Here is a 230,686-nt window from a genome sequence, read left to right on the forward strand (position 1 = left end):
CAACATAGGGAACCAGTTGACGAAAATACTCATCAACAAGCTAGGCTCTTCTTCGGGTTTAGCTGCAAATTTAACGTTGTGCTTAATCAGCGTATCAACCATACGGAAGTCGAATGGCGCCAAAGTTGCATAATTACTGCCGTCGGCTTTTTTACCGCGAATCCATTGACCACGCAGTGGGCTGCCTTCAATTTCGGCACTTGCAATACGCCCCTGCTCTACTTCCACCATAAATTGCGAGTATGGAATTTGGGCCGAGCTATCTTGATGCTTGGAAAATTGGTTAAAAATAGTCATCAGCACCAAGCCAACAACTAACCAAATGGCGACATTCTTGCCGAGATTGTTCACGGCTTTACTCCTGTGTTTCCCGAACGCGGGAATGACAAAACTATTTTACTCGGTTCATGCTGATGGTTAAGCCTTTTTTTGCTTACCCAAAAGATAGACTTCCGAGCTACGATCGCGTGATGCTTTAGGTTTTCGAGACACAACGCTGCTAAAAGTTTCACGCATCGCTGACATATATTCCGGAAAACCACTGCCTTGGAACACTTTCACTAGAAAATTACCACCGGGCTTGAGCTGATCCTGTGCAAACTGCAAAGCCAACTCGCACAAATACATGCTGCGCGCCTGATCGGTGACAGCCGTACCTGTAATATTGGGGGCCATATCGCAGATTACAAGGTCTACCTGTCGGCCACCGAGTAGCGCGTTAAATTGATTCAATACGGCTTCCTCACGAAAATCGCCCTGAATAAACTCGACGCCACGAATTGGATCCATTTCCAAGATATCCAGCGCAAACACTCGGCCACTAGGCCCGACTTTGTCTTTGGCAACTTGGCACCAGCTACCTGGCGCGGCACCCAAATCGGCCACCCAGAAGCCTTGCTTTAATAATTTATCTTTTTCATCGATTTCGAGCAATTTATACGCCGCGCGTGCGCGGTAGCCATCTTTCTTGGCCATATGCACATAATGGTCATTTACATGCTCCTGTAACCAAGCGTTACTGGAATTGGAACGTGCCATCGGTTAAACTGTCCTGTTAGTCAAGGATTTGAAGGATTCAATCATTATGTTAGAACTTACCCCGGATCAATGCCGTCATTTGCGCAGTTTAGCGCATCACCTTAATCCGGTGGTTATGATTGGGAACAATGGTCTTACTGATTCTGTGATGCGTGAAATTGCGCTTAACCTCGATGCACACGAACTGATTAAAGTGCGTGTTCTGGGTGATGACCGCGAAGCGCGTGCGCAATACATGCAACAAATCTGCACCGATCTGGGCGCTGCGCCGGTACAAATGCTGGGTAAATTGCTTCTTATTTACCGCTCAAGCAGCACTGACAAACCCAAAATCAAATTACCAAAACCTAAAAAAGCAGAAAAATAAACATCTGCAGATCAAAAAGGGCGCGTTAAGCGCCCTTTTTATTGGCTATCGCATCCTAGTCAATCATGCTGCCAAATGTAGATCAAGCCTAGGACACTTTGCAGCAAATAAATCAGACTTGAAATCGTATGCCATTGTGCCAAGCCGCCACCGAACATGCCTTCGGCCGCATTACTCACGGCCGGCTTAATTTCAGCAATCAGCGGAAAGATAGCGAACTGATTAATCAGCGTGCACAACAGCATCCCCAAGATCAGCCATAGCTTGCCACCCTTGAATGCGCGTGCGCCTTCCATCCAGATCCACCAGATCGTCAAAAATACGCCTGCGACAATACCGATCCAGCCTATGGCGTGAAATAATTTGCCCGCCACCATACCCGCTACCGCTTTATCTAAGCTACTGAATAAAGCCGGAGCCACCACCACACCGATAATCCACATTCCACCTATCCACAATGTGGTCAGCAGATTTTTGATCCCATTACCCATATGATGTATCGGGGTGCAAACTAGACTTTAATTAATCTAGAAAGCAATACCCCACTCCTCGCTTAGATGTATTTTACTTCCAAGACTTCATATTCACGCACGCCACCAGGCGCTTGCACATCGGCGATATCGCCTTCATATTTACCAATCAAAGCGCGGGCAATCGGGCTAGATACCGAGATTTTACCTTGCTTAATATCAGCTTCATCATCGCCCACGATCTGATAAGTCACTTCTGCTTCGGTTTCTAAGTCTTGCAGCACTACCGTCGCGGCAAATACGATACGACCTTCTGCGGTATCAGCCATTTCTTTGGGGTCGATAATTTGGCTATTGCTCAATTTACCTTCTAGCTCGGCGATACGACCTTCCACAAAGCCTTGCTTTTCTTTGGCGGCATCGTATTCGGCATTTTCCGACAAATCGCCATGGCTACGTGCTTCGGCAATCGCCGCGATGACTGCAGGACGCTCTACGCTTTTCAGGTGCGCCAATTCAGTCTTCAATAATTCTGCACCAATCACGGTCAGAGGTACTTTAATCATACTTTTCTCCGCGCGACGTCCGCATACACGCAGCTGCGCCGCTAAAAACAATAGCCGCCACCCCTAATAAAGAGGTGGCGGCTTTTTAACTAACGATAAAATATCAGTTATTCAGTTGACGATGCAAGCCCTGCAAGTCGTAAACATTCAACTCTTTCATATCGCGCAAACCGATACACGCCGCTTTCGCACCTGCGATCGTTGTAAACACTGGCAGTTTTGCTTTAAGTGCTTCATGACGAATCGAGTAGCTATCTTGAATCGCCTGACGACGCTCATCTACGGTGTTGAAGATCATACCGATCTCGCCATTGACGATCATATCAACGATGTGTGGACGACCTTCGGTCACTTTATTCACCGCGGTAACAGCAACACCGGCCGCGTCGATTGCCGCTGCAGTACCCTTGGTCGCAATGACTTTGAAACCAAGCGAAGCCAAGACTTGTGCGCACTCAATGGCTTGGGCTTTATCACCTTCACGCACCGAAATAAACACATTACCTGATGCAGGCAAGACCACACCCGCAGCCAATTGTGATTTCACGAAGGCTTCAGCAAAGGTGGCGCCCACGCCCATCACTTCACCGGTCGACTTCATTTCTGGGCCGAGGATAGAATCCACGCCAGGGAATTTCGCGAATGGGAATACAGCTTCTTTGACTGAGTAGTACGGCGGAATCACTTCAGTCGTCACACCTTGTTGCACCAAAGTTTGTCCAACCATGCAACGTGCAGCGACTTTCGCCAACGGCACACTTGTTGCCTTCGATACATACGGCACGGTACGTGAAGCACGTGGATTTACTTCCAGCACGAATACTTTGGCATCCGCGCCTTTGCCTTGAATCGCAAACTGTACGTTCATCAAGCCAACAACGTTCAAGCCTTTGGCCATCAACACAGTTTGACGACGCAATTCGTCTTGCAGCTCTTTGCTTAAAGAATACGGTGGCAATGAACATGCTGAGTCACCTGAGTGAACGCCGGCCTGCTCAATGTGCTCCATAATGCCGCCGATGATCACATCGGTACCGTCAGAAATCGCATCCACATCAACTTCAATCGCATCATTCAAGAAACGATCAAGCAATACGGGCGAGTCATTCGACACTTTTACCGCTTCGCGCATATAACGCTCGAGGTCTTTGTCTGAATGAACGATTTCCATTGCGCGGCCACCCAGTACGTAAGACGGACGCACCACCAATGGGTAGCCCAATTCACGCGCCAAATGCAAGGCATCTTGTTCATTACGCGCAGTCGCATTAGGCGGCTGACGCAAGGCCAAGTCTTGCAATAATTTTTGGAAGCGTTCGCGATCTTCTGCAGCGTCGATCATGTCTGGCGTCGTACCGATGATAGGCACACCGTTCGCTTCCAAAGCGCGTGCCAATTTCAATGGCGTTTGGCCACCGTACTGCACAATCACGCCAATTGGTTTTTCAACCGCAACGATTTCCAGCACGTCTTCCAGCGTCAATGGCTCGAAATACAGACGATCTGAAGTGTCGTAATCGGTTGAAACAGTTTCTGGGTTGCAGTTCACCATGATGGTCTCGTAACCATCATCGCGCAGTGCCATTGCCGCGTGAACGCAGCAATAGTCAAACTCAATACCTTGACCAATACGGTTCGGGCCACCGCCCAAGATCATGACCTTTTTCTTGTCCGTTGGCGCCGCTTCGCATTCTTCTTCGTAAGTCGAATACATATAGGCGGTATTGCTCGCAAACTCAGCTGCACAAGTATCTACACGCTTATACACTGGACGAATCGACAAAGCATGACGCGCTTTGCGTACTGCATTCTGATCGCAACCGAGCAAAGTGCCCAAACGGCGATCCGAGAAGCCTTTGCGTTTCAGCTTACGGAATTCTTCTTTGCTCAAGCTATCAACACTACGGCCACGCAGCGAGGCTTCGTCTTTCAAAATGTCTTCGATCAGAACCAAGAACCATGGGTCGATCTTAGAAATATTGTGAATTTCATCGCGGCTCAGACCAACGCGGAACGCATCAGCCACATACCACAGGCGCTCTGGGCCTGGCGTTGCAATTTCTGATTCGATCTTGGTGCGATCGGTGCAGATTTCGTCAAAGCCTGACATACCTGTTTCCAGGCCACGTAATGCTTTTTGCAACGATTCTTGTTGCGTACGGCCAATCGCCATCACCTCGCCAACCGACTTCATTTGTGTCGTCAGGCGATCATTCGCTTGTGGGAATTTCTCAAACGCAAAACGTGGGATCTTAGTCACCACGTAGTCGATTGATGGCTCGAAAGATGCTGGCGTTTTGCCGCCGGTAATTTCGTTTTTCAGCTCGTCCAGCGTGTAACCCACCGCCAATTTGGCTGCGATTTTCGCAATCGGGAAACCGGTCGCTTTAGAAGCCAAAGCAGATGAACGTGACACACGTGGGTTCATCTCGATCACGATCAAACGACCGTCTTTAGGATTGACCGAGAATTGAACGTTTGAACCACCAGTATCGACACCGATCTCGCGCAGTACGGCGATCGATGCGTTACGCATGATTTGATATTCTTTATCTGTCAGCGTTTGCGCGGGTGCGACGGTGATCGAGTCACCGGTATGCACGCCCATTGGGTCCAGATTTTCGATCGAGCACACGATAATACAGTTGTCGTTGCGGTCACGCACGACTTCCATTTCGTACTCTTTCCAGCCCAGCAGAGACTCTTCAATCAGCAATTCTTTGGTAGGCGACAAGTCCAAACCGCGAGTACAGATTTCGATGAATTCCTGCATATTGTAGGCAATACCACCGCCCGAGCCACCCATCGTGAACGATGGACGAATAATCGTTGGGAAGCCCACTTGAGACTGCACCGCCAGCGATTCTTCCAGGCTGTGCGCAATGCCAGATCGCGCCGAACCCAAGCCGATTTTATCCATCGCCGCTTTAAATTTCTGACGATCTTCCGCTTTGTCGATCGCTTCTGGTGTTGCGCCGATCAGCTCAACTTTATATTTGTCGAGCACGCCATTGCGCCACAGATCCAGCGCGCAATTGAGTGCAGTCTGGCCACCCATGGTTGGCAAGATGGCATCTGGACGCTCTTTTGCGATAATTTTTTCGACGACTTGCCAAGTAATGGGCTCGACATAAGTGACGTCAGCCATATTGGGGTCAGTCATGATGGTGGCAGGATTGCTGTTCACCAGAATAACTTTGTAACCCTCTTCACGCAGCGCTTTACACGCTTGCGCGCCAGAGTAGTCAAACTCGCAGGCCTGGCCAATCACAATCGGGCCAGCACCAATAATCAGAATGCTTTTTAAGTCGGTACGTTTCGGCATGCTGATAACCTCTTACTTGCGCTCAGACATGCTGGCGATGAATTTGTCGAACAAATAGGCCACATCATGTGGACCAGGGCTCGCTTCAGGGTGACCTTGGAACGAGAAAGCTGGCTTATCCGTCAGCGCAATCCCTTGTACTGTGCCGTCAAACAATGAGCGATGAGTCACGCGTACATTGGCTGGCAAGCTGGTTTCATCCACTTGGAAGCCGTGATTTTGGCTGGTGATCATCACGTGCTTGGTATCCAGATCTTGCACTGGATGATTTGCACCATGGTGACCAAATTTCATTTTGCTGGTTTTACCGCCAGCAGCCAGACCCAATAATTGGTGACCCAAACAGATGCCGAAAATTGGCAAACTGGTCGCCAGCAATTCCTGAATCGCCTTGATCGCGTAATCACATGGCTCAGGATCACCAGGGCCGTTCGACAAGAACACGCCATCGGGATTGAGCGCCAACACATCAGCCGCTGGCGTTTGCGCAGGCACTACGGTCAATTTACAGCCACGCTCAGCGAGCATGCGCAGGATGTTGTGTTTCACGCCAAAGTCGTACGCCACAACGTGGAATTTTGGATTGCTTTGCACGGTGTAACCGACGCCCAGTTTCCACTCGGCCGTAGTCCACTCGAATGATTTCTCGCAAGACACAACTTTGGCCAAATCTTGGCCAGCCATCGAACCGAATGATTTGGCTTTCTCAATCGCTGCGGCTGCGTCGATATTGTCGCCCGTCACGATGCAACCAGGCTGAGCGCCTTTTTCGCGCAAAATGCGAGTCAGTTTACGGGTATCGATATCCGCAATAGCCACAACACCGTTTTGCTTGAGATACTCCCCCAAGCTCATCGTTGAGCGGAAGTTAGAATGCAGCAAAGGCAGATCACGAATGATCAGACCTTCAGCAAAAACACCGCGGCTTTCAGCATCTTCGGCATTCACGCCGTAGTTACCGATGTGCGGGTAGGTCAATGTGACGATTTGCTTGGTATACGAAGGATCCGTAAGAATTTCTTGGTAACCCGTCATAGAAGTGTTAAATACCACTTCACCGAGAGTTTCACCGTCTGCGCCGATGGAAATACCGTGGAACAGGGTGCCGTCGGCAAGCGCTAACAGTGCTTGAGTTGGGGCTGGAGTGGGGGCTGGTGTGGACACTAGGCGGCTCCAGGGCATTGCGCCCGATAAGTCAAAATCCGTGGGGTAGGCGTAGAAAAACGGGATTAGGTTGCCCCACCCCGTTTCACGCATACAAAATTGGCCGAATTTTACCCTAAAAGCCCTTCCCCATCAATGCCAAACCCTGCACAAGTCAGCAGAAAGATAAGGAATTACAAGAGGCTTTCGACCTCTTGAGCCAATTCTTCGGGCTTGGTCATCGAGCTGTGACGTGACACCACCCTTCCCTCGCGATCTATCAAAAACTTGGTAAAGTTCCATTTGATATTTTCCGTTCCGAGAAAACCACTCTGTTGGCTTTTCAAATATTGATACAAAGGATGCGCCGCCTCGCCATTCACGTCAGTCTTAGCAAAGATCGGAAAGCTCACGCCATAGTTCAAGCTGCAAAATTCGGCAATTTCATCCTCAGAGCCACTCTCCTGGCTACCAAACTGATTGCAGGGAAAACCCAACACAACGAATCCTTGTGCTTGATATTGCAGATACAAAGATTGCAATCCAGCGTATTGCGGGGTAAAACCACAGCGGCTTGCCACATTCACCACTAAAATGACTTGCCCACGAAAATCGGCCATTGAAGCAGATTGTCCGTTAAGCAAGACCAAAGGAATATCGTAGAGCGTCGACATAAAGCCTCCTTGGCTTTAATTAATGATTGATTCTAACGCGCCAGCCTCATTATGAAACCAGCCAGCGGATACGCCTACGGCCCCAAAGCCAGCACCCAAGTTGCCATTGCCGCCGTCAGCAGCGCCATGGCACGCGGCGGCATCACGCACGCGGGCAAAGTTTTTTTATTCTTATCAACGCATTTTCAGCCCTTGATCGATGATTGCTTGCGCGCGATTGTGCAAATTAGCGGTAGCTTGGATATTGTTGGCGCCAGTGCAGCCGGCGTATTTACCGAACAAGACTGGTCACTCGACTCACCAGCTGCCGCTGCGCTCGTACTGCCGATCAACTTTCCGACACAACAGCGCAATTCGCATTTGGCGCTGGCCGCGCCCAATGCCGTCAATCAATTTTGGCTCAACGACGGCGCGATTAAATTTGGCGGCATTGCGGGCGACGCCACCGGACAAGGCCATTTCGCCCTCTGGCAAGCCGCACAACAACGCTTTAGTTATATCCAGATCCCACTGGAAGCCCGCAATATTATTGTTTCGGACGGTACACAAACCCTCAGCCCCGCTTTAACCATCACCGCCAGCCACGGCTTAACGCTAGAAACACTCGATCATCTCCCCGCCCTGAATACACTTGGTCCATTATTGGCCCGCTTTCCCAGCGAAACATTACTCGCCCAAATCAGCTCGAGCAATGAAGTCAACCCCAATCCGCTGTGGGTGCCCGTTATCGGTACCGACCTTCATCGTGGCTCGGTGATGTTGGCGCACGAACTGCCACTCGGCGCCGAATTACGCTGGGGGCATTTTGACGCGCATTCCGCCAGCAACGAACTGGCGCAGCAAATCATTCACAGCATTGCGGGCAAAGCGCAACCGCAATGGGCACTGGCATTTTCCAGCCATCGTCGCGCCATGGCGGGCGATGGGTTGAGCGAGCCCGATTGGAATGTGCTGCGCAAAACATTACCTGACGTGCCATTTGCCGGCTTTTATGGCAATGGGCAAATCATCCCTCTCGCCAAAATCAATCGAGTCGTCGACAATAGCGTTCTTCTGGCTTTATTTGATTGATTGAAAATGCTGTTTAGCCCTAGCCGCGATCAAGCGCGCCGTTTTTTCATTACCAGCTGGCAAAAACATCAGCAAGGCTTGCAACTGGCCGATCTGGAAGCAATCGTGATTGATGTGCTGATGGCGCACCCTGAATACCATCAGTATTTAAGCGAAGACTATATTGATCGCGACTGGCCGCCTGAGCACGGCGACAGTAATCCATTTCTGCACATCAGCCTGCATTTAGCGATTGCGGAACAACTTTCCATCGATCAGCCCGCCGGCGTGCGTCAACTTTATACGCAACTGCATACCCAGCACGGTGATGCGCACAAAGCTTTGCACGATATGCTCGAGTGCTTGGGCGAAATGATCTGGCAAGCGCAACGCAACAATACCGCACCCGATCCCGCTATTTATCTCAATGGCTTACGCGCCCGAGTTAAAATCAGCCGCTAAGATCAGGCAGGGTATATCGCCGAAAACAAGTCAATAATTCGTCTTGCACGACATACCCCCGATTTATTGGGCATGTTCAGATAAAGCCTTGATAACAAGAATCGTAGGGTGGGTTAGCCCCTTAGGGCGTAACCCACCGTGACGCGACATAAAGAAAAGCAGCGTAACGGTGGGTTACGGCTTAGCCTAACCCACCCTACGAATATCGTTTTTCGTAGTCAAACCAAGTTCTGTTCATATCAACACACAATCTGAACATGCCCGATTTATTTCTTCTGATCGCTCATCACTAGCGGGGTGAGCTCCCGCACTCGTACTTCGATACCGGATCGCAGATAAAAATCTTCACCCGGCTGGCGCAGCGCAAGTTGGAATTGCTCCAGCGCCATGGTGTACTCTTTCAGACGCGCATAATACTCACCCTGCATCTGGTACTGCAGCATGATTTTGCCTTGTTTGGCATATAACTTTGCTGAACGCAGATACAGTTGCGGATCACTCGCATACATCGACAAAGCATCGTCGATTTCATCCTGCGCCGCCTTATAATCGCCCGCCGCGATTTGCGCATCGATCAAACCATAGGTCAGCGCCCGACTCGCGGAAAAGCGTCGACTTGCTGCGGTCAGAATATTGACCGCCTCAGTATTCTTACCCTGCGCCAAGCGGATATTTCCCGCGAGATACTCCAATGCCGGATGTGATGTTTTCCCACCCTCGAAACTGGCTTTTGCTTTTTGCAACGCTTGCCAAGCAGACTCGTACTCACGATTCATATAATGCGCCAAAGCCAAGCCATAGCGCTGCGCCGCTTCGTTGGCGTAGCGTTTTTCGGCAATCATTTTCTGATAATAATTAATCGACTCACGCCCTTTCATCTGCAAAGTGCGACACTTTTCGCGCACAAACAGAAAATCTGCCGAATCAGGGACTTGCTTGTACGGCATTTGCCCCAGACGGCTTTGCGCTTCGGAAATACGCTTACTGGTTACGGGGTGAGTACGCAGAAATTCGGGCGCGTTATTTTCAACAATTCGATTGTAGTTTTGTAGCTTTTCAAAAAAAGTCGCCATGGCGGAAGGATCAAAACCCGATTGTTGCAGGGTTTGCATGCCAATCCGATCGGCCTCTTGCTCAAAGGAATAGGTGTAATCCAGCTGACGCCGCACCTGCACCGCCATGCCCCCAGAAATAATCGCCGCGGCAGCATCACCACGCCCTGCGCTTCCCGCCAAAATCGCCGCCGCAATAGCAGCCAGCGTGACCCAAGGCGCCGACTTCATCCCTTCCACCATCCGCGCCATATGGTGTTGCGTAACATGGGCAATCTCGTGCGCCAATACTCCAGCCACTTCGGATTCATGCTGAGCCTGCACAATCAAACCGGTATGCACACCGACGTAACCGCCCGGCATCGCAAACGCATTAATGCTGGGGTCCAGCAAAGGGAAAAAAGTAAATTGAGGCTCGGTCACCTCGGCAGCATAGGTGAGCTTAGCACCCAGCCAAGTGATATAGGCAATGATTTCGGGGTCATCCACCATTTCGCCACTGCGACGAATCTCGCGCATCGCCGTTTCGCCGATTTCGCGCTCTTGCTGCGGCGTCAGTCCCTCTTGCGAAGCATCACCCAGCTCGGGCAATCGTTCCGCCATCACCGGCTGCACCATCAGCACCGCAGCCATTGCGGCCGCAATTATTTTCATCCTCAATGGATATACCCCTAATGCGTATCTATGCAGAAACCAACACTACAAAAGCAGCCAAACCATTACCCCATAGCGGGCAATTTTACCAAGACTCAAATAAATCAATACCGCCAGCCAAGGCCAGCGCAACCAGCCCGCCAGCGCGCAGAGCGCATCCCCAACCACTGGCACCCATGACAATAAGAGGCTAATCGGCCCCAAGCGTTCGGCATGCCGTAAATAAGGAGTTAAGCGACTTTGCTTGGGCGGGGCAGGCACACGCCAACCCAACCAGGCCGTCATAGCACCGCCCATAATATTGCCGATCGACACCACCAACCACGCAGCCAACCATAGTTGCGGCTGGAAATGCAAAGCGGCGGCAAACACCGCCTCCGAATTACCCGGCAAAATCGTCGCCGAGCTAAATGCCGACAGCCACAGCCCTGCTAGCCAGCTCAATGTCGTCATTGATTAGGCAGCAAAGCCAAATGGTTCACCCGCGTGCGCACTGATTGCGGCGGCAAGATCGGCAAAAAACTCACCATCACCGCGAGTATTCACCCAACGATCGCCCTGCAAGCGATAGTGATAACCGCCCGACTTGGCCGCAATCCACAATTCCTGATTGGCCGAATGACGATTGACAATGACTTTGCTGCCGTCTTCAAACTCGATTTCCAGCACATTACCCGACAACAGCGGATCAACATCAAAATCGACCTCGTCCAGCGCAGCTTCAATCTGCGCAAAAATCGCATCGCTCTGATTCAAAAATTCAGATTCCGTCATTGCCCTACCCTGCCATGTTAAAATGCAATTTTGCCACTGTTACTACTTTTATGCGTGCGCTGATTGTATTTATCTTTGTTGCGATCTCTGCCACAGGCCTGCTCAGTGCATGTGGCTTTAAAGGTCCGCTGTATTTACCTAAACCCAAAGTCAGCCCACCCGCGGCAAGCTCAGCGGTAGCGAGCGCCACGACGAGTGCAGCCATTGCCAGTTCGACGCGCAAGGCGAGCCAGAGTTCGGCGGCCTCAGCAATTAGCAGCCAATAAAAAAGCGGCCAATGGCCGCTTTTTTATTGCAATCAATACCTTAGAAACGCTCTGGTAATTTTTGGATAATAATAATCTTTTTATTTTCCAAGCGAATATAACCGCCAAAGACCAGCTCTTTCAAAATACGGGCAATCATTTCACGCGACGAACCAACACGGTCGGCGATCGCTTGCTGGGTCAATGGCTGACTGACCATTTCCACGCCATCTTCGACAATCAGCATTGACTCAAACAAGGCGCGAACTCGACCATAGACATCGAGCAAAGCCAGGTTTTTCATCGTGGTCGATAAATGGCGCACCATCGCAGCCAAGTTTTGAACGACCAAGTCTTTCACATGCGGCTCACGTTCCATTGCTTCGCGGAATTCTTGCTTGCTGAACATTAAAAAGCTCGAATCTTCTTCGCATTGGCAAGACCAACCACGTGGCTCATTGTCGATCAGGGAAATTTCACCCACGGCATCACCGGGCTCAACCACCATAAATACAAATTCTTTGCCTTGATTATCGCTGGCAAAGCAGCGCGCACGACCTTCGATCAAGACATACATCGACTCAGCCGGATCGCCTTCGCGGAACACAAAAGTGCCCTTGGCCATATTGCGTTTTAAACCTGTCGCCAGAATGTATTCGAGCTGGTCATCAGGAAAACCTTGCAACAATGGAATCGACTTTAAAACTTCTATCATAGGCACACCTTTAATTTATGAATTAGGGCTCACAAGCAGCTTAAAAGCGCTCAGGTAATTTTTTTAATATCAGAATTTTACGGCGACCTGTTTGCACATACCCGCCAGAAACCAGCTCTTTCATCACTTTGGCGATCATTTCGCGCGATGCTCCGACACGATCGGCCAAATCTTGCTGTGTTAATTGATCATCAATCAACCAACCTTCATCTGTTTTCACCGCCAAACTCTCAAAGACATTGCGGACACGCCCGTACACATCTTTCAACGCTAAATCACTCACCACGGTGGTCAGGTGCTTAATCACCTCCACCGCTCGACGCAACATAGCGTCTTTCATCTGTGGATATGCGACGAGCAACTGCGCAAAATTGGCATTTGAAATCGCCAACACGACGCAATCCTCATCCGCCTCGGCCGATACTTGCCGCACTTCTTTTTTATCGGGATCAAATAAGGCCAAGTCGCCAAATGCAGCGCCAGGCTCCGCCAGGCCATAGACAAACTCGCGGCCAGAATCATTGCCATGAAATAACTTCAAGCTTCCCTCAATCAAGACATACAGATGCTCGATCGGCTCGCCCTCATTAAACAGCAATACGCCTTTCGCAATATTACGACGAATGGCAATCGCCTCAACCTGAGCCAACTCTTCAGTCGAGAGCGAAGAAAAGAGTTCGATACTGGCTAAAATTGATCGCATAGATTTCTCTTATCTAATAGCCTGATTTAGTGCTTCTTCGGTGCGGCGCTGGTAGCAGATGCCGCTGAACTAGCTGCAACCGATAAATCACTTAAACCTTCGCCCGACATTTCTGCAGGCGATAAAGTACCTGTTTTTAAATCAGGCGGCGGCGGAACAACATCGATTTTTTTGCTTTGCATGTACTCGTTCATTTCTTTCCAGCCCGCAAAAATATCAGCTTTGGCGATACGCGAATTACGCTGATAGCAATCTTCCAATGATCGGCCACTGTGCCGGCAAGCCGCACCGATGGCTTTGCCGTTGGCTTTTTGCTTATTCGCCATTTCCAGCACTTGGTCGCAACCGCCGAGCATCAAAGTCAGCGGCAAGAGCAAAGCTATTGTTTTTAGCGCCTTCACATGCACACCTTCAGACATGAAATCAAGGTAAATTGTAAGACAAAAAGCCCATTAAGTCGCAATAACCTAACGGGCTTTTCGTTTTTTTGACAGATTTCAGCCTTAAATCTGCTGAATACCCGCCAACAACCAGCGTGGATCACCTTGCATCGGGCGTACAAAGTGCCAGATTTCTTTAAATGGCACCGCAGGCGAATTCAAACTTTCGCTCACACGACCGGCAAATTCAACACTCGCCACCATGCGACCACCTTCATCAACAGCCTCGATCACCTGCAGATTCAACTCAGGGAATTCAGCCAAATCTTGATTGCCACCGATTTCATCCTTGAGCTGGGCAAACAGCTCTGGCGTCATATAACGGCGCATTTCTTCTACCTGGTCGGGCGAATTCAAGGCTTGCATATGCAAGAAGCTGGCTCGTGCTTGGCGCAAAAATGCCGCTGCATCAGTGCCATCTGGCAAACGCGTGATTGGTGTTGCAGGCGCTGAATAGGTGCCACCTGCGCCTTGTCCAATCCGGAAACCACCGCTCAAATCCTGACCTTGCGGTGCAGATTGAAACGCGTGTGGTTGACTCGCTGGCGCTGCTTGCGCTGGGTTCATCGCTGGTACGCCGGCATAAGCATGTGATTGGGCCACAGGTTTGGTATTGCGACGACGCAGCAGCATGACACCACCCGCCGTTAATGCGCCGAGCAAGAGTAAAGTGCCCCACGGAATACCACCATCGCCTTGCGCCGAGCCCGAAGCATTATTGCCCAGCATATAACCGAGCAAACCACCAGCCGCTAAGCCACCTAACACGCCGCCCATCATGCCCATGCCACTGCGTTTTTGCTGCGCTGGAACTGGTTGCATTGGCGCTGGCTGCTGAGGCTGAGCCTGACGTTGTGGCGCCGGAGCCGCCTGACGCTGCATCCCTGTCGAGCGCCCACCACCGATGCGTTTAGCCTCGGCAATGTGGCTGGCAAACAAGGTCGTACTCATCAAAACCACCATCAAGGTCTGACTAAATCGAGCCATATTAATTTCTATCCTTAAAAATTAAACCGCATTTTGTATGCCTACTTAGTGTGGGCATACGTGCACAAGTTCAATCATGGGCCATAAATAAATCATATTGGAGCACATACAATAAAGGGTATGCTTCACCAAACCAAGTGAAACATACCCTTCAGGCACATACCAATGCAGGTATCAAATTGAAATTAGCTAGTGCGATGACCGCGTTCGATGGTGACACCAACCCGCGCCACATCTTTGAGGATGTTAAGCTTAGTCACCGAAACCTTAATCCACGGCGCGCCAAAATCATGCAGCAAAATATGGGCAATGTGTTCAGCCAATGCTTCAAGCAATAAAAAGTGCTTTTCAGCCATGACCGCGCGCAAATGCGTCACCACCTTATCGTAATCAATCGTATCGACCAGATCATCGCTGACACAGGCCCGCGCCGATGGCAAGCCGATCTCCAGATCCAGCTCCACCGCTTGCGACTGGGTGCGCTCCCAGTCATACCAGCCGATTACTGTTTCGGCGCGCACTTGCTGCAAATAAATAATGTCCATATCGGATCGCCCCTCTGCCCTTGCGCTCACGTGGTTGAATCGTTTGAGGGCATTAGCAGATTAGCTTAGAATCAAAAGCTCATGATTGTAGTGGAATTCGGGATGAACCTCACCTTAGTAATTTTCATCATTGCCGCTTATCTGATCGGCTCTTTATCGTTTGCCGTGATAGTAAGTCGGGTCATGGGCTTGGCCGACCCACGCAGCTATGGCTCAAACAACCCCGGCGCGACCAATGTACTGCGCTCGGGCAATAAAAAAGCCGCCGCCCTCACGCTACTGGGTGATGCGCTCAAAGGCTGGGTCGCCGTGTTTATCGCCCAGCAACTTGCACCAACTTTCGGTTTAGGCGCTACACCAGTGTTTGAACAAACCATTGCGGCCGTGGCACTGGCCGTCACAATTGGCCATATGTGGCCGATCTTTTTTAGCTTCAAAGGTGGCAAAGGCGTGGCCACCGCGGCGGGGATTTTGCTGGCACTCAATGGCTGGCTGGGTTTGGCAACTTTGGGAATTTGGCTGTTCGTGGCGAAAGGCTTAAAAATTTCTTCGCTCTCCGCCATTGCCGCTGCGATTGCTGCGCCGTTTTTATGCTGGTGGCTATTGCCCGTACCCGTCTATATCGCCGCCGTAATTGCGATTAGTGCTCTGCTCATTGTGCGTCACAAGCAAAATATCATCGGCTTGCTCAGCGGCAAGGAAGGCAAAATCGGCGAGAAAGCTTGATGTTTTCCTAGCAGAATAAAAAAACCGAGCACTAGGCTCGGTTTTTTTATGCGTGCAAGACTTAGCTCGATTGTTTAGTGTGGTCGCGCACAATTCGTGCTTTATCCCGCTGCCATTCGCGATCTTTCTCGGTTTGGCGTTTATCGTGTTGCTTTTTACCTTTAGCAACGCCGATTTCCAATTTGATATAGCCGCGTGTGAAATGCATATTCACTGGCACAATGGTATAACCCGCGCGATCAACTTTGATCGCCAGTTTTTCGATTTCGCGTTGCTTGAGCAGCAATTTGCGCGTGCGTACGACATCGGGCAAGACGTGCGATGACGCATTAATCAGCGGGGAAATATGGCAACCGAACAGCCAGAAGTCGCCATTTTTATAAATCACGTACGATTCTTTGAGCTGCACGCGGCCGGCTCGGATCGATTTCACTTCCCAGCCTTCCAGAACAATGCCCGCTTCGAGCCGTTCTTCAATAAAATATTCGTGAAACGCCTTACGGTTGTCGGCGATGACCATGCCGTATCATCCTAGTACTGCAAAAAGAAAGAATTCTATCACTCTCAAGACACTGCTGACCATGAAACGTATTTTTTGCCTATATACCGGCGGCACCATTGGCTGTGTCGACAGCCCCAACGGCCTCATACCCCAGCATGGTATTTTGCCAAAGTTAATTTCTGATTTGGCCTGTAGCCATATACCTTCGATAGAGGTGACCTTGCATGAATATGCACAGGCGCTTGATTCGGCGGCCATGACGCCGACCCATTGGCGACATATCGCCTGCGACATTGCCGAGCGAGTCAAGCACTACGACGGGTTTGTCGTGCTGCATGGCACCGACACGATGGCGTGGACAGGCGCTGCGCTGCATTGGCAACTCGAAAATATCCACAAGCCGGTGATTTTAACGGGCGCGCAACGCCCCTGGATTCATGCAGGCAGCGATGCGCCAGCCAATATGCAACTTGCCCTTGAAACTGCGGCGTCGGATATCACAGGCGTGCACGTGGCCTTTGGCGGTTTGGTATTACCCGCCCATTGCGTCAAGAAACTCGATGCCGATCACGATACGGCCTATGGGGCGCCCAACGCCGCGCACACCAACGCCATGCCGACGGATCAATTTGCACTGCGCGCAATTAATCCTGCCCTCAACATTCTGGCGCTCAAGCTCTATCCAGGTTGCGAGAATGCGATCGCCAGCATGATCCAAACTCAAACGTGGGACGGCATGGTGATCGAGAGCTATGGCAGCGGTAATTTACCCAGCCATGACGGTTTAACGCAGGCACTCAATGAGCAAGCCCAGCGCGGCGCCATCATCATTAATTGCACGCAATGCATTGCCGGTGAAGTCCGCCAAGGGCTCTATGCCACAGGCGATGTCTTTAACACTCTGGGCGCTTGGCCCGCCGGACGGCGTACGGTCGAAGCCGCAAGGACCTGGCTCTACACGCACCTAGGGCGCTCTGACAAAGAAGTTTTACGGCAGGCGTGGCAATCTGTTGCCAGTCTGTGATATAGTCGCGGCCTGTTGTGATTTGGCGCTCGCTAAATTGCAACGCCACGATTCTTTGCTGTGATTTTTCACATTAAAGGCTTCGACGGCGGGTCTCCCCGCATAGCTAGAAGGTGAACCTGGTCAGGTCCGGAAGGAAGCAGCCACAGCTTTTGATGCTAGTGCCGGGGGTCGGGCTCGCCACCTCTCCCTTTGTTTTCATCCGATTTGCAGTTTTACAGCCAATATACGTCGGCATGTATTCGCACGCATATAAGCATTTAAAAGCCTTTGCGCTCAATACCCCTGCAAGACTCTCCATCATCTATTCGCACCTTACGATTTATTGCGCCACATCAAAGCGGTAGCCGCCACAAAAGCGCACTATTCGTTTCGCAAGCTGATGCTTCGTGTATCTCCAGTGGTCATTGAGCGCCGATCTTTTGATCGGCGTTTTTTTTCGCCTAATTTCTTGTTTCTTGCCTCTCCCCACTGCATAATCGCCCGACTAATTCTTGGCGAGCCCGCAGATGAAATTTCTTTTCGACCTCTTTCCTATCCTCTTGTTTTTTGGCGCATATAGCTACACCGATGACATTTTCTTTGCCACGGGTGTAACGATTGCCGCGACTATTGCACAAGTGGCCTATTGCTGGATTCGCCATCGTCATGTCGACAAAATGCTGTGGATTAGTTTGGTCCTGATTACGGTGATGGGTGGGCTCACGATTATTTTCCACAACAAACAATTCATCATGTGGAAACCGACCGTGCTGTACTGGCTATTTAGCGTGGTTTTGCTGGGCGCTTGGCACCTTAAACAAAACAACCTAATCGAAAAATTAATGGGTGGTTCGATGGAGCTGCCGCGTCCGATCTGGACCAATGTCATGTACGCCTGGGTCTTGTTTTTTCTGATTATGGGCGCACTTAATATCTATGTTTTTCACACCTTCTCTGAAGCACTGTGGGTGAAATTCAAAGTGTTTGGTACTTTGGTACTGACTTTGGTCTTCGTTGTGGCGCAAAGTGTTTATTTATCCAAACACATCGTGCCCGAGCAAGATGAAAAACCCACCGATTCTGAATAAAAAATAAGGAATTTGTATGCCTTTATATGCCATCATTGGCACCGATAAAGCAGACTCGCTGGCCGATCGCCTCGCAGTACGCCCAGCGCATTTGGCTCGGATGGAAATCCTAAAAAATGAAGGTCGTTTGATTTTAGCCGGCCCGTTTCCTGCGATCGATCATGTCGATCCAGGCCCGGCCGGGTTTAGTGGCAGCCTGATTGTGGCGGAATTTGCCAGCCTTTCAGAGGCGCAAAGCTGGGCCAGTGAAGACCCTTACACCACAAATGGCATTTTTACCGAAGTCGTGGTAAAACCCTTCCGTCATGTTTTACCTTAAGAGTCTGGTATCATGAGCATCGCCGAAGAAATCCGCGCCCGTTTGAGTGCCTTAAACGCTGAAAGCATTGAGCTTTTTGACGATAGCGCCTCACACGCTGGCCACGCTGGCGCAGCCGGCGGCGGTGGGCATTTTGAATTAACCGTCGTATCGAACGAGTTTGTCGGCAAAAAGTCATTGGAGCGGCACCGGATGGTGTACCAACCTTTAGCTGACTTGATTCCGCATCGCATACACGCCCTCAGTATCCGCGCTTTAACACCGGATGAATTTTGATTTAGCTGTTTTTATTTACGAAGGAAATCGAATGTTTAAAGCAAACCGTTTGGCCTTGGCTGTTGCTGCTGTTAGCTTGTCAGCTGGTGTATTCGCAGCGCCAGCAGGCACTTTGGCCACAGTAAATGGTGTAGCAATTCCGGCAGCGCGCGCTGACCTGTTTGTAAAAGATCTGGCACAACGCGGCCAGAAAGACACGCCAGAACTGCGTGCTAAAGTCAAAGATGAATTGATCAAAAACGAAGTGGTTTACCAAGAAGCGCTGAAAAAAGGCGTTGAGAAAAACCCTGATCTGATCGCGCAAATGGAAATGATGAAACAGCGTCTGGTGATTGGTGCTTTTGTTAGCCAGTACGTGAAAGCTAACCCAATTACTGATGCTGAAGTACGCAAAGAATACGACAAAATCAAAGTTAACTTCGGCGGCAAAGAATACAAAGCTCGTCACATTCTGGTGGCAACAGAACCAGAAGCTAACGCTATCTTGGCTGATTTGAAAAAAGGCAAAAAGTTTGAAGACTTGGCCAAAGACAAATCAATGGACAAAGGCAGCGGCAGCAACGGCGGCGATTTGGGTTGGGCTAATCCAAACAACTTCGTGAAAGAATTTAGCGAAGCAATGACCAAAATGCCTAAAGGCAAAATCAGCGAAAAAGCTGTGAAAACGCAATTTGGCTTCCACATCATCAAAGTGGACGACGTTCGTGATGCCAAAGGTCCTTCTTACGAAGAAGTAAAACCACAATTGGAACAGCAAATGCAAGCTCAGCGTATCCAAAAAATGGTGGAAGACTTGGTAGCTAAAGCGAAAATCGCTGAGTAATTTTCAGCTTTGACGCCTCGCACATAAAAAAACCGGATCATTGATCCGGTTTTTTTATCGCTCAATTGCGGCTTATTTTTTAGCTGGAGCGCTCGCTTTTGGCGCTGCGGTTGCTTTTGGTGCTGCAGTAGTAGCTTTAGCAGCTTCTGGTTTAGCGGTCGCTTTCGCTGCAGCAGCAGGCGCAGCAACTTTGCCGCCAACACTGATCTCGCCTTTGATTTTGGCGTAAGTACCTTCTTTGATGCCAGGCACTTTCATAATGTCCTCAGGGGTTTTGAATGCGCCGTTTTTGTTACGGTATTCAATAATGTCTTTCGCTTTTTCTGGGCCGATGCCTTTCAGTGATTCAAGTTGTTGCTGATTGGCCGTATTGAGATCAACCGCAGCCCAAGCTGAGCCCATTAATGCCACGCTAGTCACAACAGCCAATAGTAGTTTTTTCAACATTGCTTTCCCCTAAAATATGAGTTATTGGACAAAAATTTTCACGCAAGGCACTCAGCCGAAGATCAGTACAAATCGTGCTGCAAGGCATTGTTACTCAGCGTGGGAATTTTTGCTTTACTACTTAGTTTGAATACGTAAGCGATTTACGTGTGCTTACTATAGCATTGACGACAAATAAAACCAGCAATCGTCAGCACTTGTTAAGGATTTGTTATGTTTACCCCAGATCAAACAGTCCAGCATTACGAAAACTTCCCCGTGGGGTCTTTTCTCTTGCCCAAAGCCTTTCGCAAGCCGATTGCGGTGGTCTATCACGTCGCGCGCTATGCCGATGATCTGGCGGATGAAGGCGATGCATTGGCTCAAGATCGCATTGCGGCGCTGAATGAATGCAGCGCTGAATTGCAGCGCATTGAGCTAGGCCAAACGCCTCTGACCGCTCGGTTTCAAGCGCTCTCGGCTGTGGTGGCGCAATATCAAATCCCCTTGCAATTGTTTGAAGATCTGTTTTCCGCTTTTCGACAAGATGTCGTGAAAACCCGCTATCAAAATTTTGGTGAAGTCATCGATTATTGCCGCCGTTCAGCCAACCCCGTTGGGCGTATTCTGCTGCATATTTTCGGCTTTACCGATGCCAAAATGCTGGCGCAATCCGATGGCATTTGTACCGCACTGCAATTAATTAACTTCTGGCAAGATGTCGCGATCGACTTGAAAAAAGACCGCATCTACCTGCCACAGGATGAATTAGCCAAATTTGGCCTCACTGAAGCTATGCTCTTTGCTGGCCAAACCAGCCCCGCCTTTGCGCGCCTGCTGGCTTATCAATGCGATCGCAGCCGTAAAATGCTGCGAGCCGGGTCGCCACTGGGTGTCGCCTTGCCGGGACGCATTGGGCTAGAGATTCGAACCATCGTGCTCTCGGCCGATCGCATCATTAGCAAACTGAAAGCAGTGAATTACGACGTGTATACTGCACGCCCCACGCTGGGCAGCCTCGATTGGCCGATTATTTTGTATCAGGCGATCAAAGCTGGCTTTGTGAAACCTTCCGCCCCTCCAACTTGCCATTAATTTGAATGAAAATTACCCAATCTCAGCAACGCGCTTTTATTCGCTTATTCACCGCCAGCAACTGGAAGCAACGTCTTTCAGCGCTGATTATTGTGGCGCTCGCCATCTGGAGCTGGACGAATCAAACCCCAAGCGCACCAGGCGCAATCACGGCCAACAGCACGGTCACAGGCGAAGTGGTGAGCGTCGCCGATGGCGATACCATTACTTTGCTCGATCAGGATAAAAAGCAGTACAAATTGCGCTTGGCTTATATTGATGCCCCAGAAAAAGCAATGCCTTTCGGGCAAGCAGCGAAACAGCAATTATCTGAACTGGTCTATCGACAAGAAGTCACCGCGCATATTGACGAAGTGGATCGCTACGGCCGCGGCGTGGCGCGCATCGAAAAAGATCAGCGCGATATTAATCTGGCGCAACTGAGCGCAGGCTACGCTTGGCATTACACGCAATATGCGCGTAAATCGCAAAGTGGTGCTGATTTTGCCGCGTATGAAGCCGCCCAAGCCGCTGCTCAGCAGCAGCAAAAAGGGCTGTGGGCCGATGCCAACCCCACCCCGCCTTGGGATTGGCGCAAAAGCAATCGCTAAGAACACTGGATAGGATTTCCAAATTGAAAATACGCACCGTCATTCTGGCTTTATCGCTGCTGTGCGCAGTGGCCTTTGGATTATTTTTTACCATCATGCAGGAAAAGGAACGTGATGGTCATTGGCCATGGCCATTGAATGGCCAGATACACAACCAAAGTGATGTAGTGATTCAAGTTTGGGATGATGATCATGGCCACTACAGTGTGGCGGCCAAATCAGAAAGTAGCCGAAATTTGGATATCGATCACGCGAAAGAGCCCGGTACAGGGCGCTGGTGCAAGCTGGGCGAGCACACGCTCATCGTTGCACCGAACGGGCGATTTGAAAACTGCCCGTGCTATGCACTCAAAGAAGGGCGACCTTGCATTAAATTCTGAGGCTTCTCAAAAATACAAAGGGTATATTCATGAAGCCCTTCATCTAATTTGGTTTCAATGATATACCCAACATATCTATTCAATAGCAACGCTGAGCAATTGCTGGGTATAAACTGATTGGGGCTGCTGAAAAACAGCATCAATCTCGCCCTGCTCTTGCACCACGCCTGCGCGCAGCACAATCACCCGATGCGCCATCGCCCGCACTACCGCCAGATCATGGCTCACCAAGATATAACTCAAACCACGCTGGCGCTGTAGATCGGCCAATAACTGCAAAATCTGTTGCTGTATCGTGGCATCCAGCGCCGAGGTCGGCTCATCCAAGATCAAAATGCGCGGCGAAATAATCAAGGCACGCGCAATGGCAATACGCTGCCGCTGCCCGCCCGAAAATTCATGCGGAAAACGATCCATCATTTCAGCGCTCAGCCCCACTTCTAGCAAGGCCTGCGCCGCACGCTGGCGACGCTCGCTCGCGCTCAATGTCGGCTGATGAACCCGCAAACCCTCAGCAACAATCTCGGCCACGCTCATCCGTGGCGATAAGGCGGCAAATGGGTCTTGAAAAACGATTTGTATTTCGCGCCGTGCCGTGCGCAGGGCATCGCCACTCAAAGCGTCAAAACGCTCGCCATTCAGATCAACCTCGCCCCCCGTTCGCCCTGCTTGCAGTAAGCGCAAGAGCGAAAGCACCAGCGTGGTTTTACCGCTGCCGGACTCACCCACCACCGCCAACGTCTCGCCCGCTTGTAGCGTTAAATCGATAGGCTGCAACACCGTGACCCATGCTTTCTGCCAGAAATAGCGCCCCGCCTGACTGTAGGCATGGCTCAGTTGACGCACGAGCAGGCTGGCAGGCTGCGGCGCAGGCTGCAACGCAGCCATCCGCTGTGGGCGGGCCGCGAGGAGGGTTTGCGTGTAATGATGCTGTGGCGCGGCAAACAAGGCTTCTGTGGGGCCATACTCCACAATTTGCCCCCGCTGCATCACCGCCACATGATCGCCCTCTTGATTGCAAAAGCGCCGCACCAGATTCAAATCATGCGAAATCAGCAGCACGGCCATATTTCGTTCGCGCTGAATATCGGCCAGCAAAGTCAGAATTTGCGCCTGCACGGTCACATCCAGCGCGGTCGTTGGCTCATCGGCAATCAGAATCTCGGGCTCACCCGCCAAGGCCATGGCGATCATCACGCGCTGGCGCTGGCCGCCCGAAAGCTGGTGTGGAAAGCGATTTAGCTTGTCAGCGGCATCCGATATACCGGTACGGAGTAATAGCTCAATCGCCCGCTGGTTCGCCGTTTTGGTCGAATACCCCATAGACATCAGCAAAATTTCACTAATCTGCTGGCCTACGGTCTGCAAAGGATTCAAGGCCGTCATCGGCTCTTGAAAAATCATCGCGATCCGCCGCCCACGGATTTCGCGCAATAGCGCATTGGGTGCACCCAGCAGCTCTTGGCCGGCATATTGAATTGCACCCGAGCCTAAGACATGGCGATCCAGTTGCAAAATCGATCGCGCCAAGACGCTTTTACCCGAGCCAGATTCGCCCACCAAGGCGAGTTTTTCACCCGCTTTGAGCGTTAAATTAACTTCTCGCACCACCGGCTCGGCCTGCGCACCAAATCGCAGCGTCAGATTTTGCAATTGCAATAAGGCGTCGCTCACTGCGCCACCTTGGGCTCAATCGGCGTGTCCGCGACGCCAGCCATCATATAGCGATTGCGCCCACCCGCTTTGGCCTGATACATCGCACCATCGGCTTGCTGTAACCAGCTCGCTGGCGAGCGTAAATCAGGCTCCCACGGCGCGATGCCGATACTGCCACCCAGCGGCAGCAGTTGATCCTTATACCAAACTGGCTCGGCTAATTTGGCCAAGATTTTGTCTGCGACCAATGTGATTTCGTCTTTCGAGCTAATCCCGCGAAACATAATGACGAACTCATCGCCGCCGAGGCGGCACACCAGATCGCCTTTGCGCACCAAAGCCCTAAAACGACGCGCAATTTCAATCAACAAAGCATCGCCAGCAGCATGACCATATTCGTCATTCACATTTTTGAAAAAGTCCAAATCGATTAGAAACACCACGGTATTGATCGCTTCTTCATGTGGATTTTTTAAGATTTGGCGTAATTTATTGATCAGATCAAGCCGATTTGATAGGCCAGTGAGTGGGTCTTCAAAAGCCAATTTGCGCATTTTCTGATTGCGCTCGGCCATTTTCTCGGCGTTTTCCGATACCCGTTGGCGCATCGTCCACAGGCGCATCTGATGGCTTTGCAAACGCTGCACAACGTTAATCCCAACAACAGTAACAAGAGCCAACACCAAGAGTGCAGCGGCACACGGCAAAAATGGCCAGACACTCGCCGTCAAAATACCCGCGATCACGGCCGCATTAGCGAGCGCAGCCAAGGCATAACGGGGCGTGGGCAATCCGGCCAGCAGCAATAACACCGGTGGCAACACAAAAGGCAAGATCAGCGCTGAAGGCGGCACAGCGTCTTTCATCTGCCAAGCCCAAAGCCCAGACAGCGCAATCGGCAGCACAACGGCCAGCGTCACCAGCCGCAGCTCCCATTCCAACTGCTCCTGATGCAAAGCCCAAGCCGCGCGAAAAAAAGCAGCGGAAGAAATCAGCGGCAATACCCACACCTGCCACCAAGACCAGTCCAGCTGCAAAAGCAATAATGGCAGCAATAAAGACAAGCATGCCAAGCTAAGCGCCAAATGTTCGCGCTGTAGCCGGCGCTCGCGTTTGACGCGTGCAGAGTGCCGCTGCAAGCCTTCGTCATTGGGGCGCAAAGCAGCAAGCTCGGTGGGTGACTCCAGCGTGGGAGACAATAAATCAGGCCTCATAAAACGGGTATCCCGCAAGATTGATGGCAATGGTTAGTCGCGTTAGTTTAGCGTTTAATGTTGGATGAAAAAACCTAACGCCTTGTTCAGCACCGCATTTAAGGCGTATTTGCGTAATTTAGCTATCACGTTGCACACAATGAGCACTTTCAATTGCCGATTGCGGCCTGTAAAGGGTGGTCATCGACCCCACTTTGCCGTATGTTCGAGCTTCTGTCTTTGATATTAAGCCACATGCCCCACACAGCCCCCCTCACCGCGCCCTACGCCGAACTGACCCCCGATTTGATATTAAGCGCAATTGAACAATTAGGCCTGCGCACTTCGGGCCATTTGTTGGCGCTCAATAGCTATGAAAATCGCGTCTATCAAATCGGCCTGGAAGAAGACAATCCTTGGGGACGTTTTATTATCGCTAAGTTTTACCGCCCTGCGCGCTGGAGTAATGCGCAAATTTTGGAAGAACACGCTTTTTGCGAAGAATTGGCAGGGTATGAGATTCCAGTCGTTGCACCAATTAGCCTTGATGGAAATACCCTGCATAGCGAACAAGGTTTTCGCTTTGCGATTTTCCCACGTCGCGGCGGCCGCCCACCTGAGCTGGATCAGCGCGATACCCGTGAATGGTTGGGGCGCTTTCTGGGGCGCATTCATGCCGTTGGGCAAACGCATCATTTCACAGAGCGCCCGACCCTGAATCTGCAAAGTTTTGGTCGTGACTCAGTCGAGTATCTGCTTGCCAGCGAGTTAATTCCAGCCGATTTACGCGCCGCCTACGTGGCCATCACCAAACAAGCACTCGAAGGTATCGCAGCTTGCTTTGATCGCGCGGGCGATGTGGAGCAAATTCGCCTACACGGCGATTGCCATGCCAGCAATGTCCTGTGGACTGACGCTGGGCCGCATTTCGTCGATTTTGACGATGCGCGCAATGGGCCTGCGATTCAAGATTTATGGATGCTGCTGTCGGGCGAGCGCCAGGAACAACAGGCGCAGCTCAATGACATTCTGGCCGGTTATGAAGACTTTATGGATTTTGACCCCATGCAGCTGCAATTGCTGGAAGCATTGCGCACGCTGCGTCTGCTGCACTACAGCGCCTGGCTGGCGCGCCGCTGGCACGATCCAGCCTTTCCTGCTGCCTTTCCTTGGTTTAATTCCCCCATCTATTGGCAAGACCGGATATTGGAGCTGCGCGAGCAAATCGCTTTAATGACCGAAGCGCCCCTACGCAGCCTGTCGCAATCGGGCAATTGCTAAGCAAAATACCTTATAGGGGCCAGCTTGGCCTTTACGCCAGCATCGCTATATTGAGATCAGTGGACAACACTCGTCTTAACCATTGGCATGCTGGAGACCCTGATGACCGAAATCAAACGGCTCTATTCAATCGGCGTCTTCAGCTTCGCGCTGCTGTTGGTTGCTTGCGGTGGAGGGAGTGGTGGCAACAACAGTAGCACTAGCGGCAACAGCTCGCAGCCTCCACAGCAAAGCAGTAACAATCTGTGTACCGAGATTCCCCCCAGTACCTCAAACGCCGTCATCCTCAAAGCCGCTGCGGGGCCAAGTGCCAATGGTTTTCAAAGTACTGGCGATAACATTGGCGACCTCAATCAATACACCAATGCCATCCGCGCCGAATTGAGCCTACCCGCACTCACCGTAGAGCCCGCATTAAACCTCTCCGCCGGGCAACACAGCAGCTATATGCAGCTCAATGAAATCCTCAGCCATGACGAAATACCGGGCAATATCGGCTTTACCGCTGCAACACCCTTTGAACGTATCCAACAGGTCTATGATCCGCCACTCAGTTTTAGTGGCGAAATCGCCAGCGCGATGAGCGGCTCGGGCACCTCAGCCAGTCGCGCCATCGCCGATTTATTTGACGCCCCACTGCACCGAGTCATCATGTTGAGTGAATATCTTGCCATGGGCAGTGGTTATGCAGTCAGTAGCAAAGGCGTAGCCTACAGCACACAGGATTTTGCCAACTACCGCGCGGGAATCAGCGATTTTGAGCTTGTGGCCTACCCCTACGCAGGGGCAACACAAATTCGCAGCTATTGGCAGGATAGTGAAACGCCCGACCCACTCGGCGGCACGCCTTATAGCCACAAAAACGTCGGTTACCCGATTAGCTTGCAAGGCAATTTTGGCAGCGAGCTCACGCTCACCCAATTGAAAGTCTATGCCAATTGCAGCAGTGAAATTGCAGTCACTGCGCGAGATCATAGCAGCAGCCCGCAGATTGTCGAAACCAGCAATGTCATCATTGCCGTACCGCATACACCGCTGGCGCCACGCACAAACTATACAGTTTGGGCCACCGGGCAATATTTAAGCGCCAGCAAAGAGCTGCGCACATTTGATTTACGCTGGTCATTTACGACGCAGTAAAACAAAAAAGCCCTAGTCCTTCGACTAGGGCTTTTTTGCTGAATCTGGTGGGGGGAGAAGGATTCGAACCTTCGAAGGCTGAGCCGCCGGATTTACAGTCCGGACCCGTTGACCGCTGGGGTAATCCCCCCTCAAGGCTGCGCATATTATGGGAATCGCCAGATCTCGTCAACCCCCTCATGCAAAAAACTTAAAAAAATTTTAAAGCTACTTTGAAATTCGATGCCAAAACCGCGGTAAATTACTTAGCGCCGCCGAGCAAACCCACCAATTGGTTGTAGCGCTGGTAGTAGGCTTTTTGCTGCGCATTTTTGGCATCCGCCGCTAATTGATTATTAAAAGTCAGTCGAAATAAGTCATGAAACAATTGCAAATCAGTCACTTGGCGCAAGGTGCGATTATCCGCCCGCACAAAACCTGAAAGCTGGTCAGCGTAATACAAGCGCTGCTTAGCCTGTGCTACGTTCGCGCCTTTACGACCATAATCGAGGAAAAACTGGCTGATGGTATTTTTTTGCGCTGCCGGTAAATCATTGCGCATAATCAGCGGGTCAAATGCAAAATTGGGCGACTCCCACACCACGCGCATTTGCGAAAAATCGCGCGGATATTTTTCTTTGAGCTGTTCTAAGTCCACCGTATTGCTCACGGCCACATCGACTTGCTTGCGGGCCAGCGCAATAAATGCGTCCTCCGTCCCCACTTGCATGTTTTGCGTAAAGTACTGCTCACTGAGTACATTGCGCTTCATGAATAGATGATATTGCGGAATAAGGTATTCGGCCGTCGTGCCTGGTTTGCCGCCTGCGTAGCGCAACTTTTTCGGCATATCGAGCAGCTGATCTGCATTTTTAATCGGGCTATCTTTACGCACCAACATCACACTGCGGTATTCGCTCACGCCACCGGTAATCGCCAGCCGGGCAAATACCTCGCAATTGGCTTTTTCCACCGCATCGAGTGCCAATTTATTATCGACGCGGGCAATTTGGATTTCTTTACTTTGCAATCGGCGTAAAAGTTCAGCATGATCGGTGAGCACCACGCCCTTCACTTTTTGCCCCGTGGCCGCGGCCAGATCATCCAGTACGGGTTGCCAATCTTCAACGGTTTGCTCGGAAGCGCGCGATGTTAAAAGACCAACGGTGAGATCGGCATAAGTCGCGGCAGAACAACTCAGCAACAAAATCGCGAGGCAACGGCGTAACATGAGGGTTATCCCTAGGATCAGCAAGCGCGCATCATAGAACTCTTATGTGACGCTTTCGTTAAAACTTTTTTCCATTAGGAGTCAGCCATGCCTTATATCAATTTGCGAATCGCCGGCGAATTAAGCCGCGAGCAAAAACAGAAAATCGTCGCCGAATTTACCGATACGATGGTGCGCATCGCCTGCAAACCCGCCGAATATGTCGTGGTAGCGATTGATGAAAAACCTGAGGAAGACTGGGGCTGGGGCGGCAAATTGCTCGACGAGCTTTGATCAAAACGATAGGCGTAAAAAAACCGCCATTCCGGCCACTCGATTAGCAGTGGTCGGAGGCGGTTTTACTGGCTAGAGCGAGTTATTTTGCTTTGCCTATTTTAATATTGAGCGCAGCAGCTACGTCTTTCTCCAACACATCAGCCAGCGCATTGGCCGCATTGGCGATATTTTGGGCTGTTTGTTCACTGCGACTATCTACCGTGAGCCGCGTTACGGCCTCGAGGCGCGCCAATTTGCTCGCGACTTGATCCCAAATTTTCTGGTGGCCACGGCTAATCAGAAAGTCATCCAGACCCACCCCGCCATCAGCCCCCAACAGCAGTACCCGCATCCCCGCCACATTGGCCATTAAGCCTTGCGCGGTGGCACCTGATAGCTGATCCTGCCAGACCGATTTAGGGGTCAAGCCCACTTTTTGCTGCGCGATTTCACGCGCGCCTTCGACCAAGCGATTGAGGTATTCAGTCTGAAATTGTCGCGGGTAGCTGACATCGTAGCCGACGCCATTGCTAAAACCCGTCCAAGCTCGCAGCAGGGTTTCTGATTTATAAGCCACAATCTGCCCTTGCCATTGCAGGTAATCACAGTTTTTACCCGTGCTGAGCAACTTGATACTCTGCTCGGGTTTATTAGTATAGAGCAGAGATTCAATGGTCTTTAAGCCAATACCCCATGCAGGCAATGTGTCGGACTCATGCAATGCCTTGCCATCGACCATGGGCAGCGCTGGCATATCCTTCGCCAAGGTCAGGATTTTATCGGGTGCGGCGCTATCGCTGGCCATAATTCGCCCGACCGAGGCTTCACTACTGGGCCCCATCGGCGCCACTTCAATCGCACGCCAAGCCAACAAGGTATTGAGGTATTGCGCCTGAAGTTTGCCAAAATTGGCGGCATCAGGTGCCGCACAAAAATTGATGCTCGCTTGTTTCAGCTCGGCACTGGTCGCGGCCAATTTACGCTGAGCAGGCAACAAAACACCGCGCATTTCGGCCTGCACAAATTCAGGCGCAGGAATGCGTTTGAGTTCTTCTTCCGCCCACGCTGCGCCGCTCAGCACAGCCCCGAGCAAGCACAGAGAAAGCGTCGTTTGTTTAAAGCACGTACTCATTGATATCGTCTCCGTTTTTATCCCTACTTGATAACATGGAAAGCGCAAAACGGGAAGTATGGGCTTGCTTTATATGCTTTTTCCCGTAACATTGGCCGCCATTGTGACTTACTTAACAGCCTGAATATGACCATTTATTTCCGTCCAGATTCCGTACCCGAACTTGCTGGTTTAAGCAGCTGGGAACAGCGCGTTTTGCTGCGCGGTACTTTCCTGCGTGAACGCGCCATTTCAACCGTCGTGCTCTTGCTCGCCGTACTGGGTAGCGTGCAATTTGCCATCAACCCGCTGCTGGAGCGTTTTGCACCGACAATCCGCACTGATAGCGTCATTTACGCCGTGATTTTGGTGATCTGGCTGCTGCTGTTGATGAAAGGCCGCGACATTGTGCTGATGAATATGCTGCGCCCGAAATTTGCCGTGAAACGCGCTGAGCAGAAAGCCGCTGAAATCGCCAAGCTCGAAGCCGAACGCGCCGCCGAGAATGAGAGCAAGGCTGCTGAATAATCAGCGCAGATCGGCTAAAATAGCCCCCTTTTTCGGTCTCCTAAATCTGCAAAAATTCTCGGGCAAGGCATCGAGTCGCAGACAGTACATTGAGTACGGCAAGACGAAATAACGCTGCTCGGGAACTTTTGCCCAGCTATGACTGGCCACGCAATTTAACTGGATTCGCCATTATGCGCACTTCGCAACTTTTCATTTCGACTTTAAAAGAAGCCCCTTCCGAGGCGGAGCTGTTATCACACAAGCTGATGCTGCGCGCTGGCTTGATCAAACGTTTGGGCTCTGGCCTCTACACGTGGATGCCGCTGGGTTTGCGCGTACTGCGCAAAGTGGAAGCCGTGGTGCGCCAAGAAATGAATCGCGCGGGCGCGCAAGAATTGCTGATGCCAGCGGTACAGCCAGCAGAATTGTGGCAAGAAACGGGTCGTTGGGACGTGTTTGGCCCACAAATGCTGAAGATCACCGACCGTCACGAGCGTCAATTTTGCTTTGGCCCAACGCATGAAGAAGTCATCACCGACATCGCGCGCGCCGAGTTGCGCAGCTACAAGCAATTGCCAGTGAATTTCTATCAGGTGCAAACCAAATTCCGCGACGAAATCCGCCCCCGCTTTGGCGTGATGCGCGCGCGTGAATTCATGATGAAAGATGCCTACTCTTTCCACGCCGATTTTGACTCACTCAAAGCCACGTACGATGTAATGTACGGCGCATACTCCCAGGTGTTTACGCGCCTAGGCCTTAAATTCCGTGCTGTTGCAGCCGATACGGGTGCAATTGGCGGCGATGGCTCACACGAATTCCACGTATTGGCTGACGCAGGTGAAGACCTGTTGGCTTACTGCCCAACGTCTGATTACGCTGCCAACGTTGAATTGGCCGAGGCTTTCGCGCCCGAAGCCCCACGCGCCGCGGCCACGCAAGCCATGGCCGAAGTCGATACGCCGAAACAAACCGCGTGCGAAGACGTTGCCGCCCTGCTGGGTATCAGCGTCACGCAAACTGTGAAAGCGATTGCCTTGGTGACGACAACAGGCGAATTCGTGCTCGCACTGCTGCGTGGCGACCATAACCTGAACGAAGTAAAAATCGGTAAAGTGGAAGGCATGGCTGATTTCCGCTTCGCAACCGAAGAAGAAATTCGCAGCAATCTGAGCTGCCCACCAGGCTTTATCGGCCCGGTCGGTGTTAATGCAAATATCCGCATCATTGCCGACCGCACCGTGGCCGCGATGAGCGACTTTGTTTGTGGCGCCAACAAACCGAAATTCCACCTCTCAGGCGTGAACTTTGGTCGTGATTTGCCCGAGCCAGCGGTCGTTGCTGACATTCGTAATGTCGTGAATGGCGATCGTTGCCCAGATGGCAAAGGTGGCGTATTGGAATTGTGCCGTGGGATTGAAGTCGGCCATATTTTCCAATTGCGCACCAAGTATTCAGCGGCGATGAATTGCACGTTCTTGAACGAGCAAAACACCTTGCTGCCAATGGAAATGGGCTGCTACGGGATCGGCGTATCGCGCATTGTCGGCGCGGCCATTGAGCAAAACCATGACGCACGCGGCATTATCTGGCCTGAAGCGATGGCGCCATTTACCGTTGCGGTGGTGGCGGTGGGTTACCACAAATCGGAAGCGGTCAAAGCCGCAGCAGATCAGCTCTACGCCGATCTGAGCGCCGCGGGCGTGGACGTATTGCTCGACGATCGCAATGAGCGCCCGGGCTCGATGTTTGCCGATATGGAATTGATCGGCATTCCACACCGCATCACAGTAGGTGATAAAGCGCTGGCCAATGGTGAAGTGGAATACGTATCGCGCCGCGCAGGTGAAATGCAGAAAGTGGCGATTGGCGAAGCGGTGAGCTTTGTAAAATCACAACTTGCCTAAGCAGGTATATGCAGCAAAGCAAATAGCTGCAATATTTTGCTAGATATACCCGATAAAAAGCCCATCCTCGTGATGGGCTTTTTGTTGGTTTGGCACGATTAAATCCAGCTTAAAACAACATTCCCAGCAGCCGTTTTAATAACTCTTCCATCGGCATCATCGTCAGCAGCAAAGGCACTAAGGGCAGCAAGGTGGCCGCGGCCAAAGTTAAAACTGCATCCTTGGTAATTGGTACGATCCGCATTTGCCGCACCACATCGTAGCTACTGCCCAAATCGACCAAGGACGACACGTCGGGATTGCCCAAAATTGCTTCATCGTCGGGATATTGTTTCGTCTCTCCCCTCAGCCATTTTTGCTCAAACTGGCGATTATGCTGCATGACCAGTGCACCATATTCGCGATTGGCCGCGCGTTTGGCGCGCGACAGTTGCAGGGTAAACACCAACAACGGCGCTAGCACCATCAATTGCACAAACACCACCATCAAGCCGATTTCGACTTTGAAGTGGGTGAGTACCGCGCCGTCATACAGCACTCGATTGGCCAATACGCCCGCCAGCAAAGCACCATGCGCGACAGCCAGTGGCATAAAAATATAAAACGTTCCCGCAATAAAACCCAAGCCGCCCAAACGGTCGGTATGCGTCGGCAAAAGCCGCAGCTCTATGCGCGAAACTTGCCACAAAAAGCGGATCCAGATAAAAACGCGGAAATACCAACGCAGCAATAAAAAGCGCAGCACCGGCAAACTCACCACGGCATACCACCAGCCCGCCGGCGTGAATGCGACACCATCGGCCGTATGTACGGCAAACCACGTATTAACGCCCAGTTGCATATAATCGCGCCAGAGAAAATAAAACCCCAGCGTCACGACCAGAATAATAATCAGCTCGGCCAGCACCGAGTTGCGCAGCCGCAGTGCCCGTTCGATCGCGACATTAAATTGCGCCATGGCTTCATCGGGGATTAAATCGCGCAGCAAGAATTGTTGCACTACGCCGCGCACCCGAAGGTGCACCAATAGTTCGGCCGCAATCAGGATGGGAATGACGAGCAAAAAGCGAATATGGACATCGGCATCTTGCCAAAATGGCAACGCGCCTGAGGCCAGCGTGGCCTGATGGTGAGGCAGGCTTAGCAACAGCAGCGGGATCCAGCATAAACCTGAGATCACCCAAATCCGTCGCCAAACCAAGCCTTCAGCATCGTCGACCAAATGCGCCCGATACAGCAATTGAAATAAAGGCCCGCCCAAAACGAGCGAAAAATTCTGTGGATCGGTGAATGAGGCCACCCCGTTTTGCCGCGTATTTTGCGTATTCATGATGCAGCCCCTTGTGTAGCCAAGGACAATTGCACTAGTCTCGCCAGTGCAGCGAGCCCGTACACTCATCATAGCGCTCGGATTATGCTGTAAACCCCATGTTCACTGTTTCCGATAGGCAAACGGTGAATTTGCTTACTTGCTTATTTTTAGTGCGCCTAGATCGAACCGCAGGTAAGTAGAAAAACGCTGTAAGGCATTGACCCTGCCGCACCTTAGCGCCAGAATTCAAGCTCATTAGATCGTCAAGCAATTCAATATGTTGAAGTTTTTACTGCCCATCGCCCTCGCTGGCTCATTACTCAGCGCCGCAGCCTATGCAGGTGCTCAGCGTGAAGAAGATCTTTCGGCCTCGGTGCAATCGAGTTTGCAGCGCTCGATTGCCGATCGGATGGAGCCCAAACTCATTTTCAGTAATAAAGCCGAAGGTGAGGCATGGCTGGCCGATATGTCAGCTCGCCTGCAAAAGCGTATTCCCGATGAATTTGTGCGTCGAAAATTATTAACCGCCATTCATTACGAAGCCTCACGCGCGGGGCTAGACCCACAAATGGTATTGGGCTTGATCCATATTGAAAGCGGGTTTAATCGTTACGCCATTAGCCCCGTGGGCGCACGCGGGCTGATGCAAGTGATGCCTTTCTGGCAACGCTCGATCGGCACGCCCGAACAAAACCTGTTCGATCCCAACACCAATTTACGCTACGGCTGTACGATTTTGCGGCACTACCTTGACATCGAGAATGGGGATTTATTCCGAGCACTCGGCCGTTACAACGGCAGCTTGGGTAAAGCAGAGTACCCCAACCTCGTATATAGCGCGTGGAAAGCCAATTACGATTGGGGCTCGGCGATCGGCGAAAAGGTAGCGCAGAAATAAATAAAGCCGTCGCATGCGACGGCTTTTCTAACTGACCACAAAGTTGAAAATCACATTTTCCAAGTCTAGGCAAAGCTCAGGCTGAAAAATAAAGCATGCAGCGCAGACTTTTTTTCCCCCTTGCGCGCCTTATGGGCGCCGCACTTCGCGAGTGGGAATGGCCATCACTCTGCAAGTGTCAATTTAGGGCAATAAATCCAGCTGCGTGAGCAAAATAAAACCCCCGCGCATCCGCAACCAATCTTGTGCTTCCCAAGCGCTAAGTTGCTTGTTCACGCTCTCACGCGTCGCGCCAACAAAATTGGCCAGCTCTTGCTGCGTGAGTTTCAAATCAATCCGAATGCCTTCATTGGTCGTCTCGCCGTGATTTTGCGCCAACTGGCGCAGCACTTTGGCCAAACGCTGCGGCAATGGCAAAAAGAGCGTGTCTTGCACTAATTCATCGGCGCTGCGCAAACGCTCGCACAGGGTTTGAATCATCGAGCGCATCACACGTGGATGGGCGTTGAGGTATTGATCCACCATCGCGCGTTGCAGCACCAGCAATTCACAGTCTTCCAGTGCTTCAATCGTCGCCGTGCGCGGGCCACCATCGAGCATGGCCAGCTCACCGAATACTTCGCCCGCTTCCAGTATCGCCAGCGTTAATTCGCGGCCTTCGGTATTGCTGCGCATGACTTTCAAGCGACCATGTAAAACAGCGTACATTTCATCGCTGCGCTCGCCTTGTGCCAATACAATTTGCTTGGCGCGGACTAAACGTGATTGCGCGTGCTGTGCCAATTCGGCCAATTCGGCGTAGCTGAGTTCACAAAACAGGCTACTACCAGAAAGAAGTTTGGCTTTATCCATGATGATGCTTAATCCAGAGTCGCTATGACAGGGGTGTGATCGGAAGGACGCTCATTTTTGCGCGGCTCAATATCGATCGAGCAGGCGCGGCAACGAGCGGCCAATTCTTGCGATAATAAAATATGGTCAATGCGTAAACCTGCATTTTTCTTAAATGAAAATCCGCGGTAATCCCACCAACTAAATGACTTTTCGCTTTGCTCAAATAGGCGAAATGCATCAACCAAGCCCAAAGCTTGCAATTGTTCAAACGCTGCACGCTCAGGCTCGGATACTAATACACCACCTTGCCATTTTTTAATATCATGTACATCACGATCTTCGGGCGCAATATTGTAATCGCCCAGTAATGCCAATTGCGGATAAGCCGCCATTTCAGTTTTTAGCCACGAAATCAATGCATTAAGCCAGGCCAATTTATATTGGTATTTATCTGACTCTAAATCTTGTCCATTCGGAATATAGGCACCGACTAGACGCACGCCATTGACCGTCGCGGTGATCACGCGTTTTTGCGCATCTTCAAAACCCGGAATATTAATCACGACATCTTCAATCGGTGCACGCGCAATAATCGCAACGCCGTTATATGTTTTTTGCCCCGCAAAGGCAACGTGAAAACCCGCCTCGGTGATTTCCGCAAGCGGAAAAACCGGGTCATCCATTTTGGTTTCTTGCAAACACAGCGCGGTCACATCCGAATTGGCGGCGAGCCATTCAAGCACCTGCGGCAAACGAACCTTGAGTGAATTGACATTCCAAGTGGCGATTTTCATTAACGAGCAACTTCCCTAATTTTGCGATCATCATTAAGCACATGATACCTCAGCATTCTGTAGCCACCTATGCATAAAACCCATTGACATAATTTCTTAGCACACGGCGACTTGATTGCTAAGGGATCAAAATTCATATTCTAATTTGAATGCGCTCTATCCCACCCGATCACACGAATGTAATACACAAGCCACCAAATAATTACCAAAAACAATCAATTAAATTACAACAAAAGAAATTAACAGCCGTTAATTATCAGTGAGTAATCTGCCTATCTTAATCAGCATTACCCGTGATGGTCTTATCAGCCACGGTGCGAATGTGAATATCACGCTGTGGATAAGGTATTTCAATATTGGCCGCTTTTAACGCTGCGTGTATTTCCAAAGCCATTTCGCTACGTATCATCAACCATTGATCAAAATGATCGGTCCAAGCACGTACGCTAAAGTCGAGTGAACTTTCCCCAAAGCCCATAAAGACGGCGGCAGGTGCTGGCTCCAAACTAACGCCCGGCGTCTTGCGAGCGACCTCCAGCAAAATCGCCTGCACGGATCGAGGGTCACAGTCATAGCTCACGCCGATCGGAATCTCAATCCGACGGCGCTGATTATTTAATGTCCAATTGATGAGTTTTTCGGACAGCAGCATCCCGTTGGGTACCACCACATCCGCGCCATCAAAAGTAGACAGGGTCGTGGTACGCATTCCAATGTCGCGAATGCTACCTGTCGTACCAGACAGCTCTACGGTATCGCCAGGCTGAATCGGGCGCTCCACCATTAATATCAAACCGGATACAAAATTATTGACCACCGTTTGCAAGCCAAAACCGATCCCCACGCTCAACGCGCCCAGCACCATGGCCAATTGAGTCAATTGAAAACCTGCCGCGCTGAGTGCCACCATCAAGCCGAGCATCAGCAAAAAATAATACGACATCGTCGAAACGCTATTGGCCACGCCTCGCGGTAGCGTCATATGCGGCAAGACGTCTTCGCTCAAAATACTGCGCAGCGTTTGCGCCAACCAGAATGACAAATACACCGAAACAAAAAATAGCGCGATACCACCCACCGTAATCGAGATTGAACCAAATGCCAGAGTAAACGCACCGAGCGCCGCCAGCATATCCTGTGTCGAACGTAACACCCGAAAGGTATCCAACACCCCAATCAGCCACGCCAACATCAGTGCCAAATTAAATAAGCGCTGCGAAACCCCAAACAAACGATGCGCATGCTGGGTACGTTGCAGCAGTTGGGGCGTACTACTTGTCAGAAATAAGCGCACATACGCCAGCACCGTATTTCGCGCCGCAAGAATAAATAAACCCATATAGATGCTGTACAAAGTACCTTGCACCAGCAAGGTTGCAAGATGGACATTGCCAAATACATTGCACAGCAGTGCTACGACCATCAATGCGCCCGCAAGGCCGACAAAGCCCATCGAAAGCTGTTGAATCCGAGGGCTCAGATCCAGTTTTCTTGCCCTTAGCCTCATCAGTATCACCAGCATAGTGCCAAGCATTAAACTGGCATTGAGCAGTAGACAGAGCCGGAACTCCAGTGGCTCATAGGCCACGACATTACCCATTACATGCACAAAAAAGAACAGCAGCGTGCTGTACATCCATACCCCAACAGCTTGATGCATCCGCACCGACTGCAGCCGCATGACGGGCAACCAAGCCAGCAGCAGCAAAATCTGCAGCCGCAGATACGAGCCGTTTACATTTTCGATCAGATAAATCGTGGTAGAGAGCAGCAACCAAGCTGAGATGGGGCGGGCTAAGATCGGACGATAACGCGCCTGCATCAAATCTGGCGGCAAAGACTTGGCTTGTTTTGCCAGCCACAAGAGCAAAATCAGCAACACCGCAATCAGCACCAGCAACAGCGAATGCAAGCCGCGGCTAGATTGCTGGGATTGCTGCATAAACTCGGTTTCAATCGCAAAGCTATCGGCGAGCTGGTCTTTGTTGATGCTTTGGCTCACATCGGCGTTGAACATCGCAGACCACAAGCTCGGCGAATCGATATTCCACAATAATTTATCGGTATTGGCGATGTACTGGCGCACGATCTTTTGCTGATCCAGCAAACTATTGCGCAAGCCGCCGACTTGCTGATTCAGGCTCATCAGCGCATTTAACGGGGTAGAAACGGCCAGCTCTGCGCTCGTAAAATCCTGATCCAGTTGCTCTATGCTTTTCTGCAATTGCTGCGATAAAAGCCCGGTATTTTCCCGCGTCGTCTCACGCCATAAAGCGCGGCGGACAGTGAGCTGAGCAATATCCTCGGACAAAGGCTGCGTACTCACCGTCAGCGCGGCCTGTAATGCGCTTGCTTGCTGATCAATAAAGCTTAAATGGCGATCCAACGTTTCCAAGCGTGAAAAAGACATTGCCGCCAGTTTTCTCACATTAATATGCTGCCCCAACTGGCTCGCCGCCGTATTCATCGCCGCTAATTCGGGCTTGAAATCAGTCACCGGCGCGGCATTTGCGCTGCGTTTAATCATGTCTTGCAACAAGATCTGATCGGAGCTAATTTGGCTTGGAATATCGGCAATGGCAATCGATTGGCGCTCGGGAGCGGGGCTGTTCTCAGCCGCATTGAGCAAAGCGGGTAACTGCGCGAATACCGCACTCTGGCAGAAAAACACCAGACAAAAGCACGCTAAGCCGCTTAATATTTGCGCAACTTTGATTTGCATATCCTGCCCAATGATTACTTTGATAGACAGGCATTAGCATAGCGCCGACTTCACTTTCGCGCTGAACTACCCGTGGCGGCGTTGCATAATCTGTCGCGCCTGATGGTAGCGCTGCTCAATGCGGGCAGATGCTGGCGCCAAACCGCAGCCTTGCTCGCGTGAGCTCGTTAGCGAATCAAATCGAGTTCTCAGCAAATACGTGGCAATTGCTCGCCATTGAGCCAATCGACCATACGCCGGCCACCGAAGGCAGTATTCATTTGCACAAAAGCGTGCTCGTCGGCAATCACTTCACCAATGATCGCCGCATCTCTCCCGAGTGGGTGGGCTTGCATTGCAGCCAGCAAGGCCTCGGCGTCGTCGCTGGCACAAAACGCCACCAGCTTGCCTTCATTGGCGACGTACAAAGGGTCAAGCCCCAGCAGCTCGCACGCAGCGGCGACTTCGGCTCGCACGGGGATGGATTTTTCTTGGATCACCATGCCGTGGCCGCTGGCTTTGGCAAATTCATTCAATACCGTCGCCAGCCCACCGCGCGTTGGGTCGCGCAAGACATGCAGATTCGGTACGGCATCCAGTATCGCGGCGACTAGCCCGTGCAGTGCGGCGGTATCGGATTGAATCGTCGTCTCGAAAGTCAGGTTTTCGCGCTGCGACATAATCGCCACGCCGTGATCGCCCAGCATACCCGACACTAGTATCTTATCACCAACCTTGATATTTGAAGCCCTTAGAGCAATACCCTCAGGCATTACACCAATCCCCGTCGTCGTAATAAAGACGCCATCGCCCTTACCTTCTTCGACCACCTTGGTGTCACCCGTAATAATCACCACGCCCGCCTCGCGCGCCGCATTGGCCATCGAGATCACGATGCGCTGCAAATCAGCCAGCGGAAAGCCTTCTTCTAAGATAAAGCTCGCGCTCAGATACAAGGGCTTGGCGCCCATCATCGCCACATCATTAATCGTGCCATGCACCGACAGACAGCCAATATCGCCACCGGGGAAAAACAGCGGCGACACCACATGGCTATCGGTCGCCATCACCATGCGCCCAGCACCCGCCGGCAGCGCAAAGCAGGCCCCATCACCCTGCTCAGCCAGCATGTCATTAGAACAGTGTTTGACGAAGTGCTTGACGAACAATTCATCAATCAACTGCGCCATCGCGCGGCCACCACTGCCATGCGTCATATCAACACGGCCATGCTTGAAATCGAGGGGACGGGTGTAGGTTTTCATATTGTCCTGATAAGTTATTCAACGGTACGTCGGGAGGGTGGAGCAAAGCGATACCACCTTTGGCAATAATGATGGGTATCGCTGCGCTCCACCCATCCTACGAGTTACGAACTACACGTTCAATTACAAACAAATTTTCACATTCGATTAACTAAATAGCGAATTAGACACAACAAAAACACAGGCAAAGCCAAATGAAAAATAACAATCCATAAGTACTGAAAAATAGAATTAATTACAGAAAACACACCACTACCAGTGAAATTAACAGCAAAAATGATAACTGGGACTAATGGAGATAACAACACAACTACAAGCAATCTATCAAACAGAGTTGAAATTGAATCAGTAAAATATACAACAGGTAAACAACTCAAAAGAGCTAGGCATGACCCCACAAAATACAAAGTAAAAATTGTAGGAAATGGTAAAACCCAATCAGGGAGTCGAACAGTTTTCGAAAACAAAAATAGTTCAGGCCAAATAATCATTACAGTTGATAATGCAAGTATGCTACTTACAATTGCTAAATAATTTCGTGATACAGACATATCCTATTGTTCCTTTAATGCTGCAATCTCCCTCTAAATCGCCCATAAACCCGTAGGATGGGTGGAGCGTAGCGATACCCATCATATCTCCCCAAATTCACCATCAATATCAATATCAATACCATCACCCCAATTGACTGGCAACACACCTAATTTCACATAACGGTGAAAAGAAGACCAAGGCCAATCGCAAACGTGTTGTGCATGGCCATGTTTCACCGGATTGAAATGCAGATAATCCAGATGACGTACAAAATCATTTTCATCGCGAATCAGGTGCTCCCAATATCGCCGTTGCCAGATACCCCTCTCGCCTTTACCGCGCCGACTGGCCGATATTCGTTCCACACGCTCAAGTGAACGGGAAAATTCGGTTTTGATGAGCCGCCAACGCATACCGTAATCCGCATCGCCCTCAGGTAAAGTGAGAATGGCGTGCAAATGCTCAGGCAATACCACAATGCCGTCAATTGTGAACGGATGAACACGCATCACCTGTCGAAATGATTCACGCAATACATCGATATGCTCCACCAGTAATTGTCGATGACGTTCGGCAAGATTAACGGTAAAGAACCATGTGCCACCACAGGTACGATCACGACGGTAACTGGTCATGAAAGCTCCTATTTGGATATTTTGTTAGCTCGGTGATGGGTATCGCTACGCTCCACCCATCCTACTCAAACCACCCTAAACCGCCCATAAGTATAATGCGCTGCGCATGCGCCTTCCGACGACACCATACACGCGCCAATCGGGTGATCGGGCGTACAGACTGTGCCGAACACTTTGCAATCGGTGGGGCGTTTATGGCCGCGCAATATCGCGGCGCATTCGCAGGCTTTGTGGTCGGGCACTTGTAGATAGGCAATTTGGTAGCGCAATTCGGCATCGAATTGGGCAAATTCGGGGCGGATTTTTAGCGCGCTGTACGGCACTTCGCCCAGACCGCGCCAATCAAAACTCTCGCGCATCTCAAACACCTGCCCGCACATGGCCTGCGCTTTGCGGTTACCTTCGCGCGTAACAGCGCGGGTGAATTCGTTTTCGACTTCCGCTCTGCCCTCGTTGATTTGCAGCACCAGCATCAGTATCGATTGAATCACATCCAGTGGCTCAAAACCGGCGATCACCACGGGGCGCTGATAGCGCGCGACAAACGCTTCGTACGGCGCCGAGCCGATCACGGTGCTGACGTGCGCGGGGCCGACGAAACCATCGATGGCCACCGCAGCAGGGTCCTGTTCGGATTCCATAATGTGCACCATCGCCGCGGGCGTCAGTACGTGATTGCAGAACACGCTGAAGTTAGTCAGATTGAGCCGCGCCGCTTGCAAGATAATCGCAGCAGTCGGCGGCGTGGTGGTCTCGAAACCAATCGCAAAAAACACGACTTCGCGGCTTGGGTTTTCCTGCGCGATGCGCAGTGCATCGTCACACGAATACACCATGCGAATATCGGCACCCTGCGCTTTGGCTTTAAAGAGCGACAAGCCACCGCTGGCCGGTACGCGCATCGTGTCGGCGTAGGTGCATAAAATCACATCATGTTGCGTCGCCAGCGCAATCGCACTATCAATGCGGCCGATCGGCAGCACGCAAACCGGACAGCCCGGACCGTGGATCATCCGAACATTGGGCGGCAGCAAATCGAGCAGGCCATAACGCGAAATCGCATGCGTATGCCCGCCGCAAAACTCCATCAGCCGGTAGGTGCGCGCCGGATCGGCGGCCTTGGCAATCGCATTGGCCAAAGCACGCGCCAGCTCACCATCACGAAATTCGTCTACGTATTTCATCGAGGTCACTCAGATCAGGGTTGCAGGGTCCACGGACGAGCCCATCTGGGCAAACAGCGCCAGCGTTTGCGCCGCCTCGTCGGGGTCGAGCTTGCCGATGGCAAAGCCGACATGCACGATCAGATAATCGCCAACGGCAACCTCCTCGACCAGCGCAATTGACACCACTTTATGCACGCCACTCAACTCGATCCGCGCCTGATCGCCGTCGAGTAATTCGGTCACACGTGCGGGGATAGCGAGACACATGGCAATTCCTTGATGAGATGGCGTTCTCAGACGATTGAAGCACGGCAAATGATTAATTGGTTTGATGCAAATTCAAAAAGCACTAAAGCCTACATGAAAGCAACAGTCAGCGCGGGGCGTGAACTCAAGTACTGGGCCAGCCAGTATCGCCGCTGTTTTTACAGCACCGTACGTTGCGCCACCCAAGCCTGCCCCAGCGACAAGCCGCCATCACCGCACGGCAGGTTTTGGTTGGTATAAAAACGTAAACCGCGTTTTGCCAGCGCTGCCTGCAGGCCGCGAAGTAGAACAGCATTGAGAAAACAGCCGCCACCGCCCGCGACCACGCGGATGCCAGTTCGCTCGGCGGCGAGCGCTACCCAATCGGCCAGCGCTGTAATCAGTACCGCATGAAATAGCGCAGCGCCGTAGGCGACCTCGCGACAATCGGCCACTCGTGCCAGCAACGCTGACAGATCTAATTGCGAGATAAAGCCAGTCGGCTTCGTGATATCGGTCAGCTCAAACAATCCATCCTCTATCAGGCAGTCACCATATTTGGCGGCCAAACCTTCCAGCTGCATCGCCGCTTGTGCTTCAAAACTCATTACCGGCGTGATGCCGAGCAAACCTGCAGCGGCGTCAAAATAGCGGCCCATGCTGGTCGTACTGATCTGATGAGAAGCGGGTAGAGTGCGCGTCAGCATTTGCGCGATGAGGCCTGCGCCCGATTGTGCAGCAAAGCGTGTCGCAATCTCGTCGCCCCGCCCCTGCATCGCCAGCGCCGCTGCGGCCATACGCCACGGCTCGCGCGCGGCTTTATCGCCACCGGGCATGGCGATCGGGCGCAAATGGCCGAGGCGTTGAAAATCAGCGCCATCGACGAGCAGTAGCTCGCCACCCCATGCCGTACCATCGTTGCCCAACCCTACGCCATCGAGTGCAAGGCCAAGTACAGGCTCGTCCAAATGATGTTCGGCCAACACTGCCGCGACATGCGCGTGGTGGTGCTGCACCGCGATACACGGAATCTGCCCATCTTTCGACAACTCGGCGGCGAGGCGCTGCGCAAGCTGTGTGCTGAAAAAGTCGGGGTGTTTATCGTGCGCGATACGGCGCGGCTGCACTTGCAATAAATGCAGCAAATGCTCGCTCGCGGCTTCCAGCGCTAAACAGTTTGTAACGCGATCCATATCGCCGATGTATTGCGATAAATACGCTTGCTCGCCCCGCGTCACGCACAGCGTATTTTTGAAAAATCCGCCCAGCGCCAGCACGGGTTCAGACGTTGTCGAGAGAGAAATTGCGCGTGGCGTATAGCCACGGGCACGGCGGATAAATTGCGGCGCACCGTGTGTATCGACGCGCAACACACTGTCGTCGCAACGAATCACGATGTCGCGATTATGAATTAATAAGGCATCGGCAATACCGGCCAGATGAGTCATTGCTTCATCATTGCTGATCACCAATGGCTCGCCATGCGGATTGGCACTGGTCATTACTAGCGCCAGCGGCTGCGCTTGCTGCAACCACGCCACACCAGCCGGGCGGCCTGCGGCTTCGTGAAATAACAAATACTGTATTGGCGTATAGGGCAGCAACACACCGATTGAATTGACCTGCGGCGCTATACCCTTAAGTATTGTATCCACGCCTGCCGCTTTTTCCAGTAACACAATCGGCCTTGCGCCGCTTTCTAGCCACGCTTGCTCAGCCTGAGTCATATTGGCGATGCCCGCCAGCGAAGCGACATTGGCCACCATAATCGCCAGCGGTTTTTCTTCACGATTTTTGCGCTCGCGCAGCGTGGCGACGGCTTCTGCATTGCGTGCATCGCACACCAGATGAAAACCGCCCAAGCCTTTGATCGCGACGATCTTGCCTACAGTCAGCAAGGCCAAGGTTTGCTCAATCGCATCAGCAGAAGTGACCTTGCCGTGCGCATCAAGCAATTGCAGTTGCGGCCCGCAATCGGGGCAGGCGTTGGGCTCGGCGTGAAAGCGCCGATGCAGTGGATTGGTGTATTCACTCTGGCATGGCGGACATTGGGCAAAGCCCGCCATGCTGGTATTGGCTCGGTCGTATGGCAGACGCGACACCAAGGTGTAGCGCGGGCCGCAGTCGGTGCAATTGATAAAGGCGTAGCGATAACGACGGTTGTTGGGGTCAAACAGCTCGGCAAGGCAGGCGGGGCAAATGGTGCTATCTGCACCAATTGTTGCAGCAGGGGTCGCGGCGGTGTTAGCTTCACCGCCAAGAGCGCTATCCAGAATACGAAAATCGGGGAATGGCTCGTTGGCTGCAATCGGCGTGATCTGAAGATCGTCAATTTTCGCCAGCGGCGGCGCATCAAAACGCAAACGGCGCGCAAACTCAGCTTGCAAATCAGGTGCAGCGTCGATTGCTATTGTAACGCCCTGCCCGTCATTGCGCACCCAGCCAGTGACGCCCAGTTCGTGCGCCAAGCGATACACAAAGGGGCGAAACCCCACCCCCTGCACGATGCCGCGTACCCTGATTTGCTGGCGCATGATCAATTATTGCTGCGCTTGGCGGCAACCGGCTTTGAGCCAAGCGAGCCATTGATCCATGCCCTCGCCCGTTTTGGTCGAAAGGCAAATGACTTCGAGATTTGGTCGCACTTGCCGCGCCATCGCAATCGCCGCCTCAACGTCAAAATCCAGATACGGCAGCAAATCGGTTTTGCTCAAAATCATCAAATCGGCCGCGCGGAACATATCGGGGTATTTCAGCGGTTTGTCTTCGCCCTCGGTCACCGACAATATCGCCACTTTATGCGCTTCGCCCAGATCAAACGCCGCTGGGCAAACCAAGTTGCCGACGTTTTCGATCAGCAGCAAGCTGTTGTCCGCCAGCGCCTGTTCACCCGCCAAGGTATCGATCGCGCCCGCCACCATATGCGCATCGAGGTGACAGCCTTTACCGGTATTGATTTGCACCGCCGGTGCGCCCGTCGCGCGGATGCGGTCGGCGTCGTTCGCGGTTTGCTGATCGCCCTCGATCACCGCCACTGCGGGGTGCTTCTGCAATTGTTGCGATTGTTTCCATTGCTTGATTGTTTCAACCAGCAAAGTCGTTTTGCCCGAGCCGGGGCTGGATACCAGATTGAGCGCGAAGATGCCTTGCGCCGCCAGACGCGCGCGATTTTGCGCGGCCAGCGCGTCGTTGCTGGCCAAAATATCGTGCTCAAGCCGGATGGTACGCTCGGGATCAACGTCAGGTGCGTGCGCAGCGCCCAGCGGGCCAGTGGGCGCGTGTTCGGCGTGACCCGGCAGGCGATAGCTGTGCCCCACCCCAGCCGTAGCAGCGGCGCGTTTTCGCCGTACCGGAGCAATGCCATTGATCGTCGTTTCGCCATGACCGCAACCGCAGGTGGTACACATTTTCAAGCTCCTTGCATCCACGCTGGATGCCTTAACTTATACGCACAATAAACCTGTAAATTCTAAGCGGGTGTTACTCGGCTAGCTTTCAATTAGCCATTAATACCACGAGGTATATCTTCAAAGATCAATCTAAAAAATGCCTTCAATCATATACCCACCAACTAAGGGTAATGTTCAGATAACGTGTTGATACGAAGTCGCACTGTTGGCTCTGGGGTTTGAATTCCCGTGTAGCGAAAACCGAGGTGAGGAGCGAGACAAACTGTTTTATCGTTTGGCTCGCGACGAGGTGAGGGCTGCGCGGAGCGCTTTTCGCCCGGGTCGCCTTCTCTTGCTTACTTCTCTTGGCGAGCCATATATATAATAAGTACATAAAATTTACTACTTGGTGGCAACAATGGCAATTGCTTATTCATATATTCGTTTTTCTGACTCACGACAAATTCAAGGAGCTTCACTTGAACGCCAGACTGAGCAAGCACGCCGATGGTGCGCTGAAAATGGAGTTGAGCTATGCCCTGATAGTTTCCGTGACTTGGGGGTTTCAGGGTTTGATGCCTCCAATCTTCGTGCGAGTTTAGGGGCATTCTTGGATGCGGTTTTTGATGGAAAAATCAAATCTGGAAGTTATCTATTAATTGAAAACTTTGATCGTTTAAGTAGAGCTGAACCTTTAGAAGCGTTGGAATTACTGAAAAAAATTATTGATGCAGGCATTCTTGTTGTAACTTTAATTGATAGACGCATATTCACGCGGGAGTCATTAAGCGAAATTACTCCATTGCTTGTTAGTCTTATAAGTATGGCTCGGGCACATGAAGAAAGTGTGGTTAAGTCTAAGCGCATCCGTGATGCGTGGAATCGGCGTCGAGATGCAGCTTTAATTTCAGATAGACCAGAACCTATTTTTGGCAAAACACCTGCATGGGTAACTAAAGTTGATACAAAATTTGAGCTTGTTCCAGAATTTGCTGAAACGATATGCAAAATTTTTGAGCATTCCGCGGCGGGATTGGGATCACTTGCAATATCACACAAGGCCAATGAAGAGAATTGGGCATACCCTAAAAGACCTTTTACTGATGCTCAGATTTACAGAATTTTGACTAGTCGATCTGTTCTTGGGGAGTTTGCCCCAAGACTATCTGATAAAACTTCAAAATCCAAAAAGGTTAGCTCTGGACTAGTTATCCATAATTACTACCCATCCGTAATTTCAGAGGCACTATTCAATCAATCACGGCATGCTGTGGAAATTCGTAGTACTGGCCGCCGTCGAGATGCTGGGTTTTACAATGTGCTTGCACACCTACTGCAGTGCTCATGTGGTGCTTCAATTACACGAAGGAAAGGATCTCATCGTCAGACGTTGAAAAACTATGCATCATATGAATGTAGAAGTCGGCGTCAGAAGATCACGACCTGTAAGTCTTTGAACCATGCGTATATTGAGCAAAAGCTGGTCTGGCTACTGCTTTCGATTAACATTCAGCAGATGAATCTACCTGAAATCAAAAGAATTGAAGCTGAGATTCGAGAACATGAAGGTGCGTTACTTACAGGAAATGATTCTCTAAAAATACTTGAAGCGGTATTTTTAGAGACCACGAATGCTGGAATAAAACCTCCAAATGCACTAGTTGCTCAATTGGCTGCGCTAGAAAAAAAGGTTCTTGATGCGGAAGAAAAGCTACTCACATTAAAAATGGAAGTCCAAAAACTCCAGAGCGTTAAAGGTAGTATTTTAACAAGCGGTGAAAGCTATTCAGACGTAAGAAATAGAACCCATGAGTATTTAGCGAAATTGTACGATCCTACGGAAGGTGATTATAGGGCAAAACTTAATTTAGAATTTCGTACGCTGATTGACAAAATTATCATTAATGGGAATGAAAAAACGGCTCAAGTAATCTTAAAACGTAACCCAAACATGAAGAAACAAATAATCCTAAATCTAGAAAAAGGCAGGCATCGCCAGCCTATACTTAATTATCAGCTAGATGGCACAATTAAATTACAATATTCAGTAATGACGTTTGATGATCCCGTCTATGGAGTTCGCTCTTTAATGGATATTGTTTGACGCAACGAACATCCCCCCTGTTTGAGGGGGGATGCCGATAGATAAAATCTATAAAAATCAAAATCAAACGATCACATAGATATGCTAAGAGAATCTACTGTCCTAATATTGTATAGCCAAGATTTTTATTAATTCATAATGCTTGAGCAAATTTATTTTTAGATAACCATATATTATGAATTCTCACCCGAGCCTAATCAATTCTATAGTATATTATACCCCCGCAGTGCTCATGCCTAATGCCACCAACGTTGGCAACCTGTAAGTACAGTCTAAGTGTTTGAAGTGGCACACGGCAAACACGGGGTTTTACGAGAAAAAGTTTTCGAGTAAAACCAATACAAAACCGCATCCAAGAAAAAAATAAGGGGTGAGGTCTATTGAATTAAGGTGAGAAATAAATAAGGCTTTAACTTAATATATATTTTTTCTATAAAAAAAGCCGTGTAATCAGTGTAAGTGATATTTAACGAGGGTTGCACCCGTGTAAGTGCTGTATCTAACAGTGTGAAAACTGTGTGATGGGCTGATAGCTTAAACAACCATCTCTTCATTAAAAAAGACATGCTTTCGTTGGTTAAATGCCCGTACATAAAATATCAGTTACATTATTAACCTTGGTTGCCAATCGCTAGTCAGTCCGTTGATTTGTAGAATAGTATATTACATCATGTTGCATGATTAAATACATTAAATGAAACCATTGAGAACATTAGATTTAATTTATGTGCCAATAACTACGCCTGTTAGTGCTGCAAAAATTGGAATCCACCAGCGCCTATCGGCACGATGCGACATAGCTTGGGTTTACAACTTAATTGCAATTTCAATAAGTGCAGTTACTTGTTCAGATGCTCGGGGATAGATCTTACAACTTAGTTGCTATGAGCCGTTATCATCAATTGCATCTAAAATAACCTTAGCAATGCCGTTATCCTTTATGGCATCTACATAATGTTTAACCTTTGCCATTTCAGCTGCATTAGTTATTTTTATACTTTCGTGTAATCCAAGTGATTGAATCCGATCGCTAGCCCGACCTTCACTTAATTTCATAAGTAGTGCACACAAAGCGTAAGATAGGTATATATTTTCTTTAAACCGCTCGTTTCCGACAGTAAATAGGAATGCAGCATGCTCAAATGCATCACAATTATCATGCTCCATTGCACGTATTAAATAGGTTATTGATTTTTCGGTATCCGCTTTATCTTTATATGCATTGTAATGAATATGTGAAATGTCATGCCCACAACCACAACCATATAATACACTTAAATAATATTCTGCTTCTCCATCTTGGGCTGATGTAGCTCGCAGTAACCACTCCTCTGCTAAATCAAAATCAATGCAGGAAAATATTTCAAGTAAAAATATTATACCGAGCGTAAGTTGGGCATGAGGATTGCCTTCTTTAGCAGAGTCTCCCACCCAATGAGCAAGAATATCATTAGCTGGCCTTTCGTTATAATATTTAGTAAAATGTTCACGGCTAATATCTAATTCCACAGCAGCTGGAATATGTCCCCATAATGCGGCATTCAAAAAATACCTAGAAGCTAAACCACGATCATAATGTTCATATGCTTTGTTATTGAAAATTAGTCCCAAGTAGTGATTTGACAAACAAATTAAATTTGTATCATTGGACAACCTAGAGCGTTTGAAGTGATACACAGCGTCGTTTAGATAATTATCTATATAGTATACTTCGCCTAGGATCCCATCCGCTTTTAAATTTCCGCGAGTAGTCAGCTTGTTTAGTTTTTTAATTGCAGTTATTTTATCTCCATTTTCAAGAAGACAAATGCAATTCTCTATATCATCAGAGCTATATCTACGACTAAAAAATTTTGAATAAATGTAACTCAACATTTAAATCTAATCCAAGTAATTTATTTTCTTAAAAAATTTAAAATATAAAAATAATTATTATTTCAGGTCGCCTCTTGACTTCTATTGTCTTAAAGTGGGCTAAATGGCGCTACTTTGAATAGTGCTAATTCTAATATATCTAATGCATGAGTGATAGGCTATAAGTTACAACTACAGCAGCACTATTCTGGCAATCGAGTAGTTTCAAGTCTTAGTTAAGTAATTCAATATTGGCAAGTTTGAAACCTCTAGGAGCTTTACCAGATATACGTTTTTGATAAGGAGATATAAAGAGTGTTGCCAATTTTTCACCGTTAGGGTGTGATATTTCATAAGCATCTACAGGATGGGGGGATGCATCAGAGCCAAATGAACCAACGCGTTCATAAACAATCTTGGTTCCGTCAGGTGTACGAAGGCAACCTAGATATGCAGTACTACCAAAAATTGTCTTGCAAGGAATCGGATTAGAAGGTGTTACGCCAAATTCGCCTTGACCGTTTGGCAGCTCATCAGCATCAACCCCATCCTCGCACATAAGGCTCATTGCTTCGAATAGCTCTTTTTGCTGCTGAAATACGGGGTCTTCATTTAGTGCATCCCATGCTGTTTTTGGTTTCTTACGGAAGATATCGAACAAACCCATACAACATCCTTTAGTCAGTTAATTTCAAATATACTTACACAGGTTTATCTTTTTATTTGTCATGCCTGACCTACTCTCTAGGGTCAAGCTAGATAAAAACAGCAAGCATGGATGATTAGTTTACACCGATGTGTTAAATGCTAACACCAACCTTCGCTTACCAGTGGCGAAATTGGTAAGAGAGCTAAGTACATTTCATTTACTTAGCTCAAACTTGAACAAGAATTCAAAATAAGTTTCGCGATATCAAATCGCGTTGAGTCTGATCCAATAATTTTTGCTTAAAAATAGCTAGCATGGATGTGCGAATTTCTAGAATTAAAATGGAATTGCGCATGGATCCAGCTGCATCAAATTGACACGCCTTCGCCTCCTGTCGCAATAATTACTTCCATTGCTCCATGCATCACCTTTGATGATTCGGTTGGTGCTTTCGGTAAATTCAGCGCCACTTTCTTTAAAATATGCCGCAATTCTTGACCAAAACTCTTTCTGCGAGACTGGGCTATTTCCGTTTGCTTTGCACCAACCGATGTAAGATCTATCAAATTTCTGATTAGCTTCATAGTGCCCTTCATCGTTCAAGAATTTTTCATCGCACTTGTAGAAGCCTTGCTTCCATTCATACCTCATAGGTGATCGCATACTAACAATTAACCCTGTGTCTTTAATCCATGATCTGACACTGTCTGTGCTAGTTTTTGCTTCCTCAATAGCATCATGAACTGCTTTAGGTACGATGAATTGCCCTCTCTTGATTAACTGAATCAGGCCTTCAATTGCCCAATTCAATACTACATTCAGCTCGTTTGTAATAATATTTTTTGCTAACAATGGATCTGGTTTTTCAATTTTGGCATTGAAAGGGATGATCTGTTGCCTTCTCCAAAATCCATTCGACTGATCCTTCACCTTTGGGAAATGGTTCGCGCAAACAATGAATTTTCGATGCGATGCATACGAAACTGGATCTTTATACAAAATCTTTACCTCTACAACACCACCTGATATGAGCATTTTCAATTTTTGTTCATTAATGCCACTTTTTGGAACTTCGTCCGAGAAGCACAAACTTGCACCGATGACATTTGGTAAATGCTGCGGATCCAATCTATCCAATTCGAGTGCACATGTTTTTTGGTGTAACTGGCAAACAATATCGAGTAGTGTTGACTTGCCATTTTTTCCTGATCCTAACCAAAGCTGCATAACTTGATAATTGAGCTTGCTTTGTAAGGAATAGCCGATGTACTCCTGCACCAACTGCCTGATCTCAGTATCAGGTAAAATCTGCTCGATGAACTTCTGAAATTTACTACCTTCAAAGTTACGCTTCTCATCGAAGTCGCAATTAATCGCATAAGTCATTGCACGGTTTTTGTCTGGTGGCATTAGGGATTTAACGCCCATTGCATCGCCTTCGCAGCCAACAGCAATATATTGAGTCTCAGTTGGGATGCATGCGTCCGTTATTTGAGATATCGGTAGCTTTGGTAGGAATGCCCTTAATAGGGCTGTACATGCTCGTGCTTTATTTGCCGTAGCTTTATCTCGAAAATTTTCAATTAAGAAGTTCAATGCTGCATTTTCAAGATTGAGTTGAGTTTGAGCCTGATAATGGCTTCCTGTCCATTTATATACGACTCCACCTGTAGTGTAATACTCGCTCTCCTTTAGCGTTTTAGCAAACTGCAAGTCAATTGATTCTCTGGTAACTTTATTTTTCATAATATATATCTCCTTGTGGTTTAATTATTGTTCGATATTCATTTAAATTCTTAATGGTTGCATCTTATCTAATTACTGCATCCATTCTTACTTATTGCTCGTGTTTCATAAATCTTGTAAAAAACAATTTTGGCGGCAAGATCAATTGCTCTCTAAACGATTTGTCCGCCGTTGCTGTGCGAGTTTTAACTAATTCGGATTTTTGTTCTTTGAGCAAATGGAAGCCGGGCAATTTACCGATTCTATCAAGTATGAATTGCATTTTGCTCTTGCTGTGCTGGTGAGACTTAATCGTATTGACTAATAGTCCATAGGTTTTTTCATTCAATTGCCAGCTATAGCTGTATTTATTATCAGATGACCTATAATATTTTCTAAGTTCATACCTGCCGAACGCATTTAGTCTTTTAATTGGATATAGAAACTCCTCCTTCCATATACCAATTTCTTTGTTGCCACCACTAACCAATATTATCCATTTTGCTTTTGGCATATTGGCGGTCTTAACGAATGCCAGCCATGTGCCAGCAATTCCTAATTTCTTATTTCTGCATTTTTGTACATGACTGGCACAGCAGCTAAATTTTTCATGCATCTTGATCATGAACGCATTAATTTTTTCTTCGTCTATTTCGCCCTCTATAAAATGTGAATAACCTCTTGATGCCTGTAGTTGAATTGCTTGCAAGAATACGGCTACTGATCTGAATATTTTTGGCTGATATGTGGTTTTTTGCTCCATGTGACTCCTCCTTATTTGATGAAAATTAGTATATGTGTGATTTCACCAAATAATCGAACTCACGCATAAAAATAATGCGAAATTTCACAACTGATAAGAACACCATAATAATGTTACATAGAATCAGGAGATTGAATTTCATTGTCTATACTATTTGCCACTAAATGAAAGCTAACATCGAAGTAAATCCTGATTTGCCAAATCGGGATTAAGTAATTGACTTAGCCAGTCAATGAAAATTCTCTTGCCGAAGCGTAGTGCATCTAATAGTGCTCGCTACGCTACGACCGGCGCTGGACGGCTGAAATGCTGTCTTTCGACCGAATACACATGAATGTTGGGCGACGAGGAAACGGCTGCTCTGGTGACAGATGCAGACCTGATAAGGTATGAAACTCCGTGAAGTCGGAGCTGTGGGGCCTTGGGAAACTGGGCAACGCATGCGGCACGTGTGGGCTGATGAGCTGCGAGTAATCGTAGAGGGTTCGGAGGTGAAAACTGGAAGAATCGGCACTTCGAGAAATTGAAGGTCTCTGGATAGCTTAAGCATGAAGTTGCACCCTTCGAGGGTGCATTGCCGAGACTATGATTGCGTTTAAGGAAATGGTGTTGAAGTCAACAGATGAGTAAGGGAGCCGTTCGTAACATTGGGCCTCTGAAATACGCAGAGTGTGTGAGTCACACTAATTTGTTGATGGAGCCAGACGCTAAATAGTCGCATGTAGTCTTTATCTAACTCGGGAGCCTCCTAGCTTGCGCTGGACACTGGTTGGCACCAGTGAATGCAAGAAGGAGGGGGAGAATTTTTGAGTACCGTTCATTGTGATATGAATATTGTTTGTGCAACTTTCACAAGTGCAAACAAGATACCTGCGACGCAGGATTACAACTTGGCCGTTGTAGTGGGAAAGAAAATGGCAAGAGAGAATCGATGTTCTGTTGTACGGAAAAATTGCTTGGCGGTAGTTTTTCTTAATTTGATAGCGTGGTAGCTATCAAATAGTTTGCAAGTAATGGCATGGCAACTTTAAAGCCCGAGGAATTCCTCGGGCTTTATTCAATTGTTGCGGAACATTTTGATGTACTTATTGACTCAATGGAGAAGCAAGAGAAGTAAGTCCCCGTCGCGGACTGCGACTGAAAACACCGTGCCGTAGGCACTAGAAATCATCAACACGTAATCTGAACATGCCCCAACTAAGCCACAGTAATTTCCAACACCTGCATTTCCTCACCCGCCGTCACCAGCAAATCAAATCCGCCACATTGCGGGCAGGGAAAACCGATTTTTTCCAACGCAACTTCTTGCTGACAATCATTGCAACGCGCTTGCCCGGGCGTTTGTTCGACTTCAAATATTGCATCGGCAAGCAAGGTCTGGCGTGCAGCCAGCTCACAGCAAAATTGCAAGGTATCGGCGTCGACGTGCGCCAGCGCACCAATGCCAAGGCGCACCCGGCCGACACGCTGGGCGCGTGCTTTGAGCGCGGCCGATTCAACAATGCGGATCACATTTTCAGCAAGGCTCAGTTCATGCATAGCTCAGTCCTCGAAAAGCCCATGTGAGTGAGCTTAGCGTAGCAAGTCATTGCGGCTTAACAATTGCGCCAAATCAGTAATGTCACTTCAGCGATCATGCTCGACGCACACCTCATCCAAACACTCACACTTCGCACAATCAATCGTTGCGAAATTGACACACGCTCTTCAGTCATCGTGTTAATCAATAGCAAACAGGCCTGCACAGCGCACTGCATTTGAGATTACCACCAAATAGGTAGATCCAATGACAATCAGCCCAATTGCCAAAAATCAAAAAATGGCGTCTCGCAAAATTTAAACATCAGATTGTTTGACTTCGCACAAGCTGCCAGAAAAATGTAGCCCTACACTTTTCACTACAAAAGACAGTTTCTGGCATGTACCAGAGATTGCACAACACAACAGTGGAAGAGTGGAAGTCGTTGTAACACATAGGAATTTTCAACACCGCCAAAGACTGAGCCTACGCTCATCGCGGATGAATTCCTCATCGGATCATCACGCGCTCTCGCAGCGTGGCTTGATCCCACTTTCCTTTTCCGGCGATGTCTCTGCGTGAAATGAAAGGCTCGTGGACTTATGAAACTTAAGAACTACAAGGCATGCGTGTGCAACCTCTGCGGCACGGGGTGCGGACAGTTTCTCAAGACGGATGGCAAGAAAGTCTTTGGTGTCGCCCCGCTGATTGCTCATCCGGTGAGTAAGGGCAAGCTCTGTATTCGGGGCTGGCATTCCAATGAGCTACTTAGCACCAATGAGCGAATTACCCAGCCGATGATTCGCGAACATGGCCAGCTACGAGCGGCCAGCTACGAAGAAGCCATCGCGCTCGTCACTAAGCGCATGCAGCAATTTAACGGCGCGGCAGGTGAGATCGGTATTCTGGCCTCAGCCAGATCATCCAATGAAGATGGCTACACGCTGGCCCGCCTAGCGCATGAGGTTTTCAATACCCGCATTCAGGGGATAGGCGCCGAAGCAGGCCACCGCAAAAGTATGGCGTCCTTGGAGCATGCGTTTGGTTACCCCGGCGCGCATGGCACGCTGACCAGCATTGATCAGGCAGATTATATCTTGGTGGTCGGCACCGACATTACCCGCCAAAACCCCATCATCGGCGGCAATATTCATGCGGCGCGCCGCCGTGGTGCTCGCGTTGTGACCTTATCGAGCTCTCGCACCCAGATCGCCAAGCTCTCGACCAAACACTTCCAGCAAAAACCGGGCACCAAAGGCTTACTCGTCAATGCGCTGGCCAAAGCCTTGCTGGCGATCCGCACCGTGAATCACGATCGGCGCGCCAATATCGATTTGATGGCGGGTTATGCCGAATATGTGGCGGCACTGCGCAGCATTTCATCAGTAGCGCTGGAGCGCGCCAGCGGCATTCGCTACGAAGAAATCGAGGAAGAAGCCAAACATTTGGAGCAAGCGAAATCGATTGTAATTTTGTTCTCCAGCGGGATTTCCGGCCTTGATCGCCCAACGATCGATGCGATTACCAATCTGGCTCTGCTTACCGATCGGATGGATCATGAAAATTCGGCGGTCATCCCTGTGGCGGGGATTAGCAATTTGCAGGGCAGCTTTGATATGGGCATCTCGGGCGAGCTGGGCAATAGCGTCTTTAAGGCGCTGGCCGAGCCTGATTCAACGATCAAAGCGCTGTTTGTGATTGATCACGACGATGGGATTATTCGCGATAAAGATCGCATCGCCCAACTCGATTTTGTCGTGTATTCCTGTGCGTATAAAAGCGCCTTTATGGATTTGGCCGACGTGATCTTCCCGCTGCCGGCTTATAACGAAACCGATGGTACATATACGGCATCTGATAAACGCGTACAGATCACCCATAAAAATGTCGAAAACCCCAACGGGGTATTGCCCGGCTGGGCTTTATTTCAAATGATCGCAGAGCAATACGGTGCATCATGGGGCTATCAGGACGCGGCGGGAGTCTTTACTGATATTGCCGAGCATGTCGCCGGCTATGCCGAACTTAATCATGACCGGCTCAGCAAAGGGTTTGGTCTGCATTGGGATCCGAAAGCTTTTGCCAGCTCGCGCAAACGCAAATTCAACGCCATCAATATCGAATATTGGGAATCGCCCACCACGCCCGAATTCCCATTCGCGCTGATGATTGGTAAGGCGCAGCACTATTGGCATCAAAACAATCTGATGCGCAAAACCATCGTACCGCGCCGCGAATACGACCAAACGCTGTGGCTGTACCCACAAGGCTATATCGAGATTTCACCCGATGATGCCGCGCATTTGAAAGTGCGTGACAAATGGCTGGTGAATGTCTGCTCCAGCACCGGCACCTGTATGAAGATCGCGGTCAAGGTCTGCCCCGATGTGCAAGACGGCACCGCCTATATCCCGTACTTCATCAAGAACATGATTTCCGATTTTCTGCTGCCGTATGAAAACGCCTATGCAGCCGGTGAAGAAAGCGTGGTTCCAATCAAAATCCAAGAAGCATGAGCGGCGAGGCTAAATCATGTCCATGTATATTCTGTCTTCACAAGAGATCAAGCAGCTAGCGCAAGCGCTGCAAGCATCTCACGAAGTGTATGGCCCGCAGGTCGATCCACAAACCCAGCAGGTGTTTTTCGATCAGCTCGATGATGTGGCGGCCTTAAATCTGGAAGCGCCCATCCCATCAATGCCCGTGAAGGAAATTTTGTTCCCGCAGATGGAACGAATTTTGAAATACAACTACGACAGCGAAACGCAAAGCGTCGAAATGTCGAAACAATACTTTGAAAAACCCAAAGTCTTGTTTGGGCTGCGCCCTTGTGATCTGTCGGGCATTTTGGCGCTTGATCGCTTCTTTCTTGGGCAGGAATTTGTCGATGATGTTTACCTCACCCATCGCCGCCAATGCTTGTTGATCAGCAATACTTGCCTCAATCCATTTCCGCAGTGTTTCTGCGTCTGTACGCATTCTGGCCCTGATGCCGATGAAGGCTTTGACCTTGATCTGACCAAATTAAAAGACGGGTATCTCGTGAAAGTGGGCAGTGAAAAAGGTCAGGCTATTGCCGACGCGCAGCAATGGAAACCCGCTGCTGCGCACCATTTGACCGAACAAAAAGCCGTGGTCGATCATTGCATTGATCTATTTCCTGAAATGGCCACCGACAATAAAGCGTGGATTTCCCGTGTGATGAATCGGATTACCACGGGCTTTATTAAAAGCGAAACGTGGGAATTCATCGGTGATCAGTGCCTCGAATGTGGCGCTTGCTCCTTCGTTTGCCCGACCTGTAGTTGCTTCAATATTGAAGACACCCAGACGGCCTGCGGCGAGTGCGAACGTTTGCGCATGCGCGACTCTTGCTCGTTTGAAGGCTATGCCCGCATGGCGGGTGATCATAACCCGCGCCAACCGGTGGAAGACCGCCGCAATAAGCGTTTTTTCTGCAAATTATCGTACTCGCAATCGAAGAAATACCTACGCCCGGGCTGTGTCGGCTGTGGCCGCTGCCAGTGGGTTTGCCCCGGCGATATTGGCTTACCCAATGTAGTGCAATACATCCGCCGCGAAATCACCGGAGGGGAAAACTGATGTCCAATTGTCATGGCAATCACGAGCAAGGCAACTGTAAAACCACCGGTCTATGCCCTATTGTGACTTTCCCCGAAGTGGTGAACATCGACGAAATTCGCGATGAAATCCCCGAGGTAAAGACCTTTTATCTGTCTTTTCCCAATAAGGATGTCGAGCGCGAATTTCGCATCAAATCGGGTCAATTCATTATGTGCACGGTATTTGGCGCGGGTGAATTTGCTGTTTCACTGCCACCGAGCCCTGAAAACGACCGCTTTCATATTTCGGTACGCGCCGTCGGTAAAGTCACCCATGCGCTACATGCATTGCGCGTTGGCGACAAGCTCGGCGTACGTGGGCCATTTGGCAATGGCTTTCCGTTTGAAGACATCAAAGGCAAAAACATCATCTATGTAGCGGGTGGGATCGGGCTGATTCCGCTACGCAGCTCGATCGTCCATGCGCTGCAACACCGCGAAGACTTTGGCCGCATCATCCTGCTGTATGGCGCGCGCAGTGGCAAAGATTTGATGTACCAAGAAGACATCAAAGAGTGGCAACAGAACGCAGGGTTCGAAACCTTTATCACCATTGACCGTGCCGAAGCAGGCTGGGACGGAGAAGTGGGCTACGTCAATCAACTGATCGAAAAAGCCAATGTGCCGGTCGATAACAGCGTGGCATTTGTTTGCGGCCCGCCGGTGATGTTCAACAGCGTGATTGGCGAGTTTTTGAAACGCGGCATGAGCGAAGACGCCATCATCTCGACGCTAGAGCGCCAAATGAAATGCGGCATCGGCAAATGCCAGCACTGCGCCGTAGGCCGCACGCTCGTCTGTACCGATGGGCCGGTTTATACCTACCGCCAGATCAAAACCTTGGGCGAACAGATATGAGCTTTGCCACTGAACTGGAGCAAATTTTATCGCAACCGACCTGCATCGTCGGCGTGGGCAACCCGCTGCGCAACGACGATGCGGTTGGCGCCCTGATTGCTGAAAGGCTGGAAAACGAGTTACCCGCCTCTTTCGGTCATACGGTCATTAATGCGGAAGATGTCATCGAAAACCACGTGTTTCAGATCGCCGACAGCGCAGTGCGAAATGTACTGGTCATTGACGCAGTGCAAGGCACGGGGGGCGAATGTGGCTCGCTGGTGCTGGGCAAACTGGCTGAGCTGGAAGTGGGCGGCGGTTTTTCTACGCATAAGCTGGCGCTATCAATGGCGACACAGCTGATTGAGCAGCAAGGTAAAGACGTTTACCTGCTGGGGATCGCAGCGGAAAACATCGATTTTGGCAGGTCAGTTAGCCCGGAAATTCTAAATAGCGCAGCAACGGTGATCGAGCTGATTGTCGCCCAAGTCGCAAGGAGTCATTGATGATGGATTTCAATATTTACCAAGGCTTGATGACGGGCATACAGCTTTTGCTGGCCTCAGCCATCGTCACTCCGCTACTCGCAGGCCAGCGAAAACTCGCTGGCGGGATCAATTTTCTGGCTTGTCTGATTTCAGGGCTGATTTTTGCCAGCCTGGCCTATCAGGTGCTCGCCGGTCACGCCGCCCCCGCCACCTTCGATTTGCAGATTGCGAACCTGACCATCCCGCTGATGATCGATGGCTTTTCTGCGGTCTTTATGACGCTGATTTCGTTCGTGGCGGCGGTCACCGCGTTTTACTGCATTGGCTATATGGAGATGGATCACTACCGCCATTACAGCTTGCGCGGGTTTTATTTCTGCTACCCCATTTTTATCGCTGGCATGATTGCACTGGTCAGCGTAGATGACCTTACCACCGGCTTTACGATCGCCTGGCAAATGATGACCATCGCGTCATTCGGCCTGATTCGCTTTGATGACAAAGACGCCGTGATCGTTCGCAGCGCCAATAAATACCTGATTTTGATGCAATTAGCCTGGCTGGCCGTTTTGGCAGCAGCGCTGATGGTGCCGGGCTGCACTTGGGGCACACCATTACACCAAATTGCTGAGCAACTGGGTCTACTCGACACAGGACTGCGCACCTTATTGCTGGCCCTGGTGCTGCTCGGTTTTGGCATGAAAGCCGGTATGTTTCCATTGGGCCAACTCTGGTTGCCCGATGCTCACTCGGTTGCGCCATCACCGATTAGTGCCCTGCTGTCGGGTGTGATGCTCAAAACAGGCATCTACGGCATGATCCGCACGCTATTTTGGATGACGCCCGACACGATGCCCGCCCAAGAAGTGCAATATTGGGGGCTGGCTGTCGCTCTGATCGGCGTGGTAACGCTGTTTATTGGCACGTCGCAATCCTTAAAACAAGTGGATGCCAAACGGTTAAATGCGTACAGCTCGATCGGCCAAATCGGCTACATTATTTTGGCCATTGGTTGCGCTCGTTACTATCTCGGCCCCAATGCAGCGTTGCACACATTGGCACTGCTCGCCATCTTGGGCGCATTCCTGCATGTACTGAATCACGCCATTTTCAAAAGTCTGCTCTTTCTGTGCGTCGGTAGCGTTCAGTACACCACAGGCACCAAAGATCTGGACAAGCTGGGCGGGCTATTTGCCTTAATGCCAATCACCGCGGTGATTGCAGGCATTGCCGCCATCGCCGTTTCGGGCGTACCGGCTTTCTCTGGCTTTACCAGCAAATGGGCGATTGTCGGCTCGGCGCTGTTATCGGGCAAAGCCGCGGGCATCTTTGTGATTTTCGGGGTGATTGCACTGGTCACCAGCGCGATGACGCTCGCAACCTATGTGAAGCTCTACGGCATGACCTTTACCTCGGTGGGCGTCGAATGGAACGAAAACAGCAATGTGCACGAAGTTAGCAAAGTCATGCTTGCACCCAAGCTGGTGCTGGCTGCGGTTTGCTTAATACAAGGTTTCTGTCCTTGGCTATTTGTGCAGTTATTTGGCCGGGTCTTGGCCACGTCTGAAGGCGTGCTCAGCCATACGCTGGGTACACCCAAAGTGTTTGCTTCGCTTTCCCACAGCTATGCAGGGGTCAGCTTTGCGGCGAGCAATGGCTCGGCCATCGCCTTCTCATTTCCGCTCGTGATGATTGCGATGCTCACCGTGGCGCTCGTGTTTGCGCAATGGTTACGCAAAGCGGGTGGCGCAGAGGAACGCACCGCGCCAGTTTGGTTATGCGGCTATCAAACGCTCAACAACGCCAATCGCTATTTGAGCAGCCACATTTTCGATGCCTTCAAGAAATTTATGAAGTGGACTGGCGGCAATGTACGCGGCGCCTGACATTCGAGACACCCAGGGGTTTACGATGAGAAAAGAACTAGAAGCCAAATTAATTGCCCGCTTGCGTGATGATGTCGTCTGCGTAGAAAAAACCGACGAGCGCACCATTTATATTGATGTCAAACGCGCTGGTTTTCGCGAGGCCACGCAAATCATCACCGCCGCTGGCGCGCGCTATCTATGCAGTATTGGCTATGACAACATTAACCGCGATGGCACGCTGGCGATGGTGCATACCTTTGCGCTTGATGATAGCGACCAATTTGTCTGCTGCCGGGCCTCTGCCCCGGTGGACGACCCGGTGCTGGAATCGATCACGCCCGATCTGCCGTCTGCAGGCTGGTCGGAGCGCGAAGTCACCGATTTACTTGGCCTGCGCTTTGCAGGTCACCCCAAACCCAAAAAATTAGTGCTGGCCGATGATTGGCCAGAAGGCATCTACCCACTGCGTAAAGATGTACCGCATGATTTCGTGCCGCAAGGCGCCGAAGATGTCGCGTATCAACTCGATGAAGCGCCTCCCGGCACCAAGATCGTACCGGTTGGCCCCTTTCACCCCAGCCTGCACGAGCCAGAACATTTTGCCGTGTATGTCGATGGCGAAACCATTAAGGGCTGCGATTACCGTGGTTTTATGACCCACCGCGGCATCGAAAAGCTGTGCCAGACCCAAGTTAGCTATAACGAAGTGCCATTTATTGCCGAGCGTATTTGCGGTATCTGCGGCTCGGTACATGCCACGGCCTTTTCTCAAGCCGTTGAATCTGCCGCCGGGCTGGTGATTCCGCGCCGCGCCGAATTTATCCGCACCATGATGCTCGAAATCGAACGCATCCACTCCAACTTGCTGTGGCTCGGCGTGGCTGGCCATTTAATCGGTTTTGACACCGTGTTTATGCAGGCTTGGCGCGTGCGTGAGCAAATTATGTGGTTGTGCGAACGCCTCACAGGTAATCGCAAAACCTACGGCATGATTTTGGTCGGCGGTGTGCGTCGCGACATTACGCCAGACATTGCGCAAGACATTCTGGATGTAGTCAAAAAAATCGAAGACGAGCTGATGGTGATTTACCGCGCCATCGAAAAAGACACGTCGATCCACAAACGCACCAAAGGCGTCGGTACGATTACCAAGCAACAAGCCATCGACTGGAATTTGATCGGCCCCGTTGCGCGAGCACGTGGTGTCGATATTGACGCCCGTCGTGACCATCCGTACGCCGCCTACGACGAAATGAAATTTGAAGTGCCGGTACTCGATGGCTGCGACGTCTGGTCAACGCTGGTGGTGCGGGTGGTTGAAACTTTTGAAGCGATCAAAATTATCCGTCAATGTCTGGATAAAATGCCCGGCGGTGAAATCTTCGTTGAAATGAAGGACAAAATCCCAGCTCAGCGCCATGCAATTACCGTGGTTGAAGCCCCACGCGGCGAGTCGGTGCACTACGTCATCACTGGCGAAGACAACCGCCCTGAACGCTGGCGCGTACGCGCCCCGACCTTCACCAATCTGCAGGCCGTGCCGCTGATGCTGCTCGACGAACAATTCGGTGATTTCCCCATCATTATGGGCAGTATCGACCCTTGTTTCTCCTGTACCGATCGGGTGGCCGTGGTTGATCTGCAAACAGGCAAATCAAGCTCAATTACGAAAGCTGAGCTCGATGCAATGTCGAGAAAACATCTGGGGAGTATGCAAAAATGAGCCAACAACCCGACATTTTGATCGGCAGCATTCAGGTCATTGGCAACTTGGTGCTGTTCCTAGCGCTAGCGCCCTTTTTTGACGGTGTCGTGCGCCGCGTGATGGCGCGAGTACAAAGCCGGCAAGGTCCGCCGCTGGCGCAGTCTTACTATGACGTACTGAAATTACTGGGCAAGGAAAACATTGATTCATCGGGTATCTTGCCCTTCCGCCTCGCGCCATTGATTGCGTTTGCTTCTATCCTTTGCGTGATCGCGATTTTGCCCGTTGCAGGTCATGCCACGGCGCTCACCCCCTACGCCGATGCAATTTCGCTGATTTATTTGCTGACTCTCGGCGGTGTCGCGGTATTGCTGGGTGCATTTGCCAGCAAAAATATTTACGCCTTGATCGGCGCCAGCCGTGAAATGACCACGATGATTATGGTCGAGCCCATCCTGTTTATGGTGTTGCTCTTGGGCGTATTAAAAACCGGCAGTCTGGATTTAACGGCCGTGATCTACGGCACGCCATTGGCGCAATTTGGCTGGCCCGGTGCGGTGATGATTGTCGTTAGTTTGTTTGGTTTGCAAGCCTTTGTCGCCCGCCAGCCCTTTGACATGGCCGAAGCCGAGCAGGAATTGCTGGGCGGCCCATTTATCGAATACAGCGGCCCAAACTATGCCTTGTTTAAGTACTACATGATGCTCAAGCAGATGTTTTACGCCTATTTGCCGATCGCGATGTTTGTGCCGCTAGTGAGTTCGGGATTCTTTTTGCTCGACCTGCTGGTGCAGATCTTACTTACTGGATTGGTTTTCCTGCTGATTGGCCTGCTCTCAGCCACCCACCCGCGCTATCGGATTGATCAAGCGATCAAGTATTTCGCCGCGCTCTTTGTGATCGCCCTGGCCGCCATCAGTGCGGCGGTGATCTTCTAACACGATCAAGGAGAAAATCATGTGGCTCAGCAGCAAGCTCAAACAAATTTTGATGGTGTTAAAACCGGGCGTCGTCACGCTGGACTACCCCAACGAGCGTCCGCCCGTGCCGCAAAATTTGCGCGGCCAACCGGTCTTTGATCACCAAAAATGTATCGGCTGTGGCGGCTGCTCGGATCATTGCCCAGCGCGCTGTATTTTGGTGCGCGATGTCTGCCAAGAACTACGGGTCATGCTGTATGAAGGCTCGCGCTGTACTTACTGTGGTCGCTGCGCCGATATTTGCCCGGAAAAAGCCATCACGATGAGCAATAGCTTTGAAATCGCTTGCGATGATAAAGATGACGTCACCACACGCATGGAATTATTCATGATGAGCTGCCAGCGTTGCGGGCGTTGTTATGAGATGGAAAAAACCAATGCGATCGACCGCATCAATCTCAAAGGTTTCCGTTATGACAATCTGGAGCAACGCACGCTGATCCGCAAAACGAGCGAGACCTTCTCGACCGAGATGCTCAAGGAATCCGATAACTACACCCGCCCGAGCAATAAATAGGAGCCCAGCATGTTAAAAAGTCTCTGCACAAGAATGTTCAATGAGCCCTATTTGACGGTTAAGCACTGCAACGACGTTGAATCGAATCAGAGCGACAAGGAGTGAATCATGCTGAAGAATCTCTGCAAAAGAATGTTCAAAAAATCCATCTGGGTTTATCACTGCAATACTGGGGCTTGTAATGGTTGTGATATCGAGATTTTGAATATCCTCACGCCGTTTTACGACGTTGAACGCTTTGGCATCAAGCTGGTGGCCTCGCCGCGCCATGCCGATGCCATGCTGATTTCGGGCGCGGTGACTCGCCCCACTTTACCGCTCGTTAAGCGCGCCTATGAAGCAATCCCCAACCCCAAGCTGGTGTTTGCGATTGGCTCGTGCGCGACGGGCGGCGGTGCATGGTTTGATACCTATAACGTCACTGGCGGCGTCGACAAAGTGCTCGGCGTCAATTACTACATCCCAGGTTGCCCGCCGCGCCCTGAAGCGATTTTGTACGGCGTCGCGCTCGCGCTCGGTTTAGTCGACAAGCAAGCCGCACCGGTCGAGCTCAAACAAATGGAGTTCCCAATCGATATGTACGAGCGCAACGAAGCATGGGACAAGCGCAATGTGATCTACGAGCTGCTCAAATAAGGCCGCGAAGGAATTCCGATGAAAAAAATCCTGCTTATCGACGGCGACACCGCGCTCTGTCAAAACCTCAGCGCCACGCTGGCGCAGCATGGTTATGCCGTAACGTGTGCGCACTCGGCCGTTGCAGGCCGCAAAGCCGCACTGGCCAGCCCGCCTGACGCCATCATCACCGAGGCCATGCTGGAAACCGACACCGCCGGGTTTGAATTGGTCTACCAGATTCGAGATCAACGAGCGGATTCTCGCTATACCGCGATTCGCGACGTACCGATTTTATTGCTAACCGCGATCGACCAAGTCACCCATTTTCGATTTTCGCTCAATGAAAAACAGAGCTATTTGCCGCCCATTAGCGGCATGCTGAGCAAGCCGGTGCAAATCGAAACGCTGCTCGACAAATTAAAAGAAATGCTCTGATACACCGATGGCCGCCAGCTTACACAGCCGCGAACGACTTCAAACGCATATCGGGCAGATGTCACGGCGACGCGCTATTTACCCAGCGCCGTAGCGACTAGGCCGATGATTTTATTTAAGGGAAAGGGAGTAAAGATGAAACATAAATATCTGATCGTACCGTTGGCACTCTTGCCCATCATGGCCTACGCCCACCCGCAAGGCCATAGCTTGAGTTTATTCAATGGCTTTAGCCATCCTTGGCTGGGTGCAGATCACCTCTTGGCCATGCTGGCGGTCGGCATGCTCGCTGCGACACAGGCCAAGATCAAAGTACAATTGACGCTGATTTTCGCATTTTTAATCAGCCTAACTATTGGGGTATATTCATCAATACCTTTATCTTTAATGCCTAGCGCAGAATACCTAGTTGCAAGCTCAGTAGGCCTGCTCGGTATATCGCTGCTTTTTTCCCGGCAGCTATCGCGCGTGGCACTGGCCAGCATCATTATTTCCAGTGGTTTATTGCACGGGCTAGTTCATGGAGCGGAAATACCCACCAACACAGCATCGAGTTCGTTCATTATCGGCATGCTACTTGCATCCAGCGCGCTTCATTTTGGCGGATTTATTTGGTTAAGATGGGGCACCGCACGTGCACTGCCTTATTTCCAGCGTGCCAGCGCAGTAGGGCTCACTTTGAGTAGCGCATTTTTACTCTTTAGTTTGTGATCTTCACCCGTTTGGCAAGGCTCTTTACTGAGTTGAGAACTCAGCGATAGCCTGATCAGCACACAATAAAAAGCCCCTCATCCGAGGGGCTTTTAGCTTTAAAGATTAAATATACTGCGCATTAAAATGGGATGTCGTCTTCAAAGTCATCAAAGCTTTTCGCTGGGCGCGCAGCAGGCTGTGGCGCTGCTTGCGGTGCTTGGCGTGGTGCTGCTGGCGCACTGTATTCTTGGTTGAAATCATCGCCGCCGTAGCCGCCTTGACCACCTTGTGAAGCACCGCCCATACCGCCACCCGCGCCACCGCGACCGCCGAGCATTTTCATTTCATCGGCCACGATTTCAGTCGTGTAGCGATCTGCGCCGGTTTGTTTGTCTTGCCATTTGCGCGTTTGCAGACGGCCTTCGATATACACTTGGCTACCTTTTTTCAGGTATTCACCGGCGATTTCAGCCAAACGGCCGTACATCGTGATGTTGTGCCATTCGGTTTTTTCTTGTTTGGAGCCCGTGTTTTTATCTTTCCAGCTCTCGGTGGTGGCAATTGAGAAATTGCACACCGCGCCGCCGCTCGGTAGGAAACGTGATTCTGGGTCTTTGCCCAAGTTACCGATCAGCAGCACTTTGTTTAACGATGCCATTTAGTTGGTCTCCGCAATGAGTTGTTGTGCTGCCGCTTCATCCCAGCCTTCTTGCAGGACTTTGAGCAAAGCAACACGTTCTTCAATCAGTACCACGGCTTCTTTTACGCCGCGAATAGCGCCTAGTTTAGCAGAGAGTTGGCTCGCGCTCCCCGTCCAATCTTCGCCAATATGAAACATTTGCGTTTTAACAGGCAGCGGCGGCTGCATGCCCCACGACACGATCAACCAGATCGCCATCAAGCTCGCGCACAGTGCAAACACCGGGGTGGCGCTGTTGTAATGCTGATAAAGCCAGCCGGCCAGCGCAGAGCCCAAAAACATACTCAATGATTGGCAAGTGTTATACACGCCCATCGCCGTGCCTTTGGCTTCGGTCGGTGCGATTTTTGAAATCAGACTAGGCTGTGTCGCTTCCAGAATATTGAAGGCGATGAAATAAATCCCCAGCCAGATCACAATCGCGGTCAGACTCGGCAGCCACAGCGTCATGCCCAATTGCGCCAAGAACATCAGCGCAATCGCAAATACAAATACTTCTTTCAGGTGGCGTTTTTTCTCACCGTAAATAATCGCCGGCACCATCAGCACAAAGCCGACCAGCACCACGGGCAAATACACATACCAGTGATGCGCCACCTCGATACCGCCCACCGAAGTCAGCAGCAAGGGCATCACGGTAAACATCGCCATTTGCGCCGCGTGCAGCGCGAAAACGCCGTAATTAAGGCGCAGCAATTGCGGGTGTTTCAGTACTTGTGGCAAGCGGCGGGTATTGGCTTCGGCATCCGAGTGAAAGCGGCTGATGGTTGGGTTCGGAATCACTTTCCACACCCCAATCAAGGCCGACACCGCCAGCACCGCCGTCATCAGAAAAATCCCCGGCAAGCCGATCCATTCAGCGAGCTTGGGCGCAGCGACCAGCGATACGGCAAATGTCGTTGCGATACTGCCACCGATCATCGCCATCGCCTTGGTTCGATTTTCTTCGCGCGTTAAGTCAGCAAGCAAGGCGGTAATCGCCGCCGAAATCGCCCCCGCCCCCTGCACTGCGCGGCCAATAATCAGCCAGACGATATGATCGGCCATCGCACACATGATCGAGCCCAGCGCAAACAGCGCCAAGCCGATATAGATGACTTTTTTGCGGCCAACATGATCCGACCACATGCCAAACGGCAATTGCAGCAAGGCTTGCGTCAAGCCATAAGCGCCAAACGCCAAGCCCACCAAAGCATGGTTTTCGCCGCCGGGCATATGGCCCGCGTACACGGCAAACACCGGCAAAATCAAAAACATGCCCAACATACGCAAGGCATACAAACCCGCCAAACCACTGGCGGCGCGTAATTCCAATTTACTCATCATCTCGCATTACATCCGGCTGGCTCGCAACTCACGCAAACGCGGGGCTACGTCATCAAGGCGCCCATTTTACCCGATTGCGCCGCATCACCACTTTTAACGCGATTTAATTTTCATTAATACTGGGTATCGCTATCAAAACCAATATTAAAAAGCTCTACAAGGCCATACCCTGACTGAACTCTACAAATCCGCATTCGCGCTTGCACGCACTACCCGCCATCACAGTGAACAATCGTACTATGTACTATCATGCACCAGCATAAAGCGCTACAATTATCGGCTAACCTATCTGCCGGACAATGCCATGTATCGCCCAGCTTCGTTTGCGCCCGACCAGCCGATGATCCGCATTCGCGGCGCACGCACGCACAACCTGAAGAACGTCAACATCGACTTGCCCCGCGGCAAGCTGGTGGTGATTACCGGCCTATCCGGCTCGGGAAAATCATCGCTGGCGTTTGATACGCTGTACGCCGAAGGCCAGCGGCGCTATGTTGAATCGCTCTCGGCGTATGCACGGCAATTCTTGCAGCTGATGGAAAAGCCCGATGTCGATTTGATCGAGGGCCTCAGCCCCGCGATCTCGATCGAGCAAAAAGCCACCAGCCACAATCCGCGCTCGACCGTTGGCACCGTCACCGAAATTCACGATTACCTGCGGCTATTGTTCGCCCGCGTCGGCACGCCCTACTGCCCCGACCACGATCAAGCGCTGCAAAGCCAAACCGTCAGCCAGATGGTCGATCATGTTTTGGCGCTGCCCGAAGACACCAAACTGATGGTGCTCGCGCCCGTGGTGATCGGCAAAAAAGGCGAAAACGTCGATTTATTTGAAGAGCTGCGCGCACAGGGCTTTGTGCGCGTGCGCGTCGATGGCGAAGTCTTCGAGCTCGATGAAACGCCCAAACTCGACAAAAACAAAAAACACACGATTGAAGTCGTGATTGACCGATTGAAAGTGCGCGCCGATTTGCAGCAGCGCCTGGCCGAATCATTCGAGACCGCACTGCGCCACGCCGATGGCCGCGCGATCGCGGTTGAAATGGACTCTGGCAACGAGCATTGGTTCTCGGCCAAATTCGCTTGCCCAGTCTGCAGCTACAGCCTGCCCGAGCTTGAACCGCGCCTGTTTTCGTTTAACAACCCGATGGGCGCGTGCCCGAGCTGCGATGGCCTCGGTCAGAAAACCTTTTTCGACCCGAAACGCGTGGTCGCGCACCCCGAAATCAGCCTCGCCGCTGGCGCGATCAAGGGCTGGGATAAGCGCAATCAGTTTTACTTCCAGATGCTGACCAGCCTCGCGGCGCATTATGGTTTTGACACCGCCACCGCGTGGGAAGATTTAGAACCCGATTTGCAGGAAATCATTCTGCACGGCTCGGGCCATGAAGAAATCGCGTTTATTTATATGAATGAGCGCGGCAGCAAGTTTGAGCGCGTACACAGCTTTGAAGGGATTATCCCCAATCTGGAACGCCGCTACCGCGAAACCGACTCGATGTCGGTGCGCGAGGAGCTCGCCAAATACCAAAATAATCAAGTCTGCCCGACCTGCGAAGGCGCGCGCCTGCGCAAAGAAGCGCGCCATGTACGGGTTTGGGGTAATAACCTACATGCCTTATCCCGCCTGGCTTTGCGAGACACACTCCACTTTTTCCAAAGTCTGGAATTAGAGGGCAGCAAGGCGCAGATTGCCGAAAAAATCGTTAAGGAAATCAGCGAGCGTCTGGGCTTCTTGGTCAACGTGGGTCTGGATTACCTGTGTTTAGAGCGCAGCGCCGATACGTTATCGGGCGGCGAAGCGCAGCGGATTCGCCTTGCCAGCCAGATTGGCTCGGGCCTGACCGGCGTGATGTATGTCCTCGACGAGCCATCGATCGGCCTGCACCAGCGCGATAATGATCGTCTGATCGGTACGCTGATGCATCTGCGCGATCTGGATAACACCGTAATCGTCGTCGAGCACGACGAAGACGCGATGCGCGCCGCCGATTATCTGGTCGACATGGGCCCCGGCGCGGGCGTGCACGGCGGGCAAGTGATTGCCGTTGGTACACCGGAAGAAGTGTTCAACAACCCCGATTCGATCACCGGCCAGTTTATGACCGGCAAGCGCAAAATCGCGCAGCCGGAAAAACGCCGCGTGCCCGACCCAGAGCGTTGGCTGTACCTGATCGGCGCAACGGGCAATAATCTGAAAGACGTGACGCTTGAGCTGCCCGTTGGGCTGATGGTCTGCATCACCGGCGTATCGGGCTCGGGCAAATCAACGCTGATCAACGACACGCTGTACAGCATCGCCGCGCGCGATCTGAATGGCGCCGGTTGCGAGCCAGCGCCGTATCGCGAAGTCAAAGGCCTGGAGCATTTCGACAAAGTCATCAACGTCGATCAATCACCGATTGGCCGCACACCGCGCTCCAACCCCGCCACCTACACCGGCCTATTTACGCCGATCCGTGAGCTGTTTGCTGGCGTACCCGTTGCGCGCGAGCGCGGCTACGGCCCGGGTCGTTTCTCGTTCAACGTTAAAGGCGGCCGCTGCGAAGCGTGTCAGGGCGATGGCGTGATCAAGGTTGAAATGCATTTCTTGCCCGACGTCTACGTACCGTGCGACGTCTGCCACGGCCTGCGCTACAACCGCGAAACACTGGAAGTGCAGTACAAAGGCAAGAGCATCACCGAAGTACTGAATATGACGGTCGAAGACGCGCTGGAATTCTTCAACGCTGTACCGACCGTCGCGCGCAAACTGCAAACGCTGCTCGACGTCGGTCTGGGCTACATCCGACTCGGCCAAAGCGCCACGACGCTGTCAGGCGGTGAAGCGCAGCGCGTTAAACTCGCGCTCGAATTATCGAAACGCGACACCGGCCGTACGCTATATATCTTGGACGAACCGACCACCGGCCTGCATTTCCACGACATCGACTTGCTACTCAAAGTCGTGCAACGCCTATCGAGCCACGGCAATACGGTGGTGGTGATCGAGCACAATCTGGACGTGATCAAAACCGCAGACTGGGTGATTGATCTAGGCCCAGAAGGCGGCGCAGGCGGCGGCCAAATCATCGCCACCGGCACACCGGAAGATGTGGCGGGGAATATGGCGAGTCATACGGGGCTCTATTTGGCGCGGTCGTTGGGGATTGCGAGGGAGTGATTTTTCTCCATGGGTATGTGGCTATAGCTAATTATTGGATTGGGCTAGAGTCATATACCCATACCGCATCAGTGTAGGACGGTTTAGCCGAAGGCGCGCCCAAAGGAAGTACCCTTGGGGTATAACCCGCCAATTTAGCGCTTGATCCAAATCGGAGTTCAGCGCGGGATCACGACCCACCCAATGTGGTTGTTAGCAAAAAATGAGTGAAGTTTGATGACTACGTTCATATTTTCCATTCTTCTCGTCTGGATTGTATTTTTCTTGGGGATCTATTTTGCTGAAAACCAAGGTTGGGAGCGGATCAAAGTCATATCAGCAAGCTGTGTAACAAAACTCCCCTTTTGGGCAAAACTCATTATTTATAGTGTTGCCATCCTGATCTGCGTGTTAATTGGCTTCCTTGTTCTTGGTTTATCTGCATCCGCATTAGTTTTTGGTGGATTTTTGCTAATCCCGATAGCCCTCGGGGCTTATGTTGTTTTAACTTACTCATTGTTGAAGTTTTTGGGACGTACCTTATTAGTTCGTAGGTCGGATAAGCCAAAGACATACTCCGACAAGTTGTGATGATTGTTAGAGCTCGTAGGGTGTAATAAGCGAAGCGCATTACACCGCACGCAAAATGATGAAGCCGCCAGTCTTGGCGGTTTTTATTTGCCTGTAATTTGCCATTCACCACGGATTGGCGGCTATGCGCCGCGGCACTTACTTTCTTTGCTTCGCCTAAAGAAAGTAAGCAAAGAAAGGCGACCCCACATCTGCGTCGGCTGCGCCGATGCCCTCGACTGCGGACGGTTCGAGGCGGCGGCGGGTCTTAACAAAACAGGCCCCGCCGAAACCCCGCCCCGCCCGTTCCTCGCTCGGCGCAGATATAGGGGAATTGGTGCAGCCCGACGATGGCGGCATATACCCACCACGGTATTGATCTAAAATTAATTATTTGATTGATCTTGCTTGATATACCCTATGCATATTTAGTCCGCGCTCTGTGGTCTGGGGCTTAAATCCCCTGTCGCCCATCGCCGAGGGAGTGGAGCGTGACAAATGGCTTTATCGTTTGGCTCGCGACCGACTGAGGGAAGCCCGGAGGGCCGCAGGCGGGGGGCTCCTTTGGGGTGTTGGGGGCTTTGGAGAAGCAAAGCCCCCAACCTGTCTGCGCGGCGGAACGCGCACCAAAAACTCGCGGCGTAGCCGCATAAAACCTAGCACGTAGGGTGTAATAAGCGAAGCGCATTACACCGTCCCCGAAATGATGAAGCCGCCAGTCTTGGCGGTTTTTATTTACCCGCAATTTTCCATCCACCACGGATTGGCGGCTATGCGCCGCGGCACTTACTTTCTTTGCTTCGCCTAAAGAAAGTAAGCAAAGAAAGGCGACCCCACATCTGCGTCGGCTACGCCGATGCTAGCCCTAGGCCACGGCCTGCGCTAAGGCAGCAAGCTGCCAAGCTCCGTCACGCCTCGACTGCGGACGGATCGAGGCGGCGGCGGGGCTTAACAAAACAGGCCCCGCCGAAACCCCGCCCCGCCCGTTTACCCCAAGGGCACAGCCTTCGCTAAGGCAACAAGTTGCCAAGCTACGGCATGCCTCGCTCGGCGCAGCTGTAGAGGAATTGGTGCAGCCCAACCATTTTTGACATATACCCATCACGGTGTTGCTCTAAAGGCATTTTATGAATTGGTTTTGGTGGGCATACCCCCATCGCCAATTAGAACGAATTGCCCATGGAGATGCGCCGTTTGAAAAAGTTACGGCGAGATTTTAAGCCGCCTAGCTCGTAGGATGGGTGGAGGTCGCAGACCGATACCCATCGTGCAATCGGTGATGGGTATCGCTACGCTCAACCCATCCTACATGGTATTTCTGAATTGGCTTTGGCGAATATACCCGATATCCATCTTGTACGCGCTCGTTGGTCTGGGGCTTAAATCCCCTGTCACCCATCGCCGAGGGAGTGGAGTGAGACAAACAGCTTTTCGTTTGGCTCACGACCGACTAAGGGTAGCCCGGAGGGCCGCAGGCGGGGGGCTCCTTTGGGATGTTGGGGGCTTTGGAGAAGCAAAGCCCCCAACCTGCTTGCGCGGCGGAACGCGCACCAAAACTCGCGGCGTAGCCGCATAAAATCCAAGCTCGCGCAGCGAGTTTTGCGGCGCCTTGCCAATTGCCGGACGAACGGGAATTCGCGGCGATCGGGCGCGCGGGGGTTGCAAGGGGCGGAGCAAGACCCGCTCCTTGCTCGTGCGGCCGGCGAAACGGCCGATTTACCGCCTGAGATAGCAGGCTAATACCACGATGATCGATGGTGCAATGCGCTTCGCTTATTGCACCCTACTGTTCTGCCTGCGCAGCAGAGCACGCACCAAAAAGATTCGGCACAACCGCATAAAACCGAAGGCTGATATCGGCTGCGCTTATCGCGACCCAGAATGCAGTAGCAGATTAAATATAATTAATCACTAATAATCAAAGCAATTTCTATACTAGCTGGAGGGCGAAAATATAAAGCCATCTGCTTTTCGCCTAGTTTTACATCAACAGAAGGAAGCCAAAATGCAACTCAAACTGACCCCACTATTTTTGGCTACGCTGTTAGCCACATCGACCATGCTTGCCCAAGCAGAGAGTGCGGAACATGCCGCCGAAAAAGCGGCAAGACAAGCGGATAAGGCCAAGCTGGAAAGTGACAAGCAACAACGTAAAGCCGATAAAGCTCATCTTGAAGCGGATAAAGCTGCCAAAGCCCCCAGAACCACCATTGCCAATGACAAAGCCAAAATAGAGGCCGACAAAACCATCGTCAAAACAGACAAGGCGCAATTAGAAACCGACAAACAGAACGCCAAAAAGAAAAAGAAACCGCAATAATCATCAGGTTCATAGTGCCAGCTTAAGCGCAAAAAAATAGCCTCGCTGATTGAGGCTATTTTTTATTGGATGCGTAAAGCAACTAGCAAAAGAGGTGCCGCTATGGTTGCGCCTTCAGCAACAAGCCCGCCAATTGCAAATCCTGCGGGTAAGTCACTTTCAGATTCCATGGGCTGCCCATGATGAGTTTGGGCGTTTTGCCGAGACGCTCGAGCGCGCTGGCTTCGTCGGTGATGTCATTGACGTGTTGCGGCAAGGCGTCTTGCAGCGCGGCGAGTAGCTCGCCGCGGCGGAACATTTGTGGGGTTTGCGCTTGCCATAAACCAGCGCGCGGCGTGGTGCGCTCGATTTGGGCGTGGCCATGTTGATCGTATTCAGACGCGGCGACCTTGAGGGTATCGGCGACAGGCACAGCCAGAATACCGCCTACAGCATCATACTCTAGCTGGGTAATCATCTGACTGACTTGCGCACTGGTCAGGCAAGGCCGTGCGGCATCGTGCACCAACACCCAGCTATCATCGGGCACATCAAGTGCGGCCAAGCCATTCATCACCGACTCGGCGCGGCTGGCGCCGCCGACACGCAGCACCAGCAAGCGCGACAGATCGCCAAGCAGCGCAGACCAATCATAGCTAGCCCACCATTCGTCTTCGGGCGAAATCACGACAACGACTTGATTGATTTCAGTAGCACCGAGCAGCGCGCGCAGCGTGTGCGCGATCAGTGGCTGGCCGAGCAGATCGAGGTATTGTTTGGGCGTGGCGCTGGCCATGCGGCTGCCGCTACCGGCGGCGGGAACGAGGGCGATTTTTTTCATTTTGATTGGTTTCTAACTAAACAGGCACGGCCGATGATCTCAACGCACGCGTACCATCCATCGTTCCCAATGCACTAATTCATTGCAATGGTGCCAATGAGCAATAGCGCCGCACCGACATACCATGCGTTCAAATATGGTTTGGCTTTGGGATCTTTGCCGGCATAAAAATAGACATAAAAAGGAAAAACCAAACACATCAATGCTTTGGAAGGCGACTGACTCAGCGCAATAAAGAAAATCATAATCTGCATCGCCACAATGACGAATAATCCCAGCAATAGTGCTGCAGATGCCATGTTTATCCTCACATAACTGAATTAAGATCGATTGCCTTTAAACGCAGGAACGATACTAATGACTCACTCTTCCGGATAGGCCACATACACGTCGCGAATCACCACATCACCGCGCGCTTTGAGCCATGCGGCGATCAGATCGGCGACGGGTTGGTCTTCCATCGCGGCGACGCCGTATTGGCGTACCACCAGCCATTTTGGCGCTTCGCTGGCGACGTTAAAGTCAAAGTCGGCGATTACCAAGCCCAAATCAGCGGCAGCTTTAAATAGGGTATCTTGCGCAGCTTCATCATGTACTTCGGCTTCAATCACATACGTCGCATAGGTATCGGTATGCCAGCGCTCGAGTACTTCGTACACGGGGTAGCTGACACCGTCGAATTCACGTGCGCCGCGCGGTACACCGTCGAGCAGCAAAATATCGCCGTGGCCGATTTCCAGATCAGGCAGCGGTACGCCCGACACGCGTGCACGTGCGGGGTCGAGGCGCTGGCCCCAGATGACTTCTTGTTGCTTGCCAACGCGAATCCGAATCGCGACGCGCTCACCGCTGGTGGCGCTCGATAATGCGTCCAGTTGCTCGGCGCTAAACGTCTGATCAAACTTCGCCCACGCGCTGGCGGCTGTCGCCCAGTCGCGGTTGGCGGTGGCGGCAATCCCCAGATTCCACCAAGCCGCTTCATCGTCGGGTTTGATCTCTAAGGCACGCGCATTGTGGCGTTGCGCCAGCGGCCAATTGCTTGGCTCGCTGTTTTTATACAGCAGCGCCAAGTCATAATGCGTTTGCGCGTCTTGCTCGTCGATCGCGAGCGCAGCCAAGAAATGCTGCTCGGCGGCGGGTAAATCGCCCTCTTCCCACGCGGCGTGCGCGGCGGTTTTCAATTCGGTGGTATTCATACAAACACTCATTGTGGATTCTCCGTGGCGGCGGGCTCGGGTTTGGGCTCGTACTCGCGCCACAGACAATCGGATTTATTAATTTTGTCGAGTTCGGCCAGATACGCCTGATGCAGCGCGAGATCTTCGGCGCTCGCTTGCGCACGAATCAGCGGCGGGCGCTCTTTGCGGCGCAGTGCGTCGGCGGCGGCTTCTTCCAGTGTTGGGGCAAAGTCGATCAACAGGCTGTCTTGCCCGCGCGTCATCGCCATATACACTTCGGCGAGCAACTCGCAGTCGATGAGCGCGCCGTGCAAAGTCCGGCCTGAGCGATCGACTTCATAGCGATCGCACAGCGCGTCCAGACTATTGCGTTTGCCCGGCCACAGGTCTTTGGCCATTTTCAGCGTATCGGTGACGCACTCGACGTAGTCTTCGATCTTGCCGCGGCCGAGCTTTTCCAGCTCCATATTCAGGTAGCCCACGTCAAACGGGGCGTTATGAATAATCAGCTCGCTGCCTTTGACGAAGTCGAGAAACTCATCGACGATGGCGGCAAATTTGGGCTTGTCGCTTAAAAACTGCGTCGTTAAGCCGTGGACATTCAACGCGCCCTCTTCCGAATCGCGACCCGGATTGATATAGCGATGCAGATGACGATCGGGCGCAGAGAGCTTGCGGTCGATCATTTCCACCGCCGCAATCTCCAAAATCCGGTTGCCGTCTTCGACGCGCAAACCTGTGGTTTCGGTGTCGAGAAAAATCTGGCGCATATCGCTCATCTCTTCATTCAATTCAGTCAGCGCGTATTGTAATGGATGCCAGCAGAAACGCGTTTTTTTATCCATTGATTGGATAGGCATAAATCACGGCAGTATTGTGCAAACAATCTGCCACTCGATCATGATCTGATCTATAAAAAACTATCTAGTCGCAGGTAGACCTCCATGGATCAGTCTTTGGCCCGCCTCAATCGTATTGCACGCCGCTTTCCCATGTTTGCGTGCCTGCAATACGAGAAAATCGAAGTTGCTGCCAGCGAGCGTGGGGATTTGGCTTGCCAGCTCGACGCGCTCTATCAGCGCTATTTCACGCTGGAGCGACTAGGCAAAGCCGCATCCATGATGCACGAGATCAAACAGGGGCTGGCTCGGGCCGAAGAAAACTCGCTAGCGTGGCAGGCGGGCAAACTGTATGAGGCCTTGGGGCGACTGCACTTCACCCGCAGCGAATGGCGCGATGCGCTGTTTTACTGGAAGCGCTGCATCGATACCAGCGAGCTGACCGGCGATATTACTTCGGGCATTGAAGGCCGAATTGGCTTGGGCGCGATCAACAATGACATTGGCAACCCCAATGTCAGCATTAATTACTATATCGAAGCCAATAACCTAATCAGCCAACTCGACAACCCCTATCTGGCGAGCAAGCTTGCGCTCAATATCGGCGTCAATTATTACCGCAAAGATTTACTCGATCAGGCCGAGCATGAATTCGAGCGCGGCCTGCATTTTGCCAAATTAGGCAATGTCGGCGAATACGTTGCCGAGGCCTATTGGCACCTTGGCGATTTGTATGCCAAACAAGGGCGACTGACAAAAGCCAATGAATATACCGCGTACGGCTTACAATTCGCCGCCAAAAATGGCTATATCTGGCTGCGTGGTATGGCATTTGAAACGATGGGTTATATTTTGATCCAACAAGGCGATCTGCCTGCGGCCATCCGTTTGTTCGAGCAAGCCATTGAGTTTGCCCGCGAAATTGGCTCACGCCAGCAGCAAGCCAATTTCCTTGAGCAGCGATCAAATTTGGCCGAGCAACTCGGTGATTTACCTTTGGCGCTGTCTTCGTTGCGCGAATATAAAAAACTCAAAGAGCAAATGGTCGAGCTTAGCTCGCAGCAAATTGTGAAGGAAATCAGCGCTTACGATCAGCTAGAACGACCTGCCCACGAACAATTACTCGAATTAGCCGCCAACCCCGAGCTCAATAATCCAGCGCACAGCGCTTTGCAATTGATTTTGAATCAAGCCAAACAAATTTTGAAACTCGACTGGATCGGCGTCTGGATTTATAGCGAGCATGAGGATGTCTATCTTTGCCACGGCCAAAGTGAGCCTCCCGTTAAGCTCGGCGCAGAGCTCAAGCAGCGCTATCTGCCGCAATACTTCCAGTATTTACGCCAGCTGCATCAGCAAACTGTCGCAGTGGACACCCGCCTGCACCCTTGCTCAGCCGATTTGAAAGTGCTATTTGCTGGCTACACGCTGCGCTCCACCGTGGAGCTGCCCCTGCAATTACGCGGCAATAAAATCGGCGCCATCTGCTTTGCCCAGCACAGCGAATACAACCAGTGGGATCGCGAGCTTGTTGCCCATTGCAGCCGGATTGTGCAATTGGTTGAACGCGATTTTGGCAATATCGAAAATCAGAAAATTCAGTTGGAGCTGCATCGCAATGAAAAAATGGCTTCGCTCGGTCGCCTAGTGGCGGGGATTGCCCACGAAATCAACACGCCGATTGGCATTGGGGTTACCGCTTGCAGTGCATTACACGAAGAGATTGACGTGATGCAATTGCAGCTCGATACCGGAAAAATGGGCAAACAAATGCTGAATAATTTTCTGCATGTGGCGGCCGAAAGCATTGATGTTACCGAGCGCAATTTGCAACGCGCGGCGCAACTGATCCGCAGCTTTAAAGAAATCGCCGTGGATCAAAATAGCGATGTCATGCGCAAAATCCATCTACCGCATTATTTGGATGAAATTATCCTCAGCTTATCACCCATCCTAAAAAGATCACCGTATATCTTGGAAAGCTATTGCGAACAAGACCTTGAAGCCAATACCTACCCTGGTGCTCTATCTCAAATTGTCACCAATTTTGTGAACAACAGCATTTTGCATGGCTTTGAAAATCAACCGAGCGGCCATATGAAGGTCAGCTTAAAAAGTGATTATGACGGCCAAATTCTGCTCGAATACAGCGACAATGGCTGCGGAATGAGCGAGGAAATTCAACGCAAGATCTTTGATCCTTTTTTCACCACCAAGCTTGGACAAGGTGGTAGCGGCTTGGGGATGAATATTGTCTACAACCTGATTACGCAAAAATTATTGGGCACGATTGAGCTAAAAAGTGCGCCCGGAGCCGGCGTCCATTTTCAGATCCGCTTTCCCAAAGCACCGCCCGCCTCAGTTTGACTGAGCGCGCACTTATTCGAAAAATAACTATAAGTCACACAAATCATTGCATCATCGAGCCAGCGCATCATCGCTATGATAGGCATATCCATCGCATAAAGACCTAACATGCAAAACAGCTTATTTATCAGCCACGGCGCGCCAACCTTAATTATTGACGATAGCCCAGCCCACCACTTTTTACGCCAACTCGGCGATCAATTGCCGCGCCCCCGCTTAATCGTGATGATTTCTGCGCACAATATTGCTCGCCAGACCACCATTGGTACGGCCGCAAAATGGCGGGAATGGCATGACTTTGGTGGCTTTCCGGATGAGTTGTATCAAATGCAATATCGCCCTGATGGCGAGCCCCATTTTGCCGAGGCGCTGGCCAAACAATTAGCCGCCATGGGTGAAGACATTGTACTGAGCGACAATACAGCGCTCGACCATGGCGCTTGGGTGCCGTTAAAACTGATCTACCCTGAGGCGGATATTCCCGTCGTTACCGTCTCACTGTCGCAGCATATGGATAATGCCGCACATCTGGCCTTGGGCAAAAAACTGGGCGAGCTATTGCCCGATGATGTATTGCTAATCGGTTCAGGCAGCATCACGCACAATCTGCGTGATGCCTTTACCCGCATGCAATACCCTGAAAGCCATAGCGAATCTGATAGGTATGCTGATCAATTCATTGCTGCGGTTCATCTTGCTGGCAATACCTATCAAATCAATGATTGGGAGCACTGGAATCACGCCCCCAATGCCCTACCCTTTGCACGGCAAGCACATCCCAGCAGCGAACATTTTTTGCCCTTTCTGGTCGCCCGAGCGGCGGCAGGGGACGATGCGCGCATGACCACCTTGCATCACAGTATTGAGCTGGGCGTACTGGGCATGGATGTCATTGGTTTTACGGCCAAAGCCTAAATCCATCAATTTGATGGCGGCGCGGCATTTTTAGCCTAAGATTCAATCACCTGTAATCTTTTGTCACATTCATGAAATTAGCATTCGCAGTGATCGCTCTTTTTTCCGCCTCAGTGGCCAGCGCGCAAGAAGTCTTGCGCATGGCCATTGATGAAGCGTGGAATCCGCCGCAAATCATGAAGCAGATGGGCAAGCCGGCGGGCGGCTTATTTTTTGATCTGATGACACAAATTGCCATCAACGCCGGTGCAAGCCCTCAATGGCATCTGCTGTCGCGCAAACGGCTGCTCAACACGCTAAATGCCAATGACATCGATCTGATCTGCCACACCAATCCCAAATGGCTCTCCAATCAATACTCACCCGAGCGCTGGAGCAGCCTGTTTATCAAACAGGAAAACGTCGTTATCGCCCCGCCGGGTCGCACGCGAGCGGCGATTAATTTTGACTCGCCCGACCTACTTAATCTGAATATTGGCACCATTTTGGGCTTTAATTATCCGCGTTTAAATAATGCACTAGCGCGTAATTCGATCCGAAGAATAGACTCAGGCTCGCAAGACATTCTGCTCAAACACACGCACAGCGGGCTATTGCCACTGGCGGTCGCCAATCGAATTAATGTGGATTATTTCAATCAAAGCCAAGACAAAAAAAATCGCATCGAAATTATTCAAACGCTAGACATCCAAGACACCTATTGCCTGATCTCGTCCTCACCCAATATCCCTGCTCAGAAAATCAAAGACGCGATCAGCCAACTCCACACCTCAGGCCAATTGACGCAAATTCTGGCGCGCTATCAACTCCAAAAATAGCGTGTAAGGAAAAACGTGTTGCTGTAAGATCGTGCTTCTTGCGTCACCCACCTTTCGCGCGGCTCTTGCCTTGCTCTCAATCGGAATCGCCCCTTCACATGCGTCGTTTTATTTCTAGCCTCTTGCTGTGCTGCCTCGGCTTGTCTACGGTAGCGAATGCGCATGATCTCATCCTATACGTCGGCGATAACCCGCCATTTAACAGCTTTACCAATCGACAGCCCGAAGGCATGGCAGTCGAGGTTGTCGCAGAAATGCTGGCACGCTCGGGCATCAGCAGCATTCAAAAAGATTATCCGTGGGCGCGCGCGGTGGAAAATGTGGCCCGCAACCCGAATCAGTGCGCCTACACCATGGGGCGCATTGCCGAGCGGGAAAAAAAATATAGCTGGATAGGCCCGATTGCCAGTATTCAAGGCGTCTTTTTCGGCTTGAGCGAGCGCCACTTGCAAGTCAAATCCCTCGATGACGCTCGCAAATTGCGCGTGGGCGATATTCGCCAAGGCGCGAATGCCGTGATGCTGGAAAAGCTGGGCTTTACAATCGACTATGCCAATAGCGAAGATCAAAACCTGAAGAAACTGCTGGCTGGCCACATTGATCTTTATCCGGCAGGTTCATTTGCCACAGGAGAAATCGCCAAACGCCTCGGCATTGCCCCCAATAAAATCGAGCCGCTGATGATTTTCAATACGGTCGATTTATATCTGGCGTGCAATCCAAACAGCAAGCCACAACTTCTTGAACAACTGCAAAAATCGCTCGACAGCATGCGCAGTGATAAAAAGCTCAAGCAAATTTATGATAAATATCAGGATAAATTTGCCAGCTAAAACAAGTCACGCAGAGCGCATCTTTCCTGCCCTGCTATCACGCCAGCGCCTTAAATAGCGCATGATCTTGGCTAAACGACATACACCACTTCAGTCAGGTATTGCCCTGTAGTTCAATACGAATAATATCTACAGGTATATACCCGACATCAATCAGCTGTTTTTTGCTCAGCAGCCGCCAATGCTGCCGCTTCGCGCAGCTTATCTTTTTTACTCTTGCGCCGACCCTTAATCCCGCCATTATTGGGCGAGACGGTGGCCTCAGGCGCGACGGCATTGACTTGTTTTGGCTCAAAGCCGGTAATTTGCTCACGCGGAACACGGCAATTTTGTTGCTTTTCAATCAAGCGAAAATGCGCGGCAAAATCGCTAGTGACAAAACTCACCGCCACCCCACTTTCCCCTGCCCGCCCTGTGCGGCCTATGCGATGCGTATAGTCCGTGGTTGAGCGCGGCAAATCATAATTCACCACCGCGGGCAGCTGGGCAATGTCGATACCGCGCGCGGCCAGATCAGTTGCGACAACGACCTGCAAACGACTGGCTTTAAAATCGCTGATCACTTGGCTACGCTTGCCCTGCTCAAAACTGCCATGAAACGCTGCCGCTTTAATGCCCGCGCGATTGAGTTTTTTGGCGACATGCTCGGCTGCGTACTGGGTGGCAACAAACACCAAAACACGCGACCAGCCATGCTCAATAATGAGATGCCGCAGTAATTGCGTGCGCGCACTTTCATCGACATCAATCGCGCGCTGCAAAATATCAGGCGCAGCAATTGGAGTCGCGGCAATTTCAACTCGCTGCGGGTTGGTGAGCAATTGGGCGGCCAGCGCCTCAACGGCAGGCGAAAAAGTTGCAGAGAAAAACAGGCTTTGTCGCCGCTGGGGCAGCAAATCTAAAATGCGATTGAGCTCATCACTAAATCCCAGATCAAGCAGGCGATCGGCCTCATCCAGCACCAGCGTTTTTACGCCCGCAATGCTTAACGCCCTTTGCTCAATCAGATCGATTAATCGACCCGGCGTCGCGATCACAATATCGGCACCACCACGCAAATTCATCATTTGCGGATTGATCGATACGCCGCCATAGACCGCGACCATTTTGGCTTGCTCGGGCAGCCGTTTAGCCAATCCGCGCAGCGTCTCGCTCACTTGCATCGCCAACTCACGCGTTGGCACTAAAATCAAACTTTGCACGACGCGCTGTTTGGGGCGCAGATCGACATCCATGTCGCGGATTTGGGCACGCCATTGCAGATGCTGCTGCAGCAAGGGCAACACAAATGCGGCAGTTTTCCCCGATCCTGTTTGCGCACAGGCAATCAGATCATCCCCTTGCAATACCAGCGGAATCGCCGACGCCTGAATCGCAGTGGGTTGAACATAATCATGATCGTGAGCAGCGCGAACCAACTCGGCAGATAAACCCAAAGCAGCAAATGGCATAGATGAACTTTAAAAAAACCGAAGAAAACAACCAGAATGGGAAATACAGATTGGCAATAGTTGGTCTGCGCACGGCGCCGACCCCAAGCAATTGTAGCGCGATGGTAACACGATTAGCACCTAGCCTGCCTTCGCGGGGCTGGGCGGAAGGACTTAACGTGCCGCGGCAAGATGCGGCAATAGGCTGAGCTCGGCCTGAGCCAAAAGCAGATTAAATTGCTCGACGGGCAAAGGTTGCGCCATGTAAAAACCCTGCAATTGATGGCAATCGAGTTGGCTCATAAAATCAGCTTCAGCTTGATTTTCAACGCCCTCGGCGATTAACTGCAGATTCAAATTCATTGCGATTGCAATGATGGCCTTGACGATAGCGACATTGCTGTCATTGTTTGGCACACCACGCACAAAGCGTTGATCGATTTTAAGGTAGTCCAAGGGAAAGGTATGTAGATAGGCTAGATTAGAATATCCCGTGCCAAAATCATCCAGCGCCAAGCTAAAGCCGAGCGCGTGCAAATCATGCAAAATACCGACCATGTCATCGTCGATTTGCATTAATAATGTTTCAGTGATTTCCAGCTCGATTTGACTGGCTGAGATTTGATGGGCAATCACTTGCTCTTGCAAAGTATTGACCAAGTCTTTACTAAACTGACGTGGCGACAGATTGACCGCCAAACGCACCAGGCGCAGTCCTTGAGCCTGCCATTGCGCCAATTGACGGCATGCCTCGCTAAAAACCCAAGTACCAATCGGCACAATCAAGCCGGTTTCTTCGGCAAAGGGGATAAATTCTGCGGGGCTTAATAAGCCTTTTTGCGGGTGCTGCCAGCGAATTAATGCTTCAGCCCCACATAAACAACCCGTTTTGGCATCGACTTGCGGCTGGTAAAACAGGCGAAATTCATTACGCTCCAGCGCATGATGTAGATCGGTACTGAGTTTGAGCCGCGCGAGCGAGCGTTGATTCATCTGGGCAGAATAAAACAGATGTGCTTGATGGGATTGCTTGGCCCGATTCATGGCCATGGCCGCGTAATTGAGTAATTTATCGGGATCATGCCCATCTTCAGGATAAACACTAATGCCGATATGCGCCTTGATGACAATTTCTTCCTGCATCACATAATATGGCGCAGCTACTGCAGCCAAAATACGCTCGGCAACGATCGCGGCATCTTCTCTTTGTGTGATATCAAATAGGCCAATGCTAAATTCATCCGCACCAAATCGAGCCAACACATCCTCATCGCGCAGACAGCCACGAATCCGCGCGGCGACCTCAATCAAAATTTGATCGCCCCCTCGATGGGTAAATGAGTCATTCATCGCCTTAAAACCCACGATGTTAAAACACAATAAGGCACCACTATTGTGCTGCCGTTTTGCTTCGATCAATGATTGCTCAAGCAAGGAAAAGAAATGACTGCGATTGGGTAATTTGGTCAATGCGTCAAAATAAACCAGCCTAAAAATCTGCTCCTCTGCGGCCTTTTTTTCGGTCAAATCGGCAATGACTGCAAAATAATTCACCACCGAATGCAATCGACCACAGACTTGGCTGATGCTTAACCAGATCGGGAAGGAATCACCATTGACGCGCTTGGCCCATAACTCACCCTCCCAATGACCCAAGGAGAGCAAATGAGCATCTAGCTCTTCCTGTAATTCACAATCCGCCAGCAATTGAGGTATTTGCCCACGCAAATGCTCAAAGTCAGCCCCCATCATTTGCAAATAGGCAGGGTTACATTCAATGAGGTGACGGCGCTCATCCGTAATCAAAATGGCATCGGGGGTATTTTTGAAAACCGAATTTAATAGCCGAGAGCGAATTTGATCTGCGACCTGACGGCTAATGTCGTACAAAAAACCCACCATGCGCAGCGGCCGACCTTGCTCATCGCGCACTAAGGTTAGATGAATTTGAGCCCAGAAGACATGGCCATCTTTATGCTTTCTTCGTACCTCAAGCGTGCTTTGCCCATCGAGAATGACACGGTTAAAAATCTCGGCATCGGCCTCCGCCTCATCGGCATACAAGATCAAGATATGCTGCCCAATCACTTCTTCGCTGGCATAGCCAAATAATCGCTCGGCACCGCCATTCCAGCCCGTGATATAGCCTTCCAGATCAAGCGCGATCAAGGATGCATTGATATCGCCCAAAATTCGGATGGCGGGTTCGAGTTCGTTGTAACTCATTTCGATAAACTCGCTGCCAGCGAGCCCGCCCATTCAAATACCGCCAACTCAGACTCAATCCAGGTCAAATCAGCGTGGGAAGGTGAAATTGGCCAAAGCTGTGGCTGATCGCTCGCTTCCATTATTTCCAGTTGATTGAGCGCCAAACCCAAATCACCAACTCGGTAAAGCAGCGCCGAGGCTAATTTTTCATTCAGAGAGAGTCGTTGCAATAAGTCAGCTAAAGGCTGGTGAAATAAGCGATCGAGCAAAGAAAGCATGCCAGTTAAAAAGGCCGAGTCGGGAGATGCATTGATCCAGCCATTTTTCGCCCAAGCCTCCAACCGTTTAGCGCGTAACAGAGCCGCCAACAGCAAAGGATCGATGCCACCTGATTTGCCGAATTGCTCAGCGTAGATCAATAGTTGCACCCAACGTTGCAGCTGATTTCGCCCCAATATTGTAATGGCATGGCGAATACTGCTGATTTCAACCCTTGAGCCCAAGCCGACCGAATTGACGAGCTTTAATAACCGAAAAGTGAGATCCGGTGCTCGCGCGAATATTTGCTCAATCACCTGGACATCAGCATCAGCAGCAACCTGCGCGATCAATTCTAATAATTCTGATTTAGGAGGTGCACTTTGCTGGCTCGATGGCGCGGTGTACCAATTGCCGATGGCCAGCGCATTAGGATCTAGAGCTAAAATTTGTTCAACATCACCTACATCACAATGTAAGCGGGCTAAATCCAAGGCCTCACAGACATACTCAGGTCGGTGTTGCTCCTCGCGCACAAAAAAAAGCATTGTTTGCGCGTGAGTAGGATTGCTCAATTTCGTATTGAGTAATGCCAAGCTCTGATCTGATCCATTAAGCAAAATGCCGCACCATTGCCGATGGCAATTCCAGAGTGGTGATAATTGGAGCAGTTTCATTTGATGCAATCCGATAGCGATCTATCTATCAAGCTAGACTGCAAGGGCAGTTACAGCAAGTTTGCATCCCAATGATGGCAGACATTCAAATGGGCAAAAGTCTATCAATTCGCCGAGGTGGTGGAGTCGCAGAAGCGACGGTAACGGGCAGCAAATATACTGTTGATAAAGACTTAAGCACCCAATAAGTCTTACAGATAATCCCCACTCAAGCGGCCAATTTGCCGCTTTATTTTTTACCTAATGGATAGCCCGCCTTCGTTAAAGCGCCCTGCCACACGGCACTATTCCAGTCTTTATAAACTTCTTTGCCAATAATCAGAATGGGCGGAGTCACCTGCATGGTGCCCGCATCATTAAACAGCGCCAGCATGCTTTTCTCATTTTTAGGATCAGCATTTCGCACTTCATATGGCACATTACGTTGATCCAAGATCGCAATGGCATTGCTGCACATCGGCTCGCATTGCGCGCTCACCCACAACACGATCGTTGGCGACTCTTTAACCTGACTGGCAGTTTGCTGCGCTTTGCTGGCATTGCCCAATACATTGGGTTTGATACTGCGCTCCTTCACACCCATCACAGGCGGCGGTTGGTCAGAATAAAAAACGCGTCCATCCGCATCTCGCCATTGATAAACTTTACCCGCCAAAACCTGATTGCTGAGCAAGAAAATAACTAGGCTCAGTATTAATTTATTCACTTGCATCGCAACAATCCTGACAAAATACTCATTCGTTTTAGCTCATGCGGCCATTGAGCTGCTTATTTATTTTTGATGGTTAGTGCCAACTCAACCGTTTGCTGATCGACCGTGACGACAAACAACCAATCTTGCCGTGATGCCGTACACATCGGCAAAGCCATTTTGGCCCGCCACCGATCACTGCCTTCCTGGATAAAGCGATACTGATTGGGGCCCATATCCATTCCCTGCATTTGCCAGCTACCCAATACTTGTTTGGCTGAGCCTTTCAAAAGCACCGTAAACAATTGATTCCCGCCTATGGCCTGCTCACTTTGCACCCAAAATTGCTGCTTATTTAGTTGAAATTGACAGCCCGCCTGTAAATCAGGGCAGGCAATTCGCTCGATGGGGGCGCTCTTATTTGCCAAATTGAGTAAGCCTTGCTGATAGCCCAAGGCAAGAAGCAAGGCCAATACTGCAGCCGCAAGCCATAAAATTCGAGAAAGACTCATCGCCAAGCCGCACTTAAAATTGCAACGCCTTGAGCCCCTGCAGCTTGTGCTTGCGCCAGCGTTGCCATACTTTGCCCGCCAATGGCAAAACATGGGCTACTCCAACCTTGCGCGAGCAAATCCGCAAATTGCGTCCAACCTAGCGGTGCCTGATCAGGATGACTCGCGCTGGCACACACATGCCCCAGCACAGTGTAATCAAGCCCAAGGCGATTGGCCTGCGCCAATTCAGACTCATTATGCGTCGATGCGCCCACCCAGTTAAACTGAGCTGGGCGCTGCTGCAATGCCATCAGTTGCCGTGACGTGAGATGCACGCCATCGAGGGGCAAATCAACTAACGTAGATAACTCACCATGCCCAATGAGCATGCCGCCATGCGGGCGCGGTATCTGCGCCAGTTTCAAACATAATTGCCGATATTGCTGCGTATCCAATTGCGGCTCACGCAACACCAGCCATGCAGGGCCAGCTTGCCAGTGAAGTTTGGCGCGTTCCAGAAAATCAGCCTCACCAATCAAGCCCGCGGGCGAGAAAAGAAGAGTTTCATTCATCGCGAGCCCTCTGAGTATCGGCCCATTAGCAGGCAAAATGGGCGATACCGTGAGCTGCATTGGTTTTTGCCAGGCAAACAACTGGCCTTCTCGCGCATGTAAGTCACCTTCCCAAGCGGTCACTTTAAAAAACGACAACTCGACCAGCGCATGTGGATAATCAAATCGCTGACATAGCCATGGCGTAGCCTGCTTCACTTCAATCCCAAGCTCTTCATGCAACTCGCGCGCAAGCGCATCAATCGCCGCTTCGCCAGCCTCAAGTTTCCCCCCGGGAAACTCCCAGTAACCGGCGTACGGTTTTCCAATGGGACGGCTCGCCAGCAAGAATTGGCCATCAGGCTGAATTAAGATAGCGGCAGCAACGCGGGTAATTTTTCTTGAAGTCATCGTTTGTCGGTCAATTTGAAAGTAGCGGCTTGATATTTCTGATGTTTCATTAAAACTAAGGAAGTTAAACCTAATATTGCACCTACCGTGAAGCGCAACCTGATTGAACTCCAACATAGTTCGGACACCCGCACCCTCGCGCAGCTGATGACGCTGATTCGCGAGCCCGAGATGGTGTGCGCTATCTTAGCCGTGTCCCCCCAAACGATGGTTGATAATCTGGCTTGGGGGGCGCATTTGAATGCGCTTATTGTACATGATCAAGATTGGTATCTATTACGGGATGTGCCAATTCAGCTGCTGCAATTGCTACTACCCAATATTGCTGGCATCAATCGGATTTTTTATATTCCGAATCAAGTCCAAGCTCTTCATCCACTCGATATCGAACAAGCAGCCAATTACCTCGTCAGCCTGCAGCCGTGCCTGCTATGCGAGCAAAACATAGAATCGTTTACCGATCTGGCCAATCCACATCAAGGTGTCGCCATTTCATTAGCTCGCCCCGCCATGTCGCTGTAATCAAATTGCCACACGTCTGATTTACCTGCCTTTTTTCTGTAATTACAGCTAAAGTAAATCGTCGCTTAGACATTGGGTCTAGTGACACGTACGGTTGTGCAAACAGGCTGGCATCGATTTGCCGGCGAGGCAGGAGACGACACTCCTGCAACGAGCGACCTATTCGAGGTTGCACCTGTCAGCAAAATCAGCGACGTAGATAGTGAAACCTTCAAGGAGTTCGCAATGCGCTTTAACTTCATGGAAGGCTTAGCGAGTACGGTCAACGATGCGTTGATGAACTTGTTTCGGGCCTTTAAAACACCGATTAAATTGGATCACGATGACGCGAGAAATCTCGCACTTGAAATCGCAGAACCATTTCGGTAGCGACGGCCACACCGATCAGTATCAGTAACATAGCAAACGGGGCAATTGCCCCGTTTTTTGTTTGCCTGCCCTTGCGATTATCCCGATGATGCTAATGACGAAGTAGATTAATACTATCGTGATGTTCAGCTGGCGCTTGGATCGGCAGCTTCAAAATAAATAGCGCCCCCCCTTGCGGAGCATCGAGCAACTCCAATACCCCGCCTAAAGTGCCATTGACCAGCGAGTAAACCAAATACAAACCCAAGCCACTGCCGCCCTGACCAAAACGCGTGGTAAAAAAGGGTTCGAACACCCTTTTCTTAATGTGATTGGGTATGCCTGCTCCATGGTCTTGATAACGCAATTCAATGTGAGATGCATTGAGCTGGCTGGCGGATATTTCAATCAAACCCTCATCTTCTTGCTGATAGCCGTGGACCAGCGTATTGGTGATGAAATTACCAATCACTTGCTCGAGTGAGCCCGGATAGCTATTGAGTTCCAACGCAGCGGGCACCTGATTGATGATCTGGACTTTGCGATTTTTTAGGCTAATCGACATCGTCGATATCGTTTCTTCAATAATTTGGTGCAGATTAAACACCCTTTGCATGCTAGAGGTTTTATCCACTGCAACTTGTTTTAAATTGGAAATCAAATTACTGGCGCGCCGCGCATTACGCTCGACCAGCTCCGCAATCATGCTGGAGTCTTCAAGGTACTTCAGCAGCAATGTTTTTTTGACTAGCCCTTGATTGATCTGATCGAGTAATTCTTGATTCTTAGCCAGTAGCGTCGTGGCGGCGGTTAAGGTGTTGCCCAGCGGCGTATTGAGCTCGTGGGCGAAACCTGCCACCAAATTCCCCAAAGAAGCGAGTTTTTCCGTCTCTACCAGATGCGCCATTGCCTTTTGTAATTCATTGGTTCGCTCCAGCACTCGGGCTTCCAGCTCAACGTTATTTTGCTGTAGTTGCGCATTGAGCCGGGCAATGTCCATTTGAAAATGGTGGCGTTCGATATTTGCCAAGGCCCGAGTACCAATAATCGCCAGTTGATTGGCGCTTTGTACTTCATCTGCAGTCCAATTTTTGAGCTGATTGATTTGCTCAATCATCAATACGCCAAAAAGTCGAGTATTCAGCCGCAATGGCAGCAACACAACCGAGACAATTTGCGCAGGTCGAAAGAGCTGATCATAGATATTCCAAGTGCGCTGATGGTGCTGTGCATTATGGGCTACCGTGCTCTCGCCCTGCTGTAAAGAGACGGTTAATTGCACCCCAAAATCTTGCTTATCAGGTACATTTGATCGAGGGGTATTGGCATGTACTCTATAAAATAATTGCTCTTCCTGCATATACTGCCAATAACTCGCACTCGCTCCCTTAATGGCCAAAGCAGCGTTGTCACACAGCAAATGTGCCAACTCATTTAAATCACAAGATTCAAGCTTGGGATTATTCGCCAGCTCCAATAACACCCGGCCAGGGCTAGGCCGCACACCCGCAAGGTCTTCCAGCTCGACCAATTGATGTTGCTGGGCATCGGGTCTGATTTTTTCCCGCAGCCCCATAGCGGCTCGATACGCCCGAAAGGCCAAAATTGCGTTGTTATCTCGCTCGGCCAACTCTGCTTGTAGAAACAGTAGCCGCATCTCAATGTGCGTTGAACCTGAGGCATGCGCAAAATCCAGCCCTTTTTGTACTTCCATCAAAGCTTCATCGAGACCCGATTGCGCCGCATAAATTCGCGCCCTAAGTCCATGGATATTGGCCAAGGCCCACATATGGTGCGACTGAGTACAAATGGTTTCGGCTTCGCGCAAATGGGCCAAGGCCAATTCAAGCTGATCTTGAGCCAAATCGACTTCGGCAATCCGAAATAGAGTTTCACCAATATCATCAAGATGATTGAGCTGCCGAGCTATGTCGATCGCTTCTTGATAGGCGTGCAAAGCCTGATCGTATTCATGGTTATGAAACAGATCGACCCCGAGATTGAGCAGGATATTGAACAATAAGATAGTGTCATTGAGCGGCCGGGCGCGCTGTTCCGCCTGCCTTAATAAGACCACCGCCGTCGAATGGCTATCCAATGCATGATAAATCTGAGCAATACCAACCTTGGCCCAGATCCAGCTAATTTGATCCTCCGCCAATTCGGCCACTTCAAGGCAATGCGCCCAAGCCTGCATGGCACGACCATATTCGGCGCGGGTATAGACGGCACGACCGATCACATTAAGTAGCCGCGCTTCATCGGCAAACAGGTGATAGCTTTGGGAAAGTTGCAAAGCTTCGTACAGCGTATTGATACTTTCATCAGGATAGCCATGCTGATCCATCACCAAACCATACTGCAGCGCAATGGCAATAAATGCCGCGTCATCATGTTGCGCCCTAGCCAGCGCCAAACCGGCCTCGCAATAATTGAATGCCTCATAACGATCGACATTGGCGATTTTAACGATTTTATCCACCGTTTCTTGAAGCGGTGCAGAAATCGGCGGCAAACTCATGCAATAGTGCTCCCTAGCTGATTGATTGCACTATAGTTCGCAAGTTTACCAGCCACCAAGATTAAGCACGGTCAGCAAAGAGTAGCCCTCACCAACCTTGGGGTATATCGATATATTATTGGCCTAAAAAAGCAAAAAAAGGCATACCCACCAAGGTATGCCTTTTTTATTTGTTCAAACAATCCAATTAGCTGCGATATTCGGCGTTGATTTTCACATAGTCATAGGAGAAATCGCAGCTCCATACCGTCGCCTTGTGCTCACCGCGATTTAGTTTGATATTAATCGCGATTTCAGCCTTATTCATCACCGCCTGACCTTGCTCTTCGCGGTACTCTGGATTGCGGCCACCGTTGATGGCAACCAGCACATCGTCCAGACGCACTTCGATATTATCTACGTCCAAATCATTGATACCGGCGTAGCCAATCGCCGCCAAGATGCGACCTAAGTTAGGGTCAGACGCAAAAAACGCAGTTTTCACCAAAGGCGAGCGGCCAATCGCATAGCCGACGGCTTTACATTCGTCGTAGCTCGCGCCGCCTTCCACATTGATGGTGATAAATTTAGTCGCGCCTTCGCCGTCGCGCACAATCGCTTGCGCCAGAAATTGCGATACTTGCAGCACCGCGCCTTGCAGCGCAGCAAAGTCGGCGCTGTTGGCATCAACGATTTCATCGTTACCCGCTAGGCCAGTGGCAATCAAGATAAAGCTGTCGTTGGTGCTGGTATCGCCATCCACGGTAATGCTGTTGAACGAGTGATCAGCGGCATATTTGAGCATTTGCTGCAGCAAAGGCTGGCTAATCGCCGCGTCGGTCGCCACATAGCCCAACATCGTCGCCATATTCGGGTGAATCATGCCCGAGCCTTTGGCGATACCGGTTACCGTCACCGTTTTGCCGCCAATTTGGATTTGCGTGCTTGATGCTTTAGGCACGATATCGGTCGTCATAATGCTGCTGGCTGCTTCGGCCCAATTAGTTGCCGAGAAATCAGCTTTAGCCGCTGGCAAAGCACCGATAATTTTATCGGCTGGCAGTGGCTCTAAAATCACCCCCGTAGAGAACGGCAGCACTTGATTGCTGGCAATGCCCAATTGCTCCGCGGTAGCGGCGCAAATCGCTTGCGCGCGTTGCATGCCATCCACGCCAGTACCCGCATTTGCATTGCCAGTATTGATCACTAGCGCACGGATTGATTGGCCTGTAGACAGATACTCCTGAAGATTGTTTTGGCAAAGCCGCACGGGCGCTGCGCAAAAGCGGTTCAGCGTAAATACACCCGCCACACGAGCACCTGGGGCAATGCGAAACAGGGTCGTGTCCTTGCGCCCTACTTTTTTGATACCCGCCGAAGCAATCCCAATTTCAACGCCGGCAATCGGCAACAAGGCAGCAGGGTCAAGCGGGGCGATATTTACAGGCATGATGGCTCCAAACAAGGGCTGAAAAAGCGGTAAAAACGCATTGTAGCGTAAGCACGATGACGATTTAAGCGTGATTAAAGAAAACACAATGTTTGCGCTAGCGCACAAGCGCTGCAACTTGCTGGCGTATTGGCGAGATTCCCCCAAAAAATGGTAATTGTTACGCGCGAGCAATGCTGTGGTCATGGCAAACTACTTGCCAAATAACTCAGGAAAATCAATATGTCGCGCGCAAACTGGGGCTCAAAACTGGGCTTTGTCTTGGCCACGGCGGGCTCGGCCGTCGGGCTGGGGGCTATTTGGAAATTCCCCTATATGGCGGGTAAAAATGGCGGAGGCGCATTTTTGCTGGTGTATCTGGCCTGCGTGTTTACCGTTGGGATCGGTATGCTTTTGGCTGAAATGCTCATTGGTCGTGCGGCACAAAAATCGGCAACGACGGCATTTCGCAATCTCAAAGGCGGGCTTTGGCCTTGGGCTGGGCGACTTTCGGTGTTGTGCTCCTTTGTGATTTTGTCGTTTTACTCGGTCGTCGGTGGCTGGACCTTTGCTTACCTGTACCAATCGATCACAGGGGCCGCGATCACGAGCAATATTGGCGAGCTCAATACGCTATTTGAGCAGTTCATTGCCAACCCGATGCTCGCCGTGATGTACACCGCGATGTTTTTGGGTGTGACCATGTGGGTTGTGTTGCGCGGCGTTGAAAAAGGCATAGAGCGTTGGAGCAAGGTGCTTATGCCACTGCTGTTTACGCTGATGCTGTTGCTGATTGGGCGCTCGCTGACGCTACCTGGCGCAATGGACGGCGTTAGTTATTTTTTCACGCCCAATTTCTCGCAAATCAATGCCTCGATGGTGCTCGATGCGATGGGCTTGGCGATGTTTTCGCTGTCGGTCGGTTGCGGCTTGTTGATTGCCTATGGCTCCTATGTCGCGCCCGACACCAATCTGGGTAAAACCTCATTGTGGATTACCTTGCTGGCCACTTTGGCGTGCATTTTTGCGGGGCTGTTAGTTTTGCCTGCGGTCTTTGCATTTCATGTTGATCCCGCTGCCGGCCCAGGGCTGACCTTTATTACCATGCCCGCTATTTTTGCCCAAATGCCATTTGGCCAATTATTTGCAATAGCCTTCTTTTTATTACTGATTTTTGCGGCGCTAACGTCTTCAGTTTCAATCTTGGAGCCGATTGTCGCGTTTCTGATGGATGAATTTGGCTTGGCGCGCAAACAAGCCACGTGGACTGCGGGCTTGAGTGTATTTACCTTTAGTATTCCTGCCGCACTGTCATTTGGCGTACTCAAAGACTTTCTGATTGCGGGTAAAAATCCATTCGATTTGATGGATTATGCCGCCAGCAATTTAATGCTCCCTGCAGGGGGCTTATTATCCGCGCTGTTTATTGGCTGGGCGATTTGGCCGCGGATTACTCAGGATTTGCGTCAGGAAGGCTCTGAACGCATTTTGCCGGTATTTCGCATCGTATGCGCTTGGGTGTCTCCAGCCGTGATTGGCGCCATCTGGTGGCACAGCCTGTAACAAATACAGCCCAATCGGCGCTATAACATTTGGCGCAGATTGGGCACAATGGGCGCGTGACTACAAATCCCTACTCCATTGAGCCAATTGGCTATATCGCGACGCCGTTTGCCGATAAATTTGGCATCCCGCGCCAACCGCAACTCGCTCCGCACGCCATTGGGACGCTTAAACTTGTCGCGCCCTATAATCGCGCAGAGTGCGTCCGCGGCTTGAGCGAGTTTTCTCACGTCTGGCTACAATTTGTGTTTCATGAAGTGGCTGGGCAATGGTCACCGACCGTGCGCCCTCCTCGTCTTGGCGGCAATGCCAAAGTCGGGGTCTTTGCCAGCCGCAGCCCGTTTCGCCCCAATTCTTTGGGCTTATCCTTGGTGCGCTTACTCAAGGTTGAGGTCAATCATGGCGTTGAGCTGACATTGGGCGGGGTCGATTTAGTTGATGGCACGCCGATCATCGACATCAAGCCCTATCTGCCTTTTGTTGAAAGCCAGCCCGAGGCAAAATCTGGCTTTGTCGCTGGCGCGCCAGCGCAATTGCAGGTGCAATTTAGCCCGCTGGCGCTGGCGCAAATTGCGCAGAGTGAGCTGCCCAATTTGCAGCCCTTGATTACAGAAGTGCTGGCCCAAGACCCGCGCCCCGCCTATGCGGATGATGCGCAACGAATTTATGGTATTCGGCTCTATCACTATGACGTTAAATGGCGTTGTGATGGCCAAATCGCTTGGGTCGAAGCGCTAGAGACGCTCGCCAACGACACATTTCACAAGGAATAAAACATGGTTTTCCCCCGCTTTATTCAATTTCCGGCGCTGATTGCCGGCGCAGTGTTACTCGCCGCATGCAGTACAACTGGCACTTCAAAAATCAGCCCTAGCCCCGAACCCACCATCAAACCAATTGTGCCAGCGCGAATTGGCTTGGCACTGGGTGGAGGTGCGGCCAAAGGCTTTGCCCATATTGGCGTGATTAAAATGCTCGAAGCCAATGGCATCAAAATCGATATTGTCAGCGGCACCAGTGCAGGTAGCGTGGTGGGTAGTCTGTACGCCAGCGGCATGGACGCATTTGCCCTGCAAGAAAAAGCCGTAGCGCTCGATGAAAGCCAGATCCGCGATGTCAATTTGATTGGCGGCGGTCTGGTCAAAGGCCAAAAACTACAAGACTACGTCAATCAGCAAATCGGCAATCGCCCATTTGAAAAGCTCGCCAAACCTTTCGCCGCAGTCGCCACCGATCTGGATAATGGCAATCGCACGGTGTTTAATCGCGGTAATGTCGGTCAAGCTGTTCGCGCGTCGAGCAGTATTCCCGGCATTTTCTCCCCCGCCATCATCGCAGGTCATAAATATGTCGATGGCGGCGTGGTGAGCCCAGTGCCCGTGGATGCGGCGCGCGAAATGGGCGCTAATTTTGTGATTGCAGTCGATATATCAGCCAAAGCCAATGGCAAATCATCGACCAGCACGCTGGGTATGATGAATCAAGCGATTGTCATCATGGGGCAGAAATTGGGCGAGCAAGAATTAGCGCGCGCCGATGTCGTGATTACGCCCAAAGTCGGCAAAATTGGCGCGGCTGATTTTGACCAGAAAAACGTCGCCATTTTGGAAGGCGAAAAAGCAGCGCTGGCCGCCTTGCCGCTGATTCGCAAAAAACTCAATGAACGCTACGCAGCCAATAGATAGGGTATATGCCAGAAGATCAATCAGATAATAAACTTGAGAGCAATACCCGCAGACCCCATATCTGGGTCGATGCGGATGCCTGCCCTGTAGTCATTAAGGAAATCCTGTTTCGCGCGGCAGAGCGCCTAGCCCTGCCGACCGTCTTGGTCGCCAACCAATTACTGCGCGTACCACCGTCCAAAGTGATCCGCGCGGTGCAAGTAGCACATGGTTTTGACGAAGCCGATCATTGGATTGTCGAGCAAGCTTTGCCCGGTGACTTGGTGATTACCGCCGATATCCCGCTGGCGGCACGAACGGTAGAAAAAGGTGTTGCGGCGCTGAACCCGCGTGGTGAATTTTACAGCGCCGAAAATATCCGCGAACGCCTAAATATGCGCGATTTTATGGAAGAGCTGCGCAGCAGCGGCCTGCAATCAGGTGGCCCTGCACCGTTTAGCCAAGCCGATCGGCAAGCATTTGGTAAATCGCTCGATCGCTTTTTAGCCAAAATTAAAAAATGACTCGACTCAATTTCGCCTAGGTACAGGCCCGGTAAACCTCAAGCAGCGATACCTTGCCTTCCTTGGCCAAATCATTGCCATAGCGCAGCATGGATTTCATCCCTGCGCTACTAGCCAATTTGAAAAGCTGGTATTCGGTAAGCGTATTTGAAAAGTGCTCCCGCAGCGTGGCATCGGGCTCGAGCAATTCGTACACCGCTAATCGTCCTTTGTAGCCGTGCATATCGCATTGTTTACAGCCCTTGCCTACCCGATATGGGCTGGCATCTTTCAAACCTAATTTATGTTGCACCAGCTCGGAAATCACTTCGGCTTGCAAGCAATGCGGGCAATTGTGTTTGACCAGCCGTTGCGCCAGCACGCCCAGCAAAGCCGATTTTAATAACTGCGGCGAAATCCCTAATTCCAGCAAGCGTGGCACCACCCCACAGGCGGAGGTGGTGTGCAAAGTGCTAAGCACCAAATGCCCTGTCAATGCGGCCTCAAACGCCAGCAGAGCGGTTTCAGCATCGCGGATTTCGCCGATCATAATAATATCGGGGTCTTGCCGCAGTACGTGGCGCAAAGTCTGAGGAAACCCAAAGCCTTGCGACGCCAAAAGCTGGATTTGCACCATCTGCGGCTGATGAAACTCGATCGGGTCTTCAATCGTGACGATATTGATCCCCTCACGCACAATGGCCTGCAGCATCGCGTACAGCGTCGTGCTTTTGCCCGAGCCAGTCGGCCCCGTCACCAAAATCAAGCCACTTTCTTTGCGTATCATCTCCTTAATGCGCAGCAGATCATTGCCGCTATAGCCAATTTCCTCGAGCGAACGTAATGATTTAATGCCGTTCAAAATCCGGATCACGACATTCTCGCCAAAAGGCGTCGGCATAATCGAGACCCGCAAATCGACATCCTGATTATTGATATGCAGCAAGATACGTCCGTCCTGCGGCAAACGATGTTCGGCAATATTCATCGACGCCAAAATCTTGATCCGGCTCACCAGCGCGGCGTGCAGATGCTTTTCAATCGAGCGCGCAGGATGCAGCTCGCCATCGATACGAAATGCCAGCCGTAATTCAGTTTCACCGGGGCGCAAATGAATATCCGACGCCCCCATCGTAACGGCTTCGGAAATAAACGAATTCACCAGTTTCACAATGGGTTTTTGCTTGGCCAAAAATTCGGCTTCTTGCCAGATTCGGGCATCGTTATTCACGGGCACCCGCTCCGTGCGGCGGCTTTCTTCCTCAATTTGCTCGGTAATCAGGTCATAAAACTGACGAATTCGCAGCTCGATCTGACTATGCTCAGCCAGAACGATCATCACATTTTTCTGTAAATGAAATCGCAATTCGTCATACACCAATTGCGTCGGTAAATGATCCAGGCTGTGTAAAAACGCTACGCCCTACGTGGGTTATTTTGCCTAACCAATTTGAATCACGCGCGTGTTGCTTGAAGTAAACGTAAAACTTCATGAATAACACCACTAAAAACAGCAATTAAAAGGCCTTTCAGCCCTTCATTGCCACCAACATTGCTTGATTTCCCATTATGTTCATAACTCGCTTCATGTTATACGCGAGTATATGCAAACTCATCTCTGTACTGACGTGCTTCAAGGTCTTCATTAGGAAATGCGTTGCCCCCATCCAGGCTTTTAGCGTCCCAAAGGGATGTTCAACGGTCTGCCGTCGAACACGCATTGCATCTGGTTGCAATTCCAATCGCTGCTGCGCTTTTTCCAGTACGGCCTCATGCTCCCAGCGACTCACGCGCCGGTAATCACTCGGTGTACATCTGGTCTTGAGCGGGCAACGTGGGCAGTCAGAACTCCAATACCGGCTCATATAGCGCCCAGCTTCCAAGCTCACAAAACGATGAATTAGTCGGCTATTGCCTGGGCAGACATATTCATCACGAGCTGGGTCATAGTGGAATTCATCTTTGCCAAAGCGCCCATCTGCTTTAGCACCTGAGGTTTGCGGTTTCGGCACCAAAACCGTAATGCCCGCCTGTTCACACGCCAGTATTTCATCACCGTTGTAATAACCTCGGTCTACGACCACCTCTATTGTTTCTTGTGCGAGGACTGCTTTGGCTTGTTGGGCCATATTGGCCAGCTGCGTACGGTCATGCCCTTGATTGGTGACCTGATGCGCAATAATTAAATGGTGCTTGGCATCGACAACGGTTTGCACGTTATAACCCACAACACCACTGCCACGGCCGCTGGTCGCCATGGAACGGGCATCTGGGTCGGTGAGTGAAATCTGTTTGTCTGGCGTCTTGGCGAGTTGAGCCTCGACCTCATCCAGGCGGGCCATCTGCGACTTCAGTCGCGCCAACTTGTCCTGCAAGCGAGCGACCTTGGCTTCTGCAATATCGGGCTGTTGCCGGTCTGCAATTTCCATCTCCCGCAGGTAACTTGCAATGTTCGCTTCGATTTGCTCCCGTTGCTTCGCGAGTTTGTTGCTGGTGTAGTTGCGGTCGCGATGATTAACGGCTTTGAACTTGCTGCCATCAATTGCCACAATGGCGTTGCTAAATAAACTGAGTTGCCGACATAACTGGACAAACTGCCCGCAAACCTTGCAAATCGCTGGCCCATTATCTTTGCGGAAATTGGCGATGGTTTTAAAGTCGGGCATTAAGCGACCGGTGAGCCAAATCAGCTCTAGATTCCGGTGGGCTTCACGTTCCAAGCGACGGCTAGATTGGATTCTGTTGAGGTAACCGTAGATATACAGCTTGAGCATCGTGCTGGGATGGTAGGCTGGGCGGCCAGTGGCTTCTGGCTCAACCCCATCGAAACCGAGTGCCTTTAAATCTAGGTATTCAACGAACTGGTCAACGACCCGGACGGGGTTGTCCGCGCTGATATAATCTTCCAAGCATTCAGGCAGCAGCAATGTTTGGGTTCTGCTTTCACCTACAATGAATCTGGGCATAGAATCATCCTTGGCGGAGAGTTCCAAGAATTATACCGGTCGAGTGTTTATGTGTTTTTACACAGCCTGGATCCGAGGCCACCACAAAAGTATTGTTTAAGTTCAGTAGCGGCAAAACAGTGTTTTTCCGCGCAACCGCGGCAGGCAATAAGCTCGTCAGTTCATGCGTTAAAGTAAAGCCGTCAAGATCGACCGATGGAATACCAATCTGCCGATACAGCAGCAATTGCAGGGTTTTATTATCGACCATCCCCAAATCAAGCAGCACATCACCCAGTCGCTTATCCGGCATTACTTTTTTCAGCTTGATGGCATCGTTGAGCATTTCCTCGGTGATTGCGCCTTCACGCAACAAAACTTGGCCGATCGGCATCACGGCAAGCTCTTTGGCGCGCTCCAGATATTCATTGAGTTCTTGGGCGTCTTTGATTTTTTGTAGTTCAGATTGACGTTCCATAGCCGCACCACCGTTGAAAATAAAATCGAAAATGACTTACAGCCTTATCCGCTAGTTTGAATGTAGACCGAAAATCAAACTCGCAAACACTAATATTCATTTTTTCAAACCAGCGGTAATCAGCGAGTGCGATACCGCGATGGCAAACTAGCCAGCAGACTAAAAAACCGCTACAGTGAGATCAAACAGAACGAATGTTCAACAAATGGATCTCCACAAACTCCCTGCCCCACTACAAAGCAAGCTCGCCAAAATCGGCATTGGCCGACCATTTGATTTGGTGCTGCACTTGCCGATGCGTTACGAAGACGAAACGCATTTATACGCGATCGCCGATGCGCCGCTGGGCGCGGGCGTGTTGATCGAGGGCGAGGTTTTGTCATGCGAAGTGAACTACAAGCCGCGCAAACAGCTCGTGGCGCGCGTCAAAGACGCCAGTAGTTCGGTGATGGTACGGCTGCTCAATTTTTATCCCAGCCAAGCGCAACAACTCGCGGTGGGCAAGCGAGTACGGCTGTACGGCGAGATCCGTCGTGGCTATTTCGGCCCGGAGATGGTGCACCCCAAAATTCGCGTCGGTGGTGAAGTCAGCCTGCAAGAAGCACTGAGCCCCGTGTACCCAACGACAGCGGGGCTATCGCAGAATCAGTTAGCGACCTTAATATCTAAAGCGCTTAAGGCCGAGCCGCTCCCCGATACGCTGCCGCACGCCCTACTCGACGAAATCAGCCTGCCTGACTTTGCCAGCAGCGTGAAACTGCTGCACACACCGACGCCCGATATTCCGCAAATTTTGCTCACTGCGCGTACGCATCCAGCGTGGCAACGTTTGAAATTTGACGAACTACTGGCACAGCAATTGTCGCTGCGCCTTGCCCGCGCCGTGCGCCGTGAAAAAACCGCGCCGAAAATTGCCCCCGATGGCCGTCTGGCGGCGCAACTGATTGGGAATTTGCCATTTGGCCTCACCGGCGCGCAAAAGCGCGTGCTGCTCGAAATTAATAAAGATCTGGCGCAAAAACACCCGATGCAGCGGCTACTGCAAGGTGATGTGGGCGCAGGGAAAACCATCGTTGCCGCCGTTGCCGCGTGTCACGCAATTGAAGCAGGGTTTCAAGTGGCGATGCTCGCGCCGACCGAGATTTTGGCTGAGCAACATTATCAAAAATTATCGCAATGGCTGGTGCCGCTCGGCGTCAAAGTTATCTGGCTGGCGGGTAGCTTAAAAACCAAAGAAAAACGCGAAGCACTGGCTGCAGCAGCCGATGGCAGCGGCCAGCTTTTGGTGGGCACGCACGCTATTTTTCAGGCCAGTGTAGAGTTGAAGAACCTCGGGTTGGCGATTGTCGATGAACAACATCGCTTTGGCGTTGCGCAGCGTCTGGCGCTGCGCGAAAAAGGCGGCAGCCCGCACCAATTGATGATGTCAGCGACGCCGATTCCGCGCACGCTGGCGATGAGTTTTTACGCCGATCTGGATGTTAGCGTCATTGACGAGTTGCCCCCGGGGCGCACACCAATTGTCACTAAGCTGATTTCAGATGCGCGTCGCGATGAAATTATCGAGCGCATCGCGGCCAAAGTGCAGGAAGGTCGGCAAGTGTATTGGGTTTGCCCGCTGATCGAGGAATCCGAAACACTGCAATTGCAAACCGCCGTCGATACGCATGCGCAACTCTCGGAAGAACTCGAAGGCATCAGCGTCGGGCTGCTGCACGGGCGCATGAAAGCCGATGAAAAAGCCGCGACCATGGCGGCGTTTTCGCGCAATGAAATACAGGTTTTGGTCGCCACCACGGTGATCGAGGTAGGCGTCGATGTGCCTAATGCCAGCTTGATGGTGATTGAACACGCCGAGCGCATGGGCTTGTCGCAACTGCATCAGCTACGTGGCCGCGTCGGGCGTGGCGCGCATGCCAGTTTGTGTATTTTGCTTTATACGGGGCCACTGGGAGACACCGCCAAAGCGCGTCTCAAGGTCATTTACGAGCATACCGACGGCTTTGAAATCGCGCGGCAAGATTTGCAAATTCGCGGCCCCGGCGAGCTAGCTGGCGTCAAACAATCGGGCGTGCCGATGCTGCGCTTTGCAGATTTGGAAGCCGATGCCGATTTGCTCGAAGTAGCACGCGAAACCGCCGAAAGCATCTTGGCGCACAATCCACAGCTGGCACAACCGCATCTGGATCGCTGGCTGCCCGGGCGCGAAGCCTTGCTCAAGGTTTAGATCTGGATTTGGTGCTCAGCCCAAAATTTAATCCCAGCAAAGCCCAGCGCGTTGCATCGCTGCGCATTTATCACCTTATGCCCCTATTTTTTCGCCAAATGAGCTTGATAGTGACTACTATTAGCATTCATTAATTTACGGCATACGATCTTGTTCTCTCCGCCTAGTTTCCGTGCTGCAAGCATAATGGTTGTGCTGGTGCTGGCCGCTGCATTTGCCCTGATGCTCAAATTTGAAAATCAGCAGCGCCCTTATTTGCAGCAATTTAGCGAGTTCACTCGGCAAGATGCCGTCTGGCATAGTTTTTCGTCGATGGAAGAATTTCATCAACTGCATAACGCTACTGAACTCGCCCTGCGCAACCCTAAGCCAGAAACACTAGAGCAAGTCCGTCTTAGCTATGAAATTTTCGCGGGGCGAATTTCAGCCTTTCAAAATGGCGCCTACGATGCACTGACCAACCATAACAGTGCATTTCAAAAAAATATCAAGCTCATCAATCAATGGGTCAATAAAACTGATCTGGAAATCGCCACCGGACCGATGACGCTGGAACAAGTCAAAAAACTGGAGCCCGAGCTGCACCAGATTGAAGATCAGCTCAAAGAAGTCGTGCATTCATTGCAGGTCGAATTTTCGACGCAAATGGAAATTAGCAAAGCACATATCGACGAGCTGGCCAGCTATCGAATGGGGCTTTATGCATTGATGTTTGTTGTGATGGCCGGTTTTGCTTTTTTTGCACTACACAATCTGTGGGCCAGCCAGCAGCGCCAGATCGAACTGCTCGCCGCACAAGATAAAGCCATGCAAGCCAATGAAGCCAAAAGCCAATTTCTGGCCAATGTCTCGCACGAAATGCGAACGCCTTTAACGACGGTATTGGGTTATTCCGAGCAATTGCAACAAGACCCGACGCTCACCGCCAAACAAAGCCAAAGCCTAAACCATATTCATCATGCCAGCCGTTACCTGCTTAGTTTGATCGGCAACGTACTCGATATGAGCAAAATCGAGGTCGGTCGGGTCGTGCTCAGTAATGAAGTGATTTCGATTCCCGATTTGATTAACGAGCTTGAAGGCATGTTTTGGCATCAGGCTAAAATCAAAGGCTTACAACTTGAGTTTCACATCGCCAGTGATGTGCCTGCGTATGTGCAGTTGGATGGTGGCAAATGGCGTCAGATTTTGGTCAATTTGCTGGGCAATGCGATCAAATTTAGCGAGCAAGGCAAAATCGAGCTGCATTTAAGCGCCAGCAAGATCAATGACCATGATTTATTCCTAAACTGCACCATCGCGGATCAGGGCCTGGGTATTGCACCTGATGAGCACGATAAAGTCTTTGTACCATTTGCCCAAACCGCCAGTGGCAGACATATCGGCGGAACAGGGCTAGGGTTGGCAATTAGCCTTGAATATGCGCGCTTTATGGGCGGAGATATAACGTTCTGCAGCGCTCCAGATCAAGGTAGCCAATTTACGGCCAGCGTCGTTGCAGCCATTGCCGAAGCTCCCAACCTGAATGACTATGCCACCGAGAAAAACCTTAGCGGGCTTGGCGTGCTGATTGTGGAAGATCAAGCCATCAATCGCGAATTATTAAGCGATCTGTGCAAACGCTTTGGCGCGACGGTGTATAAAGCCGAACACGGTGCTCAGGCCTTAGAAATCCTAGTCCGCCATCCCAACATTGCCATCGTGCTGATGGATCGCAATATGCCGGTGATGGATGGGCTGACTGCCACACAGGAAATGCGCCAAAACTCATTTGCGCAACCCGTATTGATGATTAGTGCGGGGCTGCCACCTAGCGAAGCAGAGATGCAAAGCAGTGGACTTAATGCGTGGCTAAGCAAGCCATTTTCTACCGCGCAATTACATCAAGCGATGAATGCGCTACTGCATTTACCGAGCGATGGTAGCGCGTCTCTCACCGAGGCAGAATCCGCCGCCCCAGACGGAGTGCCACTGCTCGATGTAGAGGGTGCGTGTCAGCGGCTGGGCTATAACATGCAGCGCTATCAATTGATGGCGCAAAAAGGCCTAGATCGAATTGCCGAGATTATTGAAACTTGGCCGACCAGCGAGCCTGAAACCGAAAAAACCCGCCTTGCACATAGCGCCAAAGGGATAGCGCGGCAAATTGGTGCGGAACAACTGGGCGACTATTTTGCGCAGCTTGAAAACGACAGCGACAATCAGCTCGATTCACAACTACTGCTGGCGCAAGAACTCCTCGCCGCAACACGCCGACGTTTACAAATTATCGCCATTTAGCCGCGCGCGCCGCACACATTGCGCCATCCACAGCTCACGACTTGGCCGCACCAAAGCGTTTTACCAGCCGCCAAGTGAGTAAGACAAACAATATCGCGGCATAAATCATCGCCTGGGTCAGGTCTTTTTTGACCAGCCACCAATAATGCGTCACGCCCAAGATGGCAATGGGATAAACCAATTGATGCAACAAGCCCCAGCGCCGTTTGAGCTTGCGCATCATGGCATTGGTCGAGGTGATCGCCAGCGGAATCAACAAGACAAAGGCGGCAAATCCCACTGTGATAAAGGGCCGTTTGACCACATCACGCCAGATTGCGCCCCAATCAAAAAACTGATCCAGCCAGATGTAGGTCGTCAAATGCAGCACAACATAAAAAAACGCGTACAAGCCCAGCATCCGTCGATACTGCTGCCAACCACTCCAGCCTGTAATGCGGCGCAACGGCGTGATCGCCAAGCTCAGTAGCAAAAACACCAAGGTCCATGTTCCGCTAGAGCGAGTGATAAACTCGATTGGATTGACCAAATCCCCAGCCAATACCAAATACGTCGCACGGGCAAGCGGATACAAGCACACAACAAACCACAGCGCCTTGCTTTGTAGCCAGCGCGGCCAAGACCTTAACATACCACCACCCAGTATTGCTTCCATAGTAAATATCCAAAATATCCTGAGGAATATACCCCTAAAAGTACTTCGCCAAATCCATCCCTTTATACAGTTGCGCCACCTGATCGGCATAGCCATTAAACGGCAAAGTTTTGCGCTTCAAGATTTCACCAATCCGCCGCTCGCTGGCCTGACTCCAACGCGGATGATCGACGGCGGGGTTCACATTCGAGTAAAAACCATACTCATTGGGCGCTGATTTATTCCAACTGGTTTGAGGTTGCTGCGCTTGCAGGCGGATGCGGGTAATGGCTTTGATGCTTTTAAAGCCGTATTTCCACGGTACGACCAAACGGATCGGTGCGCCATTTTGATTGGGCAGCACTTCGCCATATAAACCCACCGCCAAAATGGTGAGCGGGTGCATGGCCTCGTCGATACGCAAGCCTTCGCGGTACGGCCAATCGAGCACGGGGGTAAGCTGCCCCAACATTTGCTTGGGGTCATGCAATGATTCAAAGGCCACAAATTTGGCATTTCCCGTCGGCTCTACTTGCTTGAGCAAACTGGCCAGCGGAATTCCGATCCACGGAATCACCATCGACCAGCCTTCGACGCAGCGTAGGCGGTAGATGCGCTCTTCGAGCGGCGCAAGTTTGAGAATATCCTCTATCCCAAACGTGCGCGCCTTCCCTGCCTCCCCCTCGACGATGATTTGCCACGGTTTGGTTTTCAAGCGGGAGGCATTCGCAGCGGGGTCGTCCTTGCCGGTGCCAAACTCGTAGTAATTATTGTAGGAAGTGATTTCTTTGAGCGTATTGGCTTTGTCATTGGTCGAAAAAGCACTGGGCGTGGCTTTGAGCGCCGCCATCGCTTCGCCGGCGAGCAAAACGCTGCCCGCTGCGGCCGTCATAAATTGTCGGCGGTTGATAAATACATCGCGTGGCGTGATGTCGGATGGGGCAATATCGCTAGGACGACGAATCAACATAACAGCTCTCCAGTGAGTTCTGCCAGTTTAGTCGCGCCAGCCGCGCCAATCTATCGGCGCTGAAAATAAAAAAACCTTCGCGAGGCGAAGGTCAGGCTGCTGACAAAGTGGAAAACTTCTTTTTTCAAGTCTCGGCAAAGCCGAGCCTCAGCAATAAGGCATAAGATGAGCAGCCTTTATGTTTGATTCCCACCTCTCCCGTCCCCTCCTTGAGGGGAGCCTCGCTACGCGAGTAGGATTTGTCATCAATCTGGCCTTCACCAGGCAAAGGTTTTTTATGTGATAAATCTCCGCTCGCTTAGCGACGCGTCAAAATCCACTCGGCCATTTGTTTGGCTTCGGCATCTGTTACCGCATTAGCAGGCATCGGCACCTGACCCCATGCGCCCGAGCCACCTTTTTGGATTTTCGTCGCCAGCTTCGTCACGGCACCTTTATCGCCTTTATATTTGGCAGCAACGTCTTTATACGAAGGACCGACCAGCTTTTTATCGGTGGCATGACAGGCAAAACAGCTTTTCGCCTTCATCAGGTCTTCAACACCCGCCGCTTGTGCGACGCCGGCCACGAGCAAACTTGCCAGCAGCGCACCGCCCGCCACACTGAATTGATGCACTTTCATGCTTTTCTCCGGTCAATAAGAAATAAGTTTAATGATTACTGGCTACACAGCCGCTATTGGAGCATGGCATAGAATACAGAAAGCACAATCGACTTAAATCAAAAAAATGCACGAATTAGCCTGCGCAAAACCCATAGAACAAGCGACAATAGCCACCTTACTGAGCAGGTGAATACCATGGACTACTTTCCGCTTTTTATTAATCTCAAACAGCAGCCATGCATGATTGTCGGCGGTGGCGATATCGCCGTGCGCAAGATGCGTCTATTGGCCGCGGCAGGTGCAGACATCACCGTAGTCTCGCCCGAGCTGTGCGATGAAATGCGCGAAATGGTCAAACATGGCAAAGTCCATTGGCGCCCTACTGAGTTTTCACTCTCGCACATTGCGGGGCAACGCCTCGTGATTGCCGCCACCGATCACGCCAGCGTGAATCAAGCCGTGTTTGTCGCCTGCGAAGCAGCGGGTATTTTGGTGAACTCGGTCGATGATCCGGCGCACAGCCGCTTTATCACGCCAGCGATTGTCGATCGCGCACCGCTGACGATTGCGCTGTCCACCGGCGGCGGTGTGCCCGTCTTGGCGCGGCATTTGCGCGCGCAGCTCGAAGCGATGATCCCACACGGCTGGGGCGACTTGGCCAAATTGGGTAGCGATCTGCGCGGTTTAGCGAAAGAAAAACTCCCTGACACCGCCGCACGGCGTGAATTTTGGGAAAACGTGCTGGCGGGGCCGATACCCGATCAAGTCTTCTCCGGCCAGGTTGAAACCGCACGTATTGCCCTGACCGAAGCATTAGAAAAGGGTCAGCAGCCGATACGTGGGGCGGTATATCTGGTGGGTAGCGGGCCGGGCAACCCAGACCTGCTCACTTTCCGCGCGCTGCGTCTGATGCAGCAAGCCGATGTGGTCGTTTACGATAATCTGGTGTCCAAAGAAATCATGGAGCTGGTACGCCGCGATGCCGAGCGTATTTACGTTGGCAAAAAATCAAGCAATCACGCGCTGCCGCAGGAAGAAATCAATTTGTTGCTGGTGCGTCTGGCGCAGGAAGGCAAAAAAGTACTGCGCCTCAAAGGCGGCGATCCTTTCATTTTTGGTCGTGGTGGCGAAGAAATTGCCGAGCTGGCGGCGGCCGAGATTGCGTTTGAAGTCGTTCCCGGCATCACCTCGGCGGCTGGCGCATCGTGCTACGCGGGTATTCCGCTAACGCACCGCGATTACGCGCAATCGGTCACCTTTGTGACCGGTCATCGCCGCGCGACCGAGAGCGACGCCGATAAACTCGAGCTCGATTGGCCACGTTTGGTCAATCCGAGCGAAACGGTGGTCGTGTATATGGGCGTTGCGCAAGCCGGGTATATTGCTGAGCAGCTTATTGGACATGGTCGATCAGCCGATACCCCCGTTGCCATTATCGAGCGCGCCACAACCGCGCAGCAACGCGTTGTGATTGCCAACCTGAGCAATCTGGCCGAGCAAATCAGCGCCGCACACATCAAACCGCCTGCCTTACTGATTATTGGTGACGTAGTGAAACTGCACGAGCAACTGAACTGGCGACACTAATCTGCTAGCTCAAGCGCTGGCGGTGAAAATCGCCAGCGCAGCAATGCGGGAAATACCACAGCAGGCACCGCTAGCCAATATGCGGCGGCGCAATGCACAATCTGGCATTGCCGCCACCAAAGCTCGCCATGAATCTCGCCAATGCCTGCCGTTTGATCTTGCTCGCCGCCATCTGGGGCGCATCGTTTTTATTTATGCGCATCGCCGTACCCAGTCTGGGGCCCATTTGGCTGATCAGCGCACGCATCGGTTTGGCCGCCGTATTCCTCGCGCTCGTGGCTCAAATATTAAAGCAGCCATTTGCATTCAAACATTGGCGCGAATATTTAACCCTCGGCCTATTGAATACCGCCCTGCCTTTTTTGGCCTATGGCTTTGCTGCGCGCACATTAAATGCGTCGATGATGGCTATCTTGAACGCCACCGCGCCGATCTGGGGCGCGGTGATTATGGCGCTGATCGTGCGCAAAATGCCGAGTTTCAAAGTCGGGCTAGGTCTGCTGATCGGCATGAGTGGCGTTGCGGTGCTGCTTGGCTTTGACCACATCATCGACAAACCCGGCGCGACCTTGGGCATCGTGGCCTGTCTGTCTGCCACGCTGTGCTACGGCATCGCCAGCGCCTATACCAAACTCAAAGCCAGCCACATCGCGCCATTCCAAGTTGCCAACGGCAGTATGTGGGGCGCCAGCTTGTTTCTACTTCCTCTGTTTGTTAGCAGCCAGCCCGTCAGCACACCACCACCCACCGTTTGGCTCGCCATCGCAGGCTTGGCGATTTTGTGTACTGGTGTGGCGTATTTACTCTATTTCCGCCTCGTGCGCGAAATCGGCGCAGCATCGACGCTAACCGTCACCTTCTTAATCCCCTTGTTTGGCGTATTGTGGGGCGCGCTATTTTTGGGTGAACACATTGGTGGCAATACCCTGATTGGCGCAATGATTATTTTGCTAGGCACAGCTTTAGTGACGGGTTTCAAACTTAGCATAATTAAATCACGCTAGAATTTAATGATTCACTGATATTCCTGTTGCGTTGAGCTCACTATCATTGATTGCATCTGCTTTGAAACTGAATATCTTTTCTAAATAAACCATCATAAAATCATTAAATTACACCAAATAAGAATATTCTAATTAATTATCAAGTCATATATAAATTAACCGCTCGTCATATTCTTCCAAATCAAGTTTTATTTACCCATCGTTCATCGCTAAAATCTCCAATTGCTTACCGCTTAATTACACCAAACCAAGCGCCAAATTAGGAGAGTCTGATGAACCGCACCAATAAATTACTAGCAGCCTTGATCGCGAGCATGTCTTTACATGCTCACGCCAATATTTTCACTTATGAAGTGATCCAAGACTTCGGCTCAGTGCAGAATTTTGTCGATTTCAGCAATCTGCATGCTGAAGCATCAGGTGATTTCCACCTGCCAAAAAATTACAAATATGAATACAACCCTGCCACCCAAGCAACAGAGCAGATCGAAATCCCGTATGCACCTTGGGCGAACAGCAACTACTCCGCCATCCGCATTAAAGAAACAGGATCCATCGAGCAAACAGGCGCCGCAAATTTACGCACTCGCCAAGTGGGTAATGTCATTGAGACCCAGCAACGTTTTGTGAATTACACCAAAGTATTTGATCAAACTAGCCTAAACATTAATGCTGGCCTTTATCTGTATGACGCATCAGGTTCGGGCTCGTTGATGTTTTCGGGTACGTTCCAGCTCAATGATAAAGCGAAAGATGTACCGAATCTGCCCAACTTTTTGAATGGCTCGGTGAACGCCTATAACAGCTTTGATGCAACCCTGATCAACAAGCGTAATCAGCGCCCCGTAGCTGATATTGATATGAATAGCTCTTTCACCGGTTTTAATGAAAGCGTTAGCATGTGGAATGGCACTGCTAACTATTCAACATTTGGCCAAACTCAACACGCTTTGTCATCTGACCCAACCTCATTTAGCTTTGTGATTGACGCGTCACGCTTTAATAAGGGCAATATCAATTTGAGTATTAATGCCGGAACGTGGACGCAGAAAATTATTTCCGAGACCAATGGCGAAGAATGGCGCACGATCAGCACCGCTCCAGTTCCAGAGCCAGAAACCTACGCCTTGATGGGCATGGGTCTGGTCGGTTTGCTCGCTGCGCGCCGCCGTAAATTGGCCAAGTAATCTGCGCCACTCTAAAGCCCCAAGCCCGCTGCTGCGGGCTTTTTTCTTGCGCTCGCTGCCGCCGATCGGCCAGACCCTACGCGGCCCTTTTTAAATCAGAATTCATTTGACATGCATCTCGCTTGGCGATTAAATAACTAACCAGTCAGTTATTTAAGTAAAGATCCAGATCATGTCCGAAGCACCACGCAATTTACGCCGCAAAGAAGCCCGCCCCAGCGAGATTATCGAGGCGGCTTTGCAGCTTTTTCATCAAAAAGGTTTTTCCGCGACCAAGATCGACGAAGTGGCTATCGCCGCCGGCGTCACCAAGGGGACGGTTTATCTGTATTTCCCCAGCAAGGAAGCGCTGTTTAAAGCCGTAGTGCAAGAGCGCGTTTTGCCCAATTTGGCCAAGATGAACGAAGCGGCGAACCAGTTTGCAGGCAGTCGCGCCGATTGCCTTGCCTATGTGTTGCGCGGCATGGCGCAAGCCTTGAATGAATGCAATGGCAGCATTTCCAAATTGATGATCGCCGAGGCGGGCAATTTCCCCGAGCTGGCGGCGTTTTATAACGACGAAGTCGTGCAGCCCATGCATCGCGCCATCCGCCAGATACTCTCCGAGGGTATTGCCCGCCAAGAATTCCGCGAAATGGATTTGGAGCATATGCCCCGCATTGTGATTGCGCCGATTTTCATGGCCAATATCTGGCGCCACACCTACGGCCATCTCGATGCCCAGCCCTTGGAGCTGATGCAGTACGCCGAAATACAAATTGACGTTTTATTGCGTGGCCTGCTGGCCACACCGGAGAATAAACAATGAGCGAAGCGATCGAGAACGCACCTAAAAAACAGGCCAAAGGCCGATTGATTTTGGTGCTAATTTTAGGCGTTGCCGCCGCAACCATCGGCTACCGCATCTGGTGGTCGAGCGGGCACGTCAGTACCGACAACGCGCAGGTTGAAGCGCATATTGTGCCGATTTCGGCCCGCGTTGGCGGCTACGTGAAATCGGTTAAAGTCGAAGACAACCACCACGTTGCCCCTGGCAGCACCTTGGTTGAAATTGACCCGCGCGATTACATCGTACGCGTCGCGTTGGCCGAAGCCGATTGGCGCAATGCGCAAAGCGTGTCTGGGCAAACTGGCCAATCGGGGCAGGCTTTGGCGCAGATCAGCGCCGCCAGCGCCAATGCTGCGGCAGCCGCAGCGCAAGGCCAAGCCGCACAATTGGCGATTGCCGAAGCACGCGCCAATGCCAGCAAAGCACGCAATGATTTGAAACGCTCGCAAGAACTTGCGGCGCAAAAAATGGTCAGCCAAGCCCAGCTCGACGCAGCGCAAACGGCTCTCGATGTAGCCGAAGCCAAAGTACAAACGCTAACTGCACAGCAGCACGCCAGCGCCGAGCAAAGCAATGCTGCGCGCCAGCAAGTGGCCGTTTCAAGCGCAGGGCTAAAATCCGCCGAAGCCAAAACTTTGGCTGCAGAGGCGCAATTGGCCTTAGCCAAAAATCAGTTGATCGATACTCAAGTGAAAGCGCCGACTGCCGGGATTATCAGTAAGAAAAACGTCGGCGAAGGCCAGATGATACAAGCGGGCCAAACGCTGATGTATATGGTGCAGGATGGCGATCTGTGGGTGGTGGCCAATTTCAAAGAAACCGAAATCAGCAAAATTCGCCCCGGGCAAAAAGCCGAAATCAAGCTCGATGCGAATACCGATTTGAAAATCAGCGGCGTGGTTGATTCATTCAGCGGCGCAACGGGTGCGCGCTTTACGCTGCTGCCGCCCGACAATGCGACGGGTAACTTCACCAAAGTCGTGCAACGCGTGCCGGTCAAAATCAAGCTCGACCCCTTGCCAGCGAACGCCAATATTCGCCCCGGCATGTCGGTGGATGTAATGATTGATTTGAAAACCGCTCAGAAATGAAATCCATCCTCCCTTCCCTCTCGCGCTCGACAGACGACGCGAGCATCCACCAGCATCGCTACATTATTGCGATGACGGTAACGCTCGCTTGCGTGCTCGAATTGCTCGATACCAGCATTGTGAATGTCGCGATCCCACACATGATGGGTAGCTTGGGCGCGACGCTGGATGAAATTACTTGGGTATCGATTGGCTACGTCGTGGCCAATGTCATCGTGCTGCCAATTTCGGGCTTTCTGGGTAATTTATTTGGCCGGCGCAATTATCTGGTGTTGTCGATTGCGCTATTTATTGTCGCGTCGATTGCTTGCGGCAACGCGACATCGTTACCCGAAATGGTGTTCTGGCGCATTGTGCAAGGCTTGGGCGGCGGCGGGCTAATTGCGACCGCGCAAATGACGCTGTTTGAAGTGTTCCCCGCCAAAGAAATGGGCACGGCGATGGCGATTTTCGGCATGGGCATTATGCTCGGGCCGATGCTGGGGCCGACCGTTGGCGGCTGGCTCACCGATCAATACAGTTGGCCGTGGATTTTCTATATCAATCTGCCACTGGGGCTAGGCGCGCTGCTGCTCACGCTGCTGTATGTGCCGGACTCCAAGCTGCGAAAGGCGGTGACGCACATCGACTTTGTTGGCCTCTTGCTGATGGCCAGCGGCATTGGCGCGCTGCAACTTTTGCTCGAACGCGGCGAAAAACTGGAATGGTTTGATTCGTGGGAAATCGTGACCTACACGGTGCTCAGCATCGGTGCGATTGGCGCGTTTATCATTCGCCAATTGGAGCATGATCATCCGCTGGTTGACCTGCGCGTGTGCAAAGACGGGCAATTTTCGGCCGGGCTGGCGATTACCTTTTTGCTCGGCGCGTCGCTTTTTTCTACCGTATTTATTTTCCCCGTCTACGCCCAAACGCTGATGGGCTACACCGCGTGGCAGACGGGTTTGCTGATTCTGCCTTCAGCGCTGGCTTCGGGCTTAACGATGCCGATTTCGGCCAAGCTGGTTGATCGCGGCATGCCGCCACGACTGCTGATTACATTGGGTGCGAGCATCTTTTTGTATTCTATGTGGATGCATCACCATTTCACCACGCAATCGGGCATCAGCGATTTTATGTTACCGCTGATTGTGCGTGGGATCGGGCTGGGGATGATTTTTATGCCGCTCAATAGCCTGTCGATGGCCAATTTGGCGCCGACCCAGATCGGCAGCGCAACCGGGCTTTACAACCTGACGCGCCAGCTTGGCGGTAGTGTGGGTATCGCTCTGTCGGCGACATTCGCAACCAAATTCGCGCACATCAACACCGATGTTTTGCTGGAAAATCTGGGTAGCGATACGGCAATGGAGCGTTTGGCGGGGCTGAAAAATATGCTACTGGGTAGCGGCACGCCAGCCGCAGCTGCCGAGCAAGCGGCCAATGCGCTAATGATGCAGATTGTCAGCAAGCAAGCCTTAATGCTCGCCTACGAGCATCTATTTATGCTGTTTGGTTTTGCGATGATTTCGGTTTTACCGCTCTTGGTGTTTATGAAGAAAACCAAGGTGCGCGCTTCTGCTGATGCAGCGGCTCACTGAAATTTATCACTGGTATATGCCTGAAAATCAATTTTAATAAGGTCTTCAGGCATATACCTATAATTCACAGGCAATGTTCCCAATTTGTGTTGATACGGAGTGCGCTATTCGATCTGGGGCTTGAATTCCCGTGTAGCGAAAACCGCGGCGAGGAGGGAGACGAACGGCTTTATCGTTTGGCTCACGACGAAGCAAGGGCAGCGCGGAGCGCTTTTCGCCCGGGGCGCCTTCTCTTGCCTACTTCTCTTGGCGAAGCAAGAGAAGTAGGTCCCCGTCGCGGATTGCGACTGTAAAACAGAGTGCCGAAGGCACTTAAACCATCATCAACACGTATTGAGAACATGCCCAATTCACATCGATCATCAACTGGCTGCTTAGATTATTGCCGGTCGATTTCGACCGCAGCATTATCCAGCGCTGCACCTAGCTGGACAATCCATTCTTCCGCGGCAGACTCGTTTTCATTGTGATACAGCCAACGATAAGCCAGCTGACCCGCCTCATCAAACATCGCCGGTGCGAGCCGTACTGCATCGGCCAGATAATCTAAGCCGCGCCGATTGCCTTCATCCAGCAAAATGCGGCCATACAAAAACATCGGCTTAGGGTATTTTTCCCCAGACCTTTGCAGCAGATGTTCCAGTACTTCTTTCGCCGCTGCTGCGGATTCATAATCGTGCAGTAAAACCGCGTATTCCTGCGCCTCACCGACGGCTAAAGAGCCCAGCGCTTGCTGGCCAAATTGCGCTATTTTTTCCAAAGCTCGGCTGCGCTGGCGATAGTATTGCTGCCATTCTTTTTGCTCTTTTTGCCACCACTGTTCATCCATTTTCTTACTCAAGACCGCTGCCTGCGAGCCGAGAAAATAGTCGGCGGCGCTTTGCTTGATCTGCGCAGGCAGTTCACAACGTTCACCTGCGGCCAGTACACGGTCGCGCAAACAAGGATGGGTATCTAGCAAGTCCGAATTTTGTGCCCATGCAGAGCGCAAACGTGGCAAGGTTGACCATTCGTCTCGCGCCGCTTTGATGGCCATGGGCATCGCGGTATAGGGCATAAATGCGGGTTTTTCGCGGGTTTTGGCTTGCGAATATAATTTGGGCCAGAAGTCTTCGCGCAACCAACGGGCGAGCAAATCACCGCGAATCAAGCTATGGCTATTATGCAAGCTACCGGCCAAACGCGTGGCAACCGCATCAGCCTGATATTCCTCTTCGCGGGAGAGCACAAAGGTATAGGCGTTGAAATAATAGGCAAATTGCGCCAGCAAATGCGCAAAAAGCCGATTAATGGTGTCGTCTTCACGGTTGGCTTCTGTGTGCTCATGCAAGGCACCAAAAGTGCGACGCTGACGATAAATCCAAGCCCCCAACTTGCCGTGACTACCCGCAATATGGCCATATTCATGCGCCAAAGTCGCGTACATTTCTTTCGGTGCCATACCTATTAAATAGGGTAAACCGAGCATTAAATAATTGCGATGACCGAAAAACAGCCCCGCTTTAGCTCGCTGATAAATCGCAGCATTAAAGTCATCGGTAATTAATACATGATCGATCGCGGGGCCTTTGAGCTGGCGGCGCAGCTGACTGAGTACGTGAAATAATTTCGGCGCGTCTTTGGCATGAATTTCAATGCCTTCGGGCTTAGGTAGCCGCGTCAGGAACATTTTAATCACAATCCATTGCACCGGAATAATGCTGGCCGCCATCCCCAGCAAGGCCAGGAGCAGCATCACAGAATGGCGTTGCTGCCAGGTAGAAAACGCCCAGAAAAGTAACAAGCCCAGCAAAATCAGCGATGCAAATAACAGCAAATAGGCCGCAGCGCTGATAAGAATGACTTTAGCGCGAAACAAAATCGGCCGTCGCTCGGCTTGAGCCTGCAAGCCCAGCAGCAAATGCTCGTAAGCCGGATCATCCATATTGCACCACATAATTATCGTGTTTTAATGACTAAAACTGTAACTTAATTAATTATGATTGAAGAGCAATAAAAGATGACATCCGCAAATATGCAACACGAAGCAGAGCGATGTATACCCTAGCAGATCAACAAACAATTTAGATCAAGGCCAATACCCCTGCACCGTATCTAAGACTTTCTCCAATCAGATAAGCGCGTCGTTGCATCGAATTTGATCAGCACTCTTACTTTCCCCGCCACCATCAACGGTTCGATTTATTCAAGAGCCGTTCCGCGAAATAATCTTTGCATTAATTTTGGTGATTATTGCAATTGAGTAGCTGTTCCTTAGAAATGACCAAGTGTTGAAACTGAGCATCAGCACTTCTTTTGCCGTTTAGAAATTGGCAGCTATTGCGCTGCGCTTGGGAGATAAACTGCTGATAATCTGCTTGTCGTAATCGAACTCCGATACACGTTGAAAGTAGCACTGGTTCACAAGCAAATGAATAAGCATCATAAAAACTCCGCTCACTCACCGACTCATAAATGCGATTAGCCGCATCATGCGCGACAATAAACTGCATCAGAAATACGAATATGTAAGCCGCAGTGATGAATGCGGCAAAAAACAACTGACCACAATAAAACATGACCAGCAACAAAATCGGCACACTTAAACGTAGCATCACACCGAGAAATACATCGGGAGTCACAATAAAAAACATTCCCGAAACGAAGTAAAGGGCTGTAATGCAGGCTACAACAACACCCGAAATCCAGAGTGCTTTTTTCAAATTGGGTAGAAAGGTTGTCAATCTTGCTAGCTTTTCCATTGCACTAAGTCCAATCCCCTAGCCGAGTTTTTGCTTGCTCAGGGTCTATTGGCCTTCCTTTACCGGAGCCCATCCGCTGTGCTTTGTAAATTCCGCTATGGCCTGAGCAGAGGTGTGCCATCGTGCAGGCCAATAGCGCAAAAGGCGCTATCGGTGCGCCGAACAGCTCAATCGCCATCAAGGTGCAAGCCAGCGGAGTATTGGTTGCACCAGCAAATACCGCGACAAATCCCAGCCCGGCAAGTAGCGGAAACGGCATATCCAAGATGGGCGCTAACGCATTACCCAGCGTTGCTCCGATAAAAAACAGTGGCGTCACTTCGCCGCCCTTAAAACCCGCGCCCAAGGAAAACACCGTAAAGACGAGTTTTAATGGCGCATCAGCCCAGCTCAGCGGTTGTTGAAATGCCTCGACGATGACAGGGATACCGAGACCGATATACCGCTCGGCACTAAACACCATCACCACCAGCGCCAAGATACTCCCACCGAGTACTGGCCGCAGTGGCGCATACTGAATGCGTTTGAACTGCTTACCCAGCCAATGCGTGCTGTCGGCAAATAATTTACCCGCGCCACCAAAGATGGCACCAGCGATCAGTACCATCAAACCCAGCCACAGACTAAATTCGGGCACAGCACCAATGCTGTAATGCGTATGGTGGACTCCCAAGAATCCGCCCAGCACGCTGACGGTAAAATCAGCAACAAACGCCGCGATCAAACACGGCAGCAGCGCGTTATTGCGCATCATGCCCAGCGCCAGCACTTCTACGCCAAACACCGCCCCCGCCAGCGGCGTGCCAAACACACCAGCAAAACCTGCGCTTATCCCCGCCATCAGCAAGACGCGCCGATCGCTTTGATTGCGCTTTGTGATCAGCGTGAGTTGATCGGCCAGTGCGCCGCCCATCTGCACTGCCGTCCCCTCGCGTCCGACCGAAGCGCCAAACAGATGCGACGCAAGCGTGCCAAACAGCACCAGCGGTGCCATGCGCAGCGGAATGACCGCTTTGGGATTGTGTATCTCATCAATTAATAAATTATTTCCCGCTTCGACGTCCTTGCCAAAGCGTAAATACAGCCAGCCCACGACAAAACCCGCGATCGGCAAACCCCAGATGAGCTGTGGATGCGCCACGCGCGTCTCAGTCACCCATTGCAGCGCCGCCAAAAAAATCGCCGCAGCCCCGCCGCCCAACACGCCCACCACCGAGGCCAGCGGCAACCACAGCAATAAATCTTTCGCCACTTGGCGGTAGTAATCGGTCGAGGTGGACATAGGTATCCGAAGGAAATTTGAAGAGGCATTTTAGCACTGGCTTTCAATTCGCTTTTGGAGTTCCAAATATTGCGAAACGGCAGCCACGTGAATGGCAACGCAATCGATATGATTTATTGCTTAATCGACTCAATCAAAACCATTTCTTCCTCGCTAAATCCAGCCTCAATGCGTGCCAGATGATTGAGCGTACCGCGAAACACGGGTGCATCGTAATCGCGCAGCAAGGCCACAAAAGTAGGGATGGCCTCGAGCCCACGTTGATCACAGCACCAGTGATACCAGCGATTGCCGATGCGCACGTGGCCAATTTCGTCGCGCAGGATGATGTCGAGAATTTCCACCGCGCGCGCGTCTTTGACTGCGGCGAGCTTTTCCTGAATCGGCGGTACGGCATCGAGCCCGCGCGCTTCCAGAATGCGCGGCACCAAGGCCATGCGCGCCATCACATCAGCATCGGTGCGCACGGCCATTTCCCACAGGCTGTTGTGCGCGGGAAAATCGCCATAGTCAAAACCCAGTGTATTGAGATGTTCGCGCAGCAAATTAAAGTGATAAGCCTCCTCGCGAGCCACCTGCAACCAGTCGGCGTAGTAGGCCAGCGGCATGTCGCGAAAACGGTAAATGGCATCCAGCGCCAGATTGATGGCGTTAAATTCAATATGTGCAAAGGCGTGAAGCAATGCGGCGCGATTTTCGGCCACGCCCAGATTGCGGCGACGTGGCAATTGCGTCGGCGGAATTAATTCGGGTTTGGCAGGGCGGCCGGGTGACTCAACCACGACGATGGGCGAAACCGTTTGCGCAGCAAGCTCGGGCAAGGTGGCGGGGATTTGAATGTCGGCCAGCAAGGCGATTTTTTGTTCAATATCGTTCGCCATCAGGGCGGCAAAGGCGGCTGCAAACACGATGCTCTTCCGTAATAATCAAGAGCCGAAGTATTCACCCCTCACCAGTAACTGGCAAGGGTATGGCGGCGAATAAGGATACGATTAGATGGCTTCAAAGCCTTTGCTCCACACCCAGTTGGTATGCAGCATAGGAAGTTGAATATTAATTATCCTTAACCTAGCCTTCAGCGCCCGCATAACTCGCCCTAGCCATAATGGCCTCACCGTAAAGATTCAGCACAAGTTGGATCTCGGATCTCACCTCTTGGAGTTATGTCATGAAAGCAATGAAACACATCGTATTGGCTGCAGCTTTGACTGTATTTGGCGCTTCTGCTTTTGCGTCACAATCTGTATCTCCAGCTAAAGGCGTTCACCACGCTCACCACACCGCTAAAAAAACAGTGAAAAAAGCGCCTGAAGCACAAAAAGCTCAAGCTAAGAAAGCGTCTCACGCGTCTAAAGCTTCTGCGGCTCAAAAAGCACAAGCTAAAAAAGCATCTCACGCTTCTAAAGCTTCTGCCGCTCAAAAAGCACAAGCTAAAAAAGCATCTCACGCTTCTAAAGCTTCTGCTGCTCAAAAAGCGCAAGCTAAAAAAGCATCTCACGCTTCTAAAGCTTCTGCTGCTCAAAAAGCGCAAGCTAAAAAAGCGTCTCACGCTTCTAAAGCTTCTGCTGCTCAGAAAGCTCAAGCTAAAAAAGCGTCTCACGCTTCTAAAGCTTCTGCTGCTCAGAAAGCTCAAGCTAAAAAAGCATCTCACGCTTCTAAAGCTTCTGCTGCTCAGAAAGCTCAAGCTAAAAAAGCATCTCACGCTTCTAAAGCTTCTGCTGCTCAAAAAGCGCAAGCTAAAAAAGCATCTGCGGCCTCTAAAGCTGCTGCTAAGTAATTGTTTCACTGGATGTAAAGCGTCAACAACCTCCATTCGCCTTGCTGTCCCTACAGCAAGGCTTTTTTTTCTCCAAATGGAAGTCACTTATGCTACTTAGCTCTAGCTTGTTATTTGCGTTACTGACCGTCACAACGCCCCCCGTTGAACGGACACAGTTACGTCAATCAGAGCATATGTACTGGCGCTCGATTAATGCCCACCAATTTGATTTGTGGTTGGGAAAAGAAGAAGTATGGCGTTTAAGTACCAGCGCAAGCTGCCCAGCCTTGCCCGCTGAAGGTAAATTGAATCTGCTGACTGATCATGGGCGATTCAAAACTCAGCAGCGTATTTTTCCTGCGCAGCCAGATCCTTGTCATTTGTTAAGCATTACCCCATTACCCAGCAATGCCGACCATACACTGCCAGGCAATCAGATTATTCCGATTGAAGTGCATGGCGTAAAAGGTAACAATAAGCCCTAACTCTTCTTGGACAGCTTACGATGCGGATTTTATTGGTTGAAGATCAACTGCAACAGGCTCAATACACGCAAAAAGCATTGCAAGAAGGCGGCCATACGGTCGATCACGCAGCAGAAGGCCGCACAGGCCTATTTATGGCGACAACCGAAAACTACGATGCGATCGTGCTCGATCGGATGCTTCCCCTGGTCGATGGCCTAACGATTTTGCGCACGCTGCGCGCCTCGGACAACAAAACCCCTATTTTATTGTTATCTGCACTGGGCGAGCCCGACGATCGTGTCGAGGGCTTACGAGCCGGCGCAGATGATTACCTCAGTAAACCTTTTCATAGCGCCGAATTATTAGCGCGCATCGAAGTCATTACCCGCCGCTCACAAATGGCTAGCACGACCGACACATCCAAGTTACAGCTTGCCGATTTGGAACTCGACCGCCTCGCTCGCACAGTGCGTCGCGCGGGGAAGCTGATTGATTTGCAGCCGCGCGAATATCAATTACTTGAGTTTTTGTTGCGTCATGCCGGACAAGTGGTAACCCGCACGATGTTGCTCGAAGGGGTATGGAATTATCACTTCGACCCCAATACCAATGTCATCGATGTGCACATGAGCAAACTGCGCGCGAAAATCGATGGCGACCAGCCCCGTCCACTTTTGCATACCGTCCGCGGCGCAGGCTATCGCATGGGCGAGAAGTGATGACCCGTTCGTGGCACACGATGGTGCGCAGCCCATTTACTCGCTGGGCCATCATCATGCCGCTGCTGATGTGCATCGTCGTCACCATTTTCGGGGTCTTGGCCTTTAGGGAAACCCAGCGCGCGCTAATCAATGAGTTTCAAACCGCCCTACGCGAAGAAGTTTTAAATCTCGAGCTCTTGTACCGAGAAGAAGGATTTACAGCACTCAAAAAATCAATCGATCGCCGCGCCCATCAGGATGAAACGCAGCGTGTGTATTTGCTCACCAACGCCAGAGGCGAATACATTGCTGGCAATTTAAAAATCTGGCCTCGCAACGTACCCATCCGCGATGATGCGGAAGCCACATTTATCGACCCCACGACCGGCGAGAAAGTCGCCGCCGAGGTCATCTTGCTGTATGGCGACAATCAACTTCTGGTTGGTCGCCGTGCGATTCATGAGCAAGTTGCCCGCCACCTGATTCAAAATTACCTCTGGCTGTGCGCCCTGATGCTGTTTAGCGCCACCGCCGCCGGGCTGTTATTCTCACGCGCCATTCAAAAACGCCTCGCTGCGATTCACCACACCGCCAATACGATCCGACTGGGTCATCAGCAATCGCGAATTGCACTGGCGGGCAGTAACGATGAAATTGATGGCGTCATTGTCGAGCTCAATGCCCTGCTCGATCAGCAAGAAAAACTCCTGACCTATGCGCGCCAAAGCTCATCGGCGATCGCGCATGATTTGCGCCAACCCTTATCGCTCTTGCGCGGCAAGCTGCTTGAAATAGGTACTGAACCACAGCAGGATGTGCTGGTTAAACAAGAAGCCCTAGCGCAACTCGATCAAATTTTAGCCATGTTTTCCGCGATATTGCGCTTAGGTCGCTTGGAGTCAGGCGCGCAGGCCTTGCAGCTCGAAACGATCGATTTGAAAGTGCTGGCCGAAGATGTCGTTGAGCTTTACCAACCACTGATCGAGGACGCAGGCCATACCCTCACCTTATCGGGTGAGCACTGCATCATCGCCATTGATCGAGAGCTGATTTTTGCTGCGCTGTGCAATCTGATTGAAAACGCCAATCGCTATGGCCAAAGTCAGATTGATGTGTTGATTAGCCCCCAAGCAATCACGGTGCGCGATTATGGGCAGGGTGTGGCGCAAAGCGATCTTGACCGTTTAAGCGAGCCGTTTTTCAAAGCCGAATCCAGCCGCAATAGCGCAGGCCACGGCCTAGGATTGGCGCTCGTCAAAGCCATCGCCGAGCTACATGGCGGACATCTGATCTTACGCAATGCAGAGCCAGGCTTTATGGCTACCCTGCAACTAGCCAGTTAAACCTATCGCAGCCACTCCGTTTGCCGCCCTTATGTTGCGACGCACAAAATAAAGGTTTAGGATGGAATAATTACCGCAGTGCAACATTACATTGCGGCGCCTGCATCTGGCTGCGTATCATCTCAGTGACTTAGTAATGCGTTATCTTTTCTGCCCTTTCACTTGTTTGGCGCAGGCCACTCTGAATCGGCATCATGATTATTCATATCGATTGTAGAGGCAAAAAATGACTCAACCCCTCGCTGGTAAATTTGCACTCATCGTTGGCATGGCCAATGCCAATTCCATCGCCTACGGCGTCGCCAAAGCCTTAAAGGCGCAAGGCGTGCATTTGGCCATTACTTATCAAACCGATCGAACCAAAGATTTTATTGCGCCGCTCATTGAAGAGCTCGAACCCGCTATTTTGCTCAAATGTAATGTGCAGGAAGACGGTGATTTAGAGTCGGTGTTTGAGCAAATCCAGAAAACCTGGGGCCGGCTCGATATTGGCGTGCACTCCATTGCGTTTGCGCTCAAAGACGATCTGCACGGCCGCGTGGTTGATAGCTCGGCAGAAGGTTTTGCACTGGCGATGGATGTATCGTGCCACTCGTTTATCCGCATGGCCAAATTGGCCGAGCCACTGATGACTCAGGGCGGCACCTTGCTGACCATGAGTTATTTGGGCGCGGAAAAAGTCGTGCAAAACTATGGCGTCATGGGGCCAGTAAAAGCCGCGCTCGAATGCAGCGTGCGCTATTTGGCCAATGAGTTGGGCAGCAAAAAAATTCGCGTCCATGCCGTATCGCCGGGCCCGATTATGACGCGCGCCGCCAGCGGTATTCCCGAATTTAACGCCCTGCTTTCGCAAGCGTCGCAACACGCCCCGATGCGTGAATTAGTCGATATCGACGACGTTGGCGCCGCCGCCGCATTCCTGTGCTCGGAAGGCGCAAAACGGCTGACGGGCTCAACGTTTTACATTGATGGCGGCATGAATATTATTGCTTAACTCGCAGTGCCGATTGACTCCTGCTGCAGCGATTTTATTCGCTGCGGTGCCTGTATTTGAATACGTGCATTAAGGAAAAATCATGAGCGCAGAAAACCTACTCTTTGCCGATCTCAAAATCGGCCAGCACTATCACCGCCAGCATCTCGTTCGCCGCAGCGACATCGATATGCTAGGTATGATGGCAGGAAAGTTTGAAATAGACGGTTTGGTGAAGGTACCCGCCACGGGTATATTCTTGTTTCTCACTGCCACGGCCATTAATTCCTTCCCGGGCCCCGGCTCACTGATCCAAGAACATCAATTGCAATCGCAAGGCTGGGTTGAACAAGACGATATCCTGTCGCTCACCCTGACCGTAAGCAGTAAAGATGAAGCGCGTAACCTCGTGGTACTAGAGGCCAACTGCGAAAATCAACACGGCATTCAACTCTGTACGGGCCCCATTTACGTGATCGCGCCGACGACGAGCCAAAAAAGCGAATACGCTGAAGCGCCGCAATTTACGCTGCGCGCACATCACGTTTTTGCGCATTTGCGTGAGAAAACCGATCAACTCGCCCCCGTTCCCACCGCCGTAGTTCACCCCTGCGATCGCGACTCCTTGCTTGGTGCAATGCAAGCTGCACAAGAAAATTTAATCATTCCGATTCTGGTTGGCCCCGAGGCGAAAATTCGCGCCGTAGCTCAAGCCGAAGGCATCTCGCTCACAGGCGTACGCATTGTCGGCGCTGAGCATAGCCACGCCTCGGCGCACAAAGCGGTCGAATTATGTCGCCTTGGCGAAGCGCAAGCGCTGATGAAAGGCAGTTTGCACACCGATGAGATGATGTCTGAAGTGATGTGCTCGGCCACCGGTTTACGTACCGCACGCCGGATTAGCCATGTCTTTGTGATGGACGTGCCCGCTTATGAGCGTGCCTTACTCGTCACCGATGCGGCGATCAATATCGCACCCAATCTGACCGATAAAGTCGATATCACACAAAACGCGATTGATCTGGCGCACATTCTGGGAATTGAGTGCCCCAAAGTGGCGCTGCTCTCAGCCGTCGAAACGGTGACCGATAAAATGCCGTCAACCATGGATGCAGCGCTGCTGTGCAAAATGGCCGATCGCGGGCAAATTCATGGTGCCATTCTCGATGGACCACTGGCCTTTGATAACGCCATCTCGATGGCCGCGGCCAAAACCAAAAAGATCAACTCCCCTGTCGCCGGGCAAGCCGATATTCTGGTGGTGCCTGATATTGAAGCGGGCAATATGTTGGCCAAGCAGATGAGTTATTTTGCCGCGGCTGATTCTGCCGGGATTGTCCTTGGCGCACGTGTGCCGATTGTGCTGACCAGCCGGGCCGATGATGTCAAAACCCGCCTCGCCTCAGCCGCTGTCATGGTATTAGTCGCCCATGCAATGAAATAAAAATTGCAAAGTGATAGTGCCGTTCACTTGGCTTAAGTGCACGGCACTAGGGTAATAATCGTACTTTTCTTCGCTTCACCACTGCGCAAGCACGGCCCAACTGACCGCAAAACAATCGGCCATTATTTCCCATTCATGGGTTGAGCTCGGACGAGTTAAGCCGATTGCACAGGGCGTTTGGGCACCCAAACCAAGGCATCGCCCGACAATACCATGACATCACGCACCCAACATTCTGTAATCAATTTGGCTCTTTGTTTTTCGGGATAAATCTCCGCCACGCGCGCTCTGGCGCTAACCGTTTCGCCAATGTGAACGGGATGAACAAAGCGGATATTTTGCGCCATATAAATACAACCTGGGCCAGGCAGGTGCATACCAATGACGGTGGATAAAAAACTCGCGGTCAGCATCCCGTGCACGATGCGCTCACCAAAGCGGGTTTGATGGGCAAACTCAGCATCAATGTGCATCGGGTTATTGTCGCCGGTGAGGCCGGCAAAAAGTACGACATCGGTTTCGGTTAAGGTTTTACGATATTCAGCAGTGAGATCAACAGCTAAATCTTCAAAGTAATACGGCATTTTTTCACTCCAATTGTGCAGCAAAATAAAGCAGCATACTGGCTACGATCAATCGAGCCGTCGAACCCTAGCTGCCCGTCCTTGGGCCAGTGAAACACGAATGGCCAACGCTTGATGATGTGCATAATGACGAGTTCACTGCGCGAGTAACTCGTTACATGGCATTGAAAAATCAAGCGTTTTTCCATCATACGCCATCAACAGCAAAATTAGTTGCACTGCAACATATTCCCATTTCAAAGCATGCAGATTTAATCGAATTGTCATTCTGTCCGCCCCCAGCAGGCACAAGGTCACAATCACTGCGTGCGACATTGCGCCGCCAGATGCTTTTGCCGCCAAGGGCTGAGCTTGGTAAAATCAATCTTCGCCTCAAGTCCAACGACCGCATTCAAGGAAAGCCAATGAGCCGCTTCTGGAGCCCTGTTGTACACACCCTCACTCCGTACACACCGGGTGAGCAGCCTAAGATCACCAATCTGATCAAACTGAACACCAACGAAAATCCATACGGCCCTTCGCCCAAAGCGATTGCGGCAATGCAGGCGGCGGTGAATGACCATCTGCGACTCTATCCAGACCCAAATGGCGACGTACTGAAAGACGCGATTGCGGCCTACCATCAGGCCGATGGCATTGCGCGCGCGAATGTTTTTGTCGGCAACAGCTCGGACGAAGTGCTGGCGCACACCTTTCAGGCGCTTCTGAAACACGATAAACCGCTGCTGTTTCCTGATATTAGCTACAGCTTTTATCCAGTGTATTGCGGCCTGTATGGCATTGAATATCGCCCCGTTCCGCTCAATGAAGCTTTTGAAATCGACACTGCCGATTACAGCGATGGTGGCGCGATTATTTTCCCCAATCCCAATGCACCGACCGGCATTTTATTGCCGCTGGCGACGATTGAAGCGTTGCTGCAAGCGCATCCCGATCAGATCGTCGTGGTCGATGAAGCCTACGTTGATTTTGGCGGCAACAGCGCGATCAGCCTCGTCAATCGTTACGACAATTTGCTGGTCGTGCAAACCCTGTCGAAATCGCGCTCGCTCGCGGGCCTACGCGTTGGCTTTGCCGTTGGCCACCCTGATTTGATCGCTGGTTTGGAGCGAGTCAAAAACAGTTTTAATAGCTATCCGCTTGATCGCGTGGCGCTAGCTGGCGCGGTAGCCGCGTTTGAAGACGAGGGGTATTTCGAGCAAACCTGCGCAGCAATTAATGCCAGCCGCGATACCCTGACAACTCAACTCAGCGAATTGGGTTTTTCAGTGCTACCATCCAAGGCCAACTTCGTGTTTGCTCGTCATCCCCAGCGCGATGCCGCTGGGCTGGCGCAAGCATTGCGCGAACGCGCGATTCTGGTTCGCCACTTTAAACAAAACCGAATTGATCAATTCCTGCGGATTTCGATTGGTACGGATGCGGAGTGCGCGGCGCTGGTGAGCGCGCTCAGCGATATTCTGCAATAGAGGATGAAAATAAGGGGGTTGACCGCTAGCTCAGCGCCCTTATTTTGTTTGTTTTTCCATGGCCGATGCAACCGAATCCAGTGACTTTAGTATAAACCGACAAGGCACGATGATCTTGAATCGAGACACTTGGCCATCACGCAACAATGGCTTAAATGCCATTTGCGATACCGAATTCACACATGCTCTATCTAGGCGCGCGAAGCCAGATGTAATCGGGCGCGCCTCCAATACCAAACCATCGACTCCGACAAGCAGCTCAACCCTGACTAGCCCACTCTCGCCCAGATCACGGGATATTTTGGGATAAATAACAGGCTCTGGCGGCTTAATTACGACCACTTCATGAGCTTCAGGCTTGATGGTTTGAACCCATTCGCCTGCAAATGAAAACGTGAAGCTTACCAACAAACAGCCAGCTATTGCTGCTATTGCTAAGTATTGTTTTTGGACTAATTGCATTTAATCTGATCACTTCACCTTCAACGGCAGCCCCGCCACCATCAGCACGACTTCGTTCGCTTGCGCTGCGATGTACTGCATAAAGCTGCCATGCAGATCGACAAAATGGCGGCCCATTTGCGTTTCGGCGTGCAGACTCCAGCCGATTTCATTGCCCACCGCGATCACCGTTTGTGGCGTGAGCGAATCAAGTTGTTGCCAGCGTTCTTTTGCTTCTGCCAACGTCGCGTCTCTGTCGTAGCCGCAGTCGGTAAATAGATTGGTCAGCCACAGCGTAATGCAATCGAGCACGATCACCTCGCCGTCAAAACCATGCGCGGCCAGATCAACGTCGTGTTCGAGATTGACCCAGCGCGCGTCGCGCGATGACTTGTGGCGAGCAATGCGCTCGGCGAAATCATCGTCCCACACGCGCGAAGTCGCCAGATACGCGGGGCGATCAGACATAGCGAGCGCTCGCGCTTCGGCGTAGCGGCTTTTGCCTGATTTTTGCGCTCCCGTTACCACAATCAGCTGCATATACTCCCCTACCTATTTGCTTGTAGGCAATTTCAGACCGTGCTCTGCGTAATATACCCCTAGCAAGATCAAGCTGGCACCTGCAGCGCCAACCAGAGTAATCCGCTCTTTTAGGATGATCACCGCGGTCAACATCGTAATCATCGGGATAATGTAGATATAGTTACTGGCCTTCACCGCGCCGATGATCCCGACGGCTTTATTCCACGCCACATAGCACAGCGCCGAGGCGACAATGCCAAGAAAAGCCATATTCACGCCCTGAATCGGATTGAGCCACAAGGCTAAATCCATGCGGTAATCCATCACGATGGCGGCAGGAATCAGCGTCAGAATGCCGTAGAAAAACACTTGGCGGGTTAAAAATAGATAACCGTAGCGTTGCCCTGCCCGCTTGAGCATCAAAGAATACACGGCCCAGGCCGCCCCGGCCGACAGCGCCAGAATATCGCCCAACGGATTGAGTTTCAGAATAATGCTGCCGTTAAACATCACCAGCGCGACGCCCGCCAGCGCGACCAGCGAGCCTATGATCAGCCGCGCACTGAGCTTTTCATCGTGCGTCGTAAAATGGGCAAAAAATGCCGTCAGCAGCGGCGCAGACGACACCAACAGCCCAACACTGGATGCCTGCGTGTATTGCAGCGCGATGTTTTCAGTCAGGAAATACAGCGTAACGCCAAACAGCCCTAAGCCAAAGAAATACAGCTCTTCGCGCCACTGAGGTCGCTTGAGTACCGGGTGAATCGCCAGCAACAGCACATAGGCGAGCACAAAACGATCGAGCGCAATTTCAACTGGGCTGCGCCATTGCAATAAGATTTTGGTGGATACAAAAGTCACGCCCCAAACCAGGACGCAAAAGAGGACCAGTAAATGGCCTTTGAGTTTGGAATTCATTGGATTCACAGCAGCAAAAAGCGAGCGTCAAGCATACTGCAGTTCACGCCTTTTGCCGCCCTGCGTTTTCCCTAATTAAGCGCCTTGATCACAGGTTTCATCGTCATCACATTCGGCCAAATAATAGGCCAGTGTGTCTTGCAGACGAGAAAACTCCAGTGGTTTGGCCAAAAAGCCATCCATCCCGGCTTCAAGGCATTGCTGCTCACTGCTTTCAAAAGCATTGGCGGTAAGCGCAATAATGGGCAGATTTTCAAATTGTTGTTGTGCGCGCAAGATGCGCGTGGCTTCGATGCCGTCCATTTCCGGCATTTGCCAATCCATCAGGATCAAATCAAATTGCCCAGTTTGCGTCAGCTCTACGGCCTCTTTGCCGCTATGCGCAATCGTGACCGAACAGCCCAGTTTGCGCAAAAAGGCGCTGACAACGCGCTGATTCATCGGATTATCTTCCGCCACCAGCACATGCCCTTGGTAACGCAAATTGGCAGGACGAGCCGGCGCAGGTGTAGGCTGAATTTCAAATAATTTTTTCAAATCGCGTATGAGGCCGATTTCGGATAAGGCCGGTTTGGCAACATAGCATTTGCTGGCGGAAGCTGCATGGCCACTGGGCGCTTGCCAACCGAGTACCAACATCGGGCAAGCACGTGAAAGCCGCGTAGGCAGACGTAAATCTTCATCCACAATAATCAGATCGGCTTCATCCAGACTGGCATTATTCAGATCTAGCCACACCACCCCCGAGGCCGATAAGGTGCGCTTTGCCCAAGGCGCAGTCCAATCACTCAACCCCAGCCAAGCGACTTTTTTGCCGTTGAGCGCCGCCAGCGTCGGCAACACGCGCGGACGGATCGTGTCGTCTTTGCCGATAGGCAAGCGCACAATAAACGTCGAGCCTTGGCCTAAATCCGAATCAACCCGAATCTCGCCGTGCATTAATTCGAGCATCAATTTACAAATGGCCAGCCCTAGCCCCGTGCCACCATAGCGACGGGTCGAGCTTGAATCCGCTTGATAGAAACGCTGAAATAGCATTTCCTGTTGCGCTTTCCCAATGCCGATGCCGGTATCGCGAATTCGGAACTCGATCATTGCGCCCTGAATATTGGCGCTGATATAGACACCGCCACGCTCGGTGAACTTCAGTGCATTCGAGATTAAATTAACCAGTACCTGCTTTAAGCGCAAACCATCGCCGTAATAGCGCACAGGAAAGATCGGCGCAATATCAAGGACCAACTCCAAACGGCGCTCGACCGCACGTGAGGCCAGCATACTGCACGAGTCTTCGAGTACTTCTTGCAGATTGAAAAAATCAGCATCAAGCTCGAATTTCCCAGCTTCAATTTTCGAGTAATCGAGTAAATCATTGACCAGCAGCACCAGCGAATCGCCCGACTTGCGAATATTGCCAACGTATTCACTTTGCTCTTTATCGAGGTTGGTATCGGCTAATAGCTGAGCAAAGCCCAACACACCATTAAGTGGCGTGCGAATTTCATGGCTGATGGTGGCTAGAAAATCTGATTTGGCAGTGCTGGCGGCTTCTGCTTCGTCTTTCGCATGCGCCAAAGCGGCAGTTTGCTGCGAAAGCCGAGCATTGAGTAAATGCATTTCCTGCGCGACCATTTTGGCGCGGATCAATTGCGACACAATCGCCGCAAATAGCTTCATCACTTCGCGCTGATACGGCATTAAAGTGCGGCGATGCAAGAAATTATCAGCCGCCATCCAACCCAAATGGATACCATCAGCATAGAGGCCAACGAGAGAATTCCAGCCCCGCCCGACCACGACCTTATTGTAATAAATGGGCGCGTCTTCTTTAACAATCACTTCGCCCGGCTTTTCAGCTGCCGCCTGGAAAATCTGGTGCTGCGGGGTTGGACAGCTATACCAATGTTCATCGGTTAAATTGCCGTCGTTGTCGGTGCCATAAGTACCGAGCATCAGATTTTTTTCTAGGTCGACGGTAAATAAACCCAAACGATCGATGCCAAGATCGGTGATGGCCGCGCGAACCGTTTCACGCTGCAAAGTATCTAAGTCGGGGGTTTGCGTTAAACGCAGCGTGACCTCATGCAGTTTTTGCAATAACTCGCGGTATTCTTCAGCGCGCTGTAGGCTACTTTGCAGGCGGCGCGTCATTTCATCGCGCTCAACCGCGGTGCCCGTTAATAAGGCTTCGATCCGATCGGCCAGCATGCCCGACAAAGCTTCGCATTCAACGCGAAATGAGGCAGTTTCTAGATAGGATTTGAGGCGCAGAACGTCAGAAAGCTCAACATACAGTAGCGCGCGCAATTTGCCATGAAATTCCAGCGGTAAAATCCAGCGTACTAGTTCTGGCACATCGTCGCCTTCGACTTCCCAAATATCCTGCACCTGGAAATCAACTGGGCGCACCGATAAAGCAGGCTCACGCAATTGCCACAATAGCTCTTCGACGGCCATGCCAAAAAAAGCATTCGGGTCTTGCGGCTCGGAAAAACACAGCGCACGCAAACCAATGACAGATTGAGCGTGCACCAGCAGGGTTTGTTCTTCGGAAGGTAAAATCAGGAAGACACGCTTGGCGTCAAACGAAGTGCGCACGGCATCGACCAGCTGCTCGGCAAATACATCCCAAGTTTGGGCATCGAGCAATGCAGTTAAATTCAGTACCGATTCGAGCTTCATTTTAATACGACCTAATTTCAAAGTATGACCAACCACTAGCGCGGCAAGGCAGAACAAGCTCAGTTATAATTGAGCCCTATTTGCCAATAAATCGACTCAAGATGAACAACCCTACAGCCAAGATTGAATCTCTCAGCCATGAAGGTCATGGCATTGCGCACACCGAAGACGGTAAAACTATTTTTATCGATGGGGCGTTGCCATTTGAGACGGTGAGCTACAGTAGCTTTCGCAAAAAGCCTACCTTTGAGAACGCGCAAGCAATCAGTATACATAATGACAGCTTTATGCGGGTAAAACCAAAATGTCCGCATTATGGCGTCTGTGGTGGCTGTTCATTACAACATATGGAGTTCGGTGCGCAAGTTGCCGCTAAGCAACGCGTACTCGAAGATAATCTGCAACGCATCGGTCATGTGACACCGCAAGCAATTTTGCCTGCGATTTATGGCCCAGCGTGGGGATACCGTCATCGTGGCCGATTATCGGTCAAAAACGTTGTGAAGAAAGGCACAGTGTTGGTTGGTTTCCACGAAAAACGCAGTAGTTTTGTCGCCGACATGAGTGAATGTCATGTGCTGGTGCCGCATGTTTCAGCGCAATTGCCTGCGCTGCGCGAATTGGTAAAAGGCTTGTCGATTTTCGATCGGATGCCACAAATCGAGCTGGCGGTCGGAGCCAATATCACGGTATTGGTTTTCCGCAATATGGAAGCGATCAACGACGCCGATTTTGAGCTATTCAAAGCGTATGCCGATGAGTGGAAAGTACAAATCTGGTTGCAACCGAAAGGCCCGGATACCGCCTACCCGCTTTATCCACTCGATGCACCGGCGCTGACTTACACGATGCCCGAATTCAATATCGAAATGCCGTTTAAGCCGACTGAATTTACACAGGTCAATCACGGCATTAACCGCGTGATGGTCGAGCGGGCGGTCAAAATGCTTGATCCGCAGCCAGGTGAAAAAATCGCCGATATGTTCTGTGGTTTGGGTAATTTCACGCTGCCGATCGCGCGCAGTGGTGCGACAGTCTTGGGCATGGAAGGCAGCCAGCAGTTGGTAGAGCGCGCCTTCCAAAGCGCCAAACACAATGGTCTTGATCATCTCACCGACTTCACAGTCGCCAACCTGTTTGATATGAACGAAGAATGGCTGGAGAAACTTGGTTATTTCGACAAAATGCTGATCGATCCGCCACGCGATGGCGCGATGTCTTTATGTCAGGCGATTTCGCCAGAAAAAGGGCCAAAACGGATTGTGTACGTGTCCTGTAGCCCATCAACCTTGGCGCGCGATGCTGATATTCTGGTCAATGAGAAGGGGTATACGCTCAAAACCGCCGGGATTATTAATATGTTCCCACATACTGCCCATGTGGAAAGCATTGCGTGGTTTGAAAAAGAATAAGCATCCTAAGTCAACCCAACAGCCTGCTGATACGGGCTGTTTTGCATTTGCAGCAAATAATAAAAGCGGCCTAGTGGCCGCTTTTATTATTTGAGATTAAATATTACTTACCAATGCCCACCCAAGTGCTGCATCACCAAGCTCGAGCCTGCCACCATGATCCACACGATCAAACCTAAGGCCACTGGCCGCCATCCGGTGTGTTTCATTTTGCCCAGATCTGTCGAAAGGCCAATTGCAGTCAGTGCCGCTGTAATCATCACCGTAGACAGGCTATGCGCCGTACTGGTTAAGATTTCAGGCAAATAGCCATTGAACAAGGAAGCAGCCACAAACCAGACGATAAACCAAGGCACGGCATGGCGAATACTGGCGCGTTGCACTTGCCCATCTTGAGTCGCTGCATTGCGCTTCATAAACACAAAACTCAGAATCAGCGTCACGGGGATAATTAGCATGGCACGGCTTAGCTTAACGATTGTGGCGTGATCGCCAGCTTCTTTACTCCATGAATAGGCTGCAGCAACAACCGATGAGGTGTCGTTAATCGCAGTCCCTGCCCACAGGCCAAACCCCGTATCCGACATGCCTAGCCATTGCCCCAATGGGGGAAACAGCAGCACGGCAACAATATTAAAGAGGAAAATGGTCGAGAGCGAAAAAGCCGTTTCATGATCATCGGGCTTAATCACGGGCGTCATCGCGGCAATCGCCGAGCCACCACAGATCGCGGTCCCGCCGCCAATCAAGACACAAAGTTTGGTCGGAATCTTGAGCAATTTACCAAAGGCAAAGGCGCTGACAAAGGCAATCGATAAGGTCACCAAAGTGACTGAGAGTGACTTCAGCCCCGTATCGAGCACCGCACTAATCGGCAAGGCCAAGCCCAAACCCACAATCGACCATTGCAACAATTGCTTGCCGGCAAACTGCACGCCGGGCAGTTGGCGCTCTGACACTGAAAAGCGGCTACGGATCAGCAAGCCCAGCAAAATGCCGGCGACGGCGCCGCCCATCAAGGGCAATTGATCGCCAATAAATTGAGCTACAGCGGTAATACCGCCCACCAAGATCAGACCGGGGATTAGCCTGTTAAGAGAGGAGGAGTTCATATTGTTTATCCGCGTAACTATTTCGATGGGCCTAGTTTATGGCTGGCACATTCATCTTGAATAACGGATAATTCCGCTAAAGCCATCGGAAAAACCGATTAGGAAGCGCCATGCTCAAAATGACACTGCGTGAATTGGAAGTCTTTTGCGCCATCAATCGTACGGGCGGTGTCACCGCCGCAGCCCAGTTGCTCGGGCTATCGCAATCAGCAGCCAGCGGGGCACTGGCCGAGCTAGAGCGCCGTTTGGGTGTGACGCTGTTTGATCGTATTGGGCGGCGCATTATGCTCAATGAACATGGGCGCTATTTATTGCCGCGCGCCGAGCAATTGCTCGAACAGGCTGTGGAACTCGAACACAATTACGCCGATGGCGCGCCCAGCCGCTTGCGCATTGCCGCCAGCCTGACCATTGGCAACTTTATCCTGCCCGGTTTACTTGGTGAGCTGATGCATACTCGGCCAGAAGATCGCTATGAAGTCGCGATTGGCAACTCACAATTGGTCATTGAGCAGCTACTTGATAGTCGTGCGGATATTGGCTTGATCGAAGCGCCACTAACCCATCATCAGCTGGTCAGCGAGCGCTGGCTGAGCGATGAAATGACGGTGTTTGCCCGCGCAGATCATCCCATGGTGACGCAACAGCCGACGCTGAACGAATTAGCCGCCGCGCCGTGGATTATGCGCGAGTCGGGTTCGGGCGTGCGGCAGATGTTGGAAGCGATGCTTTTGCCGCATTTGGGTGGGATGAATTTGCTGCTGGAGCTGGGCAGCGGCGAAGCCGTGCGCGAAGCAGTGCGACTTGGACTCGGTATCTCTTGTGGCTCAAAACGTGCCATTGCCCGCGAATTGCAGCGCGGTGAATTCGCGATGATTCCACTGCCCGAGATAGCCATGGATAGGCGGTTTTACATTGTTTGGCACGCAGAAAAACGCCTTACTGCTGGGGCGGAACGATTACGTGCAGCATGCCATAGTCGCATGAACGACGAAGTTGTTACCTGACATTGCCATTGAGGCCTGTTGTGGCGGCTAATTCGCTCACTGTGACAGGTATCACTTCTGCCTCATACACAAAATAGTTGCGTCTTTGTTGCTCAGCAATGCGCAGCCCACAATACCACGACATGTATATATCTAGAATCATTTTCAAATAAAGAATACAGTGGCATACCCCCACCACAACACGAATTCATTCCTAGCAATTATCGCGACGCTCTAGCCATACCATGCTGTGTTTAGACAAATCTCACGCCTGATTCGGCTATTCTCGCCCAGCCGCGTCCACCCTATACTCCATCATTCCAATTACATAAATCCGCCCCGAGAGGGCAAAGAGGAGTACATCGATGAACTACACCGCGCTGAGCGTAGCCGCCCTCGCCCTTGCCTTGCAGGCACAAGCTGGCGAAAAGCTGATTTCCTATCTACCGACCTGGAAAGAGGCCGCACTCGTTGCACAAGCGGGTAAGCAGCTTGGCAAGCTCGACTACGCCATTTTGTCGTTTATCGAAGTCAATCCAAACGGTGAAGCCGTATTATCCAGCGCCACCAAAGCCGGCGCTGAGCTTTGGAAACCCTACTTTGCCACTGCACGCCAAGCGAATCCGAACTTCAATTGCATGTGGGCGGTCGGAGGCTGGTCACTCTCGCGCAATATAGCTAAAACGGCACAAAGCGAGGCTGGCCGCAGCAAGTTGGCCAAATCAGCAGTTGGCATCATGCGCGATTTTGGCTGCACCGGTTTGGATCTGGATTGGGAGCATCCGGTAACGGGCGGCGACTTTGCTGCAGATGCGTCGGCAGCAGATTTTCAAAACTGGGTGAGCTTATTGCGCGAAATGCGCAAAGCGCTCGATGAAGCGGGTAAGGCCGATAAAAAAACCTATATGCTCACCGCCGCGATCCCTGCCAATAATGGCGGCTGGGTGATGCAAGGCTATGACTTGAAAAATGCCCTACCGCTGCTCAATTGGGTCAATTTAATGGCTTATGATCGTTCGGGCGGCTGGAGCAAATCGGCGACACTGCAAGCGAGCTTGCACAGCGTACCGAACGACCCTGATGGCGTGGTGCTATCGAGCAGCAAAGCGATTGATTACTTTATCGGCCTAGGTGCCAAACCAGCCCAATTGGTGCTGGGTGTACCGTTTTATGTCCGTGGCCTTGGCAATGTCGAAGCGGGCCCCAAAGGCGATGGTCTGGCGCAAAGCATGAATGGCCCAGGCATGAAAGACGAAGCCGAACCGGGCGTGGCCACCTGGGCAGAGTTCCAAGCCAAATACGCCAAAGCCGCCGGCTGGAAAGCGTATCGCAATCAGGAGTCTGGCAATACGCCCTATTTGTATAACGCCAGCAAGAAAGAATTAATTACCTTTGATGACCCCATTTCGCTCGCCGAAAAGGTCAAATACGTGAAAGAGAAAAAACTCGGCGGCGTGATGATCTGGGAAATCACCCAAGACGATGCCAACTTTACCTTGCTCAATAGCCTGAGCAAATCACTGAAAGCAAAATAGCGCAGCCCAGCGACCAGCCGAATCAGCACAGCTTGATTCGGCTGGGGCTGCAAGCGTCTTTAGGCGGTTTTCAAGCTCGCCATACTGCGATCGAGCTGATTGGCCACATCCTGCAGTTGGCGCATATCGTTGGTGATGCTGTTACTGCCCTGCGAAGTTTGATTCAGCCCTTGCGCAATATCGCTGAGTTGCTGATTAATCGAGCTGGCCGAGCGACTTTGCTCTTCAACCGTCGTGGCAATCGCGTTCATTTTCTCCGACACCATTTCGCTGATGCCATGAATGCGATTTAAGGCCTCGGCCACAATTTCGCCATCTCGATTACACGCCGATAAATATTGGCCTGCGGCCTGCACCGCTTTCCCCGTTTGCTCGGTCGATTGGCGAGTACCTTCCAAAATCGCCGCAATGGTACGGGTCGAATCGCTGGTACTTTGCGCGAGTTTACGTACTTCATCGGCAACCACGGCAAAGCCACGACCATGCTCTCCGGCACGCGCCGCTTCAATGGCGGCATTGAGCGCCAATAGATTAGTCTGCTCGGCAATGTCTTTAATTGTGCCGCTGACCGAGACAATCTTGCCAAATGATGAGCCCAGCTCATTCATCGCATTTTCAACCGACGTAAAATGCACTGATAAAGCCTGCAAATTGATCACCGTGGTAGAGCCGGCTTGATCGGCCTCGCGGGTGGCCGCTTTGGCCTGACTTGCCGCAATCGATGCCGCTTGCGCCAGCTCGCCGACATAATGCACGGTGTCGGTCATTTCATGCGTGGCGTGACTAATCTCGCCTACCCGCGCAGATTGCTCAACCATATTGCGCGCCGCTTGATTGGCCAGATCAGTAATATGCACTGCGTCTTTACGTGTGTGTTGCGCTGCTGTTTTTGCCTGTGAGAGCACTTGCATTAACTTGAGCAAGAATTGATTCATCGCGCAGCCCAATTCGCCCAATTCATCCCGCCCCTCGGGCATACGCATCGTTAAATCACCCGCTTGCAGCCCCTGCGCAATCACCCCCATCTGCTGCAGGCTATTTTGCAGCCGACGCGCAAATAATTGCGAACACGCAATAATCAGTATGCCCGCCAGTACGATGGGAATCAGTACCCACCACAAAGTCATATTGACCCGATGCGCAAAGACCTGCTCCGCTTCACTGGCGCGCTGATCTTCCGCTTGAATCAATTGATCCAGATCGCCTAATAATGGCGATAAATCATTGCGATAAATTTGCTCTGGAATCGACAACGCGTCTTCTGGCGACGTTTCGGCGATCTTGGCGGCGCTGCGAAATTGCTGGAGATAATTTTGCCAGCGCTGACTCAATAATTGTTTGAATTGCTCTTGTTTCGGGCTGGGTAATTTAAGCGTATTGCTCGATTGCAGCACGGTTTGCTCATAGCGATCGAGCTGCGCCACGATATCGGGCTGCATGACATCTAGTCGCGATAAAGTCAGCATATTGACCTTGATCCGCACCAGCTCAACCGCCGTATGCCGCGCATCACTATATTGATCAAAGTCTTTTTTGAGTTGGTTTAAATTGATTGCAGCCAACACCACCGCGATGCCCAAGGCAAGGCCAGTGAGTAAGCTGCCCAGTTTGAGCTGGGCGGCAATTTTCATGCGAAAGCTACCTAAATTGGCGAAAGAAGCAAATCACTTTAGACATCAATTATGACAACTTCATGACTTGCTAATCTTGCCCTGACTAGCGTAGCTCCCCCAATGTACCCCCAATAGGTATCAACCCAAAATCATTACAAAATAAGTTATTGAAAGATATACCCATAAAAAATGGGTATTGCTTTTCCAGCAATACCCATTTGATCACGAGCCGAGTTGAGCGGCTGAAGAATTAACGCAAATTTTGCAGCGCAGCAATACGATCTTCCATCGCAGGGTGCGAGCTAAACAGGGATGACCAACCTGCTTTATCACTAATCCCCGATGCCGCCATATTGCTTGGCAAAGCGTTCGGTTGCATACCACCCAGACGGCGCAATGCATCAACCATCGGCGCGGTATCGCCCATTAATTGCGCAGCACCCGCATCAGCGCGGAACTCTCGTTGACGAGAGAAATACATCACGATCACGCTGGCTAAAATACCAAACACAATGTCACAGACGATGACCGTGATGTAGTAACCCATGCCGGGGCCTGATGATTCTTCATTGTCGCGTTTCAGGAATGAATCGACCAGATAGCCAACCACGCGAGCGAGGAAAAATACAAAGGTATTTACCACACCCTGAATCAGCGTCAACGTCACCATATCGCCGTTTTTAACGTGCGCGACTTCGTGTGCCAATACCGCTTCGATTTCACGATGCGTCATGCTATACAGCAGGCCAGTCGATACCGCTACCAGCGAATTATTTTTGCTTGGGCCAGTAGCAAAGGCATTGGGTTCGCCTTCGTAAATCGCCACCTCGGGCATCGCAATTTGTGCGCGTTGCGCAAGGCGAGCCACGGTATCAAACAACCATTGCTCATCCTGATTGCGGGGTTGCGCAATCACCTGCGCGCCCGTACTCCATTTCGCCATGGTTTTTGACATGGCCAGCGAAATAAATGCACCGCCAAAACCCATCACGGCGGCAAAGCCGAGCAACATCGGCAAATTAAGCCCGTTGGCGCTCATAAAGCGATTGAGCCCCAACACGCTGACAAAAATACCCAGCACCACCATGATGGCGATATTGGTCGCAATTAATAAAATCGTCCGTTTCACAGCTGCACTCCTTGGTTAATTCATCTTGTTATATAGATTCGCGCCATAAGGTGCTTTTACAACGGGCACACACGATACGGCGACGATAGTCTGTTGGCTTTAATAGACCCAAATCGAGGCGTTCAGTTCCGCCACATTGATAGCAAGCGACTTTTTTACCCAGAATCAATTCAGGATATTGCGCAATATAGTCTGCTTGAGTACGCAAACTATGCCAATGGTTTTGTGCCCACGGATTGTAAACCACAAAATAATAAAATACGGGAATCAAACTGATACCCAAAATACCTGCAATTTCGGCCCACATATTATTGATCCATCTCTCGCCATAAACGATTTTTACAAGCACGGCATATGATTTGCCTGCGCCAATCCGAATAGCCCAACAGACCGAGATCGAGCATCTGATCCGAGCCGCAATGGCAGCAAGTCAAATCTGCACCGTGGCAACATTGAGGGTGTTTGGCGCGATACTCTACCTGCGTGGGTAAAATTTCCCAGTGTTTTTGCGCACCTGGGTTGTAGCCCGCCACATACCAAATCACATAGGCCATCGCGGGCACCACGATAAAACCCGCCAAAATAGTTAAAAACATTGCAAGCTCCTAACGACCATCAAAACGCAAATGCATAAACCCACAGGGCTAAAAAGTCGGCAATCGCCAGCCATTTCAACCACTGCATTTTGTTCAGATGCAGTTGCAATTGCGCTGGGATACGCTCGGCGGCGAAATTGCAATCGCGAAACTCGACCACGTCGCTGATGTTTTTAATCACGTTCAACTGCGGCGCAAAGGTTTCAACCGGACGCTTGCCATCGACCATGAAAAAGTCTGGAAAGTGCTGGGCGATCAGAAATCGCGCACGGTTGGCTTGATCGACATACAAAGAAAATAACAAAAAAATACCGGCAAACAGTAGCAAGCCCATTTGTTTATCTCTCACGTTCTTTTGAATGTCTTTATCATAATCCGACTTTACAAGCGCCAACATCAGGCTTACATTGAGCAATCATCAGGTTTTTCCGAAAGATCATCATGCAAGCGCTGAACTATAAACATCTGCACTATTTTTGGGTCGTCGCCAAAGAAGGTGGCATTAGCGCTGCGGCGCGCAAGCTGGGGATGACGGCGCAAACGATCAGCGGGCAAGTCGGCTTGCTGGAGCAAGAAATCGGTCAAACACTGTTTAGCCAAGTAGGTCGCAAGCTCGAATTAACCGAAGCGGGTCGTACCATGCTCAATTATGCCGATCGGATTTTTCTGCTCGGTGAAGAGTTGCAGCAAGTGATGGAGCGCGGCAGTAATGTGCGCTCGCGGCTCAATATCGGCATTGTCGATGCGATCCCAAAATCAATTGCGCAGCAGCTCTTGATGCCCTTGTGCCAATCGACAGTCAAGTTGGTATGCGTTGATGGCGGCTTGGATGAACTGTGTGCCAAGCTCGCCCTACATCAACTCGATTTGGTACTGGCCGATCGCACCGTGGCCAATGCCGAATCACTGCGTTTGCAAAGCCATGCCTTGGTATATGCGCCGATTATGCTGCTGGGTACGCGCGATCTGGTGGCGCAATATCAGGATGAATTCCCCAACAATCTGAACGGCGCGCCGCTGCTGCTACCGACGCGCAATACGGCGTTAAGATTGCAACTGGATGTTTGGTTTGCCGAGCATCAGATTCAACCCGATATTGTTGGCGAATTTTCCGACAGCGCTTTGATGCATACCTTTGCTAAGACGGGTATTGGCTTCTACCCCAGCCCAGTCATCTCTTCCAAGCCGATACCCAGCAATGATTTAATTTCACTCGGGCATTTATCGGGCGTAGTCGCGCAATATCACGCCATCTTTAGCCCGAAAAAAATCCTGCACCCAGCGATAGCACAATTGCTCGATACCTAAGCATCAAACTCAATCGTGGCGTGGCGCGGCTCGCGCCTTGATTTCACTAGGCTTTCTAAGCCAGATGCTTGCTCAACAATTCTGAGTCTCGCCTAGCGTCTAGTCGCCATTTTTCGGTTACAATCGCCGTTTTCCCGAATACAGCAACAGGCAGGAGAGCAGCATGTCAATGGCGGATCGCGACGGCGTTATTTGGTACGACGGCAAACTGGTGGATTGGCGCGATGCGACGACCCACGTCCTCACGCATTCCTTGCATTACGGCATGGGCGTGTTTGAAGGTGTTCGTGCCTACGAAACGCCAAAAGGCACTGCGATCTTCCGCCTGCAAGATCACACCGAACGTCTGCTCAATTCAGCCAAAATTTTCCAAATGAACATTGGCTACAGCGCAGAAGAACTCAATGAAGCGCAAAAAACCGTGGTTCGTGAAAACAAACTGAAGTCTTGCTACCTGCGTCCATTGTCGTTCATCGGCAGCGAAAAACTCGGCATCGCCGCGACCAACAACACCATCCACACCATCGTGGCCGCATGGCCATGGGGCGCGTATCTGGGCGAAGATGGCCTGACCAAAGGCATCCGCGTTAAAACTTCGAGCTTCACGCGTCACCACGTAAATGTATCGATGGTGCGTGCCAAAGCCAGCGGCTACTACATCAACTCGATCATGGCACACCAAGAAGCAGCTGCCGATGGTTACGATGAAGCGCTGTTGCTCGACACCGACGGCTATGCGTCTGAAGGCGCGGGCGAGAACCTGTTTATCGTGAAAAAAGGCGTGATCTACACGCCAGACGTTGCATCTTGCTTGGACGGCATTACGCGTAATACGGTACTGACTTTGGCCGAAGAAGAAGGCTTTAAAGTCGTACAAAAACGCATCACGCGCGACGAAATTTACACTGCCGACGAAGCATTCTTCACTGGTACCGCCGCTGAAGTGACGCCAATTCGCGAGTTGGACAACCGCCCAATCGGTGCGGGTACCCGTGGCCCGGTGACCGAGCGTTTGCAAAAACGTTACTTCGACTGCGTGAAGGGGCTCGATCCGAAACACGAAGATTGGCTGACGTTGGTATAAAAACCGTAGGGTGGGTTAGCGCAGCGTAACCCACCGTGACTGATAACTGGTGGGTTACGCCTGCGGCTAACCCACCCTACGAGAATCAAAAGAGGACACTATGAGCCTGATCGAAAACACGCAAAAAGAAATCGAAGTGACCGCCCACGACGTGCCATTGCACTGTCCAATGCCGAATATGTTGAAATGGAATTCGCACCCACGCGTTTTCCTCGACATCGCGAAAACCGGCAAAGCGCAATGCCCATACTGCGGTACGCACTACAAGTTGAAAGAAGGCGAAGTGATTAAAGGTCACTAAGCCACCGCCAGACAGCGAAAGCGGCGCTCACGCAAGTGATCGCCGCTTTTCCCATTTGAAAAATGCGCGCCAATCCAAGGGCCATCGCAGATGTATCAGCTCTATTACTATCCCAACAATGCCAGTCTGGCACCGCATATGCTACTGGAAGAAATTGGCGCTCCGTTTAAATTGGAGTTGGTAGATCGCACACAGCAGGCTCACAAATCGGCGAATTACCTCAGGCTCAACCCCAGTGGTCGTATTCCAGTCTTGGTCGATGGCGATTTGGTCATCTTTGAAGCTGCGGCGATTTGCCTGTATCTAGCCGAGCAGCATCCGGAAGCCAATTTGCTTCCCGCCATCGGCACACCGCAACGTGCGCATACGCTGCAATGGTTGATGTATTTAACTAATACGCTGCAAACCGAACTGCTAACTTACTTTTACCCCGAGCGCTGGACGACTGATCAAGCCGCACTCGAACAAGTGAGAGTGAAAGCTGAAGAACGGATTGGTGAAATGCTGGATTTGCTGGGCGCCCAATTGGCCGACGGTAGAAGCTGGTTTATCGGTGAGCAATACACACTCGTTGACGCGTATTTAGGTATGCTATGCCGCTGGACGCGCAACTTAAATCGCCCAGCCCGAGACTTGCCGCAGCTCGCCCCTTACTTGCAACGCTTGCTGGCTCGCCCAGCGGTTCAACGCGCCCTCAAGAGTGAAGGCCTTACCGAACCTTGGGTGTAACGATGGTCAACTCACTGAGTAAAATGAAAAAAATATTGATTGTCGCCCCTGCCTGGGTTGGTGATGCGATTATGGCGCAGCCGATGTATGCGCGGTTGAAGCAACGCCACCCGCAAGCCCAGATTGATGTCCTCGCGCCGGCATGGACGCGGCCTTTGCACGCACGGATGGCCGAAATTGGCGAAGCGATCGACGCGCCTTTTGGCCATGGCGAGCTGAAATTGCGCGAACGCTGGAAGCTGGCGCGCGAATTGAAAGCACGGGGCTACGATCAAGTGATTGTACTGCCCAATTCAATCAAATCAGCGCTCGTGCCGATGCTGGCAGGCATTCCGACCCGCACCGGCTGGGTGGGTGAAATGCGCTACGGCTTGCTCAATGATATTCGTACGCTAGACCCGATTAAGTTGCCGAAAATGGTCCAGCGCTTTTACGTACTGGCCGATGAAAAAGACGCGCCACGTACAACGCCGATCCCCAATCCAGAACTCACCATCAATGCCAGCGATCGTGATGCTGCGCTACGCAAATTGGGGCTGACGACCGACAAGCCCATTATCGCGATTTGCCCCGGCGCCGAATATGGCCCGGCCAAACGCTGGCCTGCGGTGCACGCCGCAGCGCTGGCCACGCAATTGATCGCCGATGGTGCGCAAGTTTGGTTGTTTGGCTCAGGTAAAGACAGCGAAATTTGCGATGAAATCGTCCAACTTGCACCGCATGTGATCAATCTGGCGGGCAAAACCAGCCTGGCCGAAGCGATTGATTTGCTATCACTGGCGCACGTTGCCGTTTGCAATGACTCTGGCTTGATGCATGTGGCTGCCGCACTGGGCCGCCCGCTGGTTGCGGTGTTTGGCTCTAGCTCGCCAGGCTTTACGCCACCGCTAACCTTAAAGGCCAAGATTGTGACGCTGGATCTGGAATGCAGCCCGTGCTTCGAGCGCGTGTGCCCGCTGGGCCATATGGACTGCCTCAATAAACTGACGCCTGATCGTGTGATGAAGGCGCTAAAAGAATTAAACAAGGAATATTAAGCATGGAACACATCGACCTCGCTCCGATCGCCAAAGTGGCCGGCACCGTTGCCCTGCCCGGCTCAAAAAGTATTTCCAACCGCACCTTGCTGCTCGCAGCCTTGTGCGCAGGCCAAACCACCGTGCGCGGCCTGTTGGCATCGGACGATACCCAGCGCATGCTCGAAGCGCTCGACGCGCTGGGCGTAAAGGTCGAACAACTCCTCGATGAAAATGGCGCTGATTCACGCGATTTCATCGTGCATGGTTGCGCAGGGAACTTCCCAAATAAAAATGCCGATCTATTTCTTGGCAATGCGGGTACGGCATTCCGCCCACTGACTGCGGCGCTGGCTTTGTCGAACGGCAGCTATCATCTGCACGGCGTAGCCCGTATGCACGAACGCCCGATTGGCGATTTGGTCGATGCGCTGCGTCAAGCGGGCAGCCAGATTGATTACCTCGGTAATGAAGGCTTCCCACCCCTTCAAATTAAACCAAGCCTGATCAAACCGGGCGCTGCGGCAGCAGATCGCGTCCAAGTGAAAGGCAATGTCTCTAGCCAGTTTTTGACTGGCCTGTTGATGTCATTACCGCTGACCAATCGCGATATGACGGTCGAAGTCGTGGGCGAATTGATTTCGAAACCCTATATCGAAATCACGCTCAATCTGATGGCTAAATTTGGCCTGAAAGTTGAGAAAAAGAGCTGGAACGAGTTCTTTATTCCTGCTGGCCAAGTGTACCAATCGCCGGGCGAGATCTTTGTTGAAGGCGATGCATCCAGCGCGTCTTACTTCCTTGCCGCCGGTGCAATTGGCGGGGGCGATGCAGTGCGTGTAACGGGCGTCGGTAGTGAATCGATCCAAGGCGATAAACGCTTTGCTGAAACACTGGAACAAATGGGTGCGCAAATTACTTGGGGCCCAAACTGGATTGAAGCTGCGCCCCCTGCCGATGGCCAACTCAAAGCGATTGACGTTGATCTAAACCACATCCCCGACGCGGCGATGACGATTGCGATTGCTGCGCTCTTTGCCAAAGGCAAAACAACGATCCGCAATATCGAAAGCTGGCGCGTGAAAGAAACCGATCGCCTGTCGGCTATGGCGACTGAATTGCGCAAAGTCGGCGCGACGGTGGAAGAAGGTCAGGATTGGATTTCAGTCATTGCACCAGAAAGCCTCACGCCAAATGCCGAAATCGACACGTACGACGATCACCGCATGGCCATGTGCTTCTCATTGGTCGCGCTGGGCGGCGTGCCAGTACGGATTAATGATCCGAAATGCACGGCCAAAACCTTCCCGACTTACTTTGAAGAATTAGCGCGCATTACCCTCTAACCGTATCGCCCTGAAATCTATAATCAGAAAGGATTTCAGGGCAATACCCCCAAGCAGATCAAATTAAAGTTCGCTGTATGAGTCACCCCACTTGCGGCGTAAAGTTGCTCATTACGTAAATGCAAAGTGCAAGACATCTCGGGCTGCCGATTTAGCGACTTTGGGGTGCAGCATGGCGATACATTGAATCGATACATTAATAGTTAGTGCATCTTTAACTGCCAATTAAAAAGCCCTCGAATGAGGGCTTTTTTTTAACGCTTATTTTTTACTGCTTTTCTTCGTCGGCGTGGCTTTGGTGTTTTTGCTGCCCGCTTTGGCACTTGTCGTTTTCTTATTGCTGGGCGAGCTCACCGCCGGCTTTTTGTTGCTCGGTGTCTTAGTGCTGGTCTTGGTACTAGCTTTGGTACTAGCTTTGGTACTAGCCTTTGCGCTGGACTTAGGGCTGGCCTGATTACTTGTAACCTTTTTGCTTGATTTGCTGGTTTTAGCCTGAGCGGTTTTTTTGCTCTTGCTGCGCTGTGCGCTTGGCGCTTTAGCCTGTTTGCCCGATGATTTGACTTGCGGGCTGGCTACGACAACAGGGGCGGGTTTGGCACTAGGCGCTTTTTTGGCGATGGGTGGCGCGGCATCTGGGCTATCAAAAGGCAATGGCGCATCTTCAGCCCAGACCTTTCCCAATGTCAAAGCCAGACCACAAGCCACCAGTACCCATTTTTTCCATTGCATTTGCATACCACACCAACCTTATCAATATCGCTTCATCGACGACGCGTGCCATTATACCGAGGGTCAACGGCGGTTATTGTGTTAATTCGTACATTAGCAATTACTTAAAATCTTCAACAAAAACAGCGCCATAAAAGCCTCATGTCAGCATCATAAACATTGGCGTGAACTCCTTCACCATTCATCGCCTACCAAGCACAAAATACGTGTTTTCCCTAGGTTGAAAGGATTGACTCGACCTAGATCACTGGTACGATTGCAAATATTCTTTGATACCAATTCAAAGAATCAGTACGACCACTTTGCCCCATGACGGTCAGCAGCGGTCAACCATAAAAGCGCCTGCAGCATGGATGAGGAAGATGCTGCTCTCCGATTAGGAAAGGCCAAAATCCTCAGATGGAGCGGGACTTATTATGAATAAGAAATTTCAACTCTCGACCCTGATCGCTGCGCTGTGTTTGAGCGCAGGTGTATGGGCTGCTGACTGGGATGCAAAAACGGTATATACCAAAGATCAAACCGTAACGTATCAAGGTCAAACTTATAAAGCCAAATGGTGGACCACTGGTGAAGTACCTGGCGCCACCCAATGGGGTCCATGGGCCTTAGTTGCAAGTGGTGCAACACCTGCACCGGTTGTTACGGCAAAACCAACGACAGCGCCAACAGCCACACCAACGGTAGCTCCAACTGCCGTTCCTAGCGCCAAACCCACTGTAGCGCCTGTCGTCACCGCCACACCAACCGCCAAGCCCGTCGTGACCGCAACGCCCGTTGTCACTGCGAGCCCAACACCAAAACCAGTCGTGACAGCAACACCTACTGCGGTTCCAAGCGCAGCACCCACACCCACAGCAACGCCTGCTGGCGGCATTGGCTTGCCAAAATGTGAAGCCGCTTGGAATGCTGGCAGCTCGTATGCCGGCGGCGCGAAAGTAAGCTACAACGCAGTAAATTACACCGCTAAATGGTGGTCGAATGCCGGCTCTGAGCCAGGCAAAGCCGCCGAGTGGGCTGCTGCTGGCGCATGTAACAACGCCGGCCAAGCAACACCAACACCCGGTGGCGGCACAGGTGGTAGCACCGGTGGCTTGCCAACTAAAGCGGAAGCAGAAAGCTATGCAGCAACGCTGACCAATAGCGATATTTTCCGCAAAGTAAAAGCCTCAGTTCGTACTTTGCCCAATGCACAAGTTGAAGCGGTCACCCCAGGTTCGATGACCAATCCGAGCAACGTGAAACGCGTTGAAGGCATCGTGTCGAAAGCGAAATGGGATTACTACTTCGCCGTAGCGAACCCTAGCTACACTTACCCACGTTTCTTGCAAGCGGTCGCTAAATTCCCAGCCTTCTGTGGCGACTACACGGATGGCCGTAACGCGGATGAAATTTGCCGTCGTTCACTGTCGGCGATGTTTGCGCACTTTGCCCAAGAAACCGGCGGTCACAGCACCGTTGAATTCCCAGTGCCAGAATGGCGCCAAGCTTTAGTGTATGTCCGCGAAATGGGTTGCTCTGAAACTGGCACCGGTTGTGGCTACAACACTGAATGTACTGATCCCGTATTTAATAAAGTCTGGACTTGCGGCAAAGACGCAGCCGGCGGCTTTAAGAAATACTATGGTCGTGGCGCGAAACAATTGTCATACAACTACAACTACGGTCCATTTAGCCAAGCCATGTTTGATGGCGACCAGACTGTATTGTTGAATGATCCAGATCGCGTAGCGGAAAGCTGGTTGAATTTGGCCTCAGCCGTATTCTTCTTTGTTTACCCACAACCACCAAAACCATCAATGCTGCACGTTGTGGATGGCACTTGGGTTCCAAACGACTTTGATAAATCGCGTCAATTGGGTAACGACTTCCCAACTACGATTCAAATTATCAATGCCGAATGCCAAGACAGCCCAACTAAAGCTGCCGCACAAAACCGTCTGAACTACTACGCCGAGTTCGCCAAAGACTTGGGCTGGGATACCAGTAAAGAGTCTCTGAAATGTGCCGGCATGGGTCGCTTTGACGGTGGTTCATCAGCCGCATTCAACATTTACTGGGAAAAAGACTGGAAAGTGGGCGGCGATAACAAGTGTCAACTTGTGAGCTACCAGACGCCATACAATGCCCTGATCGATGGCCAATACAGCAAATGTGTAGAAGCAAACTGGGGTATTACTCTAAAATAATTACATAGCAAGGCATCTAGTTCGATACATCACCCATGTATCGAACCAGCCCAGCAAAAAAGGCTCGCATTATGCGAGCCTTTTTTATTGTCCACCTCAAAATCTGAAATAAACCCACCACATTCCATTCGCATACCTTACTCATTCCAATTTAATAAAATCGAAGTACACAGACAAAAACAATGCAGTTGGTCAGCAGATTACACGGCAATAGAAAGGTTACGTAATTGAAAAATAATCTTTTCAAAACAATGTGGTATTTAACTTGTAGTCATTGACAATACCACTACAAGTGATAGGATTGCCCGTAAGGTGAGCTTGTAAGCTCACAAATAATCGGCACAGACCGATGCTCGCATGACAAAACATAATCGCAGGTCGCTGTAACGAGGCCGCGGTACTGCGAACACTACACCGGTTTCAGCCTCGGGATTGGAGAGAGATTATGACAAAAAGCAGGAAAATCGCCGCATTACTGGCAGCAATGACGCTCAGCGCCAGTGTTTGGGCGGCCGAATGGAGCAGCAGCGCGGTTTATGTAGCCGGCACGACCGTCACCTACCAAGGTCAAAGCTACCAAGCAAAATGGTGGACCACGGGCGAAGCGCCGGGCGCCAGCCAATGGGGCCCGTGGACTTTGCTGAGCGGATCAGGTGTAACACCAGCGCCAACCCTCGCCCCGACAGCCGCACCCACTGTCGCGCCAACGGCAACACCCGTAGTGACCATCGCTCCAACGGCAACGCCAAAACCAACAACCGCGCCAACGGCTAGCCCAGTTGTGACTGCGGCGCCTACAGCGACCCCGAAACCCAGCACCGCGCCGACGACGGCACCAACCGTTGCTCCGACAGTAGCTCCAACGGCTGTTCCAACCGTAGCCCCAACAGCGGCCCCCACTGCAACGCCAGGTTCTGGCACTGGTTTGCCAAAATGTAATGCCCTGTGGAATAGCTCCACGGCTTACCCAGGTGGCAGCAATGTGAGTTACAACGGTGTGAATTACTCAGCCAAGTGGTATGAAAATGCCGGCGTTGAGCCAGGCAAAGACGCAGGCTGGACCGCCGCTGGCTCTTGCGATGCATCTGGTTTAGCGACGCCAGCGCCCGGCGGCTCTGGCGGCAGCACGGGCACTGGTGTTCCGAGCAAAGCTGAAGCCGAAGCCTACGCAGCCACACTGACTAACAGTGATATTTTCCGCAAAGTAAAAGCCTCAGTTCGCACCTTGAGTAATGCCGAAGTCGAAGCTGTCGCACCAGGCAAAGCGACCAATCCTGCCAATGTGAAACGGGTTGAAGCACTGTTACCAGCGCAGAAATTCGAGTATTACTTCCCAAAACGTAACACTTCCTACACTTACACCGGCTTCTTGCAAGCGGTGGCCAAATTCCCAGGCTTCTGTGACACCTACACCGATGGCCGCAATACCGACGAGATCTGCCGTCGTTCGTTGTCTGCGATGTTTGCACACTTTGCCCAAGAAACCGGTGGCCATAGCGTAACGCAATATGGCATCGAAGAATGGCGTCAAGCGCTGGTCCACGTGCGTGAAATGGGCTGCGATGAAACCACTCCAGGCGTTTGCGGCTACAACACCGAATGTACTGATCCAGTCTTCAACAAAACGTGGACTTGCGGTAAAGATGCTGGCGGCAACTTCAAGAAGTACTTTGGTCGTGGCGCGAAACAGTTGTCTTACAACTACAACTACGGTCCATTTAGCCAAGCGATGTTCGACGGTGATCAATTCAAACTGTTGAATAACCCAGAGTTGGTGGCGGATACTTGGTTGAATCTGGCCTCTGCCGTGTTCTTCTTTATCTATCCACAACCGCCAAAACCATCGATGTTGCACGTGATCGATGGCACTTGGGTACCGAACGACTTTGATAAATCGCGTCAATTGGGTAACGATTTCCCAACGACCATCCAGATTATCAATGCTGAATGCCAAGACAGCCCAACCAAGGCTGCCGCACAAAACCGCATTGATTACTACACTCAGTTTGCCAAAGATCTGGGCTGGGATATCAGCAAAGAATCGATGAAATGCGCTGGCATGGGCCGATTTGATGGTGGTTCTTCTGCCGCATTTAACATCTATTGGGAAAAAGACTGGAAAGTGGGCGGCGACAACAAGTGTCAGCTTGTGAGCTACCAGACGCCATACAATGCGCTGATTGATGGTCAATACAGCAAATGCGTTGAAACCAACTGGGGTATTACTCTGAAATAATTATTCAGATTGATATTGCAAGATATACGCCACACGGGTATCCATGTGGCGTTTTTTATTGCACTTCAGCCAAGTCATTGTTTTATTTGAACTATGCTGTAAATGATGGGCAGCTCGGCAAAATTACGGATGAGCGGATAGAACATCATTCAATTTGCTGAATTTTTCCTCATTACGCCAAAGAGCATCACACGTTAAATTAGAAAAAGCTGTTGTTTGGTTCAGGCTATTTTTATAATGTTTGAAATATCCCACAGGAATCAGCATGCGACTCCTTAGCAAACTCAATATCCGGCTGAAATTGCAGCTCGCTTTTCTACTGGTTTCGGCCCTCACCGTGGGCGTGTTTACCACGCAGGCGATTATTGAAGCGAAGAACGATGCTTTGGCTCAAGTTGATGCAAAACTCAAAATTGCGGCGCAAAGCTACGCGTTTATTATCGGCACGGCTTATCACGATCAACTCCCGCCACGCGAGAGCGTCGATCTAACGGCCAAACGCAAAGAGGCAGAGCACCTCACGACTGTCGCAAACGCATTGGGCGTAAAATATTTATACAGCTTTGTCGTTCGCGATCAGAAGGTGTTTTACACCACGGCCTCCCTGTCGCCCGAGCAGTTGCAAGATCCGAAAATCGACTTTTATCTTAAACCCAGCGATGTACCCGAAACCGACCCTGCCACGATTGTGGCCACCCAAACTGGCCAAACCCAATTTAGCGAAAACGTGAGTCCAGAATACGGCTTTTTACGCAGTATATTGGTACCAATGAAATCGGATAAAGGCATCACTTATGTCGTCGGGGTCGATGTCGATGCCAATCAGGTGAAGCACGACATCAACTCCGCCATGCTCAGCGCAGGGCTTACTGGGCTGGCGATGCTGATTATCGCCGCCATTATTTCGCTAGTACTAGGCAAAGCCATTGCCATGCCGCTGCGCCGTCTGCGCGATATGATGGAATCGCTGACAACGGGTCATGGCGATCTAACCATTCAATTGCCCGTCACTTCGCAAGATGAAATTGGCCAAATCGCCCTGCATGTGAATGCCTTTATGGGACAGCTGCGTCAGATGTTCCTGACCGTGCGCGATGAAACCGTCAAGCTCACCAATGGCGTACAAAGCATTGATCAGATGACGCATCAGCTCAGCCAAGATGCACATGAACAAAGCGAAATGGCAACGGATACCGCGGCGACCATCGAAGAAATCACCGTCAGCATTAATCATATTGCGCAAAGCAGCCAAGAAGCCGAACGCGTCGTCACCAACACTGGCAATATGTCGCAAGCGGCGGCGCAGGCGGTGATTACCGCCGCCAATGAAGTGAACGAAATCGCCACTCAGGTCACGCAACTGGCTGGGGCGATGAATGAGCTTGAGCAGCAATCGGTGCAAATTAGCAGCATCGTACTTGTGATTAAAGAAATCGCCGATCAAACCAATCTATTGGCGCTCAATGCGGCGATTGAAGCTGCGCGTGCGGGTGAACAAGGCCGCGGCTTTGCCATTGTGGCCGATGAAGTGCGCAAACTCGCCGAACGCTCTGGCCACGCCACCGTCGAGATCAGCAGCAAAATCGACGCGATGCGCAATCAATCGCAGCGTGCTTGCCTGAATATGGACAGCACGCACGAGCAAGTCACAAGCAGCGTGAGCCGCGCTCAAGCCGCCGCTGAACAAATCCGCCACATCCAGCAGCAAATGCACGAAGTCGTCCAGCGCATTCAAGATATTGCTGAAGCCACGCACGAGCAATCGAGCGCCACCACCACCATGGCGCAATCGGCCGAACGCATTAGCACGATGGCGCAAGAGGGCAATCAATCACTGCAAGTCGCGCGTGGAGTAATCGGCAACCTCAATCAACTCGCCGATCAATTGCGCCAGATGATAGGCCGCTTCAAACTTTAAACCGCGCAACAGCAAAAATGCCCTGCATAGCTCAGACCTATGCAGGGCATTTTTATTTCAAACCTCAATCTGGGTCAGCGCTGCATTGCTCAACCCCGCTAGCGCTAAGAGCAAGCCTATCTCAATCGACTCTAGGGCAGCAAAAAACCCGCCATGGCTTTTTGTGCGGCTGGCCGATTACTGCAAGCGGCAATCTTGGTTTTTGCCTGCGGCACCAGATCCAGATCATAAGGGTTACGCCCTGCAATCAGCACCAGCTTGGCCGGGTCAAATGTAGCGATCAATTGCATTTGGCGTGCAAATCGCGTGGCGTTATAGCTTTGGAAAATAATCTGCTCGGCTTGCGCCGTCGCCGCAATCACTTGCGCAAATTCGGCCTCGCTCACTTGCGGGGAAATAATCAATTCATTCACCGCCATGCCTGCCTCTTGCAAGAATGGCAAGAACGTTCCGCGCTCACTGACCGATGCGCCAAGCGCCACTTCATCAATTTCCGTGCGCACCAACAGCTCCACCGTCACCAGTACTGTCGGCAGCGCACGATTGATGCTCGCCCCACTAAACAGCACTGCTTGTTGCTGAACTTTGGCGGCCAAAGCCAGCGCAGCTGGCGTTCTTAGCGCGGCAGCTTGCATGGGTAAATCGCGCCAATTCTGCATCGCTCGACGTTGTTTTAGAAGGGTAATCCGTTCAATGCTTTTTACCACTTGATCTTCAGAGATATACCCCTGCTCAACCGCAGCAATCAATAATTGCACCGCCTCCTGCTGGCGCACCAGCGTATGCGATACCAACGCAATATCTGCCCCCGCAGCAATCGCCGCCACCGCGCCCTGCGCCGTACCGACGCCCCCTTTGCTCACATCTGCAATCGCGTCCATTTCTAGGCAATCGGTAATGATGACCCCCTCAAAACCCATCTCTTCGCGCAGCAAACCCGTCAGCACTTTGCGCGACAGGGTTGCAGGCGTTGCGGTATCGGGCTCAATCGCAGGGAAAACAACATGCGCCGTCATGATCGCATCGACGCCCGCCGCAATCGCCGCCTTAAATGGCGCCAACTCCACGGCATCGAGGCGCGATTTCTCGTGCGGCACCAGCGGCAGCGCGTAGTGTGAATCGGTCGCCGTATCGCCATGCCCCGGAAAATGCTTCGCTGTCGCCGCAATCCCCGCCGCCTGTATCCCGCGCTGCGCAGCCAGACCATACACCGTCACCGTGGCCGAGTTTTCGCCAAACGAGCGCACGCCAATCACTGGATTGGCGCGGTTATTATTGATATCGAGGCTAGGAGCAAAATTGATATTGACCCCCAGCTGCCGCAGCTCATCTGCGCCCACACGATGCAGCGCCTCGCAATCTGCCGGGCTACATCCTGCGACGGCGTGCGACGCATACGCCGACGCGTAGGCCATCGCCGACGGTAGCGGTGTCACGCCCTCTTCGATGCGCATCACCATGCCGCCTTCCTGATCAATGCCGATCAACAGCGGCACATCGCTCACTTGCGCATTGATTTCCTGCAAGCGGCGACACAATGCAGCCACTTGCGCTGGCGTATCGATATTGCGGCGAAATAAAATCACGCCGCCGATGCGCTGCTCACGAATCAGGCTTTCAATCGCGGCATCTGGCATAAAGCCATCAAAACCCGCCATCACCAACTGGCCAATTTGGGCGCGTAATTCAGCAGAAACTGGGTGCGACATGATGAATTCCTCTGCCACATCGTCATAGCGATGTGGAAATAGCAAAGTACGATTTATTGGGCTGTGACAGCCAATTCAGACAAGGGCACAACGCGGATCGGATTATCTTTGACCGCCAGGTTGGCCCACAGCCAATTGAGATGCGCGACTAATTGCTCACCACTGGCGTGCGGGCGATTCTTGCTGGTATGCGCATCGCTGACCACCGTAACAGCATACCCCAGGGAGGCAGCACGCCGCAGTGTAGTATCAACGCAGAAGTCAGACGCATACCCTGTAATCCATAAGGCATTAATCTGTAGCGCTTCCAGCGTGGATTGCAACTGAGTCGCGAGAAAACTATCGGCAGACTCTTTTTCAATCACGCAATCAGTTGGTAAACGCGCCAGACCGGGATGCAATTCCCATTCTGCCGAGCCTTGCGGCAAGTCGGGCTCAAAATGCTGAATAAAAATCACCGGCATTTGCAGCTGCCGCGCCAGCGCGATTGTCCGATTAATCTGCGCCAAAGTCTCCGTGCCGCGTGTTGCAGGCGGGTTGGACTCGATCAGGCCGAATTGGAAATCAATCACCAGCAACGCTTTATTCATCTTTTATCCAAACCAAGTTCGAAAAAAAAGCAGCGGCGATGACCGCACGCTGCTTTGATTGATTAAACCAAAAATTTAAGCCGTCAAACGACGCAGCACTTCCTCACGCCCAATCAAAGCTAACACCGCATCAACCGATGGCGTATTAGTAATACCGCAGACTTTGGCGCGCAGTGGCATACCGACTTGCGGCATTTTCACGCCTTGGGCTTTGACGAACTCTTTGATGAAAGCGCCAATGGTCGCAGCATCCCAGCTCTCCAACTTAGCCGCTTCCGCCGCAAACACTTTCAGGCGTTCTTCCGATTCGGGGTCGAGGTGTTTTTCCACGATCTCGGCAGTTGGCGTCAGTGGCTGGTAGAAATATTCAGCCTGATCGGCCATTTCCACCAAAGTCTGGCAACGATCTTTCAGCAAGGCACACACATCCGCCAACGCTGGGCCTCCCTCGGTTGCAATGCCTTTATCGGCCAAGAAGCCCGCAACGCGCGCCGCAAGACGCGCCGGATCAGCCGCCTTGATGTATTGCGCATTGGTCCACAGCAATTTATCGCGATCCATCCGGCTTGGGCTGCCGCTGACGTCTTTCAGGTCGAACCATTCAACAAATTGCGCCAACGAGAAAATCTCATCATCGCCATGACCCCAGCCCAAGCGCGCGAGGTAATTGAGCAATGCTTCAGGCAGGAAACCTTGCGTGTCGTAATCCACCACCGATACCGCGTCACGGCGTTTTGACAGTTTCACGCCCTGATCGTTATTAATCATTGGCAGGTGCGCAAACACCGGCACGGGCACGCCCATCGCTTCGTAGATCACGATCTGACGCGGCGTGTTATTCACATGGTCGTCGCCGCGAATCACATGGCTGATGCGCATGTCAGCGTCATCAACCACGACACAGAAGTTATACGTTGGCGTGCCATCGGGGCGAGCGATAATCAGATCGTCGAGCTCGTTGTGGCTGATCTCGATGCGACCTTTCACTTGGTCCTCCCACACCACCGAGCCACCGATTGGCGTTTTGAAGCGCACCACGGGTTTGATATCGGCTGGAATCGCAGGCAAAGTTTTACCCGCTTCTGGGCGCCAAGTACGATCGTAGCGCGGTTTTTCGCCACGGCTTTCAGCGGCGGCGCGCTGGGCTTCGAGCTCATCCTTGCTGCAATAGCAGTAGTAGGCGTGGCCGCTGTCGAGCAATTGCTGGATCACTTCTTTATAACGATCCATGCGCTGCATCTGGTAAAACGGGCCTTCGTCGTAGCCCATATTCACCCAGTGCATGCCGTCCATAATCGCCGCGACCGATTCAGGGGTTGAACGCTCCAAGTCGGTGTCTTCAATCCGCAAGATAAATTGGCCACCGTGTTTCTTGGCATAAGCCCAAGAAAACAGCGCAGTGCGAACGCCGCCAATGTGCAGCAAACCAGTTGGGGAAGGAGCGAAGCGGGTACGTACAGTCATGGATGTTAAGTCCGGCAAATGCGAAAAACGCTATTGTACCGCCAAATCAAGGTGATGACTGAATGAAGAAAATAACGCGAAATACAGGAGGAGGTATATAAGCCAAAACTAATCAAAAATTAGCCTTTGGGCATATACCTACCAGTTGGCAGCAACTTTAGCGTTTTGCTGTGGTTTTAAGACACTATTGATTTCAAGTTGTAGATTGTTTGGGTTTTGCACCACGATACTGTCTGAGGGCATCGGCAATACGGTTTTGCTTGGGCGCTCAAAACGCGCCAAGATGTCGTAATACGATTGCAGACTTTCCACAAAAATCACCGGCTCACCGCCACGGGCATAGCCATATTTCAAGGTGCGGAAGTATTCGGGTTTACGCAAGAGCGGCAACACCGATTTCACATCTGCCCAGCTATTGGGGTCTTTTTTCATCCGCACCGCAAGCGTGCGCGCATCGATCAAATGCCCCATGCCGATGTTATACGCCGCCAAGGCCAGCCAAGTACGATCAGGCTCTGGTGCGCGATCAGCCAGCGTTTCTTTGAGCATCTGAATGTATTTCGCACCGCCGATGATACTTTGGTAGGGATTGGTTCGATCGACGTTCATCCGGTCGGCCGTTTCGCTCGTTAGCATCATCATGCCACGCACGCCAGTTGGCGATACTGCGTCTGGATTCCAGTGTGATTCCTGATACGACAGCGCCGCAATCAAGCGCCAATCCATACCTGTACGCGCCTCGGCTTCTTGAAACCAGTTTTTATAGCGTGGCAAGGTTGATTCGATTCGCCCCAAATAAGCGAGGGCATCGAGCGGATCAACACGATTCACATGGCCGTAATAGCGGTCTTGCAAACGACGCAAAGTGCCATCAGCCACTTGCTTGCGGAAAAAGCCTTCCACCAGCATCTGCAGTTGAACTTCGGCATCCGGCATCGCCCAAGCCAAAGACTGCTTCTCGCCCATTTGACGCGAAATCGCGATATTCGGGTAATAGTTTTGCGCCACTTCGGCGGCGTGCGAATCAACCAGTGCGTAATCGAGTTTGCCTTGGGCGACTTGCTCGATCAGGGATTCGTTATCGGTGTTTTCCAGCACATGCCAATTAAGCTCAGGTGAATTGACCTTGAGTTGATTAAGCGCCATGACATATTGCGGCAAAGTACTGAGCCCGGCGCGGCCTTCTTTAATCGCGGCCAGCGCGCCTTCTTCGCTGATTTTGGATGAAAACACCAAAACCGGCTCCACTTGCTGATAGGCCGCGCCATAAATCAGACCTTGTTCATCCGATTTGACGCCACCGACGGCCAAATGCGCTTCGCGACGTTGCAGCCGCTCCAGCATCTCGGTGTAGTTGCCACTCACCAAGAAACGGATCTTTAGATTATTGGCCTGCGCAAATTGCGAGACCAGATCATATTCCAGCCCGGCATAGTCACCCGCGGCATTCACATACAGTGAAGTCGGGCCATTTTGGACCAGCACGACCAGCTCTTTGGTCTCTGCCCACGGCAAAACCCGTTGTACCGGAGTCTGTTCAGACTCCCCACAACCGATCAAAAACAACGCCGAAAGTGCGACCAAAAACCTCTTCATGCCTACCCTTTAATCTGTAAGAATGGCCGCATTGTGCCTGCATCTCATTGAAACGACAAACAAAAAGTTTCTATCGCCCATTTCACCCCCGCTTTACCGCCTATTTTTTACGGCAAAATTAATCTCATTCGAAAGGTATTACAGTCAAATACATAGCAATACCAGCCGAGCCACTTACTCTGAAAAACGAAACAATGACAAGAAAATAAAAGCTAGCGCCCAGCGAGCTTTAAGTCGTGACTTACATCAAATACGCCAATAAACGCAGCGCATCGGGCTTCTGCCGCACGATGTCTTCGGCCGTACGAGATTGGAAGTCCATCAGTTTTGGGTCAGCGTCATATACGAGTAAAAGCTCTAGCATACGACCCGAAGCATTTTCGGCGGCGTAATGCAGTGCCGTCATTCCCTTATTATCTTGGGCATTGACGGCCACCCCAGCTTGCAGCAAACACCCCGCCGCAGCGACTCGCCCTCGCTTGGCGGCATACATCAAAGGCGTCACGCCGTCGTTATCGGGCAAATCCAGATCAGCTCCATGCTGATGTAATTCCTCAATCGCAGAGACAATATCCTGCGAGGCCAACCAATGAACGGGCCCACATCCTCGCTCATCCACGATATCGATACGAGCTCGTGCTTTGAGCAAGGTGATGATTAATTCGCGATGGCCATAGCGAGCAGCCCACCACAGCATGGTTAAACCATCGTCATCGGTGCTATTGATCGGAAAACCCGACGCTAAGGCGTCTTTAATCATGCCCAAATTAGCCGTTTTCGCTGCCTCCATTAAATGGGGCGGATCAAAGCTCACATAATCGGCACGCAGATCTTCTGGCGCCAGATTATCTTCGGTCCAAATTACGCCGTGATCTTCGTGCGGGAATAGTTTGTTATGCAGGCTTTGAATGCTAAACAGCTCATGCATGATTTCAGGCTCGAAACCTTGCCGACCGCCGCGGCGATCAAAGAACAGCTCATTGAGAAAGATGTCGAGCGCAGGGCTGCCCCAGCTCAGTATCAGCCGCTCAGCTAAATGCGGGTATTTGCTGATTAATTGCTGAGGAAACTCGGTGGACCCTAAAATTTCCTGCAAACGAGATGCCACATCCATGTTCAGCCCCTTTCACGAGCTTGCAGTTTAGATGAGACTCACAGGGCTTCAAGTCAGAGCGGCGGGATGGCTCACGCCAAATTGTTCATTCTTGCTGACGCACTTTGACTGAGTAGCAAGAAAAAAGCATGGGAAATGGCTATTTGGTGCAGAATTTGGCGTAATCAGCCTGCAATACCTTTTGCCGATCTTTCATTTTGGCGATATCGTACGGCTTGTTATTTCCCGACAAACGTTGATTAATCAGATTATTTTCTTTTTGCAGCTTGGCGCAACGTTGCGCTTCGAGCTGGGCCAGCTTGGCCGGGTCGGCTTGGTAATATTGCTCGGCCAAGGCCACGCAACTGCTTAGTAATAACATCATCACCAGTGTTGATTTCATGCTTATTCCTTTATTGCCTCAAAAGCGCGGATGAGCGCTTGATGTCTATCCATGCTGGGCCAGCTTAATTGATCAATCGCCCGCACCGGCAGTAATCCCGCCAAACTATTACAGACCCAGACTGCACTTGCTTGGCCTAATTGCGCCAGCGTGATTTTGCATACTGCAGAGGGTATACCCAGTTGATCCCCTGCAGCAATTGCGATGTCGCGAGATACCCCTGCTACGCCCGATTGAGTTAAATCGGGGGTACACAATACCCCATCCATCATGGCTAAAACATTGCTCATCACGCCTTCGATCACATGGTCGTCTCGATCAAGCATCAGGCCATCAAAGACGCTCGTGTCTTTCCACTCACGGCGCGCCAGTACATTGTCCAGCCGATTCAGATGTTTTATTCCCGCCAGCGCCGGCTGCCAGCTCACTCGTGTACGACAAATCCGTAATTTCACACCTTCACTGCGCAATTGGGGCGAATATGCAGGCAAGGGGGCAATTTGCACGATACGATTGGGTTGCAAATCAAGCGGCGCGACATAACCACGCGCCGTTTCACCGCGCGTGATGATGATTTTGAGTGCGTGATGGGTCGGCGCCAGCAGCTGTAAATCAGCCAGCAACACGGCCGCATCCGGCGCAACGATGCCGATGCGTTCGCAATCAGCAGCCAACTTGGCGTAATGCCGCGCCCACCAAATGGGCGTGCCATCGATCACCTTGATCGTACGAAAAACGCCGTCGCCAAATTGCAGGCCACGATCGGCAAGGCTGATATGCTCGGCGGCAACACCATTGACGAGCTTGGTTGCAAACTCGCTCATCAGCCCTGCTCTCCTAGCGCGCGCAGTAGGCCGCGGGCTTTATGGCGAGTTTCCTGCAATTCACGTTCGGCATCCGAGTCGGCCACAATGCCCGCGCCGGCGCGGAAATACAGTTGCTGATCTTGCATCACAAAAGTACGAATCAGAATATTGGTATCCATACTGCCATCGCGATTGATGTAACCCAAACTGCCGGTATACGCCAGCCGCGCACGGTCTTCCAGCTCACGAATAATCTGCATACAGCGCACTTTAGGGCAGCCAGTGATCGTACCGCCCGGAAACAGCGCGCGCAGAATATCGGCAGCATTAATACCCTCACGGGTATGAGCGCGAATGTTTGATTCTATATGGTGTACAAACGCATACGTCTCAACCGCCATTAGCTCGTCGACATGTACCGTACCGGGAACGGCGATGCGCCCCAAGTCGTTACGCTCTAGATCGACCAGCATAATGTGCTCGGCGCGCTCTTTGGGCGTATTGAGCAAACGCTCTTTCAACGCGGCGTCTTCCACCGGGTCGAGCGAACGGGCAAAGGTGCCTGCAATCGGGCGCGTTTGCACCACGCCATCGCGCACACTGACCAGCCGCTCGGGCGAGCTGCTAATCACTTGCCCGACTGCATCACCCAGATTGAGATAAGCCGAAAACGGCGCGGGGTTGGCGGTGCGTAAATGCGCGTACACATCCAGCGGCGCGCCTTGTGCCAGCGTCACATCCCAACCGCGTGATAGATTGACCTGAAACACATCGCCATCGACGATGTATTGCTTGGCGCGCGCGACGCCAGAAAGAAATTGTTGCGGCTCATCTTCGGAAATCTGCGCAATCTGCAATGCAGCAGGCTGCCATGACGCTGCAGCCAGCACCAATTCATTGAGCTGGGCGAGCTGCTCTGCCGTTTCGGCAATTAAAGTCGCCTGTTGGGTTTCGCGATGCAATAGCACCGCCGCAGGGCAACGGATTAAGGCCGCGAGTGGGAAGTCGGTGATTGGAACTGCGCTGGCAGCCACTTTGTCCTCACCGGCAAAACGCGTTGGCACGGTTGGCTCGAAGGTTTCCAGCAATTCATAGCCAGCATACACCAACCAACCACCATGGAACGGCCAGTCATTGGCGCACACGGCAGCGGTCGGCAGCGCAGCGAGATCGGCGACAAATTGCGCGCCTTCAGTCGCCGTGTAGCGGCGCTGATCCTGCGGCAAGGCCAGCAAAATATCCCAACCTTGCGTGCGTGCCGATTGCAAGAGCGAAGGGAAAAACTGCGGCTGCGTCGCCGCCAGCGCGATCAAATCGGGAACAAAATTGAGACTAGAGGTATGATATTCATGCATTTGCGCATTGTAATGGCTATTGCGCCGAAAAACGATACAGGATCTTCGGCAATGCGCCATCGACTCCCCTAACCCTGTTTGCGAGATTCTACAGTGCTAAAAAAAATACTCATTTGCGCAGCCCTTTGCAGCCCAGCTTTCAGTCTCGCCGAAGCGGAAACGCCCGCAGAGGTGCGTAGTGTCGCGGCGGTGGATTTAAGTCGCTATGTGGGACAATGGTACGAAATCGCCAAATTCCCGATGTTTTTCCAACGTAACTGCGTCGCCGACACCACGGCCAATTACAGCAGCAACCCCGATGGCAGCATCAAGGTGGTCAATCGCTGTCGGACAGAATCAGGCGAATTTGATCAGGCCGAAGGCAAAGCCACTGTCGTAGAAAACACCCACAATTCGCAATTGAAAGTGAGCTTTTTCTGGCCTTTCAAAGCCGATTACTGGGTAATTGGTCTTGATCCTGCGTATCGCTGGGCTGTGGTGGGTAATCCGAATCGTAAATACTTGTGGATTTTGTCGCGCACACCGCAGTTAGCAGACAGCGACTTGGCGGCAGCGCAAATTGCCGCGACCGCTCAAGGCTATGATTTACGCAATCTGGATTACACCAAGCAAAGCAAACCGTAGGGTATATGCATGAAGACCTTATTTCAAAAGCTCTTCATGCATATACATCATGCAGCTTGCGCATCCAAGATATCGGCAGAATTGAGCAAAGATTCCATTGCACGCTCGAACAGCGGCGCTTGCTCCAACCAGCGAGCACGGCCTGCTCTGAGCAGACGACGGAATACCGACAGACTCAATACCGATGGGTGACCGCCATCTTCGAGGTTGAGTAGCAGTCGCGTCTCATTCGGGCTCATCCAGCACAAGCGCGCTTGGGTAAGCTTGCCAGTCAGATTGATTTCAATCGGTACACCACTGCGCAAACGCTCGAACAATTCTGCATTGCTAAGCTCGACCGCTTCAACTTGCGCGGGCAAGTCTGCCAATTCAGATTCAGCCTGCGCATCAATAAAGCCGATTTCGACTTTCAATTCGTCAATCGCTCGATCCAGCAATAATGGATTCACTTCGGCCAGATCCGGCAACTGAGCCAGATCCGTATCGCTTGCCACTTCACTGATAAAGTCAGATAAACGCGCGCGCAGCATGGCCATTGATGGCACATCGGTCGGCGCGGCAGCTGAGCCCGCGATGGCGGCGCGATGTGCGTCGATCATATAGGTTTTAAATTGCTGCTGCTGTGCCGCCGTCCACGGTGAATTTTTCAGGCCTTCATTCAAAGTACCGATCAGACGCGGGATCATCCCTAGCAATTCTTGCTTGTCTTCCCGTGTGACTTTGGGTGCAATACTCCACATCAACTCCGGCACAAAGATCCGAAAGCGCAAAGCCTGAATGGCATCGCCACGCTCAGCAAATTCAATTGCATACGGCCAGACATTGATGAAGAAATTTTGCAAAATCTCATCCAGTTTAAAACTCGCCAAAGCTTCAGAGGTTTGCGACGTGATGCGCGCAAAACGCAAAGTACGGCTTTCGGCATTTTCAATCGCTTGCGAGGCGATTTCGGCCTTTTCATCTGCGGCGCGCAATTCACGCGCAATAAATCGATCAAGCTCATCGAGCATGCGCGCAAACAGCGCGACGTTTTCTTCTTCTTCCTGCAGCAGCGTTTCAATAATGCGCCGAATTTCGGCGGTCACGCGCTCGGCTTTTGGATCAAGCTGCTGCAAACCTTGCGCGATCGAACCGATGCGATTCACCAGTAAACGCGCGGGGTGATGCTTATGCGAAAACAGCGCTGGGTCTTGCAGGGCGGTTTTCAATACCACCCATTGCAAGCGCCCTAACTGGGCGCGAATCTCAGAAGGAACTTGGCCATCTCGCAAAATAAACTCGAACAACATACCGACAATGTCGATAATCATTTGTTCGTTAATATCTTGCGTAACCTCGTTAAGCTCGGCGCGCTGCTCCAAAATCAGATTGCGAACCTGACCATGCGCATCCAGCGCGACCCCTTCCACATGCTGTTGCTGCAGCTGCGAAATGGTTTGCGACAGATCCACACTTAATACTTGCGGCGTGGTCTGGATTGCGGCGGTACCGCCAAACAGTTGGCGTATGGCTGTACCTACATGCTGAACTGTATTTAACCAACCCGATTGCAAGCCACTGAGCATCGAGCCCATGCCTGCTGCGGCATTTGAGTTTGCCGCCGCCACATTACCCGACCAGTTCGCTGACTGGCTATTAGACGATTGCATTGCCTGCTGGCGCATTAACTCCGACCACTGTCCCAAGCGGGCGCCAGAGCTTAATGTACCTGGCTGCTGGATGCCATTTTGGATTGGATTGGAATATCCACCTTCCATAAATGGTTGTGGGCCAGCCCCTATCCCTGCGACTGAGGCATCGACACTGGTGTCGATCACATCGCCATACGCGGCAAACTCAGACACATCCGTTTGCTCTAAGGGGTCGGCGGCCATCTGCCGCATTGCCAAGGGGTCGGGCAATTGACGTACTTTCAACTGTAATTGCGCAGCAATCCCATGCTGTGCCAATAATCGATTTAAGGCTTCATAAATCTTAGCAACGTGTTTTAGCAACTGTTCAGTGAGGCTATCGCATAAGGTTTCGTGCAACTCAGGCTCGATCTCAAGCTGCTCGGCAGCCATCGTGATACAGCGCGACAAAAGATAGGGTCGGAATGGATTTTCGCGCTCATTAATATCATCCTGATCAAACAGGATTGCCATGCGGATATTCAGATCGCGCAATTGCTCTTCGGCCGCATTTCGCAGACGAGTGGTAAGCTCATCAATTTTGAGCTCACCATCAAATTCACCCGCATCGACTAGCGATAAGCTATTGGCCGAAAACGATTCACTAAAAGAGGGTCGGAAAGTGCTATATGCGGTTTGATAACTGCGATTGAGCAATCGATCCATACCGGATGCAAGTTGCTCCAGCCAAGCTTGTTCACGCGTCATCAATGCCGCGCGTGCATCGAGCATGCGACGCTGTTCACTTAAATTTGCGGCTTTATCTGCTCGCAAAAACAATGCATCTGCACTTTGCGAAATTAAATCCGGCAGCACATCATTAAATGCCCGCAAGTATGCGCCGCGAGTCGCGGTGAGTAGTCCATTCCTATCCATACCTATCCATTTTGCGCTAGGCTATTTCATCTGATTAAAACACAGGTGATTGCCATTATTCATTTTTGTTGTAATCCGCATTGTAAGGATTTTCACCCAAGCTCGTCGATCATCTTTAGCTTACAACTGACAGATGGCATGCGCATATGTTGCTCCCATTACCCGATCTCAATGTCTTGCCCAAAAAAAAGCCACCTACAGAGAGGTGGCTTTTTGCATTTTCGGCATTTAGACCTTGCGGAATACCAAAGTACCGTTGGTACCGCCAAATCCAAAGCTATTGGAAATCGCAACATCGATCTTCATATCACGCGCGGTATTGGCGCAGTAATCCAAATCGCAACCCGACTCGAAATCTTGTTCGAACAAATTGATTGTTGGTGGTGAAACTTGATTATGCAAAGCCAAGATAGAGTAAATAGCCTCAACACCACCTGCTCCACCCAATAAGTGGCCAGTCATTGATTTGGTTGAGTTCACAACAACTTTCTTCGCGTGCTCGCCCAAAGCAATCTTCAAAGCATTGGTTTCGTTCGCGTCACCCAATGGAGTTGAAGTGCCGTGCGCATTAACATAGTCAACAGCATCCGCATTCAAGCCTGCATCACGCAAAGCATTCATCACACCGCGCGCAGGGCCATCAGCGTTCGGCGCAGTGATGTGGTGCGCATCTGAGCTCATGCCAAAGCCCACCAACTCCGCGTAGATTTTCGCGCCGCGTTTTTTCGCGTGTTCGTATTCTTCGAGCACCAACACACCCGCGCCTTCACCCATCACAAAACCATCGCGGCCTTTATCCCAAGGACGTGAAGAAGTTGCTGGATCATCATTGCGAGTCGACAGCGCTTTCATCGCGGCAAAGCCACCGATGCCCAATTTAGAAATCGCACCTTCAGCACCACCCGCCACCATAATGTCGGCATCGCCGTATTGGATCATACGCGCCGAGTCACCAATACAATGCGCGCCAGTGGTACACGCCGAAACGATACCGTAGCTCGGGCCTTGATAGCCTTTGATAATCGACACGTGACCAGCGATCAGATTCACCAGTGAGCCTGGAATAAAGAATGGGCCAATTTTACGTGGGCCGCCGTGTACTACGTCCACACCGGTATTTTCAATCAGTGGCAAACCACCGATACCCGAGCCGATATTCACGCCAACGCGTGTTTTATCCAGATTTGGCACATCATCGAGGCCAGAATCAGCAACCGCTTGCAATGCAGCAGCAATACCGTAGTGAATGAACACATCCATGCGACGTGCATCTTTAGCACTAATGTATTGGCTAATATCGAAATCTTTAACTTCACCCGCAATTTGGCAAGCCAGATCGCTAGCATCAAATCGGGTAATCATACCAATGCCAGACTTGCCAGCAAGCAGGTTGGCCCAGCCAGTGGCAACATCATTGCCGACGGGGGAAACTTGACCCAAACCGGTAACAACTACTCTGCGTTTAGACACGTGGGGGTACTCCGCTTTCAAAGCCGGCCAGCGCCGGCTGCGCCATCAGTTGCAAATTCAAACTAATGTTGATGCGCCAGATAAAATAAAACCCCCGCTACAGCAAGCCATAGCGGAGGTCTGGAATCACAAAAATTACTTGTTCAGGTGCGCGTTAACGTAGTCAACAGCTTGTTGAACGGTAGTGATTTTTTCAGCGTCTTCGTCAGGGATTTCGCACTCGAATTCTTCTTCGAGGGCCATAACGAGTTCAACGGTGTCGAGTGAGTCGGCGCCGAGGTCGTTTACGAATGAAGAATCAATCTTAACGTCAGTTTCTGGCACGCCCAGTTGCTCAGCAACAATCTTCTTCACGCGCTGTTCGATGTTTTCCATGGATTTAGTTCCCAAGCCTTTATTAGCTTAATTTCTGAAAAATGCGTTCGCATTCTACCAAAGTTTTGGCGCTGCAAACAGTTACATGATGCAATAAAGCGCAAATTTACTATTTTTCGAGCAATTTTGCTACCGCGACCGCGGATTTTTTATCACACCGCATCAGGTAAAACCGCAATGTTGGCGATTCTACCTGATTAATTCATAAACATCCCACCATTTACATGGATGGTGTTGCCTGTGATGTACGCCGCTTTATCCGAGGCCAAGAAGCCCACTGCGTCGGCGATATCTTTTGGATCACCCAAACGACCCAAAGCGATATTGGCCACCAAATGTGCTTTTTGCTCGTCTGGCAAGCCTTTAGTCATATCGGTATCGATAAAGCCAGGCGCAACCGCATTGACAGTCACACCGCGACTGCCGATCTCCTTAGCCAAAGATTTAGTAAAACCAAACAAAGCGGCCTTCGCGGCAGAGTAGTTGGTTTGTCCTGCATTGCCCGTCGCACCGACGACCGAAGCAATATTAATAATCCGGCCCCAACGTGCCTTCATCATATTGCGCATCACGGCTTTGGATAATTTGTACACAGGTTTAAGATTGGTATCCATAATGGCATCCCATTCTTCATCCTTCATGCGCATTAAGAGGTTATCACGCGTGATGCCGGCGTTATTGACCAAAACGGCAATTGCACCAAATTCTTTCTCAATTTGCGCTACGATCGCGTCACAAGCACCGTCTTCGGTCACATTCAGACGCAAGCCTATGCCGGTAGCCCCTGCTTCTTTCAGGTACGCTGAAATCGCTTCTGCACCGCTATCGCTGGTGGCTGTACCGATGACTGTTGCGCCCATTTGCGCCAATTCCAACGCAATCGCTTGACCAATGCCACGTGACGCACCCGTCACCAACGCCACTTTACCTTGCAAACTCATGAAGATCTCCACTATGGGTATACCCATCAAAACCAATAAATAACTAGCCCGAATAGACATACCCTACACACCCATATACTGAGTGCGAATCAAAAGTATAAGCTTTAATTATTTCAGCAATACAACGCCGACTTCTTTTTGCTGACATTCTTTGCGTTCACCGTTAGCCGTATCGATAACGATGCCACAAGCTCGGGCAATAATATAACCTTTGCCACTAGGGCTTGCAGCAAAAAATGTGCTCACATCCTGCGGTATACCGGCCAAACTGATTTGCACTTGACTGGCTTTCCAGCTCAGTTGCGCACGGCTATTTTTTTGCGGATTTGCCGTCAAAAACAAATCTAGATCGGACGTATCTTTAACGGCATCAGCACTCAGATACAGATTTAATGTCGATGCGTCCACAGCCACCGCATCCCATTCGACGGTAAAATCACCCGAAGCGATGCTCACCGCCGAGGCACTTGATGCAGCACCACTGCCCGTCACTCGCAGGGAGCTCAGTGTTGGCACTGTCGTACTTACGACAACGTTCACATTACCATTGTCGATTTTGACATTACCCCCGCCACACGCCACCAGCGCAGCGCAGATGACACTCAGCAACAAAACTCGGCGCATGACCCATCCTTTGCAAAATTGATTTGATTACAGCGCCGCTTGTAGTGCATCCAGGCTTGCCGCATCGAGCAAAGCAATCGATTGCAAATCCGAAGCAATGCGTTTATTGAGACCGACCAGCACCTTACCTGGGCCGCATTCCGCCACCACGTTCACGCCATCCGCGACCATTTTCTGCACCGTTTCAACCCAACGCACCGGCTGGTACAACTGACGCACCAGCGCATCGCGAATTTGGGCTGCATCAGCGTAAGCCGCAACATCAGCGTTATGTAGCACAGGTACTTTTGGCGCATTAATTTCGATCGTCGCTAATTTGGCAGCCAATTTTTCCGCAGCTGGTTTCATCAAATCACAATGCGAAGGTACAGACACAGGCAGCAATAATGCACGTTTCGCACCGCGCGCTTTACACGCTTCACAAGCACGCTCAACTGCCGCTTTATTACCTGCAATCACCACTTGACCGGGTGAGTTAAAATTCACTGCCTGTACGACCTCACCCTGCGCGGCTTCAGCACACGCAGCAATGATTTCTTCGTCAGCCAAATTCAAAATCGCCGCCATTGCGCCAACACCTGCTGGCACTGCTTCTTGCATCGCTTCCGCGCGCAAACGCACCAATTGCAAGGCATCGCCAAAACTAATGGCTTCAGCCGCCACCAATGCGGTGTACTCACCCAAGCTGTGTCCCGCCATCACGACAGGCATCGCACCGCCATTGGCTTGATAAGCACGCCAAGCGGCAACACCCGCCGTCAGCATCACGGGCTGAGTATTGACCGTTGCATTCAGGTCTTCGGCTGGACCATCACTCACCATGGCCCACAGATCTTGGCCCAAAATACTTGATGCTTCATCAAAAGTAGCCTTCACCACGGCAGCCTGATTTGAATCAGCCCAACCATTCATCATGCCAATCGATTGTGAACCCTGACCTGGAAATACAAATGCCAACGACATATCCGACTCCTTCAATTGCGACGCTCACACACTGCGCGCAGATTAAAACAACTGTTTCAATTCACCATAAAAAACGGCGCTTAGTGCGCCGTTTTTTTAACTATTAAAACTTGGCGAGAATCGATCCCCAAGCAAATCCACCACCAATGCCTTCCATCAAGATGGTCTGGCCACGCTGAATTTTGCCCGATCTCACACCATGATCGAGCGCCAGAGGAATCGATGCTGCTGACGTATTTCCTTGCTCACCCAAAGTAACGATGACATTGTCCATCGACATGCCCAAGTGTTTGGCAGTCGACTCGATAATGCGCACATTAGCTTGATGCGGCACCAACCAATCAATGTCGGACTTTTCCAAACCCGCTTCGGACAAGGTTTCTTCGGCAATATCGGCCAAAGCACGCACTGCGAATTTGAAGACCGCATTGCCTTCCATATAAATCCACGGCTCACCATCGAGCACGCCTTGCTTAGGACGCGCAGCGGTTTTCAAAATGCCATTGTAACGGCCATCGGCCTTCAGACGCGTAGCCAAAATGCCGGGTTCGTCTGATGCAGTTAGCACCACAGCGCCAGCGCCATCACCAAATAAAATACAAGTCCCGCGGTCTTCCCAATTAATCAGGTTGGACAGCTTTTCAGCCCCAACCACCACGGCACATTTTGCTGCACCGCTTTTAATCATGGCATTGGCGGTCGTCAGCGCGTAGACAAAACCAGCGCAAACGGCCTGCACATCAAATGCAGGAAAGCCATGCACGCCCAATTTGTTTTGCAGTAAACATGCGGTCGAAGGGAAAATATTATCTGGGGTCGTTGTTGCAACGATCAGCAAATCCACATCATCTTTGCTCACGCCCGCGCTTTCCAGCGCACGCTCAACGGCAATCAGCGCCAAATCAGACGTCAACTGCTCATCCGCTGCGATATGGCGCGACGAAATACCGGTACGTGTCACAATCCATTCGTGACTCGTATCAACCGTTTTGGCTAATTCATCATTAGTCAAAATACGCTCTGGCAAATATGAGCCAGTGCCCGCAATTTTGGAATAAATCACAACCCACTCCTTAGCCTACATAGTCGCCGAGCCTAAATCGGCCACTGGCAACTACTTAGACGGATTGTTCTGCCGCTGATTTGTCGATCGCGTCAGCGGACTCAAAATGCCGCAACTCATGCTGCACTTGATCGGTAATGCGCTGAATCAGGCTGGAGCGAGCTTCCTCAACGGCCTGAGCCAACGCCCAGTAAAACGCAACTTCGTCTGCGCCACCATGGCTTTTCACCACAATCCCGCGCAAACCCAGGAATGATGCACCATTAAATCGACGTGGATCTAATTTGTGCTTAAAGCTTTTCAGCACCGGCATGGCCGCCAGCGCCAATAATTTGGTAAACCAATTGCGCGTAAATTCAGCTTTTAAGAAAGTGCTGAACATCTGCGCGACGCCTTCAGACGCTTTCAACGTGATATTGCCGGTAAAGCCATCACACGCCACCACATCCACCGTGCCTTTGTAGATATCATTACCTTCCACATTGCCAACAAAATTCAGACGAGTCTGACGCACCAATTCGGCAGCGGCCTTCACAACTTCATTGCCTTTGATCTCTTCCGAGCCAACATTGAGCAAGCCAACAGTCGGCGCGTCTTTTTGCTTGAGCGCACCAAACATCGCCGAGCCCATGATCGCAAATTGCGTCAGTTGCAGCGGCGTTGAATCAACATTCGCGCCCAGATCGAGCATCAAAGTCTGCCCTTTCATCGTTGGCATCAAGCTGGCAATCGCAGGGCGATCAATGCCCGGAATCGTTTTCAAGACAAAGCGCGCCGTCGCCATCAGTGCGCCGGTATTACCTGCTGAAACGCAGGCATTGGCCTCACCCGATTTGACCAGATTAATCGCGACGCGCATTGAAGAATCTTTTTTATTCTTCATCGCCAATTGCGGCGACTCATCCATCGCCACTACTTCGGTCGCGGCGTGAATCCGCAAACGCGGGCCAAGCTGTGCTTTACACGCCTTTAACTCGGCTTCTAAAGCATCGGCCAAACCCACCAGCACGATATTCACATCGGGGTTATCGCGCAAAAAACGCAGGGCTGCTGGCACGGTCACATGAGCGCCGTGATCGCCACCCATGGCATCAACTGCAACGGTAATATCCATCTGAATTCCTAAAACGACGAACGGCGCAAGCGAGGGGTCTCACTTGCGCCGCAAGGCTAAGCAAAGCTTAGAGAGGCATTAAAGCGCGAATTATTCGCCTTTAGCCTTGATCACACGACGGCCTTTGTAAAAGCCGTTTGGAGAAATGTGGTGCGGGCGATGAACTTCACCAGTCGCAGCATCTACAGACAAAGCTGGTGCAGACAGGAAGTCGTGAGCGCGGTGCATGCCACGTTTCGAAGGTGATTTTTTATTCTGTTGAACTGCCATGTTAAAACTCCTTAATACTCAGTTGTCATTCCGCTTTCCTGGTTTTCAACTGAGCCAGGACTGCAAACGGATTAGGTTTATCGCTCGCCAATTTGGCTAGCGCTTCGTCGCCACCACATACTTCATGCGTCAGCGCTACAGGTAAAGCGAGCAAAATCTCATCTTCAACCAGTGCTTCAATATCCAGCTCCGGATCAATCAAAATCCCTTCGAGGTCTTCGTCGAGCATTTCTGCTTCGTCGATTTGTGCCTCGTCGGCAAATTGAGTCAACACGGTCTCACTGTGGAGCTGCCAAGGCGCACCTAAGAGGCAACGCTGACAAACCAGCTGCAACTCACCCTTTACTTCTAAATAAAGCCAAGGGCGTTGCAGGCGATCTACGCCACTTTCGATATGCCAGAATACTTCGCCTGACGTATCGGCCAACTGATCGGCAAGCCGGGAAAGTTGGGCAAGTGGTATAGAACCTTTGAGTTCTCTAGCTTCCTGCGCAAATTCCGCGCTATGTATCACAGTCACGCCATGGGTCATTGGATATCGTCAGCTGCCGCGTAGAACCGGAAACCGCGCATGATATAATCTGCGACCTATGTCTGTCAAATGCGCACGGTGCGCGGTAACTATTAAATTCTTATGAAAAAACAAGCCTCTCAGCCTACGAGCCCAAATATGCGTTTAGTCCTCGCCTCTACCTCGCCCTATCGCAAAGAATTGCTTGCGCGCTTAGGCCTTGAGTTTGCTGTTGCCGCGCCTAATTTGGACGAATCGCCACTCGCGGGCGAGACCGCCGCGCAAACTAGCGAGCGCCTCGCCATTGCCAAAGCGCGCGTGCTGGCCGAACAATTTCCCAATAGTTTAATCATCGGCTCCGACCAAGTAGCGCTGCTCAATGGTGAGCAATTGGGTAAGCCGGGCACCCATGAGCGCGCAGTCAAGCAGCTGCAAGCCATGCGCGGCCAAACGATTGCGTTTCATACGGCATTGGCACTCTACAATACGGCGACGGACACGCATCAAAGCATTGTAGATATTACCCGCGTCACGATGCGTAATTATACCGATGAGCAGATCGAAACTTATTTACAGCGCGAACAGCCGTATAACTGCGCCGGTAGCGCCAAAACCGAAGGACTTGGCATTGTGATGATCGCCGCCATCGAAGGTCGCGATCCGGCGGCGATTATTGGCTTGCCGCTGATTGAGCTAGTGGCGATGTTAAATCACGAAGGTTTCCCGATCCTTTAATACCAAATGAAGGGTATCAACCCCAAAACATTGATCATATTAGACTTGGAGCACATACCCAAGTCATACAGCAAATAGAGGCAGCAATGGCAGGCACTTTATATTTAATTCCCGTTCCGATGGGCGGCGACACACTGAGCAATATTTTGCCAGCCGATGTGATCGAAACCGCCAAACAGCTCACCCATTTTGTCGTTGAAAACGCCAAAACCACGCGCGCGCATTTAAAAATGTTCGGTACACCACATGAATTGCGCAGCTTGTGGATGCAAGAATTATCTGAGCACACCAAAGACCACGAAGTCTCCGCCCTGCTCAAGCCCTTGCTCGAAGGCCACGACGTTGGACTCATGAGCGAGGCGGGCTGCCCCGGCGTCGCCGACCCTGGCGCGCGGCTGGTGCATTTGGCACACAGCCGTGGCATCAAAGTCACGCCGCTGGTCGGCCCATCGTCCCTGCTGCTGGCACTGATGGCCTCGGGTGCAAATGGGCAAAAATTCCGTTTCAACGGCTACCTGCCTTCCGACACGGCAGGCCGCCTGCAAGCGATCCGCCAATTGGAAGCCACTTCGGCCAAAGAAGGACAAGCCGAGCTGTTTATCGAAACGCCCTACCGCAACCCAGCCCTATTCCAAGCCTTGCGCGACGGACTCAAAGGCAGCACCCGCCTGACGGTAGCCTGCGACATCACCTTGCCAACGCAGGAAATTCTGACGCTGGAAGCGGCGCAATGGAAAAAACGCGCAGAACCCAACATCAACAAGCGCCCAACGGTGTTTATTATCCAAGCCTAAACTTAAATAGGGTATAGCCTCGAAAGCATTTATTTATATTGATTTCAGCCCTATACCCAACAAAACAACGCCTCTAAATAAATTGATCACCCCTCTTTTAGAGCCTAAGCAATGAGGCGATAATGGACTTTTATTTGGCTCGTTTGGAGGTTCAGATGGAAGTCACTCTTCAGCAACTCCCCGTCACTCGCGTTGCCTATCTGCATCAAGTTGGCCCTTACGATGAAAGCATTGGGCGTTTGTGGCAGAAATTCATGGGGCAGATTCAGGCTTTGCAGCTGCCATTTCTGCAGCATTTCGGCATTTCCTACGACAACCCGCTGCAAACGCCGCCAGAGCAATGTCGCTATGCAACGGCGACCGAGGTGGGTGCAGATTTTATTGCCAGTGGCGAACTCCAAACGATGGAGATACCCGGCGGCTTGTACGCTTGCGCCGAATTTTATGGTTTACCCAACGATTGCGGCCCCGTTTGGCAGGACTTGCTGACGAATTGGCTGCCCAATAGTGACTATGTGTTTGATTGTGAGCGAGCGGGCTTTGAGCACTATTTGCCCACCGATCGTTTTGATGAGCAGACGGGGGCATTTTCTTGCCGACTGTGTGCACCGGTAAAAGCGCGCAACTAAGAAAATTGGCGCAAATTGATGTGGCCATATCAGATAGACCCACTAGGTATGGCTGCATACAGCTTTATTTACATCAACTTCATGGCAATACCCACACCTCAATGTAAGCACTGGCAATACTAACAATGCCATTTCCATACGCATTGTGTATCGTGCGCGCCTTCATTCAATAAGAAAAACTGGCGATGCACTTTCATTACTCTCGCTCCTTAATCGCGCTGCTAGCCTGCTCGGCCAGCCTTTTATTGTTGCTACTGAATTACCCCAGCTTGGCAGGTATCGATCTGGCGCTGGGGCAATGGGCGTATGCGCAAAGCTCGCTCGGGATTAAATTAAGTATATTGCTCGGTATTCTCGGCGGCGGGGTTGGTAGCTTAGTCATTGCGACTGGCTTGGCGGTGATTTTGTATTTCCGCTTTCAAGATCGAATCGCCGCATGGCTGATTTTCGGCGGCGTTGCCCTGAGCTGGTCACTGAACGCTATTTTCAAAGGCATTCTCGGCCGCCCGCGCCCAGAGTTTGAACACCTAGTGCATACCACCGGCAATTCACTCCCCAGCGGGCATGCGATGGCAGCGGTGACCTTAGGCGCGCTGGTTTGGCTGGTCTTTAGTCGCCATCTACCGCAATTTCGCACCATTGGGCTAGTACTGGCGGCGCTTTGGATTGCACTGAGCGGCGCAGCGCGCTTGGTACTGGGGGTGCATTATTTCAGCGATATTCTGGCGGGCTATTTGATGGCCTGCATCGTGGTCATTGCGCTGGGCCTGATCTACGACCAACTCATCTACGACCGACTGAGCACTACCACAGCGGCAAAGTCTCGCCGGTAACTGGCTTTGGGCGTTCGGCAAAACGCACCCCCACGCCCAGCAGTCGCACCGGCTTGGCGCCGCGTTGCCAGGCTTGGCTTAATAGCGTGGCAAAAATCTCGGGATCGGGTGATGGGCAAATGCATTCCATCGTCGTTTGTGTGAAGTCGTGAAATTTGATTTTCACAAATGCTTTATGCGGGGTATCACGCTGAGAACGTTGCTGGCGTTGGCTAAAATCAGTATACAGTGAGGGTAGTTTGGCCATGCACGCCGCTAGATCGGGTAAATCTTGATTGTAGGTATGCTCAACCGACAGCGATTTGCGTTTATCGCTGCGCGCCACTGGCCGCTCGTCAATGCCGCGACTTTGCCAATAGAGCGATTCGCCCAACCCCCCCAGCACACGCACCAACTCGGCGTGCGGCCAGCCTTGCACATCACCGCAGGTATTGAGCCCCAGCTTGGCGAGCTTACCTGCGGTCACTTTGCCAATCCCCCATAGTTTACCCACCGGCAAAGTCGGCATAAATGCGGCGACTTCATCGGGCGTAATGACAAATTGGCCGTTCGGTTTGCGCCAGTCGCTGGCGATTTTGGCGAGTAATTTATTCGGCGCAATCCCTGCGCTGGCGGTAATCCCGACTTCGGCCTCGATGCGCGCACGAATTTCCTGCGCCATCAGCGTCGCGCTGCCGTGGCAATGCGGCAGACCCGTGACATCAAGATAGGCTTCGTCGAGCGACAACGGCTCAATCCGATCGGTGTAATCGGCAAAAATCGCATGTACGCGGCGCGAGGCATCGCGATAGCGCTCGAACGAATGCGGCAGCAAGATTAGATTTGGACATTGCCGTAACGCCCATTTGGTCGGCATCGCCGAGTGGATGCCAAACTTGCGCGCTGGATAATTGCACGTGGAAATCACGCCGCGCTGATCGGGTGCGCCACCAATCGCAATCGGCACCTCGCGCAGCTCGGGGCGATCGCGCATTTCCACCGCCGCGTAAAAGCAATCGCAGTCGATATGTATGATTTTGCGCACCACCATTGCCCCCAAGCCCCAATAGTCAAAGTGTACGTTCGTTCTACTTGCATTGCAAGTCGCGTACCGCACCGTCTGTAAGCATAAATAGTAATTCTGGCTTTGCGTTTCGCCTTGGACTAACTAACCTTTATTTATCATTAATGGAGCATAGCCATATACCCCAACACGGTATAACTATCAAAGCCATGATTAAAAAAGTACACAGCCATATACTGAATATCTCGTTACTTTTTTTCCTCGCCAATTCGGCGCAGGCTTTACCGTCTTGCCCCAAGGAAATCAGTGTGGGCTTTTATGAGTTTGGTCTGCTCTACCATGAGGGCCAAGGCATTGATCGCCAAATAATTGATGAATTGGCCAAGCGGACATTATGCAAATTCAAAAGCCAAGCCTTGCCTCGGCCACAAATTTGGCAATTGCTCGACAATGGCTCATTAATGATGAGCGTTTCTGCCGTCAAAACAACTGAGCGCGAACAATTTTCGCTCTTTAGCGAGCCTTATTTGCGGCTAAAAAATATGGCTGTCTTGCCCAGATCAATCGCCGAGCTGGCGCCCAGCCCGCAGGCCTTTTTAGCGCAAAGCAATTTGCGCTGGGGCGTGGTACAAAGCTATCGCCACGGGGCACAACAAGATGAATTTATCGCCCAGCTGCGCTCGCAGCATCGCGTCGATGAAGCGAGCGACAGCCAGCAATTATTTGAATGGATTCATCAAGGCAAGGTTCAGGGGATCTTCGCGCAGTCCACTGCCTACAATTATTACTATCGCCATCTGAATTTTACCCCCTTACCCGTCGCGCGCGACTGGGCCAAGGAAGATAAAGGCGTTGATGCTCGATTGGTGTTCTCGAAAAAACATTTTACTGAAGCCGACATTGAGCAATGGAATCTCGTGCTGCGCGCCATGCGGAAAGACGGCACACTCGCCAAAATATTGCGCCAACATCTGCCGGAATTCGAAATTCCCCGCCTGATGGACCAGACCCAGACCGCTGATCGCGCCACACAGCAAAAACCTGCTAAATAATTGTTTTATTGGTATTTTTCACCTAATCAAACCCAAAATACAGTCGATAATGAATTATACCTTTCACAAAAGGGGATTGATCATGTCCACCAGTATTTCATCGCTAGGCGTCAGTGTGAGCAGCTCCAGTAGTCTCAGTTATCGCGCCAAAACCGCCGACAGTGCAGCTACACCGCAAAGTGTGGAGCAAGAAAAGGTCAGCTTAGGCAATAGCAGCGATAGCCCTCTCACCTACGCCAAGCCCAACCGCATCATGCCCGCCGACTTGCAAACCATGCTCGATGATTCACAGCGCAAAGTCGATGACATGATGAATTTGATTCGCCCGCTGCTTGAGCAACAAGGCCTGAATATCGCCAAAGTCGCTAGCGGCGAGCAAAAACTCACCGTCGATCAACCGACGATTGATGCCGCCAAACAAGCGATTTCGGAAGACGGTGAATGGGGCGTGAAAAAAGTATCCGAACGGATTTTAAGCTTTGCCAAATTTGCGATGGGGAACGATCCCGCGCAGCTCGATAAAATCCGCGATGCGGTGAAACTTGGTTTTGATCAGGCCAAGGAAGTGCTCGGCGGCACACTGCCAGAAATCAGCCAGAAAACCTACGACACGATTATGGGCGAGTTTGCGCGTTGGGAAAAAGAAGGCATTCCAAGCGGCGACACGGTGAGCCTCGCCAGCAACAAAGCGGCGACGACCGACAAGGTATCGGCCTGAATGCCATCATCGACAATGATTTCAAGCCTATACCCTGCAATAAAAAAGACCGCCAACGCGGTCTTTTTTATTTAACTCAAGAAAACGACTGTTCTGATTTATAGATTCACTTCGATATTATCAATCAGACGCGTCGTGCCAATGCGTGCAGCGATCAAGATCACCAAATGCTTGTCGGTGCTCGCCGCTGGCTTCAAAGTTTGCGCATTGCGCGTTTCAACGTAATCCACTTCCAACCAGCCGCGCACGCGCAAATCGGTGACGGTTTCGATCGCCAGCTTGGAGTAATCGCGCTCGCCTTTTTCAATCGCGGTTTTCATGCGGCTTAGATGGTAGAAAATCCGTGGCGCTTCGGCGCGTTGTGATTCATTGAGGAAACCATTGCGCGAAGACAGTGCCAGACCATCTTCCGCCCGCCCAGTATCGACCGGCACAATGCGAATCGGCACGTTGAGATCGGCAACCATACCCTGAATCACGGCGAGTTGCTGGTAGTCTTTTTTGCCAAAACATGCGACATCGGCTTGGACGATATTGAATAATTTGGTCACTACAGTCGCGACGCCACGGAAATGCCCCGGGCGGAACGCGCCACAGAGTTCTTCCGAAATCGCCGGTGGCGTGACTTGATATTGCTGGATCACGTTCGGATACAGCTCTTTTTCATCCGGCGCGAAAATCACATCTACGCCGCCATTGGCTTCGATAATCGCCGCGTCGCTTTCCAGCGTGCGTGGGTAGCGATCAAAGTCTTCGCCCTGACCGAATTGCAAGCGATTTACAAAGATACTCACCACGGTATGTGCTGCTTGCTCTTTTGCAGCATGGATTAGCGACATATGCCCCGCGTGCAGATTGCCCATTGTGGGGACAAATGCCACGGTGCCGACGGTTTTGCGCCATTCACGCAATTCGGCAATGGTATGGATAATTTTCATAATCGGATCATCACAAATTTATAAAGGAGGCAAAACATCGATCGGCGCAGCGCGCCATTGGCTGACCGTTTCGCACTGGCGCAGCGCAGTCATCAGCGCAGGCCAAGGTTGAGAAAAGACGCCATCGTACAGACACTCACCGGCATTTGTCACGGGATAAGCCAGCAATTCGTCGGGTGGGGCAAACTGCGCATTCACAGTGGGTTTGGAATTACCGCGCGGGTCGCACCGATACCAACCCAGCTCGGGCAAATACACGGCATTGAGGCCATGCAAACAAAACGGGGGATTGGCACCTGAGACCGTCAAACGCTGGTAAACAAAGCCACAGGCAATGCCGTTGGCGCGCAGCAAGGCGGCCAAGAGATGGCTTTTGGCAAAACAAAAACCCGTGCCCAGCGCCAAAGTTTCGGATGCAGTGACGGGCACTTCTTCGCGCGCAAAATCATTGCAATGCGCAATCTGATCGCGCACCCACTCAAAGCTCAGTTTCGCCAGCGCCAGCGGGGTGGCGGCTTGCTGCGCCAGAGATCCAGCCAAGGCGGCTACCGCTGGCGTGGTGTAATCAATCACTTCGCTCGCGCACAGAAATTCGGCCATTTCGGCCGTGCTGAGCGAGGTGTGATTGAGGTCGAGTTTCAGCATTAAAAGCTATGTTCTTCCGTCGGGAATGACAAAGCCTTCACCGCTTTCACATATGCTTCTACCGCGCCCTGAATACTGGTCACGCCGCTACCCATGAAGTTTTTCACAAAGCGCGCTTTTTTACCTGGATATACACCGAGCATATCGTGCAGCACCAGCACTTGGCCGTCGACTTGCACACCCGCGCCGATACCGATGGTCGGCACCCACAGCGATTCGGTCACTTCGGCAGCCACGCTGGCCGGTACCATTTCCATCAGCACCATCGCCGCGCCGGCGGCTTGCAGCGCCAAGGCATCACGCTTGAGAATTTCAGCTTCGGTTGCGGTCTTGCCTTGAACTTTGTAGCCGCCGTACACATGCACCGATTGCGGCTGCAAACCAATGTGCGCACAGACCGGAATACCGCGTTGCACCAGAAAATCTACCGTATCGACCATCACTGCGCCGCCTTCGATTTTGACCATTTCAGCACCCGCCGCCATCAGGCGCGCCGCGTTTTCATACGCTTGCACATGTGAGGCTTGATAGCTGGCAAAGGGCAGATCAGCCAGCACCAGCGCTTTTTGCGTGCCGCGCACGACGGCTTTGGTGTGGTAAACCATATCGTCGACAGTCACCGGCAGCGTGGTGCTATGACCTTGAATCACATTGCCGAGCGAATCACCAACCAGCAAAATATCCACACCCGCTTCATCGAGTAAGGTGGCAAAGCTGGCGTCGTAACAAGTGAGCATGGCGATTTTGGCGCCATCCTGCTTCATTTTCTTTAGGGTAGAAAGAGTCGTTTTCATGATGGGTAATCAGGCCGTTTTTGTTTGAAGTGCACTGATGGTGCAACGCAGAAATTAAACCAGTCTAGTGATGCTAAAGCAGTCGGCAATTAAAATCGACTGTTTTTATACCATCGTGAAATTTATGGTTTATTGATCTAAACGGAATAATTCCTGATCAATCACATCCGCAATAAATTGCGCCGCCGCACCACGCCCCGGGATTTGTGCATCAGGGGCTATTTCCAGCAAAGGCAGTAAAACAAAGGCGCGCTCGTGCATACGGGGATGGGGTACTTGGAGCTGTGGCAAATCAATGATTTGATCGCCATACAAAATCACATCCAGATCCAGCGTACGCGGTGCATTTTTGAAATGACGCTCGCGGCCTTGCTGCAATTCGATCGCCAATAAGGCCGCCAATAAGTCAGCGGCGGGCTGTTCGGTTTCTACCGCGCACACTGCATTGACGAAATCGGGCTGATCCGCGTAGCCCACTGGCGCGCTGGCATACAGCGAGGAATGAGCAAGAAGTTGGGTATCGGGCAAAGCCGCAATCCGGCGCAGCGCATCGCGCAGTTGCGCGCTTGGGTCGCCCAGATTGGCGCCCAAGGCAATAAAAGCAATCGTCATTTAACTTTGTGAAGTATCTGTTTTGGCCGCAGCCGGTTTACCCACTGGCTTACGATTGCGTGAGCGTTTACGACGTTTCGATTTTTCAACCTCACCGCCCTTGCCCGCTGCAATCGCTTGGCTAATCAACACTTCGCGTGTGTCATCATCGCAAGCTTGAAATTGCGTCCACCACTCGGCCAATTCTTTTTCGACCAGACCGCATTCTGCGCGCAACAGTAAAAAGTCGTACGCAGCGCGGAAACGCGGCTGCTCCAAGAGTCGGAACGGTTTTTGTCCGGCGCGCAGCTCGAACCGAGGCTGCAACAGCCAGATTTCTTTCATCGCCGCACTGTAGCGATTTGGGATCGCCAAGCGTTTGGTCACTTTGGCTTCGACATCATTCATCGCCTCAACCAAAGCGGGCACTTTATGCTCGCCAGCAGCGATTTTCTTTTGCCAACCCGCTTCAACTTCATGCCACAGCAAAGCGGCAAACAGGAAGCCGGCCGACACGGGTTTGTCTTCCGCCAAGCGTTGATCGGTATTGAGCAGTGCTTGTTTCAAAAACGCCGTGGTTTCTTTCTGGCTCATCAATTTATCGAGCAGCGGAAACAGCGGGCGATGCAGGCCGTAAGCGCGCAAGGCTTGCAGGCAATCCCACGCCTTGCCCGACAGCAAGAGCTTCATCATTTCATCAAACAAACGCGCTGATGGGATGTTTTCCAGCAATTGCGCGTGTTCTTTGATCGGCTTGGCGGTATCGGCGGCGATTTGCAGACCGAGTTTGGCTGACAAACGCGTCGCGCGCAGCATACGCACCGGGTCTTCGTGATACCGTTTCACTGGATCACCAATCATCACTAACTGTTGTTTTTCCAGATCATCCGCGCCGTGATGGAAATCGATAATTTCATCGCTATTGGGGTCGTAATACAGCGCGTTGACGGTAAAGTCGCGACGCTCGGCGTCTTCTTCCAACGTGCCATACACGTTATCGCGAATAATGCGGCCGGTAGCGTCGGTGGGCGATTCGGCGTTGCCGCGGAAAGTCGTCACCTCGATGATTTCCTCGCCACCCCGCTCGTAAAACGGCACATGCACAATACGGAATCGGCGGCCAATAATGCGCGAGCGGTGAAATACATGGCGAACTTGCTCGGGCGTCGCACTGGTCGCGACGTCAAAATCTTTGGGCGATTTACCAAGTAATAAATCGCGTACAGCGCCACCGACGATATAAGCCTCGTAGCCCGCATCTTGCAGACGATCACAGACTTTCAATGCACCAGAATGCAGTTGATCGCGACGAATGCCATAGTGTTTGGCGTGCAAAATACGTTTGCCTGGGCGACGCAGCACCTTGCCGATCAGTTTACGAATCATGAGCTTTTATCGATTAGCCAGTGGGCGAAACCGCACATTATACAAGCGCAATGTGGCTACGTATCGTTTTTGCGCCCGATTGCCGCGATAAAAGCTCGTAGATCAGCACTTTAAGCACGAGCCAACTTCGCCACTTATCACGCTGGCAACTGTTGCGGTGCAAATACCCCCAGTCTGTATTTAGTGAAACAGCATATGGCTGCTACTATTTGGCCACATACTCACATAAGTAGATTTGCAGAAGTTTTCAAGCAAGGCGCTAAGCCGAAGACAGTACAACTAGTACGGCGAGGCGAGGCAACGATGCGTGAAAACTTTTGGTTTAGCATTTAAGGAGATTTGCGATGACTGTTTTGCGCTATCAATTGGTGAATGTGTTTGTGACCGACGACATTTGGTCTGGCAACCCTTTGGCGGTATTTAAGCACGAAGAAACGCTCAGCGACGACACCATGTGTCGACTGGGCCAGCAAATGAATCTGTCCGAAATCACCTTTGTACGCCCTAGCAACATCGCCGACGCACACGTGCGCATTTTCACGCCCAGCTACGAAATGCCTTTTGCCGGCCACCCAACCTTGGGGACGGCATTTACACTGGCCAATGGGCGTGATCGACTGACGCTAGAAATGAAAGCGGGCGTGATTCCAGTCGAGATCGCGGGCGATCAAATCACGCTCTCGGCCAACGCACCGAGCTATCGCGCCGGGCCCAACGCCGCGCAACTGGCTGCCGCATTGAATATTGACGCGCACCATATCATCGGCACGCCACGCTTTGTGAACACCGGCTCGGAGCAATTGATTGTGCCACTCGATAGCGCCGAGAGCGTTGCGCGTTGCGTGCTCGATTTGGCGGCGTTTGAGCGCATTGCACTGAATGATCAAGGTCGTTCAGGCGCCTTGGTATGGGCCAAGCAAGGCGACACGGTGATCGCGCGTTATTTCTGGTCGCAACACGGCCAATCAGCCGAAGACTTTGGCACAGGCTCGGCCTGTGCCAATCTGGGCGGCTGGCTACTGGCGGAAAACACGCCATTGCCTGTGCAGCTCAATATGGAACAAGGGCATGGCATTAACCGTATTGCTCGCTTAAGCCTATCGATCAAGGCGGATGGACAAATACAGGTAGGGGGTAAAGTGAGACAAATCGGGACGGGTGAATTCAATATTTAAATCGATCTCCCGTTTACTTGCACGTTAACGCCATAAAACATGCCTCAACAGAATAAGGCACATTGGCAAAGTCGCCGCAGCGCTGAATGCGGCGACTTAACCTTCACCGTCACCCTCACCGCCCAAAACCATCGCACCGTGAAAGCACCACATCAAGCTCGCGAAATAAATAGCGACAATCCATCATAAATTGTGATTTAACCCACACTGCGCAGCAAAATATGCTGCGCAGATATATCAGCAATTACTAATAAATACTAAAATCGTGCTCGCGCAAAACCATATAAAAACTCCTCGCGAGCGAAAAAACCATGAAAATCCAATACATTGCAGCCCTGCTCTGCACGGGCCTGCTATCGGCCTGCGGCGGCGGTGGCTCGGGCAGCTCCAGCAACACCACAAGTAGCCCCAACCCAGGGGTCGGCAGCTCCGGTACGACGCTTGATCAGGTTATTTCTAATCCAACACTGAATACGACAGGCACAACAGGTAATACATCCAACAGCAGCAATCCGATCGTACAAGCGCTGCAACTAGGTAGCGTCAAAGGTTTGACCGCAGCCGATCGTAGTACCTTCTTGCAGCTAGCGACTCAACTGGCTGATCGTTATAAGCAAAATCAAAATGGCGCGATTGCGGATATTTTTGCTGATAGTGCAGTCAATCTAACGCTTAACCACACAACCAACAGTAGCGAAATCAATATCGGCAGCCGCACCATTGCGACCCCGCTACTAACCGCCGACGATGGCAGCGGCATGGCCGCCATTGCCCAATATGGCAAAGGCCGCGGGCTAGCCTATGGTGCCGATGTACTAAGCTGGATCGCCAATCAATCGCGGGAAACACAACACACGCCCCTGTTTACGCGCGCCTTTAACTGGGTTGTGACCGGTAAAGCCGCTGGCCCTCTGCCAGCCAATGTCAAATTTGCGACCGCAGGCTATACCGCTGCCAATGTCAGCAAAATGATTACCAATCAAGGTAAAACGGCCCAAGCCATCACTTGTGATCTAACTTTAAGCAGCAATACCTGCTGGCAAGATGCTGATGTACTGGTGTTTGGTAGTGGCACTAGAGATGACCCAGCGCTATCAGACTTAGTGCGTAAATACATGGAAAACGGCAAGGCCGTTATTTATATGCACCCAAACTGGATCGACGCGGCGGGCGGACGCAAAGTGCTGGCTGGCATGGGCATGAAGCTGGGCGATTATCCGGGTAATTATTTTGCTGCAGCAGCGGGGGTATCGATAGGTAGCACGCGAACCGTGGCTGACATCGTCAAACGAAGTGATCAGATGAGTGCGCTGGTGCAAACGCTCAATCTCATGGCGCAAGATAAGCCACAGCTGGCACTCAGCCAAGACAGCAGCGTTACCAACCCGATTACGCAGATTCACAATGAACTGGCAGTGATGCAGGGTAACGGTCTTAATATTTTTGCCGACCCGACCACCGATCTGTATCGCCTGCTCGTACTTTGGGCCGATTTATATCGCCCCGAGATTCAGTACGGCAAAATCAATCGTGACACGGCACCGGGCGACTTCCTGCGCACCTACGCGGCAGACTCATGGCTGGCGTTTAATCGCACCGACACCACTGTGGCCACTGCGGGTCAGGGTGATTTTATGCCGGTAGCTGCGCAAAGCCTGCCGGTGAGCAGTAGCGCGGAAAGCATTGAGGTCACGATTCCACAGGGTAGCGGCATTACGTCGATTGGCCGCGCAGCCGTGCCCGGCAAAGCAGTCTTTATCGAGATTGTGGATCGTAACAACGCCAGCGGCCTTAGCATTCAAACCAACTATTTGCGCGCGTGGGGTAACCCGCTCACCGACAATGTCAGCGAAGGCTATAAACGCCCTCGCCGCCCACAATCATTTGCGATTCCACTGAATGCCAGTGGCGAAACAGCCTTTGTTTCGCCCAATGGTGGGCCGCTCTATCTGAAATACAGTGGCGCAACGGCTGGTGGTAGTGTAACGCTCAAAATTCGTGGCAGCGCTAAATATGCGCATTTCGACTTCACCAAAGCGCAAAGTCAGGCCGATATTGACGAAGCCATCGCAGCACTGAAACGCAAAGATTTTGGCTGGCAAACGGCCAAACTGGTCGGCGGCGAAATCCAGCAAACAATTTTTTATGCCAATGACGCCATGGGTAATCTCGACCCGAAGGTGTATATCGTTGATCAAATCAAAGGGATGTTGTTCGACTCCAATCATATTGCCAATGGCTACAACAACATGCCAATGAGCAGCAATGTTTCGTCGCTGTGTACGCAATTTGGCTGGGATTGCAGCGGGCCAATCCACCGCGCACCGGGCGTGCAGCATTTTGTTGGCTGGATCGCAACTTGTGGCTATCTGTGTTCGGGCAATCCATCGGATGGATTTGCGGGGGTCAGTGGCACAGGTTGGGGTCATGCGCATGAGTTGGGGCACAATACCGTACAACGTGTGATGCATATTGAATTTAACGGCAAAGGCTGCGTGGTCGAATGCGACAACAATATCCTGGCCAGCGCACAGATGATGCGTCAGTTTAAATTGATCGGAGTCGATACCGGCCACACCACCGATCATCCGGGCCTATATCAAGACATCGTTGCGAATCGCGCCACGGGTTTGACCGGCAACGCCAAAGTGCTCGATATGCAGACGCGACTTTGGGATATGGCCAATGGCCAAGACCCGATGCGTGCGGTGCATTTCCAATTGGGATTTTTGTTTAGCAAATATCGTGCAAATGAAGCCAAGCCGAGCATGGAAAGTACGCTGGATTACTTCACACTACTGACCAAGTCAGACCGCCTCGTCGCACAAGCGTGGGATAGCAGCAACAAGGGTAAATATGCCATGAGTCGTTTCGCCGACAATAAAATCAGCAACCCCGATCTCTTGTATGTATTGAGCTCAAAAATCATCGGCAAAGACTTGCGCAATATCTTTGCGATGTATGGCATTACACTCACGCAAACGGCGCTCGACTCGGTCGCGGATTTGAATTTGGCAATCTTGCCTGAGCAGTTTTACGCACTGCCTGCCGGCAAGCACAATCAGCCTAGCACGGGCCAATGGCTGGATATCTCGGCCAGCACGCCAGCCTATCCTTTCTAACTGCAATCGAATTACTTAAAGGCCTGCAATTTTGTAGGCCTTTATTTTGCTTGAAGCAATAGCAAACAATTACGCCCGTTGACGCGGAACAATTCGTCGTTTTCACAGTCTTTTGTAACGGTTTGCCCGTATAATGAGCGACACAAAAAACTTACCTTTCTTTTCAGCAAAGACCCCCAACATGCCGCGCCAAATTTTGAAAAACACTATTGTAGCGACAGCGCTTGTCGCCGTTTTCTCTAGCTCAATTGCGCACGCCTTCGTGCCACCCGTACCGGAAATCGCGGCTAAATCTTATTATCTGTACGACAAACAAAGCGGCCAAATCTTAGCCGCGCGCGATCCTGATATGAAGGTCGAGCCCGCCTCGCTCACCAAATTGATGACGGCCTACATCACCTTCAAAATGGTCAAAGAAGGCAAGCTCAAGCTAGAGCAAACCTTGCTGGTTTCGCCTAAAGGCTGGAAGACCGAAGGTTCGCGCATGTATCTGGACCCGAAAGTCCCTGCCACGGTCGATGATCTGATCAAAGGCATGATCGTGCAATCGGGTAATGACGCCTGCGTGACACTGGCTGAAGCCATTGCCGGCAGCGAAGAAGTGTTTGCGCAAATGATGAATGCCGAAGGTAAACGCCTTGGCTTGCATGACTCGCACTTTACCAATTCAACGGGTCTGCCCGACCCTGCACTGCATGTCACCACCAGCGATCTGGCACGTTTGGCTAACGCTATCATCACGGATTTCCCTGAGTTCTATCACATCTACTCAATGAAAGAATTCAAGTACAACAACATCAGCCAGCCTAACCGCAACCTGCTGCTGTACCGCGACCCCTTTGTTGATGGCATGAAAACGGGCCACACCGAAAGCGCCGGTTACAATCTGGTGGCGTCAACGCATCGCGACAATCGCCGTCTGATTTCCGTGGTGGTGGGTACGGCTAGCCCTGAAGTACGCGCAGCTGAATCATCAAAACTGCTCAATTGGGGCACCCAATTTTTCGAAACACCCAAGCTCTACGCTGCCAAACAAGCCGTGCAGCAAGTGCCGGTGTGGAAAGGTAAAGAAGCTCAGGTTGGTGTTGGCTTTATGATCGATCAATACATCACCGTCCCGAAAGGCGATGCGGCCAAACTGAAAATTGACCTCACCACTCAGCAACCACTGATTGCGCCGATCAAAGTGGGCCAGCAAGTGGGTACGATGAAAATCACGCTCGATGGCAAAGTACTCAGCGAGCGCGCCGTGGTCGCAGTGGCGGCAGTGGAAGAAGCCAGCATCTTTGGCCGCGCTTGGGATACGATCCGCTTGTGGTGGAAAGGCCTCTTTGGCTAATTCAGTCGCGAAATGCCATAAAAAAGCCCTGCAAAAATACTTGCAGGGCTTTTTTCTTAGCGATCAAATCGTATCAAGGCAAAGGCAAAATCGGATGGCTGCCTTGGTGCGCGGCGAATGCCGCATCGTAGAAGAACAAGCCATTCACATCTTTACCAAATGCATATGGTTTTTTGATTTGATCAAATTGCGCCAGAATCGCAGCATCGGTCGGCGCATTGATAAAGCCTTGTTTCTGCCCCAATTGTTTTAACTGCCCTTCTAATGAAGCGGGGTCGATTTGCACCGGCTGCTCGCCCGTATCCCAATAGCGACTCACTTGACCACCCAAAGGCGAAATCTTCACGTTATACAATTGCGGGCCCAATTGCTTTTGCAAATGCCAGCCTAGGGTATGGATTTCTTTCTTGGTTTCGGGATTCACGCCCGATACCGCCGGAATACCGTGCGAGGCATTGGCCCAGACAATCACTTTTTTGCCTTGCAGTGGGTTTTCCAACAACCAGCTCACATTATCGGCCATCGCCGTATCGCGGTAATCGTAGTTTTTATCATCCTGATGCTGCTGACGAATCACATTGGTTGAGATGCCACGCACCTGACGACACCACCAGCTCGCCGATTCACGCATCACTGTCGCAGTCACCTTGTCTTGGCATAGCTCGGTCTCAAGTTGCGCCGACATTTTGCTAAATTGCGTCAAATCTGAGCCTGCGCTATTGAGCGAAATCGCTTTTTTCGCCACCGTCAGGTAATCCGCCCATGCAGCATCTGCCGGTAAATTGGAGCCTTTTTGCTTCAGGTATTGCTCCAGCGCAGGTAGTAATTCATTGATCGACGTGGTGCCTGCCAAGGGAATATCGAGTCCGACTAGCTGCAAAGGGCGTTCGCTAGTGCGTACGCTATCGATGTATTGCAAGGCCTTGCGGCTGGCATCGGTTTGCGAGTACATATAAAACACACGACCCGGCGCCAGATCAGTTGCGCTGGCATTTTTATCTACTGCACTACGCCAAATCGCTTCGACATCAAACATCGCGCTTTCAATCAGCAAAACATCAAAGCCTTTGTCTTGATGCAGGTATTGCACCAAACGATTCATCAGCTCGAAGGCATTACTATCGGCGTAGCTATCTTCATTGAGCACGACGACACGGGCATTGCCCACCGCGTCACCAAAGGCAGCTAAATCTTGCCGATCGCTGGCGGTATTGGCATCCAAAGTCGTCAATGGGCTGATATGGTCTTTGAGCCACGCTTGTACACCGGCCAATGCAGCAGCATTGACGCTGCTGGCCGCTTTAGTCGCTTGATTGGTATCCGCTTTTTCCCCACAGCCAACGAGTGCTAAACCCAGCACCACCCCTAGTGCATATCGACGCATATCTCACCCCTATCACGTATCAAGCCAATAGGATATACGAAAGCTAACACAACAGCTTCGTCAAAATTACGGATATCACAATATTTAAACGACAACAATTAGATCCATCACCCCCAATCAATTGCTAGACGTAAAAAAGGCTGAACCGTAGTTCAGCCTTTTTTAGCATGGGTATAGCTATGCAGCCAATTATTCAAAAGGAATAGAAAGCAATACCCACCACCAATTCAATTCTCTATCGCTAATTGAGTAAGATCCAACAAAACGCGGCATCATCCATCGCGCAAGCACCAAGTCGATTAGAGCGCCCAAGCAGCCAGCAAAGTTTTTTCGCTGATTAAATACGCCAGCCCCACCACACTCAACATGGCTGACGCCAGAAATGCCACGCGAAACGTCGTTTTCTGGGTTTTATGCCGCAAGCTTTGCTGCGCCAGCCAAGCACCAGGCCAGCCGCCCAATAAGCTCACCATATGCAAATTCGCCTCGGGAACACGCCAGCCGCCTTTGCTCGCCTGACGTTTATCAAACCAGTACATGCCAAATACCAAGGCGCTTAACATCAATACCAGCGCACCAAGCAGCAGGCGCGTGGGCGAGCTCAACACCATCAGCAAAAACAGCGGCAATAAGCCATACATCAGATAATCAATCATGTCTTTTTTGCTGTTTGCGCTATTCGCAGCTTGCGCCTGTCCGCCTTTTTTCGGCGCAATCGAAATGGCTTGCACGCGACCTTTAGCGTCCGTGCCCTGTTCAAACAGCACCACATCACCGGCCTTGGGGCGGAAATAACCAGCGCGCTTGAGCGTACTAATGTGAACAAACACGCGCTCGGCTGATTCGGTTTGAATAAAACCAAAGCCTTTTGCACCATTCCATTGCACCAACTTACCTTTTTTCATGCTTTTCCCTGAGTCAAAAAAAGGGCGACAACTCTGTCGCCCTTAGTTCCTACCATGATGACAAATCTATTTTTAACTTTAATGAAACCTGCGTCAGCTTAGCAGGTCGTTGAAAAAGGTAGCGAGAGGCTCAAAGGCAAGGCAAAAAATGGCGAAAAACCAGAGTTTACATAGAGTAAATGAGGATTTTGAGCCATTTTTTAACGCAGCGTTTGGGCCTCGCAGTCGTTTTTCAACCGCCTGTTAGGCCGAGTACACCACTTTGCCTTTGACTATGGTTTTCGCCACTTTGCCGATCATTTCATGGCCAATAAAAGGCGTGTTCTTGCCTTGTGATTTGAGTTTTTCAGGAATCACATACCAGCTGGCTTCTGGGTTGAACAACACCAAATCGGCGCGCTGACCAAGGGCTAAACCAGCCTCAAAGCCCAGCGCTTTGGCCGGCGTTGAGCTGATTTTGGCCAAAGCCTGCGGCAAAGCGATTTTGTTGGCGCGCGCCCAAGCCAAGGTGAGTGGCAACAGCAATTCTAGCCCGGTTGCGCCGCGTTCAGCCTGCGCAAACGGCAGCAATTTACCGTCGTCATCCACCGGCGCATGATCTGAACAAATCATATCAATCGTGCCATCGTTCAGCGCAGCCACAATCGCGTCGCGGTCTGCCACCGAGCGTAGCGGTGGATCGAAACGGTATTGGCTGTCAAAGAAACCAATATCCAGATCCACCAAGTGAATATGGTTGATACTCACATCGCAGGTTAATTTCAAACCTTCTTTTTTCGCCGCACGAATCAGCTCCAAGCCCGCCGCGCTCGACACGCGCGCCAGATGCACTTTACAACCAGTGGCGCGCATCAATTGCGTGATTTGTGCAATCGCAATGGTTTCGGCAACCACTGGAATACCCGTCAAGCCAAGGCGCGATGCGTAAGGACCATCGTGCGCTACGCCATCATTTACCAGTGACGCTTCTTCAGGGCGCAGGCGCAACTCGAAACCAAAATTGGCCGCGTATTGCATCGCGCGATACAGCACCTGCAGATCGGCAATTGGCACATCGCCTTGCGAGAATGCCACGCAACCCGCTTCATGCAGCTGCGCCATTTCGGTAATCTCAACGCCTTTTAGGCCACGGGTTAAAGCGCCGACTGGGTACACGCGCGCCAGATCGAGCGTTTTACTACGCTGGCGCAGCATCGTCACCAAGCCGACTTCATCGAGCACCGGATCGGTATCGGGCGTGCACACGACACTCGAAATCCCACCTGCCACCGCAGCAGCCATTTCGGACGCCAGCGTTGCTTTGTACTCCTGACCCGGCTCGCGCAGGCGCGCGGCAAAATCAACCAGCCCCGGTGCGACAACCAGACCCGTCGCATCAATCACTTCATCAGCAACAAAACCCGCAGGCGCGCTACCGACGCCGACAATTTTGCCGTCGGCAATAAACAAATCGCCGGTGTTTTCCGTGCCTGCCAAAGGATCAACCAGTTGGCCATTTTTGATATGGATATGCTTCATGTCCAGTTTCATCACAGTAGCCCTTTCTGATTCGCAGTTACGATGCTCAATACCGCCATGCGTACGGCAATACCAAAAGTCACCTGCGGCAAGATCACCGCCTGATCGCCATCGGCCACCGCCGAGTCAATCTCTACGCCGCGGTTCATCGGGCCTGGGTGCATCACAATCGCGTCGGGCTTGGCTAGCGCGAGTTTTTCTGGCGTCAGGCCATAATATTTGAAGAACTCTTGCGTGCTCGGCAAATAAGCCCCCGCCATGCGCTCGTTCTGCAGGCGCAGCATCGCCACCACATCGACGTCTTTCAGGCCTTCGGCCATATCGTGATAGACATGCACACCAAGGTTTTCGACGCCGGTTGGCAGCAAGGTTTTCGGTGCGATCACGCGAATATCGGGGCAACCCAAAGTCGACAGCGCATGAATTTGCGAGCGCGCCACGCGGCTATGCAGTACATCGCCGACAATCGCAATGCGCAGATTGGTAAAGTCGCCTTTGTAATGGCGAATGGTAAACATATCGAGCATGGCCTGCGTCGGGTGCGCGTGGCGGCCGTCACCAGCGTTCACCACCGCAATGCCCGGCTTCACGTGCTTGGCAATCAAATGCGCCGCACCTGATTCCGAATGGCGCACGACAAACAAATTGGCGCCCATCGCTTCCAGATTGTGCACGGTATCGAGCAGCGTTTCGCCCTTGGCGGTGCTAGACGCTTGAATATTCAAGCTCGATACATCGGCCGACAAGCGTTTGGCGGCGATTTCAAACGTCGTACGTGTGCGCGTCGAGTTTTCGAAAAACAGGTTAAACACCGAAGTACCGGCCAGATCAGCAAATTTCTGGTTCACCAGCTCGCCACCCGACACAAATTCGGCTGCTTTATCGAGAATCTGGTTCAAAATACGGCGCGGCAGACCTTCGGTGGTCAAGAGGTGAATCAGCTCACCTTGGGCATTTAATTGCGGGTTATACATCAGCATCCTCGCGGCTTGATTACTGCACTTCAAAATTGCTAGCTAGACTCTAGCTCTAATACTGCACGAGGTATTACCAGCAAAATCAATGATCGATTTGACTTGAAAGCAATACCCCATTAATTCTTTACCACTTGATCGGGCTGATCGAGGTAGGACTGCAAAATCTGCATCGCCGCCACCTGATCGAGCGCCGGTTTTTGCTTGCGACCGCGCAAGCCCACTTCATTCAAAGCCTGCGTCGCGCCCGCGCTCGATAGTCGTTCATCAACCAAATGCACCGGCAAATTAAATCGCCCCGTAAGGCGATTAGCAAATTTACGCGCCAAGCGCGTCATTTCGTGTTCGGTACCATCTAGATGCGTCGGTAAACCGACGATCAAGGCGCTGGGCTGCCACTCTTTAATCAGCGCCTCAATGCGGGCAAATTTCTTATCATTTTCTTCAAACGCAATCGTTTCCAGCGGATGAGCTATTCCCAACTCAGTCGAGCCCATCGCCACACCGATGCGCACTTCACCAAAATCAAAACCGAGAATCGTACTCATGCCACACCATCTTGTTCAGGGAAAAACGCCGATAGGAAGCGTAGCGAGCCGCCAATTAGCAAGGAGCCAGTAGCGCAGCAACCGGAATGGACATCGAGTCCATGAGGATTGCGAGCAACGCACGACGCAGATAAGTGGGGGCGCAGTAGCTTCATAGGGCGTTTTTAGGCGTGGCCTGCGTCTTTGGATAGCATCGCCACATCAATCCCCAGCAACTTCAACGCCGCCTCATACCGCTCTTCCGACGGCACTTCAAACAGGATTTTCATATCGCTCATCGGTACAGTCAGCCAAGAGTTCTCTGCGATTTCGTTCTCGAGTTGCCCCGCTTCCCAGCCCGCAAAGCCCAGCGCCACAAACATCTGCTCGGGCCCGCTGCCTTCGCCCACGGCTGTCAAAATATCGCGCGACGTGGTCAAGCCCAAATCGTCGCCTACCGCCAACGAAGACTGCCAGCTCCCCAAGGGTGAATGCAAAATAAAGCCGCGATCGGTCTGCACTGGGCCACCAAAATGCACCGGCAATTCGGCCACATCCGGGCGATGCAACTCGACTTCGATTTGTTCAAACAAAGATTCCAGCGTCATGCCGACCGGGCGATTCAATATCACCCCCATCGCGCCTGCAGCCGTGTGCTCGCAAATCAAGATCAGCGAACGCGCGAAAATCGGGTCCGACAAACTGGGCATCGCCACCAGAAAGTGACGCGAGAGATTCATTTCAGCGGTATTTTCCATAGCCGCAATTATCGCATAGCTTTTGCGCGCCTGCTGCGCCGAAAATGATGATCATTTTTTACCTCAAATATCGAGAGGAGTACTCCAGTCCACCGACGGTCAAATAAATAATTAGAAGGGTATCTTCATGCAGACCAATAAAAAATTAGCCCCCATTAAGATACCCAATTTATTCTACTATTCAAACAACTTAATTTGATGACAACGCCATTATCTAGCCCATTTGCAGTCGTCGCATCTCCCCTAAATCGAGCCGCAATGCTTTGCGGCGTGCCGCGTATCCTAACGCAATCGCCGCAAAAGCATAGCAAAGTGTCAACATGCCAATTCGATAGCTATTTGCCGAAGTCCAAATATTCGTTGTTACCATCCAAATCGGCATAATGCAAACTACTGAGATTGCAAACGATCCAGTGTTAAGTTTATTTCCAAACAGCACTAGCCAATCAAAACACTGCATTGCATAACGCAACATCGCAGCCCCACACACAAAGAGCAGCGCAGCGGATATAGTTCGATTCAGTTGATCGCCCCCCACGGCCAACACAATTGCGCCACCAAGGACCGTCATCACAACCAATACCAATCCAAAACCCCGCTCTTCATCTCGCCATAGTTGTGAGCGGGTTCGCCTCCAAGATAGCCAAGCCATAGGCCACACACGTCGTCCACGCGCAGTCAGTGCAATCGTCTGCGGTATTAGCATCGCAAAAACATATCCTGCGCCAACCATTTGGTTAAAACTCCCTTGCCAGTGGAAAACGACAAACATAAATAATAATGGCATGAAAAAAAATCCGATCGGTTTTGCCATGCCCTTGGGGGTAAGAGGAAAACCCAAGAGTGCCTCAAGCTGAAAAATAAATACGCGTTTAGTCTTACGCTGAAATTGTCGCTCTACGCTGGTTTGAACTTTGGGTTTAGCCATAACGTTTGGTAGGCCAAATCTCAACATCGCCCACGCCCAAGAAATAGCCAAAGCGAACGCAAGCAAATACACCGCAGCACCAATGGGTCTAAATGCGCAATAAAAGATCAAAATCAAACTCGGCCATACGGCCATGCCTGCTAAAAGATTGGGCGCATTTTTAAACCCCACATTAATTGAGGACATTGAATGTTGTAATTGCTGTGGAAAAGTGAGGGCGCCAAATTGAAGATTTAGCACAACCAACACAAAGATAAGCAGCATATGCTGATCGTGATGTAGCAGATAATTGCAAGCTCCCGGCAGCAGAGCCCAAACAAAGACAAATTGAGCCAATGCCTGTTTGAATGGGATCGAATATTCACGATGATGCCAAGCATGTTGGCCTTGGAGTTTGGAAATTAAAACTGCCCCCGCAGCACTTTTTCCCATGACCAGCATGCCAAGCATAAGCAAAAATGGTTTTTGCACTTGCGCAGTGGCACTAGGCCATAAAATTGCTAACCAAATAACGCCGTAGCCCAAAGACCACCATAGGCGTTGATTACTGGTGGCACCCCATAATTGTAGAAATAACCATTTTCGCTGAGCATTGATTTTCGGATTACGCCAATCATGAATAAGCTTGAGTATGATATTCATCGCGATAACTCCACAAAAATATCCTCCAAACTTAGGGCCTCGACTTGATACGGGGATCTAATCGCCGCAGCACATTCAATGGCCATCGCCTCATTCCATCCGTTAATCACCCAAGTTTCACTTGTAGCAAACATTTCTGTGCGAATGACGGCCTGCGTAGTTTGCGGCAGATCCCCTGACACCAATAATGGTGTTATGAAATGTACGCGCACGACTGATTCTTTTAGCTGATCAAGTTCCCCTTGATAAGAAAAGCGCCCTTGTTCTAATAGCCATAAATGACTAGCAACACGTTCAATATCGCTAAAAATATGGCTAGACAGTAGTACTGAGCGTTTTCCATCGGCAACAATATCAATCAATTCTGATATGAGCGCACGGCGGGATAGCGGATCCAGACTAGCGGCGGGTTCGTCCATCACCAATAATTGCGGCTCATGCGCCATTGCTGCGACCAAAGCCAGCTTCTGTCGCTCTCCTACTGACATTGAACTAATTTTTTGTCCTAGCGGCAGCCCCCATTTCATCACCAAACGATTGACCAGCTCATCATTCCAGCGAGCTTGAAATAGCGCAGCGGCATTGAGCATTTCTTCACCAGTAAGCCAAGGCATTAATTCATCTTGCTGCGCAACAAAACCAATCTGACTGCAAATTTCTTTAGGTAATGCGGTAGGGTCGTGACCAAACACTTGCGATTGCCCCGCATTAAGTAAAGTGTATCCAAATAAGCCGTCCAACAAGGTAGTTTTGCCCGCCCCATTTTTGCCGACTAAGCCCACAACCTGCCCCGGTGCAATTTGCAATGTTTGCCCCGCACAATGAACTGCACCCAATGCAATATCACGGGCGAAAAGAATAGCATCTGTCATGATTGCTCCTGCTGTTGAAGTTCGGCGCTCAGCGCCTGAATCAGTTCTGAATCAGATAGTCCCAACTGGCGCGCGGCGACAATCAGGTCTTGCAATAAAGGGATAATTTGTGCTTGTGCTGTGCGGCTCTGATTGGACAGAGCCGCCACCGTCATCGGTTTGCCGCGCTGACGTTCAAGCAATCCTTCGGCTTCGAGCAAGCTGTAGGCTTTGGAAATTGTCATTGGATTGACCGCTTGCGCTTCGGCGACTTCGCGCACCGAGGGCAAAGCATCACCGGGCGCGAGCTGTCCGCCAGCAATCAGACGGCGCACCTGATCTTGAATTTGCCGGTAAATGGGCGTGGGTAAATTGGGGTTCAGCACAAACATGCCGGGCTTCCGAAATGGGTATATGTGTATTATTATGTTAATACACAAATACAGTCAAGATTTCTTTCTTGGCTTGTTATCTTTGCGCCTGACGCTGGAACATCGCCAGCACAGGCGCACAATGCGCTACCATTCGGTATTGAGTTAAAAACGAGAACACCATGACCGCCACCGCGACGAGTACAACAGCCATAGTTTGGTTGCGCCGAGATTTGCGTATTTTTGATAACGCAGCGCTGTATACCGCCCTGAAAAATGCCGATCAAGTGGTGCTGGCTTTTGTGTTTGATACGACGATTTTGGCGGGTTTACCCAAACAAGATCGCCGTGTTGAATTTATCTGGGAAGCGCTCAAAGACATCAAAACTGCGCTGCGACAATACAACACCGATATCGTAATTCGCCACGGTGACCCGCTCGTTGAGATCCCCGCTTTGGCCGAACAATATGAAGCAAGTGCGGTGTATTGCAATCGCGATTACGAGCCAGCTGCCATCCAGCGTGATAGGTATGTGGCTGAGAAGCTTAAACAGCAAGGCCGCTATTTCAATACCTATAAAGACCAAGTTATTTTCGAGCAAGATGAAGTACTGACGCAGTCGGGTACGATGTACAGTGTGTTCTCGCCGTACAAACGCGCGTGGCTGACCAAGCTCGACGGCAAGGCGATGAAATCGTGGCCGGTAAATAAAGTCATTCACAAACTAATGCCGATGAAGGCGCAGTATTTCCCTTCGCTCAAAGAGCTGGGTTTTGCCAAAACCAATCTATCCGAGATGAAAATTCCGCTCGGCATGAGTGGCGGCGAGAAGCTATTTGAAGACTTCAAAAACCGTATCGATAATTACAAAGAAGCGCGTGATTTTCCGGCGGTGAAAGGCGTTTCCTACCTATCGGCGCATTTGCGCTTTGGTACGGTGTCGATCCGCGAATTGGTCAGCTATGCCTTTCATCATGGAGGTGCAGGTGCGGAAACTTGGCTTTCTGAGCTAATCTGGCGCGAGTTCTATCAGCAGATTTTGTGGCACCGCCCCGATGTGGCCGAGCATGCGTTTAAGCCCGAATACGACGATCTACCCTTCCCCAATCACCCCGAGTTATTTGCGGCCTGGTGTCGTGGCGAAACGGGCTATCCCTTGGTGGATGCGGCAATGCGCCAGCTCAATCAAACCGGCTATATGCACAATCGCTTGCGCATGGTTGTGGCGAGCTTCCTCGTGAAAGACTTGTTGATCGACTGGCGCTGGGGCGAGAAATACTTTGCCGAGCATCTGCTCGACTTTGATCTGGCGGCCAATAACGGTGGCTGGCAATGGGCTGCGTCAACGGGCTGCGATGCTCAACCGTATTTCCGTATTTTCAATCCTGTTTCGCAATCGGTAAAATTCGACCCCAGCGGTAAATTCATTCGCCGTTACTGCCCAGAGCTGGCCGACCTGCCCGATGAAGCAATCCACGCACCGTGGGAAGCGAAAACCAGCATTCGTCGCTCGGCCAATTTCCTGCAAGACACCGACTACTTCCCGCCGATTGTCGATCACGCCGAGCAACGCGAAGCCGCGCTAGCCTTATTTAAGGGCGCGAAAGGCGAATAAATCCCACCTTTCCTTACGCCCCAGACGATAAAACTCCAGCAAAAAGCCCAGTCAGCACACTGGGCTTTTTTACAAACACATACACCCAAACACATACACCACCACAGTACCTTCATTGGATTCAATAACTACAGTGCATTAAAGAATAGACCCAGCAGTATTTCATTCCCTCAGCGCAAAGCAAAAAGCCCAGCTCGATTGAGCTGGGCTTTCTTTAGGGGAGTCTGGCAATGACCTACTTTCACACGGGCTATCCGCACTATCATCGGCGCTGAGGCGTTTCACTGTCCTGTTCGGGATGGGAAGGAGTGGGACCACCTCGCTATGGTCACCAGACAAAACTGGGTGAGTTAGCTGTTTTCACTTTTGTGCAAACAACCACTCGAAATAGAAGAAGTCTTAACAATCAGTTGACTCGCTACACTCATCAACTGATCTCATATCTCTTAACTTGTATTGGGTCGATTATACCATCAGTCGCTTAACGCGTCTCAGGTTATAGGATCAAGCCTCACGGGCAATTAGTATCGGTTAGCTTAACGCATTACTGCGCTTCCACACCCGACCTATCAACGTCCTGGTCTCGAACGATCCTTTAGAGGTCTTAAAGACCTAGGGAAGTCTCATCTTGAGGCTAGTTTCGCGCTTAGATGCTTTCAGCGCTTATCTATTCCCGACTTAGCTACCCGGCAATGCCACTGGCGTGACAACCGGTACACCAGAGGTCAGTCCACTCCGGTCCTCTCGTACTAGGAGCAGCCCCCCTCAAACTTCCAACGCCCACTGCAGATAGGGACCAAACTGTCTCACGACGTTTTGAACCCAGCTCACGTACCACTTTAAATGGCGAACAGCCATACCCTTGGGACCGGCTACAGCCCCAGGATGTGATGAGCCGACATCGAGGTGCCAAACTCCGCCGTCGATGTGAACTCTTGGGCGGAATCAGCCTGTTATCCCCGGAGTACCTTTTATCCGTTGAGCGATGGCCCTTCCATTCAGAACCACCGGATCACTATGTCCTGCTTTCGCACCTGCTCGACTTGTCGGTCTCGCAGTTAAGCCGCCTTTTGCCATTACACTATCAGTACGATGTCCGACCGTACCTAGGCGACCTTCGAGCTCCTCCGTTACAATTTGGGAGGAGACCGCCCCAGTCAAACTGCCTACCATGCACGGTCCCCGATCCGGATAACGGACCAAGGTTAGAACCTCAAAGGGGTCAGGGTGGTATTTCAAGGACGGCTCCACTGAAACTAGCGTTCCAGCTTCAAAGCCTCCCACCTATCCTACACAAACCACTTCAAAGTCCAATGCAAAGCTACAGTAAAGGTTCACGGGGTCTTTCCGTCTAGCAGCGGGGAGATTGCATCTTCACAAACACTTCAACTTCGCTGAGTCTCGGGAGGAGACAGTAGGGCCATCGTTACGCCATTCGTGCGGGTCGGAACTTACCCGACAAGGAATTTCGCTACCTTAGGACCGTTATAGTTACGGCCGCCGTTTACTGGGACTTCAATCAAGAGCTTGCACCCCATCATTTAATCTTCCAGCACCGGGCAGGCGTCACACCGTATACATCCACTTTCGTGTTAGCACAGTGCTGTGTTTTTGATAAACAGTCGCAGCCCTCATTTCTCTGCGGCCTCATTGGGCTCCGGTTGTACACCTTCACCTACTAGAGGCACACCTTCTCCCGAAGTTACGGTGTCAATTTGCCGAGTTCCTTCTCCCGAGTTCTCTCAAGCACCTTAGAATACTCTTCCTACCCACCTGTGTCGGTTTGCGGTACGGTTCAATATAAGCTGAAGCTTAGTGGCTTTTCTTGGAAGCAGGGTATCGCTCACTTCGTCTACAAGTAGACTCGTCATCACGCCTCAGTGTTAAAGCAGCCCGGATTTGCCTAAGCCACACACCTACACGCTTAAACCAACTCTTCCAACCGTTGGCTGAGGTAACCTTCTCCGTCCCCACATCGCACTTATACCAAGTACAGGAATATTAACCTGTTTCCCATCGACTACGCATTTCTGCCTCGCCTTAGGGGCCGACTCACCCTGCGCCGATGAACGTTGCGCAGGAAACCTTGGGTTTTCGGTGAGGGGGCTTTTCACCCCCTTTATCGCTACTCATGTCAGCATTCGCACTTCTGATACCTCCAGCATCCTTCTCAAGACACCTTCACAGGCTTACAGAACGCTCCTCTACCATATGTACATCGTACATATCCGCGTCTTCGGTTATCAATTTGAGCCCCGTTACATCTTCCGCGCAGGACGACTCGACCAGTGAGCTATTACGCTTTCTTTAAATGATGGCTGCTTCTAAGCCAACATCCTGGCTGTCTATGCCTTCCCACCTCGTTTTCCACTTAATTGATCATTTGGGACCTTAGACGGCGGTCTGGGTTGTTTCCCTCTTGTCCCAGGACGTTAGCACCCCAGGACTGTCTCCCATGCTCGCACTTGACGGTATTCAGAGTTTGCCATGGTTTGGTAAGTCGCGATGACCCCCTAGCCATAACAGTGCTTTACCCCCGTCAGTGATACATGAGGCACTACCTAAATAGTTTTCGAGGAGAACCAGCTATTTCCAAGTTTGTTTAGCCTTTCACCCCTATCCACAGCTCATCCCCTAACTTTGCAACGTTAGTGGGTTCGGACCTCCAGTGCGTGTTACCGCACCTTCATCCTGGCCATGGATAGATCACTTGGTTTCGGGTCTACGCCCAGCAACTATGCGCCCTATTCGGACTCGGTTTCCCTACGCCTCCCCTATTTGGTTAAGCTTGCTACTGAACGTAAGTCGCTGACCCATTATACAAAAGGTACGCAGTCACGGAACAAGTCCGCTCCCACTGTTTGTATGCATCCGGTTTCAGGTTCTATTTCACTCCCCTCCCGGGGTTCTTTTCGCCTTTCCCTCACGGTACTGGTTCACTATCGGTCGATGATGAGTATTTAGCCTTGGAGGATGGTCCCCCCATCTTCAAACAGGATTTCTCGTGTCCCGCCCTACTTGTCGTACGCTTAGTACCACAATTGTGTTTTCATATACGGGGCTATCACCCACTATGGCCGGACTTTCCATTCCGTTCTATTAACACGACTGCTATCACGTACAGGCTCTTCCCATTTCGCTCGCCACTACTTTGGGAATCTCGGTTGATTTCTTTTCCTGCGGTTACTTAGATGTTTCAGTTCACCGCGTTCGCTTCACATGACCTATGTATTCAGTCAAGGATGACCCAAAAGGGCCGGGTTTCCCCATTCGGAAATCGTGGGATCAAAGCACTTTGCCAGCTCCCCCACGCTTATCGCAGGCTATCACGTCCTTCGTCGCCTATCATCGCCAAGGCATCCACCAGATGCACTTATTCGCTTGATCCTATAACCTCAAACACGTTTTACCGTACTCTTGGTCAGAGTTTCGTATTTACGACTTGTTGAATAGTTTCTCACGCTATTCAACGGCTGACTTTTACATCAGCAGATACAATCAACCCAATTTATTACTGTAAAAACAAGTCACCCTGTTTTCACATTGTTTAATTAGGAGATATTACTTCTTCTATTTTGTTAAAGAACGATACAGATGTCTTTCGACATTCCGATTTAAGAAACCAGAACAAAATCAACAACCCGAATCCCAACTACTGATCCGTCTATTGACTGAATTCTAAATTCTTGACAGTGACTTTTTTGCTGCACCACTGTTTGCACAGTGCTCGCCGCAAGGTGTGGTGGAGGATGACGGGATCGAACCGACGACCCCCTGCTTGCAAAGCAGGTGCTCTCCCAACTGAGCTAATCCCCCAATCTGGCATTACTAAGCTGTTTCCACTTACTAGGTAAGTGGTGGGTCAAGCTGGAATCGAACCAGCGACCCCCGCCTTATCAAGACGGTGCTCTAACCGACTGAGCTACTGACCCAGCTTTTGTCTTCACTAGATCAACCCTAACTTCGAGATTACCTTAGATAATCTACGCCGCCAGAGCGACTGACCCAGCTTCCAACCAAGTCCGTAACCCTGAGATCAATTGCTTCATCTCGCAGTTACTTTCTCTGTATCTTCAAATTCTACAGCCGATGAGTGTGAGTACTTGACCCGCAGGTCTTTCTCTTGAAAGGAGGTGATCCAGCCGCAGGTTCCCCTACGGCTACCTTGTTACGACTTCACCCCAGTCATGAATCCCACCGTGGTAAGCGGCCCCCCTAAGGTTAGCCTACCTACTTCTGGTGAAACCCACTCCCATGGTGTGACGGGCGGTGTGTACAAGGCCCGGGAACGTATTCACCGCGACATGCTGATCCGCGATTACTAGCGATTCCGACTTCATGCACTCGAGTTGCAGAGTGCAATCCGGACTACGATCGGTTTTGTGAGATTGGCACCCCCTCGCGGGTTAGCGACCCTCTGTACCGACCATTGTATGACGTGTGAAGCCCTGGTCATAAGGGCCATGAGGACTTGACGTCATCCCCACCTTCCTCCGGTTTGTCACCGGCAGTCCCATTAAAGTGCTCAACTAAATGGTAGCAACTAATGGCAAGGGTTGCGCTCGTTGCGGGACTTAACCCAACATCTCACGACACGAGCTGACGACAGCCATGCAGCACCTGTGTTACGGCTCCCGAAGGCACTCCTCGATCTCTCAAGGATTCCGTACATGTCAAGACCAGGTAAGGTTTTTCGCGTTGCATCGAATTAATCCACATCATCCACCGCTTGTGCGGGCCCCCGTCAATTCCTTTGAGTTTTAGTCTTGCGACCGTACTCCCCAGGCGGTCAACTTCACGCGTTAGCTGCGTTACTAAGCTCCGAAAAGCCCAACAACTAGTTGACATCGTTTAGGGCGTGGACTACCAGGGTATCTAATCCTGTTTGCTCCCCACGCTTTCGTGCATGAGTGTCAGTATCAGCCCAGGGGGTTGCCTTCGCCATCGGTGTTCCTCCACATCTCTACGCATTTCACTGCTACACGTGGAATTCCACCCCCCTCTGCCGTACTCTAGTTAGCCAGTTCACAATGCAATTCCCAAGTTGAGCTCGGGGATTTCACATCGTGCTTAACAAACCACCTGCGCACGCTTTACGCCCAGTAATTCCGATTAACGCTTGGACCCTACGTATTACCGCGGCTGCTGGCACGTAGTTAGCCGGTCCTTATTCTTCTGGTACTCTCATCCCCGGTGGGTATTAGCCACAAGGATTTGCTCCCAGACAAAAGCGCTTTACAACCCGAAGGCCTTCTTCACGCACGCGGCATTGCTGGATCAGGCTTGCGCCCATTGTCCAAGATTCCCCACTGCTGCCTCCCGTAGGAGTCTGGACCGTGTCTCAGTTCCAGTGTGGCGGATCGTCCTCTAAGACCCGCTACTGATCGTCGCCTTGGTGAGCCTTTACCTCACCAACTAGCTAATCAGCCATCGGCCGCTCCAATAACAAGAGGTCTTGCGATCCCCCTCTTTCCCCCGTAGGGCGTATGCGGTATTAGCTATCCTTTCGGATAGTTATCCCCCATTACTGGGTACGTTCCGATGTATTACTCACCCGTTCGCCACTCGCCACCAGACCGAAGTCCGTGCTGCCGTTCGACTTGCATGTGTAAAGCATGCCGCCAGCGTTCAATCTGAGCCAGGATCAAACTCTTTCGTTTAATCGCTATGCTATTTTTACTACTTGGCTTGTACTTCAATACTCAAAAGAACATCCGAGTTTGAACCGAAGTTCAGACTACAAATATTACTTTTTCAATTGAGTGCAAGCACTTGTTTCGACTTACGAATCAAGCACTCACACTCATCGGCTGTATATTATTAAAGATCGTTGCGACAACCAGAGAAACTTGTTTTGTTTCGCTGCGTCATCAGCAGAGAGGCCGAACTATACCCATCGCCTCGAAACCCGTCAACACCTACCGGCAAAGAAAAGCGAAGAAAGGCGCTAAGTGGTTGATCTAATTAGCAACCCAGATTGAAACATTTTTGCAGCAAACGCAAAAGCCACGTCCGCAGCACCAGCGGATTCGGTCAGAAATCGAGAAATAGAAGCAAAGAAACTGCAGAAAAAGCACGAAAGGCATGAAAACAGCAAAATCCCCCCGAAAAGCAAACAGCCCGCTGGCGCGGGCTGTGTCTATTATTGTAAAAGCAATTTCGCATCACCGTTTATTCGTGGGGATCAGCGCATTTAGGCTGCCCATTAACATTGCGGCACGACTAGCATGCTCTTTTTTGATCTCGGCCGTGGGCGCGTATTTTTCTGAGAGCCGCCCTGTGAAGTGCACATCATTCTGCGACATTTCATCAAGAAAACGGCTGGGGCGGGTGATTTGCCACTCTCCTGCTCGGCGGCGCTTGCCGCAATAAGTGATGGTTAAACTACGCTGTGCCCGTGTAATACCCACATACATCAGTCGCCGCTCTTCCTCGACCATGCCCGTTTCGATTGAATTTTGGTGCGGCAGGATATCTTCTTCACACCCGATTAAGAATACATGGGGATATTCGAGACCTTTGCTGGCATGCAGGGTGGAGAGACGCACTGCGTCTACTTCTTCCTCGTCACGCCCTTCGAGCATCGTGATGATGGCAATCGTTTGGACGATCTCGATCAGGCTCTTGCCATCCTCTTCGCCCTTCTTGGTGATCCAACCCGCTAGATCGAGAATACTTTTCCATTTATTCTCGGCCGGCTTTTGCTCTTCGGTTTCATAGAGCCACGCTTCATAATTAATTGCGCCTAATAACTCTTGCAGCAATAGCCCCGCAGGCTCGCGCTCGGCACGACCTTGCAATTTGCCGATGAAATTGCAGAAAGTATGGAGCGCTTCGCACTGCGCCGCTTGGATTTGATGAATAAACCCCTCCTCGTATACGGCTGCAAACAAGGATATTTCTCGCCTTGCGGCATATGCCCCTAGCTTTTCTAAAGTCACATTGCCAATCCCACGCTTGGGTGTCGTCACCGCACGGATAAAAGCCGGGTCATCATTCTCATTTGCGACCAAACGCAGGTAAGACAAAATGTCTTTGATCTCGGCGCGATCAAAGAAACTCTCGCCCGCAGCCATCACATAAGGGATTTTGTCGTTACGTAATTGCGCCTCGATAATGCGCGCTTGGAAGTTACCGCGATACAAGATGGCGTAGTCTTTATATTCGGTGCGATTCAGCAACATGTGCTGGCGAATTCGATCGGCCACCATACGCGCTTCCTCTTCATCGCTCTTAGCTTCGACGACTTTAATCAGATCGCCCTCGCCCAACTCAGACCAGAGTTTTTTCTCAAACAACTTGGGGTTATTGCCGATCACCGAGTTGGCACAGCGCAAAATCCGCGCCACGGAACGATAGTTTTGTTCCAGCTTAATCACTTCGAGCTTCGGAAAGTCGGTTTTCAGCAAGTTCAGATTTTCAACGTTCGCGCCGCGCCAAGCGTAAATACTCTGATCGTCATCACCCACCGCGGTGAAGTAACCCGTAATGTCGGTGAGTAACTTCACCAATTGGTATTGCGTTGTGTTGGTGTCTTGATATTCATCGATCAGCAAATACCGCAGTTTATTGCGCCATTTCTTGAGCACTTCTTCATTATCTTCAAACAAATCAACCGGCAAGCGAATCAAATCGTCAAAATCAACCGCTTGATAGGCGTACAAAGTGTCTTGATAAGCACGGTAGATTTTTGCTAGCTGCATTTCTCCTTCGGAAGCCGCAATCACCATCGCCTTATCCGGCGAAATGCGATCATTTTTCAACATCGAAATCTGGCTAACGGTTTGCCGAATCAGCGCCTTGTCGGTTGTCACCAATTGATCGGCAATGATTTTGCTCGCATCAGCCGAATCCAAAATCGAAAATTTGGGCTTATAGCCAAGATGCGGCGCTTCCTCGCGCAGGATTTTCATGCCCAAACTATGGAATGTAGAGACCGTTAAGCCGCGCAGCCGATCGGCAGGTAAAAGGGTGGCGACCCGCTCGGACATTTCGCGCGCGGCTTTATTGGTAAAGGTAATTGCCGCAATATTGCGAGCGTCCATGCCTGCCGTTTCGATCAGATAGGCAATTTTCTGGGTAATCACACGGGTTTTGCCTGAGCCTGCGCCCGCCAAAACCAAACAAGGACCAGATAAATACTGAACGGCGGCCTGCTGAGGGGCGTTTAACAAATGCAACATCTGCAACAATACTTTTATCGGGCTAGAATCTTAAGATGGTATCACGTCGCCAAACTGCAACGCAGATCGCCAGACGCTTGGCGCATCCGATGATTTGGCATACAAGCTGTAATTGGTCTAGCCAAAAGTGATTGATAGAGATGAGTACATTGCAGCCAGTCCGCAAACAGGACCTCAGCATCGGCACCCCGTTGCCTTACCCGATTTACGACGTAAACAACAATTTGCTGTTACGCGAAGGGCAAATCATTGCGAGTGCAAGTCAGCTTGAAACCATTGCTCGCGATGGCTTATTTCACAATCCACAGTGGCAAACCACCACTCGCACGCCAGCCCCAACATCAAATCGGGCCCGTATACCCGTCGACATCGAAGAGTCGAGCACTACAGCCTCACCCGCAGATAGCAAGGTGATTCGCGATCTGAATCAAGTGAAATTGCAGCCCAATACGGTACTGCATGTGCAATCGGTCGGAGATCCGCTCAAACCCAAAGCCTCGGTGCGACTAATAGGCTGGCTCGATAAAATGGGCGTAATGATTAGTGCGCTCAGCCCGCAAGGGGGCATTTTGCCTTTTCGCGAAAATGAAGTGCTGCAGCTCAAAGCCATTTCTGGCAAAAACATCGTAGTGTTTACAGCGACCATACTTAAAGTCTGTTTTACGCCTTTCCCCTATCTGCATTTGAGCTGGCCAGACAAAATCCAGCTACGCCAACTGCGCAATAGCCTGCGCATCAGTACGCATTTAATTGTGAGCGTTAGCGGCGAAACGTTGCGGAGTACCCCAGCTAAAATCACTAATCTATCGGCCAGTGGCGCCATGCTGGAAAGCTCGTTGCTTGAACTCGAACCCGATCAGATGATCCAATTGGCCTTGCGACTTCCTGCTGCGGGTGAAGAACACACGATGACACTACAGGCCAAAGTGTGTAATCGACATATCGACCCACCTTCCACCATGACGCAGTACGGCCTGGCATTTGAGCCCATGGGTACGGCAGAGCGATTGGTGTTGGAACACTTTATTTTCTACGCCCTACTCGAAAGCTAAGCCAGCAGGGCAAGCCATTTATCTAGGTAATTTGAAAAAAGCCGAGGCCTGTTTCAGCTCGCCAGCCACATGCGCCACCGAGTGCGATGACGAGACCACTTGGGCTGCAATGGCCGTATTTTCTTCGGCCGCCTGGGCAATTTGTTCTACACGCCGTGCCAATTCAGCACTGGCGACTTTTTGCTCAGCCAGCGCATTCGCAATGTCATCGACCGAATGCCCCACCACTTGTGCGCCTTCTTCAATCTGCCCGATCAAGGCTTTGGTTTCTGCGGCGCTTGAGACCACGGTATTGACCACCAAGCGACTTTCTTGCATGCCTTCAACCGCAGCCAAAGTCCCCGCCTGTATGGATTGCAACATTTGCGCAATTTGCTGCACCGATTGAGTGGTTCTTTCGGCTAATTTACGTACTTCATCGGCCACCACCGCAAAACCACGCCCCTGTTCACCCGCCCGAGCGGCTTCAATGGCTGCGTTCAGCGCCAATAAATTCGTTTGATCGGCAATATCATGAATCAGATCCGCGATATTGCCGATGCTTTGCACTTTGCCATTGAGTTCATTCAGATCATGGGTGGTTTGCTCAACGCGCAGCGCCACACTCGCAATTTTTTGTGAAGAAGCCTCAACCTGAACCCCACCCGACACCGCCATTTCACCCGCCCTCTCGGCGCGAACATCGGCTTCGTCGGCGTGCTCGGCCACTTGATCAATACTCACGGTGAGTTGCTCAATCGCCGCGGCCGCCGAGGCCGTTGCTTGCGATTGATTCAGCGACGCTTTGCCAACCTCATCTGCCGCAACACTCAATTCGCCGACTGAATGACTTAATTCACTGGCATCCTGCTGCAGGCCTTGCACAATTTTGCGCAATGAATGCTGCATTTCATCTAAGGCGCGCAATAAATGCCCGACTTCATCATCCCCGACGCGCATGCCATTGAGTTCATGCGTCAAATCGCCTTTTGCCACAGACAGGGCGAGTCGCTCTGCGCTTTTTAGGCGTGGCACAATCAAGCGCTCGATCCAAAACGCAGTGAGCAAGCCCAGCATCACGCCCGCAATGGCACTGGCCAACATCAGTTTTTTAGCCGCTGCCGCTGTTTGCTCGGCGGCGACGCGTTCCGCTTGCATTTGCTGGCGCTGAAAATCAATCAAGGCATTGGCGGCGGCGAGAAAATCGGCATTGGCTGGCCCATATTGCTGCACGATCAATTGCGCCGCTGCAGTTTTATCTTTGCGCAAAGCCTCAAAAAGCGGCTCATAGGTATCACCGAGACGCGCCCGTGCCGCCATCATGGCATCGAGTAAGCGCTTGCCTTCATTTGAAGTGACTGATTTTTGTAGAAACTCTTGTGGCTCACGGTTCTTTTGTCGATTTTCTTGTGCGGTATTGATGGCCTGCTCAATCTGAGCGGTATTTGATGCAATAAACGCATCACGCAGCAAAGCGCCATTAATCAAACCGCGCTCGGCAATCGATTTGGCTGCTTCGATTTTGGGTAAACGCTCGGTAACCACCTTGGTGATCGCCGCATCCAACTGGGTGATCTGCTGGAACGAGATCCAAATCAACAGCACCAGCAGCGACAAGAGCAGCGCAAAACCTGCCAGTAATTTATTACGAACCGACCAATTTAGCCCCAGCATCTTGCCACCCCAAACCACGCCAAAAGATAGTTTGAGTGTAGAAGCCAATGCTGCACAGCAGCATAAAATACTTGATTCAAATCAATTGTTTAGCGAATTTGTCAACCAGGTGAAAGTACGCAACAACAACCCGAGCACATACACAAGCAGGTATTGCCTTCAAAACCAACAGCCACAATACTTAGCCAGCAATACTACCGCCCCGGCGGTGGCGTCATGGTTTTGCTGCGGTAGTCGCAAACATCATTGACGACACAGCGCCAGCATTCCGGTTTACGTGCCTTGCACACGTAGCGGCCATGCAAAATCAGCCAGTGATGCGCATTGAGTAAAAATTCGGCGGGGGTTACTTTGAGTAATTTATCTTCCACCGCGCGAACATCCTTGCCGGGGGCTAGGCCGGTGCGATTGCCGAGGCGGAAAATATGCGTATCGACTGCGATCGTCGGTACGCCAAACGCCGTATTAAGTACGACATTCGCTGTCTTGCGCCCGACGCCGGGTAAAGCCTCCAGACTTTCCCGATCGCGCGGCACTTCGCCACCGTGCAATTCAAGCAACATGCGACAGGTTTCAAGCAGATGCTTGGCCTTGCTGCGATATAAACCGATGGTATTGATGTAGGACTCAAGCCCTTCTTGCCCTAGCGCCAGAATCCCCGCCGGGGTATTGGCCACGGGAAATAAAATCTTGGTCGCTTTATTCACGCCAACATCAGTCGCCTGAGCCGACAGCAACACCGCCGTGAGTAACTCGAACGGCGTGCTGTAGTTCAGCTCGGTCGTAGGATTGGGGTCAAGCTCGGCCAGACGGGCGTAAAAAGTATGGCGGGTTTGCTTATTCATGCGTCAATGCAAGTTGATCTTCACGTGGCGTGAGCTTGGCCAACATCTTCGCCTTTGCCTCAGCGCGGCGATCCAAAGCCTGTTTTCCGGCAATCAAAAAGCCCAAGCCAATAAACGCGCCGGGCGGCAAAATCGCCAGTAGGAATTGATAATTGTATTCGGCAGGCACCACGTGAATCACCCACGCTTTCGCCGAAGCGCCAAACACCAGATCAATACCCGACAACAATGTTCCCTTGCCGACTAGTTCGCGCATCGCGCCCAGCACCGCCAGCACCAGCGTCAAACCCAGCCCCATAAAAAAGCCATCGAGCGCCGAATGAGCAACGGGGCTTTTGGAGGCAAAGGCTTCGGCACGCGCCAGCACGATGCAATTGGTCGTAATCAGCGGAATAAAAATACCCAAAACTAGGTAAAGCTCATGGACGTATGAGTTCATTAATAGGTCAACCATCGTGACCAATGCGGCGATAATCAAAATAAAGATCGGTGCGCGCAACTCGTTGGGCACAAATTCGCGGATCGCCGCAATTGCCGCCCCCGAAATCAGCATCACGATACTGGTCGCCAAGCCAAGCGATACGCCGTTGATGATATTGCTCGACATCACCAAGACTGGGCACATCCCCAAAATGGCGACCACGCCTTGGTTTTGCTTCCAAATGCTGTTGTAAATAATGTCTTTGGCTTCATTCCACGTCATCATGACTTTCTCCTTAGCCGCCAAATAGCGCGCTTTGATGCTGCGCCACATAGTCGAGGGTGTTTTTTACCGCTTTAACCACGGCACGTGGGCTGATCGTCGCGCCTGCGGTGTAGTCAAAATCCCCACCGTCTTTTTTTACTTTCCACTGCTGAGGCGGCAGATTGCTCAATGATTTTCCGTCAAAGAGCTTGATCCATTCCGATTTAGCGGCATCAATATAATCACCCAGCCCCGGTGTTTCCTTATGCGCCACAACACGTACGCCGAGCACACGGCCATCTTTGGCTACGCCGACGAGCAACTTGATCTTGCCGGAATAGCCATCGGGCGCAACGGTTTCAACCACCAAGGCCGTCGTTTGCGCGCCTTGTTTGGCGCGGTAAAACTGCGCGCCCGCTTCATTATTCAATTGCGCCAGCGCAGTGGCGTCTTGCGCAATAGCGTCGTTCAGCAATTCATTATCAAAGCTGCCTTTGGGGAGTACTTGCGCAATCAGCGCAACTTTGGCGGTTTTTTCATTCCCCAGCACAATGTCTTTGGTTAATGCATAAGTGCCCGCCATCAACGCCGTAAACACCAGCGCAAACACAAACAAAGTCAGCGCACCGCGCACACCGTTTTGCACCATCGTTTTCATGGTTTGACTCCCTGCTTGCCCGTTACAGTCGGCTTTTTGCGGCCAAAGACCGCTGGTTGCGTGTAACGATCAATGAAGGGTGCTGCAATATTCATAATGATAACGGCAAACGCCACGCCATCGGGATAACCGCCATAGGTGCGGATTAACCACGTCAAAAGACCGATCAAACCCGCATAAATGAGGCGCCCACGTGGCGTCGTTGGCGCAGTGACAGGGTCGGTCGCAATAAAAAATGCACCCAAGATTGCCGCACCACTAAATAGATGAAACACCGGGCTGGTGTAATGCGCCGGATCGATCAAATAAAACACACTCGAAAATGCCGCAAGCGCGCCCAAAAAAGCCATCGGCAACTGCCATTGGATCACGCGCTGCTGCAGCAAGAACAAGCCGCCGAGCAAATACGCGGCCGCAATCCAGCCCATTTCACTGGGCAAAACGCCAGCCTGGAAAATCGCGCCGCTAAAAATGTCATGCATCGGATGCGATTGCATCAAGGCGGTTTTGACGGCATCTAATGGTGTCGCAGAAGCCAGGGTATCAAACGCCAAACCTTCTGGCAGCTTGCCTGTAAAGATATACCCAAACTGTTGCCAAGTATTTAAGTCAGCATTGGGCAATGCCAGCGGCGCATTCCAGCGACTCATTTGCGCAGGGAAAGACACGATCATCACGGCAAAACCAATCATTGCCGGGTTAAATGGATTTTGCCCCAAGCCGCCATACAGATGCTTGGCCAAACCGATCGCAATGACCGTGGCCAGTACGATCATCCACCAGCTTGAGAGGGGTGGCAGCGACAAAGCCAGCAACCATGCCGTTACGATCGCCGAGCCATCGGTGATAAATGGCTTGATCGGATAATTACGTAGCTTTAAGCAAGCCGCTTCAACACCAAGCGCCGTCACCGTGGCTAACAGCAATTGCAGCAAAATACCTGCGCCAAAGACCCAGACATACACCGCAATACCTGGGATCAACGCGGCAGCCACCTTGAGCATCACCACTTGCAGCGGGGTGGGCTTTACAAAATGCGGGGAAGTTCTCATACCCATTCCAGTGAATTACTTCAGCTAAACCAATCATTCCCATGCGATGCCATGTGGCCTGCGTGAGCATTTTTGTTTAATTTAATAAGGCAGATCCTGCGCCGCTACCCCGATAAAATCGGGGGCGGGATCTTGTAAAAACTGCACGGCATCAATGTACTCAAACCCCTGAATATAGGCTTTGAGCACACGATGCATGCCATCCATCACGCGGCCATCTTGCGACAAAATAATCGGATAGCGTAAGTCACACGCAGCGATCAATTTCACATGTTCTGCAATCGCGCGCCCCGTCGGCTCGTCCTGATCAAACCAGTAGTTTTGATCGAGTTCGGCAATTTGGCTTAAGGGTAAACGCAGCCAAGGCAAATCGGTACTCAGCGCTATCAGGCGATGCACATCCCACGCTTTAAGCCCTTCTGAGCAAGGGCGCAAATGATATTGCTTGCGCATCGCGTTCAAATCTTGCTGGCTCATGATTCGCCTGCTTTAGGTTCGGCGGTTTTTGCGGCTTGCTCCGCTTTTGCCGCTTTTTTTGCAGCTGCCGCCGCCATCGCTGCACGAATCTTGGCGGCTTTTTCTTCGTCCATCGCAGGCACAGCGGCTGGCGCTTGCGGTGCCACTTCGGCCGCAGTCGCAACACTCGTATCAGTCACCGACGGCGCATCAGAACTCGTGCTCGCCACTGCAACGCCAGCGGCTTTCGCCGCCTTTTTAGCCGCCGCAGCGGCCATCGCCGCACGGATCTTGGCCGCTTTTTCTTCGTCCATCGCAGGGGCTGTCGAACTAGGGGTATCCGTTGAAACAGCTTCAACTGATTTAACCTCAGAGGCATCCACCCCCGGGGTATCTGCTACAGCCTTTTTCGCTGCAGCCGCCGCTTTCGCGGCTTCAATCTTGGCCGCTCGTTCCGCATCGCGCGCAGCACGTTGTTCTGGCGTCATCGCCTCCAACTCAGCTTTTTCAGCCGCCCGCTTTTCCATGCTTTCTTTGATTTTGGCGGCCTTTTCCGGGCTGACAAAATTAGGAATTTTGGCCTCTGAATTGGGTGGCGGTGGGGGCGCAGCGCCACCTTCTTCGGCCTTCTTCGCCGCAGCACGCGCCATCGCGGCTTTAATTTTGGCGGCTTTCTCGTCTGCAGCAGACTGATCCGCAGGCGAAGCTTCAGTGGCACTGGCTACGGGCTTGGGTGCCGCTCGCGCAGCGAGTCGCTCCGCTTTTTCTGCTTTTTCACGTTCTTCGCGGAATTGCTTAAATTCATGGCGTTCGCGCGCCGTGTCGGCCAATTTTTTAGCGCGTTCGGCGTCCCAGATTTCCGATTTGGCAAAGCGGTAATAATCGACGAGCTGAATGCTCGACGGGCATACATAGGCACAAGCGCCGCATTCAATGCAATCGAAGAGATTCCATTCTTGCGCTTTACCAAAATTTTTGCTGCGCGCAAACCAGTATAAATCCATCGGTTGCAACTCTTGCGGGCACGCCACGGCGCATTCACCGCAGCGAATACACGGCATTTCGCGCGCTTTGGACGGAAAATGTGCCTCGTCCATCGCGATAATGCAATTACCTGCCTTGGTCAGACCGACTTGGGTCGATGGCAGCGTAAAGCCCATCATTGGGCCGCCATAAATACATTCGGGGCGGTCAGCGCCAGCGTTTGAATCCAGTTCTACGCCTGCAAAGCGCAATAACTCATCGATCGGCGTACCGATTAACGCATCGACATTGCCGGCCTTAGCCACCGCGCCAGTCAAAGTGACAATGCGCGAAATCACTGGCTCGGCCTGCTCAAGTGCGGCGTAAATACTGTAAATCGTTGCGACGTTAAAACACTGCACACCCAGATCGGTCGAGCGCACGCCGCTAGGCACTTCTTTATTGGTCAGCAATTTAATCAGCTGCTTGGCGCCGCCCGAAGGATAGAGGGTCGGCACGACGACAACTTCGGCAGCAAAACCACAGTTGCCCAAAGCCTCGCGCAGTGCGGCGACCGCTTCCATTTTATTGTCTTCAATCCCGATTAAGACCTCTTTGGCATTGAGCAATTGCCGCACAATCGAAATACCCGCAACGATTTCGATTGCGCGTTCGCGCATTAATCGATCATCGCACGTGATATAGGGCTCGCATTCGGCGCCATTAATGACCAGCGTTTCGAGTGCTTCACGACCCGCGAGTTTTAGATGCGATGGAAACACAGCGCCGCCCTGCCCGACCACACCCATGTCTTGCAGATAGTCGCGAATCGATTTGGCATCGCCTCGCGCCAGCGCTTGTTGCCAGTCAAATTTTTCGCGGGGTATCCATTCATCGCGCCCATCGGTGGCGATCGTGACACACCATTCAGCCAAGCCCGAAGGATGCGCCACCTGCCGCGCATCAATCGCAATCACTTCACCCGAGGTCGGCGCATGAACGGCCACTGATAAATTGCCATCGGCAACGGCAATTTTCTGCCCTTTGAGCACTTTATCGCCCACCGCCACAATGGTTTTGGCCGGGTTACCAATGCTTTGCTGCAAAGGGATCACCAATTGAGCAGCAATCGGCCCGATCTGAATCGGCGAGCGATTGGAAATATCCTTCATTTCCGGGGGGTGTACGCCACCATGAAAAGGGAAAATCTCGCGGCTGGTTTCCATCGTTATGCCCCCGCCTTCACTTGTTTCAATTGAATCACGGGATAGCGCCACTTCCAGGTATTGACGTTTTCGCCCACGGTCACCATGTCGATACAATCAACCGGACAAGGCGCAATGCATAATTCGCAGCCGGTACATTCACTTTCGATCACCGTGTGCAGATGTTTGGCCGCGCCAACAATCGCATCGACTGGGCAAGCTTGAATGCAGAGCGTACAGCCGATGCAGATGTCTTCACGAATCACCGCCACCGCACGGGGTTTTTCCGCTGCGCCACCGCCGTCGTCAAACGGCACAAAGTCTTTACCCAGTAACTCAGCTAGCTTGCGAATGCCATCTTCACCACCCGGTGGGCATTTATTTATTTCCGCATCTTCGTTGGCGATCGCCGTTGCATAGGGTTTACAGCCCGGAAAGCCACATTGACCACATTGCGTCTGCGGCAAAATCGCGTCGATTTTATCCACCAATGGGTCTTCATCGACTTTGTATTTAATCGCGGCAAAGCCCAAAATTGCGCCCAAAATCAGCGCCAAGCCAGCCATCAAGGCCAGTGCTAGCAAGAAACTCATTTCACCAACCCTGCAAAACCCATAAATGCCAGACTCATCAAGCCTGCGGTAATAAACGCGGCAGGCGTTCCTTTAAAGGCCTGAGGAATATCAGCGCCTTCCAAACGCTCGCGCATCGCGGCAAATAAAATCAAAATGAGCGAAAAGCCCACCGCCGAACCAAAGCCAAACACCAGCGACTCGAGCAGATTATGCCGTGCCGTCGAGTTAATCAGCGGCACACCCAATACGGCGCAATTGGTGGTAATCAGCGGCAGGTAAATCCCCAGCGCCTGATACAGCGCGGGGCTGGCTTTGTGAATAAACATCTCGGTAAATTGCACAATCGCCGCAATCACCACAATAAAGGCCAACGTGCGGAGGTATTCCAGATGCCAGACGATCAACAATTGGTCGATCATCCACGAGGTACCCGAAGCCAGTGTCAGCACAAAAGCGGTGGCCAGCCCCATGCCAATTGAAGCTTCGAGCTTTTTCGAGACGCCCATAAAGGGGCATAGCCCCAGAATACGCACCAATACGACGTTGTTGACCAATACTGCTCCGACTAATAGCAGTATGTAGTGACTAAAATCCATGAACTTGACCCCAGCGGGATAAAAATGGTCTTGGCGACGCAAAAAAGCCGCCAAATTGTGGCATGGGATCCATTGTAGCGATTGTTCCGCACCTGACCCCGAGCAAAATCAAAAAATAGCCATATTCTTCAAAGCCTTATCCATTTTACGGATAAGGCTTATTTGCAATCTCGCAAAACCAGACTGCACAGCCACAGCAATTAGCGGTTCGATTGCAGCTTGGCAATGGCATCTGCGCAATCACTCACCAGATGCGGGCCTTCATAAATCAGCCCGCTATACACCTGCACCATCGCCGCACCCGCACGGATTTTCTCGACGGCATCATCACCATTCATAATGCCGCCAACGCCAATAATCGGTAGCGCGCCATCCAGCACTTGCGACAACTCACGAATCACCGAGGTCGACTTAGCGCGCACTGGCTCACCCGACAAACCACCCGCCTCTTGTCCGTGACGCAGGCTTTCAACCCCCGTGCGCGACAAAGTCGTATTGGTTGCGATAACACCATCGATGTGGTTTTCGATCAGCAAGCGGCCAATTTCCTGAATCTGGTTATTATCCAAATCGGGTGCAATTTTCACGGCAATCGGCACGTAGCGACCGTGCTGCTGCGCCAGCTTTTCTTGCTCAGCTTTTAATTGCGAGAGCAAACTGCCCAACTCATCGCCTTGCTGCAATTGACGTAGGTTTTTGGTATTGGGGCTAGAAATATTCACCGTCACATAGCTGGCCGCCGCATAGACTTTACGCAAGCCGATCAGATAATCATCTGCAGCCTTTTCTATGGGGGTATCTGCGTTTTTACCAATATTGATACCGAGTACACCGCGATACTGGCTACGGGCTACATTTTCCAGCAGATTATCCACGCCATCATTATTAAAGCCCATGCGGTTGATAATACCGCGCGCTTCGGGCAGGCGGAATAAACGCGGTTTGGGATTACCCGCTTGTGGGCGTGGCGTCACGGTACCAATTTCCAGCGAACCAAAGCCCAGCTCAGCCAGCATATCAATGTAATCGCCGTTTTTATCCAAACCTGCGGCCAGCCCAACTGGGTTGGCAAATTCAATCCCCATCACCGTGACCGGATTATTCGGCACAGTCGGCGTCAAAGAGCGTAAAAAGCCCAGGCTATTGAGTAAGCCCATGCCTTTGAACGCAGCATGATGCGCGCGCTCTGCATCCATCATAAACAGCAGCGGTTTTGCGAGTTGATATGCCATTTCTATGCCTTATTGGTACTTATTTTTTGGTCATGCCGGTGCAGCAAGCAGTGCACCAGATCAAATTAGATCGCCCCACGCGGCCATGGCAGCGCAGGGCTCATTGCATTTAGCCTTTGCGATTGACGCAGGCGTCATAGGTATTTTGCATCAGCGTCGCCACGGTCATCAGGCCAACGCCACCTGGTACCGGCGTAATCCAGCTGGCACGCTCTTTGGCTGCATCAAACTCGACATCGCCACACAATTTGCCGGTATCGAGGCGATTAATACCTACGTCGATCACGATCGCGCCCGGCTTAATCCATTCACCTTTAACAAAATTAGGAATCCCAACACCGGCCACCACCACATCAGCACCCGCCACTTTAGCCGCCAGATCTTTGGTTTTGCTGTGGCAAACGGTCACTGTTGCACGCGCGAGCAACAACTCAAGCGCTTGCGGGCGGCCAACAATATTCGACGCGCCAATCACAACGGCATCTTTACCAACCAGATCAATGCCCGTTTTTTCCAGCAAAGTCATCACACCGCGTGGCGTGCAAGGGCGCAGCAAAGGCATTTTCAAAGTTAGACGGCCAATGTTATACGGGTGAAAGCCGTCCACATCTTTGATTGGATCAATCAACTCAATCACTTTGTCGGCATCAATATGCTTGGGCAATGGCAACTGCACCAAAATGCCGTCGACATCATCGTTCTGATTGAGCTCGGCCACCAACTTCAGCACGTCTTCTTCGCTCGTCTCGGCGGGCAAATCATAGGCCAGCGAAGTAATACCAGCATTTTCACATTGGCGTTTTTTATTGCCGACGTACACTTGTGATGCAGGATCAGAGCCCACCAAAATCACCGCCAAGGCTGGTGCACGTTTGCCGGAAGCGACCCGCGCATCCACTTTGGCACGCACTTCACGAACGATTTCTTGGGAAATGGCTTTACCATCAAGGATCTGGGCTGTCATCGCGGCATACTCCGGCATATTTTCAAAAAAGCGATTTTCTCATTGATCCACTTTTTTTGCACTTTTTACCGATTATTTTTGCAGATGGGGTTGACGACCTGCGAATCTATCCGTATAGTTCGGCCTCTCTAGTCGGGGCGTAGCGCAGCCTGGTAGCGCACCTGTTTTGGGAACAGGTGGTCGTGAGTTCGAATCCCACCGCCCCGACCAGAAATACAAAGCAATTTGTAGAGCTCCCGTAGCTCAACCGGATAGAGCAACGACCTTCTAAGTCGTAGGTTACAGGTTCGATTCCTGTCGGGTGCGCCAAGCATGCCGAGAAATATAGATTACAAAGTTTTGTGGTGGCTGTAGCTCAGTTGGTAGAGTCCAGGATTGTGATTCCTGTTGTCGTGGGTTCGAGCCCCATCAGCCACCCCACAAAAGTAAAGGCCTCAGCGCATGCTGAGGCCTTTTTCATTTCTGGCGAAAAATCACCAGTAGGCAAATAGTAGGCATCATAGCGGCAACCCAATGAGCCCCATACCCTTCACTTGCATCCTATTAGCACCGAATGAAACGCACACCACCCAAGTTCGTGAGAGAAAATGAGAGGCACGACACTCTTATCGAGTGTTTGCCATATCCGCAGGCAAGCAGTATCGCCCAACAGCGGACCGATGTGGGTTATGCATGGGCGTAACACAAAATGGCGAGGAAGCATCCATGGCCGCCTCCTCGATGGCTCCACACAGCCTTGGAACGAAAACCCCCTCTGAAATAGAGGGGGTTTTCGTTTATATGTCTTTATATAGCGATGCATCCCCGTAAATACGTGAACTCAACGTGAAGCCTTGTAGCTGCATGACCAGCCCCTGCACCCAAACGGTGTGATAATATCAGAATAAAATTACTAAAAGCTGTCGAAATCAGAAACAATCCCTCCCTTGAGATTGGCATCACGTCTCAATGAAACAAACCACAATTGCGATAACTCAAACAAAAAGGGAAACACATGTTCGGACTCTTTAAAAAGAAGACCGCAAAAAAAGCCCCCCAACCAGAAACGCGCAACGAAGATAAATTGGCTACTGAAACTCCATCCGAGGCCACACTTCAAGATCAATATATTGCAGACCAGCCGATTAACAGCAAAGCTGAAGATCGCTTCAATAGAGCATCATTCGCCACTCGAATAGCCGAGACCATCGCGACCCGAGCAGATCCATCAAGCATCGTTCTTGGTCTGTTTGGTCCATGGGGTGATGGCAAGACTTCTGTGCTTGAAATGATGCAAGAAACTCTCCTGTCTTACCCAAACGCAATCGTAGTCCGTTTCAATCCTTGGCACTTTCAGAACGAGGACCTATTGCTCAGAGGATTTTTTGCCACCCTTGCCGACGCAATGGGGCAGTCCCTCCCCAGCATGAAAGAAAAAGCAGGTGAACTTCTACAAAAATATGGGAGTGTACTTTCATTAGCATCCCTAACAGTTGGTGGCGTGGTGCAAATAACACCAGGGAATACCGCCAAAGATGTTGGTGAGGCTATGTCAAACGTTGGATTGGACGAGCTGAGAACGCGAATTGAGCGAATGCTGGATGAGGCCAGCAAACGCCTCATCATTCTGATTGATGATATTGATCGCCTAGACCGTGAAGAAACTCACGCCATTTTCAAACTGGTCAAATTATCCGCCAGCTTCCGACATACCTCGTACGTCCTAGCTTTTGATGACGTTGTTGTCTCTGCCGCACTAGGGGAACGTTATGGAGCGGGAGGCTCACCTGCTGGCCGTGCTTTTCTTGAAAAAATTATTCAGGTGCCATTACATCTGCCACCAGTAGACGAAAATAGTCTACGGCAACTCGCCCTAGAGGGCATCCAGAATGCTCTGAACCAAGCAGAGATCGAACTGACGCAACCTCAAGTAGACACCTTCGTTAGATACTTTGACGACGCCCTTTTACCACGACTTGAAACACCACGCCGAGCTAAGTTGCTCTCAAATGCATTAATGTTTGCACTCCCCATTCTCAAAGGCGAGGTCAATCCAGTTGATCTTATGCTTATTGAGGGGATAAGGGTAATGTATCCCAACCTCTACACAGGCATCAGAGAGAATTCTGAGCTATTCCTTCGTGGCGAGCGCGAGCATCGCGGATCTCTTCAAGAGGCTGCTAGTCGAGTTAGCTCCCTCATTGAGCAAACGACTCCAGAACTAACCACAGATGAGCGAGCCACGGTGAAATCACGTCTTCTTGAGCCGCTCTTTCCACGCATTAGCAGCATGGGCTATGGCGGAGAATGGGATGAAATTTGGGGGGCAGAGCAAAAGGTATCTTCAAGCCAATATTTCAAGCGCTACTTCACGTATAGCGTGCCGACAGGAGACATTCCTGATGCCCATATAACTATGCTTTGTGAAACCGCCCCAACCTCCTCAGATACTGAGAAACAAGCCCTGCTTGAAGCCTTTGCTGCACGGCAAGGCCTGCCGCGAGTAATTTCAAAGTTGCGTCAACGAGAGCAGTCTCTAACTCAAGCGCAGGCCTCCGCATTAATTACAGCGTTTGCATTAAATGGAAACCTTCTTCCACGCGAGCGTGGCATGATGATTTTAGCTGATACACGGGCTAAAGCCGGAATGCTTATTGCAGGTCTTTTGCGACAAATACCTGCAGGAGAACTCCGACAAGCAGAAGCTGAGCGGGCTATTCGAATTGCACTCCCCGTCAGTTTTTCGATGGAGTGCATCAGATGGATTCGCCACTACGAAGATAGCCCTCCAGAAAAAAGGGTGCTGGCTGATGAGGGTGAAGTGCCCCTACGAACCATCCTGACCACACGCATTGAAGAGGCCGACACAGAGTCGCCATTATTTATAGCGCACCCTAAAGACGCCACCTCACTGTACTGGCACTGGGCTAACGAAACATCGGCAGCCCATGTTCAGCAGCGACTGGAAGCTCTCTTCAGCGCAACCCCTGAACAGTTAGACGCTTTTTTAGCATGTTATGTAGGAGAAGCTTGGGGTATTGAGAGTGGCCTTCCAAGACCTGCCGACTTTGAAAGAAGGCAGTACGACTTGGTATCGCAACTAATTCCTGCGGAACGCGTGGCCAGTAATTTGCGGCTTCGCTATGGTGCTGAGCTTGACTCGCCTCAACAATACCCCCCTGAGACAATGACGCAGTCTCGCCGCATCGCGCATCAATTCATGACAGTGCATCAGTGCGTAATACAGTTACAACAACCCGTGCAGGCCACCACAGAAAACGTGGTAGTTCGATGACTTCGAGCAACAAATCAAATATTCGCTCAGACCGATGCCCTACAAGATTTCTACAACACAATTTAAACCTCGAACGGAACACAAATGATTAAGAATATTGCAATTGGTCTTTTATTACTATCGAGTGTGTCATCGGCAAATGATGCGACAACTCCAGACGATTTAATGCAGTATGCCGATCTGAAATATGGATCAACAAACTCTTCTAGCAAGCGCGGAATAGAGATCAACGATGCATTCTCGTACTAGGATTACAATGCAAGACATATCGCAATTCTTGAAAAAATCAATAACTCCAACAATTTAATGGATGCGATTCATACATTGACTTTCAAAAGCTAAAAAATATCCAAACTGGAATATTTGGCCTAGATTTGATTGGACAGATAGCAACAGGTAATAGCCTGCTTGGGCTTAGCTCTGGATTTAGCGCCGCAGCATTTGGTATATTTTTGGTTTCAATGCCTACTGATGCAATGAGCACAGGAATGAACGAAGCGTCAGCATTGCATTCAACTATCAACCCTAAAGCAATCCATGTAATTAAAGTTTGCGACTTCTTTGATGGTAATGAAACGACAAATAAAACACTCGTTGAGCAAGTTAAATTTTTCGAGATTTTTAATAAATCTGGCGCAAAAATAGCAATGAATAATGCGAGAGCAGTCTGGAATGGGCAAAGTGGAACTAGATCACAGTCAAGTATCGCTGGCAAGTGGGGCTTCAAATATGAAATGGAAGGTGCAAAAGGGTTCGCCTGCGTGACATCTGTAGTTCGGGTTGGAAAAAATGCGCCATTATTTGAAGAAGGGGTTAGTAAACCCTTGGCAGCGGGCTTATGCTTCATGGCAGAAGCACCACAAGATAGAATTGATACATACATTGCGGAAATTAAAAAAAATGTTGATGCTGACACCTATGTTATGTGGGTTCCCAAAGAAGGTGGAAAAAGAATTGCGTGGAAAAATGGGGTAACAATGGAGTTGCCATTATTTCCTGCTCCACGGATCGAGTTGGAGGCTGCCAAAAAAGCGGCTGAAGAAGCAAAAAAAACAGCTGACGCAAGTAAATAATGCAACTTGCGAAATCTTATTTAATTTATCCACCCAAACTCATCGCACGTAGCCACCTAACTTACCAATTTAGCCACCGCAAATCTTGGAGTGCAGCTCACGTTGATAGGCAAGTTTAAACTATGCAACAGGCAGCAGTCGGCAACAACCGACCTTTTGGCCTCGCGATTTTGGCTTCATTGAACGTCTGCAGTAGCTGCTATTGCAGACGTCCAGCCAGCTCCTCCCGCCTTCAGCAGTTCGGCCAAAGCGGTCGCGCATGTGGTTTTACTTTCACATCAGCCTTATTACTTTGCGTCAGCTTCATTGAGCGCCGTCAATGAGCTGACAGCTGAAGGTGGTCGGCCAAGAGCAGACTATTTGGCTAGTTGAGGGCAAGCCAAATGACTGCTGCAGGAACGAATTTCTAGCCTAAAGTTAAATAACAATTTTCAACCAGAGTTAGCAGGCGTGGAAAATATGAATGGCCTGTATGGTTTTTTGCGGGGCTCTTTGCTTTACTGGGACTATCTAGTAACTTGATGAGGGTGAGTGGCCCGATTACTGCCCATAAATTGGTCGACTTTTCCGCGTTTATGGGGTTGTTAGCTTTAATTTTTGATATTGTCGCTTCGTTTCCCACAGGAAAAGCAGGTGTACGCGGAGCTATTTTTCAAAAAAAGAACAGCGAACATTGTTCTATATTAGCGTGTCCTTGTCGTTTGCTATCTTTGTCGCAAACATTTTGTATCTAGTTTTTGGTATTTGTATTTGCTCTAACAAGTAGTTTATGCCATTCACAATGGCTGTTTCTGAGTAGATAACAAGTGGTAGTCTGCCAAGAGCGGATAGTAAAGCGTGAGACTTTTATTGCAATCATTGAAGTCTTTATATAAAAATCAGAACAGCTGGATATCGGTTAATATGTAAGGGCTCATTCATTGGGATTAGGTCTCAATCAGCGATTTAACAGTTAGGGCATATATGACCTTACCAAATGAGCATTGGACGATCATAGGCTCGAAATGTCTATTGCATCCAGGGTCGTCCAATTTCGAGGTAATCTTTCTCTAAAAATCACAACATGCAAAACCATTTTTCTTGGCAAGACCAACATAATTAATGTATAAATATAAATCTCCAACGCAGACCCAATTGATTATATGTTTATTCTTATAGCTATTTGTCATATGCTTCCAGTTATAATCATTGGGTTAATTGGAAGTAGATTCTTAATATTATTGGGAGCTATTCTTGTTATCTTTGTAACCACAATAACAAGCAGCCCTGGATTTGTTGTTATAGACATAACTGCAACAATGATTTCTGTTCTAATCGCATGGAAAATGGCTTCGTCAGAAATAGACACAAAAATCGCCAATTCAATATCTGCTGCAATTAAGTCAATGCAATCAGTATTAAAGTTTTTTTCATCTCTTTATGTACTAGCGATAATTACGCCGCTTGCGTTGATGTTGTTATCAGGCCTAGGGGTCCCTATTGACGACATAGTGAGATACGTTGGATTTAATAAACCAAAAGAAGTGACCTTTCTGAGTCACACCATTAAATATATAGGAAAAAATAACAATCACATTGGAGTTATTTCATTTCTTGACAGCCACAACATAGAAAAAACCGTTGAGTCAACTACAGCAGATGACTGCAGTGACGAAATAGATAAGCAATCAATTTCTCGTGGCGACAAGGTCTTTATAATAATTCACGGTAGTGGAAAATGCACGGTAACAAAAAATCAATCTACCTCATAGATTAAAATTCCATCTCTATTAACTGCGTCACGAATTACATGATTATTTTCATTAAACCTACGGACATCAACACGATGACTAAACATCATTCCAAGCTCACTTCTATAAGAAGGTAATACTAAACACCAGGTAGCAAAGCCATCCCCCTCATCAACTCCTTTGACCATGCAAACATCAATATCTATTGCAAGATCAATGTCACTTTCAATGCCATAATCTCTCCTAGCCATGCTTCCAAATAAGAATATTCTACGGATCTCTTTTTTAGAAGCTGCCCACACTGAGACTATATCCCGGATATAGTCAATATCCATACATTAATTCCCATTTCTTAATGGCGTTGTTTTTGAATTGTACTTCAAATCTAATATTCTATGGATTTCTACTATATTGCTAAGTAAATTTTTGCATTCATCATTTATCAAATTTACATTCAAGTTGTCAGCAAATTTTTTACTATCAATGTACCTTATGATATCACCAAAGAAAGATGATATATTTGTGCATTCTGTATGCAGATCAAAGTTAAATTTCTCATAATTCGTATGCAAGCCCAATAAATATGCGCCAACAAGTAGTCCTGGCGCAGCACCAAGGACATCATAATCGAATAATTTTTCGTTATGTGAAACCATTGTTTCTGCGACTTGCAATATTCCACTGTTGGTCATATTTTGATTTATTTGATGAACTTCCCACAGCATTCCAAATAAATTCATCGCAAATATTGCTTTTTTCGCTTCGTCAAAATATTGAACTTCGTTTGCTACTTTTCCAGAAATATTCTTAACTCTCCGTATAACAAGAACGCTATTAAGACCACTAAATAATCCCATAATTATCTCCTAAATAGCCACCACAGCCATTTCACTGATTTATTATTTATCGGTTTATGCTCCAACAAACGCATAGTAGTACGTAGATCTTCAAGGTTAGCTTCTTTATCGTGAAGCCTGTCTCGTAAAACTTCATTTTCAGCCTGCAATGCTGCTAATTTTGCCTGCAATTCAGTTGTCACATCTCCTGTCTCCTGCTGTCGCCTTTTGTCACCTAATGTGACAGTCTCCGTGACAACATCACCACAACCAATATCCCCGAAAACCCTTATTAACTCTGAGATTGCGAGCGACAGGGTCTGTCCGACTACCGTCAGCTGACAGGACATTGTCGGCTGATGCCTTAACTGACGCAAAAGTAAGATTAAGAATGTGGAAGTAAAAGCACATGAGCGGCTGTATTGGCCGAGCTGTTGCCGCTCAGGTTCATCAGAGAGCGACAGCTATACTATTGAAACCCGTCACTCGTCTTGTTCGTGAACATCTTCCGGTCTGGGTCTGGTTCAGCAGCTCAAACCACTGGATAAATGCGTGAGCATGGGTGGCTGCATCAAATAAGAACGGGTGGATAAATTGATAAAAATCAGCACAACTCACTTGAATTGAAAAAGCCTAGAGATTATCTGGGCTTTTTTTCGTTCACAAAATATTCACAATCATAAGATTGGAGAACACGACCTAAATGCGGAAAAGGGTTTTCCTTTATCTGCCAGCCGTTGCACATATCCCAAGTGTTTTGGAATAGCAGGCATAGTTTCACCGTCTTTTCTCGTGCGTTTCCAATCAGTCTTAATCAACATTCCAACTGCTTTCACTTGATCACGAATGCCAGCAAAGCCAGGGCTTTTCCAAAACAATGCAATCAGCCGTTCCAAATCATGATCGTGCCTTTGACGAATCGCGATCACGACTTCATTCCTCAAGTCTTGCAGACGCTCTTTATCATAGCGCCAAGTCCAGACGGGTTTTGGCTCTGTGCGTTTGGTGATTCGCACCAGTTCATAGCCCGTCAGGCGAATCCGGTGTTTGGGTTCGGTGGGATCCTGCCATTTCTCAAGACCATCGATCAGTAGATCTCCATCAGTAACGAGCAGAATCCACGTCAAAATCGCCGGCCTATTCTCGTCGTGCCACCACAACAACCGTGCTGTAGCACTTCCCTTTTCGCGGCGGCGGCAAGCCTTCAAGCGAGGCAAATTCACGTCATATAGACGGGTAAATTTTTCAACCAGAAATGGTGCTTTTTCATTGGAAATCGTACCCATAACATAGCGTCGATGGCCAGACCGAACAAGATCGGCTATTCGCTGCATAAAGCTGGTTTTCTTGGTAAATACAAAAAAATCTGCCTTGGCCATAAGTGTCCTGATATGGGTTTGAAATAGTCATTTTGGCGATGCTTAACGCACAGCGTTGATACATAACATAAAAGGATTTGTGTTGCTTTGCAACACAACAATAAGAGGTTCCTGTTGTTTTACGCCATCTCATCGAATGTTTGCCATTACAGCCAGTTGCATGGGGTTAGCCACCCAATAATCACTCGTTGGTTTTTGGGGCGCCAACCCCAAACCACTTATCGCGCCGGGGTGGATACCCCCAGCAGTTTGCCAAAACTGCTAGCACGGTGAAGCTGCATGCCTTTAATCGGGCTCGTGCAGCTACGCTGAGCGCTGAGGGATGAAATGCCCTCTTCGACTCAATCTGAAGTAGTAAGAAACGATGATGTTGGGCGACACGGAAACGGCGGCCTAGGTAACTAGGAATCGACCTGTTGCAATGTGAAATCGGGTACTCAGCCCCGACTCCGGCTTGTATCGAGAGGGCAAGACGGATGCGACACACGATGGCTTAGGGTGTTCGGTAACGACATCAGCGCACTAGGGGAAACCAGTGAGTGCGCGGCACCACCAGAAACGGTGGGTCAATGGATAGCTCAAACGTGTAACGGCGGCCGCAGAGGTCGCTGTGTCGAGTGCAGTTAAGCCGTTGCTGGGCGGGTTGGAATCCGTTCGGTAATCGGTAGTTCGAAGATGTTTTTTGTCCGGTAAGTGAATCGCTCTGGAACCTCGGATCACCGAAACCATTGCAAAATGGGTAAGCGTATGCGACGACAAAAAATGGAGAACGGCGGCGTAACTGTACGCAGTAGCAAGCAACTAACGTGGGAAGCACCTACCCATTTCACAGGTGGCACTGTGATTCAAGTGGGGGTGCGGGAGACTGTCTGAGTAGGGTTTGAAAGCAAGTTGCTGAACCGATGTTGGTGACTGTGAGTACCGAAAGGATGGGCCGTGCGAACGGCGCGATCAGCAAATGGGAATTTGCGAGTGGTGTAATTAGCAGTGCAACTAGTGGGCGAAAACTTGGCGGTTTTCGCCAGCAGCACAAACCCAGCTTGGCGGCGTGGGTACACAAATGGAAGATGCAGCAAAACTGCAAGTTCTATAAAAAAGGGGGCATAGGCCAATATTTAACCTTTGACTGCCGTAAATCGGTGGAAAAAATCACCCGGATTGGCTATCTGGCACTGATTTACTGCGAACAGGTCGTTCGGCTAAACCTGATCGTCACTAGATGACGAAAAACCGGAGTTTTAACCTAGCCAGTTAAGGTCAATGCGACCAATGTGCGCCGTTAGGCGTAGCAAAACTTGGATAGTAATTGGTGACAATTGCTTGATTCAAAGACTTTACTAACCCAATACCCCCAGCTAGCTGGGGGTATTTCAGCTTTTGGGTATCTTTGATACTAATAGAATAGCATCCCACATTATGTATTTACGGCCTATCTGGCTCTTGCCACTTCACTATTTGATTAATTATTTCAAAATTCGAAGATATTATGAATCTCAAATCAGGCACTATCGTCAATATTAAATTATTGACTCGATACGCTCTTAGATTTTTCAATTTCCGCTTGTTTTTCTGCTTTTGCTGCCTCCAGCTCCACTCTTGGGGGCTGGAATAGCGGCAATTCCATTGCCGTACCATTCTTCCATGCTATACGCTTTCCGCCTTCGTACGGAATCCACATTACATACGTATCTTTGTCTACTGTACTTTTCAGTGCATTTACAAAATCATTCATTTGACCTCTATTCCCCTCAGGGAACCAGCATCCAGCTCTTGAAATCGCTTTAGGATTACTTGAATCAAATATAGGCGAGTTTGCACCAACACGAACTAATGCCCCTAAGCATAATGCTTTAGGTGCATCTTTCACATCAAACATAAAGCCACGCATGTTCTTTTTGTCCTGTTCAGAGTGAACTCTAGTACCACTCTGTCCAGTCCAAACTCTATAATTCCCCGCTACATCTATTTTCACTAAGCCTGTGTTTTTAATTTTAACGAATTGTCCTGCCAATGCTTCAAGAGTAGTTTTAGTTGTTTCACCGTTCTCAAAATAATTACCTACGTTGATTACGTCAACCATCCCCGGTCTTAATCCGCTATATGCGGCACTGGCCTCGTTCAATCCTACCGACATAGCATCAGTAGGCATAGAAACCAAGGAAATACCAAATGCCGCAGCAGAGAAGCCTGCGCTGAAACCTAACAAACTTTTCCCTGCTAGAGCCTGTCCTAGCAGATCAACACCAAACAGACCTGTCTGGATATTTTTGAATTTCTCCAAATCAACATATTTAGCTTTCGCCAAGTCAGGGCTGGTATATATTTTATCGAAAATTGCTACATGTCTTGAGTTGTAGTCAAAATATGAGTACGCATCATTTTGCTTCGTGTAGTTTTGTGAACTCGAATTAAAATATGCACGGTCTAACGATGAATATTTCATTAGATCATCATTAACTAACTCCGCATAAGAATTACTGATACAGCCAAGAGCAACAAAAGAAAAATAAAAAAATTTACGCATCAACTGAATACCTCATTAAATTTTATTCAACCACACAGCCACCATTCACAAAATTCCATTACTGCATTTCGAAATTAATGAAAAATCACGCC

The 230,686-nt window shown here is 51.1% G+C and carries 211 protein-coding genes, 6 tRNA genes, 3 rRNA genes, 1 other RNA gene and 1 pseudogene (1 of these 222 running past the window's edge); 93 read left to right on the forward strand and 129 right to left on the reverse strand.

The features are described from left to right. Both ftsH and rlmE read right to left on the reverse strand, forming a co-directional pair. On the reverse strand, positions 1-351 hold the 5' portion of the coding sequence (gene ftsH / locus HQ393_RS08960; protein ID WP_179354880.1) for an ATP-dependent zinc metalloprotease FtsH. 1,563 nt of this gene lie to the left of the window's left edge; only the first 351 of its 1,914 coding nucleotides appear in the window; its start codon is at positions 349-351; the stop codon falls past the left edge of the window. Between the two features lie 66 nt (positions 352-417). Further along, the gene (rlmE, locus tag HQ393_RS08965) at positions 418-1,038 is read right to left on the reverse strand and encodes a 23S rRNA (uridine(2552)-2'-O)-methyltransferase RlmE (protein WP_179354881.1); all 621 of its coding nucleotides are present in this window, start codon (positions 1,036-1,038) and stop codon (positions 418-420) included. A gap of 46 nt (positions 1,039-1,084) precedes the next feature. Here rlmE and yhbY point away from each other — a divergent pair, with 46 nt between their 5' ends. After that, on the forward strand, positions 1,085-1,405 hold the full coding sequence (gene yhbY / locus HQ393_RS08970; RefSeq protein WP_179358454.1) for a ribosome assembly RNA-binding protein YhbY: 321 nt from the start codon (positions 1,085-1,087) through the stop codon (positions 1,403-1,405). 59 nt (positions 1,406-1,464) lie between these two features. On the opposite strand, the gene HQ393_RS08975 is transcribed toward yhbY, so the two are convergent. From HQ393_RS08975 to HQ393_RS08995, 5 genes are all read right to left on the reverse strand, one after another. Continuing rightward, entirely contained in the window at positions 1,465-1,896 is a 432-nt protein-coding gene (locus HQ393_RS08975) for a DUF4149 domain-containing protein (protein ID WP_179354882.1), read from the reverse strand. Positions 1,897-1,958: 62 nt separating this feature from the next. Beyond that, positions 1,959-2,441 carry a transcription elongation factor GreA gene (gene greA, locus HQ393_RS08980; RefSeq protein WP_179354883.1) on the reverse strand — a complete coding sequence of 161 codons (483 nt, stop codon included), beginning with the start codon at positions 2,439-2,441 and terminating at the stop codon, positions 1,959-1,961. A 103-nt stretch (positions 2,442-2,544) separates the two neighbouring features. Continuing rightward, a complete protein-coding gene (gene carB / locus HQ393_RS08985) occupies positions 2,545-5,766 on the reverse strand; it encodes a carbamoyl-phosphate synthase large subunit (RefSeq protein WP_179354884.1) in 3,222 nt (1,073 codons plus the stop codon). Positions 5,767-5,778: 12 nt separating this feature from the next. Continuing rightward, on the reverse strand, positions 5,779-6,930 hold the full coding sequence (carA, locus tag HQ393_RS08990; RefSeq protein WP_246307868.1) for a glutamine-hydrolyzing carbamoyl-phosphate synthase small subunit: 1,152 nt from the start codon (positions 6,928-6,930) through the stop codon (positions 5,779-5,781). Between the two features lie 173 nt (positions 6,931-7,103). Beyond that, on the reverse strand, positions 7,104-7,583 hold the full coding sequence (locus HQ393_RS08995) for a glutathione peroxidase (protein ID WP_179354886.1): 480 nt from the start codon (positions 7,581-7,583) through the stop codon (positions 7,104-7,106). Positions 7,584-7,634: 51 nt separating this feature from the next. Here HQ393_RS08995 and HQ393_RS09000 point away from each other — a divergent pair, with 51 nt between their 5' ends. Together HQ393_RS09000 and HQ393_RS09005 are read left to right on the forward strand one after the other, a co-directional pair. Next, positions 7,635-8,654 carry an FIST C-terminal domain-containing protein gene (locus HQ393_RS09000; protein ID WP_179354887.1) on the forward strand — a complete coding sequence of 340 codons (1,020 nt, stop codon included), beginning with the start codon at positions 7,635-7,637 and terminating at the stop codon, positions 8,652-8,654. A gap of 6 nt (positions 8,655-8,660) precedes the next feature. Next, the gene (locus HQ393_RS09005) at positions 8,661-9,095 is read left to right on the forward strand and encodes a DUF1841 family protein (RefSeq protein WP_179354888.1); all 435 of its coding nucleotides are present in this window, start codon (positions 8,661-8,663) and stop codon (positions 9,093-9,095) included. Between the two features lie 266 nt (positions 9,096-9,361). Here HQ393_RS09005 and HQ393_RS09010 read toward each other — a convergent pair whose 3' ends face one another. The 3 genes from HQ393_RS09010 to cyaY are packed head-to-tail and all read right to left on the reverse strand — an operon-like array spanning position 9,362 to position 11,575. Then, on the reverse strand, positions 9,362-10,801 hold the full coding sequence (locus tag HQ393_RS09010) for a M48 family metalloprotease (protein ID WP_179354889.1): 1,440 nt from the start codon (positions 10,799-10,801) through the stop codon (positions 9,362-9,364). Between the two features lie 45 nt (positions 10,802-10,846). After that, positions 10,847-11,254, reverse strand: coding sequence for a YqaA family protein (locus tag HQ393_RS09015; RefSeq protein ID WP_179354890.1), 408 nt, complete (start codon positions 11,252-11,254; stop codon positions 10,847-10,849). Between the two features lie 3 nt (positions 11,255-11,257). After that, positions 11,258-11,575, reverse strand: coding sequence for an iron donor protein CyaY (gene cyaY / locus HQ393_RS09020; RefSeq protein WP_179354891.1), 318 nt, complete (start codon positions 11,573-11,575; stop codon positions 11,258-11,260). A 50-nt stretch (positions 11,576-11,625) separates the two neighbouring features. Between cyaY and lptM the strand changes: the two genes are divergently transcribed. Next, a complete protein-coding gene (gene lptM, locus HQ393_RS09025) occupies positions 11,626-11,841 on the forward strand; it encodes an LPS translocon maturation chaperone LptM (protein WP_179354892.1) in 216 nt (71 codons plus the stop codon). A 40-nt stretch (positions 11,842-11,881) separates the two neighbouring features. Here the strand turns inward: lptM and HQ393_RS09030 are convergent, their stop codons facing one another. The 5 genes from HQ393_RS09030 to HQ393_RS09050 all read right to left on the reverse strand — a co-directional run bounded on the left by HQ393_RS09030 (position 11,882) and on the right by HQ393_RS09050 (position 15,210). Beyond that, positions 11,882-12,535: a Crp/Fnr family transcriptional regulator gene (locus tag HQ393_RS09030; RefSeq protein ID WP_179354893.1), complete on the reverse strand. Its 654-nt coding sequence runs from the start codon at positions 12,533-12,535 to the stop codon at positions 11,882-11,884. A gap of 40 nt (positions 12,536-12,575) precedes the next feature. Continuing rightward, positions 12,576-13,238: a Crp/Fnr family transcriptional regulator gene (locus tag HQ393_RS09035; protein ID WP_179354894.1), complete on the reverse strand. Its 663-nt coding sequence runs from the start codon at positions 13,236-13,238 to the stop codon at positions 12,576-12,578. Between the two features lie 26 nt (positions 13,239-13,264). Beyond that, the gene (locus HQ393_RS09040; protein ID WP_179354895.1) at positions 13,265-13,657 is read right to left on the reverse strand and encodes a hypothetical protein; all 393 of its coding nucleotides are present in this window, start codon (positions 13,655-13,657) and stop codon (positions 13,265-13,267) included. Positions 13,658-13,741: 84 nt separating this feature from the next. Then, positions 13,742-14,665, reverse strand: a complete 924-nt coding sequence (locus tag HQ393_RS09045; RefSeq protein WP_179354896.1) for a Tim44 domain-containing protein — start codon at positions 14,663-14,665, stop codon at positions 13,742-13,744. Positions 14,666-14,850: 185 nt separating this feature from the next. Continuing rightward, the gene (locus HQ393_RS09050; protein ID WP_179354897.1) at positions 14,851-15,210 is read right to left on the reverse strand and encodes a dihydroneopterin aldolase; all 360 of its coding nucleotides are present in this window, start codon (positions 15,208-15,210) and stop codon (positions 14,851-14,853) included. Positions 15,211-15,312: 102 nt separating this feature from the next. Here HQ393_RS09050 and plsY point away from each other — a divergent pair, with 102 nt between their 5' ends. Beyond that, complete coding sequence (gene plsY / locus HQ393_RS09055; RefSeq protein WP_179354898.1) at positions 15,313-15,936, forward strand: glycerol-3-phosphate 1-O-acyltransferase PlsY; 624 nt, start codon at positions 15,313-15,315, stop codon at positions 15,934-15,936. Positions 15,937-15,997: 61 nt separating this feature from the next. Here the strand turns inward: plsY and smpB are convergent, their stop codons facing one another. Beyond that, complete coding sequence (gene smpB / locus HQ393_RS09060; protein WP_179354899.1) at positions 15,998-16,456, reverse strand: SsrA-binding protein SmpB; 459 nt, start codon at positions 16,454-16,456, stop codon at positions 15,998-16,000. Between the two features lie 61 nt (positions 16,457-16,517). On the opposite strand from smpB, the gene HQ393_RS09065 reads away from it, so the two are divergent. From HQ393_RS09065 to HQ393_RS09090, 6 genes are all read left to right on the forward strand, one after another. Further along, positions 16,518-17,462: an asparaginase gene (locus tag HQ393_RS09065; RefSeq protein ID WP_179354900.1), complete on the forward strand. Its 945-nt coding sequence runs from the start codon at positions 16,518-16,520 to the stop codon at positions 17,460-17,462. 87 nt (positions 17,463-17,549) lie between these two features. Further along, positions 17,550-17,647: signal recognition particle sRNA small type (gene ffs, locus HQ393_RS09070), an RNA gene on the forward strand. Positions 17,648-17,971: 324 nt separating this feature from the next. After that, entirely contained in the window at positions 17,972-18,532 is a 561-nt protein-coding gene (locus HQ393_RS09075) for a septation protein A (protein WP_179354901.1), read from the forward strand. 16 nt (positions 18,533-18,548) lie between these two features. After that, on the forward strand, positions 18,549-18,851 hold the full coding sequence (locus HQ393_RS09080; RefSeq protein WP_179354902.1) for a YciI family protein: 303 nt from the start codon (positions 18,549-18,551) through the stop codon (positions 18,849-18,851). 12 nt (positions 18,852-18,863) lie between these two features. Further along, positions 18,864-19,127 (forward strand): BolA family protein, encoded by a 264-nt coding sequence (locus HQ393_RS09085; protein ID WP_179354903.1) that lies wholly within the window; start codon positions 18,864-18,866, stop codon positions 19,125-19,127. 31 nt (positions 19,128-19,158) lie between these two features. After that, entirely contained in the window at positions 19,159-19,950 is a 792-nt protein-coding gene (locus HQ393_RS09090; RefSeq protein ID WP_179354904.1) for a peptidylprolyl isomerase, read from the forward strand. Positions 19,951-20,022: 72 nt separating this feature from the next. On the opposite strand, the gene HQ393_RS09095 is transcribed toward HQ393_RS09090, so the two are convergent. Next, positions 20,023-20,397 (reverse strand): ComEA family DNA-binding protein, encoded by a 375-nt coding sequence (locus HQ393_RS09095; protein WP_179354905.1) that lies wholly within the window; start codon positions 20,395-20,397, stop codon positions 20,023-20,025. Between the two features lie 213 nt (positions 20,398-20,610). Between HQ393_RS09095 and hpnC the strand changes: the two genes are divergently transcribed. The 3 genes from hpnC to HQ393_RS09110 are packed head-to-tail and all read left to right on the forward strand — an operon-like array spanning position 20,611 to position 22,441. Further along, positions 20,611-21,471: a squalene synthase HpnC gene (gene hpnC, locus HQ393_RS09100; protein WP_179354906.1), complete on the forward strand. Its 861-nt coding sequence runs from the start codon at positions 20,611-20,613 to the stop codon at positions 21,469-21,471. A 5-nt stretch (positions 21,472-21,476) separates the two neighbouring features. Beyond that, the gene (locus HQ393_RS09105; RefSeq protein ID WP_179354907.1) at positions 21,477-22,061 is read left to right on the forward strand and encodes a thermonuclease family protein; all 585 of its coding nucleotides are present in this window, start codon (positions 21,477-21,479) and stop codon (positions 22,059-22,061) included. Between the two features lie 23 nt (positions 22,062-22,084). Beyond that, entirely contained in the window at positions 22,085-22,441 is a 357-nt protein-coding gene (locus tag HQ393_RS09110; protein ID WP_179354908.1) for a hypothetical protein, read from the forward strand. Between the two features lie 75 nt (positions 22,442-22,516). Here HQ393_RS09110 and HQ393_RS09115 read toward each other — a convergent pair whose 3' ends face one another. Together HQ393_RS09115 and HQ393_RS09120 are read right to left on the reverse strand one after the other, a co-directional pair. Then, the gene (locus HQ393_RS09115) at positions 22,517-24,115 is read right to left on the reverse strand and encodes an ABC transporter ATP-binding protein (RefSeq protein ID WP_179354909.1); all 1,599 of its coding nucleotides are present in this window, start codon (positions 24,113-24,115) and stop codon (positions 22,517-22,519) included. Next, positions 24,112-25,311, reverse strand: a complete 1,200-nt coding sequence (locus tag HQ393_RS09120; protein WP_179354910.1) for a GGDEF domain-containing protein — start codon at positions 25,309-25,311, stop codon at positions 24,112-24,114. The genes HQ393_RS09115 and HQ393_RS09120 overlap by 4 nt, the downstream gene beginning before the upstream one ends. A 234-nt stretch (positions 25,312-25,545) precedes the next feature. On the opposite strand from HQ393_RS09120, the gene HQ393_RS09125 reads away from it, so the two are divergent. Then, positions 25,546-26,571, forward strand: coding sequence for a serine/threonine protein kinase (locus tag HQ393_RS09125; RefSeq protein ID WP_179354911.1), 1,026 nt, complete (start codon positions 25,546-25,548; stop codon positions 26,569-26,571). Between the two features lie 102 nt (positions 26,572-26,673). Beyond that, positions 26,674-27,711, forward strand: coding sequence for a CAP domain-containing protein (locus HQ393_RS09130; RefSeq protein ID WP_179354912.1), 1,038 nt, complete (start codon positions 26,674-26,676; stop codon positions 27,709-27,711). Positions 27,712-27,756: 45 nt separating this feature from the next. On the opposite strand, the gene HQ393_RS09135 is transcribed toward HQ393_RS09130, so the two are convergent. Continuing rightward, positions 27,757-27,842 (reverse strand) — tRNA-Tyr (locus HQ393_RS09135). A gap of 110 nt (positions 27,843-27,952) precedes the next feature. Next, entirely contained in the window at positions 27,953-28,921 is a 969-nt protein-coding gene (gene phnD, locus HQ393_RS09140; protein WP_179354913.1) for a phosphate/phosphite/phosphonate ABC transporter substrate-binding protein, read from the reverse strand. Positions 28,922-29,008: 87 nt separating this feature from the next. On the opposite strand from phnD, the gene HQ393_RS09145 reads away from it, so the two are divergent. Continuing rightward, positions 29,009-29,194: a tautomerase family protein gene (locus HQ393_RS09145; protein ID WP_179354914.1), complete on the forward strand. Its 186-nt coding sequence runs from the start codon at positions 29,009-29,011 to the stop codon at positions 29,192-29,194. Positions 29,195-29,276: 82 nt separating this feature from the next. On the opposite strand, the gene HQ393_RS09150 is transcribed toward HQ393_RS09145, so the two are convergent. After that, a complete protein-coding gene (locus HQ393_RS09150; RefSeq protein WP_179354915.1) occupies positions 29,277-30,308 on the reverse strand; it encodes an imelysin family protein in 1,032 nt (343 codons plus the stop codon). Positions 30,309-30,434: 126 nt separating this feature from the next. Between HQ393_RS09150 and HQ393_RS09155 the strand changes: the two genes are divergently transcribed. After that, entirely contained in the window at positions 30,435-30,815 is a 381-nt protein-coding gene (locus tag HQ393_RS09155) for a hypothetical protein (RefSeq protein ID WP_179354916.1), read from the forward strand. A gap of 173 nt (positions 30,816-30,988) precedes the next feature. Then, the gene (locus HQ393_RS09160) at positions 30,989-32,704 is read left to right on the forward strand and encodes a proline--tRNA ligase (RefSeq protein WP_179354917.1); all 1,716 of its coding nucleotides are present in this window, start codon (positions 30,989-30,991) and stop codon (positions 32,702-32,704) included. A 109-nt stretch (positions 32,705-32,813) separates the two neighbouring features. Here HQ393_RS09160 and HQ393_RS09165 read toward each other — a convergent pair whose 3' ends face one another. After that, positions 32,814-34,034, reverse strand: a complete 1,221-nt coding sequence (locus HQ393_RS09165; RefSeq protein ID WP_179354918.1) for a hypothetical protein — start codon at positions 34,032-34,034, stop codon at positions 32,814-32,816. 259 nt (positions 34,035-34,293) lie between these two features. Between HQ393_RS09165 and HQ393_RS09170 the strand changes: the two genes are divergently transcribed. After that, on the forward strand, positions 34,294-34,914 hold the full coding sequence (locus tag HQ393_RS09170) for a lytic transglycosylase domain-containing protein (RefSeq protein ID WP_179354919.1): 621 nt from the start codon (positions 34,294-34,296) through the stop codon (positions 34,912-34,914). A gap of 183 nt (positions 34,915-35,097) precedes the next feature. On the opposite strand, the gene HQ393_RS09175 is transcribed toward HQ393_RS09170, so the two are convergent. The 4 genes from HQ393_RS09175 to hypE form a co-directional block, all read right to left on the reverse strand. Next, a complete protein-coding gene (locus HQ393_RS09175) occupies positions 35,098-35,766 on the reverse strand; it encodes a Crp/Fnr family transcriptional regulator (protein ID WP_179354920.1) in 669 nt (222 codons plus the stop codon). Positions 35,767-35,774: 8 nt separating this feature from the next. Continuing rightward, complete coding sequence (gene xth, locus HQ393_RS09180; protein WP_179354921.1) at positions 35,775-36,542, reverse strand: exodeoxyribonuclease III; 768 nt, start codon at positions 36,540-36,542, stop codon at positions 35,775-35,777. A 277-nt stretch (positions 36,543-36,819) separates the two neighbouring features. Continuing rightward, positions 36,820-39,264 carry a mechanosensitive ion channel family protein gene (locus HQ393_RS09185; RefSeq protein WP_179354922.1) on the reverse strand — a complete coding sequence of 815 codons (2,445 nt, stop codon included), beginning with the start codon at positions 39,262-39,264 and terminating at the stop codon, positions 36,820-36,822. A 188-nt stretch (positions 39,265-39,452) separates the two neighbouring features. Continuing rightward, positions 39,453-40,508: a hydrogenase expression/formation protein HypE gene (gene hypE, locus HQ393_RS09190; RefSeq protein ID WP_179354923.1), complete on the reverse strand. Its 1,056-nt coding sequence runs from the start codon at positions 40,506-40,508 to the stop codon at positions 39,453-39,455. A gap of 258 nt (positions 40,509-40,766) precedes the next feature. Here hypE and HQ393_RS09195 point away from each other — a divergent pair, with 258 nt between their 5' ends. Further along, entirely contained in the window at positions 40,767-41,042 is a 276-nt protein-coding gene (locus tag HQ393_RS09195) for a hypothetical protein (protein WP_179354924.1), read from the forward strand. 98 nt (positions 41,043-41,140) lie between these two features. Here the strand turns inward: HQ393_RS09195 and HQ393_RS09200 are convergent, their stop codons facing one another. The 5 genes from HQ393_RS09200 to hypB form a co-directional block, all read right to left on the reverse strand. Further along, a complete protein-coding gene (locus tag HQ393_RS09200; protein ID WP_179354925.1) occupies positions 41,141-41,677 on the reverse strand; it encodes an REP-associated tyrosine transposase in 537 nt (178 codons plus the stop codon). 65 nt (positions 41,678-41,742) lie between these two features. After that, positions 41,743-42,861, reverse strand: a complete 1,119-nt coding sequence (gene hypD, locus HQ393_RS09205) for a hydrogenase formation protein HypD (protein WP_179354926.1) — start codon at positions 42,859-42,861, stop codon at positions 41,743-41,745. A 9-nt stretch (positions 42,862-42,870) separates the two neighbouring features. Continuing rightward, the gene (locus tag HQ393_RS09210; protein WP_179354927.1) at positions 42,871-43,110 is read right to left on the reverse strand and encodes a HypC/HybG/HupF family hydrogenase formation chaperone; all 240 of its coding nucleotides are present in this window, start codon (positions 43,108-43,110) and stop codon (positions 42,871-42,873) included. 158 nt (positions 43,111-43,268) lie between these two features. Then, the gene (gene hypF / locus HQ393_RS09215; protein ID WP_179354928.1) at positions 43,269-45,623 is read right to left on the reverse strand and encodes a carbamoyltransferase HypF; all 2,355 of its coding nucleotides are present in this window, start codon (positions 45,621-45,623) and stop codon (positions 43,269-43,271) included. Between the two features lie 6 nt (positions 45,624-45,629). Continuing rightward, on the reverse strand, positions 45,630-46,496 hold the full coding sequence (gene hypB / locus HQ393_RS09220) for a hydrogenase nickel incorporation protein HypB (protein ID WP_179354929.1): 867 nt from the start codon (positions 46,494-46,496) through the stop codon (positions 45,630-45,632). A gap of 400 nt (positions 46,497-46,896) precedes the next feature. On the opposite strand from hypB, the gene HQ393_RS09225 reads away from it, so the two are divergent. After that, complete coding sequence (locus HQ393_RS09225; protein WP_179354930.1) at positions 46,897-48,582, forward strand: recombinase family protein; 1,686 nt, start codon at positions 46,897-46,899, stop codon at positions 48,580-48,582. An 882-nt stretch (positions 48,583-49,464) separates the two neighbouring features. Here the strand turns inward: HQ393_RS09225 and HQ393_RS09230 are convergent. The 5 genes from HQ393_RS09230 to hypA all read right to left on the reverse strand — a co-directional run bounded on the left by HQ393_RS09230 (position 49,465) and on the right by hypA (position 55,112). Further along, entirely contained in the window at positions 49,465-50,457 is a 993-nt protein-coding gene (locus tag HQ393_RS09230; RefSeq protein ID WP_179354931.1) for an SEL1-like repeat protein, read from the reverse strand. 211 nt (positions 50,458-50,668) lie between these two features. Next, entirely contained in the window at positions 50,669-51,103 is a 435-nt protein-coding gene (locus tag HQ393_RS09235; RefSeq protein WP_179354932.1) for a hypothetical protein, read from the reverse strand. A gap of 318 nt (positions 51,104-51,421) precedes the next feature. After that, complete coding sequence (locus tag HQ393_RS09240) at positions 51,422-52,831, reverse strand: DNA primase family protein (RefSeq protein ID WP_179354933.1); 1,410 nt, start codon at positions 52,829-52,831, stop codon at positions 51,422-51,424. Positions 52,832-52,922: 91 nt separating this feature from the next. Beyond that, positions 52,923-53,573 (reverse strand): hypothetical protein, encoded by a 651-nt coding sequence (locus HQ393_RS09245; RefSeq protein WP_179354934.1) that lies wholly within the window; start codon positions 53,571-53,573, stop codon positions 52,923-52,925. A gap of 1,197 nt (positions 53,574-54,770) precedes the next feature. Further along, positions 54,771-55,112 carry a hydrogenase maturation nickel metallochaperone HypA gene (hypA, locus tag HQ393_RS09250; RefSeq protein ID WP_179354935.1) on the reverse strand — a complete coding sequence of 114 codons (342 nt, stop codon included), beginning with the start codon at positions 55,110-55,112 and terminating at the stop codon, positions 54,771-54,773. A 582-nt stretch (positions 55,113-55,694) separates the two neighbouring features. On the opposite strand from hypA, the gene HQ393_RS09255 reads away from it, so the two are divergent. From HQ393_RS09255 to HQ393_RS09305, 11 genes are all read left to right on the forward strand, one after another. Then, the gene (locus HQ393_RS09255; RefSeq protein WP_179354936.1) at positions 55,695-57,608 is read left to right on the forward strand and encodes a molybdopterin oxidoreductase family protein; all 1,914 of its coding nucleotides are present in this window, start codon (positions 55,695-55,697) and stop codon (positions 57,606-57,608) included. A 16-nt stretch (positions 57,609-57,624) separates the two neighbouring features. After that, on the forward strand, positions 57,625-58,695 hold the full coding sequence (locus tag HQ393_RS09260) for a 4Fe-4S dicluster domain-containing protein (RefSeq protein ID WP_246307869.1): 1,071 nt from the start codon (positions 57,625-57,627) through the stop codon (positions 58,693-58,695). Further along, a complete protein-coding gene (locus tag HQ393_RS09265) occupies positions 58,695-59,573 on the forward strand; it encodes an FAD/NAD(P)-binding protein (protein WP_179354937.1) in 879 nt (292 codons plus the stop codon). The genes HQ393_RS09260 and HQ393_RS09265 overlap by 1 nt, the downstream gene beginning before the upstream one ends. Continuing rightward, positions 59,570-60,058: a hydrogenase maturation protease gene (locus tag HQ393_RS09270; RefSeq protein ID WP_179354938.1), complete on the forward strand. Its 489-nt coding sequence runs from the start codon at positions 59,570-59,572 to the stop codon at positions 60,056-60,058. Before HQ393_RS09265 ends, HQ393_RS09270 begins: the two co-directional genes overlap by 4 nt. Then, the gene (locus HQ393_RS09275; RefSeq protein ID WP_246307870.1) at positions 60,058-61,926 is read left to right on the forward strand and encodes a complex I subunit 5 family protein; all 1,869 of its coding nucleotides are present in this window, start codon (positions 60,058-60,060) and stop codon (positions 61,924-61,926) included. The genes HQ393_RS09270 and HQ393_RS09275 overlap by 1 nt, the downstream gene beginning before the upstream one ends. A gap of 25 nt (positions 61,927-61,951) precedes the next feature. Next, positions 61,952-63,631 carry a hydrogenase large subunit gene (locus HQ393_RS09280; protein WP_179354939.1) on the forward strand — a complete coding sequence of 560 codons (1,680 nt, stop codon included), beginning with the start codon at positions 61,952-61,954 and terminating at the stop codon, positions 63,629-63,631. Then, the gene (locus HQ393_RS09285; protein WP_179354940.1) at positions 63,628-64,551 is read left to right on the forward strand and encodes a respiratory chain complex I subunit 1 family protein; all 924 of its coding nucleotides are present in this window, start codon (positions 63,628-63,630) and stop codon (positions 64,549-64,551) included. Before HQ393_RS09280 ends, HQ393_RS09285 begins: the two co-directional genes overlap by 4 nt. Positions 64,552-64,570: 19 nt before the next feature. Further along, entirely contained in the window at positions 64,571-65,110 is a 540-nt protein-coding gene (locus tag HQ393_RS09290; RefSeq protein ID WP_179354941.1) for a 4Fe-4S binding protein, read from the forward strand. Between the two features lie 108 nt (positions 65,111-65,218). Next, entirely contained in the window at positions 65,219-65,746 is a 528-nt protein-coding gene (locus HQ393_RS09295) for an NADH-quinone oxidoreductase subunit B family protein (protein WP_179354942.1), read from the forward strand. 18 nt (positions 65,747-65,764) lie between these two features. After that, complete coding sequence (locus tag HQ393_RS09300) at positions 65,765-66,163, forward strand: response regulator transcription factor (protein WP_179354943.1); 399 nt, start codon at positions 65,765-65,767, stop codon at positions 66,161-66,163. A gap of 135 nt (positions 66,164-66,298) precedes the next feature. After that, a complete protein-coding gene (locus HQ393_RS09305) occupies positions 66,299-66,874 on the forward strand; it encodes a HupE/UreJ family protein (protein ID WP_179354944.1) in 576 nt (191 codons plus the stop codon). Between the two features lie 121 nt (positions 66,875-66,995). Here the strand turns inward: HQ393_RS09305 and ssb are convergent, their stop codons facing one another. Together ssb and HQ393_RS09315 are read right to left on the reverse strand one after the other, a co-directional pair. Beyond that, positions 66,996-67,514: a single-stranded DNA-binding protein gene (gene ssb, locus HQ393_RS09310; protein ID WP_179354945.1), complete on the reverse strand. Its 519-nt coding sequence runs from the start codon at positions 67,512-67,514 to the stop codon at positions 66,996-66,998. Then, positions 67,515-68,879: an MFS transporter gene (locus tag HQ393_RS09315; RefSeq protein WP_179358457.1), complete on the reverse strand. Its 1,365-nt coding sequence runs from the start codon at positions 68,877-68,879 to the stop codon at positions 67,515-67,517. Positions 68,880-69,186: 307 nt separating this feature from the next. Here HQ393_RS09315 and uvrA point away from each other — a divergent pair, with 307 nt between their 5' ends. The 3 genes from uvrA to HQ393_RS09330 all read left to right on the forward strand — a co-directional run bounded on the left by uvrA (position 69,187) and on the right by HQ393_RS09330 (position 74,914). Beyond that, the gene (uvrA, locus tag HQ393_RS09320; RefSeq protein ID WP_218871110.1) at positions 69,187-72,045 is read left to right on the forward strand and encodes an excinuclease ABC subunit UvrA; all 2,859 of its coding nucleotides are present in this window, start codon (positions 69,187-69,189) and stop codon (positions 72,043-72,045) included. 216 nt (positions 72,046-72,261) lie between these two features. Further along, positions 72,262-72,615: a hypothetical protein gene (locus HQ393_RS09325; protein ID WP_179354946.1), complete on the forward strand. Its 354-nt coding sequence runs from the start codon at positions 72,262-72,264 to the stop codon at positions 72,613-72,615. Positions 72,616-74,599: 1,984 nt separating this feature from the next. Beyond that, the gene (locus HQ393_RS09330) at positions 74,600-74,914 is read left to right on the forward strand and encodes a hypothetical protein (protein ID WP_179354947.1); all 315 of its coding nucleotides are present in this window, start codon (positions 74,600-74,602) and stop codon (positions 74,912-74,914) included. Between the two features lie 100 nt (positions 74,915-75,014). On the opposite strand, the gene ispD is transcribed toward HQ393_RS09330, so the two are convergent. The 4 genes from ispD to dnaQ form a co-directional block, all read right to left on the reverse strand. Continuing rightward, a complete protein-coding gene (ispD, locus tag HQ393_RS09335) occupies positions 75,015-75,734 on the reverse strand; it encodes a 2-C-methyl-D-erythritol 4-phosphate cytidylyltransferase (protein WP_179354948.1) in 720 nt (239 codons plus the stop codon). 74 nt (positions 75,735-75,808) lie between these two features. Then, a complete protein-coding gene (locus tag HQ393_RS09340; protein WP_179354949.1) occupies positions 75,809-76,033 on the reverse strand; it encodes a hypothetical protein in 225 nt (74 codons plus the stop codon). A 63-nt stretch (positions 76,034-76,096) separates the two neighbouring features. Continuing rightward, positions 76,097-76,930: a hypothetical protein gene (locus HQ393_RS09345; protein ID WP_179354950.1), complete on the reverse strand. Its 834-nt coding sequence runs from the start codon at positions 76,928-76,930 to the stop codon at positions 76,097-76,099. Between the two features lie 8 nt (positions 76,931-76,938). After that, positions 76,939-77,772, reverse strand: a complete 834-nt coding sequence (dnaQ, locus tag HQ393_RS09350) for a DNA polymerase III subunit epsilon (RefSeq protein WP_438833107.1) — start codon at positions 77,770-77,772, stop codon at positions 76,939-76,941. Positions 77,773-77,856: 84 nt separating this feature from the next. On the opposite strand from dnaQ, the gene HQ393_RS09355 reads away from it, so the two are divergent. The 4 genes from HQ393_RS09355 to HQ393_RS09370 all read left to right on the forward strand — a co-directional run bounded on the left by HQ393_RS09355 (position 77,857) and on the right by HQ393_RS09370 (position 82,684). Next, positions 77,857-80,118 (forward strand): ATP-binding protein, encoded by a 2,262-nt coding sequence (locus HQ393_RS09355; protein ID WP_179354951.1) that lies wholly within the window; start codon positions 77,857-77,859, stop codon positions 80,116-80,118. Positions 80,119-80,226: 108 nt separating this feature from the next. Continuing rightward, positions 80,227-81,033: a dioxygenase family protein gene (locus HQ393_RS09360; RefSeq protein ID WP_179354952.1), complete on the forward strand. Its 807-nt coding sequence runs from the start codon at positions 80,227-80,229 to the stop codon at positions 81,031-81,033. Between the two features lie 71 nt (positions 81,034-81,104). Beyond that, a complete protein-coding gene (locus HQ393_RS09365) occupies positions 81,105-81,851 on the forward strand; it encodes a substrate-binding periplasmic protein (protein WP_179354953.1) in 747 nt (248 codons plus the stop codon). 98 nt (positions 81,852-81,949) lie between these two features. Continuing rightward, entirely contained in the window at positions 81,950-82,684 is a 735-nt protein-coding gene (locus HQ393_RS09370; RefSeq protein WP_179354954.1) for a substrate-binding periplasmic protein, read from the forward strand. A gap of 149 nt (positions 82,685-82,833) precedes the next feature. On the opposite strand, the gene HQ393_RS09375 is transcribed toward HQ393_RS09370, so the two are convergent. The 6 genes from HQ393_RS09375 to HQ393_RS09400 all read right to left on the reverse strand — a co-directional run bounded on the left by HQ393_RS09375 (position 82,834) and on the right by HQ393_RS09400 (position 89,404). Further along, entirely contained in the window at positions 82,834-84,135 is a 1,302-nt protein-coding gene (locus HQ393_RS09375; RefSeq protein WP_179354955.1) for a DEAD/DEAH box helicase, read from the reverse strand. Between the two features lie 153 nt (positions 84,136-84,288). Beyond that, positions 84,289-86,340, reverse strand: a complete 2,052-nt coding sequence (locus HQ393_RS09380; RefSeq protein ID WP_179354956.1) for a putative bifunctional diguanylate cyclase/phosphodiesterase — start codon at positions 86,338-86,340, stop codon at positions 84,289-84,291. Next, entirely contained in the window at positions 86,337-87,257 is a 921-nt protein-coding gene (locus tag HQ393_RS09385; protein WP_179354957.1) for an HDOD domain-containing protein, read from the reverse strand. Before HQ393_RS09385 ends, HQ393_RS09380 begins: the two co-directional genes overlap by 4 nt. 229 nt (positions 87,258-87,486) lie before the next feature. Next, positions 87,487-87,969 (reverse strand): DUF4124 domain-containing protein, encoded by a 483-nt coding sequence (locus HQ393_RS09390; protein WP_179354958.1) that lies wholly within the window; start codon positions 87,967-87,969, stop codon positions 87,487-87,489. A 56-nt stretch (positions 87,970-88,025) separates the two neighbouring features. Then, a complete protein-coding gene (locus tag HQ393_RS09395; protein WP_179354959.1) occupies positions 88,026-88,460 on the reverse strand; it encodes a hypothetical protein in 435 nt (144 codons plus the stop codon). Further along, positions 88,457-89,404 carry a Nudix family hydrolase gene (locus tag HQ393_RS09400; RefSeq protein WP_179354960.1) on the reverse strand — a complete coding sequence of 316 codons (948 nt, stop codon included), beginning with the start codon at positions 89,402-89,404 and terminating at the stop codon, positions 88,457-88,459. The genes HQ393_RS09395 and HQ393_RS09400 overlap by 4 nt, the downstream gene beginning before the upstream one ends. 87 nt (positions 89,405-89,491) lie before the next feature. On the opposite strand from HQ393_RS09400, the gene HQ393_RS09405 reads away from it, so the two are divergent. Beyond that, complete coding sequence (locus tag HQ393_RS09405) at positions 89,492-89,926, forward strand: hypothetical protein (protein WP_179354961.1); 435 nt, start codon at positions 89,492-89,494, stop codon at positions 89,924-89,926. An 81-nt stretch (positions 89,927-90,007) separates the two neighbouring features. Continuing rightward, on the forward strand, positions 90,008-90,295 hold the full coding sequence (locus HQ393_RS09410; protein WP_179354962.1) for a hypothetical protein: 288 nt from the start codon (positions 90,008-90,010) through the stop codon (positions 90,293-90,295). A 91-nt stretch (positions 90,296-90,386) separates the two neighbouring features. Here the strand turns inward: HQ393_RS09410 and HQ393_RS09415 are convergent, their stop codons facing one another. Both HQ393_RS09415 and argJ read right to left on the reverse strand, forming a co-directional pair. After that, a complete protein-coding gene (locus tag HQ393_RS09415; protein ID WP_179354963.1) occupies positions 90,387-92,795 on the reverse strand; it encodes an ATP-binding protein in 2,409 nt (802 codons plus the stop codon). 187 nt (positions 92,796-92,982) lie between these two features. Next, positions 92,983-94,224: a bifunctional glutamate N-acetyltransferase/amino-acid acetyltransferase ArgJ gene (gene argJ, locus HQ393_RS09420; protein WP_179354964.1), complete on the reverse strand. Its 1,242-nt coding sequence runs from the start codon at positions 94,222-94,224 to the stop codon at positions 92,983-92,985. Between the two features lie 222 nt (positions 94,225-94,446). Here argJ and HQ393_RS09425 point away from each other — a divergent pair, with 222 nt between their 5' ends. From HQ393_RS09425 to HQ393_RS09440, 4 genes are read left to right on the forward strand one after another with little or no spacing between them, the layout of a single operon-like run. Beyond that, positions 94,447-95,766: a sodium-dependent transporter gene (locus HQ393_RS09425; protein WP_179354965.1), complete on the forward strand. Its 1,320-nt coding sequence runs from the start codon at positions 94,447-94,449 to the stop codon at positions 95,764-95,766. A gap of 56 nt (positions 95,767-95,822) precedes the next feature. Further along, on the forward strand, positions 95,823-96,539 hold the full coding sequence (gene tsaA, locus HQ393_RS09430) for a tRNA (N6-threonylcarbamoyladenosine(37)-N6)-methyltransferase TrmO (RefSeq protein WP_179354966.1): 717 nt from the start codon (positions 95,823-95,825) through the stop codon (positions 96,537-96,539). 3 nt (positions 96,540-96,542) lie between these two features. Beyond that, positions 96,543-97,451, forward strand: a complete 909-nt coding sequence (locus HQ393_RS09435) for a patatin-like phospholipase family protein (RefSeq protein ID WP_179354967.1) — start codon at positions 96,543-96,545, stop codon at positions 97,449-97,451. A gap of 5 nt (positions 97,452-97,456) precedes the next feature. After that, entirely contained in the window at positions 97,457-97,954 is a 498-nt protein-coding gene (locus tag HQ393_RS09440; protein ID WP_179354968.1) for a YaiI/YqxD family protein, read from the forward strand. A gap of 16 nt (positions 97,955-97,970) precedes the next feature. Here the strand turns inward: HQ393_RS09440 and HQ393_RS09445 are convergent, their stop codons facing one another. The 3 genes from HQ393_RS09445 to HQ393_RS09455 all read right to left on the reverse strand — a co-directional run bounded on the left by HQ393_RS09445 (position 97,971) and on the right by HQ393_RS09455 (position 101,356). Next, entirely contained in the window at positions 97,971-99,299 is a 1,329-nt protein-coding gene (locus HQ393_RS09445; RefSeq protein WP_218871113.1) for a GspE/PulE family protein, read from the reverse strand. Between the two features lie 163 nt (positions 99,300-99,462). After that, entirely contained in the window at positions 99,463-100,899 is a 1,437-nt protein-coding gene (locus HQ393_RS09450; RefSeq protein WP_179354970.1) for an IS1182 family transposase, read from the reverse strand. A 4-nt stretch (positions 100,900-100,903) separates the two neighbouring features. Then, a complete protein-coding gene (locus HQ393_RS09455; protein WP_179354971.1) occupies positions 100,904-101,356 on the reverse strand; it encodes a cyclic di-GMP-binding domain-containing protein, MshE-related in 453 nt (150 codons plus the stop codon). 175 nt (positions 101,357-101,531) lie between these two features. On the opposite strand from HQ393_RS09455, the gene recG reads away from it, so the two are divergent. Together recG and HQ393_RS09465 are read left to right on the forward strand one after the other, a co-directional pair. Next, on the forward strand, positions 101,532-103,583 hold the full coding sequence (recG, locus tag HQ393_RS09460) for an ATP-dependent DNA helicase RecG (RefSeq protein ID WP_281361459.1): 2,052 nt from the start codon (positions 101,532-101,534) through the stop codon (positions 103,581-103,583). A gap of 150 nt (positions 103,584-103,733) precedes the next feature. Further along, positions 103,734-105,863: an ATP-binding protein gene (locus HQ393_RS09465; protein ID WP_179354973.1), complete on the forward strand. Its 2,130-nt coding sequence runs from the start codon at positions 103,734-103,736 to the stop codon at positions 105,861-105,863. Positions 105,864-105,897: 34 nt separating this feature from the next. Here the strand turns inward: HQ393_RS09465 and msrQ are convergent, their stop codons facing one another. From msrQ to HQ393_RS09480, 3 genes are all read right to left on the reverse strand, one after another. Next, a complete protein-coding gene (gene msrQ / locus HQ393_RS09470) occupies positions 105,898-106,518 on the reverse strand; it encodes a protein-methionine-sulfoxide reductase heme-binding subunit MsrQ (protein WP_179354974.1) in 621 nt (206 codons plus the stop codon). 34 nt (positions 106,519-106,552) lie between these two features. Then, positions 106,553-107,467: a protein-methionine-sulfoxide reductase catalytic subunit MsrP gene (msrP, locus tag HQ393_RS09475; RefSeq protein WP_179354975.1), complete on the reverse strand. Its 915-nt coding sequence runs from the start codon at positions 107,465-107,467 to the stop codon at positions 106,553-106,555. Positions 107,468-107,765: 298 nt separating this feature from the next. Next, a complete protein-coding gene (locus HQ393_RS09480; protein WP_179354976.1) occupies positions 107,766-108,089 on the reverse strand; it encodes a c-type cytochrome in 324 nt (107 codons plus the stop codon). Between the two features lie 177 nt (positions 108,090-108,266). Here HQ393_RS09480 and cysG point away from each other — a divergent pair, with 177 nt between their 5' ends. The 6 genes and pseudogenes from cysG to HQ393_RS09510 all read left to right on the forward strand — a co-directional run bounded on the left by cysG (position 108,267) and on the right by HQ393_RS09510 (position 115,349). Continuing rightward, entirely contained in the window at positions 108,267-109,658 is a 1,392-nt protein-coding gene (gene cysG, locus HQ393_RS09485; protein WP_179354977.1) for a siroheme synthase CysG, read from the forward strand. Between the two features lie 92 nt (positions 109,659-109,750). Next, positions 109,751-110,662 carry a DMT family transporter gene (locus HQ393_RS09490; RefSeq protein ID WP_218871115.1) on the forward strand — a complete coding sequence of 304 codons (912 nt, stop codon included), beginning with the start codon at positions 109,751-109,753 and terminating at the stop codon, positions 110,660-110,662. A 1,094-nt stretch (positions 110,663-111,756) separates the two neighbouring features. Then, positions 111,757-111,849: pseudogene (locus HQ393_RS18110) on the forward strand (PEP-CTERM sorting domain-containing protein); the annotation flags it as partial. 172 nt (positions 111,850-112,021) lie between these two features. After that, on the forward strand, positions 112,022-112,657 hold the full coding sequence (locus HQ393_RS09500) for a TetR/AcrR family transcriptional regulator (RefSeq protein ID WP_179354978.1): 636 nt from the start codon (positions 112,022-112,024) through the stop codon (positions 112,655-112,657). Then, positions 112,654-113,769, forward strand: coding sequence for an HlyD family secretion protein (locus HQ393_RS09505; RefSeq protein ID WP_179354979.1), 1,116 nt, complete (start codon positions 112,654-112,656; stop codon positions 113,767-113,769). Before HQ393_RS09500 ends, HQ393_RS09505 begins: the two co-directional genes overlap by 4 nt. Next, positions 113,766-115,349, forward strand: a complete 1,584-nt coding sequence (locus HQ393_RS09510) for a DHA2 family efflux MFS transporter permease subunit (RefSeq protein WP_179354980.1) — start codon at positions 113,766-113,768, stop codon at positions 115,347-115,349. The genes HQ393_RS09505 and HQ393_RS09510 overlap by 4 nt, the downstream gene beginning before the upstream one ends. A gap of 379 nt (positions 115,350-115,728) precedes the next feature. Here HQ393_RS09510 and HQ393_RS09515 read toward each other — a convergent pair whose 3' ends face one another. The 4 genes from HQ393_RS09515 to HQ393_RS09530 all read right to left on the reverse strand — a co-directional run bounded on the left by HQ393_RS09515 (position 115,729) and on the right by HQ393_RS09530 (position 120,280). Continuing rightward, positions 115,729-117,273, reverse strand: coding sequence for a M48 family metallopeptidase (locus HQ393_RS09515; protein WP_179354981.1), 1,545 nt, complete (start codon positions 117,271-117,273; stop codon positions 115,729-115,731). A 292-nt stretch (positions 117,274-117,565) separates the two neighbouring features. After that, the gene (locus tag HQ393_RS09520) at positions 117,566-118,090 is read right to left on the reverse strand and encodes a hypothetical protein (RefSeq protein WP_179354982.1); all 525 of its coding nucleotides are present in this window, start codon (positions 118,088-118,090) and stop codon (positions 117,566-117,568) included. Positions 118,091-118,094: 4 nt separating this feature from the next. Continuing rightward, positions 118,095-119,372: a voltage-gated chloride channel family protein gene (locus tag HQ393_RS09525; RefSeq protein WP_179354983.1), complete on the reverse strand. Its 1,278-nt coding sequence runs from the start codon at positions 119,370-119,372 to the stop codon at positions 118,095-118,097. A 113-nt stretch (positions 119,373-119,485) separates the two neighbouring features. Then, on the reverse strand, positions 119,486-120,280 hold the full coding sequence (locus HQ393_RS09530) for a ferritin-like domain-containing protein (RefSeq protein ID WP_246307871.1): 795 nt from the start codon (positions 120,278-120,280) through the stop codon (positions 119,486-119,488). Positions 120,281-120,540: 260 nt separating this feature from the next. Here HQ393_RS09530 and HQ393_RS09535 point away from each other — a divergent pair, with 260 nt between their 5' ends. The 6 genes from HQ393_RS09535 (at position 120,541) to HQ393_RS09560 (ending at position 126,059) form a co-directional block, all read left to right on the forward strand. Then, positions 120,541-121,149, forward strand: a complete 609-nt coding sequence (locus tag HQ393_RS09535; protein WP_179354984.1) for a hypothetical protein — start codon at positions 120,541-120,543, stop codon at positions 121,147-121,149. Positions 121,150-121,238: 89 nt separating this feature from the next. Further along, a complete protein-coding gene (locus tag HQ393_RS09540; protein ID WP_179354985.1) occupies positions 121,239-121,616 on the forward strand; it encodes a hypothetical protein in 378 nt (125 codons plus the stop codon). 20 nt (positions 121,617-121,636) lie between these two features. Continuing rightward, a complete protein-coding gene (locus tag HQ393_RS09545; protein WP_179354986.1) occupies positions 121,637-122,317 on the forward strand; it encodes a response regulator transcription factor in 681 nt (226 codons plus the stop codon). Then, positions 122,317-123,642: a sensor histidine kinase gene (locus tag HQ393_RS09550; protein WP_179354987.1), complete on the forward strand. Its 1,326-nt coding sequence runs from the start codon at positions 122,317-122,319 to the stop codon at positions 123,640-123,642. The genes HQ393_RS09545 and HQ393_RS09550 overlap by 1 nt, the downstream gene beginning before the upstream one ends. 226 nt (positions 123,643-123,868) lie before the next feature. Continuing rightward, complete coding sequence (gene fabI, locus HQ393_RS09555; RefSeq protein ID WP_179354988.1) at positions 123,869-124,636, forward strand: enoyl-ACP reductase FabI; 768 nt, start codon at positions 123,869-123,871, stop codon at positions 124,634-124,636. An 82-nt stretch (positions 124,637-124,718) separates the two neighbouring features. Further along, complete coding sequence (locus HQ393_RS09560; protein WP_179354989.1) at positions 124,719-126,059, forward strand: bifunctional enoyl-CoA hydratase/phosphate acetyltransferase; 1,341 nt, start codon at positions 124,719-124,721, stop codon at positions 126,057-126,059. 155 nt (positions 126,060-126,214) lie between these two features. On the opposite strand, the gene HQ393_RS09565 is transcribed toward HQ393_RS09560, so the two are convergent. Next, a complete protein-coding gene (locus HQ393_RS09565) occupies positions 126,215-126,643 on the reverse strand; it encodes a MaoC family dehydratase (RefSeq protein WP_179354990.1) in 429 nt (142 codons plus the stop codon). A 404-nt stretch (positions 126,644-127,047) separates the two neighbouring features. Between HQ393_RS09565 and hisC the strand changes: the two genes are divergently transcribed. Next, the gene (hisC, locus tag HQ393_RS09570) at positions 127,048-128,112 is read left to right on the forward strand and encodes a histidinol-phosphate transaminase (RefSeq protein ID WP_179354991.1); all 1,065 of its coding nucleotides are present in this window, start codon (positions 127,048-127,050) and stop codon (positions 128,110-128,112) included. 39 nt (positions 128,113-128,151) lie between these two features. Here the strand turns inward: hisC and HQ393_RS09575 are convergent, their stop codons facing one another. The 4 genes from HQ393_RS09575 to HQ393_RS09590 all read right to left on the reverse strand — a co-directional run bounded on the left by HQ393_RS09575 (position 128,152) and on the right by HQ393_RS09590 (position 132,675). Next, entirely contained in the window at positions 128,152-128,574 is a 423-nt protein-coding gene (locus HQ393_RS09575; RefSeq protein WP_179354992.1) for an energy transducer TonB, read from the reverse strand. Between the two features lie 9 nt (positions 128,575-128,583). Next, the gene (locus tag HQ393_RS09580; RefSeq protein WP_179354993.1) at positions 128,584-129,093 is read right to left on the reverse strand and encodes a bifunctional adenosylcobinamide kinase/adenosylcobinamide-phosphate guanylyltransferase; all 510 of its coding nucleotides are present in this window, start codon (positions 129,091-129,093) and stop codon (positions 128,584-128,586) included. A gap of 12 nt (positions 129,094-129,105) precedes the next feature. After that, positions 129,106-129,993, reverse strand: a complete 888-nt coding sequence (locus HQ393_RS09585; protein ID WP_179354994.1) for a DMT family transporter — start codon at positions 129,991-129,993, stop codon at positions 129,106-129,108. Positions 129,994-130,068: 75 nt separating this feature from the next. After that, positions 130,069-132,675: a hybrid sensor histidine kinase/response regulator gene (locus tag HQ393_RS09590; protein ID WP_179354995.1), complete on the reverse strand. Its 2,607-nt coding sequence runs from the start codon at positions 132,673-132,675 to the stop codon at positions 130,069-130,071. A 101-nt stretch (positions 132,676-132,776) separates the two neighbouring features. Here HQ393_RS09590 and rlmD point away from each other — a divergent pair, with 101 nt between their 5' ends. Then, on the forward strand, positions 132,777-134,087 hold the full coding sequence (rlmD, locus tag HQ393_RS09595) for a 23S rRNA (uracil(1939)-C(5))-methyltransferase RlmD (protein WP_179354996.1): 1,311 nt from the start codon (positions 132,777-132,779) through the stop codon (positions 134,085-134,087). A 107-nt stretch (positions 134,088-134,194) separates the two neighbouring features. Here the strand turns inward: rlmD and HQ393_RS09600 are convergent, their stop codons facing one another. Continuing rightward, positions 134,195-135,199 (reverse strand): YeiH family protein, encoded by a 1,005-nt coding sequence (locus HQ393_RS09600; protein WP_179354997.1) that lies wholly within the window; start codon positions 135,197-135,199, stop codon positions 134,195-134,197. Positions 135,200-135,309: 110 nt separating this feature from the next. Between HQ393_RS09600 and HQ393_RS09605 the strand changes: the two genes are divergently transcribed. Together HQ393_RS09605 and HQ393_RS09610 are read left to right on the forward strand one after the other, a co-directional pair. Next, entirely contained in the window at positions 135,310-136,206 is an 897-nt protein-coding gene (locus HQ393_RS09605) for a LysR family transcriptional regulator (protein ID WP_179354998.1), read from the forward strand. A 344-nt stretch (positions 136,207-136,550) separates the two neighbouring features. Beyond that, positions 136,551-137,720, forward strand: coding sequence for a glycoside hydrolase family 18 protein (locus HQ393_RS09610; RefSeq protein ID WP_179354999.1), 1,170 nt, complete (start codon positions 136,551-136,553; stop codon positions 137,718-137,720). 59 nt (positions 137,721-137,779) lie between these two features. Here HQ393_RS09610 and HQ393_RS09615 read toward each other — a convergent pair whose 3' ends face one another. The 5 genes from HQ393_RS09615 to HQ393_RS09635 all read right to left on the reverse strand — a co-directional run bounded on the left by HQ393_RS09615 (position 137,780) and on the right by HQ393_RS09635 (position 141,455). Beyond that, complete coding sequence (locus HQ393_RS09615) at positions 137,780-139,351, reverse strand: methyl-accepting chemotaxis protein (protein ID WP_179355000.1); 1,572 nt, start codon at positions 139,349-139,351, stop codon at positions 137,780-137,782. 232 nt (positions 139,352-139,583) lie between these two features. Then, positions 139,584-140,462: a protease HtpX gene (htpX, locus tag HQ393_RS09620; protein WP_179355001.1), complete on the reverse strand. Its 879-nt coding sequence runs from the start codon at positions 140,460-140,462 to the stop codon at positions 139,584-139,586. Positions 140,463-140,490: 28 nt separating this feature from the next. Next, on the reverse strand, positions 140,491-140,769 hold the full coding sequence (locus HQ393_RS09625; RefSeq protein ID WP_179355002.1) for a hypothetical protein: 279 nt from the start codon (positions 140,767-140,769) through the stop codon (positions 140,491-140,493). Position 140,770: 1 nt separating this feature from the next. Next, a complete protein-coding gene (locus tag HQ393_RS09630) occupies positions 140,771-141,058 on the reverse strand; it encodes a hypothetical protein (protein ID WP_179355003.1) in 288 nt (95 codons plus the stop codon). A gap of 19 nt (positions 141,059-141,077) precedes the next feature. Continuing rightward, a complete protein-coding gene (locus tag HQ393_RS09635; RefSeq protein WP_179355004.1) occupies positions 141,078-141,455 on the reverse strand; it encodes a hypothetical protein in 378 nt (125 codons plus the stop codon). Positions 141,456-141,499: 44 nt separating this feature from the next. Here HQ393_RS09635 and HQ393_RS09640 point away from each other — a divergent pair, with 44 nt between their 5' ends. The 6 genes from HQ393_RS09640 (at position 141,500) to aroA (ending at position 146,842) form a co-directional block, all read left to right on the forward strand. Continuing rightward, positions 141,500-142,366: a LysR family transcriptional regulator gene (locus HQ393_RS09640; protein ID WP_179355005.1), complete on the forward strand. Its 867-nt coding sequence runs from the start codon at positions 141,500-141,502 to the stop codon at positions 142,364-142,366. 163 nt (positions 142,367-142,529) lie between these two features. Further along, positions 142,530-143,450 (forward strand): branched-chain amino acid transaminase, encoded by a 921-nt coding sequence (locus HQ393_RS09645; RefSeq protein WP_179355006.1) that lies wholly within the window; start codon positions 142,530-142,532, stop codon positions 143,448-143,450. 100 nt (positions 143,451-143,550) lie between these two features. Then, entirely contained in the window at positions 143,551-143,751 is a 201-nt protein-coding gene (locus tag HQ393_RS09650) for a zinc-finger domain-containing protein (RefSeq protein ID WP_179355007.1), read from the forward strand. Between the two features lie 90 nt (positions 143,752-143,841). Further along, positions 143,842-144,480: a glutathione S-transferase family protein gene (locus HQ393_RS09655; RefSeq protein ID WP_179355008.1), complete on the forward strand. Its 639-nt coding sequence runs from the start codon at positions 143,842-143,844 to the stop codon at positions 144,478-144,480. A gap of 23 nt (positions 144,481-144,503) precedes the next feature. Next, positions 144,504-145,517 (forward strand): lipopolysaccharide heptosyltransferase II, encoded by a 1,014-nt coding sequence (waaF, locus tag HQ393_RS09660; protein ID WP_179355009.1) that lies wholly within the window; start codon positions 144,504-144,506, stop codon positions 145,515-145,517. 2 nt (positions 145,518-145,519) lie between these two features. Next, positions 145,520-146,842 carry a 3-phosphoshikimate 1-carboxyvinyltransferase gene (aroA, locus tag HQ393_RS09665; RefSeq protein ID WP_179355010.1) on the forward strand — a complete coding sequence of 441 codons (1,323 nt, stop codon included), beginning with the start codon at positions 145,520-145,522 and terminating at the stop codon, positions 146,840-146,842. A 261-nt stretch (positions 146,843-147,103) separates the two neighbouring features. Here the strand turns inward: aroA and HQ393_RS09670 are convergent, their stop codons facing one another. Beyond that, positions 147,104-147,577: a hypothetical protein gene (locus tag HQ393_RS09670; RefSeq protein ID WP_179355011.1), complete on the reverse strand. Its 474-nt coding sequence runs from the start codon at positions 147,575-147,577 to the stop codon at positions 147,104-147,106. Positions 147,578-147,987: 410 nt separating this feature from the next. On the opposite strand from HQ393_RS09670, the gene HQ393_RS17910 reads away from it, so the two are divergent. Further along, complete coding sequence (locus HQ393_RS17910; RefSeq protein ID WP_281361460.1) at positions 147,988-149,760, forward strand: glycoside hydrolase family 19 protein; 1,773 nt, start codon at positions 147,988-147,990, stop codon at positions 149,758-149,760. 445 nt (positions 149,761-150,205) lie between these two features. Then, positions 150,206-151,996, forward strand: coding sequence for a glycoside hydrolase family 19 protein (locus HQ393_RS17915; RefSeq protein ID WP_281361461.1), 1,791 nt, complete (start codon positions 150,206-150,208; stop codon positions 151,994-151,996). Between the two features lie 123 nt (positions 151,997-152,119). On the opposite strand, the gene HQ393_RS09690 is transcribed toward HQ393_RS17915, so the two are convergent. After that, positions 152,120-152,263, reverse strand: coding sequence for a hypothetical protein (locus HQ393_RS09690; protein ID WP_179355012.1), 144 nt, complete (start codon positions 152,261-152,263; stop codon positions 152,120-152,122). On the opposite strand from HQ393_RS09690, the gene HQ393_RS09695 reads away from it, so the two are divergent. Further along, complete coding sequence (locus HQ393_RS09695; RefSeq protein ID WP_179355013.1) at positions 152,262-153,914, forward strand: methyl-accepting chemotaxis protein; 1,653 nt, start codon at positions 152,262-152,264, stop codon at positions 153,912-153,914. The genes HQ393_RS09690 and HQ393_RS09695 overlap by 2 nt on opposite strands. Positions 153,915-154,045: 131 nt before the next feature. On the opposite strand, the gene nagZ is transcribed toward HQ393_RS09695, so the two are convergent. The 8 genes from nagZ to HQ393_RS09735 form a co-directional block, all read right to left on the reverse strand. Continuing rightward, positions 154,046-155,623: a beta-N-acetylhexosaminidase gene (nagZ, locus tag HQ393_RS09700; RefSeq protein WP_179355014.1), complete on the reverse strand. Its 1,578-nt coding sequence runs from the start codon at positions 155,621-155,623 to the stop codon at positions 154,046-154,048. A 53-nt stretch (positions 155,624-155,676) separates the two neighbouring features. Further along, positions 155,677-156,213: a cysteine hydrolase family protein gene (locus tag HQ393_RS09705; protein ID WP_179355015.1), complete on the reverse strand. Its 537-nt coding sequence runs from the start codon at positions 156,211-156,213 to the stop codon at positions 155,677-155,679. Positions 156,214-156,288: 75 nt separating this feature from the next. Further along, positions 156,289-157,677, reverse strand: a complete 1,389-nt coding sequence (gene gltX / locus HQ393_RS09710) for a glutamate--tRNA ligase (protein WP_179355016.1) — start codon at positions 157,675-157,677, stop codon at positions 156,289-156,291. Between the two features lie 138 nt (positions 157,678-157,815). Beyond that, positions 157,816-159,273, reverse strand: a complete 1,458-nt coding sequence (gene mltF / locus HQ393_RS09715) for a membrane-bound lytic murein transglycosylase MltF (protein ID WP_179355017.1) — start codon at positions 159,271-159,273, stop codon at positions 157,816-157,818. A gap of 241 nt (positions 159,274-159,514) precedes the next feature. After that, positions 159,515-160,387: an ankyrin repeat domain-containing protein gene (locus tag HQ393_RS09720; RefSeq protein WP_179355018.1), complete on the reverse strand. Its 873-nt coding sequence runs from the start codon at positions 160,385-160,387 to the stop codon at positions 159,515-159,517. Between the two features lie 139 nt (positions 160,388-160,526). After that, positions 160,527-160,769 (reverse strand): hypothetical protein, encoded by a 243-nt coding sequence (locus tag HQ393_RS09725; RefSeq protein ID WP_179355019.1) that lies wholly within the window; start codon positions 160,767-160,769, stop codon positions 160,527-160,529. A 2-nt stretch (positions 160,770-160,771) separates the two neighbouring features. Further along, on the reverse strand, positions 160,772-161,593 hold the full coding sequence (gene pabC / locus HQ393_RS09730; protein ID WP_179355020.1) for an aminodeoxychorismate lyase: 822 nt from the start codon (positions 161,591-161,593) through the stop codon (positions 160,772-160,774). Then, on the reverse strand, positions 161,593-162,930 hold the full coding sequence (locus HQ393_RS09735; protein ID WP_179355021.1) for an aminodeoxychorismate synthase component I: 1,338 nt from the start codon (positions 162,928-162,930) through the stop codon (positions 161,593-161,595). The genes pabC and HQ393_RS09735 overlap by 1 nt, the downstream gene beginning before the upstream one ends. A 93-nt stretch (positions 162,931-163,023) precedes the next feature. Here HQ393_RS09735 and HQ393_RS09740 point away from each other — a divergent pair, with 93 nt between their 5' ends. Next, on the forward strand, positions 163,024-163,554 hold the full coding sequence (locus HQ393_RS09740) for a lipocalin family protein (protein ID WP_218871119.1): 531 nt from the start codon (positions 163,024-163,026) through the stop codon (positions 163,552-163,554). Between the two features lie 47 nt (positions 163,555-163,601). On the opposite strand, the gene HQ393_RS09745 is transcribed toward HQ393_RS09740, so the two are convergent. From HQ393_RS09745 to HQ393_RS09790, 10 genes are all read right to left on the reverse strand, one after another. After that, positions 163,602-166,100 (reverse strand): DUF1631 family protein, encoded by a 2,499-nt coding sequence (locus HQ393_RS09745; protein ID WP_179355022.1) that lies wholly within the window; start codon positions 166,098-166,100, stop codon positions 163,602-163,604. A gap of 228 nt (positions 166,101-166,328) precedes the next feature. Further along, entirely contained in the window at positions 166,329-167,570 is a 1,242-nt protein-coding gene (gene fabF / locus HQ393_RS09750; RefSeq protein ID WP_179355023.1) for a beta-ketoacyl-ACP synthase II, read from the reverse strand. A 135-nt stretch (positions 167,571-167,705) separates the two neighbouring features. After that, positions 167,706-167,945 carry an acyl carrier protein gene (gene acpP, locus HQ393_RS09755; RefSeq protein WP_028449818.1) on the reverse strand — a complete coding sequence of 80 codons (240 nt, stop codon included), beginning with the start codon at positions 167,943-167,945 and terminating at the stop codon, positions 167,706-167,708. A 197-nt stretch (positions 167,946-168,142) separates the two neighbouring features. Continuing rightward, positions 168,143-168,886 (reverse strand): 3-oxoacyl-ACP reductase FabG, encoded by a 744-nt coding sequence (fabG, locus tag HQ393_RS09760; protein WP_179355024.1) that lies wholly within the window; start codon positions 168,884-168,886, stop codon positions 168,143-168,145. A 108-nt stretch (positions 168,887-168,994) separates the two neighbouring features. Next, positions 168,995-169,510 carry a hypothetical protein gene (locus HQ393_RS09765; protein ID WP_179355025.1) on the reverse strand — a complete coding sequence of 172 codons (516 nt, stop codon included), beginning with the start codon at positions 169,508-169,510 and terminating at the stop codon, positions 168,995-168,997. 27 nt (positions 169,511-169,537) lie between these two features. Further along, a complete protein-coding gene (gene fabD, locus HQ393_RS09770; RefSeq protein ID WP_179355026.1) occupies positions 169,538-170,473 on the reverse strand; it encodes an ACP S-malonyltransferase in 936 nt (311 codons plus the stop codon). A gap of 103 nt (positions 170,474-170,576) precedes the next feature. Then, a complete protein-coding gene (locus HQ393_RS09775; protein WP_281361462.1) occupies positions 170,577-171,536 on the reverse strand; it encodes a beta-ketoacyl-ACP synthase III in 960 nt (319 codons plus the stop codon). A gap of 55 nt (positions 171,537-171,591) precedes the next feature. Then, complete coding sequence (gene plsX / locus HQ393_RS09780) at positions 171,592-172,650, reverse strand: phosphate acyltransferase PlsX (RefSeq protein ID WP_179355027.1); 1,059 nt, start codon at positions 172,648-172,650, stop codon at positions 171,592-171,594. Positions 172,651-172,740: 90 nt separating this feature from the next. Further along, the gene (gene rpmF, locus HQ393_RS09785) at positions 172,741-172,920 is read right to left on the reverse strand and encodes a 50S ribosomal protein L32 (protein ID WP_157670101.1); all 180 of its coding nucleotides are present in this window, start codon (positions 172,918-172,920) and stop codon (positions 172,741-172,743) included. A 25-nt stretch (positions 172,921-172,945) separates the two neighbouring features. Further along, positions 172,946-173,440, reverse strand: a complete 495-nt coding sequence (locus HQ393_RS09790; RefSeq protein ID WP_179355028.1) for a YceD family protein — start codon at positions 173,438-173,440, stop codon at positions 172,946-172,948. Between the two features lie 150 nt (positions 173,441-173,590). Here HQ393_RS09790 and HQ393_RS09795 point away from each other — a divergent pair, with 150 nt between their 5' ends. The 4 genes from HQ393_RS09795 to HQ393_RS09810 all read left to right on the forward strand — a co-directional run bounded on the left by HQ393_RS09795 (position 173,591) and on the right by HQ393_RS09810 (position 176,422). Next, positions 173,591-174,166 (forward strand): Maf family protein, encoded by a 576-nt coding sequence (locus HQ393_RS09795; RefSeq protein ID WP_179355029.1) that lies wholly within the window; start codon positions 173,591-173,593, stop codon positions 174,164-174,166. 86 nt (positions 174,167-174,252) lie between these two features. Further along, positions 174,253-174,960, forward strand: a complete 708-nt coding sequence (locus HQ393_RS09800; protein ID WP_179355030.1) for an SAM-dependent methyltransferase — start codon at positions 174,253-174,255, stop codon at positions 174,958-174,960. Positions 174,961-175,115: 155 nt separating this feature from the next. After that, the gene (locus tag HQ393_RS09805) at positions 175,116-175,589 is read left to right on the forward strand and encodes an AraC family transcriptional regulator (RefSeq protein WP_179355031.1); all 474 of its coding nucleotides are present in this window, start codon (positions 175,116-175,118) and stop codon (positions 175,587-175,589) included. A gap of 185 nt (positions 175,590-175,774) precedes the next feature. Further along, entirely contained in the window at positions 175,775-176,422 is a 648-nt protein-coding gene (locus tag HQ393_RS09810; protein WP_179355032.1) for a phosphatase PAP2 family protein, read from the forward strand. Here HQ393_RS09810 and dinB read toward each other — a convergent pair. Beyond that, positions 176,394-177,452, reverse strand: a complete 1,059-nt coding sequence (dinB, locus tag HQ393_RS09815) for a DNA polymerase IV (RefSeq protein ID WP_179355033.1) — start codon at positions 177,450-177,452, stop codon at positions 176,394-176,396. The genes HQ393_RS09810 and dinB overlap by 29 nt on opposite strands. Positions 177,453-177,634: 182 nt before the next feature. On the opposite strand from dinB, the gene HQ393_RS09820 reads away from it, so the two are divergent. After that, on the forward strand, positions 177,635-178,477 hold the full coding sequence (locus tag HQ393_RS09820) for a substrate-binding periplasmic protein (protein WP_179355034.1): 843 nt from the start codon (positions 177,635-177,637) through the stop codon (positions 178,475-178,477). An 82-nt stretch (positions 178,478-178,559) separates the two neighbouring features. Next, positions 178,560-179,195, forward strand: a complete 636-nt coding sequence (locus tag HQ393_RS09825) for a hypothetical protein (RefSeq protein ID WP_179355035.1) — start codon at positions 178,560-178,562, stop codon at positions 179,193-179,195. 98 nt (positions 179,196-179,293) lie between these two features. Here the strand turns inward: HQ393_RS09825 and panC are convergent, their stop codons facing one another. The 5 genes from panC to pcnB all read right to left on the reverse strand — a co-directional run bounded on the left by panC (position 179,294) and on the right by pcnB (position 183,549). Next, a complete protein-coding gene (gene panC, locus HQ393_RS09830; RefSeq protein ID WP_179355036.1) occupies positions 179,294-180,133 on the reverse strand; it encodes a pantoate--beta-alanine ligase in 840 nt (279 codons plus the stop codon). Positions 180,134-180,151: 18 nt separating this feature from the next. After that, the gene (locus HQ393_RS09835; protein WP_179355037.1) at positions 180,152-180,778 is read right to left on the reverse strand and encodes a transglutaminase-like domain-containing protein; all 627 of its coding nucleotides are present in this window, start codon (positions 180,776-180,778) and stop codon (positions 180,152-180,154) included. After that, entirely contained in the window at positions 180,778-181,572 is a 795-nt protein-coding gene (gene panB / locus HQ393_RS09840) for a 3-methyl-2-oxobutanoate hydroxymethyltransferase (protein ID WP_179355038.1), read from the reverse strand. The genes HQ393_RS09835 and panB overlap by 1 nt, the downstream gene beginning before the upstream one ends. 129 nt (positions 181,573-181,701) lie before the next feature. Then, positions 181,702-182,184 (reverse strand): 2-amino-4-hydroxy-6-hydroxymethyldihydropteridine diphosphokinase, encoded by a 483-nt coding sequence (gene folK, locus HQ393_RS09845; RefSeq protein ID WP_179355039.1) that lies wholly within the window; start codon positions 182,182-182,184, stop codon positions 181,702-181,704. Next, positions 182,185-183,549: a polynucleotide adenylyltransferase PcnB gene (pcnB, locus tag HQ393_RS09850; RefSeq protein WP_179355040.1), complete on the reverse strand. Its 1,365-nt coding sequence runs from the start codon at positions 183,547-183,549 to the stop codon at positions 182,185-182,187. Positions 183,550-183,893: 344 nt separating this feature from the next. Between pcnB and HQ393_RS09855 the strand changes: the two genes are divergently transcribed. The 4 genes from HQ393_RS09855 to HQ393_RS09870 all read left to right on the forward strand — a co-directional run bounded on the left by HQ393_RS09855 (position 183,894) and on the right by HQ393_RS09870 (position 189,185). Next, entirely contained in the window at positions 183,894-184,724 is an 831-nt protein-coding gene (locus tag HQ393_RS09855) for a PhzF family phenazine biosynthesis protein (RefSeq protein WP_179355041.1), read from the forward strand. A 39-nt stretch (positions 184,725-184,763) separates the two neighbouring features. Then, a complete protein-coding gene (locus tag HQ393_RS09860) occupies positions 184,764-184,913 on the forward strand; it encodes a hypothetical protein (protein ID WP_179355042.1) in 150 nt (49 codons plus the stop codon). 122 nt (positions 184,914-185,035) lie between these two features. Continuing rightward, positions 185,036-187,846, forward strand: a complete 2,811-nt coding sequence (locus HQ393_RS09865) for an ImpA family metalloprotease (RefSeq protein WP_179355043.1) — start codon at positions 185,036-185,038, stop codon at positions 187,844-187,846. A gap of 181 nt (positions 187,847-188,027) precedes the next feature. After that, positions 188,028-189,185 (forward strand): D-alanyl-D-alanine carboxypeptidase family protein, encoded by a 1,158-nt coding sequence (locus tag HQ393_RS09870; RefSeq protein WP_179355044.1) that lies wholly within the window; start codon positions 188,028-188,030, stop codon positions 189,183-189,185. Between the two features lie 73 nt (positions 189,186-189,258). Here the strand turns inward: HQ393_RS09870 and HQ393_RS09875 are convergent, their stop codons facing one another. The 9 genes from HQ393_RS09875 to HQ393_RS09915 all read right to left on the reverse strand — a co-directional run bounded on the left by HQ393_RS09875 (position 189,259) and on the right by HQ393_RS09915 (position 198,064). Beyond that, positions 189,259-190,569 carry an erythromycin esterase family protein gene (locus HQ393_RS09875; RefSeq protein ID WP_179355045.1) on the reverse strand — a complete coding sequence of 437 codons (1,311 nt, stop codon included), beginning with the start codon at positions 190,567-190,569 and terminating at the stop codon, positions 189,259-189,261. A 299-nt stretch (positions 190,570-190,868) separates the two neighbouring features. Further along, positions 190,869-191,474 (reverse strand): cold shock and DUF1294 domain-containing protein, encoded by a 606-nt coding sequence (locus HQ393_RS09880; protein ID WP_179355046.1) that lies wholly within the window; start codon positions 191,472-191,474, stop codon positions 190,869-190,871. Between the two features lie 243 nt (positions 191,475-191,717). Further along, positions 191,718-193,004 carry a dihydroorotase gene (locus tag HQ393_RS09885; RefSeq protein ID WP_246307874.1) on the reverse strand — a complete coding sequence of 429 codons (1,287 nt, stop codon included), beginning with the start codon at positions 193,002-193,004 and terminating at the stop codon, positions 191,718-191,720. Continuing rightward, positions 193,004-193,966, reverse strand: coding sequence for an aspartate carbamoyltransferase catalytic subunit (locus HQ393_RS09890; protein WP_179355047.1), 963 nt, complete (start codon positions 193,964-193,966; stop codon positions 193,004-193,006). Before HQ393_RS09890 ends, HQ393_RS09885 begins: the two co-directional genes overlap by 1 nt. 119 nt (positions 193,967-194,085) lie before the next feature. Beyond that, positions 194,086-194,514, reverse strand: coding sequence for a Holliday junction resolvase RuvX (ruvX, locus tag HQ393_RS09895; RefSeq protein ID WP_179355048.1), 429 nt, complete (start codon positions 194,512-194,514; stop codon positions 194,086-194,088). A 164-nt stretch (positions 194,515-194,678) separates the two neighbouring features. After that, the gene (locus HQ393_RS09900) at positions 194,679-195,251 is read right to left on the reverse strand and encodes a YqgE/AlgH family protein (protein ID WP_179355049.1); all 573 of its coding nucleotides are present in this window, start codon (positions 195,249-195,251) and stop codon (positions 194,679-194,681) included. A gap of 214 nt (positions 195,252-195,465) precedes the next feature. Beyond that, a complete protein-coding gene (locus HQ393_RS09905; RefSeq protein WP_179355050.1) occupies positions 195,466-196,650 on the reverse strand; it encodes a hypothetical protein in 1,185 nt (394 codons plus the stop codon). Between the two features lie 167 nt (positions 196,651-196,817). Next, positions 196,818-197,693 (reverse strand): ABC transporter ATP-binding protein, encoded by an 876-nt coding sequence (locus HQ393_RS09910; RefSeq protein WP_179355051.1) that lies wholly within the window; start codon positions 197,691-197,693, stop codon positions 196,818-196,820. Next, a complete protein-coding gene (locus HQ393_RS09915) occupies positions 197,690-198,064 on the reverse strand; it encodes a GntR family transcriptional regulator (RefSeq protein WP_179355052.1) in 375 nt (124 codons plus the stop codon). Before HQ393_RS09915 ends, HQ393_RS09910 begins: the two co-directional genes overlap by 4 nt. 161 nt (positions 198,065-198,225) lie before the next feature. On the opposite strand from HQ393_RS09915, the gene HQ393_RS09920 reads away from it, so the two are divergent. Further along, positions 198,226-199,659 carry a cryptochrome/photolyase family protein gene (locus HQ393_RS09920; protein ID WP_179355053.1) on the forward strand — a complete coding sequence of 478 codons (1,434 nt, stop codon included), beginning with the start codon at positions 198,226-198,228 and terminating at the stop codon, positions 199,657-199,659. A 222-nt stretch (positions 199,660-199,881) separates the two neighbouring features. Here the strand turns inward: HQ393_RS09920 and rrf are convergent. The 6 genes from rrf to HQ393_RS09950 all read right to left on the reverse strand — a co-directional run bounded on the left by rrf (position 199,882) and on the right by HQ393_RS09950 (position 207,842). Continuing rightward, positions 199,882-199,995: ribosomal RNA gene (gene rrf / locus HQ393_RS09925) — 5S ribosomal RNA — on the reverse strand. Between the two features lie 164 nt (positions 199,996-200,159). Then, a 23S ribosomal RNA gene (locus tag HQ393_RS09930) occupies positions 200,160-203,046 on the reverse strand. A 353-nt stretch (positions 203,047-203,399) separates the two neighbouring features. Further along, positions 203,400-203,475 (reverse strand) — tRNA-Ala (locus HQ393_RS09935). A 39-nt stretch (positions 203,476-203,514) separates the two neighbouring features. Beyond that, positions 203,515-203,591, reverse strand: a tRNA-Ile gene (locus HQ393_RS09940). A 194-nt stretch (positions 203,592-203,785) separates the two neighbouring features. Next, a 16S ribosomal RNA gene (locus HQ393_RS09945) occupies positions 203,786-205,319 on the reverse strand. Together the 16S, 23S and 5S rRNA genes with 2 tRNA genes alongside form the textbook arrangement of a ribosomal RNA operon. A gap of 504 nt (positions 205,320-205,823) precedes the next feature. Continuing rightward, entirely contained in the window at positions 205,824-207,842 is a 2,019-nt protein-coding gene (locus HQ393_RS09950; protein WP_179355054.1) for a UvrD-helicase domain-containing protein, read from the reverse strand. A 140-nt stretch (positions 207,843-207,982) separates the two neighbouring features. Between HQ393_RS09950 and HQ393_RS09955 the strand changes: the two genes are divergently transcribed. Next, entirely contained in the window at positions 207,983-208,894 is a 912-nt protein-coding gene (locus tag HQ393_RS09955) for a flagellar brake protein (RefSeq protein WP_179355055.1), read from the forward strand. A gap of 18 nt (positions 208,895-208,912) precedes the next feature. Here the strand turns inward: HQ393_RS09955 and HQ393_RS09960 are convergent, their stop codons facing one another. From HQ393_RS09960 to folD, 11 genes are all read right to left on the reverse strand, one after another. Further along, positions 208,913-210,547 carry a methyl-accepting chemotaxis protein gene (locus tag HQ393_RS09960; RefSeq protein WP_179355056.1) on the reverse strand — a complete coding sequence of 545 codons (1,635 nt, stop codon included), beginning with the start codon at positions 210,545-210,547 and terminating at the stop codon, positions 208,913-208,915. A 194-nt stretch (positions 210,548-210,741) separates the two neighbouring features. Then, positions 210,742-211,392 (reverse strand): endonuclease III, encoded by a 651-nt coding sequence (nth, locus tag HQ393_RS09965; protein WP_179355057.1) that lies wholly within the window; start codon positions 211,390-211,392, stop codon positions 210,742-210,744. Further along, entirely contained in the window at positions 211,385-212,098 is a 714-nt protein-coding gene (locus tag HQ393_RS09970) for an electron transport complex subunit E (RefSeq protein WP_246307875.1), read from the reverse strand. The genes nth and HQ393_RS09970 overlap by 8 nt, the downstream gene beginning before the upstream one ends. A 10-nt stretch (positions 212,099-212,108) precedes the next feature. Continuing rightward, positions 212,109-212,735 (reverse strand): electron transport complex subunit RsxG, encoded by a 627-nt coding sequence (gene rsxG, locus HQ393_RS09975; RefSeq protein ID WP_179355058.1) that lies wholly within the window; start codon positions 212,733-212,735, stop codon positions 212,109-212,111. Next, entirely contained in the window at positions 212,732-213,787 is a 1,056-nt protein-coding gene (locus HQ393_RS09980; RefSeq protein ID WP_179355059.1) for an RnfABCDGE type electron transport complex subunit D, read from the reverse strand. Before HQ393_RS09980 ends, rsxG begins: the two co-directional genes overlap by 4 nt. Before the next feature lie 81 nt (positions 213,788-213,868). Then, entirely contained in the window at positions 213,869-214,264 is a 396-nt protein-coding gene (locus HQ393_RS09985) for a hypothetical protein (protein WP_218871122.1), read from the reverse strand. Next, positions 214,261-216,432 (reverse strand): electron transport complex subunit RsxC, encoded by a 2,172-nt coding sequence (rsxC, locus tag HQ393_RS09990; protein WP_179355060.1) that lies wholly within the window; start codon positions 216,430-216,432, stop codon positions 214,261-214,263. The genes HQ393_RS09985 and rsxC overlap by 4 nt, the downstream gene beginning before the upstream one ends. Positions 216,433-216,434: 2 nt before the next feature. Then, positions 216,435-217,004: an electron transport complex subunit RsxB gene (gene rsxB / locus HQ393_RS09995; protein ID WP_179355061.1), complete on the reverse strand. Its 570-nt coding sequence runs from the start codon at positions 217,002-217,004 to the stop codon at positions 216,435-216,437. Beyond that, complete coding sequence (gene rsxA / locus HQ393_RS10000) at positions 217,001-217,582, reverse strand: electron transport complex subunit RsxA (protein ID WP_179355062.1); 582 nt, start codon at positions 217,580-217,582, stop codon at positions 217,001-217,003. Before rsxA ends, rsxB begins: the two co-directional genes overlap by 4 nt. A gap of 200 nt (positions 217,583-217,782) precedes the next feature. Next, positions 217,783-218,814 carry a quinone-dependent dihydroorotate dehydrogenase gene (locus tag HQ393_RS10005; RefSeq protein WP_179355063.1) on the reverse strand — a complete coding sequence of 344 codons (1,032 nt, stop codon included), beginning with the start codon at positions 218,812-218,814 and terminating at the stop codon, positions 217,783-217,785. 109 nt (positions 218,815-218,923) lie between these two features. After that, positions 218,924-219,778, reverse strand: a complete 855-nt coding sequence (gene folD / locus HQ393_RS10010; RefSeq protein ID WP_179355064.1) for a bifunctional methylenetetrahydrofolate dehydrogenase/methenyltetrahydrofolate cyclohydrolase FolD — start codon at positions 219,776-219,778, stop codon at positions 218,924-218,926. Between the two features lie 133 nt (positions 219,779-219,911). Between folD and HQ393_RS10015 the strand changes: the two genes are divergently transcribed. The 6 genes from HQ393_RS10015 to HQ393_RS10040 all read left to right on the forward strand — a co-directional run bounded on the left by HQ393_RS10015 (position 219,912) and on the right by HQ393_RS10040 (position 225,876). Continuing rightward, positions 219,912-219,988, forward strand: a tRNA-Pro gene (locus HQ393_RS10015). A 22-nt stretch (positions 219,989-220,010) separates the two neighbouring features. Continuing rightward, a tRNA-Arg gene (locus tag HQ393_RS10020) sits at positions 220,011-220,087 on the forward strand. A 35-nt stretch (positions 220,088-220,122) separates the two neighbouring features. Continuing rightward, positions 220,123-220,198 (forward strand) — tRNA-His (locus tag HQ393_RS10025). Between the two features lie 574 nt (positions 220,199-220,772). Further along, positions 220,773-223,052, forward strand: a complete 2,280-nt coding sequence (locus HQ393_RS10030; RefSeq protein WP_179355065.1) for a KAP family P-loop NTPase fold protein — start codon at positions 220,773-220,775, stop codon at positions 223,050-223,052. 488 nt (positions 223,053-223,540) lie between these two features. Further along, positions 223,541-224,125, forward strand: coding sequence for a hypothetical protein (locus HQ393_RS10035; protein WP_179355066.1), 585 nt, complete (start codon positions 223,541-223,543; stop codon positions 224,123-224,125). Between the two features lie 1,169 nt (positions 224,126-225,294). Next, on the forward strand, positions 225,295-225,876 hold the full coding sequence (locus HQ393_RS10040) for a hypothetical protein (RefSeq protein ID WP_179355067.1): 582 nt from the start codon (positions 225,295-225,297) through the stop codon (positions 225,874-225,876). Here HQ393_RS10040 and HQ393_RS10045 read toward each other — a convergent pair. The 4 genes from HQ393_RS10045 to HQ393_RS10060 all read right to left on the reverse strand — a co-directional run bounded on the left by HQ393_RS10045 (position 225,861) and on the right by HQ393_RS10060 (position 228,070). Further along, a complete protein-coding gene (locus HQ393_RS10045; RefSeq protein WP_179355068.1) occupies positions 225,861-226,190 on the reverse strand; it encodes a nucleotidyltransferase family protein in 330 nt (109 codons plus the stop codon). The two genes, HQ393_RS10040 and HQ393_RS10045, sit on opposite strands and share 16 nt — an antisense overlap. Positions 226,191-226,193: 3 nt before the next feature. After that, entirely contained in the window at positions 226,194-226,712 is a 519-nt protein-coding gene (locus tag HQ393_RS10050; RefSeq protein WP_179355069.1) for a hypothetical protein, read from the reverse strand. Between the two features lie 2 nt (positions 226,713-226,714). Further along, the gene (locus tag HQ393_RS10055) at positions 226,715-226,894 is read right to left on the reverse strand and encodes a hypothetical protein (protein WP_179355070.1); all 180 of its coding nucleotides are present in this window, start codon (positions 226,892-226,894) and stop codon (positions 226,715-226,717) included. 474 nt (positions 226,895-227,368) lie between these two features. Further along, positions 227,369-228,070, reverse strand: a complete 702-nt coding sequence (locus HQ393_RS10060; protein WP_179355071.1) for a hypothetical protein — start codon at positions 228,068-228,070, stop codon at positions 227,369-227,371. A 902-nt stretch (positions 228,071-228,972) separates the two neighbouring features. Between HQ393_RS10060 and HQ393_RS10065 the strand changes: the two genes are divergently transcribed. After that, a complete protein-coding gene (locus HQ393_RS10065) occupies positions 228,973-229,293 on the forward strand; it encodes a hypothetical protein (RefSeq protein ID WP_218871124.1) in 321 nt (106 codons plus the stop codon). Between the two features lie 299 nt (positions 229,294-229,592). On the opposite strand, the gene HQ393_RS10070 is transcribed toward HQ393_RS10065, so the two are convergent. Next, entirely contained in the window at positions 229,593-230,594 is a 1,002-nt protein-coding gene (locus HQ393_RS10070; protein WP_179355073.1) for a hypothetical protein, read from the reverse strand. Positions 230,595-230,686: the final 92 nt, after the last annotated feature.

Origin of the sequence: Chitinibacter bivalviorum (genome assembly GCF_013403565.1) — a bacterium.
GTDB lineage: Bacteria > Pseudomonadota > Gammaproteobacteria > Burkholderiales > Chitinibacteraceae > Chitinibacter > Chitinibacter bivalviorum.

Excerpts from the sequence above, each read along its gene's own strand:
- rlmE (WP_179354881.1), bottom strand. The coding sequence starts at position 1,038 with ATGGCACGTTCCAATTCCAGTAACGCTTGGTTACAGGAGCATGTAAAT.
- yhbY (WP_179358454.1), top strand. The coding sequence starts at position 1,085 with ATGTTAGAACTTACCCCGGATCAATGCCGTCATTTGCGCAGTTTAGCG.
- HQ393_RS08975 (WP_179354882.1), bottom strand. The coding sequence starts at position 1,896 with ATGGGTAATGGGATCAAAAATCTGCTGACCACATTGTGGATAGGTGGA.
- greA (WP_179354883.1), bottom strand. The coding sequence starts at position 2,441 with ATGATTAAAGTACCTCTGACCGTGATTGGTGCAGAATTATTGAAGACT.
- carB (WP_179354884.1), bottom strand. The coding sequence starts at position 5,766 with ATGCCGAAACGTACCGACTTAAAAAGCATTCTGATTATTGGTGCTGGC.
- HQ393_RS08995 (WP_179354886.1), bottom strand. The coding sequence starts at position 7,583 with ATGTCGACGCTCTACGATATTCCTTTGGTCTTGCTTAACGGACAATCT.
- HQ393_RS09000 (WP_179354887.1), top strand. The coding sequence starts at position 7,635 with ATGAAACCAGCCAGCGGATACGCCTACGGCCCCAAAGCCAGCACCCAA.
- HQ393_RS09005 (WP_179354888.1), top strand. The coding sequence starts at position 8,661 with ATGCTGTTTAGCCCTAGCCGCGATCAAGCGCGCCGTTTTTTCATTACC.
- HQ393_RS09010 (WP_179354889.1), bottom strand. The coding sequence starts at position 10,801 with ATGAAAATAATTGCGGCCGCAATGGCTGCGGTGCTGATGGTGCAGCCG.
- HQ393_RS09015 (WP_179354890.1), bottom strand. The coding sequence starts at position 11,254 with ATGACGACATTGAGCTGGCTAGCAGGGCTGTGGCTGTCGGCATTTAGC.
- cyaY (WP_179354891.1), bottom strand. The coding sequence starts at position 11,575 with ATGACGGAATCTGAATTTTTGAATCAGAGCGATGCGATTTTTGCGCAG.
- lptM (WP_179354892.1), top strand. The coding sequence starts at position 11,626 with ATGCGTGCGCTGATTGTATTTATCTTTGTTGCGATCTCTGCCACAGGC.
- HQ393_RS09030 (WP_179354893.1), bottom strand. The coding sequence starts at position 12,535 with ATGATAGAAGTTTTAAAGTCGATTCCATTGTTGCAAGGTTTTCCTGAT.
- HQ393_RS09035 (WP_179354894.1), bottom strand. The coding sequence starts at position 13,238 with ATGCGATCAATTTTAGCCAGTATCGAACTCTTTTCTTCGCTCTCGACT.
- HQ393_RS09040 (WP_179354895.1), bottom strand. The coding sequence starts at position 13,657 with ATGTCTGAAGGTGTGCATGTGAAGGCGCTAAAAACAATAGCTTTGCTC.
- HQ393_RS09045 (WP_179354896.1), bottom strand. The coding sequence starts at position 14,665 with ATGGCTCGATTTAGTCAGACCTTGATGGTGGTTTTGATGAGTACGACC.
- HQ393_RS09050 (WP_179354897.1), bottom strand. The coding sequence starts at position 15,210 with ATGGACATTATTTATTTGCAGCAAGTGCGCGCCGAAACAGTAATCGGC.
- plsY (WP_179354898.1), top strand. The coding sequence starts at position 15,313 with ATGAACCTCACCTTAGTAATTTTCATCATTGCCGCTTATCTGATCGGC.
- smpB (WP_179354899.1), bottom strand. The coding sequence starts at position 16,456 with ATGGTCATCGCCGACAACCGTAAGGCGTTTCACGAATATTTTATTGAA.
- HQ393_RS09065 (WP_179354900.1), top strand. The coding sequence starts at position 16,518 with ATGAAACGTATTTTTTGCCTATATACCGGCGGCACCATTGGCTGTGTC.
- HQ393_RS09075 (WP_179354901.1), top strand. The coding sequence starts at position 17,972 with ATGAAATTTCTTTTCGACCTCTTTCCTATCCTCTTGTTTTTTGGCGCA.
- HQ393_RS09080 (WP_179354902.1), top strand. The coding sequence starts at position 18,549 with ATGCCTTTATATGCCATCATTGGCACCGATAAAGCAGACTCGCTGGCC.
- HQ393_RS09085 (WP_179354903.1), top strand. The coding sequence starts at position 18,864 with ATGAGCATCGCCGAAGAAATCCGCGCCCGTTTGAGTGCCTTAAACGCT.
- HQ393_RS09090 (WP_179354904.1), top strand. The coding sequence starts at position 19,159 with ATGTTTAAAGCAAACCGTTTGGCCTTGGCTGTTGCTGCTGTTAGCTTG.
- HQ393_RS09095 (WP_179354905.1), bottom strand. The coding sequence starts at position 20,397 with ATGTTGAAAAAACTACTATTGGCTGTTGTGACTAGCGTGGCATTAATG.
- hpnC (WP_179354906.1), top strand. The coding sequence starts at position 20,611 with ATGTTTACCCCAGATCAAACAGTCCAGCATTACGAAAACTTCCCCGTG.
- HQ393_RS09105 (WP_179354907.1), top strand. The coding sequence starts at position 21,477 with ATGAAAATTACCCAATCTCAGCAACGCGCTTTTATTCGCTTATTCACC.
- HQ393_RS09120 (WP_179354910.1), bottom strand. The coding sequence starts at position 25,311 with ATGAGGCCTGATTTATTGTCTCCCACGCTGGAGTCACCCACCGAGCTT.
- HQ393_RS09125 (WP_179354911.1), top strand. The coding sequence starts at position 25,546 with ATGCCCCACACAGCCCCCCTCACCGCGCCCTACGCCGAACTGACCCCC.
- HQ393_RS09130 (WP_179354912.1), top strand. The coding sequence starts at position 26,674 with ATGACCGAAATCAAACGGCTCTATTCAATCGGCGTCTTCAGCTTCGCG.
- phnD (WP_179354913.1), bottom strand. The coding sequence starts at position 28,921 with ATGTTACGCCGTTGCCTCGCGATTTTGTTGCTGAGTTGTTCTGCCGCG.
- HQ393_RS09145 (WP_179354914.1), top strand. The coding sequence starts at position 29,009 with ATGCCTTATATCAATTTGCGAATCGCCGGCGAATTAAGCCGCGAGCAA.
- HQ393_RS09150 (WP_179354915.1), bottom strand. The coding sequence starts at position 30,308 with ATGAGTACGTGCTTTAAACAAACGACGCTTTCTCTGTGCTTGCTCGGG.
- HQ393_RS09155 (WP_179354916.1), top strand. The coding sequence starts at position 30,435 with ATGACCATTTATTTCCGTCCAGATTCCGTACCCGAACTTGCTGGTTTA.
- HQ393_RS09160 (WP_179354917.1), top strand. The coding sequence starts at position 30,989 with ATGCGCACTTCGCAACTTTTCATTTCGACTTTAAAAGAAGCCCCTTCC.
- HQ393_RS09165 (WP_179354918.1), bottom strand. The coding sequence starts at position 34,034 with ATGAATACGCAAAATACGCGGCAAAACGGGGTGGCCTCATTCACCGAT.
- HQ393_RS09170 (WP_179354919.1), top strand. The coding sequence starts at position 34,294 with ATGTTGAAGTTTTTACTGCCCATCGCCCTCGCTGGCTCATTACTCAGC.
- HQ393_RS09175 (WP_179354920.1), bottom strand. The coding sequence starts at position 35,766 with ATGGATAAAGCCAAACTTCTTTCTGGTAGTAGCCTGTTTTGTGAACTC.
- xth (WP_179354921.1), bottom strand. The coding sequence starts at position 36,542 with ATGAAAATCGCCACTTGGAATGTCAATTCACTCAAGGTTCGTTTGCCG.
- HQ393_RS09185 (WP_179354922.1), bottom strand. The coding sequence starts at position 39,264 with ATGCAAATCAAAGTTGCGCAAATATTAAGCGGCTTAGCGTGCTTTTGT.
- hypE (WP_179354923.1), bottom strand. The coding sequence starts at position 40,508 with ATGAAAACCTACACCCGTCCCCTCGATTTCAAGCATGGCCGTGTTGAT.
- HQ393_RS09200 (WP_179354925.1), bottom strand. The coding sequence starts at position 41,677 with ATGACCAGTTACCGTCGTGATCGTACCTGTGGTGGCACATGGTTCTTT.
- hypD (WP_179354926.1), bottom strand. The coding sequence starts at position 42,861 with ATGAAATACGTAGACGAATTTCGTGATGGTGAGCTGGCGCGTGCTTTG.
- HQ393_RS09210 (WP_179354927.1), bottom strand. The coding sequence starts at position 43,110 with ATGTGTCTCGCTATCCCCGCACGTGTGACCGAATTACTCGACGGCGAT.
- hypF (WP_179354928.1), bottom strand. The coding sequence starts at position 45,623 with ATGCGCCAGCAAATCAGGGTACGCGGCATCGTGCAGGGGGTGGGGTTT.
- hypB (WP_179354929.1), bottom strand. The coding sequence starts at position 46,496 with ATGTGTACCACCTGCGGTTGCGGTCATGGCGAAACGACGATCAATGGC.
- HQ393_RS09225 (WP_179354930.1), top strand. The coding sequence starts at position 46,897 with ATGGCAATTGCTTATTCATATATTCGTTTTTCTGACTCACGACAAATT.
- HQ393_RS09230 (WP_179354931.1), bottom strand. The coding sequence starts at position 50,457 with ATGTTGAGTTACATTTATTCAAAATTTTTTAGTCGTAGATATAGCTCT.
- HQ393_RS09235 (WP_179354932.1), bottom strand. The coding sequence starts at position 51,103 with ATGGGTTTGTTCGATATCTTCCGTAAGAAACCAAAAACAGCATGGGAT.
- HQ393_RS09240 (WP_179354933.1), bottom strand. The coding sequence starts at position 52,831 with ATGAAAAATAAAGTTACCAGAGAATCAATTGACTTGCAGTTTGCTAAA.
- HQ393_RS09245 (WP_179354934.1), bottom strand. The coding sequence starts at position 53,573 with ATGGAGCAAAAAACCACATATCAGCCAAAAATATTCAGATCAGTAGCC.
- hypA (WP_179354935.1), bottom strand. The coding sequence starts at position 55,112 with ATGCATGAACTGAGCCTTGCTGAAAATGTGATCCGCATTGTTGAATCG.
- HQ393_RS09255 (WP_179354936.1), top strand. The coding sequence starts at position 55,695 with ATGAAACTTAAGAACTACAAGGCATGCGTGTGCAACCTCTGCGGCACG.
- HQ393_RS09260 (WP_246307869.1), top strand. The coding sequence starts at position 57,625 with ATGTCCATGTATATTCTGTCTTCACAAGAGATCAAGCAGCTAGCGCAA.
- HQ393_RS09265 (WP_179354937.1), top strand. The coding sequence starts at position 58,695 with ATGTCCAATTGTCATGGCAATCACGAGCAAGGCAACTGTAAAACCACC.
- HQ393_RS09270 (WP_179354938.1), top strand. The coding sequence starts at position 59,570 with ATGAGCTTTGCCACTGAACTGGAGCAAATTTTATCGCAACCGACCTGC.
- HQ393_RS09275 (WP_246307870.1), top strand. The coding sequence starts at position 60,058 with ATGATGGATTTCAATATTTACCAAGGCTTGATGACGGGCATACAGCTT.
- HQ393_RS09280 (WP_179354939.1), top strand. The coding sequence starts at position 61,952 with ATGAGAAAAGAACTAGAAGCCAAATTAATTGCCCGCTTGCGTGATGAT.
- HQ393_RS09285 (WP_179354940.1), top strand. The coding sequence starts at position 63,628 with ATGAGCCAACAACCCGACATTTTGATCGGCAGCATTCAGGTCATTGGC.
- HQ393_RS09290 (WP_179354941.1), top strand. The coding sequence starts at position 64,571 with ATGTGGCTCAGCAGCAAGCTCAAACAAATTTTGATGGTGTTAAAACCG.
- HQ393_RS09295 (WP_179354942.1), top strand. The coding sequence starts at position 65,219 with ATGCTGAAGAATCTCTGCAAAAGAATGTTCAAAAAATCCATCTGGGTT.
- HQ393_RS09300 (WP_179354943.1), top strand. The coding sequence starts at position 65,765 with ATGAAAAAAATCCTGCTTATCGACGGCGACACCGCGCTCTGTCAAAAC.
- HQ393_RS09305 (WP_179354944.1), top strand. The coding sequence starts at position 66,299 with ATGAAACATAAATATCTGATCGTACCGTTGGCACTCTTGCCCATCATG.
- ssb (WP_179354945.1), bottom strand. The coding sequence starts at position 67,514 with ATGGCATCGTTAAACAAAGTGCTGCTGATCGGTAACTTGGGCAAAGAC.
- HQ393_RS09315 (WP_179358457.1), bottom strand. The coding sequence starts at position 68,879 with ATGAGTAAATTGGAATTACGCGCCGCCAGTGGTTTGGCGGGTTTGTAT.
- uvrA (WP_218871110.1), top strand. The coding sequence starts at position 69,187 with ATGTATCGCCCAGCTTCGTTTGCGCCCGACCAGCCGATGATCCGCATT.
- HQ393_RS09325 (WP_179354946.1), top strand. The coding sequence starts at position 72,262 with ATGACTACGTTCATATTTTCCATTCTTCTCGTCTGGATTGTATTTTTC.
- HQ393_RS09330 (WP_179354947.1), top strand. The coding sequence starts at position 74,600 with ATGCAACTCAAACTGACCCCACTATTTTTGGCTACGCTGTTAGCCACA.
- ispD (WP_179354948.1), bottom strand. The coding sequence starts at position 75,734 with ATGAAAAAAATCGCCCTCGTTCCCGCCGCCGGTAGCGGCAGCCGCATG.
- HQ393_RS09340 (WP_179354949.1), bottom strand. The coding sequence starts at position 76,033 with ATGGCATCTGCAGCACTATTGCTGGGATTATTCGTCATTGTGGCGATG.
- HQ393_RS09345 (WP_179354950.1), bottom strand. The coding sequence starts at position 76,930 with ATGAATACCACCGAATTGAAAACCGCCGCGCACGCCGCGTGGGAAGAG.
- dnaQ (WP_438833107.1), bottom strand. The coding sequence starts at position 77,772 with ATGCCTATCCAATCAATGGATAAAAAAACGCGTTTCTGCTGGCATCCA.
- HQ393_RS09355 (WP_179354951.1), top strand. The coding sequence starts at position 77,857 with ATGGATCAGTCTTTGGCCCGCCTCAATCGTATTGCACGCCGCTTTCCC.
- HQ393_RS09360 (WP_179354952.1), top strand. The coding sequence starts at position 80,227 with ATGCAAAACAGCTTATTTATCAGCCACGGCGCGCCAACCTTAATTATT.
- HQ393_RS09365 (WP_179354953.1), top strand. The coding sequence starts at position 81,105 with ATGAAATTAGCATTCGCAGTGATCGCTCTTTTTTCCGCCTCAGTGGCC.
- HQ393_RS09370 (WP_179354954.1), top strand. The coding sequence starts at position 81,950 with ATGCGTCGTTTTATTTCTAGCCTCTTGCTGTGCTGCCTCGGCTTGTCT.
- HQ393_RS09375 (WP_179354955.1), bottom strand. The coding sequence starts at position 84,135 with ATGCCATTTGCTGCTTTGGGTTTATCTGCCGAGTTGGTTCGCGCTGCT.
- HQ393_RS09380 (WP_179354956.1), bottom strand. The coding sequence starts at position 86,340 with ATGAGTTACAACGAACTCGAACCCGCCATCCGAATTTTGGGCGATATC.
- HQ393_RS09385 (WP_179354957.1), bottom strand. The coding sequence starts at position 87,257 with ATGAAACTGCTCCAATTATCACCACTCTGGAATTGCCATCGGCAATGG.
- HQ393_RS09390 (WP_179354958.1), bottom strand. The coding sequence starts at position 87,969 with ATGCAAGTGAATAAATTAATACTGAGCCTAGTTATTTTCTTGCTCAGC.
- HQ393_RS09395 (WP_179354959.1), bottom strand. The coding sequence starts at position 88,460 with ATGAGTCTTTCTCGAATTTTATGGCTTGCGGCTGCAGTATTGGCCTTG.
- HQ393_RS09400 (WP_179354960.1), bottom strand. The coding sequence starts at position 89,404 with ATGACTTCAAGAAAAATTACCCGCGTTGCTGCCGCTATCTTAATTCAG.
- HQ393_RS09415 (WP_179354963.1), bottom strand. The coding sequence starts at position 92,795 with ATGAGTTTGCCGCCGATTTCTGCACCGCTTCAAGAAACGGTGGATAAA.
- argJ (WP_179354964.1), bottom strand. The coding sequence starts at position 94,224 with ATGCCTGTAAATATCGCCCCGCTTGACCCTGCTGCCTTGTTGCCGATT.
- HQ393_RS09425 (WP_179354965.1), top strand. The coding sequence starts at position 94,447 with ATGTCGCGCGCAAACTGGGGCTCAAAACTGGGCTTTGTCTTGGCCACG.
- HQ393_RS09435 (WP_179354967.1), top strand. The coding sequence starts at position 96,543 with ATGGTTTTCCCCCGCTTTATTCAATTTCCGGCGCTGATTGCCGGCGCA.
- HQ393_RS09440 (WP_179354968.1), top strand. The coding sequence starts at position 97,457 with ATGCCAGAAGATCAATCAGATAATAAACTTGAGAGCAATACCCGCAGA.
- HQ393_RS09450 (WP_179354970.1), bottom strand. The coding sequence starts at position 100,899 with ATGCCCAGATTCATTGTAGGTGAAAGCAGAACCCAAACATTGCTGCTG.
- HQ393_RS09455 (WP_179354971.1), bottom strand. The coding sequence starts at position 101,356 with ATGGAACGTCAATCTGAACTACAAAAAATCAAAGACGCCCAAGAACTC.
- msrQ (WP_179354974.1), bottom strand. The coding sequence starts at position 106,518 with ATGGAAGCAATACTGGGTGGTGGTATGTTAAGGTCTTGGCCGCGCTGG.
- msrP (WP_179354975.1), bottom strand. The coding sequence starts at position 107,467 with ATGTTGATTCGTCGTCCTAGCGATATTGCCCCATCCGACATCACGCCA.
- HQ393_RS09480 (WP_179354976.1), bottom strand. The coding sequence starts at position 108,089 with ATGAAAGTGCATCAATTCAGTGTGGCGGGCGGTGCGCTGCTGGCAAGT.
- cysG (WP_179354977.1), top strand. The coding sequence starts at position 108,267 with ATGGACTACTTTCCGCTTTTTATTAATCTCAAACAGCAGCCATGCATG.
- HQ393_RS09490 (WP_218871115.1), top strand. The coding sequence starts at position 109,751 with ATGCACAATCTGGCATTGCCGCCACCAAAGCTCGCCATGAATCTCGCC.
- HQ393_RS09500 (WP_179354978.1), top strand. The coding sequence starts at position 112,022 with ATGTCCGAAGCACCACGCAATTTACGCCGCAAAGAAGCCCGCCCCAGC.
- HQ393_RS09505 (WP_179354979.1), top strand. The coding sequence starts at position 112,654 with ATGAGCGAAGCGATCGAGAACGCACCTAAAAAACAGGCCAAAGGCCGA.
- HQ393_RS09510 (WP_179354980.1), top strand. The coding sequence starts at position 113,766 with ATGAAATCCATCCTCCCTTCCCTCTCGCGCTCGACAGACGACGCGAGC.
- HQ393_RS09515 (WP_179354981.1), bottom strand. The coding sequence starts at position 117,273 with ATGGATGATCCGGCTTACGAGCATTTGCTGCTGGGCTTGCAGGCTCAA.
- HQ393_RS09520 (WP_179354982.1), bottom strand. The coding sequence starts at position 118,090 with ATGGAAAAGCTAGCAAGATTGACAACCTTTCTACCCAATTTGAAAAAA.
- HQ393_RS09525 (WP_179354983.1), bottom strand. The coding sequence starts at position 119,372 with ATGTCCACCTCGACCGATTACTACCGCCAAGTGGCGAAAGATTTATTG.
- HQ393_RS09535 (WP_179354984.1), top strand. The coding sequence starts at position 120,541 with ATGAAAGCAATGAAACACATCGTATTGGCTGCAGCTTTGACTGTATTT.
- HQ393_RS09540 (WP_179354985.1), top strand. The coding sequence starts at position 121,239 with ATGCTACTTAGCTCTAGCTTGTTATTTGCGTTACTGACCGTCACAACG.
- HQ393_RS09545 (WP_179354986.1), top strand. The coding sequence starts at position 121,637 with ATGCGGATTTTATTGGTTGAAGATCAACTGCAACAGGCTCAATACACG.
- HQ393_RS09550 (WP_179354987.1), top strand. The coding sequence starts at position 122,317 with ATGACCCGTTCGTGGCACACGATGGTGCGCAGCCCATTTACTCGCTGG.
- fabI (WP_179354988.1), top strand. The coding sequence starts at position 123,869 with ATGACTCAACCCCTCGCTGGTAAATTTGCACTCATCGTTGGCATGGCC.
- HQ393_RS09560 (WP_179354989.1), top strand. The coding sequence starts at position 124,719 with ATGAGCGCAGAAAACCTACTCTTTGCCGATCTCAAAATCGGCCAGCAC.
- HQ393_RS09565 (WP_179354990.1), bottom strand. The coding sequence starts at position 126,643 with ATGCCGTATTACTTTGAAGATTTAGCTGTTGATCTCACTGCTGAATAT.
- hisC (WP_179354991.1), top strand. The coding sequence starts at position 127,048 with ATGAGCCGCTTCTGGAGCCCTGTTGTACACACCCTCACTCCGTACACA.
- HQ393_RS09575 (WP_179354992.1), bottom strand. The coding sequence starts at position 128,574 with ATGCAATTAGTCCAAAAACAATACTTAGCAATAGCAGCAATAGCTGGC.
- HQ393_RS09580 (WP_179354993.1), bottom strand. The coding sequence starts at position 129,093 with ATGCAGCTGATTGTGGTAACGGGAGCGCAAAAATCAGGCAAAAGCCGC.
- HQ393_RS09585 (WP_179354994.1), bottom strand. The coding sequence starts at position 129,993 with ATGAATTCCAAACTCAAAGGCCATTTACTGGTCCTCTTTTGCGTCCTG.
- HQ393_RS09590 (WP_179354995.1), bottom strand. The coding sequence starts at position 132,675 with ATGAAGCTCGAATCGGTACTGAATTTAACTGCATTGCTCGATGCCCAA.
- rlmD (WP_179354996.1), top strand. The coding sequence starts at position 132,777 with ATGAACAACCCTACAGCCAAGATTGAATCTCTCAGCCATGAAGGTCAT.
- HQ393_RS09600 (WP_179354997.1), bottom strand. The coding sequence starts at position 135,199 with ATGAACTCCTCCTCTCTTAACAGGCTAATCCCCGGTCTGATCTTGGTG.
- HQ393_RS09605 (WP_179354998.1), top strand. The coding sequence starts at position 135,310 with ATGCTCAAAATGACACTGCGTGAATTGGAAGTCTTTTGCGCCATCAAT.
- HQ393_RS09610 (WP_179354999.1), top strand. The coding sequence starts at position 136,551 with ATGAACTACACCGCGCTGAGCGTAGCCGCCCTCGCCCTTGCCTTGCAG.
- HQ393_RS09615 (WP_179355000.1), bottom strand. The coding sequence starts at position 139,351 with ATGAAAATTGCCGCCCAGCTCAAACTGGGCAGCTTACTCACTGGCCTT.
- HQ393_RS09625 (WP_179355002.1), bottom strand. The coding sequence starts at position 140,769 with ATGTGGGCCGAAATTGCAGGTATTTTGGGTATCAGTTTGATTCCCGTA.
- HQ393_RS09630 (WP_179355003.1), bottom strand. The coding sequence starts at position 141,058 with ATGTTTTTAACTATTTTGGCGGGTTTTATCGTGGTGCCCGCGATGGCC.
- HQ393_RS09635 (WP_179355004.1), bottom strand. The coding sequence starts at position 141,455 with ATGTTGGCGCTTGTAAAGTCGGATTATGATAAAGACATTCAAAAGAAC.
- HQ393_RS09640 (WP_179355005.1), top strand. The coding sequence starts at position 141,500 with ATGCAAGCGCTGAACTATAAACATCTGCACTATTTTTGGGTCGTCGCC.
- HQ393_RS09645 (WP_179355006.1), top strand. The coding sequence starts at position 142,530 with ATGTCAATGGCGGATCGCGACGGCGTTATTTGGTACGACGGCAAACTG.
- HQ393_RS09650 (WP_179355007.1), top strand. The coding sequence starts at position 143,551 with ATGAGCCTGATCGAAAACACGCAAAAAGAAATCGAAGTGACCGCCCAC.
- HQ393_RS09655 (WP_179355008.1), top strand. The coding sequence starts at position 143,842 with ATGTATCAGCTCTATTACTATCCCAACAATGCCAGTCTGGCACCGCAT.
- waaF (WP_179355009.1), top strand. The coding sequence starts at position 144,504 with ATGAAAAAAATATTGATTGTCGCCCCTGCCTGGGTTGGTGATGCGATT.
- aroA (WP_179355010.1), top strand. The coding sequence starts at position 145,520 with ATGGAACACATCGACCTCGCTCCGATCGCCAAAGTGGCCGGCACCGTT.
- HQ393_RS09670 (WP_179355011.1), bottom strand. The coding sequence starts at position 147,577 with ATGCAAATGCAATGGAAAAAATGGGTACTGGTGGCTTGTGGTCTGGCT.
- HQ393_RS17910 (WP_281361460.1), top strand. The coding sequence starts at position 147,988 with ATGAATAAGAAATTTCAACTCTCGACCCTGATCGCTGCGCTGTGTTTG.
- HQ393_RS17915 (WP_281361461.1), top strand. The coding sequence starts at position 150,206 with ATGACAAAAAGCAGGAAAATCGCCGCATTACTGGCAGCAATGACGCTC.
- HQ393_RS09695 (WP_179355013.1), top strand. The coding sequence starts at position 152,262 with ATGCGACTCCTTAGCAAACTCAATATCCGGCTGAAATTGCAGCTCGCT.
- HQ393_RS09690 (WP_179355012.1), bottom strand. The coding sequence starts at position 152,263 with ATGCTGATTCCTGTGGGATATTTCAAACATTATAAAAATAGCCTGAAC.
- nagZ (WP_179355014.1), bottom strand. The coding sequence starts at position 155,623 with ATGTCGCACCCAGTTTCTGCTGAATTACGCGCCCAAATTGGCCAGTTG.
- HQ393_RS09705 (WP_179355015.1), bottom strand. The coding sequence starts at position 156,213 with ATGAATAAAGCGTTGCTGGTGATTGATTTCCAATTCGGCCTGATCGAG.
- gltX (WP_179355016.1), bottom strand. The coding sequence starts at position 157,677 with ATGACTGTACGTACCCGCTTCGCTCCTTCCCCAACTGGTTTGCTGCAC.
- mltF (WP_179355017.1), bottom strand. The coding sequence starts at position 159,273 with ATGAAGAGGTTTTTGGTCGCACTTTCGGCGTTGTTTTTGATCGGTTGT.
- HQ393_RS09720 (WP_179355018.1), bottom strand. The coding sequence starts at position 160,387 with ATGGATGTGGCATCTCGTTTGCAGGAAATTTTAGGGTCCACCGAGTTT.
- HQ393_RS09725 (WP_179355019.1), bottom strand. The coding sequence starts at position 160,769 with ATGAAATCAACACTGGTGATGATGTTATTACTAAGCAGTTGCGTGGCC.
- pabC (WP_179355020.1), bottom strand. The coding sequence starts at position 161,593 with ATGAGCGAGTTTGCAACCAAGCTCGTCAATGGTGTTGCCGCCGAGCAT.
- HQ393_RS09735 (WP_179355021.1), bottom strand. The coding sequence starts at position 162,930 with ATGCATGAATATCATACCTCTAGTCTCAATTTTGTTCCCGATTTGATC.
- HQ393_RS09745 (WP_179355022.1), bottom strand. The coding sequence starts at position 166,100 with ATGGATAGGAATGGACTACTCACCGCGACTCGCGGCGCATACTTGCGG.
- acpP (WP_028449818.1), bottom strand. The coding sequence starts at position 167,945 with ATGGAAAACATCGAACAGCGCGTGAAGAAGATTGTTGCTGAGCAACTG.
- fabG (WP_179355024.1), bottom strand. The coding sequence starts at position 168,886 with ATGAGTTTGCAAGGTAAAGTGGCGTTGGTGACGGGTGCGTCACGTGGC.
- HQ393_RS09765 (WP_179355025.1), bottom strand. The coding sequence starts at position 169,510 with ATGCGCCGAGTTTTGTTGCTGAGTGTCATCTGCGCTGCGCTGGTGGCG.
- fabD (WP_179355026.1), bottom strand. The coding sequence starts at position 170,473 with ATGTCGTTGGCATTTGTATTTCCAGGTCAGGGTTCACAATCGATTGGC.
- plsX (WP_179355027.1), bottom strand. The coding sequence starts at position 172,650 with ATGGATATTACCGTTGCAGTTGATGCCATGGGTGGCGATCACGGCGCT.
- rpmF (WP_157670101.1), bottom strand. The coding sequence starts at position 172,920 with ATGGCAGTTCAACAGAATAAAAAATCACCTTCGAAACGTGGCATGCAC.
- HQ393_RS09795 (WP_179355029.1), top strand. The coding sequence starts at position 173,591 with ATGCGTTTAGTCCTCGCCTCTACCTCGCCCTATCGCAAAGAATTGCTT.
- HQ393_RS09800 (WP_179355030.1), top strand. The coding sequence starts at position 174,253 with ATGGCAGGCACTTTATATTTAATTCCCGTTCCGATGGGCGGCGACACA.
- HQ393_RS09805 (WP_179355031.1), top strand. The coding sequence starts at position 175,116 with ATGGAAGTCACTCTTCAGCAACTCCCCGTCACTCGCGTTGCCTATCTG.
- HQ393_RS09810 (WP_179355032.1), top strand. The coding sequence starts at position 175,775 with ATGCACTTTCATTACTCTCGCTCCTTAATCGCGCTGCTAGCCTGCTCG.
- dinB (WP_179355033.1), bottom strand. The coding sequence starts at position 177,452 with ATGGTGGTGCGCAAAATCATACATATCGACTGCGATTGCTTTTACGCG.
- HQ393_RS09820 (WP_179355034.1), top strand. The coding sequence starts at position 177,635 with ATGATTAAAAAAGTACACAGCCATATACTGAATATCTCGTTACTTTTT.
- HQ393_RS09825 (WP_179355035.1), top strand. The coding sequence starts at position 178,560 with ATGTCCACCAGTATTTCATCGCTAGGCGTCAGTGTGAGCAGCTCCAGT.
- panC (WP_179355036.1), bottom strand. The coding sequence starts at position 180,133 with ATGAAAATTATCCATACCATTGCCGAATTGCGTGAATGGCGCAAAACC.
- HQ393_RS09835 (WP_179355037.1), bottom strand. The coding sequence starts at position 180,778 with ATGCTGAAACTCGACCTCAATCACACCTCGCTCAGCACGGCCGAAATG.
- panB (WP_179355038.1), bottom strand. The coding sequence starts at position 181,572 with ATGAAAACGACTCTTTCTACCCTAAAGAAAATGAAGCAGGATGGCGCC.
- folK (WP_179355039.1), bottom strand. The coding sequence starts at position 182,184 with ATGACGATTGCTTTTATTGCCTTGGGCGCCAATCTGGGCGACCCAAGC.
- pcnB (WP_179355040.1), bottom strand. The coding sequence starts at position 183,549 with ATGATTCGTAAACTGATCGGCAAGGTGCTGCGTCGCCCAGGCAAACGT.
- HQ393_RS09855 (WP_179355041.1), top strand. The coding sequence starts at position 183,894 with ATGACTGTTTTGCGCTATCAATTGGTGAATGTGTTTGTGACCGACGAC.
- HQ393_RS09860 (WP_179355042.1), top strand. The coding sequence starts at position 184,764 with ATGCCTCAACAGAATAAGGCACATTGGCAAAGTCGCCGCAGCGCTGAA.
- HQ393_RS09865 (WP_179355043.1), top strand. The coding sequence starts at position 185,036 with ATGAAAATCCAATACATTGCAGCCCTGCTCTGCACGGGCCTGCTATCG.
- HQ393_RS09870 (WP_179355044.1), top strand. The coding sequence starts at position 188,028 with ATGCCGCGCCAAATTTTGAAAAACACTATTGTAGCGACAGCGCTTGTC.
- HQ393_RS09875 (WP_179355045.1), bottom strand. The coding sequence starts at position 190,569 with ATGCGTCGATATGCACTAGGGGTGGTGCTGGGTTTAGCACTCGTTGGC.
- HQ393_RS09880 (WP_179355046.1), bottom strand. The coding sequence starts at position 191,474 with ATGAAAAAAGGTAAGTTGGTGCAATGGAATGGTGCAAAAGGCTTTGGT.
- HQ393_RS09885 (WP_246307874.1), bottom strand. The coding sequence starts at position 193,004 with ATGAAACTGGACATGAAGCATATCCATATCAAAAATGGCCAACTGGTT.
- HQ393_RS09890 (WP_179355047.1), bottom strand. The coding sequence starts at position 193,966 with ATGTATAACCCGCAATTAAATGCCCAAGGTGAGCTGATTCACCTCTTG.
- ruvX (WP_179355048.1), bottom strand. The coding sequence starts at position 194,514 with ATGAGTACGATTCTCGGTTTTGATTTTGGTGAAGTGCGCATCGGTGTG.
- HQ393_RS09900 (WP_179355049.1), bottom strand. The coding sequence starts at position 195,251 with ATGGAAAATACCGCTGAAATGAATCTCTCGCGTCACTTTCTGGTGGCG.
- HQ393_RS09910 (WP_179355051.1), bottom strand. The coding sequence starts at position 197,693 with ATGACAGATGCTATTCTTTTCGCCCGTGATATTGCATTGGGTGCAGTT.
- HQ393_RS09915 (WP_179355052.1), bottom strand. The coding sequence starts at position 198,064 with ATGTTTGTGCTGAACCCCAATTTACCCACGCCCATTTACCGGCAAATT.
- HQ393_RS09920 (WP_179355053.1), top strand. The coding sequence starts at position 198,226 with ATGACCGCCACCGCGACGAGTACAACAGCCATAGTTTGGTTGCGCCGA.
- HQ393_RS09950 (WP_179355054.1), bottom strand. The coding sequence starts at position 207,842 with ATGTTGCATTTGTTAAACGCCCCTCAGCAGGCCGCCGTTCAGTATTTA.
- HQ393_RS09955 (WP_179355055.1), top strand. The coding sequence starts at position 207,983 with ATGAGTACATTGCAGCCAGTCCGCAAACAGGACCTCAGCATCGGCACC.
- HQ393_RS09960 (WP_179355056.1), bottom strand. The coding sequence starts at position 210,547 with ATGCTGGGGCTAAATTGGTCGGTTCGTAATAAATTACTGGCAGGTTTT.
- nth (WP_179355057.1), bottom strand. The coding sequence starts at position 211,392 with ATGAATAAGCAAACCCGCCATACTTTTTACGCCCGTCTGGCCGAGCTT.
- HQ393_RS09970 (WP_246307875.1), bottom strand. The coding sequence starts at position 212,098 with ATGATGACGTGGAATGAAGCCAAAGACATTATTTACAACAGCATTTGG.
- rsxG (WP_179355058.1), bottom strand. The coding sequence starts at position 212,735 with ATGAAAACGATGGTGCAAAACGGTGTGCGCGGTGCGCTGACTTTGTTT.
- HQ393_RS09980 (WP_179355059.1), bottom strand. The coding sequence starts at position 213,787 with ATGAGAACTTCCCCGCATTTTGTAAAGCCCACCCCGCTGCAAGTGGTG.
- HQ393_RS09985 (WP_218871122.1), bottom strand. The coding sequence starts at position 214,264 with ATGAGCCAGCAAGATTTGAACGCGATGCGCAAGCAATATCATTTGCGC.
- rsxC (WP_179355060.1), bottom strand. The coding sequence starts at position 216,432 with ATGGAAACCAGCCGCGAGATTTTCCCTTTTCATGGTGGCGTACACCCC.
- rsxB (WP_179355061.1), bottom strand. The coding sequence starts at position 217,004 with ATGAGTTTCTTGCTAGCACTGGCCTTGATGGCTGGCTTGGCGCTGATT.
- rsxA (WP_179355062.1), bottom strand. The coding sequence starts at position 217,582 with ATGGATTTTAGTCACTACATACTGCTATTAGTCGGAGCAGTATTGGTC.
- HQ393_RS10005 (WP_179355063.1), bottom strand. The coding sequence starts at position 218,814 with ATGGCATATCAACTCGCAAAACCGCTGCTGTTTATGATGGATGCAGAG.
- folD (WP_179355064.1), bottom strand. The coding sequence starts at position 219,778 with ATGACAGCCCAGATCCTTGATGGTAAAGCCATTTCCCAAGAAATCGTT.
- HQ393_RS10030 (WP_179355065.1), top strand. The coding sequence starts at position 220,773 with ATGTTCGGACTCTTTAAAAAGAAGACCGCAAAAAAAGCCCCCCAACCA.
- HQ393_RS10035 (WP_179355066.1), top strand. The coding sequence starts at position 223,541 with ATGAACGAAGCGTCAGCATTGCATTCAACTATCAACCCTAAAGCAATC.
- HQ393_RS10040 (WP_179355067.1), top strand. The coding sequence starts at position 225,295 with ATGCTTCCAGTTATAATCATTGGGTTAATTGGAAGTAGATTCTTAATA.
- HQ393_RS10045 (WP_179355068.1), bottom strand. The coding sequence starts at position 226,190 with ATGGATATTGACTATATCCGGGATATAGTCTCAGTGTGGGCAGCTTCT.
- HQ393_RS10050 (WP_179355069.1), bottom strand. The coding sequence starts at position 226,712 with ATGGGATTATTTAGTGGTCTTAATAGCGTTCTTGTTATACGGAGAGTT.
- HQ393_RS10060 (WP_179355071.1), bottom strand. The coding sequence starts at position 228,070 with ATGGCCAAGGCAGATTTTTTTGTATTTACCAAGAAAACCAGCTTTATG.
- HQ393_RS10065 (WP_218871124.1), top strand. The coding sequence starts at position 228,973 with ATGTTGGTGACTGTGAGTACCGAAAGGATGGGCCGTGCGAACGGCGCG.
- HQ393_RS10070 (WP_179355073.1), bottom strand. The coding sequence starts at position 230,594 with ATGCGTAAATTTTTTTATTTTTCTTTTGTTGCTCTTGGCTGTATCAGT.